This is a genomic window from Pandoraea fibrosis (assembly GCF_000807775.2).
GTDB lineage: Bacteria > Pseudomonadota > Gammaproteobacteria > Burkholderiales > Burkholderiaceae > Pandoraea > Pandoraea fibrosis.
Window position 1 is genome coordinate 3684160 of record NZ_CP047385.1, and the last position, 230686, is coordinate 3914845.

Below are 230686 nucleotides of genomic sequence, written 5' to 3' on the forward strand. Positions count from 1 at the left end.
AATCACGCGGGATGTATATGCGATAGGTGGCCAGAGGCGAAGTTGGCTTGGAAGACTCAGACATGAGCGTCCTCCTCGCGCACCGCGGCCGATGCCAGCAAGGCATCGAACCGCGACGGACTCACACGGGCATGCAGTTCGCCGTTGATCGTCACCGCGGGTGACAACGCGCATTGTCCCAGGCAATACACCGACTCGACGCCAACACCATGGCATGGTGCCCCGTCGACAGACGCGCCCGTACACGCCTCGATGTGGGCGACGAGCGCTTCTCCTCCGCGGCTTTGACACGCTTCCGCGCGGCAAACCTGCACCACCATGGGTGGCGGCGGCGCACTGCGGAAGTGGTGATAAAACGTGATCACGCCGTGAACTTCGGCACGGGAAAGATTGAGCGCGCTCGCAATCGCAGGCACATGGGCCGGGTCGATGTAACCGTCGCGGTCTTGCAGCGCATGCAGCAGCGGCAACAACTCGTGCGCATGGCCGGCGTGGCGAGCCAGCAAGGGCGCGAGCGTCGCGTGAGGTGTGGGCACCATCTCGAATGTCTCCTGAGGCAAAACGGCGTCTCATATGTTCTTTGTTGCATATGATGACAGCACGTTTCTGGGGGCTCGGTACTTAGGACATTAGTGCAAACGGCTCGCCCCAACAAGCCTCGTGGAAACACCGATGGCTCAATTTCGCATCGTTCGCTGCATAGCAACATGCATCGTATGCAGGAGCCGCGCCGACCGGAGGTTCTCCAGCGTGAAACCTCGTGCACACCATATGCAAACGATTACATATAAAACATCAGCCTAGTGAGGGAAATGCCTCGGCGAGCGGCGTGACCCGCCCCGTGGATGCCTCGCTGTAGCCGGGGATGGCATGCACGGCCTGCCGGTATTCCCCGCTTTGCAGAATCTCCAGCAACCCTTGCAGATGCGGAGAATCGCTGCCGCTTTCCGGAAACATCAGGCAATAGCGTTCGGTCAGGATCGGCAGGAAGTCCAGGCCGAACTGACTCGCGGCCGCTTCGATTGCCAGCCCTGCGTCCGCGCGACCGCTCGCAATGTAAGCCGCCACGGCCGCATGTGTGAATTCGATGTTCTCTGCCCCCGCGATGGCGGACGGATCGATGCCCTCGCGCGCCAACAGGAGATCGAAGATGATGCGCGTGCCCGACCCGCGTTCACGGTTCGCGAACCGGGCACCCGTGCGTGGCAAATCGGCAAGCGAGTGAATGCCGAGCGGATTCCCTCGCGCAACGATCAGCCCGAGTCGACGAGACGCCACATCGGCCACCCGATAGGACTTGCCCTTGAGCAGCGGGCCGTAGTGATCCAGCACCGGCTCCGCGAGTGCGCCGATCGGCACATGAAAACTCGCGACTTCACACTCGTGCTTCGCCAGCGCGGCAATCGCCTCGATGCTGCCGCGATAACTCACGTCGATAGGCAAACCGGCACGCCCCGCGAAGTCGACCAGCGCGGCGACGGCCAGTCCGTGGCTCGCAAAGAGACGCAATTGATCGCTCTCCTGCAACAACAGATCATCGAGTTCGGTCTGCAACTCCGACGCCATGGTCTCCAACAGCGGCCCCAGTCGCGCCTGCAATCGCTTTTGCCCCCATAGCAGCCGCTGCGCCAGGGGCGTGAGCACCGCACCACGCCCGCGCGCCATGGTCAGCAGTGGCGCCCCCATAAGCGATTCGATTTCCTTCACATGCCCCCACGCGCCACGGTACGACTGGCCCAGCACCTGACTGGCGGCCTGCAAGTTGCCGTGCGTCTGCACCTGCGTGAGCAACGACAACACCTTGTCGAGCGGAAGATCGTTGCCGTCGTGCCGGAAACAGAGCTGAGGGGCGATGGAAATGCGCTTCATTGACTCACCTTATATGCTATTCATTGCATAAATCAATCTATGCAAAATCCTGATAAGATGCCGACAAACGTCGATTTAACAGGGTATTTCGCACCGACATCCCTACGAAATCACCGTCGCGATGCGCTTCAATTATGCATCAATTTGCCGATTTGGCGTTAACGTTTGTCCTTGGCCGTGGCGTTCCCCCATGTCGACGCACCGCGCCAACCACCTTTGCCTGAACCTGCGTCATGTCTGCCCCGAAAATTGCCCCTTACGATCGTCCCGCCGGTGGTTGGGGCGCGCTCAAGAACGTCGCCATCCAACTCGTTACCCAAGGCATTCCGCTCAAGGGCGCACGCACTCTCCTCAGCGCAAACCAGCCCAGCGGATTCGACTGCCCCGGCTGCGCGTGGCCTGATCGCGAACATGCCTCAACCTTCGAGTTTTGCGAGAACGGTGCGAAGGCCGTTGCCGCCGAGGCCACCAAACGACGCGTCACCCCAGCGTTCTTTGCCGAACATAGCGTGACCGATCTGCTGACGCTGGACGATTACACGCTCGAAGGCTACGGCCGTCTCACGCATCCCATGCGCTATGACGCCGCTACCGATCGCTACCAGCCCATCGCGTGGAACGACGCCTTCGCACTGATCGGCGAACACCTGCGCGCCCTGCCCGATCCCGATCAAGCGGCGTTCTACACCTCCGGCCGCACGAGCAATGAGGCCGCGTTCCTCTATCAGCTCTTCGTCCGCCAATACGGCACCAACAATTTCCCCGACTGCTCGAACATGTGCCACGAGCCGACCAGCGTGGGACTACCGCCAGTCGTAGGACTGGGCAAAGGCACGGTGACGCTCGAAGACTTCGAACTGGCCGACACGCTGCTGCTGTTCGGTCAGAACCCCGGGACCAATCACCCGCGCATGCTCGGCGAGTTGCGCGAAGCCGCCCGGCGCGGCGCCACCATTGTGTCGGTCAATCTGCTGCACGAGCGTGGACTGGAGCGCTTCGCCGACCCGCAGAGTCCGGCCGAGATGCTGAGCATGGGAGGCACCGCGATCAGCGGGCACTACGTCACGCCCGCGAGCGGCGGCGACTTTGCCTTCGTCAAAGGTGTCATCAAACATGTGCTGGAGCGCGACGCCGAAGCGCGTCAAAACGGCGAGCCGGCGCTACTCGACGATGCCTTCATCGCAGAACACACCCACGGCTTCGAGGCCTTCGCCGCCGACGTGCGCGCCGAGCACTGGGACGATCTGGAACGGGCGTCCGGCGTTTCGCAAGCGCAGATGTGCCAGATTGCCGACGTCTATCTGCGTGGCGAGCGAGTCATCGCAACGTGGGGCATGGGCATCACTCAGCACAAACAGGCCGTGGCGACCATTCAGATGATCGTCAACCTGATGCTCCTGCGCGGCAACATCGGGCGCCCCGGCGCAGGGCTGTGCCCCGTGCGCGGGCACAGCAACGTGCAGGGCGATCGCACCGTGGGCATTAACGAAAAGCCCTCGGCCGCGTTTCTCGACCGGCTCGGCGAGGCGTTCGATTTCGCCCCTCCCCGACGCGAAGGACTCGGCGTCGTGGACACGATCTCGGCAATGCTGGCCGGGCATATCAAGGTCTTCATCGGCATGGGCGGCAACTTTGCGATGGCCACGCCCGACACGCCGCGCACGTGGGAAGGTCTGCGTCAGTGCGATCTGACCGTGCATGTGGCCACCAAGCTCAATCGCAGCCATCTCGTGCATGGACGCGATGCGCTGATCCTGCCGTGCCTCGGGCGCACCGAGATCGACATGCAGAACGGCACCGTGCAGGGCGTCACCGTCGAAGATTCGATGAGCATGGTGCACCTGTCCTACGGCATCAATCCCCCGGCGTCGGAGCATCTGCGCTCGGAGCCGGCCATCGTGGCAGGCATGGCGCAGGCCACCATGGGCCGCGCCCTCGCCGGCCACGACGACTGGCATTGGTATGTGCAAGACTACGACCGCATTCGCGATGCCATCGCTGCCACCTTCGACGACTTTGCAGATTTCAACCGCCGCGTGCGACATCCGGGCGGGTTCCGGCTGGCCGTGCCACCGTCGGAGCGTCAGTGGCTGACGGCGAATGGACGCGCCAACTTCACCACTCATCCGTTGCCGCGCGAGTTGCCCATCGACGTAGCGCGCCGTCAGGCAGGCAAGCGCAGCGCCGACGTGCTGCAACTCGCCACGATTCGCTCGCACGACCAATACAACACCACGATCTACGGCCTGAACGACCGGTATCGCGGTGTGTTCGGGCAACGCCGTGTCGTCTTCGCGAATATCGAGGATCTGGATGCGCAGGGCTTGCGGGCCGGTGAACGTGTCGACATCGTGGGCGTCTGGCACGACGGGATCGCCCGGCGGGCCGATGACTTCCTGCTCGTCGCCTACGACATTCCGCGCGGCTGCATCGCGGCGTACTACCCCGAGACCAACGGGCTGGTGCCACTCGATGCCGTTGCCGACGGCGCAGGCACCCCGACGTCGAAGTCGATCCCGGTGCTGTTGGAGCGCCGCCATGGCTGACGAGACCTCGGCCGTCGACGCGAGCCTTGCACAGGCCGAGCAGGACCTGGCTCGCCTGCTTGCAACGTTGGCCGACGGCCGCCGCGAGGGCCGCGAGTCGCTCTCGCTCGCCCGCCTGGCGAAGCGCAGCGCGTTGCCCATGAGCACGCTGCTGCGCTATCTCAGCGTGCTCACCGATGCCGGCTGGGTCTCGCTCGAAGACGGTGAGCGAGGTCTGCGCCTCGCCCGCCTCACCGAAGCGGGCGTCGCACAATGCGATAGCTTGAGATGACTTGCCGGCAAGGCATCGCAAGTAAGGCGCTGCAACACGACTGACATATTTCCATCCCGAGACGCGACTTACACTCGTCGCCACCGTGTCTGGTCATACCCTGTTTGCGTATGATGGCGCCAGCACACGGCCCTCACGTCACGGAGACCCCATGGAGAATGTCGTTGCGCGTCCGGCAGAGATCGACACCGCCACGTCCGCCGCTGTTTCTGTTACCCCGGTATCGCCTGACCATCCCGTCCCCCTGACCTCGGAGACGATGGTGTCTCCCGCCTTGTGGCGTCATGCCCGACCATCGCGCTGGAATCCCTGGCTCATTGGCCTGACGGGACTCACTGGACTCTGGCAATGGCTGGGACTCGGCTGGGCACTACGCCATTGGGGAGACGTTGCCACATGGACGCTGATCCCGGTGCTGTTGCTCACCCCGATGCACTGGGGGCTGATTCACGAGTCCATTCACGGCCAGTTGCGCCTGAACGCTCGCGCCAACGAGCGTACCGGCCGCGCCCTGTCGCTGCTGCTCGGGTTGCCGTTCGAGATCATGCGCTTCGGACACCTCATGCATCACCGATTTACGCGTCAGCCCTTCGACCGCCCCGATATTTCGGCGCTGCCCGCGAATGCGTCGGTGGCCCGTCGCGCACAAACCTGGCTCGGCTACCAGTCGCGACTGCTGGGCGGCATGTGGCTCGCGGAAGTCTTCGCCCCGGTAATCGCATGGTTGCCCGTGCGACGCCTGCCCTCGCTCGCCATGCGTGCGCTCGGCAGTGATCCGGAAGATGAGGATGTGCGTCGGCGGGTCGTCATGTTCGCGTCCGATCCGGTGCGCCGCCGCCGGATTCAGCGCGACTTTCTCGTCTTGCTCGCTGCGCTGGCCGTCGCTCTCTGGGCGTATGGCCCATGGTGGCCGGTGTTTCTCGCAACGTTCGCGGCACGCGGCGTCTGGCTATCGATCGCCGATAACCTGCCGCACTACGGCGTTGGGATGGACGAGCCCGCACGCGCACGCAACTTCCGTGCGGCAGTGCCGGCGCGCGCACTGCTACTCAACCAGCATCTGCATCGCGTGCATCACCAGTACCCGACGGCCCCCTGGCATCTGCTGCCGTCAATCGATACCGCCCAGCCGACCGCCGGACCGGAAATTCCGTATTGGCACGCCGTCTTTCGTCAGTTCGCGGGCCCCCTTCCGGCCGGCACACTGGCGACAGGCACAGCCGCCACGGCCTGATCGACGCCGCCTCGCCGACGCTCCGCCAATATCCCGCCCATGGAGAGACGACGGCGCCACTCGCGCCGTTGCCTCCTTACCACGCAACGCCGTCGTCGCCTAACGGAATTAAGTCGGACTCTTTCGGGATTTATCTGAATCATGATATAAATGCGAATCGTTTTCGTTAACGTTTGCATCTTCATCGATTTGAATAGATGACCAAAACGTTCGACGAGGACCGTTTGTGGATTGGCTTCGTCAGCCACGTCGCCCCCGGGGCGGCGTTTTTGCTTGCGCAGCGACATTTTTCAGCGATTCCCACGCATGTTGATTGCATTGGCCATTGCACTGGCATGGCTGGCAGGCGGTGCCTGCTATCTCACCTCGGAGCACCAGCGCTTGCGAGCACGGCGACTGGCGGCACAGCCCGCGCGGGCGCTATCGCTCGCGGCTGCGATCGCGAGCCTCGCTTGCTGGTGGCAAGCCGCCGGTCCCTCCGCCGGTATCGCAGCCGCGTTCATGTCACTGTGTTTCGGTTTGCTCTTCTGGCCTTACGCGGCTGGCGGCTGGCACTGGCTGCGCGGAGACGCTCATGTGGAGTAGAACCTTCGCGGGCCTCGTGCTCGGCTTCTTCGCCGCCATGGCATTGTGCGGCGCTATCGCATACATGACGCCCGCCGGCTGGCAAACGGCCGTCATCCCTGTCATTGCGCTCTTCCCGCTCGTGTGGCTCGGCCTGTTCGCCGTCGTCTTCGCGAGCCGCACCGCCACGCACGCGTGGGTCGGCCTTGGCGCCACCACCGTTGTCGCCTGGGCCGCGCTGCTGCTGGCGCGCGCCGTCTGGTAAGGATCGTCCCATGCGCGCCCAAACGCTGCGTCAATTTCTGAGTGTCCATACGTGGGCCGGCATCGTGGCCGGCTTCGCCTTGTTCATCGCCATGCTCGGCGGTGCCCTGACCGTGTTCCATCACGAAATCGAACGCTGGGAACAACCGGCCACGCGCCATGCACCGCTCTCGCTCGCGCAAACGGAACAGCTCGCCGAGATGGTTCGTGCGAAATATCCGGCGGCACGTGCGCAGATGGGCGTGGTGCTGCCCAATCACTCGCCCACGCCCTTCGCTTACTGGCAAGCGCCCAGCGGCGAATGGATGCAGGCCAGACTGGGCCTGAGTGCCGACGGTGGCGCCCCGTCGCTGGTCATCGGCGACGCCCGCCCCGGGCTGTCGAGCACGATCAACGCCCTGCACTACTCGCTGTCGATCCCGACCTATGGCCTGTATCTGATGGGGGTGGTGTCGCTGTTCTATGGCATGGCGCTGATCTCCGGCGTGATCGTGCACTTGCCGCGCGTCACGCGCGACATCTTCGCGCTGCGCCCAGGGCGCAATCTCAAGCGCTTCTGGCAAGACGCCCACAACGCCATCGGCGTATTGAGTCTGCCGTTTCACATCGTATTTGCCCTCACTGGCGCGTTGTTGTGCCTGAGCCTGCCGCTGATGATGGCGTTCAACGTCGTGACGTTCGAGAGCAAGCTGATGTCGCAGATCCCGCAGGTGACCGGCGCGGTGCCCGCCAAGATCGCCCCGGTGGATGGCAAACCGCTCGACTTGCGGGCCGTACTGGCACGCGCCGAGCAGGCCGCGCCCGACATGGAGGCGACCGCTATCGCCTGGACCGGCTACGGCAAGCCCGATGCGGTGGCTGAAGTCTACGGCGAGGCCAACGACTCGCTGGGCGTGTTTGCTGCGGTGGCCGTGCGCCTGAACGATGGCGAGATCGTCGGCCAGCATAGCCCGGGCCTGCGCGACGCCAACCACGCCGTGATGAGCATGATCTATGGCGCGCACTTCGGTAACTTCGCGGGCGACGTCATGCGTTGGGTGTACTTCGTACTCGGGTTGATGGGGGCCGTGCTGGTCTATAGCGGCAACCTGCTCTGGCTCGAGTCTCGTCGCAAGCGCAATGCAGCCATTCAGCCCGCCAATCTGCGCTGGATGGCGAAAGCCACGGCCGGTGTGTTCCTCGGCACCTGCCTCGGAATCGCTGTGGCCTTCGTCGGCGCCGTTGTGGCGCCCGGCACGACAGCGCTATCGATTTTCGTCGCGACGCTCGCCATCTCGGTCGGCTTTGCGGCACTCACGGCACCGGCCGTGGCCGCTACGGGACTGCTGGTCGCGACAGCCCTCACCTGCCTGACGATTCCGGCAGTCGATGCCGTGCTCACGCCGGACAATCTCGTGCATTCGCTCGCGTCGGGCGATTGGGTACTCGCCGGCGTCGATCTGATCGCCATCGTCGGGGCCGTGATCTTCGCGCTATTCGCGCGCGCAACATGGCGACGCGCCCGCCACGGCGATCCGTACAGCGTCTGGGCACACCCTGCTGCGGCCGAGGGCCGGATGTCACGCGGCATCGACACGTCGCGTACCCCGCAGCGCACTGCTGTTGCTCGTCAAGACAGCCCCAACGAAAACCCAGCGCTGCCCGAGCAGCCGGACCCGGCACAAACCTGACTGGCTTCGCAGGCGCCCTCCGGCGCCTGCAACAGCCCGTTTGCCCGTCCCCACATAAGAAGACCGTTTTCAAGACGTAACCGTCGGCACACGACGCATCACCAACAGGGAGATTCACACCGATGTTGCACCACCGCCCGCTCGCAGGGCGCGGTTTCGCTCGCACACGCGCCGCGCATGATCTGACAGCCTACCCCGCTTCGCCACTCTCACCGTCCTCGATGTCACGCGCCGTGGCCGGCGTGTTCGCCATTTGCGCCGCGTCGCTGACGCTGGCTTCGGGCAGCGCCCATGCCCAGCAGACGCCGGATACGCAACCGTCCGTGAACGCGTCGCAGGGCACGGCCGCCTTGCCCGCCACGACGGTGTCCGCCGGGCGCGACGACGACATCAAGGTCGAGCGTGTGTCGAGCGGCGCACTGGGTACGCGACGCGCCGTCGATACGCCGTTCTCGGTCGTCGCCGTGAACAGCGAGCAGATCAAGAACCAGATGGCCCAGACCGCGACGGACGCATTCAAGTACGACCCGGCCGTCACCACGCTCTCGGAAAACAAGCGTAACGAGAACTCGTATTTCGCCGTGCGCGGCATGCGCGTCGACATGCTCGACGGCACCAAAGTCGATGGTCAGAATTTCGTCTCATGGCAGGCGGACATTCCGCTCGAACCGTTCGAACAGGTGGAACTGCTCAAGGGACTGTCCGGCTTCATGTACGGTTTCGGCGCGCCCGGCGGGATCGTGAATTACGTGCTCAAACGACCGACGGACGAGCCGCTGCGTCAGTTCTCGGTAGGCTATGAAGCCAGCAATGTGTGGAGCGAAAAACTCGATCTCGGCGGACGCTTCGGTCCCGACGATCGCTTCGGCTACCGCCTCAATCTCGTCAACGAAGAAGGCAACACCGCCGAGCCGAACAACCACGTGCGTCGCAAGACGATCTCGTTCGCAACCGACTTTCGCATCACACCCGACCTTACATGGACAGCGGACGTGGCGTACTGGAAACGGCAGACGACCGGCACGCTGTTTGGCATGAGCTTCGCCGGTGCGGGTGCCGTGCCCGACGCGAACAAGGTCGCCCGTAATCTCGCCCAGCCGTTCACGTATTACGAAACCGATTCCCTCACGGCCGGCACGTCGCTCGATTACCGCATCAATGACCAGTGGAAAGCGAACTTCAAGTATCGCTTCGCCCGCCAGAATCGCCTGAACGGCGACAGCTTCCTGTCTGTGCTCAACGCGGCAGGCGACTACGCCGACACGCAGTACAAGTGGAAAACCGCCTATTACTATCAGGCCTGGGACGCCATGTTGCAGGGCAAATTCACCACCGGCCCGCTCAAGCACGACGTGGTGTTCGGCGTGGCCTACCAGAGTCAGGTCAAGCTCAACGACAATGGCGACGGCGGCAATGGGATTTCGCTCGGCACGAGCAACATCTACAACCCGTCGCTGTTGCCGAATCAGGACGTCGGACTGGACTATCAGCCGTATCGCAGCGAGAAAATCTCGCAGCGCGCGATCTATGTCAGCGACACCGTTGGCATCACCTCACGCATCTCGTTGCTGGCCGGCCTGCGCTACACCCAGTTCAACGATGATCTGTACGACATCTCTGGACAAACGAGCACGTCCTACCGCGCGAAACCTGTCTCGCCGACCGTCGCATTGATGTACAAGACGGACAACGACTCGACGGCCTATGTCAGCTACGTCGAATCGCTGGAACCGGGCGGCTCGGCAAGCATCACGAACGTCAACTTCCCGCAGACCTTCGGGCCGCTCACCAGCAAGCAGTACGAGGTGGGCTGGAAGGCCGACAAACAGACGTGGGGCGCGAATCTTGCGCTGTTCCGCGTCGAGCGCGGTTATGGCTACACCAATCAGGCGAACTACTACGTGCAGGACGGCACGCAGCGCTTCCAGGGGCTGGATGCGAGCGGTTGGGTGCGTCTCGCGCATGACTGGCGTCTGATGGGCGGCGTGCTGTTGCTCAACACGAAGGCGGTGGACGTCGACGACCCGAGCGTGGCGGGCAAGCGCATTTTCGCCGCGCCGCGGTATGTCGTGACCGGACGCGTCGAATATGACACCCCGTTCGTGCGCGGCCTGACCCTCGCCGCAGGCGTCAAGGTCACCGGCCAACAGGAAGTCGATGCAGCCAACACGTTGTCGATCCCGGCATACACCACCATCGATCTGTCGGCCAAGTACGCGACGCGTGTCGCCGGCAGGTCGGTCGTCTTGCGCGCCGCCATCAACAACCTGACGGACAAGCACTACTGGACGACGACGTACAACGGCTTCGTGCTACCGGGCTCGACCCGCACGTTCCTTGCCAGCGCAACGATGGACTTCTGATCGGCGCGTTGACATCGCCATGAAAAAGGCCGCTCGATTGAGCGGCCTTTTCCTTGTCGTGCTTGCCGTGCCGGCTTAAGACGGCAATCGCTTAGCCCACAAACGCGCGCTCAACGAGGTAGTGCCCCGGTGCGTGGTTGTGACCTTCGACGAAACCGCGCTTTTCCAGCAACTCGCGGGTGTCCTTGAGCATGGCCGGGCTACCGCACAGCATGATGCGATCGTTCTCCGGGCTGAATTCCGGCAGACCGATGTCGGTGAACATCTTGCCCGACTCGACCAGTTCCGTGATGCGGCCCTGATTCTCGAACTCTTCACGCGTGACCGTCGGGTAGTAGATCAGCTTGTCGCGGATGTACTCGCCCAGGTACTCGTGCTCCGGCAGATGCTGCGTGATCAGGTCGCGGTAGGCCAGTTCGCTCGCGAAACGGCAGCCGTGCACCAGAATGATGTGTTCGTAGCGATCGTAGACTTCCGGGTCGCGGATGATGCTCATGAACGGTGCGAGTCCCGTGCCCGTCGACAGCAGATACAGATTCTTGCCCGGCAGGAGGTTGTCGTTGATGAGCGTGCCGGTCGGCTTGCGGCCAACGATGACCTTGTCGCCCGGCTTCAAATGCTGCAGACGCGAGGTCAGCGGGCCGTCCTGCACCTTGATGCTCAGGAACTCCAGCTCTTCCTCGTAATTCGCGCTGGCCATGCTGTAGGCACGCAGCAGCGGTTTGCCTTCCACTTCCAGCCCGATCATCGTGAACTGGCCATTGACGTAACGGAACGACGCGTCGCGAGTGGTCTTGAAGCTGAACAACGTATCAGTCCAGTGGTGGACTTCCAGCACAGTCTGTTGATTCTGAGTACTCATAGTGGCTTGACGTTAGACGAAGGGCGGCGGCGCGGCACTTCGGCGGGGCAAACGGCCCGGACGCCTGAAACACCTACGCGAGCCCACCTTAATGGCCCGATGCCCGGACTCCAGGCGCATCAGGTACACGCACTTTCAGTTTTGGGCGGGAAAACCCGATTATTTTACCCCAATTGGGAATTGCTTTCATTTGTCCGCTGAAGGGCCGCAGGGCGATCAGCGCGACGATTGATATCCATCAGGGTTTTGGTGCTGCCAACGCCAGTGATCGGCGCACATACGCGCCAAGTCGTACTCGGCGCGCCAGCCCAGCAAGGCCTGTGCACGCGACGCATTGGCGTAAGACGCCCCCACGTCGCCCGAACGGCGGTCGACGATCTCATACGGCACCTTGCGCCCGCTGGCAGCCTCGAATGCCTGCACGACCTCAAGCACGCTGTGCCCTCGCCCGGTCCCCAGATTGACGGTGAAACCCGCGTCCAGCGTGTGCAGGCCCGCCAGCGCCGCCAAATGGCCGCGCGCCAGATCCACCACATGGATGTAATCGCGCACGCCCGTGCCATCGGGGGTCGGCCAGTCGCCGCCGTAGACCTTGAGCTTCGGCAGCTTGCCCACGGCAACCTGCGCAACGTAGGGCATCAGGTTGTTGGGCACACCGCCCGGGTCCTCGCCGATCAGCCCGCTGTCATGCGCGCCCACCGGATTGAAGTAACGCAACACCCCGACACGCCAGCGCAAATCGGATTTCACCGTATCGGCGAGGATCTGCTCCGCCATCAGCTTGGTGTGGCCATACGGATTGGCCGTCGAGAGCGATGCCGTTTCATCGATCGGCACCGATGTCTGATAGCCATACACGGCGGCGGACGAACTGAACACGAGATGCCGCACGTCGTGGCGATCCATTGCCTCAATCAGCGTGAGCAGACTACCGAGATTGTTACGGTAATAGAGAGACGGCTTATCGAGCGATTCGCCAATGGACTTCAATGCGGCAAAGTGGATCACGCCATCGATTTCATGACGGGCGAAGACATCGTCCATGACGCTCGGCGAACAGACATCGCCTTCGACGAATATGGGCGCACGACCGGCAATACGCTCGATGCGAGCCACCGCGTCGGGGTGACTGTTACAAAGGTTATCGACGATAACGACGTCGTAGCCGCCCGCCAGAAGCTCGACACACGTATGCGAGCCGATGTAGCCGGCCCCACCGGTGACAAGAATAGTGCCCAGATTGTTCATGAAAATGCCTTAGCAACGCCCGTGTGGCGCCGTTGCGCCCCCGGTACCCCACGGGTCGGGCCGCACGCCCCCACGTGTGAGACCCGCGATATTACTCCAGCCGCCGCTCAGGCGCCAACGGGATGCGGGGTCACTCGCGCCACGTCTCTCCCCTTCGGTGGATTATCCCCGCTGCCCCATGTAGGTGTCGTATTCGAGCGCCGCGAGCCGGCGGGCCAGCCGGTGTGCGCCGAGCCCCAGCACGCACAGCAGAGCAAGCGCGAACCCATAGCCGTACAGGGCGGGCCCGTATTGCAAGCTGCCCCACGTGAACGCGGCGTTGAGCACCACCAGCAACGAGGTGAGCATCAGCACGTCGCGGCGCCGATCCAGATAGAACAACACATTGAGCACGCCGAGCAACAGCACTTGCAGCCCGGCGGCAACGACATCGACGCGAAGCAATGCCTGCCATGCTTCGGGCACACCCACGAGCCTCAGCATGTCGTCGCCGAACGCGAAGACGAGCAGCGTTACGACGGCCTGCACCTTGAGGATCTCGTAGAGCCCCGTGCGCACCGCGCGCACCATCAATACCCGCGACGTCGAGATCTGGCGCAACGTGCCGCCATGCCGCACGGCGTCGAAAAAACCGGCATAGGCTTCGGCAAAATCCGTCTCGATACGCAGCAGAAACACCGCCATGCCCGGAATGACGCAAAGGTACGACAGGAACACCGGCAGATCGTAGATGGGCGCGGCGCGCAACGGCCCGATGATCGTCATGCCGGTCGCGGGCGACGCCCAGAAGATCAGCTTGTCGATCCACACACCCAGACCGAAGCACACGCCGACGCCGACCAACGAGAGCCGCAGATTGCGCGGCACGAAGACCGACCACGACAGCCAGATGTTCGTGCGGTAATTGCGCACCACGATGGCCGTGAGTCCCAGCAGCAGGCATGTGTGACCGATCACGAAGCCGCCCAGCAAGCCCGCGAGCCCAAACCGGCCCAACAGCACGGCGCTGACCACGCAAAGGCTGTAGCCCGCGCAGAACACGCCGAGAATCGCCCGATACTGCTTCACGCTCGTGAGAAACAGCACCACGATCCACAGATTGCCGAGTAGTACGAAGCCGATCCACATCAGCCAGCGATACGCCAACGGCAGCGTCGAAAAAAGCGTCTCGGACAATACGAGACCTACAGCCCCGAGCACGACGGTGGTCACCAGCGTCACCGCATTGAACGACGGCATCACGGCTTGCGTATCGCCAGCAAACAGCCGGTCGCTCAGATAACGGGTGAACGCGAGTTGAATGAGGCCCGTGGCAATGACGCTCGAGGCAATCAGATACGTGACCGAGACCTGAAATTGCGTGAGTACCTCGTGCGGTTGGACGTTGGTCAGACTCATGAGCCCGACGAGCACCACGCCGACCATCGACAGCACCAGCGGCCCGGCGCTGATGATCCCCGCGTAGCTGTACGCCGCGAAAGTGCCTGACAGCGAGTCGCTGCGCAGCAGGCGACGCAACTCGAAACCGATCCCCGCCATCAGTCATCCCCTCCGTCCATCCAACGCCGGTACAGCGTGCGATACGCGTCGCGCATGGCGTCTAGCCGGTAATGACGCTCGACACGCGCAATGCCCGCGCGGCTCGCCGCATGCCAGGCGTCGGGCTCCAGCACGTCGACGATGGCCGCGGCCAGTGCCTCCGGGTCGGCCATCGGCACGATGCGCCCCGAGCAGCCAAGCGCGCGATCCTCTGCGCCGTCTCCGTCGATCAGTTGACGACAGGCGCCGACATCCGTCGCCACGACCGGCACCCCTGCTGCCGCCGCTTCGAGCATGACCAGCGGCAAGGCTTCGGACACGGACGACAACGCCAACACGCCGATGTGCGGCAACACCGATTCAATCTCGCGGTATCCCATGAATTGCACCTGATACTCCATACCGAGACTCGCCGCCAGGTCGCGGCATTCCTGCGCATATCCCGCGTCTTCGGAATCCGGTCCGACGATCCAGCCCTGCAAGTCCGGTCGCTCGCGGTAGGCGATGAAGATGGCGCGCAGAAACGTCTTGATGTCCTTGACAGGCACCACACGTCCCACCAGCGCCACGACCGCAGGGATGTCCGAGCGATCCGTCTGAGCGTCGGTTTCGCGCCGATCCGCACGCAACGCGGCAAAGCGCGCGATGTCCACGCCGTTAGCGATGCAGCGCGTCTTGTGCACGGGGGCGCCGTCGCTCACCTGACGCAGACGGTTGCCCTCATACAGCGAGACGATCTCGTTCGCCGTGTCGTAGCAGACCCGGCCGATGGCCTCAAAAAAACGCATCCACAGCGTCTGAAAATAGCCCACCCGCGAGATGTCGCGCTCGAACGGACCGCGATTGTCACGCAGCCACTCGCTTTGCAACAGGTCGAGCTTGCGCTCCTTCGTGTAGCTGCCGTGTTCGGTCACCAGCAACGGCCGGCCGGTACTCATGCGTAACATCGCCCCCAGCAGCCCGGCATATCCCGTCGAAACCGTGTGATACATGCGGGCCGGCGGCAAGGTGCCTGCGATGCCTGCGAGTTGCCAGATCGGCTTGTGCATCGCGCGTATCGTCCAGAAGTAATCGGTAAACGACGGGTCGTGGCAGAAGCGCTCGTAACGCTGCGTGATGAAATCCCAGGCACGTTCGCTATGGAGAAATTCCGGCTGCGCCAGCGCCCGGCCGTCGCGCAGCATCGGCAGAATTCGCGACAGCATGGCGTGAAGATCGTCGACGCTCGTGTCGTCGCCCGCGGCCTCACGTCCCCCGTGTCGTTCATGCCGTTGACGGAAAAGATCGTGCATCCGGGCAATCTGCGCGAAGGCTTCCGGGTCGCCAGAGCCCCGCCGCGTCTGCCCCTGGCTCACGGTGGCCCTCACCGGGGTGTCGGCGATTTCGTACAGGAAGTGCGCCTCAAAGTGAACGACGTTCGCTGGCATCGGATAGCGCGGCGCGCCGTAGTCGTCGCGACGACTACCGATGAACACCACCGAGAAGGTCAACTCGGGAAAAGCGCGAATGAGCAGATCGACCCACGACGACACCCCGCCCTGTACATACGGGAACGTGCCTTCGAGGAGAAGCGCGATGTCAGCGACGTCTGCCGGCGACGCCGCCTCGCCGACAGGCAGTGGCGAAGGCTGCGGTAGCGGCGATTGCGAATCCAGAGGATCGCCGGGCGTGCGCTTGGACATGGCGGCTACCGAGTCCAGAAGCGCACAGCAGGCTGCACCGCCGGCGAGGCTGCCGCGCCTTTGGCGCCCGTCGCGCTCGAACCCAGCCCACCGAGCAGTTGCGACACCCGGTCGTAACGACGCTTCTGAAACGCCGCCTCCGCGAGCCAGGGCAACAGGCGTTCCGTCGGAAAACTGTGGAACTGGGCGTGACGCAGGTACATCTCCGCCACGTCTGGCGTCTCGCGCAGCAACGCGCAACGACCGAGGAGATACCACATCGAGGCGTCGTCTTCGTGTTGCTCCAGCGTGTCGCGCGCGAACTGTTCGACGCGCGCCAATGTGAAGCGCAACACTTCGCCACGCACCAGATTCTGATAAATCAACTCCCAGTAAAGCTGCGCCAAGCAACGGCACGCATGAGCGCGCTCGTCTTCGTCCTGCGCTGCGGCGTGCCGCTCACGCATGGCGTAAATCTGCTGCATGATGCGCTTCTCCATCCCGTCGAGAATGCCGTATGCCAGCAGACGGACTTCCTCCACCGGGTCGGCCAGCAGGTCACGCGCGATTTCACTCGTGACGCGCGATGGCAGCGCCTGCACCGAAATCAACGCCGCCACACGGTCGTCGCGCTCGCCGCGTAGATTGCGCAGCCGCGCCCGCAGCCGCATTCCGGCACCATGCCGCACGCGCGCCACGAGATGCGAGATGAAGCCCGGGGGCGTTACCCGGCCAGCCGCCTGCGCCTCGCGCGGCGGGGGAAACAGATAGCCAAGCAAAAGCAAGGCCAGTACGACGCACAGACCTGCGCAGGGCAGGAAGAAGGTGATAAGCGCGATATGCCAGAACGCACTATGCCGGGCGCGATAGCCGACCGGCAGCACGCAAGACACAAACCCGCCCGCCAGTAGCGCCGCCATGGCTTGCCAGGCCAGCACCGCCCCCATCGATACCCGCGGCACGCCGCCGTCCGCGAGCGCTGCCTGCCAGACCTCGCTTTGAATCACGAGGTGCAGTGCCTGTACCTGCGCCGCCACCGCCAGGACAGCCAGCCCCAACGCGAATGCCCGTTGCAACAAACGCAGGCCGCTGCCGACAGGGCGCTGACGTCGCCGCCGTCCGGTCGTCATGCGCTCGCCTTGCGAGGTGCGCTCAGGCATGGTCGACGCAGCGCTCCATCAGTTTGAGCAGTCCGTCGCCGGGCGCATCGGCATCCACATGCGCCGTATGCACCGCGATGTGACCGCTCTGGAAATCGACGTCGTACTGTTGACGCAAGAGTGTCTCGACGCGCAACAGATAGCCATCGATCCCGTGTTCGTCGGTAATCGGCATCAAGGCGATAGCGATCTGCCGACGCGGTGTGCCGATGGTCCACAGCGCATCGAGCGCCCTGCGCTGACGCACCGTTTGTTCGAACAGCGAGTCGCCTCGCGCACCGCGTGGGAACGCCAGCGCAACCAGCGAAGACTCGATGCCGCTTGCGCGTTTGAGCCGCGCCAGACGGCCCAGCTCGAGCGCGAAATCGTAAGGCGCTTGCGGTACCGACTCGCGCACACTGGCCACCAATGGCTGATGCGCCACTCCATCGGCGTAGTAGGCAAGCAGGACCAGCAGCAATTGCAGATTGTCGTGATTGAGCGCGAGGAACGGCATGCGACGTACGATCAGCACACTGACCAACGTGCCATCGCTATCGAGCAACGGCGCGCAGGCGAGATAGGGGCTGGTGTCGCCGGCGGGGTCGTCAGCGCGCACATGCGCGAGCGTCCCCTCCTGAAGACAATGCTGGACCAGCGGATCGTCCGCATCGGGCTCGAAGCCCTCGCCGACCCGGGCAATGGGCGTGGTGACGAGCCGTCCCGCGCGCACCGGGAATAACGAGGCGACTTCGATCTGGCACGTCAGTGAGGCGAATTCGAGCATTGGCTGCGCATTCGGCAGCCCGCCCGCGTGCCCATGCACGTCCCCGGCCCGCCGCACCGTCAGATCGCGCAAACGCGTCAACGCATCACGCAACGTCACCGGGCGCGCCAGCAAATCGCGCTCAAGCCGTTCGTGCGAGACCCGCAGGAGATAGTGGTTGTGCGTGATGGCGACGAGCCGGTCGCTGAAATACGCATTGATGCCCTGCGCCCGATTGGCCCGGTGAGACCAGATGTCGCAGAAATGCCCGGCAATCAGGACCACCGTCATGCCGCCGGCAAAGTGCACCATCGGGAACGGTCCGCCCGCCGGTGCACACAGCGCGTACCAGGCGGCCACGAGCACCAGTCCGCTCGCCGTTCCCGCCAGCGCCCCGTATCGCAATGCAGCGATGAGTGACGTGAGCCATAACCACGGGAACTGCGTGTAAAGCAGTAACGGATCGTCCGGACGCAACCGCCAGGCGACGAGCACCGCAAGCGCCGTGCCGCCCAGCACTTCCAGCATGGCAAACGGACGTGCGATGGCTGGCGCAATCCAGCGCCCCCACCGCCCGAGATTGCCGAGCGGCTGCGAGCTGCGCACGCGTGCCGGCGACTGGGCATTGCGTGCCGGTTCGGCTTCGTTGGGCGTAGCGGCGGTCACGTGGTGTTCGCGGAAATTGAGATCAATCGGGGGCGCACGCGCGGCATCGATGGCTTCGCGTTTTCGCATACCATCGAAATGCCCAGCGCGGAACGTGGGCGTTCGCGCAAGCGCTGCGCGATGGCGGTTCGCATGATTCCCCGTTAACGGAATGTGCCCTGCCAGGCGTCTTCGGCCGGGGCCCTGCGCGACGGATCGGCAGTTCTCGTGGCAATACCCGTCGCTCCCGTCCCGCGATACTTCCCCGTCGGGACGGCCTGTGACTGCAGATCCGAACTGATCTCTTATGTTTGATGGGATTGCACTTTACACACGCTCAGTCCTACTTTCGTCCCCATTTTTTCGCGCCGCACATCCGCATGAATCCTTCAGGAGACCGATTCACCGTCGAACGAATACGGGCCGTCGTGTGGGCCGACATACGCCAAATGCGTGCGCACGCCCGCCCCCGGTTCCCACAGGTGCAACGCGAAGCCCGGCGGCTCCAGCGTGATCGATCCCGGTGCACCGGGCGCGAGTCCAAGCGTGATCTGATGCGCCGTCGACACACAGGTGCTTGCCATGATGCCCGGCGCCCCTTGCACGCTCGCCTGGATGCTGCGATGCAGATGACCACAGATCACTCGCTCAACGTGACGATAGCGTGACGTCACACGCGCGAAACCTGCCCGACCCTGCGCCGTCAGGCCGTACCCATCCATGAATTCGATGCCGGTGTCGAACGGCGGATGATGCATGGCGATGATCGTTGGACGTCCCTCGCACGCATGCAGTTGTTCATCGAGCCATGCGAGTCGCGTCTCGCACAAATGACCGCCGGCGTTCGGTGGGTCCTGCGTGTCGAGCGCGAGCACGGTAAGCGGCCCCAGATCGACGCGGTACTGCACAAACTCGCTGGCCGTATGGAGATAGGCATGCTCCGGAAATGCAGCACGCACCCCCTCTCGGTGATCGTGATTTCCCACGACCAGATACACCGGAATTGCGAGCGCCGTCAGGCACTCGCGAAGTACTTCGTATTCCGAAAAATGTGGCGTATCGACGAGGTCGCCGGTCGCGATGACCGCATCAGGCCTCGGTGTCCAGCGATTGATGGTCGCAATCGCACGGCGCAAGGCTTGCGCGGTATCGACGCGACCGCAGGCAAGCCAGCCGGGGCGCGTAATGTGAAGGTCCGTAATCTGACAAAGCAGCATGAAAGCGATTCCTCAAAAGCGTCCGGCGGTGCGGCCCGTTCACCGCTATTCGAGTGTAGGACGCACGCAGCGGCGCGTGATCTATCGTGCGGCGCTACGCTAGTTAAGTCAGATGACACGCCAATGAATTCCAGGCAATCCAGATACGGCAACCGCCATGCCAACCAAAAGTCGGCCCGCTACGCAACCCCTAAAACGTTAGGGAAACCTCCAAAGCCCGCCCAGCAAGGGATTGCGAGCGACGGTGACCGGAGATGCCCGCAGTTACCGGGCTTTTACCATCAAGAACAAGAAAGTACGCGACATAGCACAACAAAATCGCCGCAAACCGTTGTCAGGACTGGCCCTCAGCCCGCCGATGGCTCTATAATGCGGCTGCCCGGCCAGTGCCGGCGCCCTCTCGATACGTGACGAGGCGAATCTTCGGATTGCGTTTGCATAACGTGCCGAGAAGGCGATACTCTGGCGTGCGCCGCGTGCCTTATGGCGCGGATACAACACCGACACTCGCCAAATGGCGGAAGTGTTAGAGTTGTCGCCGGTATTCACCACCTCTCAAGGGAAACACACATGAACAAACAGGAACTGATCGACGCCGTCGCTGGCGAAACGGGTGCAAGCAAGGCTCAAACCAGCGAAACTCTCGACGCCGTGCTTGAGGCGGTCAAGAAAGCCGTCGCCAAGGGTGACACGGTTCAGTTGATCGGCTTCGGCTCATTCGGCTCGGGTAAGCGCGCTGAGCGTACCGGCCGCAACCCGAAGACGGGCGAAGCGATCAAGATCGCAGCTGCCAAGACCGTGAAGTTCACGGCTGGCAAGGCGTTCAAGGACGCCGTGAACAAGCGGTAACACCAGTTGCGCGCAGGCCGGCCTCCGTGCCGGCCTATCTTTTTGCCTGCATGGCTGCCTTGCGGCATGTGGCATTGGATAAGCGTCACATCATCCTCTCGCGAGGACCACGACTGATGTGATGTTGCGCGCCTCGCGGGTGTCCTGCACACCGAACTTCGGAGACAGGCGCCCGCGACAGCAGCACCCTGCCCGGCCTTCGCGTCGACGCTGCCTGCCAATGCATTTCGGCAATCCCCCTCCCATACCCCGCCGTACCCCTCGTTACGCCCCCACCGTTTCGGCTCATACAACCGACAGGCTTTCGTAAATCGCGTTGCATCGTGCCCCGCGTCATCGGGTCGCCCCCCATTTTTTCCCGGCTCATTTCCCAAAGCATCTATGCTATGTTGCGTGACATGACACGCGCGACGACAGCGGCCATCGCCGCCTCCGGAGAGGTTTCGCCCGCGACCGCTTCAGCCGACGCGGACGCTATCGTGCCGCTCGACGCCGCCGATATGCGGCGCATGTCCGCAGCGCATTTGCTGGTCACGCTGGCTTCACTCCCGCTGAGACAGTGGCCGTCATTGCCGCACGAGCCAGCGAGCGACGCGCGCGGCGCGGCCTTCGATCCGGAAGCCATTCATCAGTTGCGCATTGCAACGCGACGATTGCGCGCGCTGATCAACGTCTTTTCACCCTGGCTCAAGCCCCGCTGGCATCGTCGACTCAAGGCGGAATTGCGCTGGCTCGGCCATACGATGGGCCCCGCGCGCGATGCCGACGTGTTAGCGACAACGACCCTGCCGGCACTACGCACGGAACATCCCGATATCGACTGGCCCGCCATTGACGCCCACGTGGCGACACTGCGCAGCGACGCCCGCGCGCATGCCGCCGAGGCGCTGGCCAGCGAACGTCAACGGGCCTTGCATGCGTTGCTGTTGAAGGCGTTTGGTATCGGAGAGAACGGCCGCGCCGAACGACAGGCCGCCAAGGCATTGCGACGCCCCTCGCGCACACCGGGGAAGCGGCCGCGCGCGTTGGCAAAGCACGCTCGTAACGTGCTCCGGGCTCGCTACATTTCGCTATTTCCGGATTGCCGCCAGTTGGCGATGCTCGACACCGAGCAGTTGCACGCGTTGCGCGTGAAGATCAAGAAGGCCCGCTACAGCGCCGAAGCATTGACGCCATGGCTGCGCAAATCGGTCCGCCTGCCCTACCAGGACACCCTGCACGCAGCACAGTCCCTGCTGGGGCACCTTAACGATGCCGTTGTGGCCCAGCGCGTCTTCGAGGACGCGCCGATCTCGGCCGCGCAGCGCGACGTTCTGATCGGACGCCTCGACACGATTATCGTGAACGCCACCAGTCGCGCCGCCCACGTGGTTTGCCAGTTACCCGACGCGCATACCCTCGAGCGCGGCATGCGCAAGGGCTGAGCCGCACACGGCGGGCATCAGATCGTTCCCCCTCATGCGACCTTTGCCCTCAGCAGGCGCATACCGTTGGCAATCACCAGCAGGCTGGCGCCCACGTCGGCGAACACTGCCATCCACAGCGACGCCAGCCCTGCAATGGCCAGCGCAAAGAACACCGCCTTGATAGCGAGCGCCACGGCGATGTTCTGCTTGAGCACGGTCGCCGAGCGCCTGGACAACGCGAGAAACGCCGGCAGCTTGCGAAGATCGTCGTCCATCAACGTGACGTCGGCCGTCTCGAGCGCGCTATCGGTACCGGTCACCCCCATCGCGAAACCGACGTCTGCCGCCGCCAGTGCCGGCGCGTCGTTGATCCCGTCGCCAACCATGCCGACGTGCCCGAATGTCTCGCGCAACGCGCAGACCGCCTGCCATTTGTCTTCCGGCAGCATTTCTGCACGCACTTCGGTCACCCCCGCCTGCTCGCCGATCACCTGCGCAGTGGCGCGGTTGTCGCCCGTCAGCATGACGGTGCGAACGCCCATTTGCGTCAAGCGCGCGACCGCTTCGCGGCTTTCCTCTCGCAACGTATCCGCTACGGCAAGCACCGCAAGCGCCTGCGTTTCACTGGCCAGCACGATGGCCGTGCGAGCCTGCGCTTCGAGACGCGCCAATTCTGCTTCCACGCGGGCGTTACACACGCCAAGCGATTCGATCAGACGGTGATTGCCGAGGTAGTACAACGTTTGGCCCACGCGCCCCTTCACGCCGATGCCAACGAGCGCCTCGAAGTCCGTCACCGGCGGGAGGGCACCCAGACCTGCCTGGGTATAGCCGTCGACAACCGCGCGCGCAATCGGATGTGTTGTCTGCGCATCGAGTGCGGCGGCGAGCGTCAATGCTTCGTCATGCGACGTTTCGCCCAGCGGCACCACATCGGTCAAGCGCGGCTCGCCGCGGGTGAGCGTGCCTGTCTTGTCGACGGCCACCGTCCTGATCAGACGGCCACTCTCCAGAAATGCGCCCCCCTTGATCAGGATGCCGGCACGCGCCGCTGCCGTCAGACCGCTCACGACCGTCACCGGCGTCGATATCACCAGCGCACACGGACAAGCGATCACCAGCATCACAAGCGCCTTGTAGATCCATGGCGACCAGGCCAGACCGAAAGCCAGCGGCGGTACAAGCGCGACGAGCAGTGCGCAGAGCACGACGACCGGCGTGTAGATACGCGAAAATTTATCGACGAAGCGCTGCGTCGGCGAACGTTGCTGCTGCGCCGTCTCGACGATGCGCACGATCCGCGCGAGCGTCGTATCGCCCGGCACAACGCTCGTGCGATACACGATGAGACCGCTCTCGTTGATGCTGCCCGCATAGACGTCGTCGCCCACCGTCTTGTCGACGGGTACGCTCTCCCCCGTAATCGAGGCTTGATTCAGTGCAGAACTGCCTTGCTCGATCACGCCGTCGATGGCAATGCGCTCGCCCGGACGCGCACGCACGCGCGCCCCGATCGACAGCGACGCCGCAGGCACATCCGCCCACGAGCCATCCGCCTGTTCGACCGATGCCTGATCCGGTGCCAGACGCATCAACGCTTCTACGGCGCGCCGCGCCCGCGTAAGCGACGCCGCTTCCAGCTTTTCCGAAAGCGCAAAGAGAACGATCACCATGGCGGCTTCCGGCCACTGACCGATGCACATCGCACCGATCACGGCCAGCGACATCAGGAAATGGATGTTCAGCGTGAAGTGCCGTAACGCGATCCAGCCCTTCTTGAGGGTCGGCAGACCGCACGCCAGAATGGCGACGACAACCATGGCACCGACCCACGGGCTGTGCTCGGGCACCCCCGACCACACCGCGACCTCGCTTGCCGCTGCCAGTACACCGCCCGCGGCCAGACGCAGGACGTCGCGTCCGTGGTTCGCGGGCGGTGGCGCCGAGTTCGCGCTGTCGGCGACGAGCGGCACCGGCGTCATGCCCAGCTTGCGCAGTGTGTCGGCGACCATCGCCCCATGCTGCGTGACATCGGAGGTCGAGGCGTTTTCGTCGAAGACGACCGTCAGTTCGCGCTTGAGAAGATTGAAATACAGCGCGTCGACGCCGGGTCGGCGCTCGAGTTGATCGCGGATGAGGCGCTCCTCCGTCGGACAGTCCATCTGATCGATGCGGAATCGGGCTTGCGGCGCGCCCGTCGATGGGATCGGCGCCGCGGGCGTCAAAATGGTGTCACCTGCGCAACAGGACGATCCCTCATGCCGATGCACCGCGCCGGACGCCCGGGATGCCGCATGATCGTGCGAGTGCCCATGTTCGTGGTCGCGCCCGTGGCGATGGTCATGTGAATGATCGTGCTGATGCCCCTGATCGTGACGATGCGCATGAACCGGGGCTTCCCCGTGGTCATGCGCCTTGCGATCGGCCGCTGCCGAGCCCGCCAGACGTGCCGACTCCGAGGGGTTGGACATGTGAACTCCTGATTGTCTGATCCGTGTTACCCTGCATTCAAAACCCTGTAGTGACTACGGAGTCAAGCATGAAAATCGGCGAATTGGCCCGAGCAGCGGGCACCGATGTCGAAACCATCCGCTATTACGAGCGCGCGGGCCTGCTGTCGGCGCCGCCGCGGACCGACGCCGGCTATCGCACCTACGGCCACGACCATCTGGAAGCACTGCGCTTCATCCGCCATTGCCGCTCGCTCGATATGCCCCTCGCGGATGCAAAGCGACTGAGCGAACTCGCCCACGACACGAGCGTGACGTGTGAAGACGCCAACCAACTGATCGAAGCGCATCTCGCCCGTGTGCACTCGCGAATTCATGAGTTGCAGGCGCTCGAACAGCAACTGCTGCACCTTCAGGCGCAATGCCGGAGCCGTCACGAAACCAGTGATTGCGGCATTCTGCGAGCCCTCATGCAGGGCGCGCACGGCGAAGCCTGCGCTTGCCATACCGATACCGATCCCATCGAAGTCGCCTGCGATCACGAACATCTGCATACATAGACCGAAAGAGCGTCACCCCATCGGTGACGCGTTCCCCGCCGGTCTTGTCGGCGCTCTCGTCGCACTGGTCGCAGCTCGTCGCTTCATGCGGCGCGCGCCAGCCTCCCCCTTCGTCAGACAGCGCACATCGCCCGCACCGAGCGGCGCACGACCGTCGCGTGCCTTTCAAACGCTTTCGCCATGGTATTGCGCTGAACGCCGCAATGATTGTGATGAATGCCGTATTCCCCGCAAAAGCAGGGGCAAATCAGCATAGTTTCTATACAATGTCCCGCACGCGGCGCACCAGTAGCCAATCGTTCGCATGAACCGCCATGGCGTGCCGCGCAGGAAGTGCGCATCGATATGTCGCAATCCGTTCCAATTTTTGTTCATTTGTCGGAGACCTTATGTCCAGCGATGTATCCGCTACGCCAACACCCGCGACGGAGCGCAACGCCGACATTGTGATCATGGGGGCTGGCGCGGCAGGAATTTCCGTCGCCGCCAGCTTGCGCCGCCGCCGTCCCTCGCTCTCGATCACAATCGTGGACCCGGCGGACACGCACTACTATCAGCCGGCATGGACGCTCGTTGGCGCGGGCGAGTTCGATGCCGCGCGCACCGCGCGCCCGATGGCGAGCGTCATCCCCGACGGGGTGAACTGGATCCAGGCGGCAGTGACGGCATTTGCCCCGGACCATCAGCAAATCCTGCTCTCGGACGGCCGCCGTCTCGGCTACCGTTACCTCATCGTGGCGCCGGGCCTTCAACTGAATTGGGAAGCCATCGACGGCCTGACCGAAACGCTCGGCCGCAACGGTGTCACGTCCAACTATCGCTTCGACCTCGCTCCCTATACCTGGTCGCTGGTGCGTGAATTCAAGGGCGGCAATGCGCTATTCACGCAGCCGCCGATGCCGATCAAATGTGCGGGGGCACCGCAAAAGGCGATGTATCTGTCGGCCGACACGTGGCGTCAGCATGGTGTGCTGGACAAAACGACAATCGAGTTTCATCTCGTAGCGCCAGCGCTGTTCGGCGTGAAGGATTACATCCCGGCACTCATGGAGTACGTGAAGCGCTATCGCATCTCGCTCAATCACCTCTCGCATTTGCGCGCGGTCGATGGCGAACGGCGCGTTGCCCGTTTCGAAATTTTCGACGCCGACGGTCAGTCGCAATTCGTCGACAAGCCGTTCGACTTCCTGCATGTCGTACCGCCCCAAAGCGCCCCGGACGTGTTGCGCGCCAGCCCGCTCGCCGATGCCGCCGGCTGGTGCGACGTGGATCCGGCGACGCTGCGCCACGCACGCTATGCCAATGTGTTCGGCTTGGGCGATGCCATCTCTGCGCCAAACGCCAAGACCGCTGCCGCTGCCCGCAAACAGGCGGTCGTTGTCGCGGAAAACCTGCTGGCCGCCATGGACGGCCGCCCGCTCGCGTTGCACTACGACGGCTATGGCGCTTGCCCACTCACGGTGGAACACGGCAAGATCGTGCTTGCCGAATTTGGTTACGGCGGCAAGCTGCTGCCCACCTTCCCCATCGACGGCACCCATGCGAACCGTTTTGCATGGGTATTGAAAAAGTACGTGCTGCCAAAGGTCTATTGGGATTTCATGCTTCGCGGACGAGAATGGCTGGCGCAACCCAAGCGTGCCAGCCATAGGTGAAACCCGGACTCAATTTTCAATGACGGGTGCCGTTAACGGTCAAAGGACCCGGTTTCGCGACCGGGCACGAGCTTCTAGTCGGGCCACGCCTTGCGCGCGGTCTGCCTGATAGCGAGGGATGCGGTGCCCCGGCCGGCGCACCCTGCCCGCCCCTCGCGTGACGGCCGACACATTTACGCGTCTTATGCTGAACATGATTCAAGGGTTTTCTGGCGGCACGACCTGTTCGACGCGTGGGCTTCCTCTGTCTGCAGGCATGACACGCGGCAATGACAAACGTTCAACCGTCCGCGTGACGACTGCCCGTCTGCCGAGATGAACGATACCAACGCGCTTCGACGACAAGTTGTCCTTGCCGATCTGCTGCTGGATCGCCAGCGGCTGTTGCGCGCCCTCAGCCTGGAGTTGCGCACCCCGAGTCCGCCCGGCAGCCACAGTGCGCTGGTGGTCCTGCACGTGGGGCGCGGTCAGCGCAAGGCAAGCAGTCAGGCCGCCATCTCGGACGCCGACCTGCTAGCCACCGTTGCGTTTCGCATCGGTTCGCGCATTCGCCGTCGCGACCTGATCGGGCGCGTCTCCGATCAGCAGATCGGCATCTTGCTGCGTGACCTCGGCAGCCGCGAAGCCGCCTCGCAGATCACCCGCCGCTTCATCCGTGCCGGCGAATCGCCCGTGCCTTGCGGGAATGGTTTGCTCTATCCGATTCTCTCGGCAGGGGTCACGCATCTACCGCAGGTGCCGGTCTGGCCCGCCACCTTGCTCGAACATACGTCCGACGTCGCCGATCAGGCGATTCGGGAAAGTGCGTCGCGGTTTCTGGTGACGGAAGCGCCGTCAGCCCCCACCGAGGGCATCACGCCGCCGGACGAAGCCGGCAACGAGCACTACTGGCGTAACGCCATCGGACGCGCTCTGTCGGGATCGGAATTCCGTCTGCATTACCAGCCGCAGATCGACATGCGCACGCACCGCCTGACCGGACTCGAAGCCCTGATTCGCTGGCAGCGCGACGACGAGTTGATCATGCCGGGAGAATTCATCCCGGCCGCCGAACGCTGCGACGTCATCGGCCCCATCGGCGACTGGACCCTGCACGAAGCTTGCCGTCAACTCGATCAATGGCATACGGACGGCGAAGAGTATCCGCGTGTGGCCGTGAATCTGTCTGCACAGCAGATGCGCGTGCAGACGCTGGAGACCGTCCGTTACGCGCTTAAGCATCACCGCGTGCCGCCCGACAAGCTTGAGATCGAGATTACCGAATCGTCGCTGATCTCGCACCTCGACGAAGCGGCCACGCTGATGAACGAACTCGTCGCGATGGGTGTGCGCCTGTCGCTCGACGACTTCGGCACCGGCTACTCCAGTTTCGTGCGCCTCAAACGCTGGCCGTTCGGCACCGTCAAGATCGACTACCAGTTCGTGGCGGGTGTATTGCTTGGCGGCTACGATACGGAACTGATTCGCGCCATCATCGCCATCGCCCGCAAGCTCGAAATCGAGACCGTTGCGGAAGGTGTCGAGACCAGCGCCCAACGCGACGCACTCGCATCGCTGGGCTGTCACGCCTGGCAGGGGTATCATTGCACGCGTCCCTTGCCGCCCGGGCACATCGAGACCTTCATTCGCGACTGGCACGGGCGCCTGTAAACGCGTCTGCAACTGCCTTTGCCGTTGACCAACGCTCTGTTCAATCCTCGCCGCACCGCTTCTGTCTTTCGCAGCGGCCTGGCCGTTCTCGTGTGCATCCTCGTCGCCTGGGGGCTGGCCCGCTTCGCCGCCGATCAGTTGGTGGCGAACCGTTCGGCGCGGCTGCTCTTTGAAGAGCGTAGCGTTGCGACCCGCCTCGCGCACGGCACCGTCCACACGGTCAACCAGGACCTGATCCTGATTCGCGGCATCCCGCAGGTGCTTGCCCAGATCGAACAGCTTCAAGACGCCGCGGCCAGCATCGCCACCCATCCCCTCAAGGGGGTGCCGCCGGACAAAGCGCGTCAGACGTTGTTGGCCAACGCCGTGCTCAAACCCGTCAATGACCTGCTGCGTGCGGCACAGCTCTACTTCGGTGCGGATCTCGTCTGGCTGGGCACACCGGATGGCGTGACGATCGCTTCGAGCGATGCGTACACGACCAGCTCACTGGTCGGCGACAACTACGGCGACCGCGGCTACTTCAACGCTGCCGTGCTCGGCGGCGCCGGGCAGCAATATGTCATCGGCCGCAAGACCGGCCTGCCCGGCATCTACTTCACCGCGCCCGTCTATCGAGACGGCCTGCTGGTCGGTGTGATGGTCGTGAAACTCGGCCTGCGCCGGCTGGCCCACTGGGTCGACTCCGGCGCCTCCTTCGTTACGGACACCAACGGCGTGATCGTGCTCGCCAACGATCCGACGTTCACCGGCCTGGCGGTCCCCGGCGCCGAGGTCTTCAAACTGACGCGACCTGAGCGGCGTCATCTCTATCAGCAGGAAGACTTCACCGTCGCACCCATCGAAGACTACGACCTCTCGCCCGGCACACCGGAACTCATGCAGCGCGCCCACGAGGAGGAGGAAGGCGAGCACCATGCCCGTCTGGTCCGTGTGCGCCCCGACAACCAGCCCTATCTTCTGGAAGCCGAACCATCGGCAGACAGCGAACTGGTCATCTACACCATGAACGAAGCGCCGACGCTGGGCAGCCTGTCCATTGAGCGACGGCGCTATGCGACATTGGTCTTCGCACTGCTACTCAGCTCGGCGGGCGCGCTCTGGCTGCTCGTTCGCTACCTGCGCCGCGAAAAACTTCAGTTGACCGACACATTGGCCAAGAATGCGGCACTCGAACACGAGGTCAAATACGATGCGCTCACGGGAGCGCTGTCACGCGGGCACTTCCTCAAACGCCTGCGGGCCGAGGTTTCGAAAGCGGATTCGACCGGGGCGCCCACCTGCGTGATCCTGGTCGATCTGGACCATTTCAAACAGATCAACGACACTTGGGGTCATGCGCTCGGCGATACCGTGCTGGCCACCTTTGTCCGTCTTTGTCACGAATCGTTACGCGAAGATGACATCTGCGGTCGTTTGGGAGGCGAAGAATTCGCTATCATCCTGAGTGGCGCCACGGAAGCCCGTGCCCTCGAAGCCGCAGAGCGATTGTGTGAATCGGTACGCACGGCCCGCATCTCTGTCGATAGCCGAGCGCTTCAGTTCACGATAAGTGCCGGCGTAGCGCAGTGGCACGTTGGTGACGACGACAACGCGTGGCTGCAACGTGCCGACGCAGCGCTGTACCTTGCCAAATCTCGCGGACGCGATTGCTGCGCCCGCGAATCCGACCTCCGGGTACTCACCCGAGGCGGGTCGTAACAGACTTCGGGCTCACCGGCCCGGGGTCGCCAACCCAGACCGGACCGATGCCCAAGACGAATCTCGCCACATTCGCCCCGTCGCCGTTGCGCGCCATCCAGATCGGCACAGTTGCCCTTTGCGTGGCCCTGAGCAGTACCGCCAATGCCGAACTCTCGCTCTTGCAGCCACCACGCGCCCTCACGGGCGGCGCACCGTTGCAACTCACGCTGCTGGCCACTCAGGACAGCCCGGGCCGCGAGACGATCAAGCTGCCGGACGAAATCGTCGTGCGTGTCTCGAATGACGACTTCAAGCCCACTCTGCTTCATCTGAAGCGTGCCGCCGTGGCCCCCGCGGAAGTTACGCTGTCGAACGGCCAGTTCCGGCGTATCCCGTATTCCGCCACGCTCCCGAAGGAATTGCGCGGCACCGTGCGTCTCGAGCCAGTCGACTGGGATGCCTCGACAACTACCATCGTGCTCGATCGCGCCGCCCCGGCCGAACCGATGGTGGCGGCCGCACCGGCCTCTGCCGCAGCATGGGGCGCAGCAGCGCAAGCCTCCGGAGAAAGCGCCACAGCAGCGGCTGCGGTTCCAGCATCCGGCGCAATGGCCAGCGCCCCCGCCGACGCGATTGCGCCGACCACCGATACCGAATTCGCCCGCATTTCGTCAAACGAGCCGATGTACATTGCCTTCGGCAAGAACGGCGACGCGAATGCGCGATTCCAGCTCAGCTTCAAGTTCCACATTCTCAAGCCCGACAACCCGGCATCGAAGTCTTTTCTCGACAACCTGTATTTCGGCTACACGCAGTTGTCGATCTGGGACTTGCAGGCCGAATCGGCGCCATTCCGCGACTCGAACTACCGTCCAAGCCTGTTCTATTACCTCCCGGATACCGGTGCACGAGCCAACTGGTTCACGTCGCTGGGCGTCGCAGCAGGTATCGAGCACGAGTCCAATGGCAAAGCCGGAGACGACTCCCGCAGCATCAATACGGTCTTCGTCAAGCCGATCCTGACGTTCGGCAACCCGTCCGAATATCACTGGACGGTCGCACCGAAGCTCTACGCCTATCTGGAAAAGAGCGATAACCGCGATATCCAGAACTATCGCGGCTATATGGATCTGCTGGTGCTCTGGGGTAAGCCGAATGGCTGGCAGATAGGCGCCACGCTGCGCAAGGGCATGAAGCGCAACTACGGCAGCGTAGATGTGCAGGTGACTTATCCGCTCGGCAAGCTGATCCCTGGCACCGGCGGCTACCTCTGGCTCGGCTACTTCACGGGCTACGGCGAAGACCTGCTCGACTACAACCGTCACTCGCCATCGCAGGTGCGGATCGGGTACAGCGTATTCCGCTGGTAACAAAGCCGTGGTGCCGGCTGACCCACTTGCAGGTGCAGCGGCTCGAGGCGCCAGTTGCCCGTCGCTGCCCGGTAGAATTACAGCACCAGCACGAGCGCGCCTGCGACAATCAGCGCACCGCCCAGGGCCTCCTTGAGCGAGAACGGCTCCCCGAGGATCACCCAGCCAACCAGCATCGCCATCGCGACGCTGAGCTTGTCCAACGGCGCCACCCCCGACACCGGCCCCAACTGCAATGCACGGAAGTAGCACAGCCACGACAAGCCGGTCGCGATGCCGGAAAGCACCAGGAACAGCCAGGTATTCGCGCTCAGGCTCGTCGGCCGCTGCCACTCGCCACGCATACCCACGATCGCCAACGTCACTGCAAAAATAATCACCGTGCGAATCAGCGTGGCCATATTCGAGTTGACTTGCGCCACCCCGAGCTTGCCGAACACGGCCGTCAATGCGGCAAAGAACGCCGACCCCAGCGCAAACAGTTGCCAGCTACGCAGCATAGAGCACCACCGTCGTTAGATGAGATTTGAGGACTGCCAACCTGAAACTCGCCGAAAAGTCCACCGCCGGCACCCTGCCATAGGGGAATGGCAGCCGCTCAGGCCATCGGTGAGATAATGGCGAATCCTTGTAACACCTGGCCGCTTCCGGCCAAATCCGCCTCCCCTATGTCCGAACTGCACGACCGCCCCGACAGCCCCTGCATTGGCGTTTGCTCGACGCTCTTCGACGACGTCTGCAAGGGTTGCGGCCGTACCGCTTACGAAGTGTCGAACTGGGTGTTCTTCACCGACGAAGAGAAGGCTGCAATCTGGGAGCGCATCAACCGCGAAGGCACGGCAATGCGCTATTGCGATAACGGATCTACGACTTCGCAGACTTGAATTGCAGCGACTTGTACTCGAGGAATTCCTCGAATCCGTACACACCGTTTTCCCGTCCGTGCCCCGACTGCTTGAAGCCGCCGAACGGTGCCTGCATATTGAATTCCCCGCCATTGATGTCGACTTGCCCGGTGCGAATCTGACGGGCTACACGCACCGCGCGCGACTCGTCCCCTGACCACACGCCACCCCCCAGTCCGTAAATGGAGTCGTTCGCAATGCGCACGGCATCCGCCTCGTCCTGATACGTAATGATGGAAAGCACAGGGCCGAAAATCTCCTCTTGCGCGACGGTCGCCTCGGGAGTCACACGCCCCAGCACCGTCGGCTGAACGAAGAATCCCGATTCGAAGCCTGCCGGCACGGCATCGCCGCCAGCGATCAGTTCGGCGCCTTCGGCAAGTCCCTTGCGAATATAGGTCTGCACTCGCTCGCGCTGTGCGGCAGATGCGAGCGGTCCGAGACGCGTCGTTTCCTCACGCGGATCGCCGAGCGTGAAGCGGGCCACAGCCTCCTTGGCCAGGGCTTTGACTTCCTCATAGCGCGAGGCGGGAACGAGCATGCGCGTGTGGGCCGAACACGTCTGGCCAGAATTCAGATAGCAGGCGTTGAGCGTGCCTTTGACCGCTGCTGCAAGATCGGCATCGTCAAGGACCACCGAGGCTGATTTCCCCCCCAGCTCCAACGCCACGCGCTTGACCGTTTGGGATGCCACTTCGGACACACGTTTGCCGGCTCGCGTCGAACCGGTGAACGACACCATGTCGACATCGGGGTGCCGTGCGAGCACTTCACCGACGACCGGCCCCAGCCCCGTGACCAGATTGAACACGCCTGCCGGGAGGCCCGACTCGGCGATGACCTCTGCCAGAATGAACGCGTTGAATGGCGCCACCTCCGATGGTTTGAGCACCACCGTACATCCTGCGGCCAGCGCTGGCGCTACCTTCAGCGTGATCTGATTGAGCGGGTAGTTCCACGGCGTAATTGCGCCGACCACGCCCACCGGCTCGCGCACCACCAGCGAATTGCCCACGCGCGCCTCAAACTCGAATGTCTCGGCCAGCTCGGCGTACTTGTTCCAGTGATAAACCGGGCCGCCCACCTGAATCGCGCGAGCAAGCTTGATGGGCATCCCCGTCTCACCCGTAATGACGTTTGCCAGATCGTCCGTGCGCGCCTTCAGGCCCGCAGCGATCTTTCGCAAGTAGCCTGCACGTTCGGCCGGCGGCGTCGCCGCCCAGGCATCGCGCGCTTTGAGCGCGGCGGCCACCGCCGCTTCCGTGTCTTGCGCCGCCCCCTCGGGAATGCGGCCCATGAGCTTCGCATCGGCGGAGTGGAAGACATCCAGCGTGCCGCGCCCAACCGGCGCAACCCATTGACCGTCGATGAAGAATTTGTCGTACGTAATCATGCAATGTCTCCTGCTGGCAGATGAACGTCGAACGGGTATTGTAGTCCGCTCTCCTCCGCGACTCCCGGTCTCGCATCGAAATCGGGCGGCGCCGAGCCGCGCCTTCCGGTATTCCCAGTACATGGTCGGACAACACCTATGCCAGCCACCAGCATCGCCTCGCCCAGCCACCCCGTAAACGCAAACAGGGCGCCTGCCATGCAAGCGCCCTGTCGGTATTACGCGTGTTGCGCGAACGTCTCGACGATCGAGGTCAGACTTCCACGCCCTGGCTGGCCAGGTATTCGTCGTAGGTGCCGGCGTAATCGATCAGCGTGCCATCGTTCTTCACTTCGATGATGCGCGTGGCCAGACCCGACACAAATTCGCGGTCATGCGACACAAAAATCAACGTGCCCGGGTACTTGTCGAGGGCGATCTGCAGCGACTCGATCGACTCCATGTCCATGTGGTTGGTCGGCTCGTCCATCATCATCACGTTGTGACGGCCCAGCATCAGCTTGCCCCAGATCATGCGGCCTTTCTCGCCACCGGAGAGCACGCGCACCGATTTGCGCACGTCGTCGCCGCCAAACAGCAGACGGCCCAGCGAGCCACGGATCACCTGATCGTCGTCGCCCTCCTGCCCCCATTGCGTCATCCAGTCGGTGAGCGACACGTCTTCCGGGAAGGCTTCCGACGTATCTTGCGGCATGTAACCGATATTGGCGTTCTCGGCCCACTTCACGTGGCCCTCATCGACCGGCAGGTCCGCCATCAGGCTGCGCAGCAGCGTGGTCTTGCCGGCGCCGTTCTCGCCGATGATCGCCACCCGCTCGCCCGCGCGCACCGCGCCCGAGTAGTTCTTGAAAATCTGGCGATCGAACGACTTGCCAATACCCTCGAATTCGAACGCGAGGTTGTGCAGCTTCTTCTCGAACTCGAAGCGGATGAACGGGTTCTGGCGCGACGACGGCTTGATGTCTTCGACCTTGATCTTGTCGATCTGCTTGAGACGGCTCGTCGCCTGACGTGCCTTCGACTTGTTTGCGGAGAAGCGGCGCACGAAGTCCTGCAGATCGGTGATGCGTTCCTTCGCCTTGGTGTTGGCCGCCATCTGACGCTCACGCGCCTGTGCCGAGGCCAGCATGTAGTCGTCGTAGTTGCCCGGATAGATCTTCAGCGTGCCGTAATCCATATCGGCCATGTGCGTGCACACGGCGTTCAGGAAGTGGCGATCGTGGGAGATGATGATCATGGTGGAGTTGCGCTCGTTGAGCACGTCTTCCAGCCAGCGGATCGTGTTGATGTCCAGGTTGTTGGTCGGTTCGTCGAGCAACAGCACGTCCGGGTTCGAGAACAGTGCCTGTGCGAGCAGCACACGCAGCTTCCAGCCCGGCGCAACGTTGCTCATCGTCCCCTGATGCTGATCGATGGGAATGCCCACGCCCAGCAACAGCTCGCCGGCACGCGCTTCGGCCGTATAGCCGTCGTACTCGGCAAACTTCGCTTCGAGTTCGGCCGCGTGCATGTAGTCGTCGTCCGTCGCTTCCGGATTCGCGTAGATGGCGTCGCGCTCGCTCATGGCGGCCCACATTTCGGTGTGGCCCATCATCACGACGTCCAGCACGCGCATGTCTTCATACGCGAACTGATCCTGCTTGAGCTTACCGAGACGCACGTTAGGCTCGAGCATGACGTTGCCGGCGCTCGGCTCCAGGTCGCTGCCGAGGATCTTCATGAACGTCGACTTGCCGCAGCCGTTGGCGCCGATCAGGCCATAACGGTTGCCCCCGCCGAATTTGACGGAGATGTTCTCGAAGAGCGGCTTGGCGCCGAATTGCATCGTGATATTGGCAGTAGACAGCACAGGCGGTATCCGGGGAAATAAAGTGCGGCGGCACAAAATTGCGCCACGAAACCCGACATTTTAACACCGATGCGTGTCATGCGCCCTCCCGCCCCTCAGCGCTTGTGAAGGCTCCGAAATGTGGGGCCACAAAGGAATTGGGTGGCCTTCCAGCCTTAGGCTGCCCGCAGCCGCGCGGCGCCGCCTGAGGATGTCAGGCACCGCTTAGCGGCCAGACAACGCCGGCGTGAAGCCCTTTTGCAGGCTCCGACGCCTCCCTCACCTCCTTGACCCTCCTAACATGCATCTTCTAACGTCCACCACACGCGTGCTGCGCCCTTCCTGCCCTCACCGTCAACGGCGTCTCGGTCACCTTTTTGGCGCCGTTGCGCTCTCGATCGCCGCAGTCGCCTCCCCCTCTGCCATCGCCGACAACGCCCACCGCGCCGACGTCAGCACCGAAACCCTCGTGAAATCGACGACCGCATGGGATCAGACCCGCTATACGGCATATCCCTCAGGCACGCCCGAGCCAACCCTCGTGCGCATCACCCTCGCGCCCAACACCCGACTGGACTGGCATACGCACCCCATGCCGGCCATCGGTTATGTCGCGTCTGGACAGATTACCGTCGAGCGCGCGGATAACGGCGCGCGCCATTCCTTCGTCGCCGGGCAGACGGTAATGGAACTCGTCGACGTGCCGCATCGGGGCTGGACAGGCGAGACCGGCGCGGAACTGCTGGTTTTCTACGCGCGCTCGGTGCACCAACCGCTCGCCGTCGCCTCGCCCAATGCTGACAAGCTCGCGCAAGACGACGCCGTGCAAACACCCCTCGACTGACGCATGCACAACGCGTGAAGACATAAAAAAAACCGCCGGCAAACACCGGCGGTTTTCCTGACAATGTCCTACTACAAGAGCGGCAGTTGTCGTTACTGCTTCGGCAGCGAGCCTTCGACACCTTCGACGAACCAGTTGATCTGGTGCTTCTCGTCGTCGTTGAGCGTCTTGCCGGCCGGCACGATCTCCTTGCCGTCCTGCCCCTTGATCGGACCGGTGAACGGATCGTACTTGCCGTCGCGAATGGCGTCATGGCGCGCTGTCACCGCCTTGCGGGCAGCTTCCGACACGGCCTTGTCGTTGATGGCGACGAGGTTGATCTCGTCTTCCTTGATGCCCCCCCAGACCGGCGTGTTCTTCCAAGAGCCCTGCATGACTTCGTCGACGGTGCGCAGGTAATACTTGCTCCAGTCGATGGCCGCCGAAGCCAGATGGGCGTTCGGGCCAAACTTGCTCATGTCCGAATCCCAGCCAAAGGCGTGGATCTTCTTCTCTTCGGCGACTTGCATCACCACGGCCGAGTCGACGTTCTGCATCAGCACGTCGGCGCCCTGCCCGACGAGCGATTCCGCCGCCTGACGCTCCTTGCCCGGATCGAACCAGCTATTGATCCAGACGACCTTCACCTTGACCTTCGGATTGACTTCACGCGCCGCGATGGTGAAGGCATCGATGTTGCGAATCACTTCGGGAATCGGCACCGATGCCACATAGCCGATCACATTGGACTTCGTCACATGCCCGCCGACTACGCCGGCCAGATGCGCGCCCTCATAGGTACGCACGTCATACGTGCCGAGATTCGGCGCCGTCTTGAAACCGGTGGCGTGCTCGAAAGTCACATCCGGGAAATCGGCGGCCGTCTTGACCATCGAATCCATGTAACCGAACGACGTGCCGAAAATCAGCTTGTTGCCCTTGCTCGCCAGATCGCGGAACACACGCTCCGAGTCGGCACCCTCGGGCACGTTCTCCACGCGAGTCACGCTCACCTTGTCGCCATACTTCGCTTCGACGGCCTTGGCGCCTTGCTCGTGAGCAAAGGTCCAGCCAGCGTCGCCCGGGTTGCCGATGTAGACAAACGCCACGCCCATCGGCCCCTTGCCTGCCGGCGCCGCCGATGCCTGCGCGTCGGACGCCGCCGCCGGCGCATTCGCGGTGTTGCTCTCCTGCTTGCCGCAGGCGGAAACCAGCATGGCAGCCGCCAGGCTTGCCATCGTGATCAGGACTTTACGTCGCATCGATTCTCTCCTCGTCATCGATTGTTTCAGGTTGATTCTTTGGTCACGTACTGAACGCTCACGCTGCCCGCAGGCAACGCGTCAAGACCCCGCAAAGAACGGTTTTCCCAGCGACGCCGGCGCATTCAGCCGGATCGTCTGGCGGTTGCGCGAGATGATCACCAACACCACGATCGTCGCGAGATACGGCAAGCTCGCCAGCGCCTGCGACGCAATGCGGATGCCCATCGCCTGCGCCTGGAATTGCAGCGCCATGACCACGCCGAAGAGCAGCGCGCCAAGCGCCGTGCGTCCCGGGCGCCATGTCGCAAACACCACCAGCGCCAGCGCAATCCAGCCGCGGCCAGCCGTCAGGTTTTCTTGCCACAGCCGCAGATAGCCAACCGAGTAATACGCGCCGGCCAGCCCCGACATTGCGCCACCGAACAGTGTCGCGAGATAACGAATGCGCACCACCGGATAGCCGATGGCATGGGCGACCGCAGGTGCCTCGCCAATCGAGCGCAGCACCAGTCCGGCGCGCGTGCGGTACAGGAACCCGGCAATCGCCACGAGCAGCACCACCGAGAGATAGCCCAGCGGGTTAAGCGAAAAGATCGACGGCCCCAACACGGGAATCGACGACAAACCGGGAATCGGCAGGTCGCGCAACATCGGGATGGTGGCGTCGGTGTACGGACGGCCCACGTAAGCCGACAATCCCACACCGAAAATTGTCAGCGCCAGCCCCGTGGCCACCTGATTGGCCATGAGCGAGAGCGTCAGCCACGCGAAGATGGCCGACATCGCCACGCCCGCGGCAATCCCCGCGAGCACGCCGAGCCAAAGGCTGCCGGTCTGCACCGTCACGGCGAACGCGCCGATGGCTCCCATCAGCATCGTGCCTTCCACACCGAGATTGAGCACGCCCGACTTCTCCGTCACCAGTTCGCCCAGCGCAGCGAGCATCAACGGAATGGCCGCGATCACGGCACTTGCCGCAAGCGGCGTCAGCAGATTGATCCAATCCATGCGGCGCTCCTCAGACTTGCTGCGCGTGCGCACGGGCACGGCGACGCAAACGGTAATTCACGAAAACGTCGCACCCCAGCAGGCTGAACAGCAGCAGCCCCTGAAACACGCCGCTGATCGCCTTGGGCAGTTGGAGCGACGTCTGCACCGCTTCGCCGCCCAGATACAGCAGCGCCATGAGCAGACTCGCCAGCACGATGCCAACCGGATGCAAACGCCCCACGAACGCCACGATGATCGCCGTGAAGCCGTACCCCGGCGCCCACGTCGCCTGCAATTGGCCCACCGGCCCCGCCACTTCGCCCGTGCCCGCCAACCCGGCGGCGGCGCCACCGATCAGCAACGCCAGCCAGACGGCGCGCGGCTCGGAATAGCCCGCATAGCGGGCGGCCAGCGGCGCGAGCCCGCCGACTTCCATCCGGTACCCGGCAAAGCTCTTGCGCATGAAGAACCACGCAGCGGGCACGGCCACCACCGCCATGAACACCGACGCATTCAGACGTGTGCCACGCCACGGCGCCCAATGCCAGTCGCCGAAGAAGCGTGGGAACAGCGCGTCGCGGCTGAAGTTGATCGACTGCGGGAAGTTCATGCCGTGCGGGTCCTGCCACGGCCCGCTCACCAGATAGATCAGGAGTTGCGTGGCAACGTAGGTCAGCATCAGGCTCACGAGAATCTCGTTGGCGTTGAAGCGCACCCGCAACAGTGCGGGAATCGCGGCCCACAACATGCCACCGAGTGCGCCTGCGGCCATCATCAACGGCAGCAGCCACGGGCCGCCGTGACCGTCGAAATGGATGGCGACGCCCGACGCGAAAATGCCCCCCAGCAGCAACTGGCCTTCCGCGCCGATGTTCCACACGTTGGCGCGATAGCCGATAGCCAGCCCCAGCGCGATCAGGCATAGGGGCGACGCCTTGAGCAGCAACTCGGACCAGCCGTTCAGACTGCTGATCGGCGCGAGGAAGAATGCGGCCATCGCCTGCGCCGGATGCTTGCCGAGGAAACTGAAGATGAGCACCCCGCCGGCCAGCGTAATGAGCGTGGCCACCAGCGGCATGGCGAGCCGCATGGTGCGGGAAGGACTTGGCCTTGGCTCAAGCGTCAAATCGAACATGGTGTCTGGAAATCGATGAAAAACGTTACGGTGTCGGCGACGGCACGAACGAAGGCCCGGCGAGGCAGGTCATGCCGTGGTGCCGAGACGTCAGGCGGCACGGGCGCCCGGACTGCCCGGCCCGCCGGGGAACATCCCCGCCATCCACAGGCCGATCTCGCGAGCGTCAGTCTGCTCGGGCTTGCGCACAGGCGACAGATGCCCCTGCGCCAACACCGTGATCCGGTCGCAAATTTCGAAAAGTTCGTCAAGCTCTTCGGACAGCACCAGCACCGCGACGCCGCGCGCCGACAGGTCGAGCAACTGCTGCCGGATGAAGCTCGCTGCGCCAACGTCTACGCCCCACGTCGGCTGGGCCACCACCAGAACCTTTGGCTCCTGAAGGATCTCGCGTCCGACGATGAACTTCTGCAAATTGCCGCCCGACAGACTCTGCGCTGCGGCATCCGGCCCGCCCGCCTTCACATTGAAGCGCTCGATACACAGCGACGCGAATCGGCGCAGCGCGCTGCGACGAATCCAGCCGCCACGCAGCAATCCGAGGTGCGCCGTGCCAGATGCCCCGAGCAACGCGTTGTCCGTGAGCGACAGGCTCGGCACCGCGCCACGCCCCAGGCGCTCTTCCGGCACGAAGGCCAGCCCAAGCCGCCGCCGCGTGGCCGCGCCCATGCGCCCGACGGCTCGGCCGTTCAAATGCAGCGCCTCGGCCTGCGGCGCGCGAACTTCTCCCGACAGCGCCGCCAGCAACTCCGCCTGCCCATTCCCCGAAACGCCGGCGATACCGACGATCTCCCCCGCATGCACGTCGAGCGTGACGCCGTGCAGCGAGGTGCCGAACGGGTCTTCGCTCGCCATCGATAGCTCACGCAAGGAAAGCAGCACATCGCCCGGTTGATGGGCACGGCGCTCGATCTGCGGCAGCGCGCGGCCGATCATCATCTGCGCCAGTGTCTCCGCGGTCTCCTCACGCGGCACGGCATGCCCCGACACGCGCCCGGCGCGCAGCACGGTCGCGCGGTCGCACAGGTCGCGGATTTCGTCGAGTTTGTGACTGATATAAACGATGCTGCAACCTTCGGACGCCAGCCGGCGCAGCGTGGTGAAGAGCTTTTGGACAGCTTGCGGCGTGAGTACCGAGGTGGGCTCGTCCATGATGAGCAGACGGGGGTTCTGCAACAGGCAGCGCACAATCTCCACGCGCTGACGCTCCCCCACCGACAGACTATGCACATGGCGCGCCGGATCGACCTCGAGACCGTACTGGGCCGAGACATCGCGAATGCGGCCGGCGAGTGCCTTCAGATCGTGTCCGGCGTCGTCGAGGGCGAGGGAAATGTTCTCGGCAACCGTGAGCGTCTCAAACAGCGAGAAATGCTGAAAGACCATACCAATGCCGAGCTTGCGGGCGGCGGCCGGGCTATCGATACGCGTCGGCTGGCCTTCCCAGCGGATTTCCCCGGCGTCGGGGCGCACGGCACCGTAGATGATCTTCATCAACGTGCTCTTGCCTGCCCCGTTCTCGCCGAGTACGGCGTGGATCTCGCCGGGTAACACACTCAACGCGATATCGTCGTTGGCCACCACGCTCGGATAGCGCTTGGTAATGCCAGTCAGCGCCAGACGTGGCGTGGATTGCTGGGGGGATGTCACGGGCGAAGTCTCGGTCCTTGGGCGGGACGAAAATACCCAATTCGCGGCGAAATGTCGAGCATGTGTCAATAACATGGCAAGTCGTGGCCAAGGACAGGCGACAAGCGCCTATTTTGGTGATAGGGGCTTTCCGCTATAGAGACGTCGGGGGCTTGTGCGTCATAATGATTTACTTATGCAATTCAGGGTCCGACATATTCGGATTGTTATATTTCTCATGAGCCAAAACCGCGAACCGATCGACACCTACTTGCTGCGCGTCCTTCACACCTTGTTGATCGAGCGTAGCGTGACGCGTGCGGCCGTCAAGCTGAACCAGTCTCAGCCCGCGATCAGCGCGGCGTTGCGACGCCTGCGCGATATCACCGGCGATCCGCTGCTGGTGCGCGGCAAATCGGGCATGGTGCCCACGGAATACGGTCAATCGCTGTTGGAACCGACGCAGAACGCGCTGCGTGAAATCGAGCGCATCACGGTCCAGCAGTCGAACTTCGATCCGGCAACGACGGTGCGCACGTTCCGCATCGGCTCTCCCGACTACTTGAATACGCTCTTCGTGCCCACGGTCGTCGAGCGCTTTCGCCAGCAAGCCCCGAACGCGCAACTTGAACTGCATTCGCTCGGACCGGCGTTCGATTACGAGCACGCGCTGGAAGATGGCAAGGTCGATATCGTGATCGGCAACTGGCCCGAACCGCCCGAACAGCTTCACCTCTCGAACCTGTTCGTCGACCAGATCGTCTGTCTGGTGCGCAATACGCATCCGTATGCCAAACGCGGCCTCACGCTCGAGCAATACCTCGCCAGCCCGCACCTCGCGCCCACGCCCTACTCCGTGGCGCAACGCGGCGCCATCGACATGCACCTTGCACGCGAGCGACTCAAGCGCAACGTGGTCGTCACGATTCCGTACTTCAATCTGGCGCCGTATGTCCTGCTGAAATCCGATCTGATCTTTACGACGACGCGTCTGTTTGCCGACCATTACGCGGAGTTCTTGCCGCTCACCGTCGTCGAAGCGCCCATCGATTTCCCGCCGATGCAGTACTACCAGTTGTGGCACGAGCGCACACATTATTCAGACGAAGTACGCTGGCTGAGAAGCGTCATTTCCGACGCAACCCGCACGCTGCTCGAGACTCGCGCACTGCCCTGAGCGTCAATGTGTGACGGGGTCCCGCGCCGGCTTTTTTACCGGCGGAGCGGCCCCCACCGCTCCGCCGAACCGAACGGCAGCGCCCCTCATGCACAGGAACACCACCCCGGATTTCCCGATGGCCCATTGCCACGCTCGGCCACACACCATGAATATGTGGCCGGTGTGGCAACGGGTTACCGGGAAGCCTCGGCCAGTTGCCGCGCCAGCGCGTTGTGGCGCGTGACGAGCGACGGCAGGTCGAGCGTCGCCAGACGCCCTTCACGCACCACCACCCGTCCGTTCACCACGCTGTACGCCGCTTGTCCAGGGTTACAGAAAACCAACGCGGCGACCGGGTCGTGCAGACCGCCGGCCATGCCCACACCGCGGGTGTCGAAGGCCACGAAATCGGCCGCCATTCCGGCAGCCAGCACGCCAATGTCGTCGCGGCCCAGCACGCGCGCGCCGCCCACCGTGGCGATTTCCAACGCCTCACGGGCAGTCATCGCACTGGGGCCGAAGCCCACACGCTGCAAGAGCAGCGCCTGACGCGCTTCGTTGATCATGCTGGCGGCGTCGTTCGAGGCCGAGCCATCCACGCCCAGTCCGACCGGCACGCCCGCGTCGCGCATCCGGCGAATCGGTGCAATGCCCGACGCGAGTCGCATGTTCGAGCATGGGCAGTGCGCCACGCCGGTGCCGGTCTTGGCGAAGAGCGCGATGCCCGCGTCGTCGAGTTGCACGCAATGCGCGTGCCACACGTCATGCCCGACCCAGCCCAGGTCCTGCGCATATTCCGCCGGCGTCATGCCGAACTTCTCGCGACTGTAGGCAATGTCGTTGACGTTTTCGGCCAGATGGGTATGCAACGACACACCGTAGTGGCGCGCCATCGACGCCGATTCGCGCATCAGGTCGCGGCTCACTGAAAACGGCGAGCACGGCGCCACGACCACGCGCAACATCGCGTAGCGGCCTTCGTCGTGATACGTCTCGATAAGACGTTGCGTGTCTTTGAGAATGTCGTCTTCGCGCTCGACAACGCGATCGGGCGGCAGCCCGCCCTGGCTCTGCCCCACGCTCATGCTGCCGCGGCTTGCATGAAAGCGCATGCCGATCTCGGCAGCGGCTTCAATGCTGTGATCGAGCTTGCAGCCGTTCGGATAGATATAGAGGTGGTCGCTCGACGTCGTGCAGCCCGAGAGCAGCAACTCGGCCATCGCGGTCTGTGTCGAAACGCGAATCATCTCCGGCGTGAGATTCGCCCACACCGGATACAGGTTCGTCAGCCAGTTGAACAGTTCGCCGTCCTGCGCGGCCGGAATGGCGCGCGTGAGGCTCTGATACATGTGGTGGTGCGTATTGACGAGGCCGGGAATCACGACGTGACCGGTCAGGTCGAGCACCTCGTCGGCCGTGGCCGGCAACGTGTCGCTGGTGCCGACGGCCACAATCCGGTTGTCCTCGACGTACAGCCCGCCGCGGGCAATCTCGCGGCGGCCGGCGTCCATCGTGACCAGTACCTCGGCATTCTTGACGAGCAACGTTTTCATCAGTGCGCCTCCAGCCCCATGCCTGTGCCGTTCTTCTCGCCGTGAGCGTTGGCCGCCGGGGCTTTGAAGCCGTTGAAGTAGGCGTTCAGAATCACGGCCGAGAGCGTAGCGAGCAGAATCCCACTATGCAGCAGCGGCGCGAGTTGCTCGGGCATCTTCGCAAAGAACTTGTTCGACGCGACCGGAATCATCGCCATGCCGATGCTGATGGCCACAATGTACAGGTTGTAACGGTTATAGGCGTAGTCGACCTTCGACAGGATCTTGATACCGGTGGCGAGCACCATGCCGAACATGACCACCCCCGCACCGCCCAGCACGAACTGCGGAATCGAGGCGACGATCACCGACATCTTGGGGATCAGGCCAAAAACCAGCAGGATGACGCCGGCTGCCGCGCAAACCCAACGGCTCTTCACGCCCGTCACCCCCACGAGGCCGATGTTCTGCGAGAACGAGGTATGCGGGAACGTGTTGAACACGCCACCGATCACCGTCGCCACACCATCGACGCGCAGACCGGCCACCAGCGCCTTCTCGTCCACCGGCTTGCCGACGATCTCGCCCAGCGCCAGGAACATGCCCGTCGATTCGATGAACGTGATCAGAATCACAATGGTCAGCGTGACGATCGCCCACGGATCGAACACCGGCATGCCGAAATGGAACGGCAGCACCACGTCAAACCACTTCACCTGATCCAGACCGTCGAAATTGACCTTGTGCAGCATCAGCGCAATCACGAAGCCAAACAGAATGCCCAGCAGCACCGCGATGTTCGAGAAGAAACCCTTCACGAAACGGGTAATCAGCAAGATGAAGATGAGCACCGCGAACGACACGCCCAGATAGACGGGGTCGCCGTAGTCGGGGTTGCCCACGCCACCGGCGGCCCAGTTGATGCCCACGCCGATGATCGTCAGACCAATGGACGTGATCACGATACCCGTGACGATGGGCGGGAAGAACCGCAACAACTTACCGATGACCGGGGCAATGAGCGTTCCGATGATGCCCGACGCAATCGTCGCCCCGAAGATACCGGGCAGCCCCAGCGACGGATTCGTGCCGATGGCAAGCATCGGACCGACGGCCGCAAACGTCACCGCCATGATGACCGGCATGCGAATACCGAACCTGCCGACGCCCACGCTTTGCAGCAACGTGGCGATACCGCAGCACATCAGGTCGGCAGAAATGAGAAAGGCAATCTGATCCTTGGGCAAACCAAGGGCACCACCGATGATCAGGGGCACGGCTACCGCACCCGCATACATCACCAGCACGTGTTGCAGGCCCAGCATGAACAATTTTCCGATCGGCAGTCGTTCGTCGACCGGATCCACGGCTTTCGTTGTCACACTCATTGCGTCTCCATCCCAGGGGGGCTGTTTGATTGATATTTTTGGGGTGGCTCAATGGTGCAGGTCGACGCCTTTTGCGGCAAGACCACCGGGGGCTATAGTGTTTTTTTCATAGAACGTATGCATGAATGCTTATCATGCGTCTCGGGTTTTCCCCGAGAATGCACGTCAGCATTGGGCTTTCCGGACGATGCGCCTCCCGGCGCAACAACACTTCATACGCAGCTTGTTATGTGACGGATAACAGAAGCAAATAGTGGTCCAAAAAATCCCCAATCCGGTGCGTGCGGCGTACCCTCGACACACTGGCACGCGCGATGGATGGCCGTCATCTTTTTGTCTGACGTGACATGGTATGTGCGCGTTTTTATCTTTGGTATTGCGCACGTTACCCGGCCGCCATCTCCCTACAATGCACCCATCCATCACAGGAGACACCATGGGACGACTGACTACCCACGTACTTGATACATCGCACGGCAAGCCTGGCGCGGGCATCCGTGTCGAGCTGTGGCGCGTGGACGGCGAACGCCGCTCGCTGCGCGACGTGCAGACCAACAACGACGGGCGCTGCGACAAACCGCTGCTCGAAGGCGAGGAATTCGTCGCGGGCGAATATGAGCTGGTGTTCCACGCGGGCGATTATTTCGCCGCACAGGGCGTGGACGTCCCGTCGCCGCGCTTCGTCGATCGCGTCGTATTGCGCTTCGGCATTGCCGAGCCTTCCCAGCATTACCACGTGCCCCTTCTGGTATCGCCGTGGAGCTTTTCCACGTATCGCGGCAGCTGAAACGCGAGCGTGAACGTCAGGCAGTTGAGGAGAACATAAGATGGAAGCGTTTATTACCGACTGGGTCAATCTGTTGCTGCGCTGGCTGCATGTGGTCGCAGCGATCGCGTGGATTGGCGAGTCGTTCTATTTCGTGATGCTGGATAACGGTCTGAAGCCGCCCAAGGCGGCCGAGGATAAGCAAAAAGGCGTATTCGGCGAGATGTGGTCGGTACACGGTGGCGGTTTCTACCACGCCCAGAAGTATCTGAACTCGCCGCCGCAGATGCCGGAAGACCTGCACTGGTCGAAGTGGAAGTCGTACACCACGTGGCTCTCGGGCTTTGCCCTGTTCTGCGTGCTGTATCTGCTGCAACCGCAAACGTATCTGATCGACAAGAACGTGATGGATCTGCAACCGGGCCAGGCCGTGGGCCTCGCGGTGGCTTTCCTGATCGGCGGCTGGTTCGTCTATGACTTCCTTTGCCGCATCCTCGGCAAGAACGAGCGTGTGCTGGGCATCGGTGTTGCCCTGTTCGTGGTCGCCGCGACGTATGCCACGACGCACATCTTCGCCGGTCGCGCCGCGTTCCTGATCGTCGGCGCCATGATGGCCACGTCGATGTCGGCCAACGTGTTCTTCTGGATCATCCCGGGACAGCGCAAGAGCGTCGACGCCCTGTCGAAGGGCGAAGTCCCGAACCCGATCTGGGGCAAGCTGGGCAAGCAGCGTTCGGTGCACAACACGTATTTCACGCTGCCGGTCGTGTTCATCATGATCAGCAACCACTATGCGTTCACGTACAGCAATCCGTACAACTGGGTGATCCTCACGATCATCATGGCCGCAGGTGCGATGATTCGTCAGTTCTTCGTGCTGCGTCATTCGGGCAAGAACCTGTACGCGCTGCCTGTGGCGGGCGCTGCACTCCTCGCTGGCGTGGCCGTGTTCGCGGCACCGCGCCCCACCCCGGCACCGGCCGCAGGTGCGCATGGCGAAGCTGCCGCCCCGGCCGTGAAGCTCTCGGAGATCCAGCCGATCCTGACGCAACGCTGCGCCACCTGCCACTCGGCGAAGCCGACGATGATGGGCAGCGCGCCGGCAGGCGTGATGCTCGACACGCCCGCCGAAATCTCGCAGAACGCGCAACGCATTTATCAACAAGCCGTGGCGCTCAAGTCGATGCCGCTGGGAAATGTGACCCAGATGACCGACGACGAACGTCAGAAAATCGCCGCGTGGTTCAACGGCGGCGCACAACAATAACGGCGACGAAAGACTTTCTTGCTGGACCCATGTTGGGGCGCTTCGGCGCCCCTTTTTTTATGGCGCGATGACGGTGCCATTGTCCTTTCCCATCGTGGGATAGCGCTATCTACTCACCGTAAAATCAATCGATTGGGAACTTCGCCATCGTTCGGCAGGTCTGTACTACGCGCCCGGCAGTCCGGGCGTAACGTTGTTCCGAAGGCAGCATCCGCTCAACCTTCCCATGACGTTCAACACTGGCGCGATGCCTCTCAGGGCAGGCGTGTCACGCAAACCATCATGAATTTCCTGCTTTTCTCCGCTTCCCGGCAAGGCGTTGTCTGGGTGCATCTGCACCAGGCGATGTTCCCGCCGTCCGATCTGTCTGCCTGACGACGTCTCTCGCGCACTGAAGTATCGATGCTGCGCGTGATGTGTCGGGCGGGACGGGTGCGCCATCGCTTGCGCGCGCCCGGTCGATCTCCCATCTCGAAGTCTTCGATGTGCAAGCCACGGTGAGCTGCGTCCCGACACGACGCGGCGATGTGTCATCGGGGGGGACCATGTCTCATTCCAATTTCTGTCAATCCGCGCAGGGCGCCAGGACGTCGCTGCTCAAACAATTCGCTTCACTCGCGATCCCGACCATTCTGTCTGGCTGGGTGTACACGGTCTACACGCTGATCGACGGGATCTTTATCGGCCGATACGTCGGCGAACAAGCGCTCGCCGCACTGAATCTTGTGGTGCCGCTGTTGTATGTGCCTTACGCCTTCAGTGTGATGACGGGCGTGGGCGGCGCCACGCTCATTGCGCGTCTGCTGGGCGAGGGGCGGGAGGCCGAAGCGCGTCGCGCGTTCTCGCAAGTGCTGTGGGTGATGCTCGCCTTCGGTATCACGATGAGTGCTGCGGTGCTGGGTTTCCGTCATGAGATCGCTGCCGCGCTCGGCGCCGAGGGGCCCATCGCGCAAGACGTGGTGGCGTATCTGTCGGGCTGGGGCTGGTTCGTGCTGTTCGCCAATGGTCTGTACGCGATGGAACTGTTCCTTCGCGTGGAAGGCGCACCGGCCGCGCGTTTCGGTCTGTATGCGATGTTCATGGGGGCGCTCGCCAACGTCGCGCTGGACTATTGGTTCATCGCCGTCAGAGGCATGGGCATGTATGGGGCGTCGCTGGCGACGGGCTTGTCGATGCTGGTCTCGAGCAGCGTGATGCTCGGCTACCACTTCGTGCTCGCCAAACAGGTCGTGCCCGCGTGGCGTGCGTTCGGGAAGGGCGAAACCCATGTCTGGCGCGCGATGTATAACGGCGCTTCGGAGTTTCTGGGCGCGATCGCGCCTGCGGTGACGGTGTTCGCTTTCAACCGTGTGATTCTGTCGAACTTCGGCGAGACGGGACTGGCCGCCTACGCCATTCTGGAATACATGACGCTGGGCGCAACGGTCACGATGGTGGCGCTCGTACAGAGCATGCAGCCGATGATCAGCTTCTATCGCGGCGCGCGCGATCTGAACGCGTTACGTGAGTCGTTCCGGCTGGGTGTGATTGCCGTGACGGGATTTTCGGTGCTGGTCGCGCTCGCCATGGCGACGCTCGCTCGTCCGCTCACGTTCCTGTTCCTGCCGGCGGGCATGCAGGCATGGTCGATTCTCGAGCACGCGGTACTCTGGTACGCGCTGGCCTTTCTGCCGGCGGCCGGCAATCTGATCGTGGCAGGTTTTCTGACGGCAGTGGAAGCACCGGGCCCGTCGGCTGCCATCGCGACCTTGCGAAGCTGGGTGCTGTTGCTGGGCATTCTTTGGTGGCTCAACGTGTGGTTGGGTGGCACGGCCATCTGGTACACGTTGTTGATCACGGAAGTGCTGACGCTGGCCATCAGCGCCTGGCTGTATTGGCGCAGTCATCGCAGAGAAGGATTGCTACTGGCACCGGCATCGTCTTGCTGAGGTATCAGTTCAACGCAAAACGGCGTGGCCTTCGGGTCACGCCGTTTTTTTATGTCCGCACCGCGCAGGCTCAGCTCGGCATCTTCAACGAGAAGGTTTGCGCAAGCGATTGCACGCTGGACGCATCGTCGGCACCAGGTGCGCCCTCAGGGGGCGTGGCACGCGGCGGCGGCAAGGCGGACACGCCGACGTCGACGGCGGCCCACTGGGGCTCCGGCAGTTCGTCGAACACCTGACGCAAACGCGAGCCCCAGGTGTCGTGAATCATCTTGTAATACACGTTCTCGTCGTCGAGCGACGCAAAGCGCGTCACGCGCAGACTGTCTTCTTCATAGACGAGCAGATCGAGCGGCAGCCCTACCGACACATTGGAGCGCAGGGTGGAATCCATGGAGATGAGTGCGCACTTGGCGCCATCGTCCAGCGACGTGGCCGGCGTGACGAGCCGGTCGATGATGGGCTTGCCGTATTTGGACTCGCCGATCTGAAAATACGGGTTGACGGACGACGCTTCGATGAAATTACCCGCCGAGTACAGTTGGAACAGACGGCTCGGTGCGCCGGCGATTTGTCCGCCCAGCAGGAAGCTGCAATTGAAGTCGACGCCGAAGGCTTCGAGTGCTTTGGCGTCGCGGGCATAGACATCGCGAATCGCCTGTCCGACGACGCGAGCCACGTCGCTCATGGATTTGGCGGTCCACAGGGTGTCGGCATCGGTTTCGCGTGCCTCGACCAGATGCTGCCGCACTGCCTGCGTGAGCGCGAGGTTACCGGCCGAGAGCAATACGAGCACGCGCTCGCCGGGACGTTCGAACACGAGCATCTTGCGAAAGGTGCTCACATGATCGACGCCCGCATTGGTACGAGTGTCGGAGAGAAATACGAGCCCGGCATCGAGCTTCATGGCCACGCAATACGTCATGTCGTTCCTGTCTTGCCGTGCGGGGTACTCCACCCCGTCACGCGAAAAAGCTACTGTTGTTGATCGAGCGGCACGGTATCGACGCTCACCGATACGTGCAGCGCTTCGGTCGCCCCGCCGCTGCGCATGCCTCTGACCGGTGCCGCCGACTCGTAATCGCGGCCCACGGCCAGCCGGCAATAGTTGCCACTGGCAAAGCAGGCATGGGTGACGTCGATACTGACCCACCCTGCCCCGTCGACCCATACGTCGACCCATGCGTGGCTGGCCGCATGCGGCACGTCGCCCGGATCGATGTACCCGCTGACGTATCTCGCCGGCACGCCCCGCGCCCGACAGACGGCGAGCATGAGGTGTGCATGGTCCTGGCACACGCCCCGCCCGAGCGCCAACGCCTGTGCGGCGGTACTGGTCACGGCGGTGATACCGGATTCGTAGTCGACCTTGCCACAGATGGTCGCGGCGAGCGCCAGCAGTTCGTCTGGCGTTGTCACCCCGGCGTCGCCTGCAAGGGCATCGATGGCATCGTTGCGCGCGGTAAGCGGTGTCGGGCTGGCGAAGGATAACACTGGTACGGCATGGCTCATCTCGCCGAGCTTGCCATCGATCAGCGGCGTGGTTTCGACTTCGCCTTCGGCAAGCAGGTGGATTTCGCTATGCGGCTGGTGCAACACCAGCGTATGCATGTCGTTACCGAAGGCGTCGCGCGCGGCGGTGAGCTTGCCGGGCGCGCTCAGCCGCCAATGCACGATGCGCTGCACTTCGGACCCCACGGGCGTGAGCCGAAGCTGCTGGATGGTGTAACGCACCGGCGTGTCGTATCGGTAGGTCGTCTCGTGGCGGATGATCAGGCGCATGGCATCAGGCGGCAAGCGGAATCAGGAATGTCTGGCTGATTTTGTTGCCGAGCACGGACACTCGCTCGAGGAACTCGGTCAGGACGGGGTGCAGCCCTTGCTGCTGGACCTGCTGGATATCGGTGTATTTGAGTTCGGACTGGAGTTTGCCTGCATAGCGCTCGACGTCGCCCGACTGCGCGTTGGACAGTGTGGCGAGGTTTTCGCACACGCCCGTGAGCGAGGCGAGCAACGAGCGCGGCATGTGGGCATTGAGCATGAGCAGTTCGACGACGCGCTCCGGGGTGATGACGTCTCGGTAGACCTTGCGGTAGATCTCGAAGCCGGACACGCTGCGCAACACGGCAGACCAATAGTAAAAATCGGTGGGATGCGAGGCATCGGCCCGGTCGGCACGCACGGCTTCGTGGAAGCGCACGTCGAGGATACGCGCGGTATTATCCGCCCGTTCGAGAAAGAGGCCGAGGCGCGTGAAGTAGAAGGCATCGTCCTGAAACAAGGTGCCGAAGCTCACACCGCGCGAGAGGTGGGAGCGCACTTTGACCCATTCGAACAGGTGCGCCGGATCGCGTTCGAGCAGGTCGATCATGCGCGGAAATTCGAGCCAGGTACTGTTGACGGTTTCCCATAGTTCGGTGGTCAGGGTACCGCGCACGGCACGGGCGTTTTCTCTCGCGGCCGCAAGACAGCAGGCAATACTGGACGGGTTATCGCGGTCACGCACGACGAAGTCGAGCACGTTGGCACGTGTGGCACGCGCATGTTTGCGATTGAAGGCAGGCTCCAGTTCGGAGATGCGCAAGGTGGCGCGCCATCCGCCCTCGTCATCGAAGCCCCCGGCATGCGCACGGGCGGTGTCGGCATCTTCTTCGTCGTCGATGGCATCCTGCGGCAGCAGCAGGTTCTGCAAGTTGACGTCGAGCAGGCGGGCAGTGTTTTCGGCCCGCTCCATGTAGCGAGCCATCCAGAACAGGTGATCGGCGGTACGGCTAAGCATGATCTCTTCTCGCTATGAGGTGTGTCGTATCCGGCTGACGCGGGTTATTTCTCGAGCACCCAGGTGTCTTTCGTTCCCCCGCCCTGCGAGGAGTTGACGACGAGCGACCCTTCGGTCAACGCCACGCGAGTGAGCCCTCCCGGCACCATGGTGACGCCCTTGCCCGACGACAGAACGAACGGCCGCAGGTCGATGTGTCTTGGCGCAACCCCCGCCTCAACGAAGGTGGGACATGCGGACAAGGCGAGCGTGGGCTGCGCGATGTACCCGTCGGGTTTGGCGATGAGGCGCTGGCGAAAGGCTTCGATTTCGGCTTTGGTCGATGCCGGGCCGACGAGCATGCCGTAGCCACCTGCACCATGGACTTCTTTGACGACAAGCTCGCCAAGGTTATCCAGGGTATAGGCAAGATCATCCGCCCGACGGCACTGGTAGGTCGGCACGTTGTTCAGGATGGGCTTCTCGCCGAGGTAGAACTCGATCATGTCGGGCACGAAGGGGTAGATGGACTTGTCGTCCGCAACGCCCGTGCCGATGGCATTGGCGAGGGTGACACGCCCCGCCCGGTAGACGCTCAGCAACCCCGGCACACCCAACGTGGAATCGGCACGGAAGGCCAGCGGGTCAAGGAAGTCGTCGTCGATTCTGCGATAGATGACATCGACGCGCTTGGGGCCGTTGGTGGTTCGCATGAAAACAAGGTTGTCTTCCACGAACAGGTCCTGCCCCTCGACCAGTTCGATACCCATCTGTTGCGCGAGAAAGGCATGCTCGAAGTACGCCGAGTTGTAGATGCCCGGGGTCATCACGACAACCGTTGGATCATCGACCCCCAGCGGCGCCACAGCGCGCAAACTGTCCAACAACAAGTCGGGATAGTGCTCTACCGGTGCAATGCGGTTTCTCGCAAACAACTCGGGGAACAACCGCATCATCATCTTGCGGTTCTCCAACATGTACGACACGCCGGACGGCACCCTCAGGTTGTCCTCCAGCACGTAAAACACGCCGTCATCCCCAGTCCCCGCTCTGACAACGTCCACACCCGCAATGTGTGCGTAGATGTCGCCCGGCACATCCACACCCTGCATTTCCGGGCGGTACTGCGCATTCTTCAACACCTGCTCCGCCGGTATCACTCCCGCACGCAAGATGTCCTGCTCGTGATAAACGTCGTGGATAAAACGGTTCAACGCCTCGACTCGCTGACGCAACCCCGTTTGCAAGGTCTGCCACTCATGCGCCGGGATGATTCTGGGAATCAGATCGAACGGAATCAAACGCTCTGTGCCCGCCTCATTGCCATACACAGCAAACGTGATCCCGACCCGCCGAAACGCCAGATCCGCCTCAGCCCGCTTATGGTGCAAGACATCGTCCGACTGACACTTCAACCAATCGTCAAATCGACGGTAATGCGCCCGCGTCGCACCCGTGATGCTCGCCATCTCGTTATAGCTCTCGACCATACGCTTCTCCGCAGATTGCCGTGTCGAGATCGAGCAATATCCATGCCCGAGCGTTTTTTCACCCTTACCGCACACTTTCGGTGCGCACCTCCTCCGCCCGCACCACGTCGGTGATTTTCAGTATAGGAGTTGGCGCTGTTTCGGGTTTTTTTATGTTTACCCTGCTTTTCTTGCTGTTTTCTTGCTTACCGCTCTACCTTCTACGCCTTTACACCTCCCCCCCAGACGGACCGGGGCCCCTTTCCGCCTCTCAGACATAAACCCAACTCGCTGCAGAAAGGCGCCCCGGTCCGTCTCCCTCCACCTCCTCAGCACTTCTCACCTCAACCCCACTCCCTTCGTTTTCTCTCCCCACCAATGCAAAACGCCGGGCTCATCCCGGCGTTTTCGCTGTCTTGCTGCCTTGTCCTGCTGCCTTGTCCTGCTGCCTTCTCTATGCCGCCTTCTGCGCCGCTTGCGCTGCATCCAACGCCGCCTGCGTCAGCAAATACACGCCCGGCAAATCCTGCTCGTCACAATTGTGACCCTCACCACCCCGATCCACCACTACGAAGTCACTCACTTCATGTAATGCCAACAACGGGTGATGCCATACGCCTCGCGCATAATTCACGCCCTGCCATCCATCCGACACGAACGCCCGCATCCGACTCACATCCAACTCGCCCGCCGGCGCCACCACCACCAGATACGGCGTTGTCTTCAACGGAATGAACGCCTGACTCCCCAACGGATGACGCTCCAGCATCTTCACCTCATACGGCAACTGCCTCGGCTGACCACGGAATACATTTACCAACGTGCGCCCACCCTCCGGGCCCAGATCCACCGTCGCCAGATCGTGAAACCGCTCAGTCGTCCCACCGTTGATCGCGAAATGCTTCGCCCCCGTCAACTCGATCACGTCGCCAAACTCCGCAAACGCCTCCCGCGTCAATCGCTCTATCTTCAACGCCAGACCCGCCATGTCACGCTCCATTTTTTTTCCCTGCCTAGCCCTTCGTCGCCTCTCGCATTCCCCCACTTTCTCCGGGACGCGAGAGGTCTTCTTTTTGCTGAGGTTGCTGACTTCGGTTATGCCTGCTTGTCGCTCAGGCGACCCCACAGACGCAAGCGCGACACGCCGCCGTCCGGGATGATGTTGAAGCGGATGTGCGTGATCGCCCCCAACTTCTGCACTTGCTCTTCAAAGAAGAACTGCTTGTCCATCGCCAACTTCTGTTCGGGCAACAACACCGGCCAGAACATGGACTGGGTGATCAACGATTGCTCCGTGCCGCCCGTCACATAGGCCGCCTGAATAGAGCAACGATCCGGGAAGTTGCCCTTGAAGTGCGCCGTGTCGACTTCGATCTTGCCAATCTCGCCCGGCTGCGCCAACGCAATGATCGCCCAGTCATTCCCCGGCTCACGTCGCCGACGCGTCTCCCAACCATCGCCCATGTTCACGCCACGGCCCGGCATCAGCAGGTTCGACGCCAACCCGAAATGCTGGTTGTTCGCCGCAACGACATAGCCACCGTTTTCCATCGCAATCAGGTCGATCAGCTCGTCGCGCGAGCGTCCCGCCCAATCGCTCTGGGGCAAGCCATACAGACGCAGGCGCGCCAGACCGCCATCGGGGTACAGGTTCACGCGCACATGGGTGACCGGGCGCTGGTTGGCAATCGCATGGTAGTGATGCGAGTTGCCTTGCAGCGTGGTCGAGGCGAGCAGTTCGAACCACTCGGCGCCCTCGCCGGGTGCGCCGTTAGGACTGTAGCAGCCCTCGAGCGAGGCGGCCGGCGGGAAGTTGCCGGTGAAGTGGCTGGTGTCCAGATCGACGCCAAACAACACGCCGGCACGCGCGAGCTTGACCACGCACCAGTCGTAACCGTTCACGCGCTTGCGACGCGTCTCCCAGCCATCCATCCACTTGCCGTTGTCGTCGTACTTGCCGGGGATGAACACGGCCGGCTCGGGGTTGAGCATGCGCTCTTTGGCCGCGAAGAATTCGTCGCTGGCAACGAGCGCCTGCGCTCCCAGACGCGGATCGGCCAGATTGACGTAACGGCGCACGAATTCCGGTGCGTTCGGGTCTTGCGGGACGAGGGCCATGCCAACTCCTGATGATTCGGTGATGTCTAAAACAGGGGAATTCCACGTACAGGTTGAAACGCTTTGGCGGATGTCTCTCTCGATCCGCCCGATCGGCCTGCGCCTTAGTCGCGCACCAGATCTTCCAGACGGAATCCCGCGATACGGAAGATCTGTCGCAGACATTCTTCGATCTCGTCCGCCCGGCTATTCTCCAGCCGCCCGGCAAAGTTCTCGATGATGCTGCTGCGCGTATGGCCACGCACCGCCAGAATGTACGGGAAACCGAACTTGGCCTTGTAGGCATCATTGAGCTCGGTCAAACGCGCAAACTCTTCTGCGGTGCATTGATCAAGCCCCGCGCCCGCCTGCTCGCGAGTGGACTCGGCCGTCAATTCGCCTCGCACCGCCGCCTTGCCCGCCAACTCCGGGTGGGCTCGGATAAGGTCAAGCTGCGGGCCTTCCCCCGCATCGATCACGGCCTGGCACATGGCGTCGTGCAACGCATTGACGGTGGCAAACGGCCGGTCTTCCCAAGCCGCTTCGGCCACCCACGGGGAATGCTCGAAAATGCCGTCGAGCGCGGCAACGAATTCGGCGCGCGGCAGCGCCGACAGCTCGGCAACAGTACGTTGGGTCATAGGCAACGGGGCGTTCATTAACCGCTCTCCTGGAGAACATGGGTGGCGCCCCGCCGCGCTTCTCGCACAGCCCGATGACGCCTGTCGGATTCAATTTCGATACCGGCAAGCTACGCCCCTCCGGACGCAACCGCCTCACTCATTACCTCTGGCTCATGCCGCCACGAACGGATGGCGCTCCTGCCAGTGACGTGCCACGTCGATGCGACGACAGACCCACACGCGATCGTGCTTTTCGATGTGATCGAGGAACCGCTGCAACGCCGCAAAGCGTCCAGGGCGACCCAGCAACCGGCAGTGCATGCCGATCGACAACATCTTCGGCGCTTCGTCGCCCTCGGCGTACAACACGTCGAATGCGTCGCGCAGGTAGTGGAAGAAGTGGTCCGCCGTGTTGAATCCCTGCGGCGCAGCAAAGCGCATGTCGTTGGAATCCAGCGTGTACGGCACAACAAGATGCGGCTTGACCTCGCCACCGCTGGTCTGCACCTGCGTCCAGAACGGCAGGTCGTCACCGTAGTTGTCGGAGTCGTACACGAACCCGCCTTGCTCGACTACCAGACGCCGAGTATTCGGGCTGTCACGTCCGGTGTACCAGCCCAGCGGCGCGCTCCCCGTCATTTCCTTGAAGATCTCGATGGCGATACGCATATGCTCGCGCTCGGTCGCCTCGTCCATGTTCTGGTAATGAATCCAGCGCCAGCCATGGCATGCAATCTCGTGGCCCAATTCCTGAAATGCCGCCGTCACTTCCGGATGGCGCTGCATGGCCATCGCCACACCAAAGACGGTCAGAGGCAGCCCACGACGCTCAAACTCGCGCAAGATGCGCCACACGCCAGCGCGCGACCCATATTCGTAAATGGATTCCATGCTCATGTGACGCGCTTCGTATGCTGCCGCGCCAATGATCTCTGACAGGAACTGCTCTGACGCACGATCACCGTGCAGAACGCAGTTCTCCCCGCCTTCTTCATAGTTCAGAACGAACTGGACGGCGATACGCGCCCGCCCCGGCCAGTCGGCAAACGGTACGTGACGCCCATAACCGATCAGGTCGCGGGGATAATCCTTGGGGCTTGCGATGTTGCTGGCCATGATGTCTTGGCATCCTTCTGATGGCGAAACGATCGAAGAAGTGTAGCCAAATCCCCTCTGCGGAAACATAGCCATACTCAGATATTCAGGCTGCGCCTGGACATATAGTCGTCTCGTCCCTGTCACACGCAGCCGCGTCCGTTAACCACGTCACGTCGCCAGTCCCGGCCTTCGCGCCCCCGTCTCACACAACACCAACTCCACCGAAACACCCGCCAAACAACAGAAACCTCGTCCAATCCACATCAAACTGACAGGCCAATAAAAAAGCACGCCGGGTCGTCGATTCGACCCGGCGTGCTTTCGTTTGCTGCGCTTTGGCGTTTCCCGGCATCGCTGCCCGGCGTCACGCTCCCATATAGGGATATCCCGTAAGCGTCAGGGTGATCTCGGCGCCAGACGCCTGCAATCGGGCCTGCCCACCGACCGGCAACGTCAGTTTGTCGGGACAATGGCCGAACGGCATGTCGGTGACGATCGGAATCCCGACGACCTTGCGCACGCTCTCGATCATGGTCGGCATGTCGTACCCATTGTCGTAGTCGGTCACCCGGTACTGCGAGAAATCGCCCAGCACCAGCGCCTTTTGCCGCGCCAGGATGCCGGATTGATGCAACTGGTACAGCATTCGTTCGACCCGGTATGGCGGCTCGTTCACATCCTCGACGAACAACACGCCACCTTCGATCTGGGGCAGATACCGCGTGCCGATCAGGCTGCATACCATCGCCAGATTGCCACCCCAGAGCGTCCCGGCGACGTCGATGTCGCCGCTCGCACCATCGGCCTGCCACTGCGCGACATGACTGGGCGATTGCAACACGGATTGAAACTGTGTGACGGTGAAGTCGCTCAGCGTCTCGGCGCCAAAGTCGGCCAGCAACATCGGCCCGGCGAATGTCGTGAGATGGGCTTGCGCCAGGAGGGCGAGTTGCACCGCAGTGAAGTCGCTGTGGCCGATCATTGCGACCGGTGCCCCCGAGAGCCGGCGATGCAGCCCCTCGTAGTCAAGATGATCGAGCAGATGCACCGCGCCATACCCGCCACGAACGGCGAGCACGACCTCAGGCACCGGATGGTCTCGTTGCGCCAATTGATTGATCTCGGCTACACGCTCGGCGTCGGTGCCCGCAAAACGCAAATGCCGGCGCGCCAGCGCTTCCCGGTTGCCAACGCGGTAGCCAAGCCGCTCCAGCGTTTCAATGCCACGCGTGGCAACGTCGGCATCGGGTGCATAGCCGGACGGGGCAATCAATTCGAGATGCTTGGTCGTCAATTGGAAGATCCCGGGGTTTGGATGGGGGGCTCGTCAGCCGCCTCGGCAGCCGCCGACAAACGCCGCGCTTTCGCTGCGGCACGCCGTTCGCTGAAGAAGGTCTGGAGAATGCCGACACACTCGTCGCGCATGACACCGCCGATGACTTCGGCATGATGGTTGAGGCGCGGTTCCGCAAACAGGTCGACCACGCTGCCGCAAGCGCCCGTCTTGGGATCCATCGCGCCATACACCACTCGCTTGATCCGCGCATGCATGATGGCGCCAGCGCACATGACACACGGCTCGAGCGTGACGTACAACTCGCACTCGGGCAGACGATAGTTGCCCAACGCCTGCGCCGCCGCTCGCAGCGCCTGCATCTCCGCATGGGCAGACGGATCGTGGCCGCCCACCGGACAGTTATGCCCGACAGCCACCACCTGTCCGTCGCAAACCACTACGGCACCGACCGGCACCTCTCCCTGCGCCATCGCGGCGCGGGCCTGCTGGAGCGCCAGGCCCATGTAGGTCTCGTCGGTCGCGGGTAAATCTCGATTCATGAAACGTTGACGAAAAGCCGCCGCGCGTCGTCCGTCCCTCCGGACTCACCACGCACAGCGCAATTGGCCGCTATCGGCAATGCGCTATTCTCGCACAGCCCCTTGCTGCCGCCCTATCCGCCACGCGCGCCAGATCCGTCATCTCCCGCCGCCACCGGTACGCACTCTCTTTCACGCCATCGCGGCGTTCGGCGCGCTACGCTTGCGATACAGCACCAGTGTCGCAATCAAGCCGCACACCGCAGCAAAGGTCATCCACCAGCCAGGCGCCGCCTTGTTGCCCGTCACCCCAATAAGCGCCGTCGCCACCGCCGGGGTGAACCCGCCGAATAACGCCGTCGCCAAACTATAGGCCAGCGAGAATCCTGCCGTGCGTACCTCTACCGGCATGATCTCGGTCAGTGCCACCACCATCGCACCGTTATAGCTCGCATATAGGAACGATAGCCACAACTCGACGATCAGCATCTTGTTGAAGGTCGGATCGACAACGAGCCACGCCATCGTGGGATACGCCGTCAGAATGGTCAGCACGGTAAACACGATCAACAACGGACGCCGCCCGATGCGATCGGACAACGCCCCCATCACCGGCAACCAGATGAAGTTGGACACCCCGACACAGAAGGTGACGACCAACGCATCGGTCGTCGACAGCTTGAGTACCGACTTGCCGAACGTCGGCGTGTAGACGGTGATCAGGTAGAACGACACCGTGGTCATGGCCACCAGCATCGTGCCGGCCACGACCAGTCCCCAGTTCTGCACGATGGAGCGAAAAATCTCCCCTGTGCTCGGACGATGCTTGCGCGCCAGAAATGCCTCGGTTTCCTGCAACGAACGACGAATGACGAACAACACCGGCACGATCAGGCAACCGATGAAGAACGGCACACGCCAGCCCCAATCGGCCACCTGCCCCGGCGTGAGCCATTTATTGAGCAGGTATCCCAGCAGCGCCGCCACGATAATGGCGACCTGCTGGCTCGCCGACTGCCAGCTCACGTAGAAGCCTTTGCGACCCGGGGTCGCCATCTCCGACAGATAGACGGACACCCCACCCAGCTCGACACCCGCCGAGAACCCCTGCAACAGCCGGCCGATGAGCACGAGCAACGGCGCCATATACCCGATGGTCGCAAAACCCGGCACGAACGCGATGAGAATCGTGCCCATCGCCATGATCGACAGCGTGACGATCAATCCCCGGCGCCGCCCGATCCGGTCGACGTAAGCCCCCAGAATGATGGCGCCCAACGGGCGCATCAGGAAGCCCGCGCCAAAGGTCATGAAGGTGAGCATCAGCGACGCAAATTCGTCGCCCGACGGGAAGAACGTCGCGGAGATGTAAGTGGCGTAAAAGCCAAACAGGAAGAAGTCGAACATCTCCATGAAATTGCCACTCGTGACGCGAATCACGGTGGCAACTTTCGATGGAGAGGCATGCGAAACCGACGCAGGGCTGACGGGGCTGGTAGCCATGATGTTCACCTCACCGGACATGATGTCGGTCAAGATAGCACTTGATTCGACGCCCGGACACCATGTTTCGCCCTTTGGTGGGAACCCCTCCGCCAGGCCCGTGTTACCGCATATTTCAGTCCCAGGCCGGCGCGAGCGACGCCGGATTGGCCTGACGCTCGTTGCGATCGAGCGTGGCGATCTGCATCATGTCCTCGTCACTCAGACGCAAATCGCGCGCCTTCATGTTGCTGGCCAGATTCTCACGCTTGGTCGACGACGGAATGACGGCGTACCCCAATTGCATCGCCCACGCGAGCGCCACTTGCGCGGTGGTCGCCCCATGCTTCGCAGCAATTTTCACCAGCACCGGATCGTTCAGCACTTTGCCATACGCCAGCGTCATGTACGAGGTAATGGGCACGCCCTGCGAACGGGCGAACTCCGCCAGCTTGCGGTTTTGCAGATAGGGGCTCAGCTCGATCTGGTTGGTCGCCAGCTCCCCCGGCCCCACGATGCCGATGGCCTGCTGAAGCAGTGCGATGGTGAAGTTGGACACGCCAATGGCACGCGTGAGCCCCTGCTCTCGCGCCTCACGCAGCGCCCCCAGATATTCCTCCATCGACACCGCGTTCGCGGGCGACGGCCAGTGAATCAACGTGAGATCGACGCGATCAGTGCCGAGCTTCGACAGACTGTCTTTCAGACTCGGAATCAGCTTGTCGTGGGAAAAGTTGTCGACCCAGATCTTGGTTGTGAGATACAGGTCGTCGCGCTTGACGTTCGATGCGGCGAGCGCGCGACCAATGTCGGCCTCGTTCTCGTAGATCTGCGCCGTGTCGATGGCGCGGTAACCCAGCGCCAGCGCATTGGTGACGGTGTCGAATACGGTTTGGCCCTTGAGGCGGAACGTACCGAGGCCGAAAGCGGGAAGACTCATGAATGCAACTCCTGTCGAAAACGTCATGCCATCACAATCAACGTTGGTTGAACGGCTTGACCGAAGACCACAGTGTCTCGGATTCCCACTCACGCCAGAAGTCCCCGCAGGTGCACAAGATTCGTGCTTGCGGTTCACAAATAAAATCGACTTAGGTGGTTGCTCTCTGCAATCCGGACAACGACTCAGAGGGCGGCACGAGAAAGGAAGCTGACGTCGTCCCGCGCCATCGCCTTGATTTCGTTACGTGTTGTGAGAATGTGCGCCTCGAGCATCGATACCACCGCCGTCACGTCACGCCGCCGGCATGCCGCCAGAATCTCGTAGTGATCATGCTGCGGCTTTTCCTTGCCGGTGGCCTGCGACATCGCCAGATGCGAATATCGATCGGTATTCAGACAATACTCTTCGATCAACATCCGCAAGCGCCGGTTATTGGCGGGCGCCGACAGTGCCAAATGGAATCGACGATTGTATTCAGCCCATTCCGACACGACTTCGGATGCCGAGTAGTCAGCGAGGATCTGCTCCATGACCTGAAAGTCGCGCTCCGCCATGTTGGGCACGGCCAGTTTGGCAGCGTGGCATTCGAGCGCCACACGAATGTCGAGCAACTCGCACAACTGCTCGAGATTCATGCTCGCGACTGTCGCTCCCCGATTCAAGTGGTGCGTGACCAATCCCTCTGCTTCTAACTGCCGCAATGCTTCGCGCACCGGGACTCGGCTCGCGTTGAAGCGCTCAGCCAGCGCTTCCTGACGCAATTGATACCCACCCGGGAGCACACCACTCAAGATCTCGTCTCGAAGGGCGTCGCGGATGGCCTGATGTAGGGCTTGGGGTCCTGAGCTTCGCATGGCGCGATTAGAGCATATTTTTGACTCATATTGCGATTCTGGATCCAATCGTCTAACATTGGATCCAATATATTATATTGGATCCAAAAACGGATATCTTCCGTCATTTCTGGATTCGCTTCGCCAGGGGACACGGTGGGCGCAACGGCGGGGGCCGATGCACTCACTCGCCAGAGCACCACCGCGATCGGAGACTCACTCACGGTCACGGGTCGCGCACTTCTTTCTCGCAGGCTCAACTGACTTTTTCGGGGGAAATCAATGTCTTTCAAACTTAGCAAGTGGATTGTGCCGGCCACCATGGCCCTGATGGCCAGCGCGTGGGCACATGCTGCCGACGACGTCGTGCAGATGGGGGCGGTGCTCTCTCTGACGGGTGCGAACGCCACGGTGGGAGAAGACGTGCGCCGCGCCGTCGCGCTCGCTGTCGAAAAGGTGAACGCGCAAGGGGGCGTCATGGGCAAGAAGTTCGACGTCATCGTCGAAGACTCCGGCGGCAACGCCACGACCGCGCTCAACGCGGCGCGCAAGCTCTCCACCGTCGACAAGGTGCCCGTCGTGATCGGCGAGTATTCATCGGGGATTACGCTGCCGATGGCGCAGTACCTCGTGAAGGAAGGCGTCACGCATATCAACATCGCCAGCACAAGCGTGAAGGTGAAGGACCTGGGTGCCACGTCGTTCAACCTCATCGGTCTGGAAAACCTGGGTAACAAGTTCTCTGCCGCCGACGCCTGGGCGCTTGGTTACCGCAATGTCGCGCTGATCGCACCGAACAATGCTTACGGCCAGGGTGTGGCCCACGGCTTCCGCGAGGAATTCGAGAAACTCGGTGGCAAGGTCGCCACGGAACTTCTCTATACGGCGGGTCAGTCCACCTATCGTCGCGAGCTTCAGCAAGCGTCGCGCAGCAATCCGGACGCGTACATCTACACCGCCTACGGCCAGGAATCGGCTGTGCTCAACCGCGAGGCGTTTGAACTCGGCCTGCGTCAGAAACCCTGGTACGCCATTCTGCTGTCGATGAGTCTGTCGGACACGCCGGCGAACATCGCCAACGGCCAACTGGGCATGGAAGTCGGCTCGGTGCAGGGCGCGAACGGCAAGGCCTATGTCGACGCCTTCCAGGCAAAGTATGGCCAGGCGCCGAAGACCTCATACACCGGCTATGCGTATGACGCGGTGTTGCTGACCGCCGCTGCGATCAACAAGGCGAAGTCGACGCAACCCGCCGCCGTACAGGCCGCGCTCAAGGAAGTCGGCAAGAATTTCGCAGGCGTGACGGGCCCGATCACGTTCGACGCGGATCGTCAGCGCATCGACCCGCCCTACGCGAAGCTCAAGTACGACGGCAAGGTGGTGCCGCGCTAATCGTCGTCATGCGTTGGCGCGCATCGGCAACACCTTCGCGAGGTCTTGCCGATGCCGCGACCGGCGGCTGTGCCCTCACTGGCACCTCACCGTGCCAACGCTCTACCGCGGATGACTTCCATGCTCCAACTTCTCGTTGATACGCTGTTGCGCGCGTCCGACCTGGCTTTGGTGGCCCTCGGGCTATCCATGGTCTACGGACTCGTCAAATTCCCCAACATCGCCCATGTGCAATACGCCATGGTCGGCGCTTACGTCACTTACGCGATGTTCGCCGTGCGCATCCCGCTCGTCGCTGCGCTGGCCATCGCCGCGCTCGCGACCGGCATCCTCACGCTGACCATGCATCTCCTCGTGTTTCGCCGCCTCCTGCGTGGCGGACCCGCGATCGCCATGATCGGCTCGCTCGCCGTCTCCATGCTGGCCATTGCGTGCTGCCAGGGTTTTGCCGGTTCGTTTCCGAAGATGTTCAATCTGCCGCTGACACCACCGATGGTGCTCGGCGATGCGCGTATCACGGACATTCAGCTCTACTCGGTCGCGACCACGATTGCGCTGCTCGTGGTATTCGCCCTGGTGCTCTTCTACACCCGTGCCGGACGCGCCATGCGCGCCCTCGCTACCAACCCCGCGCTGGCGGCCGCGTCAGGTCTCAATGCCGAGTGGATCACCCGCGGTGTGACGTTCGCATCGGGGGCAATCGCCGGACTCGGCGGCGGACTGCTCGCCCTGTCGGCCGGCGCCCATGTGCAACTCGGTAACGACATGCTGCTGCCCGTGTTTGCCGCCGCCATTCTGGGGGGACTGGGCAATCCGCTCGGCGCCGTGTCCGGCGCGGTTCTGATCGCACTCACGGAAACGCTGGTCACCAACCTGAACTTCGGGCCGATGCTGGGTCGAGCCGTCGCCTTCCTGCCGGTCGGCTACATCAACGCCGGGGCGTTCCTGATCCTGCTGCTGGCATTGCTCTTCAAGCCTTATGGGCTGTTTGATCGCGAGGTACGCCGTGTTTGAGTTCATCGTCGCCACCCTCACAGTGGCGGGTATCTACGGCATCATGGCCCTCGGCCTGAATTTGCAGGCGGGTTACGCGGGACTGCTCAATTTCGGACACATCGCGTTCGCCGGGCTGGGCGCCTACGCCACCGGCATCACCATGCAAGCAGGCGGCTCGCCGCTCACCGGCATGGCCATCGGTGTGGTGCTGGCGGTCGCTCTCGGCGCCGGCATCGCCCGCCTGGGACGCCAGCTCGGCGCCGACTACTGGGGCATTGCCACACTGGCCGTGGCGGAAATTCTGCGCACCATTGCCACCAACGAGGGATGGCTGACCGGCGGCGCAAACGGCATCAGCCCGATCCCGATGCTTTTCGACACCCTGCCCCGTCCCTACGACACGCTGGCGTTTCTCGCACTCGTCCTTGGCGTGATGCTGGCCTTTACCTGGTTGACGAAACGACTGGCCGACGGCCGCTTCGGTCGCGCGTTGCGCGTCATGCGAGAAGAGCCGAAGCTCGCGGCCTGCTTCGGCTACAACCTTCGCTCGCTCAAATCGCGTGCCGTCATGACCAGCGCCGCCGTGACCGCTGTGGCCGGTTCGCTTTACGCGCACTACATGAGCTTCACCGGACCGGACTATCTGCTGTCCTCGGAGACATTTGCGCTCTGGACCATTCTGATGATCGGCGGCATCGGCAACGTGTGGGGCGTGCTCGTCGGCACGGCCGTTGTGCAAGGGGCATACACGCTGGTGCCGTTCGCCAAGGACTATCTTCATTTCAGCTCGGACAGTGCTGGCGCGCTACGTCTGGGCGTGATCGGCCTGATTCTGCTGGCATGCCTGATGTGGCGTAGCGAAGGCCTTGTTCCGGAAAAACTGAGGAAGATGTCATGACACACCCCATCAAGCCTTTGTTGGAAGTTCGCTCGGTCGCCAAGGCGTTTGGTGGCAACAAGGTGCTGCAAGACGTCACCTTCGAGGTGATGCCCGGAGAGATTGTCGGCCTGCTCGGGCCGAACGGTTCGGGCAAGAGCACACTCCTGAATACGATCACCGGCTTCGAAAGTCTCGACGCGGGCAGCATCTCGCTCGATGCCTATCGCATCGACACGTTGCGAGCAGATCGAATCGTGGCGCAAGGCGTCGCGCGCACGTTCCAGCTCCCGTCAATGCCGGCCCGGATGTCGGTGATGGAAGTGGCAATGGCCGCCGCCACCGCGCATCACGGTGTGTTCGCTACGTTGCTCGGCACGCGAAGCGCGCGTGAGGCGGAGGCCGCCGCCCACGCCAAGGCCACCGCGCTACTCGACGAACTGCTGCTCACGCCGGTGAGGGACTTGCCGGCCAGTGCGCTGTCGGGAGGACAGAAGAAGTTGCTCGGCATTGTTTGCGCGCTGATGGGATCTCCCCGGATGGTCATGCTCGACGAACCCACCGCAGGGGTACACCCGAATCTGCGACGCGACATCGTGATGGCGCTAAAACGTCTGAACGCCCAGGGCATGACGCTTGTGGTGGTGGAACACGACATGCACTTCATCCGGGAGTTGTGTTCGCGCTGCATCGTGCTCGACCGGGGGCACATCGTCGCCAGTTGTCATCCGGACGAGCTTTCGTCCAACGAACGGGTATTGGAGGCGTATCTCGGCGGCGGAGCCAATACCGCGACGCCGAATGCGCGAATCAGGGAAACGGAGTCTGCATGATTCAGATCGACAACGTCGTGGCGGGATACACCGCCGAGGTCGACATTCTCAAGGGGATGACACTGCATGCTGCGTCGCGTGAAATCGTCACGCTCCTCGGACCGAATGGCTGCGGCAAGTCCACGCTGCTCAAGACCATCGCCGGGTTCGTCCTGCCGCGTGAAGGTCGCATTCTGCTCGAAGACGCGGATGTGTCGCAGGTTCCGGTACATCGGAAGATTCGTCAGTGTGGCGTGGGGTTCGTGCCGCAGACTGACAATGTCTTCGGCACGCTCACGATTCGCGAGAACCTGCAGGTCGGTGGTCACTATCTGAACGAGCGGGCGTGTGCACAACGTATCGACGAACTTTGTGCGCTATATCCGGTGCTCGACCGAAAGCGAAATGCGCCTGCGGCCTCGATGTCGGGCGGCGAGCGGCAAATTCTCGCGCTCGCGCGGGCATTGATGCCCCGCCCGCGCCTGCTCCTGCTCGACGAGCCGTCTGCCGGCCTGTCGCCGAAGGTATTGCATGAGGTGTTTGACGCTATCGTGCGTGTACGCGATCAGGAGAAAGTGACGATTCTGATGGTCGAGCAGAATGCGATGGAGGCGCTCCGCATCTCGGATCGTGCCTATGTCCTGTCGATGGGCACCGTCGCATTGACCGGCGCCGCCGATGCGCTGCTCAAGGATGAGCAGGTTCGGGAGTTGTATCTGGGCGGACGAGCGGCGTAGCCGGCTATCGCCGCCCCATCGGCTTCACGGCGCGCAAGTGGTGCGCGCCGTGACCGCGACGAACCCGCTTCGGGTTCACCTACCGGCTGACTGCCCGGCTTACTTCCCCGCTCGCGCCTCCGCCAGCGCGATCGTCAGATGGGCCACCTTCTTCTTGAGCGCGTCTCGCTCGGCTGTCATGGCCTTGAGTTCTTTCGACAGACGCGTCAATTCGTCGGACGGATCGGCGCTGGTATCCCACGGCGGGGTCCCGTCATCGTCGTCTTCAACGATCTCTTCGTCCTTCTTCTTGCGCGGCTTGACCGGACGCGCCTCACGCACCTGACGCGCCAGTTCGCGCAACTCCTGCTTGCCCGCGACCACCGCCGCCACTTGGGCCGCCGCGGGCAAGGTCGAGACGGCCGCCGCCGCATTGATCGAGACTTCGCCGCGCTTGAGCGCGTCGACCAGCTCCGGTGCCGCCGCGTTGTGGATCTGCTCGATCTGCCCCAGCGTATTGCTCGACAGACGTGCTGCGCGCGCCAGCGCGGCACGCGTGAGTGCCATCGTGTGTGCCGGAATCGATGTCTTGCCGGAGGCCTGTTCACCACCATCGCTCGCCGTCTCGGCTTGCGCTGCCTGCGCCGGTGCGGCAACGGGTGCGCCGCTGCGCGCTTCGAGAATCGTTTTCTTGCGCAACGCCAGCACACCGCGCTGATAATCGGACACGCTGCGTCGGCCGAGATGGTTGTCGATCATCCACAGACGCACGTCGTCCATCGACTTGAAAGACGGATTCTGGACGGTTCGGAATTCGATGCTGTGCTTACGACAGATCTCGTAACGGTTGTGGCCATCGACCAGCACATCGCCCCACAGGACAAGCGCGTCGCGGCAACCTTCGGCAAGCAGGCTCTGCTCGAGCGCCGCATATTCATCAGGCGTCAACGGATCGATGTACGCCTTGAGTTCTTCATTAATCTGGACTGTCATGGATTTCTGTCACGATACCGCCGCACCCGTGGCCGCAGTGCGTCGGCAAGGAAAAACGTTGCAGGCCGCATTATCGCCTGTCCGACCCGCATTGACGAAACGCCTTGCCCTCAGGACAACACGCCGTGATCGGTCAGAAACGCCTGAATGCGCGCCAGACGCGCCACCGGGTCCGCGATGCCCAGCAGGGTCTCCTTCTCGTGCGCCGGCAGTGGCAACAACTCGGCCCACCGATCGGCGACCCATCCGCACTCGTCGAGCCGGTAAGGCGGCGCCAGCGGTAACTTCGCCGCACGCGCCGGATCACGCTGGAGCCCGGCGATCAACTTGCCCAACGTATCGGCGCTGATCTGAAGTGTATCGGGAATGGCGACATTGACATCGTCCGGCAGCATTTCCGCCTCGCCCGTCCACACCCCGTATTTCCCCAACTCGACGGACGAGAGGCGGAACTTGGTCGTGCCGCGACAGACGATTTCGAGCAGCGACGGCATGGTCGCTCGCCAGTCGTCGATGCGTGCCATTGTGCCGATCATGGCGGGTTCTTCGACACTATCGGGCAAACGCACCTCGCTGCCCTGTCGCAAGACGACGACACCGAACTCTGTGCCGTCGGCGAGGCTTCGCTTGATCAGGTCGAGATAGCGCACCTCGAAGATGCGCAGATGCAATACCCCGGCGGGAAACAGGGCATTGCCGAGTGGGAAGAGTGGGATCTGGGCCATGCCGTATGATGACACGAAGTCACACGCGACAAGTCCCCATGTCCGGCCACGCGGTCGCCTCCTGAGCGAACCGGTCGATCAGAAAATCGAGCAGCGCGCGCACGCGCGGCACCATGTATCGCGTGCGGTGCCGCACTGCGTAGACCCCCGGCTCTTTGGCGATGTAATCCGACAGCAGAATCTTCAGACGCCCTGCCCGCACATCGTCGGCCGCGTCCCACAACGTCTTGCGAACGATCCCCCGGCCGTCCAGCGCCCATCGGCGCGCCAGCGTCCCGTCGTTCGTCTCCCACGCCTGCGCCATCGGCACGGTGAATTGCCACGCCGCTTCGCCTTTGCGGAAGTGAAACTCGTTGAGCGGTCCCGACGCCGTCACCAGCACGATGAACTGATGCGCCGAGAGGGCTTCCGGGTTCGACGGCTCCCCATGCTGAGCGAGATACTCCGGCGATGCGCACAACACCCGGCACATGGGCGCCAGTCGCCGCGCCACGAGCGTGCCGTCGTCCGGCTCGCTGAAACGAATCGCCAGATCGACGTCGTCCTGCACGAGGTTGGAGAGCGAGTCGGTCAACGTCAACGAGAGCCGCACGTCCGGGTACCGCGACGTAAATTCATCGAGCCACGGCGAGAGTTTGTGCAGCCCGAAATCGGTCGATGCCGACACCCGGATCTTGCCCCGAATCGCGGCACATCCCGCTTGCAGCGCAGCCTCGCCATCGTCAATCGCCTGCAAGGCAACGAGACAGTGCGAGAGGTAGACACGCCCCTCGTCGGTGAGACGCAACTGACGCGTTGTGCGCACGAACAGCCGCGTCTGCAACGACGCCTCAAGCTTGGCCAGACGCGCACTGGCCGCCGCCGGCGACAGCCCTAGCTTGCGCCCGGCCGCCGAGAGGCTGCCCAGCGTTGCCGCACTCGTAAAGAGACGCATGTCGCCGAGTTTATCCGTCGCCATCTTTCATCCAGATTTGAAAGTCATTCAAATTTCCCGCGAATTATCAAATATAGCGCGCATTGGCAGACTTCGTCACATCGTCCCGCCCGGGACACTCCTCGATTGGACGCCTCATGTCAGTCTCGCCAACCCCTGCTGCGAATTCGTCGTCGACGCCACCCCGGCCAACCCCGCCCGGTCAGGCCGCCTCCTCCCTCTCATTGGCAGACGCCACGCCCTGGGCGTCGATGATGGCGCTGATGCTTGCCACCTTCGTGGCCGCAGCAAACGAAACGGTGCCTGCCGGGCTGCTGCCTCAGTTGGCCGACGGTTTTCACATCTCCGAATCGTGGGCGGGCCAAATGGTGACGTTATGTGCCCTCGGGGCTGGCCTCGGCGCGGTGCCGCTCACGGTGCTATTGCATCGCTGGTCGCGCCGCACGGTATTGGTCGCGGCCCTGCTCGGCTTCGCGGTGTGCAATGCCGTCACCGCCGTCTCGGCGGATTTCACGCTGACGTTGGCCGCACGATTCGTCGTCGGTCTGGCAACGGGGCTGGCATGGAGCGAGATTGCCACGTATGCGCGTCGCCTCGTCAGCCCTTCGCAGCAAGGACGCGCGTTGGCCGTCGCGATGCTCGGCGTGCCGCTCGCGCTGGCCATCGGCGTACCTGCCGCGACGGCGCTCGGGCATCTCATCGGCTGGCGCTGGGTTTTTGGCGGGCTGGCAGCGTTCGCGTTGATTCTCGTCGGGTGGATGCTGCTGATCGTGCCCGATGTCTCGGCCACCAACGATGCCGGCAACACGCCCGGCACGCGCGCTTCGGTGATCGACGTCCTGCGTCTGCCGGGTGTTCGACCGGTGCTCGCCGTTGTGATGTTGTGGGTCATCGCGCACTACACGCTCTACACCTACATCGCGCCCTTTCTCGCGTCGGCGGGCATGGGGGATCGGCTTGCCGCCATCCTGTCGACGTTCGGCATCTGCACGCTCGTGGGACTCTGGGGCATCGGGTTGTGGGTGGATCGCTGGCTGCGCAGGCTCGTTCTACTGGCCCTTGCCGGGTTCACCGCTGTGATCGTCGCCTTCGGCGCATGGCCGACATCGTGGCCGGTACTCGTCGCTGGTTCGATACTCTGGGGCCTGAGCTTCAGCGGTGCACCGACGATCTTGCAAACGGCGCTGGGCAATGCGGCAGGCAAGCACGAAAACGTTGCGCAATCGATGCTTGTGACGGTGTTCAATCTGTCGTTCGCGGGCAGCGGCGTCCTCGGTGGCGCGGTGTTGTCCGCATGGGGGGCCGCTGCGCTGCCGCATGTGTTGGTGATCCTCTCACTGGCCGCGTTGGGAGTGGCCTATACCGCCAGCCGGCACGGCTTCGTTCGATGATTGCGGGGTTACGATACGCGACACCGTTGCCGGCAAGACATACCACCGCGATCGCCCCGCTCAGTGCCCCACCCCCTTGCGTCAATCACTGACTGAGAGCCGTTGCCGCCTCGCGGGTGCCTCACGCAGCAGCCATTCGCGCACATCGGCAATTGGCCCCGCGTGTCGCGTGCGGCGCGGGGACACGATGTAAAAGCCCGCCCCGGTGCGAAGTTCCGTATCGAACAGCCGGATAAGGCGACCTGCCGCGACGTCTGCCACAATGAAGTCCGTGTGCGCGAGCGCGAGCCCTTGCCCCGCGACGGCGGCGTCGATCGCGAGCGCCGTCTGATTGAAGCGAACGTTCTTCGCCACGGACATCGGCGCTTGCGGCATCGCAAGTTCGAGGAACTGCGGCCATGCGTTATGCGCATCGTGCAGCAACGCATGGCCCCGCAGACTGCCCGTCTCGCCGGGATGCCCCAACGCCGCAATCGTTTGCGGCGACGCTACCGCCACCTGCACTTCCTCAAAGAGCAGGTCGACGGCAAGGCCGCTGCCGAAAGGCGGCTTGCCGTAGCGCACCGCGAGATCGACGGCGTCTGCCTGGAAATGCGAAAGCCGGTCGGTCGCAAGAATGCGCAGATCGATATCCGGATGGGTCTCGAGAAATGCGGGGAGTCGTGGAATCAACCACTTCGAAGCCAACGTCGGTGTAACGCTGATCGTCAGGCGCAGCGGCGCCGGGCGCAGCGCTTGCGTGGCCTCGGCTAGCATTTCGAAGGCACGCCTCACACCGCCGGCGTATCGCCGCCCGTTCTCGGTCAGCGTCAGCGCGCGCGGGTGTCGCTCGAAGAGCTTCATGTCCAACGCCGCCTCCAGTCCGCGAATCTGCTGCGCGACCGCCCCCTGCGTCACCCCGAGTTCTTCAGCCGCCAGGCGGAAGTTGAGATGCCGGCTCGCGGCCTCGAAGGCACGCAGGGCGTTAAGCGACGGCAAGCGGCCGATGGCGTCAGTCATGGTGTAGTTTTTCTACTGGATGATGTGCCGAAATCTGGTTCGTCGAGCGTTCGCGGCAATGTTACGCTGTCGTATGTGAATCATGAGGGCTGACCGCCACCGGGGCGTATGTCGGCGTAATCGGAGGATATCAGCATGACAGTAGAAAAAGTGGCGTTGATTACGGCTGGCGGTAGCGGCATGGGGGCGGCGGCGGCGCGGCGTCTCGCGGCGGACGGCTTCAAGGTCGGCATCCTCTCGTCGTCGGGCAAGGGCGAAGCCTTGGCCACCGAGTTGGGTGGCGTGGGGGTGACGGGATCGAACCAGTCGAACAACGCCCTGAGCACGCTGGTCGAATTGGCGGTCGAGCGCTGGGGTCGCGTCGATGTGCTCGTGAACAGCGCCGGTCACGGCCCGCGCGCCCCAATTCTGGACATTAGCGACGAGGACTGGCATCGCGGTATGGACACGTATCTGATGAACGTGATCCGCCCTACCCGATTGGTGACGCCGATCATGCAGAAGCAAGGGTCTGGCGCGATCATCAATATTTCGACGGCGTGGGCGTTCGAGCCGAGCGACATGTTTCCGACGTCTGCCGTGTTTCGCGCCGGGCTGGCGTCGTTCACCAAGTTGTTTGCCGACAAGTATGCGAAGGACAACGTGCGGATGAACAACGTCTTGCCTGGGTGGATCGATAGCCTGCCTCAGCAGGAAACGCGACGCGAAAGCGTGCCGATGCAACGCTATGGCAAAGCGGAAGAAATCGCGGCGACCGTGGCGTTCCTCGCGTCGGAAGGCGGTGGATACATCACCGGCCAGAACATTCGCGTCGATGGTGGGCTGACACGCTCGGTCTGAGACAGGTTGCACACCCTGGCGCGTTGCTGCCGCGCCAGGGCTCGCCTCACATTTGCGCTGACTTGGACGCCATGCACTCGACTTCGACGCGCGCATCGAAGGCCATGCCGTTCACACCGAACGCACTTCTGGCCGGATACTTGCCCGCCGTGAAGTACGTCTTGTAAATATCGTTGAAGGCCGGCCACTCCTTCATGTCGGCCAGAAATACGGTGCACTTGACGACGTTGTTCATCGCGTAACCGTTCGCTTCAAGCACCGTCTTGATGTTGTTCATCATCTGATGCGACTCGGCCTCGATGCCTCCCGGGGCGAGCTTTTGCGTGGCCGGCACAATGCCGAGCTGCCCCGACAGATAGAGCGTGTCGCCGACCTTAACGGCTTCGGTGAAAGGGAACGAGCCTTTCATGACCTTGCCCGAATCCAGATACTGCGGCTCGGCAGCGATTGCCGAAACGGCGACCGTAGCAAGCGCGGCGGCAATCAATGTGCGGACTTTCTTCATGGCTTTCCTCAACAATTTCCAATAATCAAAACACCTGAAGGTGCTGTGGCTCATAAGCGGACGCCACTGAATCACCGCACTTCCCGAACATCGGAATGGCACGTCGTTCACATGCGTTCACGCCATCGCCGAAATTCGGAGACGACATGGTTTTGAGTCCAAACGATTGTCGTTAAGTCGATGACGCGTGGCGGCGTCCGCTCGCGCGATGTTGAAAATCGCGGAGCTTCCTCGCGGTGGATTTGATGATAGAGGCCGACCTGCTATCGGTAAATTGATAACGTGCCGAGTCAAAGCCTTTGGGAACAATAGCGCGCAGATGCGCATGAAATCCCCCTAGATGCCGCGTATCGAGAACGAAAATCCCGATGCCCGCCATCAAATTCTGTGTCGTCGCCACGACAACAGAACGGATGGTTCTGCATCGTCAATCTAGTCCGTTCGGTGCCGCGATGGGAGGGGGCTTGATTCAGCGCTTCTGTGATGGCGTGTGGCCAATGCCCGGAAGCAAGACATCGAGGTCGACGGTTTCGGCCATCGCACGGTTGCCTTCGTCGCCCGGGTGCAAATGATCCCCCGAATCGAACAGCGCGCTGAAGCGGGCCGGATATGAGGGATCGCGCAGCGCGGCGTCGAAATCGATGACGGCATCGAATGCGCCGCTGTGCCGGATCCACTCGTTCACTTCCCGACGCAATGCGTCCCGGTCGGGTTGGTAATAGTTATCAAGCGGCGTGTCGGGCAACGCCCCTTCAAACGGTGTTAGCGTTGCACCGATCACCCGGAGGCCGTGACTGTGCGCCTGCTCGATCAGTTGACGATAGCCTGCCACCAGCGATGCCAGCATCGGCCGTGGTCGGGTTGGCTCGAAGGCCGTCCCGGGCCAGGCGATGTCGTTGATTCCCAGCATCACGATGACGCTGTGCACGCCGGGTTGCGAGAGCACATCGCGGTCGAGCCGTGCCACCGCATTCACGCCCATGCCGTCCGATACCAGGCGAGCGCCGGAGATGCCTGCATTGATGACGCCGACGCCGTGCGACGCCAGTCGAGCCGCGAGAAAATCGGGCCATCGACTGTCCTTGTCCAGGCTTGCCGTCGCGCCATCCGTAATGGAGTCGCCGATGACCGCAACCGTGCGTGCGGCTGCGGTGGCTTCGACAAGAATGCCGGATAGCAACAGACGCGCCGTGGTGCTTTGCGCTTGTGTCTGCCCTTCTCCCTCCCCTTGCCCCTCCTCTTGCACTTCCGATGCGTTCAGCTTCGTCTTAGCCGTCTGGTCACCGGCAACGATCCATCCTGTCTGCCGGCCATCCCAGTGAAAGGTCGTCATCGGCGTTGCGTCCGGCAAATACAGACTTACGGCCACCTGCCCAAGCGGCGGCACGGCTAGCGCAACGGGGTCACTCACCAGCGAAGCGCCGGGAAGAATCGTGCCACTGGCCTGCCCGCCAAACGTGACGGCATGCAGGCTGCCTGCGACGAGTGCCCCATTCGCTGCCGGTAGCGCAACCGTGGCCTTGCCCACGGTGACCGGCTGCGTGCCATAAGCATTGGACAGCACGATGCGCACCCGCGCACCACCCAGACTGATGCGCGCCGTCTGACGCACAGTCTGGTCGTGCAAACTCGCTGGAATATTGGTGGGAAACAGAAAATCCTTGTGCCATACCGGCTGCGGACTCGCCGTCCAGGTGGAGACCCAGGCGGGGTCCATAGCGGCAGCATCCCCGGCAGGGGCCGCTGTAGCGGCCGTGAGCGCTAACGCCAACACTGCGCAGGTCGACGATTTGGAAACGTTATTCATTTTGGTGAATTCAATGACTTAAGTGGTCTTAATAATGAATTCAACATCACATATGGAATAGACTGTCACCAGTCAAAATATTCGTGACTTGAATTCACCAAGGAGGCCGGCATGGCTCGTCTCGAGGTCAATCGATCTGGGGAACTGGAGGTGTTCGTGCGTGTGATCAAGCTGGGCGGCTTTGCTGCCGCGGCGCGCACGTTCGGCATGACGCCTTCGGCCGTCAGCAAGCTGGTCGGACGCCTCGAACAGCGTCTGGGGACGCGGCTGATCAACCGATCCACCCGGCAGCTTCAACTCACGCCGGAAGGCGCTGCGTTCTACGAGCGTGGCATGCGCGTGCTGGCCGATCTGGACGAGGCGGAGCGCTGCGCCAGTGCCAATGTCACGCCTCGCGGCAGGCTGCGGGTGAACGCCAATGTGCCATTCGGGCACCACTTCCTGTTGCCGCTCGTACCTGAGTTTCTGGAGCGCTATCCCGACGTGACGCTGGATATCGTGCTGACCGACGAGGTCATCGACATTCTGGAACAGCGTACCGACGTCGCTGTGCGAGCGGGTCCGCTCAAAAGCTCCAGTCTCGTAGCACGAAAGCTGGGCCAGACACGCATGGTCATCGTTGGCGCCCCCGGGTATCTGAGCCGTCACGGCACACCATCGACACCAGACGACCTGATGCGGCACAACCTCATCGGAGCGAATTACGTGCGCGCTCAGTCTGGCTGGCCGCTGCGGCTTGGCGAGCGCGGCGACACGGAATTCGTGTTTCCGGTCGTTGGCAACACACAGGCGAGCGATGGCGAAGCCCTGCATCGTCTGGCGCTTGCCGGGCTAGGCCTCGCACGCCTGGCTGCGTTTCAGGTTCGTGAGGATGTTGCGGCGGGACGTCTGCTGCCGGTGCTCGAGGCCTTCGATCCGGGAGAGGTGGAAGAGGTCCACGCGGTCTTCGTGGGACAAGGCGGCTACCTGCCTTTGCGCGTGCGGGCCTTTCTGGATTTCCTCGCAGCGCGCGTCAAGATCAGCGAGCACTACCTCTGAACGATTTGACGAAGGGGCAACGGACTGATGCGGGATGCCAACGGTCGGGACTGACACTGGCATCTCGGGACAAGGAAAATCGCGATAGCTGTCGAACCGTTGACGCATCTAGCCACTGAGCGCGACTAAGCGTTGGACTCGCTTTAAGGAATCGCCTGACGCCTCATGGCGGAAGGTGAAGGTAACGGCACCGGTAGGCGGCACCGTTACGTACATCACGTCACGACCGGAGGCCTTGTCAGTCAATTACCAAGGCCGAAGGGCGCGCGTCGGAAAGATCCGATTTCACTCCCACTCGATCGTCGCCGGCGGCTTACCCGAGATGTCGTAAACCACCCGGTTCAGACCGCGAACCTCGTTGATGATGCGGTTCGAGACCTTGCCGAGCAGGTCATGCGGCAGATGTGCCCAATGCGCGGTCATGAAGTCTTGCGTCTGCACGGCACGCAGTGCCACGACCCACTCATACGTGCGGCCATCGCCCATGACGCCCACGCTCTTGACCGGCAGGAACACCGCAAAAGCCTGGCTCGTCAGTTCGTACCACGTCTTGCCGCTGTTCGGCTCGACGGTGTTGCGCAGCTCTTCGATGAAGATGGCATCGGCGCGACGCAGCAGATCGGCGTAATCGCGCTTCACTTCACCCAGAATCCGCACACCCAGCCCCGGGCCCGGGAACGGATGGCGATAGACCATGTCATGCGGCAGACCCAGCGCCACACCCAGCTCGCGCACTTCATCCTTGAACAGATCACGCAGCGGCTCAAGCAGCTTCAGACCCAACGTCTCCGGCAGACCGCCCACATTGTGGTGGCTCTTGATCGTCGTCGCCTTCTTCGTCTTCGCACCGCCCGACTCGATCACGTCCGGATAGATCGTGCCCTGTGCCAGCCATTTCGCATTCTTCAGCTTCTTCGCTTCGGCCTGGAAGACTTCGACGAACTCGCGGCCGATGATCTTGCGCTTCTGTTCCGGATCGGTCACGCCCTTCAGATGGCCCATGAACTGATCCGCAGCATCGACATGCACGACTTTCGCATGCAGACGCCCCTGGAACATCTCCATCACCATCTGACCTTCGTTCAGACGCAGCAGACCGTGATCGACGAACACACACGTCAGTTGGTCGCCGATCGCGCGATGAATCAGCGCCGCGGCGACGCTCGAATCTACCCCGCCCGACAGGCCCAGAATCACTTCCTCGTCACCCACCTGCTCGCGGATCGCCTTGACGGCTTCCTCGATGTGATCGCGCATGATCCAGTCCGGCTTGGCACCGGCAATCTGCAGCACGAAACGCTCAAGCAACTCGCGGCCCTTCACCGTGTGCGTGACTTCCGGGTGGAACTGCACCGCGTAGTAGTTACGCTTCACATCGGCCATCCCGGCAATCGGGCAGCTCGGCGTCGACGCCATCAGCACGAAGCCCGGCGGCAATTGCGTGACCTTGTCGCCGTGGCTCATCCACACCTTGAGCATGCCGTGGCCTTCCGGCGTGCGGAAGTCCTCAAGCCCCTCGAGCAATGGCGTATGCGCATGCGCACGCACTTCGGCATAACCGAACTCGCGGTGGTTGCTCGCCTCGACCTGACCGCCCAACTGCACCGTCATCGCGAACATGCCGTAGCAAATGCCCAGCACCGGCACGCCCAGATCCCAGACCGCCTGCGGCGCACGCAGATCCTGATCCTCATAGGTGCTCGCGTGGCTACCCGAGAGAATGATGGCCTTCGGATTGAATTCGCGAATGAATTCGTCCGAAACGTCATTCGGGTGGATCTCGCAGTAGACGTGCGCTTCGCGAACGCGGCGTCCGATGAGCTGGGTGACTTGCGAGCCGAAGTCAAGAATGAGGATTTTGTCGTGCATCGTGAGGTACGGAAGAGGTGGATTCGTTGGACGTCGGCGCCGTGGCGGAAGGCACGGGCGTGACAATGCCGGTGGCGCCCACAGGCGCGACCGGCGTAGTGTTGACGGAAGTGGCGCCGCCGCCAGGCGTCGCCATGCGCGGCTCTGCGCGCGTGCCACGGGCTTCGTCGATAGCCCGGGCATCGGAATCATCAGACGGTGCGTCGCGCCGGGTGTCGCTCACGACACCACCACGCACACGTCCGCCCGTCTGCTGGGCCGCCTGCACGCGCTCTTTCGTGCGCACGCTCGACGCCAGCTTGACGAGAATGGCGCCCACCACCAACAGGACGGCACCCAACGCCGGCATCAACAACTTGCCGCCGCCCGTGACCGCCAGTTGGCCGGAGATCAGCCAGCCCAGCACAAACGCACCGATGACCCAGTTGATATGCCCCGTCACTTTCGCGACGGTCGCCGTCAACTGGCCATTCACGGTGGCGTGCCATTGCAACCAGGCCACGCCGATGAAGGCCACACCAAGCGCTTGCGCGTAGAGCACAGGCGATGGCGCGGGCACCTCAATGGCCGCATACAGCGATGACCAGAACGACGCGATCAGCAGCACACCAAGTGCCAGATTCAGCGCCGCATCGAGGAACAGTACCGTACGCAACATGGCCTTCATGGGCAATTACTCCACGTGGTAGTTGGGGGCTTCCTTCATGATCTGAACATCGTGCACGTGCGATTCGCGCATGCCCGCAGAGGTGATTTCGACAAACTCAGCGTTCTTGTGCAGTTCTTCGATCGACTGGCAACCCAGATACCCCATCGACGAACGAATACCGCCGGTCAGTTGATGGAGAATGGCGTTCACGCTGCCCTTGTAGGCCACACGACCTTCAATCCCTTCCGGCACCAGCTTGTCGGCATTGTTCGCCGGGTCCTGGAAGTAACGGTCAGCGGCGCCGTCCTTCATCGCGCCCACCGAACCCATGCCGCGATAGCTCTTGTACGAACGGCCCTGATACAGGAACACTTCGCCCGGCGCTTCTTCCGTGCCGGAGAACATGCTGCCCATCATCACCGTATGCGCGCCTGCCGCCAGCGCCTTGGCGATGTCGCCCGAGTAGCGGATACCGCCGTCGGCGATCAGCGGAATGCCGGTGCCCTCGAGGGCTTCGGCCACGTTGGCGATTGCCGTGATCTGCGGCACGCCGACACCTGCGACGATACGCGTCGTGCAGATCGAGCCCGGGCCGATACCGACCTTGACCGCATCTGCACCGTGCTCCATCAGCGCGCGTGCCGCACCCGCGGTGGCGATGTTGCCGCCCACCACTTCGATCTGCGGGAAATGCTTCTTGACCCACTGCACGCGGTCGAGCACGCCCTGGCTATGGCCATGCGCCGTGTCCACCACGATCACGTCGACGCCGGCAGCCACCAGCAACTCAACGCGCTCTTCATTGTCCGGGCCTACGCCGACCGCCGCGCCAACGCGCAGCTTGCCGTGTTCGTCCTTGCTTGCGAGCGGGTGCTCGGTCGCCTTCATGATGTCCTTGACCGTCATCAGACCGCGCAGTTCGAAGGCGTCGTTGACGACCAGCACGCGCTCCAGGCGGTGGCTGTGCATCAGATGCTCGGCGTCGGCCGGCGAGGCGCCTTCACGCACGGTGATGAGCTTGTCCTTCGGCGTCATGATCGCGCGCACCGGTTCGTCCAGGCGGCTCTCAAAACGCAGGTCGCGGTTGGTCACGATACCGATAAGCTGAGCGCCTTCGACGACCGGGAAGCCGGAAATGCCGTGCTGACGCGACAGCGCGATCACATCGCGAACCTTCATGTGCGGCGGAATCGTGATCGGGTCACGCAGAACGCCTGACTCAAATCGCTTGACCTTCGAGACTTCCCGCGCCTGCTCGGCCGGCTTCAAATTCTTGTGAATGATGCCGATACCCCCCTGCTGCGCCATGGCAATGGCCAGACGCGCTTCGGTCACCGTATCCATGGCGGCCGACAGCAAAGGCATTTGCAGAGTGATGTTGCGCGTGAGCTTGGTTTTCAGCTTGGCGTCGCGCGGGAGAACGGCGGAGTACGCCGGGACGAGGAGCACGTCATCGAAAGTGAGTGCTTTTTGGATCAGACGCATGGCAAATCCTATAGGCGCAAAATCGAATTATACAGAAATCGCGAGTTGCATGGAACGTCCGCCCCACATGTCAAGGGGCTTTTTCCCCGAGAGACGACTCGGTTTCACACCCGCTCTATTTGCGTCGGCCGCCCGCCCTGCCGAATGCCGGATTTCACAATAGGCAGGCATCGGGCCCATGCTATTCTTGCGCCCTTCCTGCACCGCCCTGACCGGCACAATCGGCGCACTGGACGGCACGGAACACCGACATCTCGACATCACGAACCACGGGCACGAATTTCATGGGGCAAGGCATTTCTTTCGGATTGGCAGCGGGCGCGCTGTGGGGACTGGTCTTTCTGGCCCCCCGCCTGTTGCCCGGCTTCTCGCCACTGGAACTGTCGGCCGCCCGTTACGTGCTTTACGGCCTGGTGTCCGCGATGCTGCTCGCGCCGCTCTGGGCACGCCTGCGGCATACCGTCACGGGGCATGACTGGCGGGCGCTGTTTCGCCTCAGCCTGGTCGGCAATCTGATTTATTACCTGTTTCTTGCCGGCGCAGTGCAGATGGCTGGTATCGCCCCGGCGTCGCTGATCGTGGGCGTGCTGCCCGTCACGGTCACGCTGGTCGGCAGTCGCGATCACGGGGCTATCCCCCTGTCCCGGCTGGCAGGCCCGTTGGCGCTGGTTGCGGCGGGTATCGTCTGCATCAACGTCGACGTCTTTGCCCATGCCTCGGCAAGCGGCGGCGACTGGCGGTTGACGCTCGCGGGCATTGCCTGCGCGGTCGGCGCGCTCGTTAGCTGGACGTGGTATGCGGTGGCCAATGCCCGTTATCTGGCGCGATTCGGGCATTTCACGAGTCAGGAGTGGTCGTTGCTGACGGGCGTCGCCACGGGCGTTCTGGCGCTTGCGTTGGCGATTCCTGCCGTATGGCTGCCACACCCGGTAGCGGCCGACGTGCCTCGCGACTGGCAGATGTTCCTGATCGTAAATATCGCCGTGGCGATTGGCGCATCGACGATCGGCAATGCCTTCTGGAATGCGGCGAGCCGGCGGCTGCCGCTGACCCTGTCGGGCCAGATGATCGTGTTTGAAACGCTGTTCGCGCTGGTCTACGGCTTCCTGTACGAACAGCGCGTGCCGCGCCTGCTGGAACTCGCCGCCATTGTGTTGCTGCTCGCCGGCGTCAGCGCATCGGTACGGTTGCATTCTCGGGGATCGACGCACTGACGCGCGCCTGCGAACCGCAGGGAGACGTCCTCGCTTTGCCCACGTCCTGGCGGCGCAAGCCCGACGCGCTGCCCCCCACAGGCGCTTAGCTACCGCGACGGCTCCCCAGCCATTTCTGCCCTTCCCGGCTTCCTTCGTTGCGGACCTTTTCTACGCGTCGCTGACGTGCCAGCTTGGGATCGGCATTGAGCCCGCGATAGATTTCGATGCGATCACCCGGCTCCACTGCGGCATCGAGCGTTCGCACTTTGCCGAAGACACCCGCTTTCATGCGTGCAAGATCGAGCTCCGGGAAACGTTGCAGCACGCCACTGCGCTCAATCGCATCGCGCATCGTCGCACCGGCCGGCAACGTCAATGGGATAATCGTCTGCTGTGCAGGCAGCGCGTAGCAGACTTCGACGCTCAGCTCATTTGACATACACAGCCTCCGCACGCTTGACGAAGGCGTCCACGAACGTATTGGCGATGTGGCTGAACACCGGCCCGATGACCTTCTCAAGCAGGAAATTCGCAAACTCGTAGTGAAGGCCGAACTCGATCTTGCAGGCATTCTCACGCAGCGCGGTGAACTTCCATGTGCCGTGAAAACGCTTGAAAGGGCCTTCGACGAAGGTCATCTGAATGGAGTGCGGACGCTCCTGAATATTGCGCGTCGCGAATGAATGCTTGAGGCCCTTGAAGTCGATGAGCAGCGACGCCTCCATGCTGTGCTCGTCCTGATGCCGAATTTCGACACCGCCGCACCAAGGCAGGAATTTGGGGTAATCGGCGACATTGGTCACCAGGTCGTACATCTGCTCATCGGAGAAATGCACGAGAACGGTTTTACTGACTTCGGCCATCGTCTGTCGGGCGAGGTGCTCTTGCAACACATGCGCAATCGGTACTGCTTCGATCTACGCGTGTCGCAAGCCGCCTCTTGCCGAGACTCTTTGTTAAAATCGCTATTTTACCCGAGCCCGACTCACCGGGTCCGACCAAGTTACCCGCCAAGGATCCATGAGCATCATTGACAACAAGAAAGCCTTCTTCGATTACTTCATCGAGGAGCGATACGAAGCCGGGATCGCACTCGAGGGGTGGGAAGTCAAGGCAATTCGCGCCGGGCGGGCGCAGATCAAGGAAGGCTATGTCGTCATCAAGAACGGCGAGATCTTTCTGATCGGCACGCATATCAGCCCATTGCAGACGGCATCGACACACATCAAGCCTGACCCTGTTCGCACACGCAAGCTCCTGCTCAAAGCCGACGAAATCAAGAAACTCATCGGCAAAGTGGAGCAACGTGGCTATACGCTCGTCCCACTTAACCTGCACTACAGCAAAGGTCTGGTGAAATGCGAGATCGGACTAGCCAAGGGCAAGAAGCTTCACGACAAGCGCGAAACCGAAAAGAAGCGCGACTGGGACCGCGAAAAAGCACGTTTGATGCGCACGCCCACCTGAGTCACTCGAACGGAATGGCGCACGCGATACGACCAACGCAATTCACACGCTTCCCCGCCACGAAAAGAAAACGGCCCATCAAGGGCCGTTTTTCATTGCTGCGCTGGCACTGCTACGCCCGTTTAGCGCCGGGGATTCGAATTGCCGAATCCGCCAACACCACCGCCATCGCTACCGGTGGTCGATCCCCCCTCGGTGCCGCGAACGATCTTGAGCGCCGAAGCAATCATGCCACTCAAGTCCGTGAGATTGCCCGGCACAATCAACGTATTGTTCGTTTTGGCGAGCTTGCTGAATGCATCGACGTATTGTTCTGCCACCTTGAGATTGACGGCTTCCATGCCGCCCTGCGTCTGAATCGCCGTCGCAATCTTGTGGATGGCCTCAGCGTTTGCCTCCGCCACCGCCAGAATGGCCGATGCTTCCCCCTGCGCCTGATTGATCGCCGCCTGACGCTCCCCTTCCGACTTCTGGATGGCTGCCTCACGTGCACCAGACGCCAGGTTGATCTGCTCCTGCCGCTTGCCTTCCGATGCTGCGATCAGCGCGCGCTTCTCACGCTCGGCCGTGATCTGTGCCTGCATGGCATGCAGAATCTCTTTCGGCGGAGTGAGATCTTTGATCTCATAACGCAGCACCTTCACTCCCCAGTTCGCCGCCGCTTCGTCGAGTGCATTCACCACGCTATGGTTGATGAAAGCCCGCTCTTCGAACGTCTTATCGAGTTCGAGCTTGCCGACCACGCTACGCAACGTCGTTTGCGCCAACTGCGTGATGGCCACAATGTAGTTGCTCGAGCCATACGATGCCTTCATCGCATCGGTCACCTGGAAATACAGAATCCCGTCAACTTGCAGTTGCGTGTTGTCCTTGGTGATACACACCTGGCTCGGCACGTCGAGCGGCACTTCCTTGAGCAAATGCTTGTAGGCCACGCGATCGACGAACGGCACGACGATCGAAAGCCCCGGCGTGAGGGTCGCATGGTACTTGCCGAGACGCTCGATGACCCAGGCGTGCTGCTGCGGCACAATCTTGATCGAGCGCGCCGCAATGATCACGGCGATGATGAAAATAATAAACGCGACGTTGGATAGATCGAACATGTTTCCCCCTGAAGCGCCCGCCGTGCCGGCGGGCTGGTTCCCCGTCCCGCAATGGCGGGCAATGCATCGTAACGGAACTCGAGCCAGAACCGGCTTACCATCCCGAAAACGAGCGATCCCTTAGCAGGTAATGAGGTAATTCCTACGACCGGACCGACTCACGGACACCCGTCGTGCTGCCATTTGATCATCGCCCCGTCACGTTGCCACGTGTGCCACGAACAATCGGCTGCCACGCACCTCTCGAATGACGAACCAGCCTGCGTCGGCAGGTTCACCGGGCATTAGCTCGACATCCCACTCAGCACCGCGATACATCGCTCGCGTGCGGCCGTCGGCCTGCCATGTGTCGACGTGAAGCTGCTGCCCAATATCCAGATTGGTGTTGGGGTCCGCTGTCGCGTCGACCTTGATACGCCGCTGACCAAATCGGCTGCGGCGCAGCAGCCAGACAGCCACGCCCGCCACCACCGCGGCGATCACCAACTGCAACGGCCAGTCGATACGCAAGACTGCCGCGATGCCGCCGGCCGTCATGCCGAGCGCCACCATCAAGAGATAGAACGTTCCGCTCGCCAGCTCCAGCACCACGGTCAATCCGGCTACGCCGAACCAAAGCCAAGCCTGTTCCATCGCAACTCCCAGACACAAAAAAACCCCGGTATATACCGGGGTTTATAGCACGAAACCCACCTATCGGCGCGCGCGTCCCGAGGGACTTGCCTGCCTTTCGGTGGCGTCCGAGATGCCGCTCGGACGCATCCCAATTCAGGTTCTGATCGTGACGATTACTTCGCCAGCTTGGCGAGTTGTTGCCACGTTTCGATGACCGTGTCCGGGTTGAGCGACATCGACGCAATGCCTTCCTTCGCCAGCCACTCGGCCAGATCCGGATGATCCGACGGGCCCTGACCGCAGATGCCAACGTACTTGCCCTTGGACAGGCACGCCTGAATCGCGCGGCTCAGCATGAACTTCACTGCCGGGTCGCGTTCGTCGAAGTCCTTGGCCAGCAATTCCATACCGGAATCGCGGTCCAGACCCAGCGTCAGCTGCGTCAGGTCGTTCGAACCGATCGAGAAACCGTCGAAGAACTCGAGGAACTCGTCGGCCAGAATCGCGTTCGACGGCACTTCGCACATCATCACCAGCTTCAGACCGTTCTCACCACGCTTCAGACCGTAGCCCGCCAGCATGTTGACCACTCGTTCGGCCTGACCCAGCGTGCGCACGAACGGCACCATGATCTCGACGTTGGTCAGCCCCATTTCGTCACGCACGCGCTTGAGTGCACGGCATTCCATCTCGAACGCTTCGGCGAAGTCTTCCGAGATGTAGCGCGAAGCGCCACGGAAACCCAGCATCGGGTTTTCTTCGTCCGGCTCGTAACGCGAACCGCCGATGAGCTTCTTGTACTCGTTGGACTTGAAGTCCGACAGACGCACGATCACGCTCTTCGGATAGAAGGCAGCGGCGATCGTGGCGATGCCTTCGGCCAGCTTGTCGACGTAGAACGCGCGCGGCGATGCGTGACCCCGCGCCACCGATTCGACCGCCTTCTTCAGGTCCGCGTCGATGTTCGGGTACTCGAGAATCGCGCGCGGATGCACACCGATGTTGTTGTTGATGATGAATTCCAGACGCGCCAGACCCACCCCTTCGTTCGGCAGTTGCGCGAAATCGAAAGCGAGTTGCGGGTTGCCCACGTTCATCATGATCTTCACCGGGATCTTCGGCATTTCGCCGCGCTGGATCTCGGTGATTTCGGTCTCGAGCAGACCGTCGTAAATCTTGCCTTCGTCGCCTTCGGCACAGGAAACGGTCACGAGTGCGCCGTCCTTGAGCACGTCGGTGGCATCACCGCAACCCACCACGGCCGGGACACCCAGCTCACGCGCGATGATCGCCGCGTGGCAGGTACGGCCGCCACGGTTGGTCACGATGGCCGAAGCACGCTTCATCACCGGCTCCCAGTTCGGGTCGGTCATGTCGGCCACCAGCACGTCGCCCGGCTGCACACGCTCCATCTCGCTCGGGTCCATGATCACGCGCACCGGACCTGCACCGATCTTCTGACCGATGGCACGACCCGTCGCCAGCACCGGGGCATCGCCCTTGAGCTTGAAGCGTTGTTCGACCTTGCCGGCCGCCTGGCTCTTCACCGTTTCCGGGCGTGCCTGCAGGATGTAGATCTTGCCATCCTTGCCGTCCTTGCCCCACTCGATGTCCATCGGACGACCGTAGTGCTTTTCGATGATCAGCGCAAACTTGGCCAGCTCGACGCAATCGTCATCGGTGATCGAGTAACGGTTGCGCAGCTCCATCGGCACATCGATCGTCTTCACGCGGCCCGGCTCGCCCGGTTGCGTGAATTCCATCTTGAGGAGCTTCGAGCCGAGCGTACGGCGAATCACCGGGTACTTGCCGGCCTCGAGCGTCGGCTTGAAGACGTAGAACTCGTCCGGATTCACGGCCCCCTGCACGACCGTCTCACCCAGGCCATAGCTGGCGGTGATGAAGACGACGTCCTGGAAACCCGACTCCGTGTCGATCGTGAACATCACGCCCGACGCGCCGCAGTCCGAGCGGACCATGCGTTGCACACCGGCCGACAACGCCACTTCCGCGTGCGTGAAGCCCTTGTGGACACGATACGAGATGGCGCGATCGTTATACAGCGAGGCGAACACGTGCTTCATACGGTCCAGCACATCTTCGATGCCGACGACGTTCAGATAGCTTTCCTGCTGACCGGCAAACGAGGCATCGGGCAGATCTTCGGCAGTTGCCGACGAACGCACGGCGAACGAGGCGTCCGGCTGGTCGGCCGTGAGACGCGCGAACTGCTCGCGGATGTCCTTCTCGAGCTGCGGTTGCAGCGGTGCGTCGACGATCCATTGACGGATCTCGGCACCGGCTTGCGCGAGCGCCTTGACGTTGTCCACGTCGAGACCCTCGAGGCGTTGGGCAACGCGCTCGGTCAGATTGTTGTGCTGGAGGAACTCGCGGAATGCGAAAGACGTCGTGGCGAAGCCACCCGGCACGCGCACGCCGGCGCCCGCCAGTTGGCTGATCATTTCGCCAAGCGATGCATTCTTGCCGCCGACCGACTCGACGTCGGTCATGCGCAGATGCTCAAACGGCACCACGTAGGCGCCGTCGTGTGCTGCGTTAGTCATAAAAGCCCCTAAGGTAAGAAAAAAAATTCTCGGCGGATCGGTGGGGACTGACATGGACCGATCGACCTGTTGGATAAGAAATCGCGCCTTGGCAACGTCGGGAACCAGGGGCTAGCACCCGACGACTTGCAGCGAACCATCGGAATTTCCCGCCGTGCCCCGCCAGACGGGCCTCCGGCCGGGCGGCGCGCTATGGTTGCGCAATTGCTTATCCAACAAGTTGCCGCTATTCTACCGTGCAATGCACCATTTTGCGATTCTGCGCATGAGCGACTCCTCGACTACCGGAAATTCCCCCACGCCCCCCGCTGCAGCGGCCAAACCGGTCACGGCACGTCCAGTCTTCATCGTGTCGGACGGCACGGGAATTACCGCCGAAACGTTCGCGCATTCGATCCTCGCGCAATTCGAGATGCGTTTTCGTCAGATTCGCGTTCCGTTCGTGGATTCCGTCGATAAAGCCTATGAGACGGCGCAACGGATCAATGAAATGTATCGGACCGAAAATGTGCGCCCGATCATTTTCAGCACGCTCGTCGACGCGCGCGCCAACGAGATCCTGCGCAATTGCCACGGCGTGATTCTGGACATGTTCCAGACGTTCATCGAACCGCTGGAACTGGAACTCGGGCTCAAGTCGATGCACGCCATCGGCCGTGTTCACCAGAACGCCGATAGCGAGGCGTACAAGAACCGGATCGAGGCCGTGAACTTCTCGCTCGCGCACGACGACGGGCAGTCCAACAAGAACCTGCAAAGTGCCGACGTGATTCTCGTCGGCGTGTCGCGCAGCGGCAAGACGCCGACGACGCTCTACCTCGCCATGCAATACGGCGTGAAAGCCGCGAACTACCCGTTGATTCCGGAAGACTTCGAGCGCGAGCGGTTACCCTCCACGCTCGACCAGTACAAGGAAAAGATCTTCGGGTTGTCCATCGATCCGCAACGGCTCTCCGAGATCCGCAACGAGCGACGTCCGGGCAGCAAGTATGCGTCGCTGGAAAATTGCCGGTACGAGGTCAACGAGGCCGAGGCCATGATGCGCCGCGAGGGTATCAAGTGGCTGTCGTCGACGCACAAGTCGATCGAGGAAATCGCCACGACCATCCTGCAGGAAATCAAATTGGAGCGCGACGTCTACTGACGTCTGCCGGCCGCGCCAACGCAAAAGGGACGCTATCGCGTCCCTTTTGTTTGCATCGTCCCCTAGCGCGACCCCGCTCAGTCCAGTCGTTGACGCACCGCCTCGAACAGGCAGATCGCGGCACACGCCGCCACGTTGAGCGACTCCATGCCCCCCGGCTGCGGAATGCGGATCGGCGTCTGCACGCGTTCCAGCCAATGCGGCGACACGCCAGCGCCTTCGTTGCCGAAGATCCACGCGACAGGTGCGTGCAGATCCTGCGCGTATAGCGTCGTGCTGGCCTGCAGACTCGTTGCCAGCAAGGGCACCGACAGACGAGGCGCGAGCGAATCCGGCGTGCAATGCTCCACGATATTCAGCGAGAAATGCGCGCCCATGCCCGCACGCAACACCTTGCTCGACCAGGCGAGTGCCGTGCCCGACATGCAATACACGTCGTGCACGCCAGCGGCCGCCGCGCTGCGCAGAATCGAACCCACGTTACCGGCGTCCTGTACGGCGTCGAGGATGACGCAGTCCGTCGTTTGCGACGTCGGCAGATGCCCGGACGGCATCTCTACAACGAACAGCAGCGGCACGCCATTGACCAGCGTCGACAACGGCTCGAACAGCGCGTGCGGCAAGCACACACGACGCTCCGCCGCTACCCTCGCCCAGATTTGCGCGACTTCGTCGTTCTCAAGCGCAGATTCCGCCGCCACGCAAACGAGCGGTTGCCCCAACGCACCGAGATAGGCGTCGGCCAAATGCACGCCTTCGAGCAATGTCTGACCGAGCTTGCGGCGCTGCGGGTTCGACTGCGCCAATTGCTTCAGACGCTTGTAGAACGGATTGTCTTTGGAACTGATGAGCTTCATGACGTGCGGACCACGCGGGAGACGGTGAGCACGCCGAAGACTTCGAACGCCTCTCGCACCGGCGCAAACGACTGGCGATGATGCGGACTGGGGCCATGCACACGCAGTGCCTCGAGATGACGCGGCGTGCCGTAACCGACATGCTCGTCGAAACCGTATTGCGGAAATTCTTCGTGCAGGGCCACCAATTGACGGTCGCGCGTGACCTTGGCAAGAATCGACGCCGCCGAGATCGCGGGCACCTTATCGTCACCCTTGACGATGGCCTCAGCGCGCATCGGCAAGGCGGGGCAACGATTGCCATCGATGAGCGCCAACGTGGGGACACGCGACAAACCGGTGACGGCACGCTGCATCGCGAGCATCGTGGCGTGGAGAATGTTCAGGGAATCGATTTCCGCGACGCTCGCCTCGGCGATGCAATACGCAAGTGAGCGTTCCACGATTTCCTCATAGAGCGCTTCACGTCGCTGCGCCGTGAGCTTCTTCGAGTCCGCCAGCCCCTTGATGGGACGCGACGGATCGAGAATGACGGCCGCCGTCACCACCGGTCCGGCGAGCGGGCCGCGCCCTACCTCGTCGACACCACAGGTCAGGTCGGCGGCGACGTCTGCAAACAGATCAAGCGCCATTTGCGGCAACGATGCCTTGGCGGCGCGTGTGCGCGACTTGGCAGCGACGGGCGTGACGGGACTGACGCCGTCGACCGCAGCCACTTTTCGCCCCCCGCGACGCCCTTTGACTTCCGTACTCATATGCACCCTTTCTCGCGCAAGACGCGCTCGATCACTTCCGCCGAGCGTGCCGCCGTGTTTTGACGCAGTTGCTCGTGAATCTTCGTGAAGCGTGCCTGCAGCGATTCGCGCAACGCAGGATCGGTCAATTGCTTCCAGACGGCGTCGGCGAGCGCTTCCGGTGTGGCGAAGTGTTGCAGCAATTCCGGCACGACGAATTCACCCGACAAAATGTTTGGCAAGCCAACGTAGGGCAAGTACCCCTGACGCTTCATGATCTGCGCCGTCAACCAGGGCACCTTGTACGAGATGACCATCGGCTTCTTATACAGCGCCGCTTCGAGCGTAGCGGTACCACTGGCGAGCAGCACGCTGTCTGCGGCTTCAAGCGCCAGGGGCGCCCGGCCATCGGTCACCGTCAGATTGAGATCGCTGTGCGCATCGAAGATCGGCTGCATCAGCGTGCGCAACCGGGGCGTTGCTGCCGGGAGCACGAAGCGAATCGACGGGTCGCGCTTCGCCAGCAACCGCATGGCCGCGAAAAACACCGGCGTGAGACGTTGCACCTCCGACGTGCGGCTCCCCGGCAAAATCGCGACGACCGGGCCGTGCCCCTGGAGGGCGAGCTTGGCTCGCGCGCCGGCGACATCGGGCACCATCGGAATCTTGTCCGCCATCGGATGGCCAACGAAGGTCGCGTCGATACCCGCCCGGTGATAAATCTCCGGCTCGAACGGGAACAGGCACAGCATGTGATCGACCGCGCGTTTGATCTTCTTAATGCGTCCGCCGCGCCAGGCCCAGATCGACGGGCTCACGAAATGAATCGTGGGAACGCCCGCTTCACGCAGCTGGATTTCGAGGTCGAAGTTGAAGTCGGGCGCATCGAACCCAACGAATGCCAGCGGCTTGTCTGCCAGCCAGCGCTCGCGAAGTTGCTTGCGAATCGAAAGAATCTCGCGCAGATGCTTGATGACTTCGACATAGCCCATGACAGAGAGCTTGTCGATCGGCCAATAGGCGTCGAAGCCCTCTTCCGCCATGTGCGGACCACCGACACCAGCGTAGGTGATGTCGGCAGGAAGACTCTGCTTGAGGCCGGCAAGGACATTGCCGGCAATGAGATCGCCGGACAGCTCCCCGGCCACCATCGCCAGGGTTCGCTGGCCGGCGCCGGGAAGGGTCGGCTGCATAGGTCAGCGCACGATACCGCGCGTGCTGCTGTTAAGGAAATCGAGCAGCGAACGCACGGCGTCGAAGACATCCGGCGCTCCCGCGTTGCCAAAAGCCTCGATCTGCACCTTTGCCTCGTCCAGCGTCAGGCCGCTCTTGTAGAGCAACTTGTAAGCGTGACGCAGCGCGGTGATGGCGTCAGCCGAGAAGTTGCGACGACGCAGACCTTCCACGTTGATGCCGTAAGGCACAGCGCGGTCGCCCGACGCAATCACGAACGGCGGCACGTCCTGCACGAGCACCGACGCCCCGCCCACCATCGAATGCGCGCCGATGCGCACAAACTGATGCACGCCAGTCATGCCGCCAATGATCGCCCAGTCGTCGACACGGACGTGGCCGGCCATTTGCGCATTGCTCGAGAACACCGTGTGGTTACCCACATGGCAATCGTGGGCAATGTGGACATAAGCCATGATCCAGTTGTCGTCGCCGACGCTGGTCAGGCCGCCGTCCTGCACGGTACCGGTGTGGATGGTCGTGAATTCGCGGATGGTATTGCGATCGCCAATGACAAGCCTTGTCGGCTCGCCGGCGTACTTCATGTCCTGGGGACTGCCGCCAATCGACGCGAACGGGCCAATCTTGTTGCCCTCGCCCAGCGTCGTATGACCGTCGACAACCGTATGCGCCAGAATCTGCGTACCGGCGCCAACCGTCACGTTCGCGCCGACGATCGCATAGGGGCCAACAGTGACATCGTCGGCGAGTTGCGCTTTCGGATCGACGACTGCGGTGGGATGAATGTTGGTCATGAGCGTCTCAGTTCCGGTTATTCGCCGTTCTTCTTGACCATGCACATGAACTCGGCTTCCGCGGCGAGCTTGCCGTCTACCAACGCCTTGCCCTTGAACTTGTAGAAGCCGCGGCGCTCGCTCAGGAAATCGACGTCGAGCACGAGTTGATCACCCGGTTCGACCGGACGCTTGAAGCGAACGCTGTCGATGCCCACGAAGTAATAGAGCGTGTTCTCGTCGTGCACCGCCTCTTCCGAGAACGTGAGCAGCGCGGCGGCTTGCGCCAGTGCTTCAACGATCAGGACGCCCGGCATCACCGGACGTTGCGGATAATGGCCCGTGAAGTACGGCTCATTGATCGTGACGTTCTTGATGACCTTGATGTTCTTGTGCGGCTCCAGGCCAATCACGCGGTCCACCATCAGCATCGGATACCGATGCGGCAGCAGCTTCATGATCTTGTGGATGTCGATAGTAATAGTGGTCTCGCTCATTTGTCTTGCAGGTCTTTGACCTTCGCTTCAAGTTGACGCACGCGATCACGCATCTTGTCCAGATTGCGCATGATGGCCGCGTTTTTGTTCCATTCGGCATTCGGAATTGCCGGAAACGCGCTGGTATAGGTACCGGGGCCAGGAATCGATTTCGACACCCCCGATTTGGCGGTCACGATGACCCGGTCGCCAATCGTCACATGCCCGGCCACGCCCACGGCACCGCCCAGCATGCAGAATTTCCCGATAGTACTGCTGCCGGCGATGCCCGTACATGCGGCAATCACCGTGTAGGCGCCAACGCGCACGTTATGCGCGATCTGCACCTGATTGTCGATCTTGCAGCCGCGTTCGATCACCGTATCGGCCATCGCGCCGCGATCGATGGAGGTCGACGCGCCGATTTCGACGTCGTCCTCGATCACCGCACGCCCCACCTGGGGAATCTTCACCCATTCGCCGCCCGTGGCGGAAAAATCCGGCGCGAATCCGAAACCGTCGGAGCCGATCACGGCGCCCGCGTGAATCACGCAACGCGCACCGATCACACTCGTGTGATACAGCGTGGCGTTCGGATAAACGAGCACGTCGTCGCCCAGCGTGGTGCCACGACCGACGAACACGTTCGCCACCAGACGCACTCGCTCGCCCAGACGCGCACCCGCCTCGATCACCACATTCGGGCCGATGACACACGAGGCCGGCACAACGGCCGTCGGATCGACGACAGCGCTCGGATGAACGCCCGCCGGCGACACAGGTGTCGCCGCTTGCGCGAACATTTGCGACACGCGCGCGAAGTACGCATAGGGGTTCGGCGCGATGATCCACGCGCGGCCCTCATGCGACGGCAGCTTGTCGTAGTCGGCTTTGGAGAGAATCACGGCCGCCGCGCCCGAATTGGGCACTTCGGCGAGATACAGTGGATTGGACAGAAACGCGAGCTGATTCGCGCCCGCGCGATCGAGCGGCGCCAGACCATCGACCGTGACTTCGCCGTCCCCCACCAGGTCGCCGCCGAAACGCGCGACCAGTTGAGCCAGCGAAACCGACGGCAATGCCGGCATCGACGACGCGCCCGTCACTTGCCGCCGGTGCCGCCCCCCGAACTTGCGTTCAGAGTCTTGAGCACCTTGTCGGTAATGTCGATACGCGGACTCACGTAAACCGCTTCCTGCACGATCAGATCGTACTTCTCGGTCTCTGCGATCTGCTTGATGACTCGATTGGCACGATCGAGCACGGCCGCGAGCTCTTCGTTACGACGCTGATTCAGGTCTTCACGAAACTCGCGCTGCTTGCGCTGGAATTCAGTGTCGGCGGCAGCCAGATCGCGCTGACGCTTGGCGCGCTCGGCATCGGACAACGTCGGATTGTCCTTGTCGAGCTTGTCCGACATCGCCTTGAGACGTTGCGCCATCGACTGCAGATCCCCGTCCCGCTTGGAGAACTCGGCTTCGAGTTTGGCTTGTGCGGCCTTGGCCGGTGCCGAATCGCGAAGAATGCGATCCGAATTGACAGCGGCGATGCGCGCATCCTGGGCCATGGCGGCAAAAGCCGCACCAGCCAGCAACGCCGCGGCGACGCCGCGAAGGCAATGCTTACGGATACCGTTCAATGTAATACCCCTTACAACGATGAAACGTTCGGAACCGGTCGATGCGCCGTCGTTAGAACGACGTACCCACCTGGAACTGGAATTTCTGATACTGGTCGCCCGTCTTCTTGACGAGCGGGAAGCCCATCGAGAGCTTGAGCGGGCCAATCGGTGAAATCCACGACAGGCCGAAACCGTAAGAATAGCGCAGGTTATTGAAGGTAATCGCCTGGCCGTTATCGAATACGTTACCGCCATCGAGGAACGTGAAGATACGCAGCGTGCGGTCATAACCCGTGCCCGGCAGCGGGAACGTCAATTCGATGTTACCGATCAGCTTCGACGCCCCCCCCAGCGGTTCGCCGTTGGTGTCCTTCGGACCCAGCGAGCTCGGTTCATAACCCCGCACCGAACCGATACCACCCGCGAAGTAGTTCTTGAAGATCGGGAACGGCTGACCGCCCAAACCGTGGCCATAACCGACTTCGCCGTTCAATGCCAGCGTGAAGCCACGGCTCACCGGGTAGTAGTACTGGTGCTGGTAGTACGCACGGAAGTACTTGGTCGTGCCGATCGGCGTACCAATTTCAAGGTTCGCCTGCTGATAGTGACCGCGGTTCGGGATCAGCGCGCTGTCACGCGAATCGCGCGACCAGCCCACCGTCAGCGGATAGTTGTTGCTGACGTAACCGAACTGGTTGGCGTAATCGATATAACGCTGCGGCGTCGTGCCGTCGCTCGTCAGGTGCAGACGCGTCTGTTCGAAGCCAATGCCGAAGAACACCGTGTCGACTTCCGAGAACGGCACACCGAACTTCAGGTTACCGCCCAGCGTGTTGATACGGAAATCCGAATCGCTCGTGAGCAGCAGCGGCTGATACGTGCGGTAGTAGATATCGGTGATGCGGCTCACGCCGTCGACCGTGAAGTACGGATCGACTTGCGTGACAGCCAACGTGCGGTAGGTCTTACCGGTATTCACGTTCACCGACAGCGACGTACCCGAACCGAACACGTTGTCCTGGCTGACACCGGCCTGCAGCACCACCTTGTCGGTCGACGAGAAGCCTGCCCCCACGTTGATCGTGCCGGTCGGCTTTTCTTCCACCTTGACCTGCAGATCCACCTGATCGTTGGACCCGGCGACCGGCTCGGTCGTGACGTTCACATCGGTGAAGTAGCCCAGGCGGTTGATACGGTCCTGCGACAGCTTGAGGCGGTCGGCGTCGTACCACGAGCTTTCGAGTTGGCGCAGTTCGCGGCGAATCACTTCGTCGCGCGTGCGCGAGTTGCCCACGATGTTGATCTTGCGAACGTACACGCGACGGCCCGGATCGATCGTCAGCGCCAACGCCACCGTGTGGTTGTTGCGATCGATCGTCGGCTGCGCATTCACATTGGCAAACGCGAAGCCGTAGTTACCGAGCAAATCGGAAATGGCTTTCGTGCTGGCTTGCAGCTTGGCTGCGGAGAACGTGTCGCCCGCCTTCAATTGCACGAGCTTCTGGATGTCGTCCTGCTTGCCCAGCATCTCGCCGCCAAGCTTCACGTCCGACACCTTGTACGGCTCGCCTTCGTGGACGTTGATCGTCAGGAACATTTCGTCCTTGTCCGGCGTGATCGACACGTCGGTGGAGTCGATGTTGAATTCCAGATAGCCGCGGTTCAGATAGAACGAACGCAGCTTTTCCAGATCGCCCGTGAGTTTGTCCTTGGAGTACAGGTCGTTCTTCGAATACCACGACAGCCAGTTCGGCGTGCCGAGCTCCATTTCCGCCATCAGATCCGACGACGAGAACGCCTTGTTGCCCACGAAGTTGATCTGCTGGATCGTTGCCTTCGGGCCTTCGGTCACGGCGAACTGGATACCCACGCGGTTACGCTCGAGCGGCGTGACCGTCGTCTTCACCTCGGCAGCGTAGTAACCGCGCGTAAGGTATTGACGCTTGAGTTCCTGTTCCGACTTGTCGAGCAGGTTGCGGTCGAAGGTGCGGCCTTCGGTCAGGCCGACCGAGCGCAATGCCTTCTTCAAACCGTCTTTGTCGAATTCCTTGATACCGAGGAAGTCGATGGAAGCAATCGCGGGACGCTCGTTGACGTGCACCACCAGCACGCTGCCTTGCGCTTCAACGCTCACGTCCGAGAACAGGCCCGTTGCATAAAGGGCACGAATTGCTTCGGTGCCCTTATCGTCGTTGAACTTGTCACCCGGCTTGACCGGCAAGTACGAGAACACGGTACCGGGTTCGATGCGCTGCAAGCCCTCCACTCGGATATCCTTGACCACGAACGGCTCGACGGCGCGTGCCAGGAAACTGTGTGCCGCCAGAACCGCAATCACCAGGGTCTTCGGAACAAGGTGGTATTTATTCGACAACTTGCTTCCCCAAGAAACAATTGAATCGTAAAAACTCGGATTTGCCTGCGACGGCAGGCTCGTGACGCTGTCTAGTGCAGCAACTTCGACAGGTCATTGAAAAGTGCTACGGCAGAGAGCGCAAGGATGCAAACGATGCCCACTCGTTGCAGCGCGCCCTGCCACCGCTCGGAAACTGCCCGACCGGTAATCGCTTCGACCGCATAATATAACAGATAGCCACCGTCCAAAACGGGAATTGGTAACAGATTCAATACGCCCAGGCTAATGCTGACAAGCGCGAGAAAGGCGACGAAATAATCCAGCCCGAGTCTGGCCGATCGCCCCGCATAGTCCGCAATCGTCACCGGCCCGCTCAAATTCTTCAGCGATGCCTGGCCGGTGATCATCTTTCCAAACATGCGCACGCTGAACGCCGTGACATCCCACGTGCGTTGCGCCCCACGCCCGATCGCCTCGAACAACCCGTAGCGCACCGTGACCGTGTCGACCTGGCTGGCCAGTGCCGCGCCGATCTTGCCGACGCGCGCGCCGCCCGCTTCGGCCGGGTCGACCTCAGCACTGGGTGTCAGCGTGACGTTGCGCAAAGCGCCGTCACGTCGCACGGTGAGCGTCATCGGTTTGCCCGGATGCGCACGCACCGCATCCACGAGTACCTTGGCCGATCCGACGGGACTGCCATCGATGGCCGTGACCTCGTCACCGACGCGCAGCCCGGCAAGACCTGCGGCCCCACCCGCCATCAGTTGCCCGACCTTGACGCGCGCCGTCGGCACCAGCCCGATGCGCTGCATGAAATCCTGCTCGCTGTCGGCATCGAACTGCTGACCGGCGGCATCCAGCATGTATTCCGCGCGGCCATCGCGAGTCCGCGCCACGAGGGTGACGCGCTGGCCGTCGATCACCGGATCCACCAGACGCCAGCGAAGATCCTCCCAGGAACGCACGGGGACCTCGTCGCCAACGGCCTCGTCGGAACGGCTCCCGTTCTCGCGCACGCCGGTAATCAACTCACCGCCGGACAGGCCTGCACGCGCCGCCAGGGTGCCGGCCGCCGGTGGCGCAATACGCGCGACGGGCTCGGTCACACCGGCCAGATTCAGGCCGGCATAAAGGGCAATGGCAAGCAGGAAGTTCGCAACCGGCCCCGCCGCGACAATGGCAAAGCGCTTGTAGACCGATTGATGGTTAAACGCCCGCGTGCGATCTTCGGGGGCCACGATCTGCGTCTCGTCACGCTCGTCGAGCATTTTGACGTAGCCGCCCAGCGGCAACGCGCAAACGGTCCATTCGGTCCGGTCACGGCCCATCGTCCACTTGATCAATGGCAGGCCAAACCCGACCGAAAACCGCAGCACCTTCACGCCGCACAGTCGCGCAACGGTGTAATGGCCCAACTCATGGAATACCACCAGCACGCCAATGGCGACGGCAAATGCGAGCAGCGTGGTCAGCAGAGTCATGAGCGAATTCGAGCCCCGGGGACGTTACGACATGGACGCGAGCGTCAGGACGACGCGGGCGCCGGCAGCTTGGCGACAATACTCGCCGCCAATTCGCGAGCACGACGATCGGCTTCGAGCACGACGTCGAGCGAGGTCGCCTCGCCCACCACGACCGCATCAAGCACTTGCTCGACGACTTGCGCGATGGCGGTGAAGCGAATGCGCTTACCCAGGAACGCCTCTACAGCGACCTCGTTTGCCGCGTTGAGCAATGCGCCAGCCGTGCCGCCGCTGCGTAGCGTGTCAAACGCCAGGCGCAGACACGGGAAACGGCGCAGATCCGGCGCTTCGAAAGTCAGCTTGCCGATATCGGCGAGATTCAGCCCCGCCACCCCGGACGTCACGCGATCCGGGAATGCCAGCGCGTGAGCAATCGGCGTGCGCATGTCGGGGTTCCCCAACTGCGCGAGCGTGGAGCCATCGGCATAGGTCACCATCGAATGGATCACGCTTTGCGGGTGAATCAGTACCTCGATCTTCTCCGCAGGCATATTGAACAGCCAGCGGGCCTCGATGACCTCGAGCCCCTTGTTCATCATGCTCGCGGAATCCACCGAAATCTTGCGGCCCATGACCCAGTTCGGATGCGCACAAGCCTCGTCAGGCGTGACGTTCTCGAGCGAAGCCAATTCGCGCTCGCGGAACGGGCCGCCGGAGGCCGTCAACACCAGCTTTTCCACGCCACGTGTCGAAATCCGGTTCTCCCCAGCCACTTGCGGCAGGCATTGGAAGATGGCGTTGTGCTCGCTGTCGAGCGGCAACAACGTCGCCCCTGCCCGCTCGGCGGTTGCCATGAACAGTGCACCGGAAAGCACCAGCGACTCTTTGTTCGCCAGCAAGATGCGCTTACCGGCACGAGCGGCAGCGAGCGTCGACTGAAGGCCTGCGGCGCCGACAATGGCCGCCACAACCATAGTGACTTCGGACGCTTGCGCGATCTCGACCAGCGCCTGCGGACCATAGGTCACTTCGATCTTCAGGCCGGCATCGGCCAGACGCGCCGCAAGCGAACGAGCGCCGTCCGCATCGGCCACCACGGCCACCTTCGGGCGATGCGCGACGCATTGCTCGAACAGGCGATCCAGATTGCGGTGCGCCGAGAGCGCATAGACGGAGAAGCGGTCGGGATGACGCCCCACCACATCGAGCGTGCTAACGCCGATGGAGCCGGTAGAGCCAAGAATAGAGAGATGTTGCGACATGATCAGACGAAGAGCATAGCCAGCGGGAGCACAGGGAGCAACGCGTCGATTCTGTCGAGCACGCCCCCATGGCCGGGCAACAGCGCGCTGGAGTCTTTCACGCCGGCCTGCCGCTTGAGTTGAGATTCGAACAGATCGCCCACGACCGAAAAAGCTACCAGCACCGTCAGCGCCAGTGCGCCGAGTGCCAGGCCGAGCGTGCCAGCGAGGTGGGAAACGATGGTCGGCGCCTGCAAGCCGCTCGCCAGAACTGCCGCTGCGACCAAGAGCACCAGCACCCATCCGCCGATGGCGCCTTCCCAGGACTTTCCAGGACTGATCGAGGGCGCGAGCTTGCGACGACCCAATGCACGACCGGCAAAATAGGCGCCGGTATCCGCGAGCCATACGATGACGAGCACCGACAGCAGGAATGCCACACCTCGCTCACGCGCCAGACACAGCGCCTGCCATGCCGCAATCAGCAACACGGGACCGGCGACGAGCAGCAAGCCGCGCCACGCCCCCTGGGTTGCAGGCTTGCGCGCCAGCGTATAGGGTCCGGCCAACAGCCAGAACACGGCGGCGGGCTTGAGCCAGATCGATGAAAGGGTCCAGCCGCCTGCCCAGGTGAGGCCCACGCCGAGTAACGCAAGTGCGCCGTAGAAGATGGCGCCCGTGCCGTTCAGGCCGACGAGCCGCCCCCACTCCCAGCCGGCGGCGGCCACGATCACGGCGGCAAGCAACGCGAACTGCGCCGGCGTACCGACGAAGATCACAGGCAAGAGAATGGCAAGAAGTACGACAGCGGTAATGACGCGTGTCTTGAGCATCAGGCGGATTGTCCCGAGGGGTTCTGAACTTGCGCACTGGTACGGCCGAAACGGCGTTCGCGCTGTTGAAACTCGGCGACAGCCCGTTTGAGCGTATTGGCGTTGAAGTCCGGCCAGAATTCTTCGGTGAAATACAGTTCAGTGTACGCCAGTTGCCAGAGCAGAAAATTACTGACGCGCTGGTCACCACCGGTGCGGATGAAAAGATCCGGCTCCGGCGCGTACGCCATGCTCAGATAAGGCGCGAGGTCGTCCTCAGTGAACGAGGCCTCGAGCGCCGCTGCCCCACCCTGCGCAAGACGCGCGGCCGCAAGCTTCTGCGCCGCTTGCAGAATGTCCCAACGTCCGCCGTAGTTCGCGGCGATCGTCAGTGTGAGGCCCTTGTTGTCTCGCGTCCGTTCTTCCGCACGCTTGACCAGTTCCTGAATGCGCGGCTCGAACGCTTCAAGCGCACCGATGACACGCAGACGGATTCCATTACTGTGCAGTTTTCCCACCTCACGTTCGAGCGCGAGAATGAAAAGCTGCATCAGCGTCGAGACCTCGTCCTGCGGACGACGCCAGTTCTCGGAACTGAACGCGAACAGCGTCAGGTACTCGACACCGAGTTCGGCACATGCCGTTACCGCTTCACGCACGGCATCGACGCCGCGCTTGTGTCCCGCTACGCGAGGCAATTTACGACTGGTAGCCCAACGCCCGTTGCCATCCATAACGATGGCAACGTGGCGCGGAATGCTCACTGTTTCGGGAACGGAGAGCGAAGAGCTGAGAAAACCCATTGAGATACGGCGCGGGAGTCGAGCGCGAAAGTCGGCGGAGATCTTACGGTGAGTGCCGGGGCACTCAGACCGTCATGATCTCTGCGTCCTTTTGCTTGACCAACTCGTCGATCTCGGCGACAAACTTGTCGGTCAGCTTCTGGACTTCGTCGCTGCCACGGCGCTCGTCGTCTTCCGAGGCTTCCTTGTCCTTGACCAGCTTCTTGAGTTGCTCGTTGGCATCGCGACGCAGGTTGCGCACGGCGACCTTGGCGGCTTCGCCTTCCGACTTGACCAGCTTGGTCAGTTCGCGACGGCGCTCTTCGGTCAGCATGGGCATCGGCACGCGAATCAGATCGCCTTGCGTGGCCGGGTTCAGACCCAGATCCGATTCACGGATGGCTTTTTCGACCACCGGAACCATCTTCTTTTCCCACGGCTGCACGCCGATCGTGCGACTGTCCACGAGGTTCACGTTAGCGACCTGGGAGATGGGCACCATCGAGCCGTAATAGTCCACCTGCACGTGATCGAGCAGGCCGGCATGCGCGCGACCGGTACGAATCTTCGCCAGGTTGTTCTTGAACGACTCGATCGAGCTTTTCATCTTTTGCTCGACATTCTTCTTGATGTCAGCAACGCTCATGACAACCTCCAAACCTTGAATTGTTACGCAAAACGTAAATGATACGGCGTCGGTGCGCCATTGCACACCGACGCCGCAATTTGAACTCAAACGTGGACGAGCGTTCCCTCGTCTTCGCCGAGGATAACGTGCTTGAGCGCGCCCGGCTTCACAATCGAGAAAACGCGCACCGGCATCTTCTGATCGCGGCACAGCGCGAAAGCGGTCGCGTCCATGACCTGCAGGTTCTTCGAAATGGCTTCGTCGAAGCTGATGGTCGAATACTTGACTGCGTCGGGGTCCTTCTTGGGGTCAGCCGAGTACACGCCGTCGACCTTGGTCGCCTTGAGCACCACTTCGGCGCCGACTTCCGAGCCACGCAGCGCTGCGGCCGTGTCGGTCGTGAAGAACGGGTTACCCGTGCCGGCGGCAAAAATCACGACTTTACCCTCTTCGAGCTGACGGATCGCGCGCGGACGAATGTACGGCTCAACGACCTGGTCCATGCGCAGCGCAGACTGCACGCGCGCCTCGATACCGGCGTGGCGCATCGCATCTTGCAGCGCCAGGGCATTCATCATGGTGGCCAGCATGCCCATATAGTCGGCCGTCGCACGGTCCATACCGGCGGCACCGCCAGCCACACCCCGGAAAATATTGCCACCGCCGATCACGACGGCCAATTGCGTGCCAAGGCGAACGACTTCGGCAATGTCGCCAACCATGCGCTCAATCGTCGCACGATTGATGCCGAATGCATCGTCACCCATGAGGGCTTCACCAGAGAGCTTGAGAAGTACGCGTTTGTAAGGAGTAGACATGGCGGTCCTTAAGAAGTCTGGTCGGGCACTGTTGGGGTATTCTGGATGAAACAACGGGGACGGCACCGCCGCCCCCGGTTACTGCGATACTGCGCGAATTACGACTGCTTGGCAGCGGCCACTTGCGCAGCCACTTCAGCAGCGAAGTCGTCCTGCTTCTTCTCGATGCCTTCGCCAACCACGAACATCGTGAAGCCCTTGACCGACGTGTTGTTGGCCTTGAGCATCTGCTCGACGGTCGACTTGTCGTCCTTCACGTAAGCCTGGTTGAACAGCGAGACTTCCTTCAGGAACTTCTGCACGCTGCCTTCCACCATCTTCGCGACGATCTCTGCCGGCTTGCCCGATTCCGCAGCCTTCTCGGCAGCGACCTTGCGTTCCTTCTCGATCAGTTCCGGCGAGACCTGCTCACCCGACACGGCCACCGGCTTCATGGCGGCGATGTGCATGGCGACGTTCTTGCCCACTTCGGCGTCGGCACCTTCGTACTCGACAACCACGCCGATGCGCGTGCCGTGCAGGTAAGCAGCCAGCTTGCCCGACGTCTCGTAACGCTGGAAGCGGCGGATCGTCATGTTTTCACCGATCTTGCCGATCAGGTCGGCACGCACCTGGTCAACGGTCTTGCCTTCGAGCGGCAGTGCCGACAGGGCAGCCACGTCGGCCGGGTTGTTCTCGGCGACCAGCTTGGCCACGTCGTTGGCGAACTTGAGGAAGTCGTCGTTCTTCGAAACGAAGTCGGTTTCGCAGTTGATTTCGACCACGGCACCCTTGCCGCCGTCGATGTAAGCAGCGATCACGCCTTCGGCCGTGATACGGCTGGCGGCCTTGCTGGCCTTGCTACCCAGCTTGACACGCAGGATTTCTTCAGCACGGACCATGTCGCCGTCGGCTTCGGTCAGCGCCTTCTTGCATTCCATCATCGGCGCATCGGTCTTGGCGCGCAGTTCGCCCACCATTGCTGCAGTAATTGCCGGCATATCGTTACTCCTGTATATCGAATCAGTCGGGAGAGGATGGCGCCCGAACGGCCGCACTGCCCGCCCTCGGCGCCCCGCGCACCCGACGCGGGGAAATCGGACTAAAAAAAAGGGGCGCCACAAGCAGCCCCTTTTGTTACGCAGCGGTGGCCGCTTACGCCTCTTCGTTCACTTCGACGAACTCGTCGCCGTCGCCGCGCACGGCTTCGACAACTTCCTTGACGGCGTTTGCACGGCCTTCGAGGATCGCGTCGGCAACGCCTTGCACGTACAGCTCAACGGCCTTGCTCGAATCGTCGTTACCCGGGATGACGTAGTCAACACCTTCCGGCGAGTGGTTCGTATCGACCACGGCGATCACCGGAATACCGAGCTTGTTGGCTTCGGTGATGGCGATCTTGTGGTAGCCGACGTCGACCACGAAAATGGCGTCGGGCATGCCGCCCATTTCCTTCACGCCGCCGATCGACTTCTGCAGCTTGGCCATTTCGCGATCGAACAGCAGCGCTTCCTTCTTGCTCATGCGCTCTTGCTCGCCGGCTTCCAGAGCCTGCTCCATGTCCTTGAGCTTCTTGATCGACGACTTCAGGGTCTTGAAGTTCGTCAGCATGCCGCCCAGCCAACGGTTGTTGACAAAAGGCATACCGGCGCGGCCCGCGGCTTCCGCCACGATTTCACGCGCTTGACGCTTCGTGCCCACGAACAGGATCGTGCCGCGGTTTGCTGCCAGTTGACGCACATACTTCAGTGCATCCTGGTACATCGGCAACGTCTTTTCGAGGTTGATGATGTGAATCTTGTTGCGATGGCCGAAGATATAGGGGGCCATCTTGGGGTTCCAGAAACGGGTTTGGTGACCAAAGTGGACGCCCGCTTCCAGCATCTGACGCATCGTGACAGACATGTGATTCTCCGTGAGGGTTAGGTCTTAGACCGGCTGCCGTACCCGTTTCGTCAGACTGCCATACAGCTTTGCATGACCCGTCTGCGAAGATCGGGCACCCTGGGTGCGCCGGCCCGCGATTTCAAAATTTCCAAGCCGATGACGACGATGCCATTCGGCAACTCGCCGGGCGCAGCACCATCTGGCACCACATTGGGGCGAAAACACCCACAAAACCCGGCGAAGACCGTTGAAAGCCAAGGGAAAACCCTTGGCTTTATTAGCAACTCGTCCTCGACTTAGCCCGAGATTATAGCATCGCACCACGCCATCACTCAAGCGACGCGTGAACTTGTGATGACAAGCGGGAAATGCCCGGTTTGCGCGGCGCTCCGCCCAATTTGCTCCGCCATCCGGCATCCCGCCCGGCGCATCGGAAATTCATGGTCGGAACCCTCCGAAATCCACGCCAGACGGGGCGAAAACCGGCCATTGATGCGATAATGCGGCACTGTTTACGCAATTTGTCCGATTCATCAATGGCCATCACCCTCAAGAATGCCCACGACATTGAAATGATGCGCGTCGCCTGCCGACTGGCCAGCGAAGTGCTCGATTTCATCACGCCCTACGTGCGCGCCGGCGTCACCACCGGGGAACTCGACCGCCTTTGCCACGAGTTCATGGTCAAGGAACAGGGCACCGTACCGGCGCCGCTGAACTATCAGCCGCCGGGCTACCCGCCCTACCCCAAGGCGACCTGCATCTCCGTGAACGACGTGATCTGCCACGGCATTCCCGGCGACAAGGTGCTCAAGAACGGCGACGCGCTCAATATCGACATTACCGTCATCAAGGACGGTTACTTTGGCGACACCAGCCGGATGTTCATCGTCGGCGACGGCACCATCCTTGCCAAGCGTCTGGCACAGGTCACGTACGAGTGCATGTGGCTCGGCATTAACCAGGTGCGCCCGGGCGCCCATCTCGGCGATATCGGCCAGGCCATTCAGACGCACGCCGAAGCCCAGGGCTACAGCGTGGTGCGCGAGTATTGCGGCCACGGTATCGGACAGGTGTTCCACGAAGATCCGCAAATCCTGCACTACGGTCGACAAGGCACCGGGCTCGTGCTGCAAGCCGGTATGATTTTCACCATCGAGCCGATGATCAACGCAGGCAAGCGCGAGATTCGGACAATGCCCGACCAGTGGACGGTCAAGACACGCGATCGCAGCCTGTCGGCGCAATGGGAGCACACCGTGCTGGTGACGGAGACGGGTCACGAAGTGCTCACGCACTCGGCCCTGACACCGCCGCCGCCGCCCGGTTCGTCGTACGTGACATCGTTCGCGACAGCAGCCTGAGCATTTATCGTCCGGTCGCCGGAAGATTCGGCGGCCACCCGGCCTGACCGTTATTTATCCACCCAGGAAGCCGTCATGCACGCGCGCGCGCACGCCCCTTCTCCGCTACGTCAGGCCCTCAAGGAACGCAAGGCCGAACTTGTCGAACGCTTTTCTGCACACGGCAAGGTCGACACGCTGCTGCATGGCTTGAGCCAGGCCGTCGATCAGGCCATGCGCGACGCCTGGGCCGAATGTCACATGCCTGACGATTTCGCCCTTGTTGCGGTCGGTGGCTACGGACGCGGCGAGCTGTATCCCCACTCGGACGTCGACATTCTGTTGCTGCATCGGCATGCCGATGGCCCAGCGCTCACGTCGCATGTGGAGCCGTTCATCGGTTTTCTTTGGGACATCGGGCTCGAAATCGGGTCATCGGTGCGCACGGTCGATGAATGCATCATCGAAGCGCACGCCGACGTCACGGTGCAAACCAGCCTGCTCGAAGCACGGCTTCTGACGGGAAATCGCGCCCTCTTCGACGAATTCGAGCAACGCTTTTCGGCAGACCTCGATCCGCGCGCGTTTTTCCGCAGCAAACAACTGGAAATTCGCCAACGTCACGCGAAGTATCAGGACACCCCGTATAGCCTCGAGCCCAACTGCAAGGAAAGCCCCGGGGGACTGCGCGATCTGCAGGTCATTCTCTGGATGACGAAGGCCGCGGGGCTGGGCAATAGCTGGTCGGAACTGTTCGCGCGGGACTTGCTGACGGATCGCGAACTCAAGGAACTGCGCCGTAACGAACAATTCCTGAAAGGGCTACGGGCACGGCTTCATTTGCTCGCACGGCGCCGCCAGGACGTGCTGGTGTTCGACATGCAAACGGCGCTCGCGCAGAGCCTCGGCTTCGACGCCACCACGACGAAGCGCGCCAGTGAGCAGTTAATGCGCCGCTACTACTGGGCCGCGAAGGCCGTCTCGCAACTCAATACTGTCTTGCTGCTCAACGTCGAGGCTCGCCTGTTCCCGCAAACCAGTGGCGTCACGCGCGTGATCAACGAGCGCTTCGTCGAAAAGCAGGGGATGATCGAGATCGTGGATGACGAGTTGTATCAGCGTCATCCGAACGCGATTCTCGAGACCTTCCTGTTGTACGAACAGGTGGTGGGCGTGAAAGGTCTGTCGGCGCGCACGTTACGCGCGCTGTACAATGCGCGCGAACTGATGAATGCGCAGTGGCGCGCCGACCCCGAGAATCGCCGTACATTTCTCGCGATTCTTCAGCAACCGCAGGGCATCACCCACGCCTTGCGCCTGATGAATCAGACGAGCGTGCTTGGCCGGTATCTGATCAACTTCCGCCGCGTGGTCGGACAGATGCAACACGATCTGTACCACGTGTACACGGTCGATCAGCACATCCTGATGGTTGTGCGCAACATCCGCCGGTTTGCCGTGGCGGAACACACGCACGAATATCCGTTCTGCAGTCAGTTGATCGCAAACTTCGACAGACCCTGGGTGCTGACGATCGCCGCCCTTTTCCACGACATTGCGAAGGGACGTGGCGGCGACCACTCGACGCTCGGCATGGTCGATGCGCGACGCTTCTGTACACGTCACGGTATCGATAAGGACGATACGGAACTGATCGTCTGGCTCGTCGGCGAGCACCTCACGATGAGCACTGTCGCGCAGAAGCAGGACACGACAGATCCCGAGGTCATCCGGCGCTTTGCCGAGAAAGTGGGAAATGAACGGCGCCTGACCGCACTGTACCTGCTGACGGTCGCCGATATTCGCGGCACCAGCCCGAAGGTGTGGAACGCCTGGAAGGGCAAGCTGCTGGAAGATCTCTACCGGCTGACATTGCAGGTGCTGGGCGGAGCGAACCCGGATCCGCACTCGCAGTTGAAAACGCGCAAGGAAGAAGCGCTCGGACTGCTGCGTCTGTACACCGTGCCGGAGCGCGCGCAGGAAGCGCTCTGGAACACACTCGACGTTGCGTACTTCCTGCGCAACGATCCGGCCGACGTCGCCTGGCAGACGCGTCATTTGTGGCGGCACGTCGACAGTGCGGTGCCGATCGTCAAGGCCCGCCCCTCACCGATTGGCGAAGGGTTGCAGGTCATGGTCTATGTCCGCGATCAGGTCGATCTGTTTGCGCGCATTTGCGGCTACTTCGAGCGCAAGGGCCTGTCGATTCTCGATGCGAAGGTGCACACGACCAGCCACGGCTTCGCCCTGGATAGCTTCCTGTTGACGGACCCCGGCCTCGACACCAGCTACCGGGACATCATCAACCTGGTAGAGAGCGAGCTGGTGTCGTTGCTCACCCGTGTAGAACCGCTGGCAGAGCCGAGCAAGGGACGGTTGCCACGACGTTCGCGCAGCTTTCCGGTCACGCCGCGCGTCGATTTGCGGCCTGACGAGCGCGGCCAGTATTACCTGCTGTCGGTGTCGGCCAACGACCGCACCGGCTTGCTTTATGCGGTTGCTCGCGTACTCGCCCGTCATGGTGTGAGCGTGCGGACCGCCCGCATCAATACCCTCGGCGAACGTGTCGAAGACACGTTCCTGCTTGATGGCAGCCGTTTGCAGGACAACCGCCTGCAAATTGCCGTTGAGACCGAATTACTAGAAGCATTGGAACCATGAGCGATACCCCGCGCGCCAAACTCGGCGCCAAACATCCCCGCACTCTCGACAAGACCCGCGCGCCCGTGCGGTCGTCCGGCGCGCTGCGCCGTCCGACCAAGGCGGTGCCGGCGTCGATGCTCGACGCCAGCGGCGCGAAGAAGAAGCCTGCGGCGAAACCGCCCCGCCCGCGTCCGGCAAACGATGCCACGTCGCCGGCCGGCGCACGTCGCTCGGCAGATGGCGGCACCGCACCGCGCAAACCCGCGACTGGCGCAGCAAAACCCTACGAGAAACGCCCGACGGGTGAACGTCCGCCGGCGCGCGGCCAGCGCGAGCGCGTTGCAGGCGCACGCCCCGCGCGATTTGACGATGAGTCCCGCTCGCGTCGCTTCGACGAAGACCGCCCGCGTCGCATTACCGAAGGTGGTGCACGTGGCGACTTTTCCCGCCCGCCCCAACGTGGCACGAATGATCGCGCTCCGCGTCGCTTCGACGAAGATCGTCCGCGCCGTACTACCGAAGGCGGTGCACGTGGCGACTATTCCCGTCCGCCCCAACGTGGCACGAATGATCGCGCTCCGCGTCGCTTTGACGAAGATCGTCCGCGCCGTACTACCGAAGGCGGCGCACGTGGCGACTATTCCCGTCCGCCCCAACGTGGCACGAATGATCGCGCACCCCGTCGCTTCGACGAAGATCGTCCGCGCCGCACTACCGAAGGCGGTGCACGTGGCGACTATTCCCGTCCGCCCCAACGCGGCACGAATGATCGCGCACCGCGTCGCTTTGACGAAGATCGTCCCCGTCGCGATGGTGAAGGCGCGCCGCGTGGCCGCTTCGCCCGTGACGATCGCAACGCCCAGGCGCCGCGCTCGACGCGCCCCGCACGCGCTACGCGTGACGACGACGATGACATCAAGGTCCACCACGACGCCGCCGGATCGTTGCGTCTATCGAAGCGGATGTCGGAACTCGGTCTGTGTTCGCGTCGCGAAGCCGATGAGTGGATCGCCAAGGGATGGGTCCGCGTTGACGGCAAGGTCATGACGGAGCTCGGCACGAAAATTCTGCCAACGCAGGAAATCACCGTCGTGCAAGCCGCACGAAAGGAACAGGCCAATCGCGTCACCATCCTGCTGCATAAGCCCGTAGGCTATGTCTCCGGCCAGGCGGAAGACGGTTACGAGCCGGCCGTCGTCTTGGTCACGCGCGAAAACCACTGGTCCGAAGACGATGCCGGCGTGCGCTTCTCGCCGACGCATCTGCGCAGCCTGGCACCGGCCGGTCGCCTCGATATCGATTCCACCGGCCTGCTCGTCCTCACGCAGGACGGCCGTATCGCGAAGCAACTGATCGGCGAAGACTCGGATATCGAGAAGGAATATCTCGTCCGTGTGTCGTATAACGAACACGAGCAGAATGTCGAGGCGCACTTCCCCGCCGAACGTCTGGCTCTGCTGCGTCACGGCCTGGGACTCGACGATCAACCGCTCAAGCCTGCGCAGGTCGAATGGCAAAATCCGGAGCAACTGCGCTTCGTTCTCAAGGAAGGCAAGAAGCGTCAGATTCGCCGGATGTGCGAACTCGTCGGTCTGCATGTGACTGGCCTCAAGCGCGTGCGCATGGGACGCATCACGCTGGGCAACCTGCCCGTGGGTGAGTGGCGTTATCTGCGCGCTGGCGAAGGCTTCTGAGTCAGCATCGCGCATGAAAAAGCCCGCCATCGAGGCGGGCTTTTTTTATGCCTGTTGCAACGTCAGTCGTCGGTTTTCGGGTCGAGTCCCGGGAAGAGAATCTCGGTAAAGCCGAACTTGCTGAAGTCGGTAATCCGCATCGGATAGAGCTTGCCGATCAAGTGGTCGCATTCATGCTGCACCACCCGGGCATGAAAACCTTCGGCGATACGGTCGATCGGGTTGCCTTTCTGATCCAGCCCCTCGTAGCGCAGCATCGAGTAGCGATTGACCATGCCGCGCAGCCCCGGCACTGACAGACAGCCCTCCCAGCCCTCCTCCATGTCCTGCGTCAGCGGCGTGATGACAGGATTGATGAGCACGGTTTGGGGGACCTCGGGCGCATCCGGATAGCGCTCGTTGTGCTCGAAACCGAAGATCACCACCTGCAGATCGACACCGATTTGCGGCGCCGCGAGTCCGGCGCCGTTAGCATGTTTCATGGTGTCGAACATGTTTGCGACGAGTTCGTCCAGCTCGGGCGTATTGAACTGCTCCACAGGTTTGGCGATGCGCAGCAGGCGCGGATCGCCCATCTTCAGAATGTCGCAAATCATCGGTTGGGTCCTCACATCAAAGCGCGGCCAACATTGCCCGCATAGCATCTTCGTCAAGTACAGGCACGCCAAGTGCCTCGGCCTTGGCCAATTTACTGCCCGCCTCGGCCCCCGCCACCACGTAGTCGGTCTTCGCCGAGACCGAACCTGCCACTTTCGCACCCAGCGCTTCGAGCATCGCTTTCGCCTCGTCGCGCGAGAGTGTCGGCAACGTGCCCGTCAGCACGAACGTCTTGCCCGCCAGCGGCAGCGGCGCCACAGCCGCCGGTTCGGACTCCGGCCAGGTGACGCCCGCCGCGCGCAGTTGTTCGATCACCTCGACATTATGCGGCTCGGCAAAAAAATTGGCGATGGACTGCGCCACAATGGGTCCGACGTCCGGCACCGCCAGCAGTTCCTCGGCGCTGGCCGCCATCACGTTGTCGAGCTTGCCGAAATAGCGTGCCAGATCTTTCGCCGTCGCCTCGCCCACGTGACGGATGCCCAGCGCGAAGATGAACCGTGCCAGCGTCGTGTGACGCGCCGTCTCCAATGCCGCGACCAGATTCGACGCCGACTTGTCGGCCATCCGATCAAGCGCTGCGAGTTTCGCAACGCCGAGTTTGAAGAGGTCCGCCGGGGTCCGAATAATCTGCTGATCAACCAGTTGTTCGACAAGCTTGTCGCCCAGCCCTTCGATATCGAGCGCCCGGCGCTGTGCAAAGTGCAACAAGGCCTGCTTGCGCTGCGCCGCGCAGATCAACCCGCCGGTGCAACGTGCAATCACCTCGTCGGGCAGCTTCTCGATGGCCGATCCGCACACCGGGCACGCCGTCGGCATGACGAACGCCCGTGCGTCGGCCGGCCGGCGCTCGAGCACCGACCCGACGACTTCGGGAATCACATCGCCTGCGCGGCGCACGATCACCGTATCGCCGATCATCACATCCTTGCGGCGAATCTCGTCTTCGTTGTGCAGCGTAGCATTGGTCACCGTCGCCCCGCCGACGAAGACCGGCGCGAGCCGTGCCACCGGGGTAATCGCCCCGGTTCGCCCCACTTGCACCTCGATATCCAGCAATGTCGTCAGCGCTTCCTGCGCCGGAAACTTGTGTGCCAGCGCAAAACGCGGCGCGCGCGAGACAAAGCCGAGGCGGTCCTGCTCGTCGCGGCGATTGACCTTATAAACCACACCGTCGATGTCATACGGCAGCGATTCACGCGCCTCGCCCACCGCTCGGTAGAACGCCAGCAACCCGGCCGCCCCCTGCACAACATCACGGCGGTCGTTCACCGGAATACCTAACGTGACGTACCAGTCGAGCAATGCCGAGTGAGTCTCCGGCATGGGGACCCCCACCAACTCACCCACCCCGTAAGCAAAGAAAGACAACGGGCGCTTGGCCGTAATCTTCGAATCAAGCTGCCGCAGACTGCCCGCCGCCGCATTGCGCGGATTGACGAAGACCTTCTCGCCCGCCGCTTCCTGCGCCCGATTGAGCTTGTCGAAGTCGGCCCGGAACATCAGCACCTCGCCGCGCACTTCAAGCACTTCAGGCGGGTGATCGGTGTTGAGGGTCAGCGGGATTTTCTTGATGGTCCGGATGTTCGCGGTGACATCCTCACCGGTGGTGCCGTCGCCGCGCGTTGCCGCCTGCACGAGCACGCCATGCTCATAGCGCAGGGCAATCGCCAGACCGTCGAACTTCAGCTCGGCGGCATATTCGACGGGGGTACCAAACAGGTCGCCCGACGGCGCATTGCCGTCGCGCAGCCCATCGGACACACGACGGTCGAACGCTTCGACATCCTCGTCGGCAAAGCCGTTATTGAGCGAAAGCATCGGTACCCGGTGCACGACCGGCGCGAAGCCCTCCACCGGCTTGCCACCGACACGTTGCGTGGGCGAATCGGGGCGCTGCAACTCGGGAAATTCGGTCTCGAGCGCGACCAACTCGCCAAACAGGCGGTCGTACTCGGCATCGGGAATCAGCGGCGCATCGTCTTCGTAATAGGCGCGGTTATGACGCGCCAGCTCAATGCGCAATGCGGCGGCACGTTGCGCAGCAGCCGTTGCATCGGCCGCCGTTGGCGCATTCGCGTCCTGACCCGGAACGGAAGTTTGGGACATGCTTGGAAACTCGGAGTACGAGAAGTCAGAATATTATGCCCTCGACGCACGCGCCTGCGCGTTGCCGACAGCATCCATTCATCGGAACAAAAACGCCGCTCACCCGACGGTGAACGGCGTGCATCGAACGCGGCCGCGGACAGATCCGACAGATCGTCGCCTGCCGCGCACCGCCTCGTTGTTACTGGCTGAACAAGCGGCGTGTCACCGGCGAACCGGCCGGCAAACCGCGTGCCTCGAGGCGTTCGTAGAGCTTGAGCAACTGCTTGTCGACATTTTGCAGCGCAGCATCCGAAAGCGGCCGACGCTGGTCGTCCACGACTCGCCCACCAATGCGTTGCCCGATCGAGCGAGCGTAATCGCACATCAGACGGAACGGCAGCAGATCTTCATCGGCCACCGGCACATCGAGCAACATCGTAATCAGATCGCCGCCCTTGTACGTCAGATCGTCGCGCAGGAAGTTGGTATCGCCGAACTGCAGCATGAACACCGGATTCTGGCGTGCGTCGAGCTTGACGAAACGCATACCGTCGCGCGAGAGCAGCAGACCGTCCTGCGTCGCCACTGCCTGGACATAGTTCGCCGACCAGGGGGCGCCGTCCGAGAGCACGTTGACCGACAGTTGCGCGTCGCATTGCGCGGCGAAACTGTCGAGCTCGCGGCCACGGGCCACCGTCTCCATCATGTCGGGCAGTTCGGGCAGCGCATCGACGGCGTCGGCGAGGGTCTGAACGAGATTCGAGAACTCCGAGAATTCGACTTCGTTCAACGCCCCGGCTCGGTTGGCCAACTGCACGGCCATGCGCAACTGATGGTAGCGGCCGCCTGTGCGAATCAGTTCCCATGGCGAATGTTCGTCGGCGCGGCCCTCGACGTTCACGGGCTTGCCGCCCGCGCGGCGCATGCGCACCGTCAACGGCATCAGACGCTCCGCAGCTACCACGTTCGCCAACGGCAATTCGACGATGCAGTCGATGCGCTCGTCGATGACCGGCGGCGGACCGCTCGGCACCGCCGGGCGCGCCGCTGCGACGGGCGCCGTCACGGTCTCGGCTGCGGACGCCACGGTGCCTTGCGGGTGGGCTAGCGATTCGTCATCGGGTGCGCCGGCCGCCGCAGCCACCGCGCCAGCAGCGGCGGCATCCACGGTGTCGTCGGCCGCCAGTTCCGCGTCGACGCGTGCCACCGTGCTCGCCGCTGCGGCTTGTTCCGCGTCGCGTGCCAGCTCGTCGGCATCGGTGTGTTGGACGGATTCCGCAGCGGATTCCGCCGTGGCCGCGCCGGAAGTACCCGCTTGGGCGGCCAGCGCAGCCGCTTCCTGCGCGGCACGCTTACGCGAGGCAGGCGGCGCGTCCCAGGCGTCTTCGTTAATGGCGAAGGCATCCTGCACCGACGTACCGGCCCCACTGGATGTCCCCGATGCGGCGGCCGAGCCGCCCAGCGTCGGTTCGCGACGCTCGCCCGACTGCGCGGGCACGCGCGGGGGAGAAAGCGTCGGTTCGATGAACGGACGGTCGTCGTCGGCGTCGGGCGTGCCGGCAGTGGCATCGATACCGGCACCGTCGACCGGCATGCGACGCGGGATGCGCGCGCGCGCCTTGCTGCCTTGCCAGGCGTTATAACTGACGACCCCCAGCAGTACCACTACCCCTGCCGCAATCAAGCTCAGCTGCAGTTCATTCATGCGCGGCGTTCCTCTCTCTTCTCCATCGTAGGCGCGGGGTCAGGCGATCTCGGCCAGATTGATCGCAGACTCCATGTCCACTGCCACGATCCGCGACACCCCTTGTTCCTGCATGGTGACGCCGATGAGCTGATTGGCCATTTCCATCGCGATTTTGTTATGCGAAATAAATACGAATTGGGTACGGTCCGACATGCGCGCCACCATCTTGGCGTAGCGCTCGGTGTTGGCATCGTCCAGCGGTGCGTCCACCTCATCGAGCAAGCAGAACGGCGCCGGGTTGAGCTGGAACATCCCGAACACCAGCGCAATCGCCGTCAGGGCCTTCTCACCCCCAGACAGCAAATGGATCGTAGAGTTCTTCTTGCCCGGCGGTTGCGCCATCACCTGAACGCCTGCGTCGAGAATTTCGTCGCCCGTCATGATGAGCTTGGCTTGCCCGCCGCCGAACAGCATCGGGAACAGTTCGCCGAAATGTTTGTTCACTTCGTCGAACGTGCCTTGCAACAGCACACGTGTTTCTTCGTCGATCTTGCGAATGGCGCCTTCGAGCGTTTCGATGGCGTCATTCAGGTCGGCCGATTGTGCGTCGAGGAATACCTTGCGGTCACGCGCCGTTTCCAATTCTTCGAGCGCGGCCATGTTGACCGGGCCCAGCGCGTTGATGGCGTTGTTGATTCGGGTGACTTCGCCTTGCAGGTACGACGGCTTGAGATCCGGCGTCAGCTTGGTGGCGAGCGCCTCCTCATCGACCTCGGCCGTTGTGAGTTGCTCGACGAACTGCTCGCGGTTCAGGCGGGCGGCCTGTTCCTTCAACTGCAATTCCGTAATGCGATCGCGCAACGGTTGCAAGCCGCGCTCGGCGGCCAGGCGCTCTTCGTCGCTCTGACGCAGCTTTTGCGTCAGCGCATCGAGTTCGATACGGGCCGCGCCAAGAATCTCTTCCTTCTCGGCGCGCAATTCAAGCGCATCCTGCAGGCCGTTCTCGACGGTCTGCTCGGTAATCTGCGCGAGTTCGGCCTGTGCCTGCTCGATCGACACCACAAGACGTTCGGCCTGTTCGAGCGCCGTCTGAATATTGCGGCGATGCTCGTCGATCTTGCTCGAAATTCCCTTCTGACCGTAAGACGCCTCTTGCGCCAGGCGCTCCAGCTCACGCGCACGGTTGCGGGCGTCCGAGAGTTGGCTGTCGAGCGATTCGAACTCGAGCTGACCGTCTTCGAACGTTGCCTGCAATTCGGCCAGACGCGAATCGCTTTGCTCGAAATTCGCTTCCGATTCGGCGCGCAACGCCATTTGTTCTTCGATCTGCGCGGCGATCTCGTTCAGCTCTTCGTCGATCTGCGTGCTGCGAGCGTTGTAGCGCTCATAGGCTTGCGTGAGCTTGAGCACCTCCATCTGCAACGCATGCACACGCTGCGTGGCACGCTCCGCACGGCCGCGCACGTCGGTGAGCGACTGCGCCGCCTGGCTGTAGGCCGCCTCGGCACGCACGGCGGCTGACTTGGCTTCGTCCGACAGCAAAGCCTGCGCACGCAGTTGCTTGCCCAGATTCTCGATTTCCTGCTGGCGGGCGAGCAAACCGGCCTGCTCGGAGTCGGCAGCGTATAGCTGCACGCCCACGCGTGTGACCTGATGGCCCGCCTTGACGACAATCGACGTCCCTTCAGGCAGTTGTGCGCGAACGACCATGGCTTGCGTCAGATCGTCTGCGACAAAGACTTGGCCGAGCCATTCCTGCAACACCGCGCGCAGGCCCGGATCGTCGATTCGGAGCAACGAGAGCAGCGGGCGCAGAGAGGCCGGCGTTTCGATCGGGCGGGCGGCCGGCGGCGGCGAATAGAACGCCAGCTTGGCCGGCGGCGCATCGCTCGCAAAGGCTTTCACCCAGTCGAGATTGCTGATCTCCAGTGCCGCGAGTCGCTCGCGCAGCACCGATTCGAGCGCGTTTTCCCAGCCCGGCTCGATATGGAGTTTCTTCCAGAGACGCGGCAATTGCGCCAGCTCGTGCTTATCGAGCCACGGCTGCACCTTGCCTTCCGTCTGAACACTTTCCTGCAGTTGCTTGAGCGCCGTGAGACGCGCCTCGAGCTGTGCGATGGTCGCCGCCTCGGACTGCACCCGCGCCTGTGCCTCGGCACGCTCGGCTTCCAGTCGGGGCAGACGCTCCTGCGCGTCGGCGAGTTCGGCTTGTGCGTCTTCGAGCATCGCCTGATGCTCGGCAAGCTCGGCGCGCTGCGTTTCGAGTTCGACCTCATCAGGCTTGTCGAGCCCGCGCGCCTCCCCCTGCAAACGCTCCTGTCGTTGCTGCAACTGCTGCAAGGCCTGATCGGCATTGCGCTGGTGCGCCGCTTCGAGCTTCAGACTCTGCTCGACCTGTGCGATCTCGCTGCGCTGCTCGTTGAGCAGATTCTGCGCATCGCGCCAGCCGGCTTCGAGCGCAGGCAGTGCGTCGTTCTGCTCGGCAGCCTGATCTTGCGCAGTCGCTGCGCGCTCCTCGGCGATGATGAGTTCTTCTTCGGCGAGCGCGAGTTCTTCTTCCGATTGCGCCGAACGGGCCTGCCACTGCTCGCGCTGCGAGGTCAGTGCCGCCAGTTGCGCCTGCACACGGTTGCGCGACTCGACCACATAGCGAATCTCGGCTTCCAGTCGGCTGACTTCCGAATTCGCCTCGTACATGGCGCTCTGCGCGGCCTGCACGGCGTCGGTGGCCGTGTAGTGCGCGGCGCGCAGCGTTTCGAGATCGGACTCCGAACCACGCAGACGTGCCATCTGCGCTTCGAGATCGACCTGCGCCGATTCGATCGCACGTTGCTGGCGTTCTTGTTCGTTCTGCGCTTCGTTCTTGCGCAGCAACCACAGCAACTGCTGCTTTTCCTCGCCGTCGCGCTGCAAGTCCTTGAACCGGTTGGCCACGACGGCCTGCGATTCGAGCTTCTCGAGGTTGGTACCGAGTTCACGCAGAATGTCTTCAACGCGCGTGAGGTTTTCCCGCGTGTCCTGCAGACGGTTTTCGGTCTCGCGACGGCGCTCCTTGTACTTGGAGACGCCTGCCGCTTCTTCGAGGAACACGCGCAACTCTTCCGGCTTGGCCTCGATGATGCGCGAGATCATCCCCTGCCCAATGATGGCGTAGGCGCGCGGCCCGAGGCCGGTACCGAGAAAGATGTCCTGGATATCGCGGCGGCGGGCCGGCAGATTGTTGATGTAGTAGCTGGAGGTGCCATCGCGCGTGAGCACGCGCTTGACGGCGATTTCGGCGTACTGGCTCCACTGCCCGGCGGCGCGCCCGGCGCTGTTGTCGAACACGAGTTCGACGCTGGCGCGGCTCGCCTGTTTGCGGGCTGTCGACCCATTGAAAATCACGTCCTGCATCGATTCGCCACGCAGCTCGGAAGCGCGCGACTCGCCGAGCACCCAGCGCACGGCGTCGATGATGTTGGATTTGCCGCACCCGTTCGGGCCGACAATCCCGACCAGTTGGCCGGGTACCGCGAAGTTCGTCGGATCGACGAAAGACTTGAAGCCAGCGAGTTTGATGGAGGTCAGACGCACGGCAGGTTCGCTTTATCGGTCATTGAATGATGGGAAAGACGCAGACGCGCTAGCTGGTCCTGTCGGGCCTCGCGCACGCTGGCGTGCGCAGGCCGCTTACATCGATATAACATCGGTACGCATCATACCATCGCATCCCCCGCCGTCGCGGATTTACAACGACGTGAATCCGGCAAAATTCCGGACAGGACACCGGCCGCCACGATGCATAGCCCGCCGGCGACTTCCCGCACGCCCAACCCCTCGCTGGCAAGCCACCAGGACGAAATGGCCGCCACCACGATCTCGAACAGCATGATGAGCGCGGCCTGATTGGCCGGCACCCGCGCCAGACCGAACTGCACGATGACGTTGGTGAGCGCGATGGTGCCGCCCAGCGCCAGCACGACCGCCACCGTGGCGGTGCTCGAGGTCAGGGCCGAAACCGTGGCGCGGCCGGCTTCAGCCCCGCCATCGAACGGCAGCACCAGCAACCCGCCGACCAGGCAACCGAGATAGAGCGTCCAACTGCGCATTTCGGCCCGCACATCGGGCAACGACTGGCTGACGCGCCGCAGCAACACGTTATTCAGCGCAAACGCCGCCCCGGCAATCGCTCCAGCCCATTCGCCGGGGTTGTTCGGCACGGGCCAGCCCAGCTCGGGCGACCACAGCATCAGCCCCGCCCCGCCCAACGCCAGCGCGATCAGACCGGCGCCCCGCATGCCCACGCGCTCACCGAGGAACCCGTGGGCGAACAGCGCCGTCCACACGGGGGTCAGATAGAAAAGCAGCAGCACACGCATCACGTGGCCGTGCGTCGTGCCCCAGACAAACGCCACGTTGGTCGTGCCGCCGGCAAACGCCACCCCCACCAGCAGCCACGACCAGCGCAGCGTACCGAGCGAGCGGCGATAGACCAGGGAAAGGAGCACCAACGCGACGCTCGCGGTGCAAATCTGTGCAGGCACCGCCGCGACGCCCCACTGGGCCAGCACGCGGTAAGGGAACCAGGCCAGCCCCCAGACGGAAGATCCGATAAGAATGGCCAAGGCGGGCGCCGCCCGGGAGCGCAGCGAAGCGCCGGAGGTCGACGCCGGGCCGTGCGCGCCGTTGCCGGCTACGGTCATACTGTTAACTCCTGAAAAACCTGAGATACTCCGCAGACTTGCCTCATTGGCGCCTCGGAATGTGCTGAATTACGCTGTGGTCGCGCTTTGTGAGCGCCGTGACGGTATAATTTTCGCTTTGCCGATCTTGCCATTCTTGAGCGCGTCCGGGAACCCCTTCACGTGATGTACCGGATAAGTGCGGCTCCATAAGTGGCCTGCCTTGCGCAGGTCCGGCACCGAAAAGCGCGTCACAGCGCGTCGGCGCCCGGGAGATCTGGCCCAGCCGCCTCGCGCGGCCCGAATTGCCTCGAACGTTGCCCCGAGTGGCACCGCGACCCCTAGCCCTGAGTCTGTTTGAATTCTCGTGAACCCATTACTCGACAAGCTCCAGCCCTACCCCTTCGAACGCCTGAAGTCGCTGGTGGCGGACATTACGCCCGCCAGCGCGTTCAAGGCCATCAGCTTCGGCATCGGTGAGCCCAAGCACCCGACGCCGCAATTCATCAAGGAAGCCTTGATCGAAGGACTGGGCGGCCTCTCGAACTACCCCGCCACTGCTGGCGGCGAGCCGCTGCGTGTGGCCATCGCCGGGTGGCTGGAGCGCCGCTACGCGCTGCCCAACGTGAACCCGGCCACCGAAGTGCTGCCGGTCACGGGCTCGCGCGAGGCGCTTTTCTCGTTCGCACAGGCGGTCGTCGACGCCAGCAAGCCCGGTGCACGCGTGCTGTGCCCGAACCCGTTCTATCAGATTTATGAAGGCGCGACGCTGCTCGCTGGCGCCACGCCCTATTACGTCGATAGCGATCCGGCGCGCAATTTCGCCCCGAATTACGACAGCGTGCCCGCCGATGTCTGGCGCAACGTCCAGCTCGTCTATCTTTGCTCGCCCGGCAATCCGACCGGCGCCGTGCTCGGCCTTGCCGACTGGAAGCGCCTGTTCGAACTCTCGGACGAGTACGGTTTCGTGATCGCCTCCGACGAGTGCTACTCCGAGATCTATTTCGACGAAGAGAGCGCGCCGCTGGGCGGCCTCGCCGCAGCTCACCAATTGGGTCGCGGCTTCGAGCGTCTGGTGGTGTTCTCCAGCCTGTCGAAGCGCTCGAACGTACCGGGCATGCGCTCGGGCTTTGTGGCGGGCGACGCTGCCATCCTGAAGAAATTCCTGCTGTATCGCACCTATCACGGCTGCGCGATGAGCCCGGCCGTGCAAGCGGCGAGCGTCGCCGCGTGGAACGACGAAGCTCACGTGCGTCTGAACCGCAGCAAGTACCTGAAGAAGTTCCAGACCGTCACACCGATGCTCGCCGAAGTGCTCGACGTGCGCCTGCCCGACGCGGGCTTCTACCTGTGGGCCAGAGTCGACACGAAAACCGGCCTGTCCGACACGGAATTCACGCGCCAATTGCTGGCGCAATACAATGTGGCCGTACTGCCCGGATCGTACCTGGGCCGCGCGGCGCACGGCACCAACCCGGGCGAGCACTATGTGCGCATCGCCCTCGTGGCCGATGTGGACGAATGCACCGAAGGCGCCCAGCGCATCGTGCAGTTCTGCCAATCCCTTTAATCCTTACTGCAACTGATTCTCGCCATGTCGCAACAACTGCAAACCATCATCGACCAAGCCTGGGAAAACCGTGCCGAGATTTCGGCCAAGTCGGCACCTGCCGATGTGCGTGAGGCTGTCGCCCACGTCATCGCCGAGCTCGACAAGGGCGCCCTGCGCGTGGCCCAGAAGCAAGACGGCCAGTGGATCGTGAACCAGTGGATCAAGAAGGCCGTGCTGCTGTCGTTCCGCCTCGAAGACAATGCTGTGATGCCTGCCGGTGGCTTCAGCCAGTTCTACGACAAGGTGCCGAGCAAGTTCGCCAACTACACGGCCGAAGACTTCGCACGTGGCGGCTTCCGCGTGGTGCCGCCGGCCGTGGCGCGCCGTGGCTCGTTCATTGGCAAGAACGTCGTGCTGATGCCGTCGTACACCAACATCGGCGCCTACGTCGATGAAGGCACCATGGTCGACACGTGGGCCACGGTCGGTTCGTGCGCCCAGATCGGCAAGAACGTCCACCTCTCGGGCGGCGTCGGTATCGGTGGCGTGCTCGAGCCGCTGCAAGCCAACCCGGTCATCATCGAAGACAACTGCTTCATCGGCGCCCGCTCGGAAGTCGTGGAAGGCGTGATCGTCGAAGAAAACTCGGTGATCTCGATGGGTGTGTATCTGGGTCAGTCGACCAAGATCTACGACCGTGAAACAGGTGAAGTGCACTACGGCCGCGTGCCGGCCGGCTCGGTCGTCGTGCCGGGCAACCTGCCGTCCAAGGATGGCAAGTACAGCCTGTACTGCGCCGTGATCGTGAAGAAGGTCGACGCGCAAACGCGCGCCAAGACAGCGATCAACGACCTGCTGCGCGGCGAATAAGTTCACGTGGCACCTGCGAGGCGCGGCCGCAGTCCCGACTGCGATGTTGGCGCCTCGTTTTTTGTATCTGCGATCTCAGGAGTTCTGGCAATGACGGCAGTGCTGTACGGCATTCCCAACTGCGATACCGTGAAGAAGGCACGCACCTGGCTCGACGAGCACGGCGTGGCTTACGACTTCCACGACTTCAAAAAGGCGGGCGTGAACGACGCACTGCTGAGCACCTGGCTCGCCCAGGTGCCGCTCACCACGTTGCTCAACCGCAAGGGCACTACGTGGCGCAAGCTCTCGCCGGAGCAACAGGCTGCGGCCGCCGACGAGTCGGTAGCGCGCACCCTGATGATCGAAAATCCGTCGCTCATCAAGCGCCCTGTGCTGGTGGCGAACGGCAAGGTTTCCGTGGGCTTCACGCCCGATAGTTACGCCTCACGACTCTGATTTCATGACTTCCTCCCAAGGCGCCACGCTGGCGCTTACCGAGCAACTGATCGCCCGTCACTCGGTGACGCCCGAAGACCGCGATTGCCAGGCCATTCTCGCGCGCCGCCTCGAAGCGATCGGCTTCGCGTGCGAGACCATCGCGTCGAACGGCGTGACCAACCTGTGGGCGGTCAAGCGCGGCACGCGCGGCACCGACGGCAAGCTGCTCGTCTTCGCAGGCCATACGGACGTGGTACCGACGGGCCCGCTCGACCAATGGCATTCCGATCCGTTTGCGCCAACGCATCGCGACGGCATGCTCTACGGTCGCGGTGCCGCCGACATGAAGACGTCGCTCGCGGCATTTGTGGTTGCCTCGGAGGAATTCGTCGCCCAGCATCCGGATCACACCGGCGCCATCGGCTTTCTGCTCACGAGCGACGAAGAAGGTCCGGCCACCGACGGCACGATCAAGGTCGTCGAAGCACTGACGGCGCGGGGCGAGCGTCTGGACTACTGTGTGGTCGGCGAGCCGACATCGAGCCAGCAGTTGGGCGACATGGTCAAGAACGGCCGCCGTGGATCGATGTCGGGCAAGCTCGTCATCAAGGGCGTGCAGGGTCACATCGCCTACCCGCATCTCGCAAAGAACCCGACACATTTGTTCGCCCCGGCACTGGCCGAGCTGACGCAAACGGTCTGGGACAACGGCAACGAGTATTTCCCGCCCACCACGTGGCAGATCTCGAACATTCACGCAGGCACCGGCGCGACCAACGTCATTCCGGGCGAACTGACCGTGATGTTCAACTTCCGCTTCTCGACGGCCAGCACGTCGGACGGCCTCCAGCAGCGCGTGCACGAACTGCTCGACCGCCATGGCCTGACGTATACGCTGGATTGGTCAATCAGCGGTCAGCCCTTCCTGACGCCACGCGGCGATCTGTCGGAGGCGCTCTCGAGTGCCATCCACGAGGAAACGGGGCTGCAAACCGAACTCTCGACGACAGGTGGCACGTCGGATGGCCGCTTCATCGCGCGCGTCTGCCCGCAGGTCATCGAGTTCGGTCCGTGCAACGCCAGCATTCACAAGATCGACGAGCACATTGCTGTGGCCGATATCGAGCCGCTCAAGAACATCTACCGTGGCGTGTTGAAGCGTCTGGTGGCTTAAGCGAGGTATCCCCATGACAACTCAGGCGACCCACCCCTTCCAGACGTTGCGCGATCTGCTGCGCTATGCCGTGTCGCGCTTCACCGAAGCCGAGTTGGCTTTCGGGCATGGCACAGCGACGGCCTACGACGAGGCCGCGTACCTGCTGCTCCATACGTTGCATCTGCCCATCGATACGCTGGATCCTTTCCTCGACGCTCGCTTGCTGCCCGAGGAAATCGAGCGTGTGCTGTCGGTCATCAACCGCCGCGCGGGCGAACGTGTACCGGCGTCGTACATCACGAATGAAGCCTGGATGCACGGCCATCGGTTCTACGTGGACGAGCGCGTCATCGTGCCGCGTTCGTTTGTCGGCGAGCTGCTCGAAGACGCCTTGCAACCGTGGGTCGATCACGCCGAGAACATCACCGACGTGCTCGAGTTGTGCACGGGCTCCGGCTGCCTGGCAATCCTCGCCGCCGAGACCTTCCCGGCGGCGCAGATCGATGCTGTCGACATCTCCCCGGACGCACTGGCCGTGGCGAAGATCAACGTGGCCGACTATGGCCTCGAAGATCGCATCGCACTGCATCTGGGCGATCTGTACGCGCCGCTGCCGCAAGGCAAGCGCTACGACGTCATTCTCACCAATCCGCCGTATGTCAACGAAGGCTCGATGCAGGTGTTGCCGCCCGAGTATCTTCACGAGCCACGTCTGGCGTTGGCCGGAGGTGACGACGGCATGGATGTGGTTCGCCGCATCATCGCCGGTGCCCGCGAGCATCTGACCGAGAGCGGCGTACTGATCGTGGAGATCGGCAACGAGCGGCACTTCGTCGAAGCTGCGTTCCCCGATCTGCCGATGACGTGGCTGGCGACAAGCGCCGGCGACGACATGGTCTTTCTGGTGCAGGCCGCCGATCTGCCTTAACACGGTAATGCGGTAATGCGGTGACGTGGTCATGCGGCACCCCCTCGGGGCTCGCACTTTGCCGCGAGCTCTCGCCTAAGTTCACGCACCCCGGTTACACTCGGGTTCCCGGGTCCGCGCGACTCACGGCATGGAGGAAGGTAGTCCGTCATGGCGCTTAATTGGCTCGACGTCGGCTTTGCCGTCGCCTGTCTGCATGTGATGGGAGTCATCGCAGCGATCCATGCCGTACTCACGGTACGGACATCGCAAGGCGCGGTGGCATGGGCAGTGTCGCTTGTGACGATGCCCTACCTCACCCTCGTCCCCTATCTGTTCCTCGGCCGCTCGAAGTTCATCGGCTATGTCGAGGCGCGTCGCGCACGCAATGAGGCGCTGCAATCGCGTATCGGCGAGACGCAGTGGGCCGGGGAGCCGCCCGTCGCCATGGACGCGCACCCGGAATACGCGGCGCTCACTGCCATGACGGGCATGTCGTTCGTGGCGGGCAATCGGGTACGCCTGCTGGTGAACGGCCGGGCCACGTTCGACGCTATCTTTGCCGCCATCGATCGCGCACGCGACTACGTCATCGTTCAGTTCTTCATCGTCAAGGACGATGCCCTCGGACGCGCCCTGTCCACCCGCCTGCTCGCGCGCGCCGCAACGGGCGTCAAGGTCTACTTCCTCTACGACCGCATCGGCAGCCACGATCTGCCGCGCAGCTACTGCGAAAAGCTGCGCCAGGGGGGCGTGATGGTGCACGAGTTCGCGGCGGCCAAACGCGGCATTTTCGTCAACCGCTTTCAGCTCAACTTCCGCAATCACCGCAAGATCGTGGTGATCGACGGCAACGAAGCGTTCATCGGCGGACACAATGTCGGCGTCGAATATCTCGGCGAGAAACCGCCGCTGGCCCCCTGGCGCGATACGCATATCTCCGTGCGAGGCCCGGCCGTGGTCGGCATTCAGCGGGCGTTCGCCGAGGACTGGCACTGGAGCACGGGGGCAGTCCCGGAACTGAACCGTCTACCGGCCGCGTCCGGCGAGGATATGCACTGCCAGGTGGTGCCCAGCGGCCCGGCCGACCGGCTGGAAACGTCGTCCCTCTTCTTTGTCACCGCCATCAATGCGGCTCAGAAACGGGTGTGGCTCACCACACCCTATTTCGTGCCCGACGAAGCCGTGTTCTCCGCGTTGCGGCTGGCGGTACTGCGTGGCGTGGACGTGCGTATCCTGATCCCCGATCGCGCCGATCACTACGTGGTGTTCGAAGCCACCACCTCGTATGCGTTCGAGGCGGCACGTAGCGGCATCAACGTCTATCGCTACCATCACGGCTTCATTCACCAGAAGGTCGTGCTCATCGACGACAGCGCCGCCGCCGTGGGCAGCGCCAATCTCGACAATCGATCGTTCCGGCTGAATTTCGAAATCATGCTGCTCACCGTCGACCGGGCATTTGCCGATGACGTCGCCTACATGCTCGCGCACGACTTCGAACAGGCCTCCCTGCTGAATAAGGACGAGTTTCGGACAATTCCGAGATGGCGACAGATTGTCATGCGTTTGGCACGACTTTTTGCCCCAATTCTGTAGACGCGGCAAGGCGCACATCGCTTTCGCGCGTTCGGACCGGTAAAATGCCGGTTTTGCCGTCCCCTGCGCCATCGATTCGATGCACGGTTCGTGCGGTCCCCATTGGGATCGGCGACACCGGCTCGCCGCGCAGACTCGGGACGAACTGACCCGCTTTCCCCTCGGCCTTTTTCGTGATCCGATTCGAACACCTCACCCTCGCACGCGGCACCAAGCCGCTCTTCGAGGACACCTCCGTAACGCTCAATCCGGGCGAGCGCGTCGGCCTCGTCGGCGCCAACGGCGCGGGTAAGTCCACGCTCTTCGCCCTGCTACGCGGGCAGTTGCACGCCGATGGCGGCGATGTCTTCGTGCCCAGTAGCTGGCGCGTCGCTCATGTGATGCAGGAAACGCCTGCGGTCGAGCGCACCGCGCTTGACTACGTGCTCGACGGCGACACGCGGCTTCGGGAAATCGAGGCGACGATTGCCGCTGCCGAAGCGGCCCATGACGGTCACGCCCAAGCCGAAGCGCACGCCGCTTTCGCCGATGCCGACGGCTACACCGCGCCGGCGCGTGGCGAAGCCCTGCTGCTCGGTCTTGGCTTCACGCTCCCACAAACGCAAATGCCGGTCGCCAGCTTCTCGGGCGGCTGGCGCATGCGTCTGAATCTGGCGCAGGCACTCATGTGCCCGTCCGACCTGTTGTTGCTCGACGAACCGACGAACCACCTGGATCTCGACGCCATCGTCTGGCTTGAAGACTGGCTCAAGCGCTACCCGGGTACGTTGATCGTGATTTCGCATGACCGCGAATTTCTCGACGAGGTCTGCAACGTCACGCTGCATATCGACAATCAGCAGATCAAGCGGTACGGCGGCAACTACAGTCAGTTCGAGATCCTGCGCGCTCAGCAACTCGTGCTGCAGCAAAGCGCGTTCGACAAGCAGCAGAAGACGATTGCCCATCTGGAATCGTTCATTACGCGCTTCAAGGCCAAGGCGACGAAAGCCCGTCAGGCACAGAGCCGCATGAAGGCGCTCGAGAAGATGGAGCGCATTGCCCCCGCGCATATCGCGTCGCCGTTCACGTTTGAATTCCGGCCGTCCGACAGCGCGCCGAACCCGATGCTCGTCCTCGACGCCGTGCGTTGCGGGTATCCGCTCGAGAACGGCACCGAGAAGGTCATCCTCCCGCACGTCACGATGTCGGTGCAGAACGAGCAACGCATCGGCCTGCTCGGCGCCAACGGACAGGGCAAGTCGACGCTGATCAAAACGCTCGCGGGCACGCTGGCGGCGCTGGCGGGCGAGGTCAAGACCGGCAAGGGCTTGCAGATCGGCTACTTTGCTCAGCATCAGGTCGAAACCCTGCGGCATGACGATTCGCCATTGCAGCATCTGCAACGCCTCGCTCCCGACACACGCGAACAGGAGCTGCGCGACTTTCTCGGTGGCTTCAATTTCCGTGGCGACATGGCGACGTCATCGATCGCGCCGTTCTCCGGTGGCGAGAAGGCGCGCCTGGCGCTGGCGCTCATCATCTGGCGCAAGCCGAATCTGTTGCTGCTCGACGAACCGACCAACCACCTGGACCTCGAGACGCGCCATGCCCTCACGATGGCCCTCGCCCAGTTCGACGGCACGTTGATTCTCGTCTCGCACGACCGGCATTTGTTGCGCGCAACGACGGACCAGTTTCTGCTGGTGGCCGGCGGCGAAGTGCAGCCGTTCGACGGCGATCTCGATGACTACCGCGACTGGCTGCTGCAACACGCGGCCGACCAACGTGCGGCGGCACGAGACGCCAGCAACGGCAATGGTGAAGGTGCCGACAGTGGCGATGGCGTCAATCGCAAGGATCAGAAGCGTGCCGAGGCGCAGGAGCGTCAGCGCCTGTCGCAACTGCGCAAACCGCTGCAACGAAAGATCGAGAAGCTGGAGCAGTCGATGGCAAAGCTCTCGGACGAAAAGGCACGGCTCGACGCCATCCTCGCAGACAGCAGCACTTATGAAGAGGCGAAGAAGGTACTTCTGACCGATAGCCTCAAGCAACAGGCCGAGGTTACGGCGAAGCTGTCGGACGTGGAAGCCGAGTGGCTCGAAGCGCAAGAGGCGCTGGAGCAAATCGCCTGACGCGCCGGCGGCTGCGGCTTCGCCAAACGGCGCATGCCGCCCCGCTCCGCCCAAAGAAAAGCCCGGTCAAGCTGAGAACTGACCGGGCTTTTTTCATACTGGCCACCGCAGGCGGAAGACGCGCGCTTACAACCCTGCGACCACCGAAATTGCATGCTCCAACCGATCGACGGCGTGGACTTCCAGTCCGTCGATGGGTTGCTTTGGCGCGTTCGCCTTCGGAATGATCGCGATGGAAAAGCCGAGCTTGGCGGCCTCCTTGAGACGATCCTGCCCCCGGGGGCTCGGGCGAATTTCTCCGGCCAGTCCCACTTCGCCGAACGCGACAATGCCGCGTGGCAGCGCCTTGTTGCGCAGCGACGAGTGAATCGCCAGCAACACCGCCAGATCCGCCGCCGGTTCCGTGATCTTCACACCGCCAACGGCATTCAGGAACACGTCCTGATCGAAACACGCGATGCCGGCATGGCGATGCATCACCGCCAGCAACATCGCCAGCCGGTTCTGCTCCAACCCCACCGCCAGACGCCGCGGATTGGGCACCTGTGCCGTATCGACCAGTGCCTGCACCTCAACGAGCAGCGGTCGCGTTCCCTCCTGAGTCACGAGCACGCAGGAGCCGGGCACACTCTGTTCATGCTGCGAGAGGAACAGCGCGGACGGATTCGCCACACCGCGCAACCCCTTCTCCGTCATCGCAAACACGCCCAACTCGTTGACGGCACCGAAGCGATTCTTGAACGCCCGGACCAACCGGTATGACGAGTGCGTATCCCCTTCGAAATACAACACCGTGTCGACAATGTGCTCGAGCACGCGCGGCCCGGCAAGGCTGCCTTCCTTCGTGACGTGGCCGACCATGATGACGGTCACCCCACTTTGCTTCGCGGTACGGGTAAGTTGCGCCGCACATTCACGCACCTGCGCCACGGAACCGGGCGCGGAGCTGAGCGCTTCGGAATAGACCGTCTGAATCGAATCGATCACCACGACATCGGGCTTTTCCGACTCGATGGCGCCGAGAATCTTCTCCAACTGGATTTCCGCGAGCAGATCCAGTTCGCCCCCGCCCTCGCCCGCCGCGCCAAGGCCCAGGCGTTGCGCGCGCAAAGCAATCTGAGCCCCCGACTCTTCGCCGCTGACATACAGCGCACGACGCTCACGCGCGAGATGGGCAAGCGACTGAAGCAGCAGCGTCGACTTGCCGATGCCGGGATCGCCGCCGATCAGCACCACGCCGCCCGCCACCAGACCGCCCCCCAGCACGCGGTCGAATTCGCTCACGCCGCTGGAAAAGCGCGGCACGTCGGCCGCTTCGATATGCGCCAGCTTGAGCACCGGCGTGCTCTTGGCGAGCGATTGATAGCGATGACCGGTCGTCGTCTCCGCCACCGATTCGACCAGCGTGTTCCAACCGTTGCAGTTGGGGCACTGCCCCGCCCACTTGGGGGTTTGCCCGCCGCATTCGGTACAGATGTAGACAGTCTTGGCTTTGGCCATGCGTGGAATTCCGGTGGTGACGCTTAGTTCGCGTGCACGGGCACACGCCGCGCCACGGCGCACATCAATTCGTAGCCCAACGTGCCGGCCGAAGCAGCCACCTCGTCAATGCTCACCCCACGGCCCCACAGCGTGACGGACGACCCCACGCGTGCCTGCGGCACCGGCGTGAGATCGACAGACAGCATGTCCATCGACACGCGGCCAATCGTGCGCGTGCGCACGCCGTCGACGAGCACCGGCGTGCCGGTGGGGGCAACGCGCGGATAACCGTCAGCATAGCCACACGCCACCGTCCCCACGCGCATCGGGGCGTCGGCGGTAAAGATGCTGCCGTAGCCGACCGTGCCGCCCGCCGGGACGTCCTGAATGCCGATCAATTCGGATTCAAGCGTCATCGTCGGTTGCAGATCGAATGTCGACGCCGGGACGTCGAGTCCCTTAGGCGACGAGCCGTAGAGCATGATGCCCGGACGGACCCACGCGCCATGTGTCTCGGGAAAGCACAGCGTGGCGGCGGAGTTCGCAAGGCTGCGCTCTCCCGGCACGTCGCAGGCGCCGCGCTCGAACGCTTCCATCTGATACTGGATCCCGCGCGGGCCGTCCGCATCGGAAAAGTGAGTCATCAATACGATCTGACTCACGCCAGGAATCGCGCGGGCGCGCTCCCACGCCGCGCGGTAGCGCTCGGGGGAGAAGCCAAGGCGATTCATACCGGAATTCATCTTGAGCTGAATGTTGAGCGGTTTTTTCAGACGCGTCGTCTCCAGCATGCGCAACTGTTCGTCGCTGTGGACGGTGGTCGTCAAACCGTACTCGTCGATAATCGCCAGATCCTCCGGCTTGAAAAAACCTTCGAGCAACAGGATGGGACCGGCCCAGCCGAGTTCGCGCAAACGCACAGCTTCGTCGAGATCGAGCAGGCCGAAGCCGTCGGTGTCGCGCAAACCGGGAAACGCGTTATCGATGCCGTGCCCGTAGGCATTGGCCTTGACCACCGCCCACACCTTCGCATTGGGCGCGCTGCGGCGAGCGACATCGAGATTGTGGGCAAGGGCTGCGGTATGAATCGAGACTTTGATTGGACGAGGCATGGGCAGAAACAGAATCGGAGGAGAAGCTCGCCGGGACAGGCCGGCGGCATAACGCATCGGCATATTTTCGTGTTATAAAGCCGTGCGCACAACTTGTTTTGCCGAAATCTTTTTCCCGATAACAATATCGGTCTCAGACCGAGGGCGAACGGGCGCCCGACACGGGGGCATCAAGACCGAATATACGGTCGATTAGCGACATTTGAGCGTTTGATGAGCGCAGATACCCCTGTGTTTAAGCCCGGTTTCTTCCCGTGTGGGAGCCCCCTGCGGGCACCGCGGATTCCGACAACCGAGACACGCAAGTTTTACGCCGCACGGGATCGACTCAAGTACCGATGAAGAAAGGCTTTTATACCATCATGGCCGCGCAGTTTTTTTCGTCGCTGGCCGACAATGCATTGCTCATCGCCGCAATCGCACTCCTGAAAGATCTGCATTCCCCCCAGTGGATGACACCGCTGCTTAAACTCTTCTTCGTTCTCTCGTACGTCATTCTTGCCGCTTACGTGGGCGCCTTCGCCGACTCGATGCCCAAGGGCAAGGTCATGTTCATCAGCAACTCGATCAAGGTCGCAGGCTGCTTGATGATGCTGTTCGGCTCGCACCCTCTCATAGCGTATGGCGTAGTGGGCTTCGGCGCGGCGGCCTACTCGCCCGCGAAGTACGGCATTCTCACGGAACTGCTCCCCGCCGAGCGATTGGTCGCGGCCAATGGCTGGATCGAAGGCCTCACCGTCAGTTCGATCATTCTTGGCACCGTTCTGGGCGGCGCACTCATCAGTCCGCACATATCGGAATGGGTACTCCAGCGCACCCCTGAAGTGATCAGCTCGCCGGCGATGGCCGCGATGGTCGTCATCATGGGCATTTATGTGATCGCCGCACTGTTCAATCTGCGCATTCCCGATACCGGCGCGCGGTATGCGCGTCAGGAACGCAATCCGATCAAACTCGTGTCCGACTTCGCCGACTGCTTCGTCACGCTGTGGCGCGACAAGCTGGGTCAGATCTCGCTCGCGGTCACCACGCTCTTCTGGGGCGCAGGCGCGACCTTGCAGTTCATCGTGCTGCGCTGGGCCGAAAAGGCGCTCGGCATGACGCTGTCGGAAGGCGCGATTCTGCAGGCCGTATCGGCCGTGGGCGTTGCGATCGGCGCCATCGTGGCTGCCTCGCGGATTCCGCTCAAACGTTCGCTCTCGGTGCTGCCGGTGGGCATTGCCATGGGTATCGCCGTCATGGCGATGGCCTTCTTCTCGAAGGACCTGTTGCCCTACGGCACGCAATGGAAAGTGCCGCTGTATCTGATCATCGCGTACATTTTCCTGATCATCGTCGGCGCGCTCGCGGGCTTCTTCGTGGTGCCGATGAACGCACTGCTCCAGCATCGCGGCCACGTGCTGCTCTCCGCCGGCCACTCCATCGCCGTGCAGAACTTCAACGAAAACCTGTCCGTGCTCATCATGCTGTGCCTCTACGCACTGCTGATCTGGTTCAATGTGCCGGTCGGGCTCGTCATTATTCTGTTTGGTGTATTTGTGTCGGGCACGATGTGGCTCGTCATGAAGCGTCACCAGGCCAATCAGCGCGAATTCGATTCGGTCTCGCTCATTGGCGAAGTCAAGCATTGATATGAATTTGCGTCAGTCGTCTGTTCCTATTGCCCTCACCATCGCCGGTTCCGATTCCAGCGGTGGTGCAGGTATCCAGGCCGACCTCAAAGCGTTTTCCGCGCTGGGTGCCTACGGCGCGAGCGTGATTACCGCGCTCACCGCGCAGAACACGCAAGGGGTGAGCGGCATCCACACGCCGCCAGCGAGCTTTGTCACCGCGCAAATGGACGCCGTGTTTCAGGACCTTGACGTCGACGCCGTCAAGCTCGGCATGCTGGCCAACGCCGAGGTCGTGCGCGCCGTCGCTGCCGGATTGCGGCGATACCAACCCCGCTTCGTCGTGCTCGATACCGTCATGATTTCGAAGAGCGGCCACGCGCTATTGCAGCCGGATGCGGTGGCCGCCTTGCGCGACGAGTTACTGCCGCTGGCTGACCTGATTACCCCGAACCTGCCGGAAGCCGCTGCCCTCCTTGGGGTGGAAGCCGCCACCGACGAGGGCGAAATGGAACGGCAAGCGCAGGCGCTGCGCGCGCTGGGAGCTCGCCATGTGCTGGTCAAGGGAGGCCATTTGGCCGGCGACCTGAGTCCGGACTGGCTGGTGAGCGCCACCGGCGTCGAGCGCTTCAACGCTCCGCGCATTGCCGCCCACAACACGCATGGCACTGGCTGCACACTCTCGGCCGCATTGGCCGCGCTGCGCCCGCGTCGCGACAACTGGTCCGACACGGTGCGCGACGCCAAGGCGTATCTCAACGGGGCTCTCGCTGCCAGCGACGAACTCCATATCGGACACGGCATCGGACCCGTGCACCACTTCCATGCGGTCTGGCCCAAGGGGTGAGGCGCAGGTTGGCCGACTGACGCGTCGAATCAGATCGATGGCGCGCCATCGTCGATACTGCGCGCCAAGGCACGACGGGCCGCCGCGTCGGCCCGCTCGCTCAACTCCTCGATACGATGGCGAGCCCGCGGCGCCCAGAAGTCCGGCACGATAAATCCGCGCCCGCACTCGAACCAATCCCCCTTACCGGCGCGGCGCGTCAACGAGACCACCAGCAAAGGCTCGGCAACACCGCGCTCACGCCAGTGCGTCTCGATACGTGCATGCATCCCGGCAAGCGATAGCGCGCTCGCCTCCTCCACACGGGCGGGTGCAAGCCAACGCGCCCTCGGCAGCATGGCCCAGCGCCGCGCGCCCGATGCCGCGGCGTCGTGAGGCGCCGACTGCGCGTGCGCCCACCACTCGTCTAGCGTCGCCCACCAGCCCCGGCCATGCGATTCGGATGCCACCTGCGGCAACTGCCCGGACTGCGCGAGCGGATGGAACAACCAGCCCTTGAGATAGACCTGCGGCAACCACGGTCCGGCAGCGGGCAATGCGCTTCGCGCCGCTTCGAGCGTCGTCAGTCGCAATTGATGCCCTAACAAGCGCGCCACTTTGTCGGCCAGACTGTCCGCCAGATTCGGTCCGAGCCAGTGGAACTGAATGGCACGTTCGTCCAACATCGATGCAGGCGACGCCGGCGGGACGAACAAATACAGCTTCACCGCCAGTTCCCAATGCAACCATTGTTGGTCTGCGCGACGCCTCAGCAGGAAGTCGCACTCGCCGAGCGTCATATTGCCCCGCCGGGGATCGCGCACTTGCAGACCCGCCGCGAGCAGATCGAACCGGGGACTATGCAGCAGCGCGAAATGCAGCAACTGCTCCGCGTAACGCCCCAGCCGGTTGGTTTCGCCGCGCGAGAGAAATTCGCGCAATGGTTCGGGATTGGCGTCGCAGGCCAGCAGCCAGTCGTGCAGAAGCCGCGAATGGAAGACCGGGTCCGCGCCCCCGGATATCGGGATGGGGCTGCCGGGAGCCGCATCGGCGGCCGCCTGCACGCTATCGAAATGCGCGAGTGCCGCCGGAAAGCGGGCAGCACTAAGGAGGTCGGCGGACAGCAATAGCCACGCGAGGTCGCGCACCGGCGCCTCGCGCAGCGTTTCGATCAGTTCGCCGTAGGCTTGTTGGCCGGAGTCGATTCGCACACTGCCTCGTAGGTGGCCCGCGCCAGGCACCAATCCGTCCAGGCTTTGGCCTTGTCGGGCAGACTGCGTAACAGATAGGCCGGATGGTACGTCACGATCACCGGCACACCTTCATACTCATGCACACGTCCGCGCAGGCTGGCAATGCTCGCTTGCGTGCGCAGGATACTTTGCGCCGCGAAGCGCCCCATCACCACGATCACCCGCGGCTTGAGCAACGCGACCTGCCGCTTCAGATACGGTTCGCAACTCGCGACTTCGCCTGCCTCCGGGTCGCGGTTGTTCGGTGGGCGGCACTTGAGCACGTTTGCGATATAGACGTTCTCGCCTCGCTGCAACGCCGAGGCTCGCAGCATATTGTCGAGCAACTTGCCCGCCTGACCGACGAACGGCTCACCCTGCAAGTCCTCTTGCTGTCCCGGCGCTTCGCCCACGAGCAGCCAGTCGGCCTCGCGATCGCCGACACCGAAAACCGTCTGCGTGCGCTTCTCGCACAGGCCGCACAAGCGGCAATTGGCGACGCGCTCGGCCAGCGCCTCCCAGTCCAGCGTCTCGACACCCGGCAGTGCCGGACGCGTCGGCGCCTCGGCTTCGCCGGCATCTCGCACAATCGACCACAACGCAGCGTCCGCAGCGGCATCGCCGTCACCGTTGCCATCGCTGTCGAGCCACATCGGAATGTCGTCGGGCGGCAGATCCGGCCCACGACGATTGCCACCAGCGCCCGGCGCGGCGTCGCGACGCACGGATGCGGCGGGTGCGGCGGGCATGCCGGACGTAACAGCCTCGAGCGGCGCGGCGGACACATCGCTCACATCTGCAACGCGTGTCGCTGGACGCACTGCCGCCGGGACGGCCGACGGCGTCACATCCCACGGCGGTAAATCGTCGGCCTGACTGCCGCCGCGCACGGTGGCCGGCGCATCGAGCGTTGCCACATCGCTGTCTTGCGCAGCCACCGCTGTGGCCTTTGCCACGGCATCGTGCGACATCCACACCGGCCACAGCCCGAACTCCTCCAGAATTGCTTTAGGCCACGGCACGATCGGTCTCCCAGGAAAGGCGCATCACAATGGCGTCTTCGCGACGCCCGCCCGCCGGGTAATATCCCTTGCGTCGGCCGATCTGCTCGAAACCGAAACGCTCATAGATGCGCAACGCCCGCATGTTCGACGGCCGCACCTCCAGGAGCACGCCGCCCATCCCGTGCGAGCGCGACACGCGCACCACTTCTTCCAGCAACTTCACGCCCAGGCCGTTGCCCTGCATTTCCGGCACCACGCAAACGTTGAGCAAATGCGACTCGTCGACCACCGGCATCATCAGGAAATAGCCCAGCAACGAGCCGTCAATTGCGCGCAGGCAAACGCCTTGATGTCCGGCGTCCAGCGAATCGGCAAAATTCTGACGCGTCCACGGGAACGGGTACGCGCGCACCTCGACCGCGACCACCTCGTCGAGATCGGCCAGCGTCATCGGTGAAAAATGGTTCGGGCCGGTCTGGCGCATCAGGACGCCTCCTTGCCACCGCTCTGCGCAGCCGCCTGCTTGATGGCTTCGCGCTCGGCCGTCGTCTGCGCCACCTTGTTGCGGATGTAGACCGGCATAGCCTGATCGGCAGGAATCGCTTCACCCCGCAGGAAGGCGCGTGCCGCCAGCGCGGCGACGTAGCGGGCACGCGGCATGGCATCGGTCAGGACGGCTTGCGCCTGCACACTGGCCTGCAACCGGTCGCCAAACGCCAGCACGGCATTCCCGGCAACGACGAATGCGGCGTCGGGGGCACGCACCTGTTCGGCAGCGTCAAGCGACGGTGGCTGGACTTCGCGCCAGTCGCCTGCTGTGGCATCCCAGGCGTAATCGGCCCAGTAGGCCTCGTTCATGCGCGCATCCAGCGCGACAAGCACCCGTTGCGTATCGACACGCAACGCGCGCGCGGCTTCGGCACAGGCGAGCAGCGTACCGACGGGCACCACGGGCAGTTTGGCGCCAAAAGCGAGCCCCTGCGCGACGCCGCAGGCCGTGCGCAGCCCGGTAAACGAGCCGGGGCCCGCGCCAAAGGCGATCGCATTGCACTCGGCGAGCGCCACATCGGCGTCGCGCAGCACCTCGCGCACGGCGGGAAGAATATGGGTACTGGAAACGGGACCGGTATCGAGATGGCGCTCGAGCACAAGGGCCGGCGCCCCACTGGCGGGGTCATGGCGATACAAGGCGACCGAACAGAACTCGGTCGAGGTATCGAGAGCGAGAAGCGTAATCGAAGACATGGCGCTATTGTAATCGGGCGCGCGACGAGCGACCTAGTGGGATCGACGGCAACCCGCGTCAAAGCTGACGCCACCTGCCGCGCGACGCCTCCGGAATATGTGCCCGGGAGACCCCCCACGCCCCCGTGAAAATCCGAACGTGCACTTTTCTCAAAATAGCGGTATAATCCGCGCTTCGCTTCGCGGGGTTCTATGAAATACCCCGTCAGGCGACGAAAAACCGCGTTTTGCCCCAATCCTGTGATAAGCCGCTGTAGTTCTTGCCGGTACTGGCGTTCCTGATGGAACGACCCGCCGCCGTCCCTGGCTTACGATACGGATTTCGATCCGCTTTCTGCCCCATCCGCGATTTGCTTCCTGCTTGCGACGAATTGGGTTTGCCGATTGGCGCCAACGCCCCGACATAACCTTATCAATCCGCAAGAGGATTCATGGAACAGCATTCCAAAATGTCTGCGCTCGCGCAGACGTACTTCCCCACGTCTGAAGAAAACACCGACGCTATTGTTGTCGACGCCGCGCCGGCGCCCAGCACCGACGGTCAGCCCACGTTCGCCGAACTCGGCCTGAACCCTGCCATTCTGACGGCCCTCACCACCGCTGGCTACACCAGCCCGACGCCGGTCCAGCAGCGCGCGATTCCCGCAGCGCTTGCCGGGCGCGATCTGCTCGTATCGAGCCCGACGGGTTCGGGCAAGACGGCCGCCTTCATGCTGCCGGCCATCCATCGCTTCGCAGAAATGCAAGCGAGTGGCGAACTGGGTAGCCGTGCACCGGCCGCCCATCCGCGCAATCAGCCGGCCGCCCCGGGCGAAAAGCCCCGCAAGGGCCAGCGCGTGCGCCGTGTGGCCGCTCAACCGCTGCTGCTCGTGCTCACGCCGACGCGCGAACTGGCACAACAGGTCTCGACCGCTGCCGATACGTATGGCAAGCAACTGCGCCGCCTGCGCACCGTCAGCATTCTGGGCGGCATGCCCTACCCGCGTCAGCTCGAAATGCTGGCCAAGCAGCCCGAAATCATCGTGGCAACGCCGGGCCGTCTGCTCGATCACATCTCGAGCGGCAAGATCGACCTGTCGCAACTGATGATGCTGGTGCTCGACGAAGCCGACCGCATGCTCGACATGGGCTTCATCGACGACATCCAGACGATCGTCGACGCCACGCCCGAGTCGCGTCAAACGCTGCTGTTCTCGGCAACGATCGACGGCCGCATGGGTGAAATCACGCGTCGTCTGCTGCGCGATCCGGAAACCATCGAGATCACGCGTGGCAGCGAACAACGCACCAACGCAAACATCGAGCAAACGCTCCACTATGTGGACGACCGCGCCCACAAGGATCGCCTGCTCACGCACCTGCTCGGCAACGACGCACTCGATCAAGCCATCGTGTTCACGTCGACCAAGCGCGACGCCGACCTGATCGCCGACCAGCTCGAACAAGCCGGTTTCGACAGCGCTGCGCTGCACGGCGACATGCCCCAAGGTGTGCGTAACCGCACGCTGCGCGCACTGCGCGAGCGTCGTGTTCGCGTGCTCGTGGCCACCGACGTGGCGGCACGCGGTATCGACGTGCCGGGCATCACGCACGTATTCAACTACGATCTGCCGAAGTTCGCGGAAGACTACGTCCACCGCATTGGCCGCACCGGCCGTGCCGGTCGTCGTGGCGTGGCGGTGAGCCTCGCTGCCCACGGCGAAATCGGTGCCGTGCGCCGCATCGAACGTTACACGCGTGAGCCGCTGCCGGTAAACGTGGTCGCCGGTTTCGAACCGCGTCGCTCGCCGCCGAAGGGTGGCGCGGGCGGTGGCGGCAAGCGTCCGGGTCAGGGCCGTGGCGGTCCGCGTCACGGTCAAGGCAACGGTGGTGGCCGCTGGAGCAACAGCAACAGCGCCCCGCGTTACGGCAACAGCAGTGGTAACGGTGGCAGCGGCGGTGGCTATCAAGGTGGCCAACGCTTCGGCGGCGCCAAGCCGGCCGGTGCACCGTTCGAGCGTCGCGAAAGCAGCGGCTATCAAGGCGGCTACCAGCAGGGCGAAGGCGGCAACGGCGGCAATGGCTTCTCGAACGGCAGCGCAACCGATCGCTTCGAGCGTCGCTCGCCGCGTCCGGCCGACGGCAACCGTCAGGATCGTGGCGCCCGTAGCTTCGACGCCCCGCGTCAGGACCGTGGCTTCGGCAATCGCAACGGCGGCGGCTTCAACAAGCGTCGCAGCGGCTGAATCGCCTGATCTCGGCAGGACAGGTTATCGACCTGCCCTGCCCGAATCGTAAAAAACCCCGATATCGACCCATGGTCGGTATCGGGGTTTTAGCTTTCCCGCACCCAATTACGGATGGCCTTCACGTCATCGCGAAGCAGCAAACCGATCCGTCGCCTCGATCAGCCAATGCAGGATGGTCGGCTCGCTGAACGCATGCCCGGCGTCCGGCGCCCAGTAGAAATCCGCTTCCGGCCAGGCCTTATGCAGCGCCCACGCCGTGCGCGCAGGCGTCGCCATGTCATAGCGCCCCTGCACGATCACCCCCGGAACGTCGCGCAAACAGGACGCGCCGTCGATCAATTGATTCGGCGCGAGAAAACCATCGTGCACGAAGTAGTGATTCTCGATGCGGGCGAACGCTATCGCGTAGTGAGGATCGCCGAAGGCTTCGGTAAGCTGATCGTCCGGCAGCAGCGTGATGGTGCTCCCCTCCCACATGCTCCACGCGCGCGCCGCCTCGATTCTGACTGCCTCGTCGGGATGGGTCAGCCGCTTCCGATAAGCCCGCATCAGATCGCCGCGCTCTTCGAGCGGGATCGGCGCCAGAAACGCCTCCCAGCGATCGGGAAACAGCCATGAGGCGCCACTCTGGTAGTACCACTGCAATTCTTCGCGGCGCACAGTGAAAATACCCCGCACGACGATTTCGCTCACCCGATCCACATGCGCCTGCGCGTAGGCCAACGCCAGCGTGCTGCCCCACGAACCGCCGAACACCTGCCACTGCGCATATCCGAACTTCGCGCGCAGCCGCTCAATGTCCTCGACCAGATCCCATGTCGTGTTGTGATCGAGACTCGCGTGCGGGGTAGACCGTCCGCATCCACGCTGATCGAACAACGTCACACAATACTTCGCGGGATCGAACAGCCGTCGATGCTCCGGCGAACAGCCGCCGCCCGGACCACCGTGGAGAAACACCGCGGGTTTGCCGAGCGGATTACCGCATCGCTCCCAATAAATAGCGTGCCCATTTCCGACTTCGAGCATGCCACTCTCGAAAGGCTCGACCGGTGGATACAGACCGCGCAACGCGTCCGGGCGCGATTCTATGACCTTGCCCAACCGGCGCGGCGAGGCGGGCTTCTGAGCGGACGGATCGTTCCGGGCAGCATCATCGGGAAAGTCGGCGGGCATCGGCATCCTCATGTGAGCAAAGGGGCACTGCGTCGTCAACGTCACAGGCAAACGCCACCCAGGCGGGACAACACGGACGAGTAGGACGGGAACACCTCCATCGAAGTTCAGTGTAGCGCGGTGCCTGAAACAAGACAAAGCGCGCGCGCCAAAGAAAAGGGGACGATGTTGCCATCGTCCCCTTCTTGCGGCCCGATTGGTGCCACCAATCACGCGACGCCTGACACGCGCCGCACGTCGCGCATCAGACCTCTTCGTACAGCGGCAACGTGAGGAAGTCGACGAAGTCCTCGCTCGTGCTCATTTGCTCGAAGATGACGGCGGCGCGATCGTAGGTCGGCGCCACCTGCCCCACCCCTTCCTTGACGTTGGCAAGTTCCTGCGGGATCAGCTCGCGCACCAGCTCGGCAGTCACTTTGCGGCCGTCCTCGAGCTTGCCCTTCGGCGAGCGAATCCATTGCCACACCTGCGAGCGCGAGATCTCGGCCGTTGCAGCGTCTTCCATCAGGTTGTGAATCGGTACGCAACCATTGCCAGCAAGCCACGCCCCCAGATAGTGGATACCGACGTTGATGTTGTTACGCAGCCCGGCCTCCGTGATCGGCGCTTCCGGCTTGAACTCCAGCAGATCGCGGCCCTTGACGCTCACATCGTCACGTTGCTTGTCGATCTGATTCGGGCGATCGCCCAGCACCTTCACAAACTCGTCCATCGCTACGGGCACCAGACCCGGATGCGCCACCCAACCGCCGTCGTAACCGTCGGTTGCGTCGCGCGCCTTGTCGCCGCGAATCCCGGCCATTGCCTTCTCGTTCGCTTCCGGATCGTTCTTGATCGGAATCAGCGCACTCATGCCGCCGATGGCAGGCGCGTTGCGGTGGTGGCATGTCTTGAGCAGCAAGAGCGCGTAGGCACGCATGAACGGCACCGTCATGGTGATGCGGCTGCGATCGGCTAGACAGAAGTCGGCGTCAACCTTGAACTTCTTGATGCAAGAGAAGATGTAGTCCCAGCGGCCCGCATTCAGGCCGGCGCTGTGCTCGCGCAACTCGTACAGGATCTCGTCCATCTCGAACGCGGCCAGAATCGTCTCGACGAGCACCGTCGCCTTGATCGTGCCTTGCGCCACGCCCAGTTCGTTCTGTGCGAGCACAAACACGTCGTTCCACAGCCGTGCTTCGAGGTGACTTTCGAGCTTCGGCAGATAGTAGTACGGCCCAAAGCCTCGCTCGAGCGACGCCTTGGCGTTATGGAAGAAGTGCAGACCGAAGTCGAACAGACTGCCCGACATGCGTGCACCGTCCACACTCACATGCTTCTCGTCGAGATGCCAGCCCCGCGGACGCACGATCAGCGTGGCGACCTTGTCATTCAGTTTGTACTGCTTACCGTTCTGCTCGAGGCTGATGGTGCCGCGCACCGCATCGCGCACATTGATATGACCTTGTAACTGGTTGTGCCAGCTCGGGGCATTCGAGTCCTCGAAATCGGTCATGTAGCTGTCCGCGCCCGAGTTCAGTGCGTTGATGATCATCTTGCGCTCGACCGGGCCGGTGATCTCCACGCGACGGCATTGCAGCGCCGCCGGCAGCGGCGCGATACGCCAGTCGGCGTCGCGGATCGCCTGGGTTTCCGGCAGGAAATCCGGCACTTCGCCGGCGTCGAGTCGCGCCGCGCGTGCGACGCGCTCGGCCAGCAACGCCTGACGGCGTGGCTCGAACGCACGGTGCAGTTTGGCGATGAAAGCGAGCGCGTCGGGGGTCAGGATCGCTTCGTATTCGGGATAAATATCGGCGGCATCGACATGCAGTTGCATGCCGGGGGGCAACGTCAGGGACATCAGGGATCTCCAGCTATCTTGATTTATATAAGGGAGTGCGCCGCAAGGAAGAACTTCAGGGGCTTTGCACAGGGCCTCACACCGCGGTGGGGGTCAGGCGCGCGCTCCCGTCACTGCCTCGACAAATCGCTGCAAGTCGCGCATGTCGCGCCCCATCCCTTGCGGCGTTACGCCGAGTTGTTCGACCGGCAGCCCGGCGCGGTTGACCCAGAACGTCGGGTAACCGAACCAGGTAGCACCGGCCGCGTCCCAGCCATTGCTGGAGACGAAAACGATGGCGTCGACCGGCAAGCCGAACGCATCCGGTCCAAGTTGATAGGCCTCGGGGGCCGTTTTGTATTTGCGCACGACGTCGACCGACAACACGTGGTCGAACAGGTCCTTGATGCCCGCACTCTTCAGGCCGACATCCAACATTCGGGGATCGCCGTTCGACAGCACGCCGAGGCCGAGACCCATCGCACGCAATGCGCGAAGGACGGGCGGGTTCTCGGGGAAGACGGACAGGCAGGTGTACTCGTCCATCAAACGCTTCTCGGCGACCGGCGTAAGCGTCAGATTCAGCCTGGCGGCGGCATAACGCAGCGCATCGACGGTGATGTCCCAGAACGGGCGATAGCGTTCGCCCCCGGGACCGGAGAGGGTGCGCAGTTGCGTGTACTCGATCTGCTTCACCCGCCACAGCTCTGCGAGCGCCGTCCCGCGCCCCGGAAACTGCTGTTCGGCTGCCGCCGCAACGGCATACACGTCGAACAGCGTGCCGTAGGCATCGAAGATCACGGCCTGAATGCGGGAGGTCATCGCTCGGGTCTCACTTGTATCGCTTGTCATGGCATCTCGATTGTATTATTGATAACCAGCACCATAAAAGTGCGCATAGATCACTTTATCTTTGACTTTTTAGTACATAATCTGCGACGTGGATCGCTTTAAACAAATCGAAACTTTCGTCGCCGTTGCCGGCAAGGGAAGTCTGTCGGCCGCCGCGACGCTCGAAGGGGTGGCGCCAGCCGTGATCGGACGCCGCATCGACGCTCTCGAATCCCGACTGGGCGTGAAGCTGCTCGTGCGCACGACCCGACGCGTCACCCTGACCTTCGAGGGCTCGGCATTTCTCGAGGACTGCCAACGCATTCTCAACGAAATGCATAACGCCGAGGCGACCGTGTCGGCGGGTGGCGTCAAGGCGAGCGGCCACTTGCGGCTGTCGGGACCGGCGGGGTTCGGACGGCGTCACGTCGCCCCGCTGCTGCCGGTATTCATCGAATCGCACCCCGACGTCACGGTGACACTCGACCTCTCGGACCGGCTCGTCGATCTGGTCAACGAAGGCTTCGACTGCGCTATCCGCCTGGGTGAACTGCCCGATTCAAGTCTCGTGTCGCTGCGATTGGGCGAGAACCGGCGTGTCTGCGTGGCGTCGCCCGCCTATCTCGCCAAGCGCGGACGCCCCGACTCTCTCGACGCCCTCGCCGCTCACAACTGCCTCGCCTTCGGGTCGACCGCCAATCAACAACGCGGATGGACTTTCGCGCAGGACGGCAAGGTCGTCACCATCCGCGTGAACGGCAATATGGAATGTACCGACGGCGCCGTGCTGCACGACTGGTGTCTGGACGGCTATGGCCTCGCCTGGCGTTCGTGGTGGGAGGTCGGCGACGATATTCGTGCCGGCAGACTCGTGACGGTACTTGACGACTTTGCCGCGCCTCCTATCGGCATTCACGCCGTGTTCCCGCAACGCCGCCATCTGCCGTTGCGGGTGCGCCTGTTCATCGACCATCTCAAGCATCACTACAGCAGTGCCGCCTATTGGCAGGACGACACTCCACAAATGTCCACCTGAGACCGCGTCGATCTGCCGCAAGGCGACGCAGGAGGATAGAGGAACGTTTATTGCGTACACCCTCTCTCAGCTAGAGATGAGGACGACGAAACGGTCATTTGCCGCACAGTTGGGGTACCGAAATTGCCGCATTCGCACGCGCATTGGGCATGCGGCATGCCGAGGCACCACGATTGGGCTTGACTGGAAAGACGCGCGGCGTCTGGCGAATGGGCATTACCGGGTTTGCCCCCGTTGTTGCGTCGCGCCAAAGCCATAGAATCGAAACGAAGGGTTTGCTGGCAATGTCGATGTCGATGCGTAACCGAGTGTCGGGATCATCGGACAGCAGACTGGGTGCAAGACCGTGTACTACCTGCGCGAGCCTGTGAACGCGTGTTCAGCAACGCCAACTGCGGGAGGTCATATGTTGTTTACCCACATCCTCATTCCGACCGACGGCTCGGAGCTATCGCAAAAGGCCGTCAATGGCGGGCTGGAATTGGCGCGCGCGTTGGGGGCGAGAGTGACCGGCTATTGTTGCCTCGCCGAATATCCCTACTCGCCTTTCAGCGAATATGTACTCGAAGCGCCAGCCACCTTCAGCGAGCGCATTGCCGAAGAGGCCTGCGCCCACCTCGACAGACTGGCCGAAGCCGCCGCCGCCGCCGGCGTGCCGTTCGACCGTGACAGTTCCACCTTCCCCGCGCCCTATCTGGGCATCATCGACGCAGCGGAGCGGCACGGGTGCGACGTTATTCTGATGGCCTCGCACGGACGACGCGGTCTCACGAGCCTGTTGCTCGGCAGTGAGACACAGCGCGTGCTGGTTCACTCGAAGATTCCGGTACTTGTCTATCGGTGAGCGATCGCCGAGACGGTCCCCGCCCGACACCGCATGAAAAAAGGCCCGTGAGCGGGATAAGCTCACGGGCCTTTTCTCGTTCAGGCGTGCATTGCTGCGCTAACGGCGACGGGACCGCCGTTAGCGCAACCCCCGACCGGATAGGCCGGACGCGCAGTCATGACACGGCAACGTTCCACCCACGACGATGTGCCCCCACGCGCATCGTCGCTGGCGGGCGCGCCGCGCCCTCCCTTCGCCCTGTCAGGCGACCTTGACCTGCGCCTTCTTTTCGTCGAAGAACTGTTCGTCCTCCGTCGAACCCTTCAGGGCCGTGGTCGATGCGTCGCGCTCAATCGTTTGCGTGACGGCATCGAAGTAGCCCGTACCCACCTCGCGCTGGTGCTTGACTGCCGTAAAGCCCTTGTCGGCAGCGGCGAATTCCGCTTCCTGCAACTCCACGAAGGCGCTCATCTGACGGCGGGCATAGCCGTGCGCCAGGTTGAACATCGAGTAGTTCAGGCTGTGGAAACCGGCCAGCGTGATGAACTGGAACTTGTAGCCCATCGCACCGAGTTCCTTCTGGAACTTGGCGATGGTGGCGTCGTCGAGGTTCTTCTTCCAGTTGAACGACGGCGAGCAGTTATACGAGAGCATCTTGCCCGGGAAGTGCTTGTGAATGCCTTCGGCAAACTGCTTGGCGAATTCGAGATCCGGCTTGCCGGTCTCGCACCACACCAGATCGACGAACGGCGCGTAGGCCAGACCGCGTGCGATCGCCTGATCCAGGCCATTGCGCGTGCGATAGAAGCCCTCGACAGTGCGCTCGCCCGTGCAGAACGGCTGATCGATCGGGTCGACGTCAGCGGTGATCAGGTCTGCCGCTTCGGCGTCGGTACGGGCGATGAGCACCGTGGGCACGCCGAGCACGTCGGCAGCCAGACGAGCCGCCACCAGCTTGGCGACCGCTTCGCGCGTCGGCACGAGCACCTTGCCGCCCATGTGGCCGCACTTCTTGACCGAAGCGAGCTGATCTTCGAAGTGAACGCCTGCGGCGCCGGCCTCGATCATCGCCTTCATCAGTTCGAACGCGTTGAGCACGCCGCCGAAACCGGCTTCGGCATCGGCCACGATCGGCGCGAAGTAGTCGATATAGCCTTCATCGCCCGGGTTCTTGCCTTCTTGCCATTGAATCTGGTCGGCACGCGTGAACGTATTGTTGATACGACGCACGACCTGCGGCACCGAATTGGCCGGGTACAGCGACTGGTCGGGGTACATTTCGCCGGCAAGGTTGGCGTCGCCTGCAACTTGCCAGCCCGACAGGTAAATGGCCTGAAGACCGGCCTTGACCTGTTGCATGGCCTGGTTGCCCGTCAAGGCGCCCAGCGCGTTGACGAACGGTTGCTCATTGATCTGGGTCCACAAACGCTCGGCACCACGGCGAGCCAGCGTCTGTTCCGGTTGGATCGAGCCACGCAGACGGACCACGTCTTCTGCCGAATAGCCACGCTTGACGCCTGCCCAACGCGGATTGTTCGCCCAGTCCTGCTCGAGTTGCTTCACTTGTTCTTGACGCGTCGTCATGGTGATCTCTCCTGGTTTCTCGATACAAATAAAAGAGGGGTATCTCTTGCTGCCTTGTCATCGCCGGGACTGCGGTTGACCGCTTTCGGCGTCTCCAAATCGGCAGGTCTTGTATAAGAGTTTAGGGATTTCCCATGCAATGCAACAGAACGAATTACTGGCTTAATGCATATTTTTTATTTATATAAATCAACCAGATAACAAAATAATTTCTTGATGTGAAACGATATTTCCCTTCCTGAAATCATCGTGTTGTGCCAAGCAGCGCAAATTTTTACGCACCGCAAAGCCATTCCACATCATGAAAAAAGCCGGTAACCGCAGTGACCGGCTTTGATCGAGGAACGTCGCAAGCGGGGCGATCTTCCCCCTGACGCGCTCAAGACCTCATGACGCTGCCCCGCTCGCGGCCGGAATGGCTTTCGGCGGCTTGCACACGAGCCACACGGCAAGGGCGATGCAACAGCCGCCGAAGAAGTGAGCCATCGTGACGGCTTCGTTCAGGAACAAGGCGCCCCACAGCACGCCGAACGGCGGAATGAGGAAGGTCACGGTCAGCGAGCGCAGCGGGCCGAGATCGGCAATCAGGCGGAAGAACAACATATAGGCCACCGCGCTGCAAAGGAAGCCGAGCGCCGCCATCGCCGCCCAGACACCGCCGGTCGCAGGGCCGGGAACGCCGGACGTCATCGACACATACCCAAAGAACGGCAGCAGCACGATCGCGGCCCCCAGTTGACTGCCGAAGGCGACGAGCTTGGCGTCGAGGCCGCCGCGCTCGGTGATCCAGCGTCGCGTGAGGTAACCCGCCAGGCCGTAGCACGACGTGGCAACCAGACACGCCAGCGCGCCCATGAGCACCGGGCCCGACATCGTGACCGGCCCGGCCTGCGTCAGCACGGCGACACCCGCCAGCCCCAGCAGCACGCCCAGCGCCTTGGCACCTGTCAGACGGTCATGGAAGAACAGCGCGCCGATGATGACGCCCATCATCGGTGTGGTGGCATTGAAGATGGCGGAGTAACCGGCGGGCAGCACGCGCGCGGCCAGGCAGTACATCACGAATGGAATGCCCGAGTTGATCACCCCAAGCACCATCGACGCGCCAAGCAGCCCCTTGAACTCCCAGCGCACGCGCAAGGCGAGCAGGATGACCGCCAGGCCGACAGCACCGAGCGTGACGCGCAGGAAAGCGGTCGGAAGCGGTCCGAGCGCGGGAACGATGATGCGCATGAAAAGAAAGCTCGCGCCCCAGATGGCGGAGAGCGTCAGCAAACGGGCAATGTCAGACGAGCGCATGGTCGGAGAAACGGCACGGGTGACCGTCGATAGCGTAGGAATGCGTGAATCGTCCCACAATGGCCGCAGGCACGCTGGTCATAATCGGACATGGCGGCATACGCACGCGCCGGGCGCTCGTCAAACCGCATCACCCGGTATACCGGATGACCTCCTTACACGTTTTCAGAATCCACGCATTGAGCAGGCGAGACGTCACGGGATATGGTGATCGATCGACTCATCAGAGATTTCACATCCCATGACGCCACACGATTCCCGTGCCAGTTCGATCGCCGATGCATTCACCGATGCGCCCGCCGATTCCCCGACCTCGCCTCCGGATGCGCATCCCCTCTCCTGCACGTCGCCGGCTAGTCTGGACAACGGCCTCCATCCGATGCCTCGCACGCGCTTCGCGCATCGAACACCCCCGCCAACGGGCACACCCATTGTCACGCCGCGCGGCTATGACTTATGGAATCACTACGAAGTCGCGTGGCTCGACATGCACGAGCGGCCCCAGATCGCCGTCGTGGAACTCGTGATTCCCTGCGACTCGCCTTATACGTTGGAGATGTCGGACGCGCATCGCTATTTCCTCACGTTGCGCGACCGGTGCTTCGAGTCGACCGATGCCCTTGAGGCGCATGTGGCAGGCGAGCTTTCGCGCGGTCTGCACGCCTACGTTCTCGTGCGCACGACACCCGTCAGGCAAGCCGTGCGCGCAACCGCCGCGCGCGATCCGGGGGCGGAGAGTCTCGATCTCGAGCCGGTCAGCGTGGTGCGCGGCGGCGTGCAGGCGAACCTGCTGCGTCATGCCAGCGATGCCAATGCCGATACTGCTCTCGTGTCGCCCATCCGCGAATGCCTGACCTCCGATCTGTTGAGTGTGCGATGTCCGCTGACGAATGGCGTCGACTACGGCACTGTCTGGTTCGACTACACAGGCGCACCGATCTGCCGTCAGGCACTGCTGGCCTACGTGCTGTCGTATCGCGACAGCGCGATGTTCATCGAGCAATGTGTGGAGACGCTCTTCGCCGACGTGCTCGCGCAGTGTGCCCCGTCCCGGCTGGCCGTAGGCGCGCGATTCACACGACGTCACGGCATCGATATCAACCCCGTGCGCTCGACGCATGCCATTGCCATCACCAACATTCGCACCGTCCGCCAATGATCGATACCGCTGCTTCCCCGCTATCCCCTGCCGCCAGCCCGTCACGTCAGGCCACACGCATCACGCCGTCGGTGATCGTGCTTGCCATCGCGTTCGTGAGCTTCTTGCTGATCTCGAACGCGCTCGGCGCGCGCGTGTGCGAAGTCACGCTGCCGTGGATGGAGACAGAGGAGCCCTTCCGGTTGACGTTTTCCGCCGCGCTGATCAGTTTTCCCTTCGCGTATCTGTTCTCTTCGGTACTGACGGAGGTCTATGGCTATCGCCTCAGCCGCATTGTGATCTGGAGCGGCCTTGCGACCAATCTGGTGATGATCGGGTTTCTCTGGCTAATGTCGTGGCTGCCAACCGAAGCGGCCTGGGCGGCGCAAACGGGCTTTACCGATGAGGTACAACGTCACTGGTTCGAGGCGATTGCCCACATGTTCGTCGCGTCGGTCAGCGCGTGCCTCGTGGGTGAGTTCGCGAATGCGGCCACGCTTGCCCGCATGAAAGTGGCAATGCATGGCAGGCTGGCCAGCCTTCGCCTCATGGCGGGCAGCGCGCTTGCCGCCATGCTCGACTCGGTCGTGTTTGTGGGGGTGGCGTTCGCCTATGTGCTCGACATCGACGCGATGGCCCGCATGGCCGGACTCGAGTTCGTATTCAAGTGTGCACTGCAATGGCTCGTGCTGCCGCTCACGATCGGTCTCGCACGTCTACTCAAGCGGACCGACGGCATCGATCATTACGACATCGGGACGTCACTGAATCCCTTCGGCTTTCACTGGTCGATATGCCGGCGGCTTACGCTGGGTCGAATCGCCCGTTTCAGCCGACTGGGCCGATAACCAACGCGATTGCCCACGCGATTTGCCGCACCCCGGCTCACGCCTCGCTGGTGTCGCGCTCGCGGCGATAAGCGACCCAGTCGCCAGCAGGGATCTGCGGCAACTGGGCGACGGCCGACTCGCTCACCGGATACACGATGCACGTGTAAGTCGCGCCATTGCAGGCGACGTCGTGCATCTCTCGCACGAACAACCCCGCCTCCCCCGGATAAACCGCTTCGATCTCGTCGAGCACGGGAATCAGTGCGGCCGGGATCCGGTAGATGTCCCCCGTCACGCCGCTGCCTGCCGCGTCGAGCACCATGCCCGGATAGTGTCCGAAATCATAGAGTCGTCCGCCGAGCGACGCCGAGCCCACATAAGCCGGCGGCGCAATGCCGTGACGCGCGGCGGCATGCATCAGGTCGTTGATCTCGCCGGCACGCAGCGTGCCGTAGACAAAAACGTGGATCGCCTCGTCGGGCGTGTCATGGGCGTCTTGCAAATCGCGCGTAGCCGTTGTCATCACAAACATTCCGATCGGAAATCGCGGACATTGGGGCCATGCCAACGCCGGAGAATTGGGGGAAATGCCGCTCGCCTGCAACGCTCTGCACGGCGACATGCCTTCACGTACTGCCAGCGATCATAGCGCCTTTGCCGGACGGAAAGCTGTGACGCGCCCCAACACACGCGCCCTCTTCCTTCGCCTGCGGCCCACCGACGCGGCTGCCGAGGCGACGCGGCTGATTTACACTCATGCATCTCAAATTGTCGCAACTACGCCATGCCCAACCTCCCGCCCGTGCTGCCCGATTCATTGGGGACGGTGCCACAGGCCGAACCCGACCCTTATGTCCTGCCGGCGGGGTACATGCCGACTCGGGAGCGTCCGGTGCGGCTGCGCGCCCGGCCGTTGGGCGACGGCACCCGCGTGCCGGACCATCAGCATGCCTGGGCACAGGTCGCGTACACCCCTCGAGGCGTGATTCAGATTGCGGTTGCCGATGCGGCATGGATCGTTCCGCCGTCACGTGCGATCTGGATTCCGCCGAATGTCGTGCACAGCCTGCAAGTCAACGAACCCTCGTACCTTCGCACCCTCTACGTCCATCCCGAGGTCATTCCGGCCGGGCTGGATCATTGTCGGGTCGTGGAGGTGTCGCCGTTGCTGCGCGAGTTGATCGCGGCCATCGACGTGCCCAAGGAAGCGCTGGACACGCCTCGCGAACAACTCCTCGGTGGCCTGATCCTCGACGAATTGCGCCGAGCGTCGCCACTGCCGCTGGAGGTACCGCTACCGCACGACAAACGGCTGCTGACCCTCTGCAATGCGATGCTCGCCGACCCGGCACGCGCCTGGACACTCGATCAATGGGCTCGCTATGCAGGCGCCAGCCCGCGCACCATCGGACGGCTGTTCCGGCAAGAGCTCAACATGAGCTTCGTGCAGTGGCGTCAACAGGTCGTGCTGGTGCAGGCGATTCCGCTCGCGTCGAAGGGCTATCCGCTGGCCCGCATTGCCCGGGAATTGGGCTATCGAAGCCAGAGTGCGTTTTCCGCGATGTTCAAACGCACCTTCGGCCGCACGCCCAGCGAGTTCTTCGCCACCGCGCCCGGCACTACATCTGCCGGAACAGGTGAGCGTACTGACGGCTGACCGCCACCCGATCCTTGCGACGTTTGAGCTTGAGCGTAAGACGGCCTAACGGGGTGTGCTGCGCGCTCACGACTTCGGCCACGTTGACCACCGTACTGCGGTGCACCTGCCAGAAGCGCGACGGATCGAGTTGCGGCATCAGTTCGCGCAGACTCGTGCGGATGAGCAGATCGCCGTCGGTCGTCGCTACCACGACATACTTGTCGGCAGCCTCGAAAAAGCACACATCCTCGACAGGAACGATACGAATCTCGTCACGCACCGATGCCCGGACGAAACGCAGGTACTCACGGGGATCCGTGGCCACTGAAGCGGATGAGGTGGATGCGCCGGATGGCGTGCCTGGTGCCTGCGCTGCATCTTGCCGATTCGACACTGCCCCCGACTCCAGATGTGACTGCAACGTCGCGAGCAATTGCGAGAGCGTGCTGCCATCGGGTGCGGCCAGCCGTTCACGCACACGCGCCACCGTTCGTGCCAGACGATCGGGCTCCACCGGCTTGAGCAGATAGTCGACGGCGGCCGCGTCGAAGGCATCGAGCGCGAAGCGGTCGAACGCCGTGACGAATACGATCTGCGGCGGCCGGGCCAATCGCGCACAGGCGCGCGCGACGTCGAGTCCAGTCGCACCGGGCATCGAGATGTCGAGAAACACGACATCGGGCTGCGCCTGTGCGATGGCGGCAATCGCCGACATCCCGTCCGGCGCCACGGGGAGGATCGTCAACGCGGGCCACGCCTGCGCGAGCAGGGTGCGCAGCGCATCGGCGAGCAACGGTTCGTCTTCGGCAATTAGGGCGACGGGGGATGTCATGCACTCCACTCTCTGGGACTAGAAACCGATGCCGTTGTCGACGTATGCGGCCTGGACCCGGTCGACGCCAGGGGCAAGCGCAATGTCGCGACGACACCTCGCGGCACGCCCTCGGTGAGCGTGAGCCGTGCGGTGTCGCCATAGAGCACCCGCAGGCGCTCCCGAATATTCGTCAGGCCGACGCCACCTGCGGGCGCTTGTGCGTCGCGCTCCATCACAGCGCAAAACCCAGCGCCGTCGTCCGTCACGCGCAGCACGAGTTGCCACGCACCGTCGGCCGAGCGCTCGCGCCGCGCGCTGACCTCCACGGCGGCCCCGAGGGCGAGCGGCTCGACGCCATGCTTCACGGCATTCTCGACGAGCGGTTGCACAAGCATGGGCGGCACCTGCAAGGCGCGGCAATCCTCTGGCAGGTCGAACGAATAACGCAGCCGTTCGGCAAAGCGCACCTGCTGGATCGACATCAAGGCTTCGAGCAAGGCGAATTCGTCGGCCAACGTCGTGACATCTGCGCGCGTGGCCGCGAGCGATGCGCGCAAGAACCGGTTGAGATGCCCGAGCAACGTGCGCGCACGCGCCGGATCGCTTGCAATGAGCGAGTCGAGATTGGCGAGCACGTTGAACAGAAAGTGGGGTTCCAGTTGTGCCTGCAACGTTTGTAGTTGCGCGTGCACGAGTTCCTTTTCCGCCGCCGCCTCACGCAACGCCTGCTGTGCCGTGGCCTCACGCAGTTGCGACAGCCGCGCACGCGACCAGCCGTGATACGTGCCAATGCCGGTGGCCAGCAACGCGATGAGCAGCGCAATGGGCAGCGAGTGGCCGTTCAACGGCCGCCACATCGAAATCGGCAACCCCAGCAGCGCGGTACCGATGGCGATGCCCAGCACGAGCCCGGCCGCGCAGCCCAACGCCACGAGCAGCAGGAACGGCACCATCGCGGGTGCACCGTCGCGCCAGATCGCGCGCCGTCCACCGTCGACAAACAGGGCGATGGAGATGCCAATGCACTGACTGAAAACGAGGTTCTGGAAGAAGGTCCCGCCAAAGCCGATGAAAAAGAGCATCAGGGCGATGGCAGTGTTGAAAAGCACGATGCCCACGAGTTCGCGAAAAAACGTCTGCCACAGGCCGCGTGTCACTTTGACGGGGCTCGCGTGTACGGTCTCGACGGATTGCGGTTGTCTCATTATCGACGTGCGTTTCATGCGCCTGCACCGCCTGTCATGGCGAGCGAGCCCGACTCGGCTGGCGGCGCGCTTTGCATTGATTTTGGTGCCCCGACTTGTCTGTCGCGATCGTGGCGACGCCCGTCCTCCCGCGAGACCGGCACTACCCGGCCTTGCGCGGCAAGCCCGGCACTCGTATCCCCCGGCGCCACGACGGCCTCATGGTGCCACATCTGCGCCAACGTGCTGTTGAGCACTCGTCCGGGCAGCCAGACCGCCGCTGCTCCGGCAATCACCAGTCCGGTATAAAGGCCCAGCATCTGCCGGCGATGTGCGCTCACGTGCCCGCGGCGGATCGCCACCACCGCCAGCACCAGACTGACCAGCACGTAGGCCGAAAGCGCATGCAGCCACGACAGATGGCCCGCGTCGAGTTCGCGAATGCCAAAGCTCGTTGCCGCCGTCGCGGCCATTGCCGTCACCCACAACCGGCCGAACCACCGATGCCGTGATGTACCGCGTCGCATGAACAAAATTCCGGCGCCCAGCAGCACGGCCGCGACCGCCGCCGCCAGATGCATTCCCACAATCGTCGCCATGACATCCTCGTTGACAATGGATCATGGCGCTACGATAAAAACCTGTCCCGATCCTCGCAGCCAACTTGCGACGAATGGCGTCGACACGCCGCTAACGGCAGCCTTGTAGCGTGAATGGCTGTCGAGACGCATCGGGCGACCAACCGGCGCAGTGCACGGCGACGCGCTACGGTCGCGCATTTTCGCCGACGATTGTGACACGACGATGCGACGTGTCACGCGCAAAAAAATAGACAAAAAAATCCCCGCGCTCCTCTCGGAACGCGGGGATCTATCGGGCTCGTCCTGCTCAGGCTTACCCGGCCGCGGCTTCGGTCTCGCTGCTCACCTGCTGAGCGCTCTCGCCCTCGAAGGTGAAGCGCCCGTTGCGCCAGTCGACCGGAATGGTGTCCTTCGGTCCGAACTTGCCTGCCAACACCAGCTTGGCGACCGGGTTCTCGATCTCCTGCTGGATCGCTCGCTTGAGTGGTCGCGCGCCAAACACCGGGTCGAAGCCCTCGCGCGCCACGTGCATGAGCGCCGCCTTGCTGACCTCGAGCGTCATGTCGAGTTTCGCCAGACGTTGACGCAGGATCTCGATCTGGATCGTGGCAATCGACTCGATGTGCTTCTGATCAAGCCCGTGGAACACCACGACTTCGTCGATCCGGTTCAGGAACTCCGGACGGAAGTGATCCTTGATTTCCGTCCATACGGCATCCTTGATCCGCTCCTGCGGCTCGCCGACCATCGACTGAATCATCGACGACCCAAGGTTCGACGTCATCACGATCACCGTGTTCTTGAAGTCCACGGTACGGCCCTGACCGTCGGTCATCCGCCCGTCGTCAAGCACTTGCAGCAGCACGTTGAACACATCCGGATGCGCCTTTTCGACTTCGTCGAGCAGGATCACGCTGTACGGCTTGCGACGCACGGCTTCCGTCAGATAGCCGCCCTCTTCGTAGCCGACATACCCCGGAGGCGCACCAATCAGACGCGCCACGCTGTGCTTCTCCATGAACTCGCTCATGTCGATACGGATGAGGTGATCCTCCGAATCGAACAAGAACATCGCCAGCGCCTTGCAAAGCTCCGTCTTGCCCACACCGGTCGGCCCAAGGAACAGGAACGATCCATACGGACGGTTCGGGTCCGAGAGGCCGGCACGCGAACGGCGGATGGCGTCGGCTACGGCGGTGATCGCCTCGTCCTGCCCCACCACGCGTTCGTGCAGTTTGGCTTCCATGTTGAGCAACTTTTCGCGCTCGCCCTGCATCATCTTCGAGACCGGAATGCCCGTGGCGCGCGAGATGACTTCGGCAATTTCTTCCGTGCCGACCTGCGTGCGCAACAGGCGCGGGTGTGCCTGCTGGCCCGCCGCTTCTGCCGCGTCGGCGTCCTTCAACTGCGCTTCGAGTTGCGGCAGTTTGCCGTATTGCAACTCGGCAACCTTGTCGAGCTTGCCCTCGCGTTGCAGCTTCGTGATCTCGGCACGCACACGGTCGATCTCTTCCTTGACCTGAGCGCTGCCCTGCACGGCAGCCTTCTCGGCCGTCCAGACTTCTTCGAGGTCGGCGTACTCGCGCTCCAGACGCGAGATCTCTTCCTCGATCAGCGCCAGACGCTTCTGCGACGCTTCGTCGGTTTCCTTCTTGACGGCCTCGCGCTCGATCTTCAACTGGATCAGACGACGATCGAGCTTGTCCATCACTTCCGGCTTCGAATCGATTTCCATCTTGATCTTCGACGCCGCCTCATCGATCAGATCGATGGCCTTGTCCGGCAGGAACCGGTCGGTGATATAGCGCTGGCTGAGTTCGGCCGCCGCCACGATCGCCGGGTCGGTGATCTCCACGCCATGGTGCAGTTCGTACTTCTCCTGCAGGCCGCGCAGAATCGCGATGGTCGCCTCGACGCTCGGCTCTTCGACGAGCACCTTCTGGAAGCGGCGCTCCAGCGCGGCATCCTTCTCGATGTATTTGCGATATTCGTCGAGCGTCGTGGCGCCGATGCAATGCAGTTCGCCGCGTGCGAGCGCAGGCTTGAGCATGTTGCCGGCATCCATCGCGCCTTCGGCCTTCCCCGCGCCGACCATCGTGTGAATCTCGTCGATGAACAGGATCGTGCGGCCTTCGTCCTTGGCGATGTCGTTAAGCACGCTCTTCAGACGCTCTTCGAACTCACCACGGAATTTCGCGCCCGCGAGCAGACCCGCCATGTCGAGCGCGAGCACGCGCTTGTTCTTGAGCGACTCCGGCACTTCGCCATTGACGATGCGCTGCGCGAGACCTTCCACGATGGCGGTCTTGCCCACGCCCGGCTCGCCGATGAGCACCGGGTTGTTCTTGGTACGGCGTTGCAGGATCTGGATCGTGCGGCGAATTTCGTCATCGCGGCCGATCACCGGATCGAGCTTGCCAAGGGCGGCACGTTCGGTCAGATCGAGCGTGTATTTCTTGAGGGCTTCGCGTTGTCCCTCGGCATCCTGACTGTTGACGGGTTGACCGCCGCGCACGCCTTCGATGGCGGCTTCCAGCGATTTACGCGTCAGGCCACGGGCGCGGGCGAGCTTGCCCGTGTCGCCCTTGTCGTCGGCGAGCGCCAGCAGGAACATTTCGCTGGCGATATAGCTGTCGCCATGCTTCTGCGCTTCCTTGTCGGCCTGATTGAGCAGGCCCGCCAGTTCGCGGCTGACCTGCACGTTGCCGTCGGTGCCCTGCACCTGCGGCAGCTTCGCAATCGCCGTCTCAATGTCGTGCGCCAGTGGCTGAACCTGCACGCCTGCGCGTTGCAGCAACGAGCGCGCAGCGCCTTCGGGTTGTGCGATCAGCGCGGCGAGCAGGTGCAGCGGTTCGATGTATTGCTGGTCGCGACCGACTGCCATGCTTTGGGCATCAGCCAGCGCTTCCAGGAACTGCGTGGTGAATTTGTCTTGTCGCATCGAGTGCTCCGGTAAGAAATCTTTCTGGATCGGATGTGCGGACAATCCCCTGTGGTTTCAAGGGGCATTACAGCGCGACGATCGACATTTCGCGCGAGGCCGGGCGAAGTCCGGTTCAGGACTCGCGGCGGAAGACTTCGGGGGCGTGAAACAACCGCAGGACACGCCCGGGTTTGAAGGTCATAATAGCCATTTTCAGTGCGCCGTACCATGCGTCATCCCTCCGCCGGAACCTCGCAAACGCACAGCGCGCGCGTCCTGGCCCTGCGTCCCAATGTCTGCTGAAACCTCCCGCCAAACGCCAAGCGAATGGCCCGAAAAGCGCCTCGCCGAGATCGACGAAGACGCCGTGCGTCTGCTCGTGCACACGTTCTATGGACGGATTCGCGACGACGACATGCTGGGGCCGGTATTCCGGCAGGCACTCGAAGGCCGCTGGGACATGCATCTGGAAAAAATGGTCGGGTTCTGGTCCAGCATCGTGCTCGGTGCCAAACGATACCGCGGCAATGTGACGCAGGCCCATCAGCCCTTCGGCCACCTGAGTGGCGAGCATTTCAGCCGCTGGCTCGCCCTCTTCTTCGATACGCTGGACAAGCTGTTCGAACCGCAGGCAGCGTTCGCCTTTGCGGAGCCAGCCATCCGCATCGCAGAAAGCCTTCAGTTGAACCTGTTCGGATGGGAGTACACGTTGCCGCCCGCGCAGAAAGCGCTACTCGACAGCGTGAAACAGGCAAGACCGGCGCGGCAGCACGACTAGCCGACCAGAAAAATCGACGATCATCCAAGATATTCGCCGACATTCACTGAAAATAACCGGTAAATCAGGGATTATCAGGGATTTTTTGCGGAATCGGGCTAACCGTTCGTCACCCAGCGCTCTCTCGCGGCGGTGTCGGTCTCGCGTGCATCGACCCAACGCTCGCCCTGCGGGGTCGATTCCTTCTTCCAGAACGGCGCCTCGGTCTTCAGATAGTCCATGATGAACTCGCACGCGGCGAAGGCATCCCCTCGATGGGCGGACGTGACGGCGACCAGCACGATCTGATCGCCCGGCCCCAGATCCCCGTAACGGTGGATCACCAGTGCGTCGAAGAGGCGCCAGCGTTCACGGGCTTGCGCGACGATCGCCTCCAGCGCTTTCTCCGTCATGCCCGGATAGTGCTCGAGCGTCATGCGCGAGACGTCCTTGCCGTCGTTCAGATCGCGCACGGTGCCGACAAAGCTCGCCACCGCCCCCACGCGCAGGTCGCCCGCACGCAGTTGCCGAACCTCCTCCGACAGGTCGAAATCCTCGGTCTGAACACGAATCGGCATGGCGACTAGATCTCCTGTATCGGGTTTCGCTACGCTGGCGAAAAAATGCGGGTCAGCCGCCGGTGACGGGCGGGAAGAACGCGACTTCGCAGCCCTCGGTCAGGCGCGTGGTCGCCGGCACCATCGTATGGTTCAGCGCCATGCGCAGCAAGCGCTGCTCGCCGAGCGTCTCGGCCCAGACCGGGCCACGGCCGCACAGCCACTGACGCACGTCTCCCACCGTAGCAATCCCGGCCGGAACCTCCACGCGCTCCTCGGCGACATTGAGCGCCTCGCGGACGCTGGCGAAAAAGCGAAGATCGATCTGCATAGTCTGGCTGGCCCGTCGCACGCGCGTTGGGCCATTCTCTCAATATAGGAGGTCGGAGAACGGCAGGAACGCCACCGTCTGCCCGGCTTCGATGCGATGGCCCGGCGGGTTGTCGATGAGGCCATCGCCCCAGACGGTCGAGGTCAGCACCGCCGAACTCTGGTTCGGAAAAGCGTCGAGGCCGCCTTGCGCGTTGATCCGCGCCCGCAGGAACTCGTTCCGACGATCCGCCTTCGTCTGCGTGAAATCGGCACGCATGGCGATGCGGCGCGGCGTCACGTTCTCGCCCCCCTGCAAACGAAGGATGAACGGACGCACGAACAGCAGGAACGTCACGAAACTCGACACCGGATTGCCCGGCAAGCCGATAAAGTGCGCCGTCTCGCCGTTCGCGCGATTGACTTCGCCATAGGCCAGCGGCTTGCCCGGCTTGAGCGCGATCTGCCACAGATTCAGGCGCCCCTCGGCGTCTACCGCAGGCTTGACATGATCCTCCTCGCCCACCGACACGCCGCCGGACGTGATGATCAGGTCGTTGGCACGCGCGGCGTCGCGCAGGATCGCACGCGTGGCGGCCAGATTGTCCGGGACAATGCCGTAATCGGTCATCTCGCAGCCGAGATTCTCCAGCAGGCCACGCAACACAAAACGGTTCGAGTTGTAGATGCTGCCCGCGCGCAATGTCTCGCCGGGCATCGTCAACTCGTCGCCGGTAAAGAACACGGCCACCCGAAGGCGACGCGCGACTTGCAGCTTCGCAATACCGACCGACGCCGCCAAGCCCAGCGCCGGCGCACTCAGACGCGTGCCTGCGGCGAGCACCACACTGTCGCGGCGGATATCCGCGCCCTGGCGATTGACGAATTCGCCTTCGGCCGGCGTATGGCGGATGACGACCGAACCGTCGTCACGCACCTCGCATTGCTCCTGCATGACGACGGCGTCGGTGCCTTGCGGCACCGGCGCGCCCGTGAAGATGCGCGCCACCGTGCCACTGGCAAGCGGCGCGGGCGCGTGGCCCGCCGGGATGCGTTGCGAGACCGGCAACACCGTCTGCTCGCCCTGCAGGTCCGCGATCCGCACGGCGTAACCATCCATGGCGCTGGTGTCCATGGGCGGCACGTCGAGCGTGGCGATCACGTCGGCCGCCAGCACGCGGCCGTTGGCCGCGAGTGTGTCGACCGTCTCCCTCTGGCCGAGCGGGCGGGCAGCCGCCAGCACGGCGTCGAGGGCTTCTTGTGTACTCAGCATGTCGAATGGCCCGAAAGTCAGGGGCAGCGCTAACGCCGGCTTACAGACCGGTGTGCTCTGCGATGTAGGCTTTCACACGTGCCACATCGTTCGGCACGGTCTCGAAGCGTTGCGGCAGCGATTCGAGCTGCTCGAAGCCAGCAGGACGCGGCGGCTCGCGATGCAATGCCTCGCGAATCGTTTCGGCGAACTTCGCCGGCTGCGCGGTCTCGAGCACCACCATCGGCACACCGGGTTCGAGCGCCTCGCGAGCCACTTTCACGCCATCGGCAGTGTGCGTGTCGATGACCACGTCGTAGCGCTTGGCCACGTCCTGAATCGTCGTCACACGATCCGCGTGCGTGCTGCGGCCCGAGACGAAACCGAACTGCGCGACCCGGGCGAACGCCTCGGTCCCCGACAGATCGAAACCGCCTTCGCGCTCGACCTTCGAGAGCAGATCGGCCGTCGCCGTGGCGTCGCGTCCGAGCAAATCGAACAGGAAACGCTCGAAATTCGACGCCTTCGAGATGTCCATGCTCGGGCTGCTCGTATGGAACGTTTCGGCCGACTTGCGCACACGGTAACGGCCGGTGCGGAAGAACTCGTCGAGCACGTCGTTCTCGTTCGTTGCCACAACCAGCTTGCGGATCGGCAGCCCCATCATGCGGGCGATATGGCCTGCGCAAACGTTGCCGAAGTTACCCGACGGCACCGTGAACGATACCTCGCCGTCCTGACCGGACTTGCCGCCCGTGGCCGCGAAATAACCTTTGAAGTAGTACACGACCTGCGCCACGACACGCGCCCAGTTGATCGAGTTCACCGTGCCGATCTTGTAGCGCGCCTTGTAGGCGTGATCGTTCGAGACCGCCTTGACGATGTCCTGCGCGTCGTCGAACACGCCTTCGACCGCGAGATTGAAGATGTTCGGGTCTTGCAGGCTGTACATCTGCGCCGTCTGGAACGCGCTCATCTTGCCTGCCGGCGAGAGCATGAACACGCGAATGCCTGCTTTGCCGCGCATGGCGTACTCGGCCGCACTGCCCGTGTCGCCCGACGTCGCCCCCAGAATATTGAGCGCGTCGCCGTGTTGCGCCAGTGCGTATTCGAACAGGTTGCCCAGCAACTGCATGGCCATGTCCTTGAACGCGAGCGTCGGACCGTTCGAGAGTGCCAGCAGCGAGAGCTGCGTGTCCTTCTCGACGCCCAACGGCAGCAGCGGCGTAATGTCGGCGGCGTCCTCGCCCGGGCGCACGTTGCGGTACACCTCGGCGGTGTACGTGCGCTTGGTCAGATCGGCCAGAATTTCGGCCGGAATATCGCCCGCAAACTTGGCCAGCACCTTGGCGGCCAGCTCGGCGTAAGACAATTGGCGCCAGGCGCGCAGTTCTTCAGCCGTTACCTGCGGGTACTCCGTCGGCAGATACAAACCGCCGTCCGGCGCCAGACCGCCAAGCAGGATGCTGGAGAACGATTGCGGTTCGCCCGAGTTCAGGCCTGCGCCGCGCGTGGAGATGTATTTCATGGGGATCGTGTCCTGTCGTATCGGTTCGTGTGGCCGGAAGCTGACGCCGGGGCGCTCAGCTCAACGCCTCCATACGGATGCGCGTGACCTTCGAGAGCACCGTCTCCATCGCCTCGATCTTGGCGATGGCCGAATTGATGTGCTTCTCCTGGGTCTGGTGCGTCAGGATGATGATGTCGGTCTGGTGCTCGCCTTCGCGCGATTCCTTTTGCAGCAAGGCGTCGATGGAGATGTCCAGATCGGCGAGGATGCGCGTGAGCGCCGCCATGACGCCCGCACGGTCGACCACGCGCAGACGCAGGTAGTAGCTCGTGGTGACTTCGTCGATCGGCAATACCGGCGTATTCGACAGCGCGTCGTGCTGGAAGGCCAGATGCGGCACGCGATGTTCCGGATCGGCGGTTTGCAGACGCGTCACGTCGACGATATCGGCCACCACGGCCGACGCGGTCGGCTCGGCGCCCGCGCCCTTGCCGTAATACAGCGTGGCCCCGACGGCGTCGCCCTGCACCAGCACGGCGTTCATGGCGCCTTCCACGTTGGCGATGAGGCGCTTGGCCGGGATCAGCGTCGGATGCACGCGCAGTTCGATGCCGGCTTCTACGTGACGCGTGATGCCCAGCAGCTTGATGCGGTAGCCCAGCTCTTCCGCATACTTGATATCGAGGGCCGACAGCTTGGTGATGCCTTCGATGTACGCGCGATCGAATTGCACCGGCACGCCGAACGCAATCGCACTCATGAGCGTGAGCTTGTGCGCGGCGTCCACCCCTTCGATGTCGAACGTCGGATCGGCCTCGGCATAGCCCAGGCGCTGTGCATCGGCGAGCGCCACGTCGAAGTCGATGCCCTTGTCGCGCATCTCCGAGAGAATGAAGTTCGTGGTGCCGTTGATGATGCCGGCGATCCATTGAATGCGGTTGGCGGTCAGACCTTCGCGCAGCGCCTTGATGATCGGAATACCGCCGGCGACGGCCGCTTCGAAGGCAACCATGACGTTGGCCTTGCGTGCCGCAGCGAAGATCTCGTTGCCGTAGACGGCCAGCAGCGCCTTGTTGGCCGTGACCACGTGCTTGCCGTTCTCGATCGCCTTGAGCACCAGTTCCTTGGTGAGGTCGTAACCGCCGATGGTCTCGACCACGACGTCGATGTCCGGGTCGTTGACCACTTCAAACGGATCGCCCGTCACGATGGCGGCGTGGCCGACGAGACCGCGGGCGCGTTCGACATTGCGCACCGCGACCTTCGTAATCTCGATCCCCCGGCCAGCACGACGTTGAATTTCTTCCTGGTTGCGAGCCAGTACCTGGAAGGCACCGAAGCCTACCGTGCCAAGGCCGAGCAGGCCCAATTTGATCGGTTTCATGCAGTTTTACTCAAAAGTCGAAATCGGTTGGCGCGCATCACTTGCCGTGGCGACGGCGATAACCGTCCAGGAAGCGGGCAATGCGACTGATGGCGTCTTCCAGGTCGCCCTCGTGAGGCAGGAACACTACGCGGAAATGGTCGGGATGCATCCAGTTGAAGCCGCTGCCCTGCACCAGCAGGACCTTCTCTTCGAGCAGCAACTGGAGGATGAACTCCTGATCGTTGGCGATGGGATACACCGCAGGATCGAGACGCGGGAACAGATACAGCGCCGCCTTCGGCTTCACACAGGTCACCCCGGGAATGTCGGTGAGCATGCGGTGGGCGATCTCGCGCTGCTCGTACAGGCGTCCGCCCGGCACGATCAGGTCCTTGATGCTCTGGTAGCCGCCCAGCGCCGTCTGAATGGCGTACTGGCCCGGCACGTTCGGGCACAGACGCATCGAGGCGAGAATGTTCAGCCCTTCGATGTAGTCGCGCGCCGGCTTCTTGTCGCCCGACACGACCATCCAGCCCGCGCGGTAGCCGCACGCGCGGTAGCTCTTGGACAGGCCGTTGAACGTAATGGTCAGCACGTCTTCGGAGAGCGAGCCGATCGAGGTGTGCTCTTCGCCGTCATAGATGATCTTGTCGTAGATCTCGTCGGCGTAAATGATGAGCTTGTGTTCGCGGGCCAGCGCGACGATGTCCTTCAGGAGTTCGTCCGAATACAGCGCGCCGGTCGGGTTGTTCGGGTTGATGATGACGATGGCGCGCGTGTTCGGCGTGATCTTCTTGCGAATGTCCGCCAGATCGGGTTGCCAGTCGGCCTGTTCGTCACAAACGTAATGCACCGGCGTGCCGCCCGACAGGCTGACCGCCGCAGTCCAGAGCGGATAGTCGGGGGCCGGCACAAGCACTTCGTCGCCATCGTTGAGCAACGCCTGCATGGCCATCACGATCAGCTCCGACGCCCCATTGCCGAGGTAGATGTCGTCGAGCTGCACGTCGTTGATGCGCTTTTGCTGGCAGTAGTGCATGATCGCCTTGCGCGCCGCAAACACGCCCCGCGAATCCGAATAACCGGCCGAGTTCGGCAGATTGCGGATCATGTCCTGCACGATCTCGTCGGGCGGCTCGAAGCCGAACGGCGCCAGATTGCCGATGTTCAGCTTGATGATGCGATGACCTTCGTCTTCCATGCGCTTGGCATGTTCGAGCACGGGCCCACGAATGTCGTAACAGACATTCTGCAATTTCTGCGATTTGAGGATCGGTTTCACGGCGGTTGTGGTCTTGGCGGGCGGCGCAGGGTCCGGAAGGACCGGCAGCAGGCGGGACGCACGGCGAACTGGCGGTCCGGCGGTGTGCGCGAAGCGCACATGACACCGCTTTCCCCCGGTTTCGGCGTGGCAAATGCCGCACTGCAACGGTTTTGCCGTGCTGCATACGGCAAAAAGCTATAATTTAGCCAATTATGACAGAGTTCGGCAATGCATCATTGACGGTTTGCGCCACGCGAGGCAAGATGCCCGGCCGTTGCGTGGCCCGCCAACGCTCGCTGACCACTGCCTGACCATTCGGTAACCCCTGGGTAGGGAATCTTTCGAAAGTGAAACTGCATCAAGACCCGTCGCAAGCATTGAACACTGTCACCGGCTATGGCCCCGGCTACGTCGAGGTGAACAAGGTTCGTCACGAACAAAGCGTGATCATTGCGCCGGAGGGCGAGATTCAGGCCTGGCCGGTGTCGCGTTTCGACGCGATCGAGCCGTCCCATTTCGAAATGCTGCGCGCCCTCGACCCCGAGGTCGTCATCTTCGGCAGTGGCGCCCGCCTGCGCTTCGCCCACCCACGGCTGACCAGCACGCTCACCGGCACCCGCATCGGCGTGGACTCGATGGACACGCAAGCAGCCTGCCGCACTTACAACATTCTGATGAGCGAAGGGCGCCGCGTCGTGCTCGCCGTACTCATCGAGTCCGAGGCGGCTGAGTGAGCCGCCGCCCGCTCGCCTCCGGCCTGCCGGCCGCCGAACCGCTTGCTCCGCCGCCGCTGTCCACGCCCAACGCGTCCGACGCACCGTCTTCGTCTTATCCGCTGTCCCCCACCGCTTTCTGGCTGCTCCTCGTGGCGTTCGCGCTCGTGTGGTTCGGCTTTCTCGACTACCGCCATCTGATTGCGAGCGACGAAGGTCGCTATGCGGAAATGGCGCGCGAAATGTGGGTCACGGGCGACTGGATCACGCCGCGCTACAACGGTTACAAGTATTTCGAGAAACCGCCGCTACAAACCTGGATGAATGCGCTCACATTCGCCGCCTTCGGGCTCGGCGAATGGCAAGCGCGACTGTGGACGGCACTGACCGGCTTCGCAGGCGTGTTGATGGTCGGCTACACCGGCCGCAGGGTGTTCAACGCCCGTGTCGGCCTGTTCGCCGCCGCAGCGCTGGCCAGCGCACCGCTGTGGTCGCTGCTCGGGCACTTCAACGTGCTCGACATGGGCCTGTCGTTCTTCATGGGACTCTCGTTGTGCGCGCTGCTGCTCGCCCAGCGACCGGGCCTCGCGCGCCCTGCCGTGCGTGGCTGGATGTGGCTGTGCTGGGCCGCCATGGCGCTCGCCGTCCTGAGCAAGGGGCTGGTCGGCATCGTGCTGCCGGGCGGCGTGCTCGTGATCTACACGTTCGTCGCGCGTGACTGGGCACTATGGCGCCGCCTGTATCTCGGCAGCGGCCTGATCGTCTTCTTCGCGATCGCCGCGCCCTGGTTCGTGCTCGTTCAGATCCACAACCCGGAATTCTTCGACTTCTTCTTCATTAACGAGCACTTCCGCCGCTTCGCGATGGAGGGCCACAACCGCGATGGCGCACCATGGTATTTCGTGCCCGTGTTCATCGTCGGCTTCCTGCCCTGGTTGTCGGTGCTGCCCGGAACCGTGCGCGCCACGCTGCGCATGCCGCGTCAGCCCAACGGCTTTGCCCCTGCGCTCATGCTATGGGTGTGGTCGCTGTTCATCTTTGCGTTCTTCAGCGCGTCGCACTCGAAGCTGATTTCGTATCTGCTGCCCATTGCGCCGGCCATGGCCCTGCTCTTTGGCCTGTATCTGGCGCAGTTGCGACGTGAAACGGTGCGCCTGCACATGGCGGGTTATGCAATTTTCCTGATCGCCGCGCTTGTCATGGTGGCCATTTTCGTGGGACGCGCAGGCAGCGTGCGCAACCCGAACGAGTTGTACAAGGCCTTCCAGATCTGGCTGTACTTCGCGCTTGGCATCGGCCTTGTGGGAACACTGGTGGCGTGGCGGCTGGCGCGTCACAGCGCGCGCCGCGCCCTGCTCACGTTCGCCGGCGCCATGCTGCTGTTCGTGACCGTCGGCGGTCTGGGGCACGAAGTGTTCGGTCGCCAAAGCTCGGGCGTGCTGCTCGTGCCGGCCATCAAGGCGGAAATGCAACGTCTCGGGCCGAATGTGCCGTTCTATTCCGTGAACGTGCTCGACCACACCATGCCGTACTACCTCGGTCACACGATGATCATGGTGCAGCACCCGGACGAACTCGACTTCGGCGTAAAGCAGGAGCCCCAGAAATGGGTGCCAACGCTCGACGACTTCTACGCCCGCTGGCGGGCCGACCCCAAAGCCCTCGCGCTGGTCGACCCAGGCACGTTCGGTCAGCTCGAAGCCCAGCATCTGCCGATGCGGATCATCGCGCGTGACAGTCGCCGGGTCGTAATCTCGAAACCGCAGCCAGAAGACAACGTAAAATAGCGCGTTTGGCCGGTCGATCGGCCCGTTTCCCCGATCATTCGCGTCGGAAGCGGCTGCAATACGGGCAGTCATACGAGGCTGGCAGCCTGGCATCGCCAAGCGCTAAGCGCCAGCCAATTTGCAACGTTCATCATTATTCACAAACGTTCACAAACGTTCCATGAATCTCGCTACGTTTTCCCTTATTCTCACGGGCGTGCTGCTCAATGCTTGCGCCCAATTGTTGCTCAAGGCCGGCGCCGGCTCCATCGGCGCGCTCGAATTCACGCGCGCCAATATCGTGCCGATCGGCATCAAGCTCGCCACGCAACTGCCGATCATGGGCGGGCTGGTTTGCTATGCCATCAGTGTGGTGGTCTGGATTCTGGCGCTCTCGCGTGTCGAAGTCTCGATCGCGTATCCGATGCTCTCGCTCGGTTATGTCGTGAACGCGTTCGCTGCCTGGTACCTGTTTGGCGAAACGCTGTCGATGCAGCGCCTCGTCGCGATCGGCATCATTCTGGTTGGTGTTTATATTCTTGCGCGTAGCTGATTGGCTAGCGCTGCTGCCCGATGGCATCGACGCAAGCGCCGCATCACGCGCAGACGCACTCCCCCAATGCTTACCTGAGGCTTAGTCTTACATCATGAGCGACTCGGCAACTTCCCCTTCGAATCAACCGTTCCTGCCGTTCACGCGGCCGAGCATCGACGACGCCACCCTTGCCGGCGTCACCGAAGTCCTGCGCTCCGGCTGGATCACCTCGGGCCCGCAAGTCCAGGCCTTCGAGAAGGCGCTGTCCGAATTTTTTGGCGGACGCCCTGTGCGCGTGTTCAATTCGGGCACCGCGACGCTTGAGATCGGCCTGCGCATTGCAGGCGTACAAAGCGGCGACGAAGTCATCACCACGCCGCTGTCGTGGGTCGCGACGGCCAATGTGATTCTGGAAGTCGGCGCGACGCCCGTATTCGTCGACGTCGATCCGGCCACGCGCAACATCGATCTCGACCTGCTCGAAAAAGCCATCACGCCGAAGACGCGCGCCATCATTCCCGTCTATCTCGCCGGACTGCCGGTCGACATGGACCGCCTGTACGACATCGCGCGCCGTCACAACCTGCGTGTGATCGAAGACGCCGCGCAAGCCATGGGCTCGACCTGGGGCGGCAAGCGTATCGGCGCCCTCGGCGATCTCGTCTCGTTCAGCTTCCACGCCAACAAGAACCTGACCTCCATCGAAGGTGGCGCACTCGTCTTCAACAATGAGGACGAAGCACGTCTGGCCGAGAAGTACCGCCTTCAGGGCGTGACCCGCACCGGCTTCGACGGCATGGACGTCGACGTGCTTGGCGGCAAGTACAACCTCACCGACGTCGCCGCACGCGTCGGTCTTGGCCAGATGCCGCATCTCGAAGCCTTCAACCGTCGCCGCACGGAACTGGCCCGCCTGTACTTCGACACGTTCGCGAGCGGCCCTGCCGTGGCGCTCGGCCTCGGTCTGCCGCACGCCGACTTCACGAACTCGAACTGGCACATGTTCCAGGTCGAGTTGCCGCTGGAGCACCTCACGATCGACCGCGCCGGCGTCATGGAACAGCTCAAGGCGCGCGGCATCGGCAGCGGCGTGCACTACCCGGCCATCCACCTGTTTACAATGTACCGTTCGCTAGGCTTCCACGAGGGGCAGTTCCCGCATACGGAACGCCTCAGCCGCAGGCTGCTGACGCTGCCGCTCTTCCCCGCGATGAGCGACGCCGATGTTGCCCGCGTCTGTGACGCCGTTAACGCTATTTGCGCTGACCATCAAAAATGAATTGTCCACAACTCTCCGTCGTCATCCCGGTTTATAACGAGGAGGCCGGACTCGCCGCCCTCTTCGCCCGGTTATATCCGGCGCTCGACCAGCTGGGCGTGACTTACGAAGTGGTGTTCGTCAACGACGGCAGCCGCGACCGTTCGGCTGCGCTGCTCGCCGAGCAGTACCGCGCGCGTCCGGACGTGACGCGCGTCGTGCTGTTCAATGGCAACTATGGACAGCACATGGCCATTCTGGCCGGCTTCGAACACACGCGTGGCGAGTGGGTCGTCACGCTCGACGCCGATCTGCAGAATCCGCCCGAAGAAATCGGCAAGCTCGTTGCACAACTGGCCGCGGGCCACGACTACGTGGGCACGGTGCGCATGAACCGTCAGGACACGTGGTTCCGCCGCCATGCCTCGCGCGCCATGAACCGCCTGCGCGAGCGCATCACCCGCATCCGCATGACCGATCAGGGTTGCATGCTGCGCGGCTATAGTCGCCACATCGTCGATACGGTCAATCAATGCCGTGAAATCAACACGTTCATTCCGGCCCTGGCCTACACGTTCGCGCAAAACCCGACGGAAGTGGACGTCGCTCACGAAGAGCGCTTTGCGGGCGAATCGAAATATTCGCTCTATAGCCTGATTCGCCTGAATTTCGACCTCGTTACCGGTTTCTCGGTGGTGCCGCTGCAATGGCTCTCGGGCGTCGGCATTTCGCTGTCTGCCGCCTCCGGCTTGCTGTTCATCGTGCTGATCGCCCGCCGCTTCCTGTTCGGCTCGGAAGTCCAGGGCGTCTTCACGCTGTTCGCCGTCACGTTCTGCCTGCTGGGCGTGATTCTGTTCGGCATGGGCCTGCTCGGCGAGTACATCGGCCGCATTTACCAGCAAGTTCGCCAGCGCCCGCGCTATCTGGTGCAAGCCGTACTGGAAGACCGATCGTCGGGCCGCCCGGAGAATGCCGGCGGCAGCACTTCGGACACCAGCCAGGCCACCGGCGCAACCGAACTGGGGTCGCACGCGTCATGAGTGCCAAAGCCGTCGTTTTCGCCTATCACAACGTTGGCGTGCGCTGCCTGCAGGTGCTGCTCGCGCGCGGTGTCGACGTTGCGCTCGTCGTCACCCATCAGGACAACCCGAACGAGAACATCTGGTTCGGCAGCGTCGCGAGTGTCGCTGCCGAGCACGGCATCCCGGTCGTCACCCCCGACGATCCGGCCGATCCCGCGCTGACCGAGCAAATCCGTGCCATCGCGCCAGACTTCATCTTCTCGTTCTACTACCGCCATATGATTCCCGTGGCAGTGCTCGACATCGCCCCGCAAGGGGCGTTCAACATGCACGGGTCGCTGCTGCCGAAGTATCGTGGCCGTGTGCCGGTCAATTGGGCGGTTTTGAAGGGCGAAACGGAAACGGGCGCCACGCTGCATGAAATGGCCGCCAAGCCCGACGCCGGTGCCATCATCGACCAGACGGCCGTACCGATTCTGCCGGACGACACGGCAGGCGAGGTTTTCGAGAAGGTGACGGTCGCCGCCGAGCAGACGCTCTGGCGCTGCCTGCCCGGCCTTATCGCCGGCACGGCACCGCGTCACATCAACGATCTGGGCGCAGGCAGCTATTTCGGTGGACGCAAGCCGGAAGACGGCCGGATCGACTGGTCGAAGTCTGCGCAGGACGTCTACAACCTGATTCGCGCCGTCGCACCGCCCTATCCCGGCGCATTTACCGACGCCGCAGACCGCCGCTGGGTCGTCACGCGCGCCCGCCTGTCACGCTCCCCGGTTCCCGCCGGTTTGCCCTGCGGACTGCAAGTAGTGGATAATGCGCTCCTTGGCGTTTGCGGCGACGCAAATGCCGTCGTCATTCATGAACTATTGCTGGACGGCAAGCCTGTCACGCCGGAACAGTTTTCCCAGCTCAATCACTGACCGTAATATGAAAAAAGTCCTGATTCTCGGTGTCAACGGGTTCATCGGCCACCATCTGTCGAAGCGCATCCTGGAGACGACCGACTGGGAAGTTTATGGCATGGACATGCTCACGGATCGCCTGGGCGATCTGATCAACCACGAGCGCATGCACTTCTTCGAAGGCGACATCACGATCAACAAGGAATGGGTCGAGTACCACATTCGCAAGTGCGACGTGATCCTGCCGCTGGTCGCCATCGCCACCCCGGCCACCTACGTGAAGGCGCCGCTGCGCGTGTTCGAACTCGACTTCGAGGCGAACCTGCCGATCGTGCGCTCGGCCGTGAAGTACGGCAAGCATCTGGTGTTCCCGTCGACCTCCGAGGTCTACGGCATGTGCACCGACGGCGAATTCGACCCGGAAAACTCGCCGCTGATCTACGGCCCGATCAACAAGCCGCGCTGGATCTACGCCTGCTCGAAGCAGCTCATGGATCGTGTGATCTGGGGCTACGGCATGCAGGAAGGCCTGAATTTCTCGCTGTTCCGCCCGTTCAACTGGATCGGCGCCGGTCTCGACTCGATCTATACGCCGAAGGAAGGCTCGTCGCGCGTGGTCACGCAGTTCCTCGGCCACATTGCTCGCGGCGAGAACATCAGCCTGGTCGACGGCGGCAACCAGAAGCGCGCCTTCACCGACATTGACGATGGTATCGACGCCCTGGTGCGCATCATCGACAACAAGGACAACGTTGCCAGCGGCAAGATTTACAACATCGGCAACCCGACGAACAACTTCTCGGTGCGCGAGCTGGCCAACATGATGCTCAAGCTGGCTGCCGAGTACCCCGAGTACGCCGACACGGCCAAGAAGGTTCAACTCGTCGAAACGTCGTCGGGCGCCTACTACGGCAACGGCTATCAGGACGTGCAGAACCGCGTGCCGAAGATCGAGAACACCATGCAGGAACTCGGCTGGGCGCCGACAACCTCGATGGACGACGCACTGCGCAAGATTTTCGAAGCGTATCGCGGCCATGTCGCGGAAGCCCGCCGTCTGGTCGAAGGCGAGTAAGCGCGTCAGCGAATTACGAGTCACGGTGCAAGGCGCCGGCCCGCGTTTTCGGATGGCGAGCTGCCCGCAGCACTGAACGCCCGGTGCGCCCTCGGCGCATCGGGCGTTTTTGACTCGACATTTTTCATTCGACATTCGAGGTATTGCACGAAGCGTGTGCGGTCCTCCACTCAAGGGCGGCTATGGCCAAGATTGTCCTGAAGATCGACGTCGACACCCTGCGCGGTACGCGCGAAGGCGTGCCCAACCTGCTCGACGCGCTAGCCGAGCACGAGGCGCAAGCGACGTTCCTGTTCAGCCTCGGGCCGGATCACACCGGCTGGGCGCTCAAACGCGTCTTCCGCCCCGGTTTTCTGAAGAAAGTTTCACGTACCTCGGTCGTTGAACACTACGGCTTCAAGACGCTCATGTACGGCACCCTGCTCCCCGGCCCGGACATCGGGCGGCGCGCCGCCGACGTGATGCGCACCGTGCAGGCGGCCGGCCACGAGACCGGTATCCACACCTGGGACCACACCTACTGGCAGGACAACGTGCGCACGCGCGACGCCGCGTGGACGCAGCGCCAGATGTCGCAGGCCCATGCGCGCTTCACGCAGATCTTCGGCGCGCCACCGCTCACTCACGGCGCCGCCGGCTGGCAAATGAACAACGACGCCTTCCGACAGATCGACGCCTGGGGCATGAAGTACGCCTCGGATGGGCGCGGCACGGCGCCGCACTACCCGATCGTCGACGGTGTTCGACTCAAGCATGTCCAGATGCCGACGACGCTGCCCACGGTAGACGAGTTGCTCGGCATCGACGGCCGCGACATCCACGGCGTGGCCGAGCACCTGCTTGCCCTGACCCGCGATCCGGCGCAACATCACGTGTTCACGCTTCACGCAGAACTTGAAGGCCAGAAGCTGGCCCCGTTGTTCCGTCAATTGCTGGCCGGATGGCGTCGTCAAGGGCACGATCTGGTGACGATGGGCCAGTACTACGAGACGCTCGATCTCGCCTCGCTGCCGGCGCATCCCGTCGTGTGGGGCGAAATTCCGGGCCGCTCAGGCGATCTGATTCTCGAGGGCGAGGCGGCGGGCTGAATCGGTTTGTCCGTCAGCCTGTTTGCCCGCTTCGATCCACTTCCCCGTTCCGGCCTCGCAAGGCCACCCAAGGAGACCAAAGTGACGGTAGCCATCGACACTCCCGTGCCCGATTTCACCGCACCGGCCACTGGCGGCGATTTTTCGCTCAAGGCGCATCGCGGCCAGAAGGTAGTGATCTACTTCTACCCGAAGGACAACACCCCTGGCTGCACCACGGAAGGCATGAATTTCCGCGACAGCTACGATCAGTTCCAGGCTGCCGGCGCGCAGATCATCGGCGTATCGCGCGACAGTCTGCGCTCGCATGAAAACTTTCAGCGAAAGCTCGAACTGCCCTTCCCGCTGATCTCGGACGGCGACGAAGCCGTCTGCAAGTTGTTCGGTGTCATCAAGTTGAAAAAACTGTATGGCAAGGAACATATGGGTATCGAGCGAAGCACCTTCCTGATCGACGAAAAGGGCGTGTTGCGCAAGGAATGGCGCGGCGTGCGCGTGCCCGATCACGTGGCTGAAGTCCTGGCTGCCGTACAGGCGCTCTGACCACCGGCCGGCATGCGTAATGCCGCGCAGGAATCGAGTGCTGGACATCGCCGGCGAACCGGTGCGAGCGCTATGCGCACCGGTGTTGCGAACAGGCCGATCGCCACCGCCGGTGAGGACATTCGACGCTATACAAGTACGGCAAGAGACGTTATAGTCGGCCGTAATGATCAAGCGCATTGAACGAGACTATTGCAGGCGTCGCCACGGCGGCGCCTTCAGCCAAGCCGCCTCTCCGGTGCGTCCGGGCAGGCGGCTTTTTTGTTGCCGGGACGTGTGGTATCGCTGTCTGTCCTGGCCGAGTAGTGTTGTGTTTTCTTGAACGGGAAATCTATGCCATTGCCATCGGCGCCGACCAAACCGGGCACGCTGCTTGCCCCGGAACAATTCCCCACTCGCCTCAAACCTTCGCGCACGGAGGCCAAGAAACCGATCCCCTCATCTGAACAACACGCCCTGGGCGAGACGTCCGGTGCGGCTGGCACGGCCGAGTTGAAGGTCGTCCCCAAAACAGGTCCCGCGACGCAGACTGCACCACAGCCGTCGCCCGCAGCACGCTCGCCCCAATCGCCCCCGTCCGCCGACTCGACCGGCGCAACCCCGTCTCTCAAAGCCGTGAAATCGACGGCGACGAGCGGTGGTTCGAAGCGTGCCCGCAACAAGGACCAGGAACCCGCCAAGCTCTTCGTGCTCGACACGAACGTGCTCATGCACGACCCGAGTAGCCTGTTCCGCTTCGAAGAGCACGACGTCTATCTCCCGATGATGACGTTGGAGGAACTCGACAACCACAAGAAGGGTATGTCGGAAGTGGCGCGCAACGCGCGTCAGGTGAGCCGTACCCTCGACGGGCTGGTCGCGGAAAGCGGCACGAAGTCGATGGCCGAGGGAATTCCGCTCTCGCGGCTCGGCAACAAGGACGCCACGGGCAGCCTGTACTTCCAGACGGACCTCACCGACGTACCCCCGCTCGAAGGATTGCCGCAAGGCAAGGCCGACAACCAGATTCTGGGCGTCGTGCGGGCGTTGCAGGACAAGTTCCGCGATCGTCAGGTCGTGCTGGTGTCGAAGGACATCAATATGCGCGTCAAAGCGCATGCGCTCGGCCTGCCTGCGGAAGATTATTTCAACGACAAGGTGCTCGAGGACAGCGATCTGCTGTACTCGGGTGTGATGGCACTGCCGCCGGACTTCTGGACGAAGCACGGCAAGGGCATGGAGAGCTGGCAGGACAACCGTACCGGCACCACGTTCTATCGCATCACCGGCCCGCTGTGCATGAATTTCCTCATCAATCAGTTCGTCTATCTCGAGACGAACAACGGTGAGGCGCCGTTCTACGCGCAGGTTCGCGAGATCAACGGCAAGACGGCGCTGCTGCAGACGCTGCGCGACTATGGGCACCACAAGAACAATGTGTGGGGCATCACGGCGCGCAACCGCGAGCAGAACTTCGCGCTCAACCTGCTGATGAATCCCGAAGTCGACTTCATCACGTTGCTTGGCCAGGCCGGTACCGGCAAGACACTGCTCGCCCTTGCCGCAGGTCTGGCGCAAACGCTCGACGAGAAGCGCTACAACGAAATCATCATCACGCGCGCGACCGTGCCCGTCGGTGAAGATATCGGCTTCCTGCCGGGCACCGAGGAAGAGAAGATGCAACCGTGGATGGGCGCATTCGACGACAACCTCGAAGTGCTGCAGAAGACGGACGATTCGGCCGGTGAATGGGGCCGTGCCGCCACGCAGGAACTGATTCGCTCGCGACTCAAGGTCAAGAGCATGAACTTCATGCGCGGGCGCACGTTCGTGAACAAGTTCGTCATCATCGACGAGGCGCAGAACCTGACGCCGAAACAGATGAAGACGCTCGTCACACGCGCAGGTCCGGGGACCAAGCTGATCTGTCTGGGCAACATTGCGCAGATCGATACGCCGTACCTGACCGAAGGCAGCTCAGGCCTCACCTACGTGGTGGATCGTTTCAAGGGCTGGGGGCACAGCGGACACGTCACGCTCGCGCGCGGCGAACGCTCACGTTTGGCCGACTACGCCGGGGAAATTCTCTGACGCTCTCCGGCCAGACCGAGCCTTCAATGCTCATCACGACGGCGCCTTCGGGCGCCGTTTTTTATTCCCGTCGACGCAGGCAACATGGCCCGTCGATGACAAAATCGCCCGGGAATCCGCGTATTTGTGACATCGATGCCACAGAACATCCGTATTTCGGCACTTTTGCCATGCATTCGTCCGGCAAGCGTCGTAAACTCGGCGCATGCGAATTCAGCGACCTCTCCGCACGCCTCGCTTTCTGGCTCGCTACGTGACGCCCCCGGCAGTCCTGCCGAACGCGCTGTGGCGGTGCGCCGGCGCGTTGACGCTCACGCTGCTGGTCGCAGCCTGTTCGTCCGGCCCGTCTGTCAAACAAGGCAGCACTGCAAACTATGGCAACCGCACGCTCGGGCCAGAGCGCAGTGCCGGTCAGGAGGAAATCACGCTCGAAGCGATGAGCCTCGTCGGCATTCCCTATCGCTACGGCGGCAACACCCCCGATTCCGGTTTCGATTGCAGCGGCCTCGTCCGCTATGTCGTGGCGCGCGCCGCCGGCGTGAATCTGCCGCGCACGACGGCCGACATGAGTGGCGTCGGCACACCGCTCGAGCGTGACGATCTCGCCTCGGGCGACCTCATCTTTTTCAATACGACCGGACGCGCCCACTCGCATGTGGGTATCTATGTCGGTCAGGGGAAGTTCGTGCACGCACCGAACACGGGCGGCACGGTACGTTTGGAGAGTCTGTATGTCCCGTATTGGGCACGCCGGATCGATGGCGTTCGGCGCGTAGCCGCCAACAAGGCGCCCGCAGGCAATACGACCTATGTGAATCGCTCTGCGCCCGACACGGTCGCGCAGACGCCGGCAGCAGCACCGCTAGCGAACGTGCCGATGACCCCAGCAGCATCGGCAACGCCGAGGAACACAGCACCGAACCGGCCGCTCACGGCCGCCACGCCCTCGCCGATGGACATGCCTCAGGTCTCGCCGCCGAGCAGCACGGCGAACCTCGCCACGTCGCCCTCGCAGGACGACGATCCCATCGCCCGCTTCGCCAATAGCTCAATGTAAGGTCTTTCGGCCAACGAGATACTGCACACCAGCCGGGCCATAACGCTCGGCATGCGCTTCGTTGGCCTTCAGATGGAAGACGTCGCCCTCGTAGTACACGCGCTCGCTGTCGCCCACGCGAATGGCGATCTCGCCGAAAAGAATCAGCGCCTTCGCCTCAAAGGGGTGCGCGTGTACGTCGAGATCGCCCGACTCCCTCGTTACCTTCACCAGCTCCGTAAAGCCCTCCAGAGCCAGTTCTCGCTCGAATGCGTCGCGTTGCATACGCCCTCCGTATGGGCAGAGTGTCGCCGTGAGTCAGCGCAGATGTGCAAGCAGTGTCGCGGCGCCGCCAATGTTGATTGCCACGCCCATGAGCGCGGCGAGTGGACGGCTACGCAGGGAATGATGGATCAGTGTGCTCATATTAGCCTCCAACGGGGTTCGATAAAACACTATGACAAAATGATAATCAATCGCAATTAACTATTGAAATTGATTTTCCCCATGATGGCGATATGCCATAGCAATGCCGGCATCCCGAGGCGAGGACAAAAAAAGCGGCCGAAGCCGCTTTTTTCATGTTGCCGGGCACATATGCCGTCGTGACGACGGCACAGCAAAGGCATCACAGGATCTGCTTGCCCACCCACCAGGCGATCGCGGCGATGAACGCCGAGGCCGGGATCGTCAACACCCATGCCCAGACGATATTGCCTGCCACGCCCCAGCGCACGGCAGAGAGCTTGCGTGTGGCGCCCACGCCCACGATGGCCCCGGTAATCGTGTGCGTGGTCGAGACCGGCACGCCAAGCCACGAGGCGAAGAACAGCGTGAACGCCCCACCCGTTTCGGCACAGAATCCCCCCACCGGTTTGAGCTTGGTGATCTTCTGCCCCATCGTGCGCACGATACGCCAGCCACCGAACATGGTGCCCAGACCGATCGCCAGATAGCAGCCCACGATCACCCACAGCGGCGGCTCAGCCGCTTCCTGCGGCCACATACCCGCAGCGATCAACAGCATCCAGATGATGCCGATGGTCTTTTGGGCGTCGTTACCGCCATGCCCCAGGCTGTACATACCGGCCGACACCAGTTGCAGGCGACGGAACCAGCGATCCACACGGGCGGGTGGCGTTCGGAAGAACAGCCATGACACCAGCAGCATGAAGAACGAGCCGAGCACGAACCCGAGCAGTGGCGAGATGAAAATGAACGCCACGGTTTGCAGCAGACCGCTCGCAACGAGCGACCCCGTGCCCGCCTTGGCCACTGCGGCGCCGACCAGGCCACCGATCAGCGCATGCGACGAACTCGAGGGAATGCCGTAGTACCAGGTGATGATGTTCCACGCGATAGCGCCCACGAGCGCGCCAAAGATCACGTAGTGATCGACGATCTCGGGGTGCACCGTGCCCTTGCCCACCGTCGCCGCGACTTTCAGGTGAAAGACGAACAACGCGATGACGTTGAACATGGCGGCGAAAGCCACCGCCTGGTGCGGCTTGAGCACGCCCGTCGAGACCACCGTAGCGATCGAGTTGGCGGCGTCGTGAAAGCCGTTCATGAAGTCGAACAAGAGCGCCAGAGCGATCAATAGTCCGATCAGCCAAAGGCTGATGTGCAACGTTGCCATCGAAAGTCTCCGCTCAGGCGTTTTCCAGCACAATGCCTTCGATGATGTTGGCAACGTCCTCGCACTTATCGGTCACCGATTCGAGCAACTCGGACACAGCCTTCTGCTTGATCAGCTCTTTCACGTCGGATTCTTCGCGGAACAGCTTCGACAGCGATGCGCGCAGCAGGCGATCGGCCTCCGACTCGAGACCGTCGATCTCTTCGCAGAGCTTCAGAATGTCGCGGGCACGATCCATATCGTTGAGCAGCGCCACGGTGCTTTGCACGCGCTCGCAGCACTTCACGCAGATCTCGCCGAGCGTACGCGCTTCGCTGGGTACGCTCTTGACGTCGTACATCCACACGGCCGTCGCCACGTCTTCCATCAGATCCAGGATGTCGTCCATCGTGCTGATCAACTTATGGATCTCATCGCGATCGAAAGGCGTGATGAACGTCTTGTGCATCAGATCGATGGTCTCGTGCGTGATGCGATCCGCTTTCTTCTCGTTGTTCTGCACTGCAACGGTACGTGCCTCGGCATTGGGCAGATCGTTGAGCATGGCAGACAGTTCGCGACTGCCGGCAACCATGCACGCCGCGTGCTGGTTGAACAGCTCAAAGAACTTGCCCTCGGTGGGCATGAAGCGACCGAACATTATTGGAAAACTCCGGGTATTGAAAGGGGACGGGTCGACACAAAAACGTCACATTCTACCTCGTTAGGGGCGCGCGTCACCGCACGCCCTTACTAATAGGCGGAAATCAATGCATCAGTATTGGGGACCTGCCAGATTGTCGAACTTGGTGTAAGCGCCGATAAACGCCAGACGCACGTGGCCGATAGGACCATTACGCTGCTTCGCGATGATGATCTCGGCGGTGCCCTTGTCGGGCGTATCGGGGTTGTACACCTCGTCGCGATAGATGAACAGAATGATGTCGGCATCCTGTTCGATAGCGCCCGATTCGCGCAAATCCGACATGACCGGGCGCTTGTTCGGGCGTTGTTCGAGACTACGGTTGAGCTGCGAGAGCGCAATCACCGGCACGTTCAGCTCTTTGGCGAGCCCCTTGAGCGAACGCGAAATTTCGGAAATCTCGGTCGCACGGTTTTCACCGCCGCCCGAACCGCTCATGAGCTGCAAGTAATCGATGATGATCAGACCGAGCTTGCCGCACTGACGCGCAAGACGACGCGCCCGTGCACGCAACTCCATCGGGTTGAGCGCAGGCGTCTCGTCGACGAAAAGCTGCGTCTCGTTCATCTTCTGCATGGCATGCGTGAGCTTCGGCCAGTCTTCGTCGACCAGCTTGCCGGTGCGCAGACGATGTTGATCCAGGCGCCCCACCGAACCGAGCATACGCATGGCCAACTGCGTGCCCGGCATTTCCATCGAGAACACGGCGACGGGCAGCCCTTCTTCCACGGCGATATGTTCGCCAATGTTCATCGAGAAGGTCGTTTTACCCATCGACGGACGGCCGGCCACGATAATCAGATCGCCGCCGTTGAACCCTGACGTCATGCGATCCAGATCGACAAACCCGGTCGGAATCCCGGTGATGTCGCTGCCACCCTCACGGTGATACAGCTCGTCGATGCGCTCGACCACCTGCGTGAGCAGCGGCTGCAACTCAAGGAAGCCGCTCGTGCTGCGCGAACCCTCTTCCGCGATGGCGAAGACCTTCGCCTCCGCCTCGTCGAGCATCTGACGCACTTCCTTGCCTTGCGGGTTGAAGGCATCCGACGCAATCTCGTCGGCCACCGTCACCAGTTTGCGCAGCACCGCGCGGTCGCGCACGATTTCCGCGTAACGGCGAATATTCGCCGCACTCGGGGTGTTTTGCGCCAGCGCGTTCAGATAGGCAAGCCCGCCCACGTCCTCGGCTTTGCCGGCGGAGGTGAGCGATTCGAAAACGGTGATGACGTCGGCAGGACGGTCGCCAGCGATCAGGCGGCCGATATGCTGGTAGATGATCCGGTGGTCGTAGCGGTAGAAATCCGAGTCGGCCAGAAAGTCGCCGATACGATCCCATGCGCTGTTATCGAGCAGCAACCCACCGAGCACGGATTGCTCCGCCTCGATAGAGTGCGGCGGCACTTTGAGTGAATCGAGCTGGGGATCGGGCGCGTTCATGCCGGGCATTATACCGTCCCCGCGATCACGGTCTCCTCCGGCAAAATCCCGCTTGCGCGACGATTTTTCCGAACGCGGTTTGTTCAGCAGTTTCCCTGGAGGCAGCATAAGGTGGAGCTATCGAACGTAACGAACGTGGAAGGGAGCGCAACCGGAAGGCGGTCGGCTTGGATCAGCGCATGACCGGCAGCGGGGGTTCCCGCAACCGTCAGATCAGAACGAACAGACATAAAAAAACGGAAGCCGGCGGACCGGCTTCCGTCTTTTATTCGCGTCGGGAAGCTGACGCGGATACGGCTTAGGCGTGCTCGCCCAGCACCGACACGTTCACGTCGATAACGACGTCCGTGTGCAGCGCCACTTGGACCGGGAAATCGCCAACGGTCTTGAGCGGGCCATTCGGCATACGCACTTGCATCTTCTCGACCTTGAAACCTTGGGTGCCCAGGGCTTCAGCGATATCGAAGTTGGTGACCGAGCCAAACAGACGACCGTCAACACCCGCCTTCTGCGAGATTTGCACGGTCAGACCGCTCAGCTTTTCGCCTTCGGCTTGTGCAGCAGCCAGCTTCTCGGCGGCAGCCTTTTCCAGTTCGGCGCGGCGAACTTCGAATTCGGCGATCGCGTCCTTGGTGGCGCGACGGGCCTTCTTGGTCGGGATCAGGAAGTTACGTGCGAAACCATCCTTGACCTTCACGATGTCGCCCAGGTTACCCAGGTTGACGACCTTTTCCAGCAGAATCACTTGCATTATCTATTCTCCTTCGTCGACTGGCGATTAAGCACCGTGCAGATCGGTGTACGGCATCAGCGCGAGGAAACGCGCGCGCTTGATGGCCGTATCGAGCTGGCGCTGGTAGTGCGCCTTGGTGCCCGTCAGGCGAGCCGGGGTGATCTTGCCGTTGTCGCCGATGAAGTCCTTCAGCGTTTCGACATCCTTGTAATCGATCTGCTCGACACCAGCGACGGTGAAGCGGCAGAACTTCTTGCGCTTGAACAGCGGGTTTTGCTGTTGGCGGCGGCGATCAAACTTCTTGTTTTTACCGTTAGGACGCGGCATGTTCAACAATCCTTTTCAAATTCTTGCAATGCTGTGATGTGAAACACCAGGGTTCGGCTATTGCGATGCTTCTTGGCCAGGAAACCTGCCCACTGGGCTGGCTTCTCGAGTCCCAACGCCATGACTTTGGCGCTGATGGGACCTATCGCAACGGCTGGCATCGAAAACTCGACCTGCCGGGCAACGCCCGATTCTTCGACAGTTCCCGCATGGGCCAGCGTGACATCGATCACAGGAAGTCCGGCTGGGGTATAGCGCAGCGTGCCGATTTCGACAATGCTGGCCTCGAGCCGTAGACGATTCACGCGTTCGATGTTTCCGTGAGCACCCTGATGCGTTCCGGTGCGCTATTACGAAGCGGCGGCTTCGGTCGTGGGCACGGCGGCAGCCTTCTTGGCTTCTTCGCGGGCCACTTCCTTCATCATCGGCGACGGCGCCGTCTCAGCCTTCTTCATGCGAACCACGAGGTGGCGCAGAACGGCGTCATTGAACTTGAATGCGTGTTCCAGCTCGTCCAGGGTTTCCTGGTCGCACTCGATGTTCATGCAGACGTAGTGGGCCTTCGCCAGCTTCTCGATCATGTAGGCCAGTTGACGGCGGCCCCAGTCTTCGACGCGATGGATCTGACCAGCCTTGGCCGTCACCATGCCCTTGTAGCGCTCGATCATCGCAGGCACTTGCTCGCTCTGATCGGGGTGAACGATAAATACGATTTCATAATGACGCATATAGAGCTCCTTATGGACAAAGCCGCCTGGGCGTCAGAACCAGTGCAGCAAGGTTGCAGAACCCGCGATTCTAGCGGAATTCATGTCGATCATCAACTCCCGCCCTATCGGTGCCGGGCAGCCCCTCTTCCCCCTGCCTCCCAACGCCCGCCCCTCGCACACCGCCCACCCTTCGTTCAGGCGTTTTCCAGCCAATAGTTCGGACGCGCATAAATCTGTCGCAACTGCTCGATGAACAGCCGCACGCGGGCCGGCTGGAAGCGCTGCTGCGGGTACACGGCGAGAATGTCGTAGTCGGGCAGCGCATATTCGTCGAGCACGGTTTCCAGCTCTCCCGAGAGCAGTTCGCGCTGAATTTCCCACGTCGAGCGCCAGCCGAGCCCCAGACCTTCCAACGCCCAGCGGTGCAGCAGTTCGCCGTCGTTACAGTCCAGATTGCCTGCCACACGTGTCGTCACGAGCTTGCCCTGCCGCTTGAAGTACCAGCCTCGCTGCTGCCCGCCTTGCAGGTTGAACGCCAGACAATTGTGCTTGGCCAGGTCTTCCAGCGTCTTGGGGCGGCCGTGTCGGGCGAAATACGCCGGCGTGCCGCACACCACGCGCCGGTTCTGGGCGAGCTTGACGGCCACGAAATTCGGATCGACCGAGCCGCCGATGCGAATCCCCATGTCGTAGCCCTCGCGCACGATGTCGACCACGCGATCGGTCAGATTGAACGAAATCTGGACTTCGGGGTGCAATCGCAGGAACGCCGGCGCATGCGGGGCGACGTGCTTGCGGCCGAACGCCGCAGGCGCCGACACGATCAAGTGCCCCGAGACGGCATGACGCCCTGCACTGATCTCGTTCTCCGCCATCTCCCAGTCGCCGAGCAACTGTTTGCAACGCTCGAGAAAAGCGCCGCCCTCTTCCGAGAGCGCCAGCCGGCGGGTCGAGCGATACATCAGCTTGATGCCGAGCCGCTTTTCGAGCGCATCGATACGTCGCCCCAGAATTACCGGCGAGACGCCCTCCTTGAGCGCTGCGGCAGCCAGACTGCCCGCTTCAGCCACCTGCACGAAGGTCTCAATCTGTTTGTAACGGTCCATCACGTCTCCATTCGATACTTTTTGTTCTTAAAAAAACGATCTTTTGTGATCTTATCAAACAAATCGTACCGGCTTAAAGTGACCTCCAAGATCATTACTCATTACCCATTGGAGGAGTCACATGGCCAAGATGACCGCCGTAGAGGCCGCCGTCCGAGTGCTGGAGAAGGAAGGCATCACCACCGCATTCGGCGTGCCCGGCGCCGCCATCAACCCGTTCTATTCGGCACTGCGCAAGGCTGGCAGCGTCGAGCATGTGCTCGCTCGCCACGTGGAAGGCGCGTCGCACATGGCCGAAGGCTACACGCGCGCCGAAGCCGGCAACATCGGTGTGTGTATCGGCACGTCGGGCCCCGCAGGCACCGACATGATTACCGGTCTGTACTCCGCTTGGGCCGATTCGATCCCTATCCTGTGCATCACGGGTCAGGCACCGCGCGCCCGTCTGTACAAGGAAGACTTCCAGGCCGTCGACATCGAGTCGATCGCCAAGCCGGTCACCAAATGGGCCGTGACCGTACGCGAGCCCGCGCTCGTGCCGCGCGTGTTCCAGCAGGCTTTCCATCTGATGCGCTCGGGCCGTCCGGGTCCGGTGCTCATCGACCTGCCGTTCGACGTGCAGGTCGCCGAGATCGACTTCGATCCGGAGACGTATGAACCGCTGCCGGTGTACAAGCCTGCGGCGTCGCGTGCGCAGATCGAAAAGGCGATTCAGATGCTGGTCGCCTCCGAACGCCCGCTGATCGTCTCGGGCGGTGGCGTGATCAACGCCGACGCGGCCGACCTGCTCGTCGAATTCGCCGAGACGGTGAACGTGCCGGTCGTGCCCACGCTGATGGGCTGGGGCACCATCGCCGACGACCACCCGCTCATGGCCGGCATGGTTGGCTTGCAGACGTCGCATCGCTTCGGCAACGCGACGATGCTGGCCTCGGACTTCGTGATGGGCATCGGCAATCGCTGGGCCAACCGTCATACCGGTAGCGTGGAAGTCTTCACCAAGGGGCGCAAGTTTGTCCACGTCGACATCGAGCCGACGCAAATCGGTCGCGTGTTCGGCCCGGACTACGGCATCGTCTCCGACGCCAAGGCCGCCCTGAAGCTGTTCGTGGAAGTCGCCAAAGAACTGAAGGCCGCCGGCCGTCTGCCGGATCGCTCGCAGTGGGTGGCCGACTGCCAGAAGCGCAAGCGCACCATGCTGCGCCGCACGGATTTCGATCAGGTGCCGATCAAGCCGCAGCGCGTGTATCAGGAAATGAACGCGTTCTTCGGCCGCGACGTGCGCTACGTCTCGACCATCGGTCTGTCGCAGATCGCCGCCGCGCAGTTCCTGCACGTGAACAAGCCGCGTCACTGGATCAACTGCGGCCAGGCAGGCCCGCTGGGCTGGACGGTGCCCGCAGCGATCGGTGCCAAGGTGGCCTCGCCGTCGTCGGACGTGGTGGCGATCTCGGGCGATTACGATTTCCAGTTCATGATCGAAGAACTGGCCGTGGCCGCACAGTTCAAGGTGCCGTACATCCATCTGGTCGTGAACAACTCGTACCTGGGTCTGATCCGTCAGGCACAGCGCAACTTCGACATGGATTACTGCGTGCAACTCGCGTTCGAGAACGTCAACTCGCCGGAATTGAACGGTTATGGCGTCGATCACGTGAAGGTCGCTGAAGGCCTCGGCGTGAAGGCCATCCGCGTGTTCCAGCCGAACGACATCCAGCCCGCGTTTGCGCAGGCTCGCAAGTTGATGGCCGAATTCTCCGTGCCGGTGATCGTGGAAGTGATTCTCGAGCGTGTGACCAACATCGCGATGGGCACCGAGATCAACAACGTCAACGAGTTCGAAGAAATCATCGACATCGTGGAAGAAGACAAGGCAGTGACGGCGTAAGCCTTACCTCGTCAGCACTGCAACAGGATTGCGGGGCGCGTGCGTCCCCTCCGCTTTCGGCTAGACCCCGTGAACGGCCAAAGTGCGCGCCCCGCAACCCGGCAACACCCTTGCATCGAAATCGTCGAAACCACCCCCTGAAAAAGAGAGAGAGGAGTCAGCGCAATGCCGAAATTTGCCGCCAACCTGACCATGCTGTTCAACGAGGTGCCGTTCCTCGACCGCTTCAAGGCGGCCGCCGCAGCGGGCTTTCGCGGCGTGGAGTTTCTGTTCCCCTATTCGTTTCACCGCGACCAGATCGCCGACAAGCTGAATCAGTACCAGCTCGACCTCGTGCTGCACAACCTGCCCGCCGGCAACTGGGAAGCCGGCGAGCGCGGCATCGCCATCTTCCCGGATCGCGTGAGCGAATTCCGCGACGGCGTGGGCGAAGCGATCACCTACGCCAAGGCGCTGGGCGTGAAGCAACTGAACTGCCTCGTGGGCAAGCAAGGCGCCGATCTGTCAACGGACGTCGCGCAAAAAACGCTGGTGGACAACCTGCGCTTCGCGGCCGATGCGCTCAAGGCAGAGGGGATCCGTCTGCTGGTCGAACCGATCAACACCTACGACATTCCCGGCTTTTTCGTGAACCGCACGAAGCAGGCGCTGGAGATCTTCGACGCGGTCGGCTCGGACAACCTGTTCCTGCAGTACGACATCTATCACATGCAGCGCATGGAAGGCGAACTCGCCAAGACCATCGAGACGAATCTGGCGCGCATCGCTCACGTGCAACTGGCCGATAACCCGGGCCGCAATGAGCCGGGCACGGGCGAGATCAACTACGCCTACCTGTTCGCGTTCCTTGATCGCATTGGCTACAACGGCTGGATCGGCTGCGAGTACAAGCCCGCGACTACCACGACCGACGGCCTTGGCTGGTTCAAGGCAGCGGGCTTGCGCGAAGCGGCCTGATCGGTCATTCGCCCCCACTTCCCGCACGACGCCTCCCCCGGCGACGTGCACACGATACGACGGCGTAGCGGCAAATCGCGACAGAAGCGACGCGCGCAATACGCCAGCTGACCGGGTTTCGACGAGGAAGGGCCCCGCCGGCCGCATGCAGGGGGCATGCGGCCGGAGCACGGGGGACGCGCTTGCGCGCCACCGCCCTGCTCGTCCGGGCGTCAGCGAACCCCACATCAAACTTTGGCAACAAGGAGTCTCGAAATGGCACAACTCGGTTTTATTGGTCTGGGCATCATGGGCGCGCCGATGGCGAAGCATCTGCAAAACGCCGGTCACAAGCTGTTCCTGTACGAGCGCCGCACGCCCCCGCAGGACCTGATCGACGGTCAGGCCACCGTTTGCACGTCGGCAAAAGAAGTCGCCAAGCGCGCCGACATCATTTTCGTGATGGTGCCGGACACCCCGGACGTCGGTGCCGTGCTGTTCGGTCAGGACGGTCTCGCCGAAGGTCTCTCGGCGGGCAAGATCGTTGTCGACATGAGCTCCATCTCGCCGATTGAAACGAAGGAATACGCCAAGAAGGTCAAGGCGCTGGGCGCGGAATACCTTGACGCCCCGGTCTCGGGCGGCGAAGTCGGCGCGAAGGCCGCCTCGCTCTCGATCATGGTCGGTGGCTCGCAAGCCGCGTTCGACGACGTGAAGCCGTTCTTCGAACTGATGGGCAAGAACATCACCCTCGTGGGCGAAAGCGGTGCCGGCCAGACCTGCAAGGTCGCCAACCAGATCGTGGTGGCACTGACCATCGAGGCAGTGGGCGAAGCCCTGCTGTTCGCGTCGAAGGCCGGCGCCGATCCCGCCAAGGTGCGTGAGGCTCTGATGGGTGGCTTCGCCTCGTCGCGCATTCTGGAAGTGCATGGCGAGCGCATGGTCAAGCGCAACTTCGAGCCGGGCTTCCGCATCGCCCTGCACCAGAAGGATCTGAATCTGGCGCTCCAGAGCGCCAAGGCCCTCGGCGTCTCGCTGCCGAACACGGCAACGTGCCAGGAGTTGTTCAACGCTTGCGCCGCCAACGGTGGCGCCGCGTGGGATCACTCGGGCATGGTGCGCGCGCTGGAAATGCTGGCGAACCACACCGTGGCGTAACCCACCGATCCTGCAGAGGGTCTCGGCGGCCTCGGCCGCCTTGTAACGTCAGGCAATCAGGGAGATTCGACGGAAGTTGGCGAGCACCGGGCAGCAACATCCGGTGCTCGCCAGCCGACGTCACATCCGAACACACGGCCGGGTCACACCGTCGCATGACGGCGCGACCGGCTTACGGGGTAGTTCGCGAGAAGACGAAGGAAGCGGCTGTCAAAGCCGTCAGCAGGGAGAAGAGAGGTAGCGCAGCATACCGGCAGGACAGGCAGAGGCGTCTATGACGCCTCGCCGAGCGTCACGGCGCAAGTCGTTCGAAAGAACGGCGGGCGCCGTATTTTTTTGTCCGTGCCGAAGCGCCGTGGCAGCGCAACCCGAGGTCAATACTCGACGAATACGCTTTGCATGCGCTCGCGCGGCACGCCAGCCTGCAATGCCAGCATCAGAAGGACACGCGCCTTGAACGGGTGCAAATTGCCCGCGCTCACGAACCCATACTGATCGTCGGGGGCGGCGCCGTTGTGCATCACATGCCCGCTGCCCACGCGGGCGGCGCGCACGACCGTCACACCTCGCTGTACCGCCTCGGCCAGCGCCTGTTGCAGCAGCGAGTGCAGCGAACCGTTGCCCGTGCCCGCCACCACGATACCCTGCACGCCGGCTTCCACGAGCGCATCGACAGCGATCCGCGACACCCCGGCATAGCTCGACACCACCTCCACCGCAGGCAACTCGCCCGAGAGTCCGACGAACTCGCTCTCGACGGTGTGGTACTGCAACGCCGCACGTTGGTACGCCACGCGCTCGTCCTGCACCCAGCCCAGCACGCCAATTTCCGGCGAATGGAAGGCGTCGACCTTGTAGGTGCTCGTCTTGATGACGTCGCGGGCACAGTGAATCTGATTGTTGATCGCGACCATCACCCCCCGTCCCGCCGAAATCGGATCGGTGGCGACTCGCACGGCGTTGAGCAGGTTGAGCGGCCCGTCAGCCGAGAGTGCCGTGGCGGGCCGCATCGCGGCGGTCAGCACCACCGGTTTGCGGCTATTGACGGTCAGATGCAGGTAGTACGCGGTCTCTTCGAGCGTATCGGTACCGTGGGTAATCACGGCCCCGGCCACATCGGGCTGCGAGAGCAAGGCGTTCACGCGGGCGGCGAGTTTCTGCCAGAGCGCCACACTCATGTCCTTGCTATCGATCTGCGCAACTTGCTCCGCGTGGATATGCGCAACGGTGCCCAACGCCGGCACAGCCGCCAGCAAGTCCTGGACACCAAGCGCCCCGGCCTGATAACCGGCGGTGCGCGTTGCATCGGCCGCGCTGCCCGCGATCGTGCCGCCCGTGGCGAGCAGCGCAATGCGCGGCAGGTCGCCCGAGGACACGGTGTAATGAGGAATCGGGTTGAATGAGGTCAAAGTCATGTCAACGATTGTATCCAATACTGCCCGGCTTCCCAATCGCTGAAAATATCGATCCCGCCTCAGAGGGCGGGATCGATGCCCGGCACACGGCCGAACGACAGGGACACGCCGGACAACGCCTGAAAACGTGTACCGGCCAGCCCCGGGCGGTGTGGCTTTGGCCGCGTCAGGCGGCGAACTCGAGCGCTTCGCGCAGTTGCGTCGAGATCTCCTGCTCCTTGAGCGCCGGGGCAAGCATTTCGATGAAGCGGTAAGCATACGAGCGCAGGAACGCGCCGCGACGCAAGCCGATCCGCGTGGTGCTCGGCTCGAACGCGTTGTCGAGTTCCAGCACGGCCAGATCCTGATCCTTGCGCGGATCGACCGCCATGGCGGCCACGATTCCCACGCCCAGCCCCAGTTCGACGTATGTCTTGATCACGTCCGTATCCAGCGCCGTCAGCACGATGTCCGGCACCAGCCCCTGATCGGAAAACGCCTTGTCGACATGCGAGCGGCCCGTGAAGTCGCCGTCATAAGTGATGATCGGATATTCGGCAATGTCCGCGAGCGTCACGCTTTCACGCCCGACCAGCGGGTGATCCTTCGGCACGACGGCAACGTGATGCCAGGAATAGCACGGGAACGTGACGATATCGGGAAACCGATCGAGCGCCTCGGTCGTGATGCCAATGTCGGCTTCACCATCGATGACCATCTGCGCGATCTGGCGCGGACTGCCCTGACGCAGCGCCAGATGCACCTTCGGGTACACGCTCGTGAACTGCTTGATGACCTGCGGCAGCGCATAGCGTGCCTGCGTGTGGGTCGTTGCCACCACGAGATGGCCACTGTCCTGATCGGCAAACTGACGCGCCACACGACGCAGATTCTCGGCGTCGAGCAACATGCGCTCGATCAGTTGCAGCACAGCCTTGCCGGGCTCGGTCAGTCCCGTGAGACGCTTGCCGCGACGCACGAACACATCCACCCCGAGTTCGTCTTCGAGATCCTTGATCTGCTTGCTCACGCCCGACTGGGACGTGTACAGCGCACTGGCCGCTTCCGTCAGGTTGAGGTTCTGCCGAACGGCTTCGCGCACATAGCGCAATTGCTGAAAATTCATGATGTGACTCCGCCCTGTTGCTTTGTCTGTCCGTGACGTCTTGAGACGTCAATTTACGTGTGCCAAATGGCTTCAGCTTGTTGTTGTGTCGTTCGATGCACCGTGCGACTCACGCCTGCGCGGAAAACACCCGCAGCTGACGCGGCACCGCGCGCAGTGTGGCGCCGGCCTCGGCGCCGAGCGCCTTCCATCCCGAGCGCGTGAGTTCTGCCTCCCACACGGCGTCGCCGGGCGCGGCGAGTTCCACGCGCACCGTACCGCCCAGCGGGATCGCGCGGCGCACGGCCACATTGATCCCCGGACCACTATCGTGGGCCGGCAGCAGCGCGAGATCGTGCGGGCGGACGTAGGCAATTGCACGCCCATCCTGCGGCACCGCCGGCAGATCGTCCTTGTGCACGGTGACGCGGTAGGCGCCGGCGTCTGCAATGAAATCGTGCGTGCGCAGCTCCCCGGACAACCGGTTTGCGGCGCCGAGAAACTCATAGACGAATGCGCTTTCCGGCGTGTCGTAGACGTCCTGCGGCGCGCCGATCTGCTCGACCTTGCCGCGATTCATCAGCACGATACGGTCGGCCACTTCGAGCGCCTCTTCCTGATCGTGCGTCACGAAGATCGTCGTGATGTGCAGTTCATCGTGCAGACGGCGCAGCCAGCTACGCAGCTCCTTTCGCACCTTGGCGTCGAGCGCGCCGAACGGTTCGTCGAGCAACAGCACCTTCGGCTCGACGGCCAGCGCACGCGCCAGTGCAATGCGCTGACGCTGCCCGCCCGACAGTTCCGCCGGGTAGTGATCGGCCAGCCAGTCGAGTTGCACGAGGCCGAGCAATTCATGCACCTTGTTGCGAATCTGCGCGTCCGACAGACGGTCGCGGCGCGACTTCACGCGCAGGCCGAACGCCACGTTCTCGAACACCGTCATGTGACGGAACAGCGCGTAATGCTGGAACACGAAACCGACCTGACGCTCGCGTGTGCCGACCGACGCCACGTCCTCGCCATTGAGCACGACGCGACCGGCGTCGGCAAACTCAAGGCCCGCGACGATGCGCAGAAGCGTGGTCTTGCCGCAGCCGGACGGCCCGAGCAGCGCGACGAGTTCGCCCGTGGGAAATTCGAGACTGACGTCGTCGAGCGCCGCAAAATCGCCGAAACGCTTCGAAACCTGCTGTACCTGAATACTCATTGTCTTGCTCCTCGATGCGATGTCCGCTCAGGCCACCACGGCGTCTTCACGACGCGCGGCCTTGTCCTGCGCCAGCTTGCGTTCGGCCCAGAGCTTCAGGGCCAGCGTGGCGAGTGCCAGCAGCGCGAGAATCGATGCCGCCGCGAACGCGCCCACCGTGTGGTAGTCGTTGTATTCAATTTCCACATGCAGCGGTAACGTGTTCGTCTCACCGCGAATGTGGCCGGAGACGACCGACACGGCACCGAACTCGCCCATTGCGCGGGCGTTACAAAGAATCACGCCGTACAGCAGGCCCCATTTGATTTTCGGCAGTGTCACGCGCGTGAACACTTGCCAGCCGCTGGCGCCCAACACGCGCGCGGCCTCTTCTTCCTCACTCCCCTGCGCCTGCATGAGCGGAATCAATTCACGCGCGACGAACGGGAACGTGACGAACACCGTCGCGAGCACCAGCCCCGGCAGCGCGAACACGACCTTCAGGTTGTGCGCGTCGAGAAAGTCCCAGATCGGTCCCTGACGGCCGAAGATCAGCAGGAACGTCATCCCCGCGATCACCGGCGAGACCGAGAACGGCAAATCGATGAGCGTGGTCAACACGCTCTTGCCCTTGAAATCAAAGCGCGCGATCGCCCACGACGCCGCCACACCGAACACCAGATTCAGCGGCACGGCAATGAGCGCGATCAGCAGCGTGAGGCGAACGGCGGAGAGGGCGTCGTCGTTCGTCAGGCCATCCCAGTAAGCGGCGAAGCCCTTGCCCAACGCGGTGACGAAGACCGACGCGAGCGGCAACACCAGAAACAATGCGAAGAACAGCAGCGCCACGCCAATGAGCACGGCCTTGACGAGCGCGGGCTCGTCGGTCGGATCGGCGTTACGAGCCTTGGTGGCTTGCGGCAGGTTGCGCGACAGTGCGAGTGAATCTGACATGATCGAAACGTTCTCTTTCGTTTTCCGACATCACACGCCACTGGCGCGCCGGCCCGAATGACGGCGTTGCAGCCACCATTGCAGGGTATTGATCAACAGCAGCAACACGAACGAGATCACCAGCATCACCACGGCCAGTGCCGCCGCGCCTGCGTAGTCGAACTGTTCGAGCTTGGTCACGATCAGCAACGAGGTGATCTCCGAGACCATCGGAATGTTGCCGGCGATGAAGATGACCGAACCGTATTCGCCCACGGCACGCGCAAAGGCCAGCGCGAAACCGGTCAGCAGCGCAGGCAGCACGGCCGGAAGAATCACGTGACGCAGCGTCTGCCAGCGTGTCGCACCCAGGCACGCGGCGGCCTCTTCCTGCTCGCGCTCGAACTCTTCGAGTACCGGCTGAAGCGTGCGCACCACGAACGGCAATCCGATGAACGTGAGCGCCACGAAAATGCCCAGCGGCGTGAAGGCGATCTTGATGCCGAGCGGCTCGAACCAGCGACCGATCCAGCCGTTCGGCGCATAGATCGCCGCGAGCACGATGCCGGCCACCGACGTGGGCAACGCGAACGGCAGGTCGATCAGCGCGTCGACGAAACGCTTGCCCGGGAACGTGTAGCGCACCAGCACCCACGCCAGAATGAAACCGAAGATGGCGTTGAGGATGGCGGCCGCCAGCGAGATGCCGAACGTGAGGCGATACGACGCCAACACGCGCGGCGAACCCACTGCGGCGACGAAGCTCGCCCAGTCGAGCGAGCTTGCCTTGATGAAGACCATCAGCAACGGCACCAGCACCACGAGACTCAGGTAGGCGACGGTGTAGCCCATCGTCAGGCCAAAGCCCGGCAAGGCACTCGGCTTGCGCCAGAGGGGAAACAGTGCGGTACTCATGCGGAGGTCCCTGTCGTCTTGACGTTATTTCTTGGTGTAGATCTGGTCGAAGATGCCGCCGTCGGCAAAGTGCTTGGCCTGCGTCTTCGTCCAGCCGCCAAGATCGGCGTCGACGGTGTAGAGCTTGAGCTTCGGATATTGCGACTCATACTTCTTCGCGATTTCCGGCGAGCGCGGACGATAGAAGTGCTTCGCAGCGATTTCCTGACCTTGCGGCGAATACAGCCATTGCAGGTAGGCCTCGGCAGCCTTGCGGGTTCCGTGCTTGTCGACGTTCTTGTCGACCACGGCCACCGGCGGCTCCGTCAGAATCGACGACGACGGCACCACAATGTCGAACTTGTCCGGACCGAGATCCTTGACCGACAACAGCGCTTCGTTTTCCCAGGCGATCAGCACGTCGCCGATGCCGCGTTCCACGAAGGTCGTGGTCGCGCCGCGGGCGCCCGAGTCGAGCACGCCGACATTCTTGTAGAGCGCCTTGACGAAGTCCTGCGCCTTTTGCTCGTTGCCGCCCGGTTGCTTGAGCGCGTAGAGCCATGCGGCGAGATAGTTCCAGCGGGCACCGGCCGACGTCTTCGGGTTCGGCGTCACCACACTGATGCCGGGCTTGACGAGGTCGCCCCAGTCCTTGATGCCCTTCGGGTTGCCCTTGCGCACCAGCAGCACGATCGTGGAGGTGTACGGCGTGGCGTTGTCCGGCAGACGCTTCTGCCAGTCCTTGTTCACGAGACCGGCCTGTGCCAGTTCGTCGATATCGGCTGAGATACCGAGCGTGACAACGTCGGCGGGCGCGCCATCGAGCACGGTACGGGCTTGCTTGCCCGAGCCGCCGTGCGAGGCCTTCACCGTCACCGTGTCGCCGCTGGTCTGCTTGTAATGGGCTTCGAAAGCCTTGTTGTAGTCCGCGTACAGCTCACGCGTCGGGTCATACGACACGTTGAGCAACGACAGGCTTGCCGCCTGCGCCTGAATCGTCATGCCGGCGGCCAGTGCCAGGCCGCCCAGAGCGACCACCAGCTTTTTAGCTTTCCATCCCCGTGCTGCTTTGCTCATGACTTGCACTCCTTGTTTGCTTCTCGTGTGTAGGAGGCCAGTCTATGAGGGCGGCTAAATAATTAAAAATAATATTTTTTCTTTTGTTTATGCCGGAATAAGGATTAGAGAAATCGTGCTGAGCCGTCGATTTTGGCGGCTCAAATGGGCTCGGCGCCCTCTCCGACGGCCGTCAGCGCCCTCGTCCCCTTGTCAATTAATGCGAGAAAGACCGTCCGCGCGCTTGCCGTGTCCTGCGTTTGACGGCAGGTCCGGTGCGCCAGAAGCCTTCATGGCTGGACATTGCAGCATCAGACTGATGCCGAACGGCAAGAACTTCACGCACTACTTGAAGTTTTCCCTTGCCTTTTTGCAAACACTGTACAAAAATACAGCCACCTGTGCTTCCATACAGTGATGCCATGATCAAACTTACCGCACGTCAACAGCAGGTCTACGAACTGGTCCGACAAGCGATTGAGCGCACCGGCTTTCCGCCAACGCGCGCTGAAATCGCAGCCGAACTCGGCTTCTCTTCCGCCAATGCCGCGGAGGAGCACCTGCGGGCGCTGGCGCGCAAAGGGGTGATCGAACTGGCAGCGGGTCAGTCGCGTGGCATTCGCCTCAAGCGTCTGGATGAAGCCGGCGGTGTGCACCAGTACACCTTGCCGCACATGGGCCTGATGCAGTTGTCGCTGCCGCTCGTCGGGCGCGTGGCTGCCGGCAGCCCGATCCTCGCGCAGGAACACATTGAGCGCAACTTCCAGTGCGACCCGAACATGTTCGCGCGTCAGCCCGACTACCTGTTGAAGGTGCGCGGGATGTCGATGCGCGACGCAGGCATTCTCGATGGCGATCTGCTGGCCGTGCAAAAGGCCGCCGACGCTCGCGAAGGTCAGATCGTCGTGGCACGTCTTGGCGACGATGTCACCGTCAAACGTTTTCATCGCGTGCCGGGTGGCGTCGAATTGATCGCCGAGAATCCCGACTTCGAGAACATCAACGTCGACGAAGGTAGCGGCGACTTCGCGCTGGAAGGGATTGCGGTCGGCCTGATCCGCAACAACGACCTCTAAGCGCGAATCCGGGGACTGCGCGCCATCGCGCAGCGCCTCACTCCCTGAAGATTTGTATTTCCGACTGCGCCGGGCTGGGTCCGGCGCCCGTGCCCTGCTGCGCCCGCGATTCGCGAAATACGCGGCAGGACGCGCCCCTCAGACCCACATTGGAACAAGGATCGCATCATGGCTCGACTCTTTGGTTTGCTGCGTACGTCTTTTAGTCAACCGCATGTGCGCGTGTCGTCACAGGCCCGGATGTCGGCCGTATATGGACTCTCGGCGCTGTCTGGCCCGTTCGCTTCAGCACCCGTTGTCGCTCGCTCCTATACGGTGCCGGCACGCTCGCGTACCACCGCGCTGCCCCGCGCGCTCACGGCTGCCGTGGCGTCGGCAACGCGTCGCGTATGCCCCTCGGGGAAAGCGATCAAGGCATCGCGCAACGTGCGCGAACTTCAGCGTCGCGATGCACACGAGACGGATACGGCTCACGAGCGTCATGACGTGCGCGTGTATCGCGACGTGTCGCATATCGTGATGGTCGGCAGCATTGCCGACATCTGCCGCAAGCTCGATCAGGCCGTCGGCGAGCAATTCTGCCTGGCAGCGGTATAGGCTTCGGATAGACCCGCCGCCACACGCCGCAGCAGGACTTACTGACCGAGTTGACGCAGCGGGTTGTCCGCGCCCGAGCGATCGCCCTCGAAGAATCGCGTGACGTCGGCGGGTTTCACCGACTCGATATCGGCATGCTGCCAACGCGGCGCATGGTCTTTGTCGACAACCAACGCACGAATGCCCTCGACGCTCTCCGCGCCGGTACGGCCATCGAGGTTGAAGACGCTGCGCATCATCAGCCACTCTTCACGCAGATCATCGGCCAACGAGAGTTTGCGTGCACGACGCACCTGCTCCAGCGTGACACACACCATCAACGGCGAGCGTTTGCTGCGCAGCAAGTGTTCCGTCTCCTGTGCCCATCCTGAGTATTCGCAACGCGCTTCGTGCTTGAGCGACTTCAGGATGGCCGGCATGTCCGACAGGCCGAAGTGACTGTCGATCACATCGCGCAACGGTGCGAGCTTGCCTGGCGCCAGACCGGCGGGAGCAAGACAGTCTCGGGCGAACGTGCGCGCAGCGTTGAGCACCGCCTCGCTGTCCTGCCATTCGCCATTTGCCAGCAACTCGCACAGCGCGGGCAGTGAGGCACGCGGCACGACAACGTCGGCGAGGCCGATCTCGCATGCATCGATCGCGCCGAACACAATGCCGGTCGTGCCGAGATACTCGCCGAGATGTCCCGCGAGATTCGCGAGGAAGAACCCACCGCCAACGTCGGGGAACAAGCCGATCGCCGTCTCCGGCATTGCCATTCGCGTCGCTTCGGTGACGATACGCAATGCGGCGCCTTGCGAGATACCCATGCCGCCGCCCATGACCACGCCATCCATCAGCGCGATATAGGGCTTCGGATACGTGGCAATCGTGTAATTCAGTGTGTATTCGTCAGTGAAGAAATCCATGATGTCGGTGCGCCCCGCGCTCACGGCCTCATGGAAATAACGAATGTCGCCACCCGCACACAACCCCTTCTCGCCTTCGCCTTGCAACACAACGCCCAGCACCTTGGGATCGTCACGCCAATCGCCCAGTGCTGATGCCATCGCACGAATCATGTCATGCGAGAGCGCATTGAGCGCCTTCGGGCGAGTCAGGGTGATAAAGCCGATACGGCCGCGGATTTCGGTTCGAACAAATTCGGTCATGTCTGGCGAGTGCTTCAGAAATGTCAACGGAACGGACGCGCGTGCGACGTCGTCCTCTCGGGGGCTATCGACAGCATGCGGGCACGCATGCACCGCATCTCAGAAACCACAACGGAAACAAAAAAAGCCGGTGCGAGAGGCACCGGCTTTCTTTCCAACAGATTAGCGTCGACGCAGCGGATCGTTATCCGCTACGCCGCGACACCATCGCCGGTTTTACTTCTGCTCACGCGATGCGCGCTTGCGCTCGTGTTCCACGAGGTAGCGCTTGCGCAGGCGAATCGTCTGCGGCGTGACTTCGACGAGTTCGTCGTCGTCGATGAATTCGACGGCGTATTCGAGGCTCATCGCGATCGGCGGCACCAGACGCACGGCTTCGTCGGTACCCGACGCACGCACGTTCGTCAGCTGCTTGCCCTTGATCGGGTTGACCACGAGGTCGTTGTCACGGCTGTGGATACCGATGATCATGCCTTCGTACAGCGCGTCGCCCGGCGACACGAACATGCGGCCGCGATCTTGCAGCTTCCACAGTGCGTAGGCCACGGCAGCGCCGTCGTCCTGCGAGATCAACACGCCGTTGCGGCGCTCACCCAACGTACCATCCTTGAGCGGGGCGTAGGCGTCGAAAATGTGGCTCATCAAGCCCGTGCCACGGGTCATCGACAGAAACTCGCCCTGGAAGCCGATCAGGCCGCGAGCCGGAATGCGGTACTCGAGGCGGGTACGGCCACGGCCGTCCGACACCATGTCCAGCATTTCGCCCTTGCGGCGGCCAATTTCTTCCATGACCGCGCCCTGGTGTTCGTCTTCCAGGTCGATGGTCAGCATTTCATACGGCTCGTGCTTCACACCGTCGATTTCCTTGAGCACCACGCGCGGACGCGACACGGCCAGTTCATAGCCTTCGCGACGCATGTTCTCGATGAGAATCGTCAGGTGCAGTTCGCCACGGCCAGACACTTCGAAGACGGAGTCTTCAGCCGTATCTTTCACACGCAGCGCCACGTTGTGATTCAGTTCCTTGTGCAGACGATCGCGGATCTGACGGCTCGTCACGAACTTGCCTTCACGGCCCGCCAGCGGCGACGTGTTCACGCAGAAGTTCATGGTCAGCGTCGGCTCATCCACCGTCAGCAGCGGCAGGGCTTCCGGCGTGTCGACGTCGCAAATCGTTGCGCCGATACCCACGTCTTCAATCCCGTTGATCAGCACGATGTCGCCCGCTTCCGCGCCTTCCGGCGACATCACGCGCTCGAGGCCACGGAACGTCAGCACCTGATTGATCTTGCGCTTGAGCACTTCGCCGTCCGGGCCGAAGCGCATCACGACTTGCTGACCCGGCTTGATACGGCCACGCGTGATACGGCCCACACCGATACGACCAACGAACGTCGAATAGTCGAGCGAGCTGATCTGCAATTGCAGCGGCGCTTCCGGGTCGGCTTCGCGAACCGGCACGTGTTCGAGAATCGCGTCGAACAACGGCTTCATCGTGCCTCCGCGCACTTCCGAGTCGAGGCTCGCGAACCCGTTCAGGGCCGACGCGTAGACGATCGGGAAGTCGAGCTGCTCGTCGGTTGCGCCGAGCTTGTCCATCAGATCGAACGTCTGGTTGATCACCCAATCCGGACGTGCACCCGGACGGTCGATCTTGTTGACCACGACGATCGGCTTCAGACCGAGGCCCAGGGCCTTGCGGGTCACGAAGCGCGTTTGCGGCATCGGGCCTTCGACGGCGTCGACGAGCAACAACACGCTATCGACCATCGAAAGCACACGTTCCACTTCACCGCCGAAGTCCGCGTGTCCCGGGGTATCGACGATGTTGATGTGCGTGCCTTCGTACTCGACGGCGCAGTTTTTGGCGAGGATCGTGATGCCGCGCTCTTTTTCAATGTCGTTCGAGTCCATCACGCGTTCAGCAACTTGCTGGTTTTCGCGGAAAGTGCCCGATTGGCGCAGCAACTGGTCGACGAGCGTGGTTTTGCCGTGGTCGACGTGCGCGATGATGGCGATATTACGGAGAGCGCGGGTCATGAAAGAGGTGCTCGAAAAAGCCTTTGGAGAATCAGCGATTCTACCACTTGCGCATGTCTCACGTCATGGCATTTCTGCAATGCAACAACGGTGTGCCGCTTTGACTCACCTTCGTCACGAATTCCTCGTCACCCTTCCCCGTCCATTTCCTACCGTCGCGCACCAAGATAGAGCAAACAATCTAATTTTTGACGAAATATTTGCCTAGTCAACTATTGCATGGCCTTGAAATTTATTAAGTGGACGCTATAATCGTGACTAGTCAACCATTGCAGCAGCACGAAAATGAGCGAACCGCCCGTCACCCTCTCCGCTACGACGCCCACGTCGCAGCCGGACGCCCCCCCAGAGCGACCCTCCCCGCAACGCATACGACATTGACGATTCCCTCGGGTATCTCGTTGCCCGGGTGCGTCAGCTGATCATGGCCGAGTTGACGAAGGAAACCTCGCAGTACGGCCTGACGAGCACGCAGGCGACCATGCTCTATAAGGTGGCGACGGGCAAGAGCAAGACGGCAGCCGATCTGGCCCGTGATTACTGCATCGACGCGAGCGCGGTCACGCGCTTGCTCGACCGGTTGGAAGCCCACGGTTTGCTGGTCCGCGAGCGCAGCAAGATGGACCGCCGCACGGTGAATCTGAGTGCGACCGAAGCCGGATACGCCATGGCCGACCGGATGCCCGACATTTTCGTGCGTGCCGCCGACCATCTGATGCGCGGTTTTTCCGTGGAGGAAGTGGGCTTTCTGAAGAGTCTGTTACGGCGAGTGATCGCCAACGGCGAATCGGGGTGACGGCGAAAACCGTTCCGATCCGCCCCAGAAAAGCATGACGAGTCCACTATTTCATACCTCGTCACTGCCCGATTCCCGATTATTGTCAGTACAAGACTTCACTCGTAAAGGTTTTGCGATGAAAGCGGCCTCACCGTTACTCCCGCGTTTGCGGGCCCGCTCAGCGATTTCCGCCCTCTGTCTGGCGGCTGCGACGCTGGGCTTTGCCGGTTGCGCGAACTTCGCCGGCATCCACAGCGACAAGCAGATCAGCACTCCCGATCAGTATCAGACCCAGCGCAGCCTGCCCTCCGAGGGCGGCCAATGGCCGGGCACCGATTGGGCGCAGCGCTTTGGCGATCCGCAACTCGTCTCGCTGATCGACGAAGCCCTTGCCGGCAACCCCGATCTGGCCATGGCCGCCGCCCGCTTGAAGGCAGCGCAGGCGCAGACCGAAGGGGCAGCCGCAGCGTTGCTGCCGTCGGTCAACTTCTCGGGCGACGTCTACCGCACCCAGTTCACGGAAAACACCATCTATCCGCCGGGCTACGGCGGTACGTGGTTCACGCAGGGCGATCTGACGGCCTCGCTGTCGTGGGAACTCGACCTGTGGGGTAAGAACCGGTCGGCGCGCGCGCAGGCCACGTCGGCCGAGCGTGCCGAAGAAGCCGAAGATCAGGAAGTGCGACTCGCGCTGGCGACGGCGGTGGCGCGCTCGTACAACCAGCTCGCGCAGCAGTACGCGCTGCATGACGTACTCGATCGCATCAGCAAGCAACGCCAGAATCTGGGCAAGCTCACGGCGGACCGTGTGCGCGCCGGTCTCGACACGCAAGTCGAGCAGAAACAGGCCGACAGCAACAGCGCCGACATTCAGACGCAAATCGCACAGCTCGACGGTCAGATTCTGCTCACGCGCCATCAACTCGGCGTGTTGCTCGGCAAAGGTCCGGACCGCGGACTGGAAATTGCACCGCCGAAACTTGCCCAATTGCCGACCCCGGCCCTGCCTGACAATCTGCCGCTCGCCCTGCTCGGCCGCCGCCCGGACATCGTCTCGGCGCGCTGGGGCGTGGAAGCGCAGCTCAAGGGCGTGGACGTCGCCAAGGCACGCTTCTATCCCGATGTGAACCTCAACGCCGCCTTCGGCTTCTCCACCTTCGGGCTGGGCAAGCTGATCGATCCGAGCAGCCAGAATATGCAGGCCGGCCCCGTGATTTCGCTGCCGATCTTCGACGGCGGCCGTCTGCGCGCCAATCTGAAGGGCCAATACGCCGCCTATGAAAGTGCGGTGGCGAACTACGACTCGACACTCAACAAAGCGCTTGGTGACATCGCCGATCGCATGTCGTCGATCCGTTCTGCCGATAAGCAGATGGTGTCGCAGCGCGTGGCACAGGACGCCGCACAACGCGCCTACGACCTGGCCATCGATCGCTACAAGGCTGGCCTCACCCCGCAGTTGACCGTGCTCACCGCCGAATCGTCATTGCTCGCGCAGGAACAGGCGCGCGTGAATATCGACAGTGCGCGACGCGACCAGCAGATCGGCCTGATCAAGGCACTGGGCGGTGGATTCGATGCACAGGCATCGGGCCTCGTCGTGGGGCAGGAGCGCTCGGCAACGACTGACGGCGACGCCGCACAAACGCACTGAGCGCCAGACACCCGATACACGCCACACAAAACAGACAAGACAACGTCACGGCACATTGAGAGATTAGTACGGAGCAAATGATGAGCGATAACCAACAACAAGCGCCTGCCCAGCCGGCCCAGAGCAATGGCAAACGCCGCCGCATGATGCTGACGCTGACGGCCGTGATTGCCATTGCGGCGATCGGCTACGGTGCCTATTACGCGCTGTACGCGCGTTACTACGAAGACACCGACGACGCATATGTCGCGGGCAACGTGGTGCAGATCACACCGCAGGTGGCGGGCACGGTCACCGGCGTGAAGGTCGACGATACGCAGATGGTCAAAGCCGGCCAACCGCTGGTCACGCTGGACCAGACCGACGCCCGCGTGGCGTTGCTGAAGTCCGAAGCCAATCTGGCGCAGACCGTGCGTCAGGTGCGCACGTATTTCGTGAACAACGACGCTTACGCCGCCACGGTAGCCATGCGCGAATCGGAACTGGCCAAGGCGCAGGCCGACGTCAAGCGTCGCGAAATGGCCATTGCCACGGGCGCCGTCTCGCGTGAAGAGCTGGCCCACGCTCAGGACGCCGTGAAGGCGGCGCAAGCCTCGCTCGAACAGGCGCGTGCGCAATTGGTGTCGAACAAGGCGCTCACCGACAAGACCTCGGTGACCACGCATCCGAATGTGCAGCAGGCCGCCGCCCAGGTTCGCGCGGCCTATCTGGACTATGCCCGCACGTCGATCCCGGCGCCTGTGGATGGTTACGTGGCCAAACGCTCGGTGCAGGTCGGCCAGCGCGTAGCGACGGGCGCCCCGCTCATGGCGCTGGTGCCGCTCAACGAAGTCTGGGTGGACGCCAACTTCAAGGAAGTGCAGATCGCGCACATGCGCGTGGGTCAGCCCGTGACGCTCACGGCCGACGTGTACGGTTCGTCGGTCGAGTACAAGGGCACCGTCGCCGGCTTCTCCGCAGGCACGGGCAGCGCCTTCTCGCTGCTGCCGGCGCAAAACGCCACGGGTAACTGGATCAAGGTCGTGCAACGTCTGCCGGTGCGTATTGCGCTCGACGCAAAGCAGTTGCAACAGCACCCGCTGCGTGTCGGTCTGTCGATGCAGGTCAAGGTCAATGTACGCAACACGGACGGCAAGGAGCTGGGTGAAGCCCCGACGCTGCCGGTGTACTCGACCGACGTGTACGACAAGGTCGGCCACGACGCCGACGACATCGTCGCCAAGATCATCACCGAAAACGCGGGTGCTGCGGCTGCCTCTGGCAACGGCGGCGCCAGCGACACGCGCAATCAGCCGGCTCGCGCACGTCCCCTGTAAAGCGGAGGGGGGTGCCCCCCACCCCCTTTGACATCTCATGGCAACTCAAAACGCTCCTGGCCCCCTGTCGGGGGGCCAGTTGGTACTCGGCACCATCGCGTTGTCGCTCGCCACGTTCATGAACGTGCTCGACACATCGATTGCCAACGTATCGATTCCCGCCATCTCCGGCGACCTCGGTGTCTCGTCGAGCCAGGGCACGTGGGTGATTACGTCGTTTGCCGTCGCCAACGCCATTTCGGTGCCGCTCACGGGCTGGCTCACCGAGCGCTTCGGCGCGGTGCGATTGTTCATCACGTCGATCCTGCTGTTCGTGCTGGCCTCGTGGTTGTGCGGTATGGCGCCCACGCTCGAAATCCTGCTCGCAGCGCGCGTATTGCAAGGTGCCGTCGCCGGGCCGATGATCCCGCTCTCGCAATCGCTGCTGCTCTCGAGCTATCCGCCCGCGAAGAGTTCGATGGCCCTGGCGCTATGGGGCATGACAACGCTGGTCGCCCCGGTGATGGGCCCGATTCTCGGCGGCTGGATCTCGGACAACTACCGCTGGCCATGGATCTTCTACATCAACATTCCGGTCGGCATTGCCGCCGCGTATGTCACGTGGCTGATCTACGCCAAGCGCGAAACGCCAACGCAACGCAAACCGATCGATAAGGTCGGGCTGGCCTTGCTGGTGTTGTGGGTCGGCTCGCTCCAGGTGATGCTCGACAAGGGCAAGGAACTCGACTGGTTCAATTCGTCGACCATTGTCGCGCTCGCGCTCGTGGCCCTGGTGTCGTTCTGCTTCTTTGTTATCTGGGAGATCACGGAGAAGCATCCGGTGGTCGACCTGACGCTCTTCAAGCGGGTCAACTTCACCGGCGGCGTGGTGGCCATCTCGGTAGGCTACGGTCTGTTCTTCGGCAATCTGGTGATCTTGCCTCAGTGGTTGCAGATCTACCTTGGCTACACGGCGACCGAGGCCGGTCTGGTGATGGCGCCGGTGGGTCTGTTCGCCATCATTCTGTCGCCGATCATCGGCAAGACACTGCCAAAGCTCGATGCCCGCTGGGTCGTGACTGTCTCGTTCCTGTTGTTCGCGCTGGTATTCGTGATGCGCTCGCACTTCAACACGCTCGTCGATACGCGCACGCTGATGATTCCGACGTTCCTGCAGGGCGTGCCGATGTCGATGTTCTTCATCCCGCTCACGGCCATCATTCTGTCGGGGTTGCCGGCACATCGCATTCCGGCCGCGGCAGGTCTGTCGAACTTCGTGCGCATTACGTGCGGTGCTGTAGGCACATCGATCGCGACCACCATGTGGGACAACCGGATCACCCTGCACCACGCGCAGTTGACGGAGCATCTGACACCCTACGATCCGACGTTCAACGCCTCGGTAGAGAGCCTCAATCAGCTCGGCATGACGACGCCGCAGGCCCACGGTTACATCGACCGCCTGGTCACGCAGCAGTCGGCCATGCTCGGTGCCAACGACATTTTCTGGATCTCGGCGCTGCTGTTCGTGCTGATGATCGCGATGGTGTGGATTACGCGCCCGATGAAGGGCGGCGGTGGCGCAGACGCCGCGGCCGGCGCCCACTGAAGCCAAGTCTTCCCCCCGAGTGCCCGGCCCTGCTCTGTACTACCGGGCACTTCTTGAACCCCGCTGATGTTAGCGGGGTTTTTTTATTGAAGAAGAGACGTCGCCGGTCGGTGCGTGTCAACCGACGAGATAACGCAATGCGCCGGTCACAACGATACTGAGGATCACCGTCGGCAGCAGCGAGAATCGCATGGCGGCGAGCAACGTCAGCGCCAGCGCCATCAAATCGGCAGGCCGGTCGGCGACGAACGACGGCGCGATCACCGAAATGAGCACACAGCCGGGCAAGCTCTCCATCACGGCGCGCACACGTGGGCTCAGGGTACGATCGCGCAGCACGAGAAAGCCGACGATACGCGTGGCGTAGGTCGTGACTGCCATCAGGGCGACGGTCGCCAGCGGCAGAAGCAGCGTGAGGTCAGGCATCGCGCGGCTCCATCAGAATCGCTGCCACCAACCCGGCGCACGCCCCCGCCGCGACGTACCACGCCCCCGGCACATAAAGGTAAGTCAACGCTGCGGCAACGAGACTGACCAGCCACGGCAGGCTCTTGCGCCAACCGCGCCACATCCCTTTGAGCAACACAAGGAAGACGGCGGTGAACGCCATGTCGAAGCCGTATTGTTCGATGTCGCCAAGCACGGGCCCGAGCACGGCGCCAAGCGCCGTAAAGGCTATCCACGTCAGCCAGAGATTCACGGCAACGCCGAGGTAGTACGGCAGACTGACCCGGTCGGCACCCCGCGCCTTCACGTCGGTGAGCGCCATCGCCCAACTTTCGTCGCACATCAAAAACAACGAAGCGAGCGCGCGACGCAATTGCACATGCCGCATGAGCGGCGCGAGCGCAGCACCCATCAGAATATGACGCGCATTGACCAGGCACGACATCGCGACGATCAGCGCAAGATGCGGCGGCGATGTCCACAAGCGCACTGCCGTGAACTCGGAGCCCCCTGCAAAATTGAGCCCGGTCATGAGCGGGACGAGAAACGCCGGCATGCCCTTTTGCGCGGCTTGTGCACCCAGCACCATCGCAAACGGCACGAAACCCAACATCACCGGCAATGAAGCGCGCATACCGCGCGCCACTTCGAGTTTGACATCCGACTGCTGTGACGATGCAGCCGAAGAAGACATTCCAGACACAAACACTCCTGCTTGAACCACGTTATTTCCGGTGAATCCACCGGGTTGGCAGGATATCGAAAAACGACCGTTTGACGCTTGTATATTCTTGCGCTTCGCGTATCGACCGGGGCCGTTACACCGACTCAAGCGCTGCCAATCCGAGGGAAACCGCGGGAAATGACAAGGACGAAGGCGCTGCGTGACGCGCCGGCACGCCTTACGCAATCGCAGTATCATTGCGCATTCCCCGACCCGTGGCTCCGCGAACGGACTGCGGCCGGGAAAGAACCATCAGCCCGCAAAACAGACATCATGAATACCCCGCAGAATCAAAGCGAACGCTCCGAAGTCACTTTCCGCTTTCTGGCCGAGCCGGCCGCCGTCAATTTCGGTGGCAAGGTGCACGGGGGCTCGCTCATGAAGTGGATCGACGAAGTGGCCTATGCCTGCGCCGCCACCTGGTCGGGCCGCTATTGTGTAACGGTCAGCGTCGGCAACATCCGCTTCCGCCGTCCGATTCTGGTGGGCAATCTCGTGGAGCTGCGCGCACGTATCGTGGCGACGGGCCGCACCAGCATGCACATCCATGTCTCGGTGCACGCCGGCGATCCCAAGTGGGGCGAGCTGCGTCAGACGACCGACTGCCTGATGGTGTTCGTCGCCGTCGACGAGAGCAACCACCCGGTCAGCGTGCCGTCCTTCGAGCCGAAGACAGAAGAACAAAAGGCATTGGCGAAGTACGCCATGGACGTCAAGGCAGCGCTGGACGCCATCGTTGAACTCAAGCCGGAGAACGTCGCCAACTAAGGGCGTCGGTCATGAGGCGGCGAGGTGCGGCGACACCGCACCGCCGCTCACTGCGTCTTGAGCAGGCGCTGCGGTGTGAGCAACGCTTGCGCATCGAGCCGCGCGACGCCGAGCAAGCGCACCGGGGCGTCGCCGACGGCTTCGGCATAGACCTTCACCTCGATGTCGTCATGTCCCGCGGCGCATTCGCGCAGCGGCTGAGGACAACGTGTTTCATCCAGACGCAGACGCTGCCCGTGTGCGAAGCGCCTGGCGAGCGTTTCATCGAGCCAGATGGTCGGTAGCGTCTTCAGAAGGGCATCGACCGGGGCCAGCGCGGCCACCCGCTGCGCGTGATCGAGCGCGGCAAGCGCCTCGAGCGTGAGCGCGCCATCCAACGTGAGCGGGCCAACCGCCGTGCGCCGCAGCGCGCGCAAATGCGCGCCGCAGCCCAGCGCTTCGCCGATGTCTTCCGCCAGCGTGCGCACATACGTGCCCTTGCTGCATGTCACGCGCAAGGTGAACTCGGCGGCATCGGGCAAGGCGCATGCCGTCACTTCCAGCAGATGGATGGTGACCTCGCGGGCTTCACGCTCAAGCGTCTGTCCTGCGCGCGCATATTCGTACAACGGCTTGCCGTCGCGCTTGAGCGCCGAGTACATCGGCGGCACCTGAGAGATCGGTCCCGTAAAGCGCGGCAGCACGGCGCGAATCGCCGCTTCGTCCACCGTTACGGGACGCGTGAGCAACACCTCCCCTTCCGCATCGCCCGTCGTCGTGGTTTCGCCCAGACGCACACGCGCTTCGTAAGTCTTGTCGGCTTCCAGCAAATCCTGCGAGAACTTCGTCGCCTCGCCGAAGCACAACGGCAACAAACCGGTCGCCAACGGGTCGAGCGTGCCCGTATGCCCGGCCTTCAATGCCTGCAACAGGCGCTTGGCTTTGATCAGTGCGTCGTTGGACGACAAGCCCAGCGGCTTGTCCAGCAGCAACACGCCATCAAGGGCGAAACGAGGGAGTTTTTGGCGGGGTGCCTGCGAACGCGGGTCCGTCATGATGCGGGGATGGCTTGAGAGATTCTTGTGGGTGTCGAACCCTCGCACGCGTGATACGTGCTCAGGCATCGCAGCACCACCGGGCTCGCCATCGGCGAACCCGGCAGGCTGCGTCGTCCGTCGTCAATCGACAGCTTACTTGCCGTCGTCTTCCTTGTCGCTGTCCGGTGCGTCGCCTTCGCCGGCCTCTTCTTTCGCGCGCGTCGCGTTGGCCGTATCGATCAGTCGCGACATCTCGATGGCACGCTCGATCGACTGGTCGAAGTGGAAGTGCAACGTCGGCACGGTGTGGATATGCAACCGCTTGAACAGCAGATTGCGCAGATAGCCGGCCGCCTCGTTGAGCGCCTCGCCCGTTGCCTTCGGATCGCCGGTCAGCGTCGTATAAAACACTTTTGCATGCGCATAGTCCGGCGTCACTTCCACGCTTTGCAGCGTGACCAGACCAATGCGCGGGTCCTTCACTTCGCGTTGAATCAACTCCGACAGATCGCGCTGGATCTGGTCGTTGATACGAAGATTGCGGCCCGGAACACCACGTTTCTTTGCCATAACTTACTCGCTAATAATGCAATGGCCCACGCCACCGGTTTCCCGGCTTGGTGGGCCATTCCACATCCGTTGTGCAAATCGCGTTACAGCGAGCGCGCAACTTCCGTGATTTCGAACGCTTCCAGTTGGTCGCCTTCCGTGATGTCGTTGAAGTTCTTCACCGACAGACCGCACTCGAAGCCGGACTTGACTTCCTTCACGTCATCCTTGAAGCGCTTGAGCGAATCCAGCTCGCCCGTATAGATGACCACGTTGTCGCGCAACACGCGCACGTGCGACGAACGCTTGACGAAGCCGTCGAGGACCATACAGCCGGCGACCTTCCCGATCTTCGGCACGCTGAACGTCTGGCGCACGTCGATGAGACCGGTGATCACTTCCTTCTTCTCCGGCGCCAGCATGCCCGACATCGCCGCCTTCACCTCATCCACGGCGTCGTAGATGATGTTGTAGTAACGAATGTCGATACCGTTCGACTCGGCCAGCTTGCGTGCCAGTGCATCCGCACGCGTGTTGAAGCCGATGATGACCGCCTTCGAAGCCGTTGCCAGGTTGACGTCGCTTTCGCTGATGCCACCGACCGCAGCGTGCACGATCTGCACGCGCACTTCCGGCGTCGAGAGCTTGTTGAGCGATTGCGCCAGCGCTTCCTGCGAACCCTGCACGTCGGCCTTGATGATCAACGGCAGCGTCTTGACTTCGCCTTCGGTCATCTGTTCGAGCAGGTTCTCGAGCTTCGCGGCCTGTTGCTTGGCCAGCTTCACGTCGCGGAACTTGCCTTGACGGAACAGCGCGATTTCACGCGCCTTGCGCTCGTCCTGCACCACCAGCACTTCTTCACCGGCGCCCGGGACTTCCGACAGGCCCTGAATTTCCACAGGGATCGACGGACCCGCTTCCTTCGCGCTCTTGCCGGTTTCATCCAGCATGGCACGCACTCGGCCGTAAGCCTGACCGGCCAGCACCATGTCGCCACGATTGAGCGTACCCGACTGCACCAGAATCGTTGCCACCGGACCCTTACCCTTGTCCAACTTGGCTTCGATCACGATACCCTTGGCCGGGGCGTCGACCGGTGCCTTCAGCTCCAGCACTTCGGCTTGCAGCAGCACGTTCTCGAGCAGATCGTCGATACCCGTACCTGTCTTGGCCGACACCGGCACGAACGGCGAATCGCCACCGTACTCTTCCGGCACCACACCCTCGGCCACGAGTTCCTGCTTCACGCGGTCCGGGTTGGCTTCCGGCTTGTCGATCTTGTTGATCGCCACCACGATCGGCACGCCGGCCGACTTCGCGTGAGCGATCGCTTCCTTCGTCTGCGGCATCACACCGTCGTCTGCCGCCACCACCAGAATCACGATGTCGGTCGCCTGCGCACCGCGAGCCCGCATGGCCGTAAAGGCCTCGTGACCCGGCGTATCGAGGAACGTCACCGTACCGCGCGGCGTTTCCACGTGATATGCGCCAATGTGCTGCGTAATGCCACCGGCTTCGCCCGACGCCACCTTGGCGCGACGGATGTAGTCCAGCAGCGAGGTCTTGCCGTGGTCGACGTGACCCATCACGGTGACCACCGGAGGACGCGGCAGCGATTCGACTTCCTTCGCTTCGTTGCCCAGGTCCAGCAGCGTTTCCGGATCGTCCAGCTTTGCAGCGATCGCGCGGTGGCCAAGTTCCTCCACCACGATCATTGCCGTTTCCTGATCCAGCACCTGATTGATGGTCACCATCTGGCCCATCTTCATCATCAACTTGATGACTTCTGCGGCCTTGACCGACATCTTGTGTGCGAGATCGGCAACGCTGATGGTTTCCGGCACGTGCACATCACGCACCACCGGCTCGGTCGGTGCCTGGAATGCCTGACCATCCTGCGAGTGACGGTCGCCACGACGGCCACCACGACCACCGCCGCGCCAACCATCCGAACCACCGCTCGCGTCGCCGCGCGTCTTCATGCCGCCACGCTTGTTGCGGTTATCGGCATCCTTCTGCCACGCGCCGCCCTTCTTGTCCTTCTTGTCGGCTGCACCGGCCGTCGTCGATGCCGGCGCTGCGGCTGCCGGCTTCTTGTCTGCCGGCTTGGCGCTGGTGGCACCTTCCGGCTTGGCCGGCTTGTGCAGCGTGCCCTTCGCTTCAGCCTTGGGCGCGGCGGCGGCAGCGGGTGCCGGCTCCGGTGCCTTCAGCACGCGACGCGGTGCATTCATCATTTCGCGAATCGCACGCGCTTCGGCTTCCGCCGCAGCACGACGCTTGCGAATGGCTTCTTCTTCGGCACGCGCCTTGTCGGCAGCCGCGCTCGCCTTTTCGGCAGCCGCACGCGCGTCTTCGCTGGCCTTGCGGGCCTGCTCGCGCTCGGCGTCGGCCTTGGCCGCTGCCGCCTTTTCAGCCTGCTCGGCCTTTTCAGCCTTCTCTGCGTCGGCCCTGGAAGCCGCTTCGGCGTCAACGCTCGACACGGCCTCGGCCTGAACGTCAGCCTTGGCTTCGGCCTTCGCCTTCTGCTCTTCGGCCGCCTTGGCCGCTGCGGCAACGCGCTCCGCTTCCTCACGGGCGCGGCGCTCGGCCGCTTCCTTTTCTTCGCGCTCGCGGCGTTCGGCTTCTTCGCGTTCCAGTTGTTCCTGGCGACGCTTGAGCTCGGCCGCTTCCGCCGCCAGACGCTCCGCTTCGCGGCGTGCGTCTTCCTCACGCTGACGAAGGGCTTCGTCTTCGGCGGCGGCAGTTGCCGCGTTGTCCGCGCCTTCCGCCACGTCGTCACGCTTGACGAAGGTGCGCTTCTTGCGCACTTCGACTTGAATCGTGCGCGCCTTGCCGGTCGCGTCGGCTTGCTTGATTTCCGAGGTCTGGCGACGCGTCAGAGTGATCTTCTTTTTGTCGCCGTCACCAGCGCCGTGGGACCGGCGCAGGTGCTCCAACAGACGGGCCTTGTCGGCTTCCGTCAGCGAATCGTCGGCGCTGAGTTTGTCTACACCGGCGGCTTTGAGTTGCTCCAGCAACACGCCGGCCGGCATTTTCAGTTCTGCAGCAAATTGGGCTACGTTGATGCTCGCCATTCAAACCTCTTCAAGCAAGGCCAGGCGCCTTGCGGTTAACTTCAAAGTTCACTGTTCCATATGCATGCCGGGGCAGGTCATCATTGGAACCAGTGCTCTCGCGCTTTCATGATCAGTGCCTTCGCAGCTTCTTCGTCGACGCCGGTCATCTCGGTCAGTTCGTCGACAGCCAGCTCGGCCAGATCATCGCGCGTCTGAATTTCATGCTCGGCCAACTTGGCCAGCAACTCGGGCGTCATGCCATCGAGACTCTTGAGATCGAGGGCAACACCTTCGACCTTTTCCTCGGTGGCAATCGCCTGCGTCAGCAGTGCGTCGCGTGAACGATTGCGCAGCTCATGCACCGTATCCTCGTCGAATGCTTCAATCTCGAGCATTTCGTTCAGGGGCACGTAGGCGATCTCTTCCAGGCTCGAGAAGCCTTCCTCGATCAGGATGTCCGCCACTTCTTCATCCACATCCAGACGCTGCATGAACAACGTACGCAGCGTGCCGCGTTCTTCGTTCTGCTTCTCGGCCGATTCATCCGGCGTCATGATGTTGATTTGCCAGCCGGTCAGCTCCGACGCGAGGCGCACGTTCTGACCACTGCGACCAATCGCCACGGCCAGTTCGTTCTCGTCGACGACGACATCCATGCTGTGCTTTTCTTCGTCCACGACGATCGACTGCACCGCCGCCGGCGCAAGCGCGCCGATCACGAACTGTGCGGGGTCTTCCGACCACAGCACGATATCGACGTTCTCACCGCCCAGTTCATTGCGCACCGCCTGCACACGCGTGCCGCGAATGCCCACGCAAGTGCCGATCGGATCGATACGCTTGTCGTATGCCACGACAGCGATCTTGGCGCGCACGCCCGGATCGCGGGCAGCCGACTTGATCTCCAGCAGTCCCTGCTCGATTTCCGGCACTTCCATGCCGAACAGCTCGATCAGGAATTCAGGCGCCGTGCGCGAGAGTTCGATTTGCGGACCACGTGCCGTACGGTCGACCTTCACGATGTAAGCGCGAACGCGGTCACCGATACGGAGGTTTTCTTTCGGAATCAGTTGATCGCGACGCAGCAACGCTTCGACACGGCCCGACTCGACGATCAGGTTGCCCTTGTCGAGACGCTTGACCGTACCGGTCATGATCTTTTCGCCACGCTCGAGGAAGTCCGACAGAATCTGCTCGCGCTCGGCATCGCGAATGCGTTGCAGAATGACCTGCTTGGCCGCTTGCGCACCGATACGACCGAATTCCAGCGATTCCACCGGCTCTTCGATGAATTCGTCGACTTCGATCGACGGGTTTTCTTCTTTGGCTTCGAACAACAGAATCTGCTTGTCCGGCTCCTGCAGACCCGCTTCGTCCGGCACTACCAGCCAGCGACGGAAGCTCTCGTGCTCGCCCGACTCACGGTCGATGTGCACGCGAATGTCGACGTCTTCGGTGTAGCGCTTCTTGGTGGCCGAAGCCAATGCTGCTTCCAGCGCGCCGAACACGACATCCTTGTCGACGTTCTTTTCGCGCGCGAGCGCATCGACCAACAGCAATACTTCGCGACTCATCGTTTGCGACTCCTAAAATCAATCTGCGGCACTAGGCGCGCACGGTCAATATCCGCGAGGGTGAAATCGAGCAGCGCCGGGCCGCCCTTGCCTTCGAACTCCAGGCTCAAATTTTCGCCTTGCGGTGCCTGCAGGATGCCGCGAAACTGCTTGCGGCCTTCAAGCGGCACACGCAACGTAAGACTCACTTCCGCACCGGCAAAACGCTCGAAGTCACGCAGCTTGCGCAGCGGACGATCCAGCCCCGGCGACGATATTTCGAGTCGGTCGTAATTGACGTTCTCGACCATCAGGACATGCGAGAGCTGACGGCTCACCGTCTCGCAGTCATCGATCGTGATGCCTTCCGGCTTGTCGATGTAGACACGCAGCAAACCGCCGCCGGCGCGTTCAAGATCGACCAGCTCGTAACCCAGGCCTTCGACCGTGGTCTCGATCAGTTCTGGCAATTGCAACTTTGCTCACCCTAGAAAAACTCGCGCGCATTAGCAGCGCCCGACATGTCTGCGCGCCCCGCATGGAGCGTCGCACGATACCTGCCTCGACCGTCCGGGCCGGCGTACCTGAGTCGGCACACCCACTCCCCGACGCGGCGGCATCGGCCGCGCGTAAAACGCTCGCGGCAAAAAAAAATGGGCGAAACGCCCATTTCTTACAGCCTCATTGCGCATGAGGTGCGCGCCGCAACAGATCGCGTGGCACGCAAACCAGCTTATTCATTGATTTTATATGGTTTTGGGCCGATTTGCAACGCTTGGCGCCCCCAAAGCCCGTCTGACAGGCATCAATGCAACGTTGCTGCACCGCAAAAATGGGGAGGCGACATCGCTCGCCAGCCCCCATTCGTCTCAGCCGCCCATTTCGGGGCACTCAACCACCTTCAGCGCGAACGGTTACCGCCGCGATTGCCACGGTTGCCGTAATTACCGCCACCGCCGCCGCCACTGCTATTGCCACCGCCACCGCCACCGGTCCGATTGCCGCCACGGCTACGATTGCCGTTGGCGTTACCGTTACCATTGCCACCGCGCGACTGGCCGCCGAAGCCGCCACCGCCCGCGGCGTTACCGCCGCCAAAGCGTCGACCCTCGCCACGCGGCGAAGGCGTCTGCCCCGGATAACCGCCGCTCGGACCGACAAATGTCGTCAGCGGATTGGCACGGGGACGGCGCGATTGTCCCGGCTCACGACTGAACACGCCCAAGGCGGTCTGCATCGGATCCGGTTGGCGACGCGGCTCTTTCGGTGCGCCAGCCTTGCCGCCACGCGCCCCCTTGACCTTCTCGTCCGAGTTGGCACCCGGCATCTTCATGCCGACGGCCGCGAACAACGAACGGACCTGCGCGTCGTCGAGCTCTTCGTAACGACCGCGCTTGAGGCCGCGCGGAAGCGTCAGCGGGCCGTAACGCGTGCGGATCAGACGACTCACCATCAGGCCAGCCGCATCGAACATACGACGCACTTCGCGGTTACGGCCTTCGGCCAGCGCCACGTGATACCAGTGATTCGAGCCCTCGCCGCCGCCATCTTTCAGGCGCAGGAAGTTGGCTTCGCCATCGTCCAGCTTGATGCCATGCAGCAGTTGCTGGCGCGAGGCTTCGCTCAGTTGCCCCACGGTACGCACGGCGTATTCACGCTCGATTTCGTAACGCGGATGCATGAATCGGTTCGCCAGATCGCCGGAGGTCGTGAGAATCAGCAGACCTTCCGTGTTGAAGTCCAGACGCCCGACGGCGAGCCACTTGGCGGTCTTCATCGGCGGCAGACGGTCAAACACCGATGCACGGCCTTCCGGATCGGCGTGACTGACGATTTCGCCCGACGGCTTGTGATACAGCAGCACGCGAGGCGGCTTGCTCGTGATACGACGCTTGACGAGCTTGCCGTTGATACGGACCTGATCGGTCGGCAGAATGCGCTGGCCAATGTGGGCCGGCTCTGCATTGACGGACACACGCCCGGCAAGAATCAGCTCTTCCATCTCGCGACGCGAACCCATGCCAGCCTCGGCCAGCACCTTATGTAGCTTCGGTGCCTCGTCGTCCGGGGAGAGCACGCGGCGATCTGCCGGACGGCGACCACGCTTGGCTGCGGCCTTGGCATCGCCATCGGACTCTTCACTGTCGAAGCCCCCCGACGTCACGAACGAAAACAGATCGTCGTCGCCCTTGCCGGCGGCATTGCCTCGGGAACCACCCGCACCGGGTGCGCCAGGCGCGCCCTTACGGCCACGCCCCTTGGTCCCCTGCGGCGCCCTGCCGCCCGGTGCAGCGCCGTTGGCACCACCGCCGGCCTGTGCCGGCTGCGATGCCTGCGAGGTGCCCTCACGCTTGCCGCCACGCGGTTTGCGTGCACCATTGCGCGCGCGCCCCTGAGCGGCCGACGGCGCACCGTCAGCCCCCGATGCTGCGCCGCGCGGCGCATCGTCGGACGGGGCGCCATGCGCAGCGTCCGGCGTCGCGGACTCACCGGCCACGCCATCCTCGCCTTCGCGTTTGGCTTGCTGCGCCGCACGACGGCGGGCAATCAGACTGCGCGGACCACGGCGCAAACCGCGGCGCGAGGCCTTGTCATCGCCGCCCTCGCCTTCCGGCGCGCGTGCTTCGGCACCGGCATCGCGTGCGTGCAGGTCCTGGGATTCTTCGTTTTGTTTCAACACAACCTCATTGGAAAACGGGATCGTCGTGGGCAGGCATAAGTGGCTGTCCTGATCCGTGTTCGCACCATGAATGCGCGGCAAAGGTTTGCCGCGACTTCGTTCTTATCGCTTACGGTCCCGCGGGTGTTCCCGGCGCCAGGCGCCGGTGCCTTCAGGTACCGGTGACGAGATTCTTGTCGTCCCCGTCGTTCTCGTCGTCATCCATCGCACCGGGCATGGGCTGCCCGGCAGCGGCTTCGTTCGCTGCCGAGTCGACAGCGTGCGGGGAAACCTCTTGCGTGACCGACGCAGCGGGATCTGCCGCCTGCGTCGCTACGTCCTGCGTATCTTGCGGCGGATCGTCGCCGCCCCATGCCACAGACTCTGATTCTTCGGAATATTCCTCTTCCGACATGGCCGCTTCCGACAGACGGGAAACCTCGTCTTCCGGCAGTTCGGCTTCGAGTGCCGCTTTCGCGTCATCGGGTGCTTCGCTGTCGACGGCCTCACCATGCGGCGCACCGCCCTGCTCACTGACGTGTGCGATGTCCGCGAGTTCCGCGACGTCGGACGCAATTTCGCTCGACGTTTGCGCCACCGAGTCGTGCGGCACCTCTGCCGCGCCCTCGCCTTCTGCAATCACCGCGTCGAGCAATGCGTCTTCCGTCAGCGCCGCTTCGGACGACGCCAGCGCGCGCTGATCTTCCGGCAACCCTTGCGCCAACGGCAAATCGTCCGCACGCGCCTGCGCCAGACGTGCCAGCGCGTCGGCATCGGCCACCGGCGCGTCGTCGGACGTCGCGTCGTCACCGGCCTCGCCTTCGGCACGCTCGCCGAATTCGATGTTCTGTTGCGCGAGCAGGTCGATCTGCGCCTGCGCCGCCGGATCTTCCAGCGGAGGCAGTGCGTCGAGCGCTCGCAATCCGAGATCGTCGAGGAAATCCTTGGTCGTGGCGTACAGACCAGGGCGTCCCGGCACGTCGCGATGACCAATCACCTCAATCCAGCCACGATCTTCGAGTTGCTTGATGATCTGCGTGTTGACCGTCACGCCGCGAATCTCTTCGATGTCGCCTCGTGTGACAGGTTGACGGTATGCAATGATCGCCAGCGTCTCCATCACGGCCCGCGAATACTTCGGCGGCTTCTCCGGATTGAGGCGATCAAGGTATTCACGCATGCGCGGACGGCTCTGGAAACGCCAGCCGGTGGCCAACGCCACCAATTCCACACCTCGGCCATCCCATTGCACGCGGATTTCCTCGAGCAGCGCGCGCACCGTGTCACCGGACACGGCGTCATTGAAGAGCTTGCGCAGATCGCCGACCTTGAGCGGCTCCTGCGCGCAAATCAACGCGGTCTCGAGGACGAGTTTCGCCTCTTGGGTATTCATGTGCGACTAAGCAAACCGGGGGCTTGGCGACCCGGTATCAGGAATAAATGGATGCTTGGAGCAAGAGAAACGGTCATCGAACCAAAAACAACCGCTTCACATAAGCGCGCGCCCGTTTGTGTTCGGTCGTAGTGACGGCGGCGCAACCTGGATGCTTCGAACGACCTGCCGGGAAACGCCCAAGCCGATGGTACGGCAAGACGGACGTCCGGTATGTGCGCAATTATTACTGAAACACCGACGCCCGTAAAGCGCCGTCTCAACCCTGACGTCACTGCAGGGAAAACGATAGGTCGACGCCCCATGATAAACTCCCCTAATAACTTCAGGGGCTTCCATGACCATCGAGATCGGTCGCATTCCCATCGCTCAGCCCCGTTGTTCCACGTGTTCGCTGGGGCAGTTCTGTCTGCCCGTCGGCATTCCGGAACCGGATCTGGAACGACTGGACGCACTCGTGAGCGAGCGTCGTCGCCTCAAGAAGGGCGAGGTGCTTTATCACGCCAACGATGATCTGAACGCCGTCTACGGCATCCGCTTCGGCTCGCTGAAAAGCTGTGTCACCGCGCCGGACGGCCGCGAGCAGGTTGTCGGCTTCCACCTTCAGGGCGAGTTGATCGGCCTGGACGCCGTGGCCGACAACCATCACCCGAGCACCGCCATCGCGCTCGAAGACAGCGAGTTGTGCATCGCCCGCTTCGGCGAACTGGAGACGCTTTCGCGTCAGGTCCCGTCGCTGCAACGCCAGCTTCACCGCCTGATGAGCCAGGAAATCCGCAACGAGCATCAGCAACTGCTCGCACTCGGTACGATGCGTGCCGAGGAGCGTCTGGCGGTTTTCCTGATCAACCTTTCCGAGCGACTGGCCGCACGCGGTTACGCTGCCAACGAGTTCGTGCTTCGCATGAGCCGCGAAGAAATCGGCAGTTTCCTCGGCCTCAAGCTCGAAACCGTCAGCCGGCTGTTCTCGCGCTTCGCCCAGAGCGGCATGATCGAAATCCGTCAACGTCACGTCAAGATCGTCGACGCCGCCGCCCTGCGCGAACTGGCGGGCGCCCCCTGCTGAGCCCGTTACCGGTCACCGGGGGCGCCTGAGCGCCTCCGTGCGAGCGCAACGCCCCATGCCCACCTTTGCGCGCGCCGTTCGCTGGCTTGCGCTTCCCCGCCTTACCCATAAACTACCGGCGCCACGTCGGGATCGCCTTGCGCCAGATCAAGAGTCACACACCCTCGCGTCCATCGGTGGCGCCGTGACGCCCGGCTGACACCCTGCCCCACGTTCGACAAGCCCGGGCAAACCCTCCATAATCGGCGCGTTCGCCGCGCAGCACACCCGCTGTGCAGTGCATCCACCCGACGGAGGCTGCCGTTATGCCCGCTGCCATTTTCCTGAGTCCGGAAGACGCCGAGCACGCGTACTACGAAGCGCTGCGCGCCGGCGACACCGATACGCTGATGGATGTCTGGTCGGAAGACGAGGAGATCGTCTGCATTCACCCCTCGGGGCCGAGGCATGTCGGCCCGGCGGCCGTTCGCACCAGTTGGCGCCAGATCCTGGCGAACGGCGGCCTGCAATTGTCGGTCAGCCATCTTCAGGTCGCACACAACCCGCTATGCGCCGTTCATAACGTGCTGGAGCAGATTCGGGTCGAAGCGCACCCCGAGGCGCGTTACGCTTTCGTGCTCGCCACCAATGTCTACCTGAAGGAAGCGGATGGCTGGCGGCTGGTGCTGCATCACGCCAGCCCGGCCATCGGGCACGAAGAACCCACCACCCAACAGCCCCGCAGCCATCGCCTGCACTGACGCAACATCGGGTCACGTCTGCGCGGTGGGACGCAACGGCACATCGCTCGCGTCGGGGGCCTCAGCCTCGTCCCAATAGGGCGTCGGCCCGAAGCGCGCTTGCAGGAATTCGATCAGCGCGTGCGTCTTCGGCGGCACGAACACCCGGCTCGGGTAGACGGCCCAGATCGCCACCTCCTCCGCCAGCGGATACGCCGGCAGCACCGGCACCAACTCCCCGCGCCGCAGATGTGTGCCGATGTCCCATGTCGACTTGAGCGCAATGCCCAGCCCGGCCAGCACGGCGTCGCGCAGCACCTCGCCGTTATCCGACGCAAGACGCCCGCCCACGCGCACGTTCAGCGTGCCGCCCGGCGTCACGAACCGCCAATCGCGCTGTTCACCGAGAATCAGACAGTCGTGCTGGGCGAGGTCGCCGGGATGTTTCGGGGCCCCACGCGCCGCAAGATAGGCCGGCGACGCACACAACGTGCGCCGATTCGTCGCGAGCTTGCGGGCCACGAGTGTCGAATCGCGCAACGCCCCCACGCGAATCGCCAGATCCACGCCTTCCTCGATCAAGTCGACCACGCGATCCGTCAGCCGGAAGTCGAGCGAAATGCCCGGGTAACGTTCAAGGAACGCAGGCAACGCGGGCGAGACATGCTGACGTCCGAACGACGATGAACACGACACGCGCAGACGCCCCTGTGGCGCCGCCTGCCCCTGTCCGACGCTCGCCAGCGCCTGCGCCTCGGCGGCGAGCAACACCTGTGCCTGAACCAGAAAGACTTCCCCCTCCTGCGTCAAGGCAACGCGCCGGGTCGTCCGGTGCAACAACCGGGTGCCCAGCGCCGCTTCCAATTGCACCAGTCGCGTACTCGCGGTGGCCGGCGACAGTCCGCGCTCGCGCCCTGCCGCCGAGACATTTTCGAGCGCCGCCACCCGCACGAACAACGCCACCGTATCGAGGTCCAATGCCATTTGATGGATTTTCCAAAAAATCTTTTCCGCATTATGCGAATTATCAAAGCAATCGACTAGCCGTAATCTCTCGCTATCGCACTGGGTGCGCCGTCGAATCCCCCCCAGACGCCGCACCGCAACTCAAGGAGAACGCAGATGAAAGCCATCGGATTGACCCGTTACCTGCCCATCGACGACCCGAAGTCGCTCGAAGACATCACGCTGCCAACGCCAACCCCGTCCGGGCGCGACGTGCTGGTCAAGGTCGAAGCCATTTCCGTGAACCCCGTCGACACCAAGGTCCGCGCGCCGAAAGACAAGGTCGAAGCCACACCGCGGGTGCTTGGCTGGGATGCGGCAGGCACCGTCGCTGCCGTCGGCCCGGACGTCACGTTGTTCAAGGTCGGTGATCCGGTCTACTACGCGGGCAGCATCACGCGTGCAGGCGCGAACAGCGAGTTCCACTTGGTGGACGAGCGCATCGTCGGCCACATGCCCGCGTCGCTCGACTTCGCAAACGCCGCCGCCCTGCCACTCACGACGATCACCGCGTGGGAAGCCCTTTTCGACCGTCTCGGCATCGCCCCCGACGGCAGCGACGAAGGCAAGTCGATCCTGGTGATCGGCGGCGCGGGTGGCGTGGGGTCTATCGCCATTCAGCTCGCGCGTCGTCTGGCACGGCTGACCATCGTGGCAACCGCATCGCGTCCGGAATCGGCCGACTGGTGCCGTCAGCTCGGCGCGCAGCACGTCATCGACCACTATCAGGACATCCCCGCGCAATTGAAGGCAGCCGGCGTGCCGCAGGTCGATTTCGTGTTGTGTCTCAACGACACCGACGCCCACTTCCCGGCCATGGCCGAAGCGGTTGCCCCCCAGGGCAAGATCTGCTCGATTGTGGAGAACGCAGGGGTGCTCGACATCGGCCTGCTCAAGAGCAAGAGCGCCACCTTCGTCTGGGAGTTCATGTTCACGCGCGCGATGTACGAGACGCCGGACATGATTGCCCAGCACAAGCTGCTCACCGAAGTGGCACGACTCGTCGACGCGGGCACGCTGCGCACGACGGTCGGCGAAGTCATCGGGCCCATCAACGCGGCGAACCTGCGCCGCGCTCACGCACAGCTCGAAGGCGGACGCACCATCGGCAAGCTCGTGCTCGCAGGGTTCTGACCGACGCGCAACGCACTCGCCTCGCCCGCCGCCACAATCAAAACGGCGCTTGCCCCATGACAGGGCAAGCGCCGTTTTTTTGTGCGGGAGAGCGCCCGTGCGAGCCTACTTCACTGGGAGCTCCCTCCGTCCGACTTCGCCGCCGCGTCGGCCGGATGAATGATCTCGCCCCCGAGCGTGTTCACCCCGGCGATCAGACGCTCAAACGCGGCGCCGACCAGCGACGGGTCGCCCTTCACCCCCAGATCGATGTGACGGCGCGCGTAGACTTCGCCGCGCTGCGGGTCCCCCACACTTGGCAGGCTGAACACCTTCACGCCGTTGTACTCGGCCTCGATGGCTTCCATGAGCGGGGTCAGCGTCGATTCGGCCAGCCCGAAGACCAACACCGACCGCTCGGCGTGCTTCGTCAGGTGATGCAGCGCCGCGTAGTGCGTGTCGAGCACCCACGCCATCATCGGCCACGCCATGACCGGGAAACCGGGCATGAAGTGATGCTGCTCGATCGAGAAGCCCGGGATCTTGTTGTACGGGTTCGGCAACACGCGCGCGCCGACCGGAAACTCGCCCATCTTGAGACGATGCCGATTGTCGGGCTGGCTCATGTCGGCACGGCCGTCGGGGCTCGTGTCCGCAATGCGTTCCATGATGAGCGCCTCGGCTTCCGGTGTGAGTGCGAGCGGGACACCCAGCGCCGCCGCCGCGCACTGACGCGTGTGATCGTCGGGGGTGGCGCCAATGCCGCCGGTCACGAAAACGATGTCGTCGCTGGCGAACGTGCGGCGCAGCGTTACCGTGATGCGCGCCGGATCGTCGCCCACGTACTCGGCCCAGTCCAGTTGCATGCCGCGCTCGGTCAGCAACTCGATAATCTTGGGCAGATGCTTATCCTGACGACGTCCCGAGAGGATCTCGTCGCCAATGATGATGATGCCTACCGCCATGATGCGTCCTTTGTTTTATCGTCAGAGCCTGGGGGGAAACGCGCGGCACCGCCCGGCGGCCACGCGCAGTGAAGCGATTGTGCCACTTTCACGGCGAACCGTTTGACGGTCCCGGCCCTGGCAGCGCGGGCGGCGCCGGTGGCAGATCTTCGCTCTCGGACGAGAACGTCCCCACGTTCGGCAGCACCGTCGCACCGAGCGTCGGCTCGTGGCGGTTGGCCTCTTCCGTGCGCAGACGCGACAACGCCCGCAGACAGTAATGTGCGAACCACAGCGCCGAGAACACGAAGATCACGACGTAGAGCCAGATCGCCAGCAGCGCGATCACCGGGAACAGCACGATCATGATGACGGAGGAAACCCACAGCAGCGTCGGCAACGAGCCGAGCAGCCCCGTTGCCACTCCGATCACGAGCAACGGCAAGCGACGCTCTCGTATGATCCGGCGCCGCTCCTCGGGACTGGCGTGAAATGCGAGCGCGTCATAGGTCATCACGCGGTACGTCAGCCAGCCCCACAGCAGCGGCGGCACGATGGCGAAGAACGGCGGCACGAGCCACAGCGGCAGCGTCACGAGTGCCGCAACGAGAAAGACCACAGTGGCCCCGAGCGATTGCCCGAGACTGCCCCAGAACGAACCGCCCTGCCGCGCTTCCAGATGAATGAAGTGGCGGCGCGAGAGGTGACGCAATACCGCCGGCATCGACCATCCCGCAATCAGCAGCAGGGCCGTGACGACGATCAACGGCACGAGCAGCGCGACCAGAATGAACGGCGCGAGCGCCATGCGCACGCTGTCCACACCGAAGTAACCGAAGAAGCGATAGATCCACTGGGTGAACTGCCACTGCTCGAGCCAGAGGCGCAGGAAGTCGGTAAACGGCTCCCACCCAAACCAGATCACAGCGCCCCAGATGAGGCCGGAGACGACGAAGGGCATTGCGGTGAGCCACAACATGCGCGGATGCAACAGGCTCACGAGCGCGCGGCCAAGCGCGCGAAGAATATCGTTCATGCAGATTCGGTACGGTCGGTGCCGTCGGTACGAGAAGCGGCGTCAGAAACGCCGGGGTGGCGCGGCAACACGCTCGCCCACAGACGCCGCAGGCCGAGCCATTGCTGGGCCCAGAAGCCCTCGCCATAGTCGGCCAGACGGCCTGCCGGTGGCGGGAGTTGGTCGCGAATGCCGGTGGCGACACCCGCATGCGAAAAGTCGGCGGTGCGCAAAAGCATGTCCCACCAGGGAAACAGCACACCGAAGTTACAGCCACCGTGGCGGCCCTCATGGCCGACCCCGATGGCGTGATGGCGCCGGTGAAACGCCGGGCTCACGAGCAGTCGTTCGCCAAGCCATCCGAAGCGCAATCGCGTATTGGCATGCTGAAGGCTTTGCAGCCATTCCGAGACCGCGATCAGCAGCACGAATTGCACCGGGCTCACGCCAATCAGAATCGCGATGATGGCAAAGAACGCCGACTTGATGAGATCGTCGAGCAAATGGTTTCGGTTATCCGTCCAGAGCGACATTTGCCGCTGACTGTGATGCACGGCGTGCAGCGCCCACCACCAACGGAACATGTGCCCCCAACGGTGATACCAGTACCCCGCGAAATCCAGCACCAGCAGATAGATCAGGAAGCTCACGAGTGCGTTGCCGGTCACCGGGGGCCACAGATCCTCGACGTTCAGATTCACGAAACCCGCCAGCCGCAGCCACGACTGGAGATTGTCGAAGACCGGGCGAAACGCGAAGAAGAACACCAGATTGAAGAGCCCGAGCCGGTGCACGAGCGTGTAGATCACGTCCACCCGCACGGCGCGCCGCTCGCGCCATCGTTCGGCAGGCGCCAACGCCTCGAGCGGACGCAGCAGCACCAGCATGAGCACGATCTGGAGCACGCCGATCAGGAAAAACTGGACGCCATCGAAGGCGTCGTCGGCAAACGACATCAGTCCGGTGGCAAACAGCACCGGCTGCACGATGCGGGTGTAGATCTCGGTCTGCACCGCCGAGAAGGCGGTGGAGAAACCGTCGACCAGCGAATCGAACATGTAACGGGGCCGGGCGTCCGGAGGACGCCCGATCAATAGGGCCTTGACGGCAATGCTTCGATGTTACAGCACCGGCGCGCGGTCGTAGAAATAGATCCCGTGCGGCGAGCGCCCGACCGGAATGGTATTGATCAGCTTGCGCTGCGCCAGATCGATAATGCCCACTTTACGTGCCCACCGGAACGTCACCCACAGGGTCTTCCGGTCGGCCGAAAGCTCCATGTCGTCCGGCCCCGGCAGCAATCCGGTGATGTTGCCCACATTCGTGAGGGCATCCTGATCGATGATGCTGATGGTGCTCGACACGCGGTTCGAAATCAGCACATGCTTGCCGTCGGCGAGCGAGCGGAAGTTGTGCGCCCCCTTACCGGTCGGAATCGTCTTGACGACCTTCTGATTGCGCCAGTCGACCACGGCGGCGTAGTCGGCCCCCGTCATGCCCACGAGCAGATACTTGTCGCCCGGCGTGAGCCACACCCCGGCGGGGCTATCGCCCACCTTGAGCTTCCAAAGCACCTTCTGCGTCGCGAGGTCGATAGCGGCGATCTCGTTCGATTCCTGCAACGAGATAAACACCAGCTTGCTATCCTGCGTGAACACCAGATGGCTCGGCATCTTCTTGAGCGGGATGCGCTGCGCCACGCTCAGGTTCTTGCCGTCGAAGCGGTACACATCCACCCGGTCCAGACGCAACGCGTTGGCCACGAACCACTTCTTGTCGGGGGAGAAGCCGATCTGATACGGATCTTCGATGTTCTCGATCTTGCGCTGGATCTGTCCGGTCTTCGGGTCGAGGAAGACAAGGTTGTTGCCCACCGAATTCGCCACGATGAGCGACTGATTGTCGGGCGTCGCCATCAGGTGGTGCGGCTCCTTGCCGACCGGGAACGTCTGGATGACCTTCTGCGTCGCCTTATCGATCAGGCTGACGCTGGCATCGGCCGAATTGAGCACGACCACGACATTCTCGGGTACCGGCGCGGCCGCTCTGGCCAGCCCGGCGAGCGCCGCCAGACCCAAGGAAGCCGCCAGACTGGCAGCGATCAGAAGTTTGCGCATTACAGAGTCTCTCGGGAGAAAAATGGGCAGAAAGGGTGACTGGGTGGCTAAAACCGTCGTGAAGCATGCGCAGACGCTGCTTCGAAAAAGTCTCGCTATTGTAGGCTGGGAACGCCCCGTCAGCGCGCCTCCGGCACACCTTTTTTGATCTGGCGAAACACTATTCCGGCACTTCCTGATGTAGCGCAAACCGGCGACCGGACGGCCAGCAAAAATGGCGTCCGGAGGAAGTTCCGGACGCCATTTCCGAAGGACGCTTCGAGCGCAGAGCGAGACGCTTGTCTCGCCCCCCCCGTCAGCGCTGCAACGCTTCCCAGACCTTGTGCAACCGCTTGACCGACACTGGCATGGGCGTGCGCAATTCCTGGGCAAACAGCGAGACACGCAGTTCCTCGAGCAACCACCGGAACTCTTCGAGTCGCGCGTCGCCGTGATCGCGGCGTTGCGACGTCGCCCGCTGCCAGTTTTGCAGCAGCGGCCCAAGTTCGCTCATGGCACGCGCGTCACGCGCGGGGTCGGCCTTGAGCTTGTCGATGCGTCCCGTCATCGCCTTCAGATAACGCGGGAAGTGTGCCAACTGCGCGTATGGCGTATCGATCAGGAAGCGCTTGCCGACCAGTCGCTGCAATTGCGCCGTCAGATCGGCATACGCCTGCGCAAACGGCTTGGCTTGCGCCAGCTTCTTCTGCAACGCGGCGTACTCGGCGAGAATCTGCCCGGCCAGACGCGCGATCTCCTGCGCGAGCAAGGTAAGGCGCCCTCGCCCCTCGTCCTTACGCGCGACGAACGACGCGTTGTCGCTCGGCCACGGCAACTGAAGGCAAGCGCGCTCCAGCGCCAGATCGACAATCTGCTCGCGTAATTCCTCCTGCGTGCCCAGATTCATGTACTGCATCGCCATCTGTTGCAAGCCGGGGATGTTCTTTTCCAGATACTTCACCTGCTCACGCAACTGAATCGCGAAGAGCCGCCGCAGACCGGCGCGGTGCTGGCGTTGCGCCTCGTCCGGATCGTCGAACACCTCGAGATCGCAGTGATCGCCCCGGTCGACCAGCGCCGGGTAGCCGAACAGTGTCTGACCGCCACGACGGATTTCGAGCATTTCGGGCAGTTCGCCGAAACTCCACGTCGTCAGGTTGTCGTAACGGCCGGGCTCGACAGCAGCGGCCGCAGCGGTTTGCGTCGCCGGCTTGCCTGCGCCTTTGCCGTCCCCGCGCCCCGGCACCGACGTCGAAGCGGCCGGCACCGGCGCCCTCGCCTGCCCATCGGCCGCCGTGCCACCGGTCGGCGTCGCGCCGCTCTTCGCTGCGATCTGCTGGAATGTGCGCTGCGCCTGCTGGCCGAGTTCGGCGCGCAGTTGCGCAAGGTTGCGTCCCATCCCGAGCTGCCGCCCGTGCTCGTCGATCACCTTGAAGTTCATCGACAGGTGCGCCGGGAGCATTTCGAGCTTGAAGTCGCTCGACTTGAGCATCACACCGGTCAACTCTCGCGCATCGGCCATCAGGGCATCGAGCAGCGCGCCCTGCCCGAACGTCGCACGCTCCAGAAAGCCTGCCGCATATTCCGGGAGCGGCACGAAGTGACGCCGCAACTTCTGCGGCAGCGACTTCATCAACAGGTGCGCCTTCTCCTTGAGCATGCCCGGCACCAGCCATTCGCAGCGGCGCGCGTCGACTTGATTGAGCGCATAAAGCGGCACGGCAAGGGTCACGCCGTCGCGCGGCGATCCCGGTTCGAAGTGGTACGTGAGCGCCATTTCGATGCCGGCGATGGTCGTCTTTTTCGGGAACAGATCGGTGGTGACGCCGGCCGCCTCGTGACGCATCAAATCGTCGCGCACGAGATATAGCAACTTCGGCGTGCCCTTGGCCGTTTCGCGATACCAATGCTCGAAGCTCGTGCCGTCGTAGAGGTCTTCGGGCACGTTGGCGTCGTAAAACGCGTAGATCAGTTCGTCGTCGACGAGCACGTCCTGACGCCGCGACTTGTGCTCGAGTTGTTCGATGTCGGCGATCAACTTGCGGTTGTGCGCGAAGAACGGCAGCTTGGTCTCCCACTCGCCTTCCACGAGCGCGCTGCGCAGGAAGATTTCCCGGGCGCGACGCGGATCGCGCGGGCCGAAGTTCATGCGCCGGCGCGAGTAGATCGTCAGACCGTAGAGCGTGCCTCGTTCGTAGGCAGTGACTTGCGCCGCCTTTTTCTCCCAATGCGCGTCGGAGAGCGACGTCTTCACGAGGTGTTTGCCTACGCGCTCGATCCATTCGGGCTCGATGCGCGCGATGCACCGCGCATAAAGGCGGCTCGTCTCGACGAGTTCCCCAGCCATCACCCATCGCCCGGCCTTCTTCACGAGCGACGACCCCGGCCAGATATGGAACTTGATGCCGTGCGCGCCGAGGAAGTGCGGATCGTCATCGGCCTTGCAGCCGATGTTGCCCAACAGCCCCGCGAGGAGCGCCAGATGCAACTGCTCGTAGGTCGCCTCCGATTCGTTCAGACGCCAGCCCTGCTCTCTCACGACGGTGAGCAATTGACTGTGGACGTCGCGCCATTCGCGCAGGCGCAACTGCGACAGGAAGTTATCGCGGCACGCCTGTGCCAGCAGACGGTTCGATTTCTTGTGCGCAATCGCCTCTTCGAACCACTGCCAGATCTTGAGCCACGAGAGGAATTCGGACTTCTCGTCGGCAAACTTGCGATGCGCGTTATCGGCGGCGTCCTGTGCATCGATGGGCCGATCGCGCGGGTCCTGCACGGCGAGCGCGCTCGCGATGATGAGGACTTCGCGCAACGACTGGTGGTCGCGCGCGGCGAGGATCATGCGGCCCACGCGCGGATCGAGCGGCAGGCGCGCCAGTTCGCGCCCGAGGGGCGTGAGCTGGTTGGTGTCGTCGACGGCGCCGAGTTCGTTCAGAAGTTGATAGCCGTCGGCGATGGCGCGGCCCGGCGGCGGTTCGATGAACGGGAATTCCTCGACTTTCGCGAGTCGCAGCGACTGCATTCGCAGAATGACGGCGGCGAGCGACGAGCGCAGGATTTCCGGGTCGGTGAAACGCGCCCGCGACTGAAAGTCGGTTTCGTCATACAGACGGATACACACACCGTCGGCCACACGACCGCAGCGCCCCGCCCGTTGGTTGGCAGCCGCCTGCGAGATCGACTCGATCTGGAGTTGTTCGACTTTGTTGCGGTACGAATAGCGTTTGACGCGTGCGGTGCCCGCATCGACCACGTAGCGGATGCCGGGTACCGTGAGCGACGTTTCCGCCACGTTCGTCGCCAGCACGATGCGGCGCGCGTTGGACGGCTTGAACACGCGCTCCTGATCGGTTGCCGAGAGTCGGGCGAAGAGCGGCAGAATTTCGGTGTGCGGCGGGTGGTGTTTGCGCAGCGCCTCGGCCGCCTCGCGGATTTCGCGCTCGCCGGGCAGGAACACGAGCACGTCGCCCGAGCCTTCGCGGCAGAGTTCGTCGACGGCATCGACGATGCCGTCCATCAGATCGCGCTCGCGGTCCCGGGCACTGGCGCGGCTGCCCTCGCGCCCTTCGGCGTTGGCGATGCGCACGTCGTCCTGAATCGGCCGGTAGCGCACTTCCACGGGGTACAGACGGCCGCTCACCTCGATCACGGGCGCCGGGCGCAGATCGTCGCCCTCGCCGGTGCCGAAATGGCGGGCAAAGCGATCCGCGTCGATGGTGGCCGACGTGATGATGACCTTCAGGTCCGGGCGACGCGGCAGCAGTTGCTTGAGATAGCCGAGCAGGAAGTCGATGTTCAGACTGCGCTCGTGCGCCTCGTCGATGATGATGGTGTCGTAGGCGCGCAACAGCGGATCGGTCTGCGTCTCGGCGAGCAGAATCCCGTCTGTCATCAATTTGACAGACGCGCCGTTCGACAACGTGTCGTTGAACCGCACTTTGAAGCCGACGATCTCGCCCAGCGGCGTATTCAGTTCGTCGGCGATGCGGCGCGCCGTGGCAGACGCCGCGATCCGGCGCGGCTGGGTATGGCCGATGAGGCCGGTGCCGCCGGCACCGAGCCCGCGCCCGAGCGCCAGACATATCTTGGGAAGCTGGGTGGTTTTCCCCGACCCGGTCTCGCCGCTCACGATCACGACCTGGTGGCCGGCGATCGCGCGAGCGATCTCCTCGCGGCGGCCGGACACTGGCAACGCTTCGGGGAACTGGATCTCGGGAACGCGGTTGGCCGCAGCCTGCCGGGCGGCCAGGCGTTCGGCGTCGCGCGCATCGCGCTCGGCAGGCGTCAGGCGACGTCCGCCCGCAGGGCTCTGCCCACGCGCGGCACCCCCTGCGTCAGCGGGTTTGGAGGCGCCCTTGGCGGCCTTCCGGGTTGACGCCGTGGCCGTGGATTGGACACGCGTGTGCCCCGACGCCGTCACTTTCGGCTTCGGGGGCGGAGATTGTCGATTTCGTTCATCACTTGCCATGGGCGCGCATTATATAATCAGCGCATGTTTGCGCACGTACACCCATGCTGACCGAACCTGACCCCGCCCTACAAGACGAAGAGACCGCCCGCCAAGCCCAGTTCGTGGACTGGCTGCGATCGGTCGCCCCCTATATCCATGCGTTTCGCGACAAGACCTTCGTGGTCGCCTTCGGTGGCGAGCTTGTCGCCGCCGGCGGACTCGACTCGCTGATTCAGGACGTTGCGCTGCTGTGCGCCATGGGCATGCACATCGTGCTGGTGCACGGCTCACGCCCTCAGGTCGAGGAGCAGATGCGCCTGCGACATATCGAATCGCACTTTGCCCAGCAGTTGCGCATTACCGACGCGGCCGCACTCGAAGCGGTGAAGGAAGCGGCAGGTGAGCTGCGTCTGGACATCGAAGCCTCGATCAGCCAGGGGCTGCCGAACACGCCGATGGGCAATGCGCGCATCAGCGTGGTGTCGGGCAACTTCGTGACGGGCCGCCCGGTCGGCATCGTCGACGGCGTGGACTTCCAGCACACCGGCGTGGTGCGCAAGGTGGACGCCGAATCGATCCGCCTGTCGCTCGCCAACGGCAAGATCGTACTGCTCTCGCCACTGGGCTTTTCGCCCACGGGACAGTCGTTCAACCTGACGATGGAAGACGTGGCGTCGTCTGCCGCCATTGCGCTGCGGGCCGACAAGCTGATCTTCATCACCGAGACACCCGGCGTTCTGAACGAATACAACGAGTTACAGCACGAACTGACGCTCGAAGACGCCCAGCGCCTTCAGTCGCAAGGCACACTCGACCGCGACTCGGCCTTCTATCTGAAATACGCCACGCGCGCCTGCCGCGCCGGCGTCGGCCGCGCGCACATCGTGCCCTTCGCTCTCGATGGCAGCATGCTGCTCGAACTGTTCTCGCACGATGGCGTGGGCACCATGATCTCGTACGAGAACCTGGAAAGCCTGCGCGAAGCCACCATCGACGACGTCGGCGGTATTCTGCAACTCATCGAACCGCTCGAGTCCGATGGCACACTGGTACGCCGCGGCCGTCACCAACTGGAACGCGACATCGACCACTTCTCGGTGATCGAGCACGATGGACGCCTCTTCGGTTGCGCCGCTCTCTACCCGTATCCGTCGGAACGCATCGGCGAGATGGCCTGCCTGACAGTCGATCCGGAAGCCCAGGGCTCGGGGGACGGCGAACGCCTGCTCAAACACATCGAGCAACGCGCCCGCGCCCGCGGCCTGGAACGCCTGTTCGTGCTCACCACCCGCACCGAACACTGGTTCCTCAAACGCGGCTTCGTCAAGGCGGGTGTCGACGATCTTCCCGCCGACCGCCGACGCCTCTACAACTGGCAACGCCGCTCGCTGGTACTCATCAAGAAACTGTAACGACACATCGGCAGGCGGTGCGCATCTCCCAAGGTCTTCATTCCCTTGTCCCTTGTGTCTCGCGCCCCTGCCCCCATATCCGGTTTTCGGCCGCCGCGCTTCAACGCAACACGCCCCGTCATGCCCCCTCGGTAGACGAGCGCCAGCGCACAGCCCACCCTCACGCCACACTACGATTACGAAGGAGTTCACCCATGGCCCGCATGGTTCAATGCATCAAGCTCGGTAAAGAAGCCGAAGGTCTCGATTTCCCCCCCATGCCCGGTGAACTCGGCAAACGCCTCTGGGAAAGCGTCTCTAAGGAAGCATGGGCCGGCTGGCTCAAGCAACAAACCATGCTGATCAACGAGAATCGCCTCAATATGGCCGATCCCCGCGCCCGCCAATACCTCGTCAAGCAAACCGAGAAGTACTTCTTTGGCGATGGCGCCGACGTCGCTCAAGGGTATGTGCCGCCGCCTTCGGAATAAGTTCTTTTTTTATTTTTAAAGGCTTGGCTCGCGGAACACCTCCCCCCAGACGGATCGGGGCCCCTTTCCGCCTCTCAGACATAAACCCAACTCGCTGCAGAAAGGGGCCCCGATCCGTCCCCGCATACGCCTTCGGCAAGTCACGGATACGAACGCAAAAAAGGCCACACGCATCGCTTTCGTGTGGCCTTTTTCTTTTTTCGACGTCTCTCCCCCTTTGGGGCTTCAGGTTGTCTTGATTTGTGTGGCCTCTGTCGCACTTTCCGTCGAACGGGCCCCGCAGTGATGGCAAAAATGCGCAAACGCATTCTTGCGTGTCTTACATGTGCCGCATCGGTCGAACAAGCAAATGCCGCAATGTACGCAGAAGTCTCGATTCGGATCGTCCAGTTTTACCGGCCGCTCACACCCCGGACACACCGATTTCGCCAACCTCGCCTGCGCCAGATCGTACGACAATGTCTTGCGCCGCTCTTCGTCCGGCAACTGCTCTTCCGCCTTCTGCCTCGCCAGATAACTCTGCAACGATACGATCGCGTAACGACCTATCAACACCGTTAGCACGATGCCGACCACGTACCGCACATAGCCACCGTAGTCCGGTAGGTACGGCACCAACTCCACGAAGAACGCAAACAACGCGAAGAAGACGAAACCCCATACGAACGGCCACCACGTGCTCTTTCGCTGCCGCACGAAGAGCCAGCCCGCAACAGCCAGCAACGGCAATGTCAACGCCAGACGGATACCGAAGACTTTAAGGTCCTGCGAGCGCTGGACGGCCGCCAACTGTTCGCCCGCCGCCGTATTCAGCGCGTAACGCGCCGTGCGCGCCGTCTGGACCGCTCGCTGCGCTTCCAATTGCTTCGCTTCAAGCGTGTCGACTTGCGTCTGTGCGTCGCGCTCGGCCGCTTTGAGCGTGTCGAGCGCCCGGGTGCGCGATACGAGCTCCACATCCTGACTGGCCTGCGCCGTCGCCGTGCGCGTCGCCACCCAATCGTTGAACGACTCCCGCGCATTGCGATACGCCGTGCTGCGCGCCTTGAGCTGCAAACGCGCCGTCTCCAACTGGCTCTCGACATCTTCCAACTGCGTCTGCGCCTGCCGGATAGACGCGTCGGCACGCTCGGCCTGCCCCCGGTCAACGAACGAATCGAGTGTGGGCGCCGGGGCAACGCCCGGCAATTTGTCAACGACAAGCCCGCCAAGCCCAATCAGAAACGCCGCGAACAATACGGCGATCAACCACAGGCCACGACGGAACCAGGTTTCGGGAAGACGACGCGATCCAGCCATCCAGCCCTCCGACGATCAGTTTTTGTAGTCGATGGTGCGCACCCCTGCCGGCGTGCCCATCAGCGTGATATCCGCACCGCGTTGCGCAAAAAGCCCCACGGTCACTACACCCGGAATCTGGTTGATCTGAGCTTCGAACGCCACCGGGTCGAGAATCTGCAAGCCGTGAACGTCGAGGATCGCGCAGCCGTTGTCGGTCATGTACGGGCTGCCGTCGGCACGCACGCGCGCCTGCGGCTTGCCGCCGAGTGCCGTCAACGCGCGAGCCACGCTCGCCTGTGCCATCGGAATGACTTCCACCGGCAGCGGGAACACGCCGAGCACAGCGACTTCTTTCGATGCGTCGACAACGCAGACGAATTCCTTTGCCACGGAGGCGACGATCTTTTCACGCGTGAGCGCACCTCCTCCGCCCTTGATCATATGG

201 protein-coding genes and 1 pseudogene (2 of these 202 running past the window's edge) are annotated in these 230686 nt (G+C 62.8%); 77 read left to right on the plus strand and 125 right to left on the minus strand.

Translation table 11 applies throughout. The features are described 5' to 3' along the window. The 3 genes from PI93_RS16150 to PI93_RS16160 all read right to left on the minus strand — a co-directional run. A protein-coding gene (locus PI93_RS16150) for a formate dehydrogenase beta subunit (protein WP_052240995.1) crosses the window boundary here: on the minus strand, window positions 1–64 show its 5' end (the start). Its footprint begins 1589 nt before the window's first position; only the first 64 of its 1653 coding nucleotides appear in the window; the start codon lies at window positions 62–64; the stop codon falls past the left edge of the window. Then, on the minus strand, window positions 57–539 hold the full coding sequence (locus PI93_RS16155; RefSeq protein ID WP_039374418.1) for an NAD(P)H-dependent oxidoreductase subunit E: 483 nt from the start codon (window positions 537–539) through the stop codon (window positions 57–59). Before PI93_RS16155 ends, PI93_RS16150 begins: the two co-directional genes overlap by 8 nt. A 256-nt stretch (window positions 540–795) precedes the next feature. After that, window positions 796–1869 (minus strand): substrate-binding domain-containing protein, encoded by a 1074-nt coding sequence (locus PI93_RS16160; RefSeq protein WP_039374417.1) that lies wholly within the window; start codon window positions 1867–1869, stop codon window positions 796–798. A 233-nt stretch (window positions 1870–2102) separates the two neighbouring features. Between PI93_RS16160 and PI93_RS16165 the strand changes: the two genes are divergently transcribed. The 7 genes from PI93_RS16165 (at window position 2103) to PI93_RS16195 (ending at window position 10781) form a co-directional block, all read left to right on the plus strand. After that, window positions 2103–4415, plus strand: coding sequence for an FdhF/YdeP family oxidoreductase (locus tag PI93_RS16165; RefSeq protein WP_039374416.1), 2313 nt, complete (start codon window positions 2103–2105; stop codon window positions 4413–4415). Next, entirely contained in the window at window positions 4408–4686 is a 279-nt protein-coding gene (locus tag PI93_RS16170; protein ID WP_039374415.1) for a helix-turn-helix domain-containing protein, read from the plus strand. Before PI93_RS16165 ends, PI93_RS16170 begins: the two co-directional genes overlap by 8 nt. Window positions 4687–4837: 151 nt before the next feature. Next, on the plus strand, window positions 4838–5920 hold the full coding sequence (locus tag PI93_RS16175; RefSeq protein WP_080759414.1) for a fatty acid desaturase family protein: 1083 nt from the start codon (window positions 4838–4840) through the stop codon (window positions 5918–5920). Window positions 5921–6226: 306 nt separating this feature from the next. Further along, window positions 6227–6505, plus strand: coding sequence for a hypothetical protein (locus PI93_RS16180; RefSeq protein ID WP_144400448.1), 279 nt, complete (start codon window positions 6227–6229; stop codon window positions 6503–6505). Then, entirely contained in the window at window positions 6495–6749 is a 255-nt protein-coding gene (locus PI93_RS16185) for a hypothetical protein (RefSeq protein WP_052240993.1), read from the plus strand. The genes PI93_RS16180 and PI93_RS16185 overlap by 11 nt, the downstream gene beginning before the upstream one ends. A gap of 10 nt (window positions 6750–6759) precedes the next feature. Next, window positions 6760–8418 carry a PepSY-associated TM helix domain-containing protein gene (locus PI93_RS16190; RefSeq protein ID WP_052240992.1) on the plus strand — a complete coding sequence of 553 codons (1659 nt, stop codon included), beginning with the start codon at window positions 6760–6762 and terminating at the stop codon, window positions 8416–8418. 122 nt (window positions 8419–8540) lie between these two features. Next, window positions 8541–10781 (plus strand): TonB-dependent siderophore receptor, encoded by a 2241-nt coding sequence (locus PI93_RS16195; RefSeq protein WP_080759413.1) that lies wholly within the window; start codon window positions 8541–8543, stop codon window positions 10779–10781. Between the two features lie 91 nt (window positions 10782–10872). Here PI93_RS16195 and PI93_RS16200 read toward each other — a convergent pair whose 3' ends face one another. The 7 genes from PI93_RS16200 to PI93_RS16230 all read right to left on the minus strand — a co-directional run bounded on the left by PI93_RS16200 (window position 10873) and on the right by PI93_RS16230 (window position 19858). Further along, a complete protein-coding gene (locus tag PI93_RS16200; RefSeq protein ID WP_039374413.1) occupies window positions 10873–11643 on the minus strand; it encodes a ferredoxin--NADP reductase in 771 nt (256 codons plus the stop codon). A 216-nt stretch (window positions 11644–11859) separates the two neighbouring features. Continuing rightward, window positions 11860–12891 (minus strand): UDP-glucose 4-epimerase GalE, encoded by a 1032-nt coding sequence (galE, locus tag PI93_RS16205; protein ID WP_039374412.1) that lies wholly within the window; start codon window positions 12889–12891, stop codon window positions 11860–11862. Window positions 12892–13053: 162 nt separating this feature from the next. Continuing rightward, window positions 13054–14430, minus strand: coding sequence for an exopolysaccharide Pel transporter PelG (gene pelG / locus PI93_RS16210; protein ID WP_039374411.1), 1377 nt, complete (start codon window positions 14428–14430; stop codon window positions 13054–13056). After that, window positions 14430–16112, minus strand: a complete 1683-nt coding sequence (pelF, locus tag PI93_RS16215; RefSeq protein WP_080759412.1) for a GT4 family glycosyltransferase PelF — start codon at window positions 16110–16112, stop codon at window positions 14430–14432. The genes pelG and pelF overlap by 1 nt, the downstream gene beginning before the upstream one ends. A gap of 5 nt (window positions 16113–16117) precedes the next feature. Next, the gene (locus PI93_RS16220) at window positions 16118–17251 is read right to left on the minus strand and encodes a hypothetical protein (protein ID WP_052240991.1); all 1134 of its coding nucleotides are present in this window, start codon (window positions 17249–17251) and stop codon (window positions 16118–16120) included. Beyond that, window positions 17244–18731 carry a PelD GGDEF domain-containing protein gene (locus PI93_RS16225; RefSeq protein ID WP_080759411.1) on the minus strand — a complete coding sequence of 496 codons (1488 nt, stop codon included), beginning with the start codon at window positions 18729–18731 and terminating at the stop codon, window positions 17244–17246. The genes PI93_RS16220 and PI93_RS16225 overlap by 8 nt, the downstream gene beginning before the upstream one ends. A gap of 299 nt (window positions 18732–19030) precedes the next feature. Then, a complete protein-coding gene (locus PI93_RS16230; RefSeq protein ID WP_039374409.1) occupies window positions 19031–19858 on the minus strand; it encodes a phosphodiesterase in 828 nt (275 codons plus the stop codon). Between the two features lie 570 nt (window positions 19859–20428). On the opposite strand from PI93_RS16230, the gene PI93_RS16235 reads away from it, so the two are divergent. Both PI93_RS16235 and PI93_RS16240 read left to right on the plus strand, forming a co-directional pair. After that, window positions 20429–20707 carry an HU family DNA-binding protein gene (locus tag PI93_RS16235; RefSeq protein WP_039374408.1) on the plus strand — a complete coding sequence of 93 codons (279 nt, stop codon included), beginning with the start codon at window positions 20429–20431 and terminating at the stop codon, window positions 20705–20707. A gap of 386 nt (window positions 20708–21093) precedes the next feature. After that, window positions 21094–22131, plus strand: coding sequence for a CHAD domain-containing protein (locus PI93_RS16240; protein WP_039376145.1), 1038 nt, complete (start codon window positions 21094–21096; stop codon window positions 22129–22131). Window positions 22132–22163: 32 nt separating this feature from the next. Here PI93_RS16240 and PI93_RS16245 read toward each other — a convergent pair whose 3' ends face one another. Beyond that, entirely contained in the window at window positions 22164–24584 is a 2421-nt protein-coding gene (locus PI93_RS16245) for a heavy metal translocating P-type ATPase (protein WP_080759410.1), read from the minus strand. A gap of 68 nt (window positions 24585–24652) precedes the next feature. On the opposite strand from PI93_RS16245, the gene PI93_RS16250 reads away from it, so the two are divergent. The 5 genes from PI93_RS16250 (at window position 24653) to PI93_RS16270 (ending at window position 31481) form a co-directional block, all read left to right on the plus strand. Next, window positions 24653–25123 (plus strand): Cd(II)/Pb(II)-responsive transcriptional regulator, encoded by a 471-nt coding sequence (locus tag PI93_RS16250; protein ID WP_039374406.1) that lies wholly within the window; start codon window positions 24653–24655, stop codon window positions 25121–25123. Window positions 25124–25512: 389 nt separating this feature from the next. Further along, window positions 25513–26778 (plus strand): NAD(P)/FAD-dependent oxidoreductase, encoded by a 1266-nt coding sequence (locus PI93_RS16255; protein ID WP_039374405.1) that lies wholly within the window; start codon window positions 25513–25515, stop codon window positions 26776–26778. A 315-nt stretch (window positions 26779–27093) separates the two neighbouring features. Further along, the gene (locus PI93_RS16260; RefSeq protein WP_052240990.1) at window positions 27094–28428 is read left to right on the plus strand and encodes a putative bifunctional diguanylate cyclase/phosphodiesterase; all 1335 of its coding nucleotides are present in this window, start codon (window positions 27094–27096) and stop codon (window positions 28426–28428) included. A gap of 24 nt (window positions 28429–28452) precedes the next feature. Further along, window positions 28453–30129: a sensor domain-containing diguanylate cyclase gene (locus PI93_RS16265; protein WP_144400447.1), complete on the plus strand. Its 1677-nt coding sequence runs from the start codon at window positions 28453–28455 to the stop codon at window positions 30127–30129. A 47-nt stretch (window positions 30130–30176) separates the two neighbouring features. After that, entirely contained in the window at window positions 30177–31481 is a 1305-nt protein-coding gene (locus PI93_RS16270; RefSeq protein ID WP_039374403.1) for a phospholipase A, read from the plus strand. 77 nt (window positions 31482–31558) lie between these two features. Here PI93_RS16270 and PI93_RS16275 read toward each other — a convergent pair whose 3' ends face one another. Beyond that, the gene (locus tag PI93_RS16275) at window positions 31559–31981 is read right to left on the minus strand and encodes an EamA family transporter (protein ID WP_039374402.1); all 423 of its coding nucleotides are present in this window, start codon (window positions 31979–31981) and stop codon (window positions 31559–31561) included. Window positions 31982–32149: 168 nt separating this feature from the next. Here PI93_RS16275 and PI93_RS16280 point away from each other — a divergent pair, with 168 nt between their 5' ends. Then, entirely contained in the window at window positions 32150–32365 is a 216-nt protein-coding gene (locus tag PI93_RS16280) for a DUF1289 domain-containing protein (protein WP_039374401.1), read from the plus strand. Here PI93_RS16280 and PI93_RS16285 read toward each other — a convergent pair. Together PI93_RS16285 and PI93_RS16290 are read right to left on the minus strand one after the other, a co-directional pair. Then, a complete protein-coding gene (locus tag PI93_RS16285; protein WP_039374400.1) occupies window positions 32346–33779 on the minus strand; it encodes an aldehyde dehydrogenase family protein in 1434 nt (477 codons plus the stop codon). The genes PI93_RS16280 and PI93_RS16285 overlap by 20 nt on opposite strands. Window positions 33780–34032: 253 nt before the next feature. Next, window positions 34033–35628: an ABC-F family ATPase gene (locus PI93_RS16290; protein ID WP_039374399.1), complete on the minus strand. Its 1596-nt coding sequence runs from the start codon at window positions 35626–35628 to the stop codon at window positions 34033–34035. A 280-nt stretch (window positions 35629–35908) separates the two neighbouring features. Between PI93_RS16290 and PI93_RS16295 the strand changes: the two genes are divergently transcribed. Then, entirely contained in the window at window positions 35909–36451 is a 543-nt protein-coding gene (locus PI93_RS16295) for a cupin domain-containing protein (protein ID WP_052240989.1), read from the plus strand. Between the two features lie 92 nt (window positions 36452–36543). Here PI93_RS16295 and PI93_RS16300 read toward each other — a convergent pair whose 3' ends face one another. The 4 genes from PI93_RS16300 to PI93_RS16315 all read right to left on the minus strand — a co-directional run bounded on the left by PI93_RS16300 (window position 36544) and on the right by PI93_RS16315 (window position 41470). Continuing rightward, window positions 36544–37692 (minus strand): BMP family ABC transporter substrate-binding protein, encoded by a 1149-nt coding sequence (locus PI93_RS16300; RefSeq protein ID WP_039374398.1) that lies wholly within the window; start codon window positions 37690–37692, stop codon window positions 36544–36546. An 81-nt stretch (window positions 37693–37773) separates the two neighbouring features. Continuing rightward, window positions 37774–38703 carry an ABC transporter permease gene (locus tag PI93_RS16305; RefSeq protein ID WP_039374396.1) on the minus strand — a complete coding sequence of 310 codons (930 nt, stop codon included), beginning with the start codon at window positions 38701–38703 and terminating at the stop codon, window positions 37774–37776. 10 nt (window positions 38704–38713) lie between these two features. Then, the gene (locus PI93_RS16310) at window positions 38714–39820 is read right to left on the minus strand and encodes an ABC transporter permease (RefSeq protein WP_039374395.1); all 1107 of its coding nucleotides are present in this window, start codon (window positions 39818–39820) and stop codon (window positions 38714–38716) included. 90 nt (window positions 39821–39910) lie between these two features. Further along, window positions 39911–41470 (minus strand): ABC transporter ATP-binding protein, encoded by a 1560-nt coding sequence (locus tag PI93_RS16315; protein ID WP_039374394.1) that lies wholly within the window; start codon window positions 41468–41470, stop codon window positions 39911–39913. A 217-nt stretch (window positions 41471–41687) separates the two neighbouring features. On the opposite strand from PI93_RS16315, the gene PI93_RS16320 reads away from it, so the two are divergent. Next, window positions 41688–42626 (plus strand): LysR substrate-binding domain-containing protein, encoded by a 939-nt coding sequence (locus tag PI93_RS16320; RefSeq protein WP_039374393.1) that lies wholly within the window; start codon window positions 41688–41690, stop codon window positions 42624–42626. Between the two features lie 176 nt (window positions 42627–42802). Here PI93_RS16320 and PI93_RS16325 read toward each other — a convergent pair whose 3' ends face one another. Both PI93_RS16325 and PI93_RS16330 read right to left on the minus strand, forming a co-directional pair. Continuing rightward, window positions 42803–44161 (minus strand): 8-oxoguanine deaminase, encoded by a 1359-nt coding sequence (locus PI93_RS16325; RefSeq protein WP_039374391.1) that lies wholly within the window; start codon window positions 44159–44161, stop codon window positions 42803–42805. Then, window positions 44161–45528 carry a nucleobase:cation symporter-2 family protein gene (locus PI93_RS16330; RefSeq protein ID WP_039374390.1) on the minus strand — a complete coding sequence of 456 codons (1368 nt, stop codon included), beginning with the start codon at window positions 45526–45528 and terminating at the stop codon, window positions 44161–44163. Before PI93_RS16330 ends, PI93_RS16325 begins: the two co-directional genes overlap by 1 nt. Before the next feature lie 436 nt (window positions 45529–45964). Here PI93_RS16330 and uraH point away from each other — a divergent pair, with 436 nt between their 5' ends. The 3 genes from uraH (at window position 45965) to PI93_RS16345 (ending at window position 49489) form a co-directional block, all read left to right on the plus strand. After that, on the plus strand, window positions 45965–46315 hold the full coding sequence (gene uraH / locus PI93_RS16335; protein WP_039374389.1) for a hydroxyisourate hydrolase: 351 nt from the start codon (window positions 45965–45967) through the stop codon (window positions 46313–46315). A 40-nt stretch (window positions 46316–46355) separates the two neighbouring features. Next, on the plus strand, window positions 46356–47561 hold the full coding sequence (locus PI93_RS16340) for a urate hydroxylase PuuD (RefSeq protein ID WP_039374387.1): 1206 nt from the start codon (window positions 46356–46358) through the stop codon (window positions 47559–47561). 545 nt (window positions 47562–48106) lie between these two features. Continuing rightward, entirely contained in the window at window positions 48107–49489 is a 1383-nt protein-coding gene (locus PI93_RS16345) for an MATE family efflux transporter (RefSeq protein ID WP_039374386.1), read from the plus strand. A 70-nt stretch (window positions 49490–49559) separates the two neighbouring features. Here the strand turns inward: PI93_RS16345 and PI93_RS16350 are convergent, their stop codons facing one another. From PI93_RS16350 to PI93_RS16410, 13 genes are all read right to left on the minus strand, one after another. Further along, window positions 49560–50411: a proteasome-type protease gene (locus PI93_RS16350; protein WP_039374385.1), complete on the minus strand. Its 852-nt coding sequence runs from the start codon at window positions 50409–50411 to the stop codon at window positions 49560–49562. 50 nt (window positions 50412–50461) lie between these two features. Further along, window positions 50462–51268 (minus strand): transglutaminase family protein, encoded by an 807-nt coding sequence (locus PI93_RS16355; protein WP_039374469.1) that lies wholly within the window; start codon window positions 51266–51268, stop codon window positions 50462–50464. Between the two features lie 4 nt (window positions 51269–51272). Beyond that, window positions 51273–52265, minus strand: coding sequence for an alpha-E domain-containing protein (locus tag PI93_RS16360; RefSeq protein WP_039374383.1), 993 nt, complete (start codon window positions 52263–52265; stop codon window positions 51273–51275). A 44-nt stretch (window positions 52266–52309) separates the two neighbouring features. Further along, on the minus strand, window positions 52310–53734 hold the full coding sequence (locus PI93_RS16365; RefSeq protein WP_039374381.1) for a circularly permuted type 2 ATP-grasp protein: 1425 nt from the start codon (window positions 53732–53734) through the stop codon (window positions 52310–52312). Between the two features lie 433 nt (window positions 53735–54167). Then, window positions 54168–54713, minus strand: a complete 546-nt coding sequence (locus PI93_RS16370; protein WP_039374379.1) for an ureidoglycolate lyase — start codon at window positions 54711–54713, stop codon at window positions 54168–54170. Window positions 54714–54808: 95 nt separating this feature from the next. Beyond that, window positions 54809–55831 carry an allantoicase gene (alc, locus tag PI93_RS16375; protein ID WP_039374378.1) on the minus strand — a complete coding sequence of 341 codons (1023 nt, stop codon included), beginning with the start codon at window positions 55829–55831 and terminating at the stop codon, window positions 54809–54811. 104 nt (window positions 55832–55935) lie between these two features. After that, the gene (uraD, locus tag PI93_RS16380; protein ID WP_039374468.1) at window positions 55936–56451 is read right to left on the minus strand and encodes a 2-oxo-4-hydroxy-4-carboxy-5-ureidoimidazoline decarboxylase; all 516 of its coding nucleotides are present in this window, start codon (window positions 56449–56451) and stop codon (window positions 55936–55938) included. A gap of 153 nt (window positions 56452–56604) precedes the next feature. Next, window positions 56605–57549, minus strand: a complete 945-nt coding sequence (gene puuE / locus PI93_RS16385) for an allantoinase PuuE (protein WP_039374377.1) — start codon at window positions 57547–57549, stop codon at window positions 56605–56607. Between the two features lie 346 nt (window positions 57550–57895). Next, window positions 57896–58825, minus strand: coding sequence for a muramoyltetrapeptide carboxypeptidase (gene ldcA, locus PI93_RS16390; protein ID WP_039374375.1), 930 nt, complete (start codon window positions 58823–58825; stop codon window positions 57896–57898). After that, window positions 58822–59367 (minus strand): tRNA adenosine(34) deaminase TadA, encoded by a 546-nt coding sequence (gene tadA / locus PI93_RS16395; RefSeq protein WP_080759407.1) that lies wholly within the window; start codon window positions 59365–59367, stop codon window positions 58822–58824. The genes ldcA and tadA overlap by 4 nt, the downstream gene beginning before the upstream one ends. Before the next feature lie 171 nt (window positions 59368–59538). Then, entirely contained in the window at window positions 59539–60849 is a 1311-nt protein-coding gene (gene tcuC, locus PI93_RS16400) for an MFS transporter (RefSeq protein ID WP_039374466.1), read from the minus strand. Between the two features lie 115 nt (window positions 60850–60964). Beyond that, the gene (gene dkgB / locus PI93_RS16405) at window positions 60965–61768 is read right to left on the minus strand and encodes a 2,5-didehydrogluconate reductase DkgB (RefSeq protein WP_039374374.1); all 804 of its coding nucleotides are present in this window, start codon (window positions 61766–61768) and stop codon (window positions 60965–60967) included. A 185-nt stretch (window positions 61769–61953) separates the two neighbouring features. Further along, entirely contained in the window at window positions 61954–62553 is a 600-nt protein-coding gene (locus PI93_RS16410) for a GntR family transcriptional regulator (protein ID WP_236105845.1), read from the minus strand. Window positions 62554–62886: 333 nt separating this feature from the next. On the opposite strand from PI93_RS16410, the gene PI93_RS16415 reads away from it, so the two are divergent. The 5 genes from PI93_RS16415 to PI93_RS16435 all read left to right on the plus strand — a co-directional run bounded on the left by PI93_RS16415 (window position 62887) and on the right by PI93_RS16435 (window position 67418). Next, window positions 62887–63996, plus strand: coding sequence for an ABC transporter substrate-binding protein (locus PI93_RS16415; RefSeq protein WP_039374371.1), 1110 nt, complete (start codon window positions 62887–62889; stop codon window positions 63994–63996). A 120-nt stretch (window positions 63997–64116) separates the two neighbouring features. After that, window positions 64117–65010, plus strand: a complete 894-nt coding sequence (locus PI93_RS16420; protein ID WP_039374369.1) for a branched-chain amino acid ABC transporter permease — start codon at window positions 64117–64119, stop codon at window positions 65008–65010. Further along, a complete protein-coding gene (locus tag PI93_RS16425) occupies window positions 65003–65890 on the plus strand; it encodes a branched-chain amino acid ABC transporter permease (protein WP_039374367.1) in 888 nt (295 codons plus the stop codon). The genes PI93_RS16420 and PI93_RS16425 overlap by 8 nt, the downstream gene beginning before the upstream one ends. A gap of 8 nt (window positions 65891–65898) precedes the next feature. Beyond that, complete coding sequence (locus PI93_RS16430) at window positions 65899–66702, plus strand: ABC transporter ATP-binding protein (protein WP_039374465.1); 804 nt, start codon at window positions 65899–65901, stop codon at window positions 66700–66702. After that, window positions 66699–67418: an ABC transporter ATP-binding protein gene (locus PI93_RS16435; RefSeq protein ID WP_039374366.1), complete on the plus strand. Its 720-nt coding sequence runs from the start codon at window positions 66699–66701 to the stop codon at window positions 67416–67418. Before PI93_RS16430 ends, PI93_RS16435 begins: the two co-directional genes overlap by 4 nt. 99 nt (window positions 67419–67517) lie before the next feature. Here PI93_RS16435 and PI93_RS16440 read toward each other — a convergent pair whose 3' ends face one another. The 3 genes from PI93_RS16440 to PI93_RS16450 form a co-directional block, all read right to left on the minus strand. Further along, window positions 67518–68390: a ParB N-terminal domain-containing protein gene (locus PI93_RS16440; RefSeq protein ID WP_039374365.1), complete on the minus strand. Its 873-nt coding sequence runs from the start codon at window positions 68388–68390 to the stop codon at window positions 67518–67520. Between the two features lie 110 nt (window positions 68391–68500). Beyond that, complete coding sequence (locus tag PI93_RS16445; protein ID WP_039374363.1) at window positions 68501–69115, minus strand: LON peptidase substrate-binding domain-containing protein; 615 nt, start codon at window positions 69113–69115, stop codon at window positions 68501–68503. A gap of 19 nt (window positions 69116–69134) precedes the next feature. Continuing rightward, a complete protein-coding gene (locus PI93_RS16450) occupies window positions 69135–70073 on the minus strand; it encodes a LysR family transcriptional regulator (RefSeq protein WP_039374361.1) in 939 nt (312 codons plus the stop codon). A gap of 113 nt (window positions 70074–70186) precedes the next feature. Here PI93_RS16450 and PI93_RS16455 point away from each other — a divergent pair, with 113 nt between their 5' ends. Then, entirely contained in the window at window positions 70187–71440 is a 1254-nt protein-coding gene (locus tag PI93_RS16455; protein ID WP_080759406.1) for an MFS transporter, read from the plus strand. A gap of 81 nt (window positions 71441–71521) precedes the next feature. Here the strand turns inward: PI93_RS16455 and gcvA are convergent, their stop codons facing one another. Then, a complete protein-coding gene (gene gcvA / locus PI93_RS16460; RefSeq protein ID WP_201278399.1) occupies window positions 71522–72439 on the minus strand; it encodes a transcriptional regulator GcvA in 918 nt (305 codons plus the stop codon). A gap of 135 nt (window positions 72440–72574) precedes the next feature. Between gcvA and PI93_RS16465 the strand changes: the two genes are divergently transcribed. Continuing rightward, window positions 72575–73279 (plus strand): SDR family oxidoreductase, encoded by a 705-nt coding sequence (locus tag PI93_RS16465; protein WP_039374358.1) that lies wholly within the window; start codon window positions 72575–72577, stop codon window positions 73277–73279. Window positions 73280–73325: 46 nt separating this feature from the next. Here PI93_RS16465 and PI93_RS16470 read toward each other — a convergent pair whose 3' ends face one another. Next, window positions 73326–73784: a RidA family protein gene (locus PI93_RS16470; RefSeq protein WP_039374357.1), complete on the minus strand. Its 459-nt coding sequence runs from the start codon at window positions 73782–73784 to the stop codon at window positions 73326–73328. A 469-nt stretch (window positions 73785–74253) separates the two neighbouring features. Beyond that, window positions 74254–75591, minus strand: coding sequence for an SGNH/GDSL hydrolase family protein (locus PI93_RS16475; RefSeq protein ID WP_039374355.1), 1338 nt, complete (start codon window positions 75589–75591; stop codon window positions 74254–74256). 111 nt (window positions 75592–75702) lie between these two features. On the opposite strand from PI93_RS16475, the gene PI93_RS16480 reads away from it, so the two are divergent. Beyond that, window positions 75703–76629 (plus strand): LysR family transcriptional regulator, encoded by a 927-nt coding sequence (locus tag PI93_RS16480; RefSeq protein ID WP_039374353.1) that lies wholly within the window; start codon window positions 75703–75705, stop codon window positions 76627–76629. Between the two features lie 285 nt (window positions 76630–76914). Here PI93_RS16480 and guaA read toward each other — a convergent pair whose 3' ends face one another. From guaA to guaB, 3 genes are read right to left on the minus strand one after another with little or no spacing between them, the layout of a single operon-like run. Then, complete coding sequence (gene guaA / locus PI93_RS16485; protein WP_039374352.1) at window positions 76915–78498, minus strand: glutamine-hydrolyzing GMP synthase; 1584 nt, start codon at window positions 78496–78498, stop codon at window positions 76915–76917. Then, on the minus strand, window positions 78473–79165 hold the full coding sequence (locus PI93_RS16490) for a hypothetical protein (RefSeq protein ID WP_052240986.1): 693 nt from the start codon (window positions 79163–79165) through the stop codon (window positions 78473–78475). The genes guaA and PI93_RS16490 overlap by 26 nt, the downstream gene beginning before the upstream one ends. 6 nt (window positions 79166–79171) lie before the next feature. Further along, window positions 79172–80632 carry an IMP dehydrogenase gene (guaB, locus tag PI93_RS16495; protein ID WP_039374351.1) on the minus strand — a complete coding sequence of 487 codons (1461 nt, stop codon included), beginning with the start codon at window positions 80630–80632 and terminating at the stop codon, window positions 79172–79174. A 284-nt stretch (window positions 80633–80916) separates the two neighbouring features. On the opposite strand from guaB, the gene PI93_RS16500 reads away from it, so the two are divergent. After that, window positions 80917–81846 carry a DMT family transporter gene (locus PI93_RS16500; protein WP_039374349.1) on the plus strand — a complete coding sequence of 310 codons (930 nt, stop codon included), beginning with the start codon at window positions 80917–80919 and terminating at the stop codon, window positions 81844–81846. Between the two features lie 85 nt (window positions 81847–81931). Here PI93_RS16500 and PI93_RS16505 read toward each other — a convergent pair whose 3' ends face one another. Further along, entirely contained in the window at window positions 81932–82267 is a 336-nt protein-coding gene (locus PI93_RS16505) for an RnfH family protein (protein WP_039374348.1), read from the minus strand. Next, window positions 82257–82691, minus strand: a complete 435-nt coding sequence (locus PI93_RS16510; RefSeq protein WP_039374347.1) for a type II toxin-antitoxin system RatA family toxin — start codon at window positions 82689–82691, stop codon at window positions 82257–82259. The genes PI93_RS16505 and PI93_RS16510 overlap by 11 nt, the downstream gene beginning before the upstream one ends. 157 nt (window positions 82692–82848) lie before the next feature. Between PI93_RS16510 and smpB the strand changes: the two genes are divergently transcribed. After that, entirely contained in the window at window positions 82849–83295 is a 447-nt protein-coding gene (smpB, locus tag PI93_RS16515; RefSeq protein WP_039374346.1) for an SsrA-binding protein SmpB, read from the plus strand. Between the two features lie 122 nt (window positions 83296–83417). Here the strand turns inward: smpB and PI93_RS16520 are convergent, their stop codons facing one another. From PI93_RS16520 to ppsA, 3 genes are all read right to left on the minus strand, one after another. Next, window positions 83418–84401: an SPFH domain-containing protein gene (locus PI93_RS16520; protein ID WP_039374344.1), complete on the minus strand. Its 984-nt coding sequence runs from the start codon at window positions 84399–84401 to the stop codon at window positions 83418–83420. A gap of 198 nt (window positions 84402–84599) precedes the next feature. Next, window positions 84600–85034 carry an NfeD family protein gene (locus PI93_RS16525; protein ID WP_039374342.1) on the minus strand — a complete coding sequence of 145 codons (435 nt, stop codon included), beginning with the start codon at window positions 85032–85034 and terminating at the stop codon, window positions 84600–84602. Window positions 85035–85189: 155 nt separating this feature from the next. After that, complete coding sequence (gene ppsA, locus PI93_RS16530) at window positions 85190–87580, minus strand: phosphoenolpyruvate synthase (protein ID WP_039374341.1); 2391 nt, start codon at window positions 87578–87580, stop codon at window positions 85190–85192. A 265-nt stretch (window positions 87581–87845) separates the two neighbouring features. On the opposite strand from ppsA, the gene ppsR reads away from it, so the two are divergent. Beyond that, window positions 87846–88724 (plus strand): posphoenolpyruvate synthetase regulatory kinase/phosphorylase PpsR, encoded by an 879-nt coding sequence (gene ppsR, locus PI93_RS16535; RefSeq protein ID WP_052241009.1) that lies wholly within the window; start codon window positions 87846–87848, stop codon window positions 88722–88724. A gap of 77 nt (window positions 88725–88801) precedes the next feature. Here ppsR and PI93_RS16540 read toward each other — a convergent pair whose 3' ends face one another. From PI93_RS16540 to rpsB, 16 genes are all read right to left on the minus strand, one after another. Then, entirely contained in the window at window positions 88802–89581 is a 780-nt protein-coding gene (locus tag PI93_RS16540) for a TrmH family RNA methyltransferase (protein ID WP_039374339.1), read from the minus strand. Continuing rightward, window positions 89578–90213 (minus strand): ribonuclease HII, encoded by a 636-nt coding sequence (rnhB, locus tag PI93_RS16545; protein ID WP_052241008.1) that lies wholly within the window; start codon window positions 90211–90213, stop codon window positions 89578–89580. The genes PI93_RS16540 and rnhB overlap by 4 nt, the downstream gene beginning before the upstream one ends. Before the next feature lie 119 nt (window positions 90214–90332). Next, entirely contained in the window at window positions 90333–91508 is a 1176-nt protein-coding gene (lpxB, locus tag PI93_RS16550; protein ID WP_039374336.1) for a lipid-A-disaccharide synthase, read from the minus strand. Window positions 91509–91511: 3 nt separating this feature from the next. Next, window positions 91512–92303 carry an acyl-ACP--UDP-N-acetylglucosamine O-acyltransferase gene (lpxA, locus tag PI93_RS16555; RefSeq protein WP_039374334.1) on the minus strand — a complete coding sequence of 264 codons (792 nt, stop codon included), beginning with the start codon at window positions 92301–92303 and terminating at the stop codon, window positions 91512–91514. 17 nt (window positions 92304–92320) lie between these two features. Further along, window positions 92321–92779 carry a 3-hydroxyacyl-ACP dehydratase FabZ gene (gene fabZ, locus PI93_RS16560; protein WP_039374333.1) on the minus strand — a complete coding sequence of 153 codons (459 nt, stop codon included), beginning with the start codon at window positions 92777–92779 and terminating at the stop codon, window positions 92321–92323. After that, window positions 92776–93846: a UDP-3-O-(3-hydroxymyristoyl)glucosamine N-acyltransferase gene (gene lpxD / locus PI93_RS16565; RefSeq protein ID WP_039374461.1), complete on the minus strand. Its 1071-nt coding sequence runs from the start codon at window positions 93844–93846 to the stop codon at window positions 92776–92778. The genes fabZ and lpxD overlap by 4 nt, the downstream gene beginning before the upstream one ends. A gap of 14 nt (window positions 93847–93860) precedes the next feature. Continuing rightward, a complete protein-coding gene (locus PI93_RS16570; RefSeq protein WP_167525576.1) occupies window positions 93861–94325 on the minus strand; it encodes an OmpH family outer membrane protein in 465 nt (154 codons plus the stop codon). Between the two features lie 124 nt (window positions 94326–94449). Next, on the minus strand, window positions 94450–96753 hold the full coding sequence (bamA, locus tag PI93_RS16575; RefSeq protein ID WP_039374331.1) for an outer membrane protein assembly factor BamA: 2304 nt from the start codon (window positions 96751–96753) through the stop codon (window positions 94450–94452). Window positions 96754–96824: 71 nt separating this feature from the next. Beyond that, window positions 96825–98216 (minus strand): RIP metalloprotease RseP, encoded by a 1392-nt coding sequence (rseP, locus tag PI93_RS16580; RefSeq protein ID WP_039374330.1) that lies wholly within the window; start codon window positions 98214–98216, stop codon window positions 96825–96827. A 44-nt stretch (window positions 98217–98260) separates the two neighbouring features. Next, window positions 98261–99460, minus strand: coding sequence for a 1-deoxy-D-xylulose-5-phosphate reductoisomerase (gene ispC / locus PI93_RS16585; protein ID WP_039374329.1), 1200 nt, complete (start codon window positions 99458–99460; stop codon window positions 98261–98263). A 2-nt stretch (window positions 99461–99462) separates the two neighbouring features. Continuing rightward, window positions 99463–100272 (minus strand): phosphatidate cytidylyltransferase, encoded by an 810-nt coding sequence (locus tag PI93_RS16590; RefSeq protein ID WP_039374328.1) that lies wholly within the window; start codon window positions 100270–100272, stop codon window positions 99463–99465. Next, window positions 100272–101054, minus strand: coding sequence for a polyprenyl diphosphate synthase (gene uppS / locus PI93_RS16595; RefSeq protein WP_039374327.1), 783 nt, complete (start codon window positions 101052–101054; stop codon window positions 100272–100274). The genes PI93_RS16590 and uppS overlap by 1 nt, the downstream gene beginning before the upstream one ends. Window positions 101055–101118: 64 nt before the next feature. Continuing rightward, window positions 101119–101679 carry a ribosome recycling factor gene (gene frr, locus PI93_RS16600; protein WP_039374325.1) on the minus strand — a complete coding sequence of 187 codons (561 nt, stop codon included), beginning with the start codon at window positions 101677–101679 and terminating at the stop codon, window positions 101119–101121. An 86-nt stretch (window positions 101680–101765) separates the two neighbouring features. After that, window positions 101766–102479, minus strand: a complete 714-nt coding sequence (pyrH, locus tag PI93_RS16605) for a UMP kinase (RefSeq protein ID WP_039374323.1) — start codon at window positions 102477–102479, stop codon at window positions 101766–101768. A 98-nt stretch (window positions 102480–102577) separates the two neighbouring features. Next, complete coding sequence (gene tsf / locus PI93_RS16610) at window positions 102578–103459, minus strand: translation elongation factor Ts (protein ID WP_039374322.1); 882 nt, start codon at window positions 103457–103459, stop codon at window positions 102578–102580. 154 nt (window positions 103460–103613) lie between these two features. Next, complete coding sequence (gene rpsB, locus PI93_RS16615) at window positions 103614–104363, minus strand: 30S ribosomal protein S2 (protein ID WP_039374321.1); 750 nt, start codon at window positions 104361–104363, stop codon at window positions 103614–103616. A 518-nt stretch (window positions 104364–104881) separates the two neighbouring features. Between rpsB and map the strand changes: the two genes are divergently transcribed. From map to PI93_RS16630, 3 genes are all read left to right on the plus strand, one after another. Then, the gene (map, locus tag PI93_RS16620) at window positions 104882–105709 is read left to right on the plus strand and encodes a type I methionyl aminopeptidase (protein WP_039374319.1); all 828 of its coding nucleotides are present in this window, start codon (window positions 104882–104884) and stop codon (window positions 105707–105709) included. 75 nt (window positions 105710–105784) lie between these two features. After that, on the plus strand, window positions 105785–108349 hold the full coding sequence (locus PI93_RS16625; RefSeq protein ID WP_039374317.1) for a [protein-PII] uridylyltransferase: 2565 nt from the start codon (window positions 105785–105787) through the stop codon (window positions 108347–108349). Next, on the plus strand, window positions 108346–110025 hold the full coding sequence (locus PI93_RS16630) for a pseudouridine synthase (RefSeq protein ID WP_039374316.1): 1680 nt from the start codon (window positions 108346–108348) through the stop codon (window positions 110023–110025). Before PI93_RS16625 ends, PI93_RS16630 begins: the two co-directional genes overlap by 4 nt. Before the next feature lie 62 nt (window positions 110026–110087). Here the strand turns inward: PI93_RS16630 and def are convergent, their stop codons facing one another. The 5 genes from def to PI93_RS16655 form a co-directional block, all read right to left on the minus strand. Then, window positions 110088–110621, minus strand: a complete 534-nt coding sequence (gene def / locus PI93_RS16635) for a peptide deformylase (RefSeq protein ID WP_039374314.1) — start codon at window positions 110619–110621, stop codon at window positions 110088–110090. A gap of 16 nt (window positions 110622–110637) precedes the next feature. Continuing rightward, window positions 110638–112731 (minus strand): NAD-dependent DNA ligase LigA, encoded by a 2094-nt coding sequence (gene ligA / locus PI93_RS16640; RefSeq protein WP_039374313.1) that lies wholly within the window; start codon window positions 112729–112731, stop codon window positions 110638–110640. Between the two features lie 181 nt (window positions 112732–112912). After that, a complete protein-coding gene (locus tag PI93_RS16645) occupies window positions 112913–114418 on the minus strand; it encodes a cell division protein ZipA C-terminal FtsZ-binding domain-containing protein (RefSeq protein ID WP_039374312.1) in 1506 nt (501 codons plus the stop codon). Window positions 114419–114457: 39 nt separating this feature from the next. Continuing rightward, window positions 114458–117973, minus strand: a complete 3516-nt coding sequence (gene smc / locus PI93_RS16650) for a chromosome segregation protein SMC (protein ID WP_039374311.1) — start codon at window positions 117971–117973, stop codon at window positions 114458–114460. Window positions 117974–118095: 122 nt separating this feature from the next. Next, window positions 118096–119082: a DMT family transporter gene (locus tag PI93_RS16655; RefSeq protein WP_052240984.1), complete on the minus strand. Its 987-nt coding sequence runs from the start codon at window positions 119080–119082 to the stop codon at window positions 118096–118098. 346 nt (window positions 119083–119428) lie between these two features. Between PI93_RS16655 and dapC the strand changes: the two genes are divergently transcribed. From dapC to PI93_RS16690, 7 genes are all read left to right on the plus strand, one after another. Then, the gene (gene dapC, locus PI93_RS16660; protein ID WP_039374309.1) at window positions 119429–120631 is read left to right on the plus strand and encodes a succinyldiaminopimelate transaminase; all 1203 of its coding nucleotides are present in this window, start codon (window positions 119429–119431) and stop codon (window positions 120629–120631) included. Between the two features lie 24 nt (window positions 120632–120655). After that, window positions 120656–121483 carry a 2,3,4,5-tetrahydropyridine-2,6-dicarboxylate N-succinyltransferase gene (dapD, locus tag PI93_RS16665; protein ID WP_039374306.1) on the plus strand — a complete coding sequence of 276 codons (828 nt, stop codon included), beginning with the start codon at window positions 120656–120658 and terminating at the stop codon, window positions 121481–121483. 90 nt (window positions 121484–121573) lie between these two features. Next, window positions 121574–121921 carry an ArsC family reductase gene (locus PI93_RS16670; protein WP_039374305.1) on the plus strand — a complete coding sequence of 116 codons (348 nt, stop codon included), beginning with the start codon at window positions 121574–121576 and terminating at the stop codon, window positions 121919–121921. Between the two features lie 4 nt (window positions 121922–121925). Continuing rightward, a complete protein-coding gene (dapE, locus tag PI93_RS16675; protein WP_039374304.1) occupies window positions 121926–123077 on the plus strand; it encodes a succinyl-diaminopimelate desuccinylase in 1152 nt (383 codons plus the stop codon). Window positions 123078–123090: 13 nt separating this feature from the next. Beyond that, window positions 123091–123987 (plus strand): 50S ribosomal protein L3 N(5)-glutamine methyltransferase, encoded by an 897-nt coding sequence (prmB, locus tag PI93_RS16680; protein ID WP_039374302.1) that lies wholly within the window; start codon window positions 123091–123093, stop codon window positions 123985–123987. A gap of 150 nt (window positions 123988–124137) precedes the next feature. Further along, on the plus strand, window positions 124138–125565 hold the full coding sequence (gene cls / locus PI93_RS16685; RefSeq protein ID WP_039374300.1) for a cardiolipin synthase: 1428 nt from the start codon (window positions 124138–124140) through the stop codon (window positions 125563–125565). Between the two features lie 173 nt (window positions 125566–125738). After that, window positions 125739–127679: an ATP-binding cassette domain-containing protein gene (locus PI93_RS16690; RefSeq protein WP_039374298.1), complete on the plus strand. Its 1941-nt coding sequence runs from the start codon at window positions 125739–125741 to the stop codon at window positions 127677–127679. A 126-nt stretch (window positions 127680–127805) separates the two neighbouring features. On the opposite strand, the gene radA is transcribed toward PI93_RS16690, so the two are convergent. Both radA and alr read right to left on the minus strand, forming a co-directional pair. Then, window positions 127806–129179, minus strand: coding sequence for a DNA repair protein RadA (gene radA / locus PI93_RS16695; RefSeq protein ID WP_010803845.1), 1374 nt, complete (start codon window positions 129177–129179; stop codon window positions 127806–127808). Window positions 129180–129202: 23 nt separating this feature from the next. Continuing rightward, window positions 129203–130273 (minus strand): alanine racemase, encoded by a 1071-nt coding sequence (alr, locus tag PI93_RS16700; protein ID WP_039374458.1) that lies wholly within the window; start codon window positions 130271–130273, stop codon window positions 129203–129205. A gap of 338 nt (window positions 130274–130611) precedes the next feature. On the opposite strand from alr, the gene lplT reads away from it, so the two are divergent. Together lplT and thiD are read left to right on the plus strand one after the other, a co-directional pair. Further along, window positions 130612–131904 carry a lysophospholipid transporter LplT gene (lplT, locus tag PI93_RS16705; RefSeq protein ID WP_039374295.1) on the plus strand — a complete coding sequence of 431 codons (1293 nt, stop codon included), beginning with the start codon at window positions 130612–130614 and terminating at the stop codon, window positions 131902–131904. A 1-nt stretch (window position 131905) separates the two neighbouring features. Continuing rightward, window positions 131906–132730 (plus strand): bifunctional hydroxymethylpyrimidine kinase/phosphomethylpyrimidine kinase, encoded by an 825-nt coding sequence (thiD, locus tag PI93_RS16710; protein ID WP_039374294.1) that lies wholly within the window; start codon window positions 131906–131908, stop codon window positions 132728–132730. Window positions 132731–132759: 29 nt separating this feature from the next. On the opposite strand, the gene PI93_RS16715 is transcribed toward thiD, so the two are convergent. Genes PI93_RS16715 through tsaB form a run of 4 tightly spaced genes read right to left on the minus strand, consistent with a single transcriptional unit; the run spans window position 132760 to window position 136190 of the window. Next, window positions 132760–133920, minus strand: coding sequence for a DUF1853 family protein (locus tag PI93_RS16715; protein ID WP_052240983.1), 1161 nt, complete (start codon window positions 133918–133920; stop codon window positions 132760–132762). After that, window positions 133881–134912 (minus strand): uracil-DNA glycosylase, encoded by a 1032-nt coding sequence (locus PI93_RS16720; RefSeq protein ID WP_052240982.1) that lies wholly within the window; start codon window positions 134910–134912, stop codon window positions 133881–133883. Before PI93_RS16720 ends, PI93_RS16715 begins: the two co-directional genes overlap by 40 nt. 37 nt (window positions 134913–134949) lie before the next feature. Continuing rightward, a complete protein-coding gene (gene rimI, locus PI93_RS16725) occupies window positions 134950–135429 on the minus strand; it encodes a ribosomal protein S18-alanine N-acetyltransferase (RefSeq protein WP_039374291.1) in 480 nt (159 codons plus the stop codon). Continuing rightward, entirely contained in the window at window positions 135429–136190 is a 762-nt protein-coding gene (gene tsaB, locus PI93_RS16730; RefSeq protein ID WP_039374290.1) for a tRNA (adenosine(37)-N6)-threonylcarbamoyltransferase complex dimerization subunit type 1 TsaB, read from the minus strand. Before tsaB ends, rimI begins: the two co-directional genes overlap by 1 nt. Window positions 136191–136639: 449 nt before the next feature. Between tsaB and PI93_RS16735 the strand changes: the two genes are divergently transcribed. Next, window positions 136640–138415, plus strand: coding sequence for a DEAD/DEAH box helicase (locus PI93_RS16735; RefSeq protein ID WP_080759426.1), 1776 nt, complete (start codon window positions 136640–136642; stop codon window positions 138413–138415). Between the two features lie 126 nt (window positions 138416–138541). Here PI93_RS16735 and pip read toward each other — a convergent pair whose 3' ends face one another. From pip to PI93_RS16750, 3 genes are all read right to left on the minus strand, one after another. Continuing rightward, a complete protein-coding gene (gene pip / locus PI93_RS16740) occupies window positions 138542–139480 on the minus strand; it encodes a prolyl aminopeptidase (RefSeq protein ID WP_201278454.1) in 939 nt (312 codons plus the stop codon). A gap of 358 nt (window positions 139481–139838) precedes the next feature. Further along, window positions 139839–141434 (minus strand): malate synthase A, encoded by a 1596-nt coding sequence (gene aceB, locus PI93_RS16745; RefSeq protein WP_039374288.1) that lies wholly within the window; start codon window positions 141432–141434, stop codon window positions 139839–139841. Window positions 141435–141527: 93 nt separating this feature from the next. Next, window positions 141528–142235: a haloacid dehalogenase type II gene (locus tag PI93_RS16750; RefSeq protein WP_039374287.1), complete on the minus strand. Its 708-nt coding sequence runs from the start codon at window positions 142233–142235 to the stop codon at window positions 141528–141530. A 118-nt stretch (window positions 142236–142353) separates the two neighbouring features. Here PI93_RS16750 and PI93_RS16755 point away from each other — a divergent pair, with 118 nt between their 5' ends. Both PI93_RS16755 and PI93_RS16760 read left to right on the plus strand, forming a co-directional pair. After that, complete coding sequence (locus PI93_RS16755) at window positions 142354–143280, plus strand: LysR family transcriptional regulator (RefSeq protein WP_039374286.1); 927 nt, start codon at window positions 142354–142356, stop codon at window positions 143278–143280. A 409-nt stretch (window positions 143281–143689) separates the two neighbouring features. Next, complete coding sequence (locus PI93_RS16760) at window positions 143690–144124, plus strand: universal stress protein (protein ID WP_039374454.1); 435 nt, start codon at window positions 143690–143692, stop codon at window positions 144122–144124. 243 nt (window positions 144125–144367) lie between these two features. On the opposite strand, the gene aceA is transcribed toward PI93_RS16760, so the two are convergent. Both aceA and PI93_RS16770 read right to left on the minus strand, forming a co-directional pair. Then, window positions 144368–145690, minus strand: a complete 1323-nt coding sequence (gene aceA / locus PI93_RS16765) for an isocitrate lyase (protein ID WP_039372064.1) — start codon at window positions 145688–145690, stop codon at window positions 144368–144370. Window positions 145691–146077: 387 nt separating this feature from the next. Further along, window positions 146078–146989 carry a DMT family transporter gene (locus PI93_RS16770; protein ID WP_039372062.1) on the minus strand — a complete coding sequence of 304 codons (912 nt, stop codon included), beginning with the start codon at window positions 146987–146989 and terminating at the stop codon, window positions 146078–146080. 241 nt (window positions 146990–147230) lie between these two features. Between PI93_RS16770 and PI93_RS16775 the strand changes: the two genes are divergently transcribed. Both PI93_RS16775 and PI93_RS16780 read left to right on the plus strand, forming a co-directional pair. Next, window positions 147231–148148, plus strand: a complete 918-nt coding sequence (locus PI93_RS16775) for a 7-cyano-7-deazaguanine reductase (protein WP_052240758.1) — start codon at window positions 147231–147233, stop codon at window positions 148146–148148. Continuing rightward, window positions 148145–148975, plus strand: coding sequence for a queuosine precursor transporter (locus PI93_RS16780; protein ID WP_039372060.1), 831 nt, complete (start codon window positions 148145–148147; stop codon window positions 148973–148975). Before PI93_RS16775 ends, PI93_RS16780 begins: the two co-directional genes overlap by 4 nt. 37 nt (window positions 148976–149012) lie before the next feature. On the opposite strand, the gene PI93_RS16785 is transcribed toward PI93_RS16780, so the two are convergent. Continuing rightward, entirely contained in the window at window positions 149013–149480 is a 468-nt protein-coding gene (locus tag PI93_RS16785) for a gamma-glutamylcyclotransferase family protein (RefSeq protein WP_052240757.1), read from the minus strand. Between the two features lie 261 nt (window positions 149481–149741). Between PI93_RS16785 and PI93_RS16790 the strand changes: the two genes are divergently transcribed. Further along, entirely contained in the window at window positions 149742–150614 is an 873-nt protein-coding gene (locus PI93_RS16790; RefSeq protein WP_080759255.1) for an AraC family transcriptional regulator, read from the plus strand. Here the strand turns inward: PI93_RS16790 and PI93_RS16795 are convergent. The 4 genes from PI93_RS16795 to clpB form a co-directional block, all read right to left on the minus strand. After that, window positions 150577–151428: a LytR/AlgR family response regulator transcription factor gene (locus PI93_RS16795; RefSeq protein WP_039372059.1), complete on the minus strand. Its 852-nt coding sequence runs from the start codon at window positions 151426–151428 to the stop codon at window positions 150577–150579. The two genes, PI93_RS16790 and PI93_RS16795, sit on opposite strands and share 38 nt — an antisense overlap. After that, a complete protein-coding gene (locus tag PI93_RS16800; protein ID WP_052240756.1) occupies window positions 151425–152615 on the minus strand; it encodes a sensor histidine kinase in 1191 nt (396 codons plus the stop codon). The genes PI93_RS16795 and PI93_RS16800 overlap by 4 nt, the downstream gene beginning before the upstream one ends. A 14-nt stretch (window positions 152616–152629) precedes the next feature. Continuing rightward, window positions 152630–153193, minus strand: a complete 564-nt coding sequence (locus tag PI93_RS16805) for a DUF2306 domain-containing protein (protein WP_052240755.1) — start codon at window positions 153191–153193, stop codon at window positions 152630–152632. Window positions 153194–153488: 295 nt separating this feature from the next. Next, on the minus strand, window positions 153489–156116 hold the full coding sequence (gene clpB / locus PI93_RS16810) for an ATP-dependent chaperone ClpB (RefSeq protein WP_039372056.1): 2628 nt from the start codon (window positions 156114–156116) through the stop codon (window positions 153489–153491). A 274-nt stretch (window positions 156117–156390) separates the two neighbouring features. Here clpB and PI93_RS16815 point away from each other — a divergent pair, with 274 nt between their 5' ends. After that, complete coding sequence (locus PI93_RS16815; protein WP_039372054.1) at window positions 156391–156876, plus strand: group III truncated hemoglobin; 486 nt, start codon at window positions 156391–156393, stop codon at window positions 156874–156876. A gap of 98 nt (window positions 156877–156974) precedes the next feature. On the opposite strand, the gene moaE is transcribed toward PI93_RS16815, so the two are convergent. From moaE to PI93_RS16845, 6 genes are read right to left on the minus strand one after another with little or no spacing between them, the layout of a single operon-like run. Then, window positions 156975–157433 (minus strand): molybdopterin synthase catalytic subunit MoaE, encoded by a 459-nt coding sequence (gene moaE / locus PI93_RS16820; protein ID WP_039372052.1) that lies wholly within the window; start codon window positions 157431–157433, stop codon window positions 156975–156977. Between the two features lie 52 nt (window positions 157434–157485). Beyond that, window positions 157486–157743 carry a molybdopterin converting factor subunit 1 gene (gene moaD / locus PI93_RS16825; RefSeq protein ID WP_039372050.1) on the minus strand — a complete coding sequence of 86 codons (258 nt, stop codon included), beginning with the start codon at window positions 157741–157743 and terminating at the stop codon, window positions 157486–157488. Window positions 157744–157782: 39 nt separating this feature from the next. Further along, window positions 157783–158994: a molybdopterin molybdotransferase MoeA gene (locus tag PI93_RS16830; RefSeq protein ID WP_052240754.1), complete on the minus strand. Its 1212-nt coding sequence runs from the start codon at window positions 158992–158994 to the stop codon at window positions 157783–157785. A 40-nt stretch (window positions 158995–159034) separates the two neighbouring features. Beyond that, on the minus strand, window positions 159035–160501 hold the full coding sequence (thrC, locus tag PI93_RS16835) for a threonine synthase (protein WP_039372045.1): 1467 nt from the start codon (window positions 160499–160501) through the stop codon (window positions 159035–159037). A gap of 55 nt (window positions 160502–160556) precedes the next feature. Continuing rightward, the gene (locus PI93_RS16840) at window positions 160557–161867 is read right to left on the minus strand and encodes a homoserine dehydrogenase (RefSeq protein WP_039372043.1); all 1311 of its coding nucleotides are present in this window, start codon (window positions 161865–161867) and stop codon (window positions 160557–160559) included. 37 nt (window positions 161868–161904) lie between these two features. Then, window positions 161905–163131 carry a pyridoxal phosphate-dependent aminotransferase gene (locus PI93_RS16845; RefSeq protein ID WP_039372112.1) on the minus strand — a complete coding sequence of 409 codons (1227 nt, stop codon included), beginning with the start codon at window positions 163129–163131 and terminating at the stop codon, window positions 161905–161907. Window positions 163132–163460: 329 nt separating this feature from the next. Between PI93_RS16845 and PI93_RS16850 the strand changes: the two genes are divergently transcribed. The 11 genes from PI93_RS16850 (at window position 163461) to PI93_RS16900 (ending at window position 175142) form a co-directional block, all read left to right on the plus strand. Beyond that, window positions 163461–163847, plus strand: a complete 387-nt coding sequence (locus PI93_RS16850; RefSeq protein WP_039372041.1) for an Mth938-like domain-containing protein — start codon at window positions 163461–163463, stop codon at window positions 163845–163847. Window positions 163848–163903: 56 nt separating this feature from the next. Beyond that, window positions 163904–165613, plus strand: coding sequence for a glycosyltransferase family 39 protein (locus tag PI93_RS16855; RefSeq protein ID WP_039372111.1), 1710 nt, complete (start codon window positions 163904–163906; stop codon window positions 165611–165613). Between the two features lie 160 nt (window positions 165614–165773). Then, window positions 165774–166145, plus strand: coding sequence for an SMR family transporter (locus tag PI93_RS16860; RefSeq protein WP_039372038.1), 372 nt, complete (start codon window positions 165774–165776; stop codon window positions 166143–166145). Window positions 166146–166239: 94 nt separating this feature from the next. Then, on the plus strand, window positions 166240–167406 hold the full coding sequence (locus tag PI93_RS16865) for a DegT/DnrJ/EryC1/StrS family aminotransferase (RefSeq protein WP_039372035.1): 1167 nt from the start codon (window positions 166240–166242) through the stop codon (window positions 167404–167406). Next, entirely contained in the window at window positions 167403–168425 is a 1023-nt protein-coding gene (locus PI93_RS16870) for a glycosyltransferase (RefSeq protein ID WP_039372033.1), read from the plus strand. The genes PI93_RS16865 and PI93_RS16870 overlap by 4 nt, the downstream gene beginning before the upstream one ends. Further along, entirely contained in the window at window positions 168422–169327 is a 906-nt protein-coding gene (locus PI93_RS16875; RefSeq protein WP_052240753.1) for a formyltransferase, read from the plus strand. The genes PI93_RS16870 and PI93_RS16875 overlap by 4 nt, the downstream gene beginning before the upstream one ends. A gap of 7 nt (window positions 169328–169334) precedes the next feature. Beyond that, complete coding sequence (locus PI93_RS16880) at window positions 169335–170384, plus strand: bifunctional UDP-4-keto-pentose/UDP-xylose synthase (RefSeq protein WP_052240752.1); 1050 nt, start codon at window positions 169335–169337, stop codon at window positions 170382–170384. 182 nt (window positions 170385–170566) lie between these two features. After that, window positions 170567–171472, plus strand: a complete 906-nt coding sequence (locus PI93_RS16885; RefSeq protein WP_039372032.1) for a polysaccharide deacetylase family protein — start codon at window positions 170567–170569, stop codon at window positions 171470–171472. 81 nt (window positions 171473–171553) lie between these two features. Beyond that, on the plus strand, window positions 171554–172015 hold the full coding sequence (locus tag PI93_RS16890; protein ID WP_039372029.1) for a peroxiredoxin: 462 nt from the start codon (window positions 171554–171556) through the stop codon (window positions 172013–172015). A 333-nt stretch (window positions 172016–172348) separates the two neighbouring features. After that, window positions 172349–174085, plus strand: coding sequence for a PhoH family protein (locus PI93_RS16895; protein WP_039372026.1), 1737 nt, complete (start codon window positions 172349–172351; stop codon window positions 174083–174085). Between the two features lie 205 nt (window positions 174086–174290). Further along, window positions 174291–175142 carry a C40 family peptidase gene (locus PI93_RS16900; protein ID WP_080759253.1) on the plus strand — a complete coding sequence of 284 codons (852 nt, stop codon included), beginning with the start codon at window positions 174291–174293 and terminating at the stop codon, window positions 175140–175142. Here PI93_RS16900 and PI93_RS16905 read toward each other — a convergent pair. From PI93_RS16905 to PI93_RS16945, 9 genes are all read right to left on the minus strand, one after another. After that, window positions 175134–175406, minus strand: a complete 273-nt coding sequence (locus PI93_RS16905) for a cupin domain-containing protein (RefSeq protein WP_039372020.1) — start codon at window positions 175404–175406, stop codon at window positions 175134–175136. The two genes, PI93_RS16900 and PI93_RS16905, sit on opposite strands and share 9 nt — an antisense overlap. 343 nt (window positions 175407–175749) lie before the next feature. After that, window positions 175750–176760: an inorganic phosphate transporter gene (locus PI93_RS16910; protein ID WP_039372017.1), complete on the minus strand. Its 1011-nt coding sequence runs from the start codon at window positions 176758–176760 to the stop codon at window positions 175750–175752. Window positions 176761–176773: 13 nt separating this feature from the next. Then, the gene (locus PI93_RS16915; RefSeq protein ID WP_039372012.1) at window positions 176774–177400 is read right to left on the minus strand and encodes a DUF47 domain-containing protein; all 627 of its coding nucleotides are present in this window, start codon (window positions 177398–177400) and stop codon (window positions 176774–176776) included. A 114-nt stretch (window positions 177401–177514) separates the two neighbouring features. Further along, window positions 177515–178882, minus strand: coding sequence for a replicative DNA helicase (locus PI93_RS16920; protein ID WP_039372107.1), 1368 nt, complete (start codon window positions 178880–178882; stop codon window positions 177515–177517). Window positions 178883–179180: 298 nt separating this feature from the next. Further along, entirely contained in the window at window positions 179181–179633 is a 453-nt protein-coding gene (gene rplI / locus PI93_RS16925) for a 50S ribosomal protein L9 (RefSeq protein WP_039372009.1), read from the minus strand. Between the two features lie 27 nt (window positions 179634–179660). After that, on the minus strand, window positions 179661–179942 hold the full coding sequence (rpsR, locus tag PI93_RS16930) for a 30S ribosomal protein S18 (protein WP_039372005.1): 282 nt from the start codon (window positions 179940–179942) through the stop codon (window positions 179661–179663). Between the two features lie 2 nt (window positions 179943–179944). Further along, the gene (gene priB, locus PI93_RS16935) at window positions 179945–180247 is read right to left on the minus strand and encodes a primosomal replication protein N (RefSeq protein WP_039372002.1); all 303 of its coding nucleotides are present in this window, start codon (window positions 180245–180247) and stop codon (window positions 179945–179947) included. A 45-nt stretch (window positions 180248–180292) separates the two neighbouring features. Further along, a complete protein-coding gene (rpsF, locus tag PI93_RS16940; protein ID WP_039372000.1) occupies window positions 180293–180670 on the minus strand; it encodes a 30S ribosomal protein S6 in 378 nt (125 codons plus the stop codon). Between the two features lie 176 nt (window positions 180671–180846). After that, the gene (locus PI93_RS16945; RefSeq protein WP_039371999.1) at window positions 180847–181758 is read right to left on the minus strand and encodes a LysR family transcriptional regulator; all 912 of its coding nucleotides are present in this window, start codon (window positions 181756–181758) and stop codon (window positions 180847–180849) included. Window positions 181759–181879: 121 nt separating this feature from the next. Between PI93_RS16945 and gcl the strand changes: the two genes are divergently transcribed. From gcl to glxR, 3 genes are all read left to right on the plus strand, one after another. After that, window positions 181880–183646: a glyoxylate carboligase gene (gene gcl, locus PI93_RS16950; RefSeq protein ID WP_039371996.1), complete on the plus strand. Its 1767-nt coding sequence runs from the start codon at window positions 181880–181882 to the stop codon at window positions 183644–183646. 165 nt (window positions 183647–183811) lie between these two features. Beyond that, window positions 183812–184603, plus strand: a complete 792-nt coding sequence (gene hyi, locus PI93_RS16955; RefSeq protein ID WP_039371994.1) for a hydroxypyruvate isomerase — start codon at window positions 183812–183814, stop codon at window positions 184601–184603. A 255-nt stretch (window positions 184604–184858) separates the two neighbouring features. Then, the gene (gene glxR, locus PI93_RS16960) at window positions 184859–185740 is read left to right on the plus strand and encodes a 2-hydroxy-3-oxopropionate reductase (RefSeq protein ID WP_039371992.1); all 882 of its coding nucleotides are present in this window, start codon (window positions 184859–184861) and stop codon (window positions 185738–185740) included. Between the two features lie 374 nt (window positions 185741–186114). On the opposite strand, the gene PI93_RS16965 is transcribed toward glxR, so the two are convergent. The 7 genes and pseudogenes from PI93_RS16965 to PI93_RS16990 all read right to left on the minus strand — a co-directional run bounded on the left by PI93_RS16965 (window position 186115) and on the right by PI93_RS16990 (window position 192329). Next, window positions 186115–187155 (minus strand): asparaginase, encoded by a 1041-nt coding sequence (locus PI93_RS16965; protein ID WP_052240750.1) that lies wholly within the window; start codon window positions 187153–187155, stop codon window positions 186115–186117. 166 nt (window positions 187156–187321) lie between these two features. Beyond that, a complete protein-coding gene (locus PI93_RS16970) occupies window positions 187322–188260 on the minus strand; it encodes a CysB family HTH-type transcriptional regulator (RefSeq protein ID WP_010803792.1) in 939 nt (312 codons plus the stop codon). A 109-nt stretch (window positions 188261–188369) separates the two neighbouring features. Next, entirely contained in the window at window positions 188370–188660 is a 291-nt protein-coding gene (locus PI93_RS25100; RefSeq protein WP_370834594.1) for a TOBE-like domain-containing protein, read from the minus strand. A 50-nt stretch (window positions 188661–188710) separates the two neighbouring features. Continuing rightward, window positions 188711–189446 (minus strand): annotated as a pseudogene (locus tag PI93_RS16975) (sulfate/molybdate ABC transporter ATP-binding protein); the annotation flags it as partial. A gap of 27 nt (window positions 189447–189473) precedes the next feature. Next, complete coding sequence (cysW, locus tag PI93_RS16980; RefSeq protein WP_080759252.1) at window positions 189474–190379, minus strand: sulfate ABC transporter permease subunit CysW; 906 nt, start codon at window positions 190377–190379, stop codon at window positions 189474–189476. A 30-nt stretch (window positions 190380–190409) separates the two neighbouring features. Next, on the minus strand, window positions 190410–191273 hold the full coding sequence (gene cysT / locus PI93_RS16985; RefSeq protein WP_039371988.1) for a sulfate ABC transporter permease subunit CysT: 864 nt from the start codon (window positions 191271–191273) through the stop codon (window positions 190410–190412). A gap of 24 nt (window positions 191274–191297) precedes the next feature. Next, window positions 191298–192329 carry a sulfate ABC transporter substrate-binding protein gene (locus PI93_RS16990; protein ID WP_039371984.1) on the minus strand — a complete coding sequence of 344 codons (1032 nt, stop codon included), beginning with the start codon at window positions 192327–192329 and terminating at the stop codon, window positions 191298–191300. Window positions 192330–192730: 401 nt separating this feature from the next. On the opposite strand from PI93_RS16990, the gene lexA reads away from it, so the two are divergent. Together lexA and PI93_RS17000 are read left to right on the plus strand one after the other, a co-directional pair. Beyond that, window positions 192731–193384, plus strand: coding sequence for a transcriptional repressor LexA (gene lexA, locus PI93_RS16995; RefSeq protein WP_039371981.1), 654 nt, complete (start codon window positions 192731–192733; stop codon window positions 193382–193384). A gap of 168 nt (window positions 193385–193552) precedes the next feature. Next, window positions 193553–193981: a hypothetical protein gene (locus PI93_RS17000; RefSeq protein ID WP_039371978.1), complete on the plus strand. Its 429-nt coding sequence runs from the start codon at window positions 193553–193555 to the stop codon at window positions 193979–193981. Between the two features lie 38 nt (window positions 193982–194019). On the opposite strand, the gene PI93_RS17005 is transcribed toward PI93_RS17000, so the two are convergent. Together PI93_RS17005 and typA are read right to left on the minus strand one after the other, a co-directional pair. After that, on the minus strand, window positions 194020–195132 hold the full coding sequence (locus PI93_RS17005; protein WP_039371975.1) for an enoyl-CoA hydratase/isomerase family protein: 1113 nt from the start codon (window positions 195130–195132) through the stop codon (window positions 194020–194022). 216 nt (window positions 195133–195348) lie between these two features. Then, a complete protein-coding gene (gene typA / locus PI93_RS17010; RefSeq protein WP_039371972.1) occupies window positions 195349–197172 on the minus strand; it encodes a translational GTPase TypA in 1824 nt (607 codons plus the stop codon). On the opposite strand from typA, the gene PI93_RS17015 reads away from it, so the two are divergent. The 5 genes from PI93_RS17015 (at window position 197171) to PI93_RS17035 (ending at window position 202508) form a co-directional block, all read left to right on the plus strand. After that, entirely contained in the window at window positions 197171–197380 is a 210-nt protein-coding gene (locus PI93_RS17015) for a hypothetical protein (RefSeq protein ID WP_144400338.1), read from the plus strand. The genes typA and PI93_RS17015 overlap by 2 nt on opposite strands. A gap of 168 nt (window positions 197381–197548) precedes the next feature. Further along, complete coding sequence (locus tag PI93_RS17020; RefSeq protein WP_039371969.1) at window positions 197549–197968, plus strand: MarR family winged helix-turn-helix transcriptional regulator; 420 nt, start codon at window positions 197549–197551, stop codon at window positions 197966–197968. 118 nt (window positions 197969–198086) lie between these two features. Next, the gene (locus PI93_RS17025; protein WP_039371967.1) at window positions 198087–199604 is read left to right on the plus strand and encodes an efflux transporter outer membrane subunit; all 1518 of its coding nucleotides are present in this window, start codon (window positions 198087–198089) and stop codon (window positions 199602–199604) included. 80 nt (window positions 199605–199684) lie between these two features. After that, the gene (locus tag PI93_RS17030; RefSeq protein ID WP_039372100.1) at window positions 199685–200920 is read left to right on the plus strand and encodes an HlyD family secretion protein; all 1236 of its coding nucleotides are present in this window, start codon (window positions 199685–199687) and stop codon (window positions 200918–200920) included. 37 nt (window positions 200921–200957) lie between these two features. After that, complete coding sequence (locus tag PI93_RS17035) at window positions 200958–202508, plus strand: DHA2 family efflux MFS transporter permease subunit (RefSeq protein WP_039371966.1); 1551 nt, start codon at window positions 200958–200960, stop codon at window positions 202506–202508. A gap of 117 nt (window positions 202509–202625) precedes the next feature. Here the strand turns inward: PI93_RS17035 and PI93_RS17040 are convergent, their stop codons facing one another. Both PI93_RS17040 and PI93_RS17045 read right to left on the minus strand, forming a co-directional pair. Next, a complete protein-coding gene (locus PI93_RS17040; RefSeq protein WP_039371963.1) occupies window positions 202626–202934 on the minus strand; it encodes an AzlD family protein in 309 nt (102 codons plus the stop codon). Further along, window positions 202927–203649 carry an AzlC family ABC transporter permease gene (locus tag PI93_RS17045; protein WP_039371961.1) on the minus strand — a complete coding sequence of 241 codons (723 nt, stop codon included), beginning with the start codon at window positions 203647–203649 and terminating at the stop codon, window positions 202927–202929. Before PI93_RS17045 ends, PI93_RS17040 begins: the two co-directional genes overlap by 8 nt. 303 nt (window positions 203650–203952) lie before the next feature. On the opposite strand from PI93_RS17045, the gene PI93_RS17050 reads away from it, so the two are divergent. Further along, window positions 203953–204447 carry an acyl-CoA thioesterase gene (locus tag PI93_RS17050; RefSeq protein WP_039371959.1) on the plus strand — a complete coding sequence of 165 codons (495 nt, stop codon included), beginning with the start codon at window positions 203953–203955 and terminating at the stop codon, window positions 204445–204447. Between the two features lie 47 nt (window positions 204448–204494). Here the strand turns inward: PI93_RS17050 and truB are convergent, their stop codons facing one another. The 7 genes from truB to scpB all read right to left on the minus strand — a co-directional run bounded on the left by truB (window position 204495) and on the right by scpB (window position 214673). Then, a complete protein-coding gene (gene truB, locus PI93_RS17055; RefSeq protein WP_039371957.1) occupies window positions 204495–205481 on the minus strand; it encodes a tRNA pseudouridine(55) synthase TruB in 987 nt (328 codons plus the stop codon). A 135-nt stretch (window positions 205482–205616) separates the two neighbouring features. Next, window positions 205617–206033 carry a 30S ribosome-binding factor RbfA gene (gene rbfA / locus PI93_RS17060; RefSeq protein ID WP_039371955.1) on the minus strand — a complete coding sequence of 139 codons (417 nt, stop codon included), beginning with the start codon at window positions 206031–206033 and terminating at the stop codon, window positions 205617–205619. Between the two features lie 83 nt (window positions 206034–206116). Next, window positions 206117–209086, minus strand: coding sequence for a translation initiation factor IF-2 (infB, locus tag PI93_RS17065; protein ID WP_039371953.1), 2970 nt, complete (start codon window positions 209084–209086; stop codon window positions 206117–206119). Between the two features lie 80 nt (window positions 209087–209166). After that, window positions 209167–210642, minus strand: coding sequence for a transcription termination factor NusA (gene nusA, locus PI93_RS17070; RefSeq protein ID WP_039371951.1), 1476 nt, complete (start codon window positions 210640–210642; stop codon window positions 209167–209169). Further along, entirely contained in the window at window positions 210639–211097 is a 459-nt protein-coding gene (gene rimP, locus PI93_RS17075; protein ID WP_010803774.1) for a ribosome maturation factor RimP, read from the minus strand. The genes nusA and rimP overlap by 4 nt, the downstream gene beginning before the upstream one ends. Window positions 211098–211522: 425 nt before the next feature. Next, window positions 211523–213271, minus strand: coding sequence for a pseudouridine synthase (locus PI93_RS17080; protein WP_039372098.1), 1749 nt, complete (start codon window positions 213269–213271; stop codon window positions 211523–211525). A gap of 181 nt (window positions 213272–213452) precedes the next feature. After that, window positions 213453–214673, minus strand: a complete 1221-nt coding sequence (gene scpB, locus PI93_RS17085; RefSeq protein ID WP_039371949.1) for an SMC-Scp complex subunit ScpB — start codon at window positions 214671–214673, stop codon at window positions 213453–213455. A gap of 337 nt (window positions 214674–215010) precedes the next feature. Here scpB and fnr point away from each other — a divergent pair, with 337 nt between their 5' ends. Further along, window positions 215011–215739, plus strand: a complete 729-nt coding sequence (gene fnr / locus PI93_RS17090; protein WP_039371947.1) for a fumarate/nitrate reduction transcriptional regulator Fnr — start codon at window positions 215011–215013, stop codon at window positions 215737–215739. A gap of 305 nt (window positions 215740–216044) precedes the next feature. Then, entirely contained in the window at window positions 216045–216479 is a 435-nt protein-coding gene (locus PI93_RS17095; protein WP_039371945.1) for a YybH family protein, read from the plus strand. 12 nt (window positions 216480–216491) lie between these two features. Here the strand turns inward: PI93_RS17095 and PI93_RS17100 are convergent, their stop codons facing one another. After that, on the minus strand, window positions 216492–217442 hold the full coding sequence (locus PI93_RS17100) for a LysR family transcriptional regulator (protein WP_052240749.1): 951 nt from the start codon (window positions 217440–217442) through the stop codon (window positions 216492–216494). A 138-nt stretch (window positions 217443–217580) separates the two neighbouring features. Here PI93_RS17100 and PI93_RS17105 point away from each other — a divergent pair, with 138 nt between their 5' ends. Next, window positions 217581–218597: a zinc-binding alcohol dehydrogenase family protein gene (locus PI93_RS17105; protein WP_039371943.1), complete on the plus strand. Its 1017-nt coding sequence runs from the start codon at window positions 217581–217583 to the stop codon at window positions 218595–218597. A 110-nt stretch (window positions 218598–218707) separates the two neighbouring features. Here the strand turns inward: PI93_RS17105 and PI93_RS17110 are convergent, their stop codons facing one another. The 5 genes from PI93_RS17110 to hrpA form a co-directional block, all read right to left on the minus strand. After that, window positions 218708–219541 carry a competence/damage-inducible protein A gene (locus PI93_RS17110; protein ID WP_039371940.1) on the minus strand — a complete coding sequence of 278 codons (834 nt, stop codon included), beginning with the start codon at window positions 219539–219541 and terminating at the stop codon, window positions 218708–218710. Window positions 219542–219629: 88 nt separating this feature from the next. Further along, window positions 219630–220556 carry an EI24 domain-containing protein gene (locus tag PI93_RS17115; protein ID WP_039371938.1) on the minus strand — a complete coding sequence of 309 codons (927 nt, stop codon included), beginning with the start codon at window positions 220554–220556 and terminating at the stop codon, window positions 219630–219632. Continuing rightward, window positions 220553–221593 carry a sterol desaturase family protein gene (locus tag PI93_RS17120; RefSeq protein WP_039371936.1) on the minus strand — a complete coding sequence of 347 codons (1041 nt, stop codon included), beginning with the start codon at window positions 221591–221593 and terminating at the stop codon, window positions 220553–220555. Before PI93_RS17120 ends, PI93_RS17115 begins: the two co-directional genes overlap by 4 nt. Before the next feature lie 63 nt (window positions 221594–221656). Continuing rightward, a complete protein-coding gene (locus PI93_RS17125) occupies window positions 221657–222652 on the minus strand; it encodes a YVTN family beta-propeller repeat protein (protein ID WP_039371932.1) in 996 nt (331 codons plus the stop codon). A gap of 295 nt (window positions 222653–222947) precedes the next feature. Further along, complete coding sequence (gene hrpA, locus PI93_RS17130; RefSeq protein WP_407945369.1) at window positions 222948–226919, minus strand: ATP-dependent RNA helicase HrpA; 3972 nt, start codon at window positions 226917–226919, stop codon at window positions 222948–222950. Window positions 226920–227143: 224 nt separating this feature from the next. On the opposite strand from hrpA, the gene argA reads away from it, so the two are divergent. Together argA and PI93_RS17140 are read left to right on the plus strand one after the other, a co-directional pair. After that, window positions 227144–228493, plus strand: a complete 1350-nt coding sequence (argA, locus tag PI93_RS17135) for an amino-acid N-acetyltransferase (protein WP_039371929.1) — start codon at window positions 227144–227146, stop codon at window positions 228491–228493. A 194-nt stretch (window positions 228494–228687) separates the two neighbouring features. Further along, window positions 228688–228963, plus strand: a complete 276-nt coding sequence (locus PI93_RS17140) for an oxidative damage protection protein (protein ID WP_010804639.1) — start codon at window positions 228688–228690, stop codon at window positions 228961–228963. Window positions 228964–229188: 225 nt separating this feature from the next. Here PI93_RS17140 and PI93_RS17145 read toward each other — a convergent pair whose 3' ends face one another. After that, on the minus strand, window positions 229189–230259 hold the full coding sequence (locus tag PI93_RS17145) for a serine endopeptidase (protein ID WP_039371927.1): 1071 nt from the start codon (window positions 230257–230259) through the stop codon (window positions 229189–229191). A gap of 15 nt (window positions 230260–230274) precedes the next feature. After that, window positions 230275–230686, minus strand: partial view of a ribose-5-phosphate isomerase RpiA gene (gene rpiA, locus PI93_RS17150; RefSeq protein ID WP_039371926.1) — the 3' portion only. 281 nt of this gene lie beyond the right edge of the window; 412 of the gene's 693 nt are visible here — the last part of the coding sequence; its start codon lies beyond the right edge, outside the window; its stop codon occupies window positions 230275–230277.

Excerpts from the sequence above, each read along its gene's own strand:
- PI93_RS17095 (WP_039371945.1), top strand. The coding sequence starts at position 216,045 with ATGCCCGCTGCCATTTTCCTGAGTCCGGAAGACGCCGAGCACGCGTAC.
- PI93_RS16440 (WP_039374365.1), bottom strand. The coding sequence starts at position 68,390 with ATGACAGTCCAGATTAATGAAGAACTCAAGGCGTACATCGATCCGTTG.
- PI93_RS16270 (WP_039374403.1), top strand. The coding sequence starts at position 30,177 with ATGCCCAAGACGAATCTCGCCACATTCGCCCCGTCGCCGTTGCGCGCC.
- PI93_RS17140 (WP_010804639.1), top strand. The coding sequence starts at position 228,688 with ATGGCCCGCATGGTTCAATGCATCAAGCTCGGTAAAGAAGCCGAAGGT.
- rpsF (WP_039372000.1), bottom strand. The coding sequence starts at position 180,670 with ATGCGTCATTATGAAATCGTATTTATCGTTCACCCCGATCAGAGCGAG.
- PI93_RS17050 (WP_039371959.1), top strand. The coding sequence starts at position 203,953 with ATGAATACCCCGCAGAATCAAAGCGAACGCTCCGAAGTCACTTTCCGC.
- PI93_RS16220 (WP_052240991.1), bottom strand. The coding sequence starts at position 17,251 with ATGCCTGAGCGCACCTCGCAAGGCGAGCGCATGACGACCGGACGGCGG.
- nusA (WP_039371951.1), bottom strand. The coding sequence starts at position 210,642 with ATGAGTCGCGAAGTATTGCTGTTGGTCGATGCGCTCGCGCGCGAAAAG.
- PI93_RS16625 (WP_039374317.1), top strand. The coding sequence starts at position 105,785 with ATGCACGCGCGCGCGCACGCCCCTTCTCCGCTACGTCAGGCCCTCAAG.
- PI93_RS16910 (WP_039372017.1), bottom strand. The coding sequence starts at position 176,760 with ATGGCAACGTTGCACATCAGCCTTTGGCTGATCGGACTATTGATCGCT.
- PI93_RS17105 (WP_039371943.1), top strand. The coding sequence starts at position 217,581 with ATGAAAGCCATCGGATTGACCCGTTACCTGCCCATCGACGACCCGAAG.
- PI93_RS16345 (WP_039374386.1), top strand. The coding sequence starts at position 48,107 with ATGTCTCATTCCAATTTCTGTCAATCCGCGCAGGGCGCCAGGACGTCG.
- hyi (WP_039371994.1), top strand. The coding sequence starts at position 183,812 with ATGCCGAAATTTGCCGCCAACCTGACCATGCTGTTCAACGAGGTGCCG.
- PI93_RS16295 (WP_052240989.1), top strand. The coding sequence starts at position 35,909 with ATGCATCTTCTAACGTCCACCACACGCGTGCTGCGCCCTTCCTGCCCT.
- PI93_RS16540 (WP_039374339.1), bottom strand. The coding sequence starts at position 89,581 with ATGAAGCTCATCAGTTCCAAAGACAATCCGTTCTACAAGCGTCTGAAG.
- PI93_RS16195 (WP_080759413.1), top strand. The coding sequence starts at position 8,541 with ATGTTGCACCACCGCCCGCTCGCAGGGCGCGGTTTCGCTCGCACACGC.
- PI93_RS16470 (WP_039374357.1), bottom strand. The coding sequence starts at position 73,784 with ATGAAGAAAGTCCGCACATTGATTGCCGCCGCGCTTGCTACGGTCGCC.
- lplT (WP_039374295.1), top strand. The coding sequence starts at position 130,612 with ATGAAGAAAGGCTTTTATACCATCATGGCCGCGCAGTTTTTTTCGTCG.
- argA (WP_039371929.1), top strand. The coding sequence starts at position 227,144 with ATGCTGACCGAACCTGACCCCGCCCTACAAGACGAAGAGACCGCCCGC.
- fabZ (WP_039374333.1), bottom strand. The coding sequence starts at position 92,779 with ATGAGCGAGACCACTATTACTATCGACATCCACAAGATCATGAAGCTG.
- dkgB (WP_039374374.1), bottom strand. The coding sequence starts at position 61,768 with ATGAGTCTTCCCGCTTTCGGCCTCGGTACGTTCCGCCTCAAGGGCCAA.
- PI93_RS17145 (WP_039371927.1), bottom strand. The coding sequence starts at position 230,259 with ATGGCTGGATCGCGTCGTCTTCCCGAAACCTGGTTCCGTCGTGGCCTG.
- PI93_RS17035 (WP_039371966.1), top strand. The coding sequence starts at position 200,958 with ATGGCAACTCAAAACGCTCCTGGCCCCCTGTCGGGGGGCCAGTTGGTA.
- cls (WP_039374300.1), top strand. The coding sequence starts at position 124,138 with ATGGCGCTTAATTGGCTCGACGTCGGCTTTGCCGTCGCCTGTCTGCAT.
- PI93_RS16200 (WP_039374413.1), bottom strand. The coding sequence starts at position 11,643 with ATGAGTACTCAGAATCAACAGACTGTGCTGGAAGTCCACCACTGGACT.
- PI93_RS16415 (WP_039374371.1), top strand. The coding sequence starts at position 62,887 with ATGTCTTTCAAACTTAGCAAGTGGATTGTGCCGGCCACCATGGCCCTG.
- PI93_RS16310 (WP_039374395.1), bottom strand. The coding sequence starts at position 39,820 with ATGTTCGATTTGACGCTTGAGCCAAGGCCAAGTCCTTCCCGCACCATG.
- PI93_RS16180 (WP_144400448.1), top strand. The coding sequence starts at position 6,227 with ATGTTGATTGCATTGGCCATTGCACTGGCATGGCTGGCAGGCGGTGCC.
- PI93_RS17100 (WP_052240749.1), bottom strand. The coding sequence starts at position 217,442 with ATGGCATTGGACCTCGATACGGTGGCGTTGTTCGTGCGGGTGGCGGCG.
- PI93_RS16775 (WP_052240758.1), top strand. The coding sequence starts at position 147,231 with ATGACGCCACACGATTCCCGTGCCAGTTCGATCGCCGATGCATTCACC.
- lexA (WP_039371981.1), top strand. The coding sequence starts at position 192,731 with ATGATCAAACTTACCGCACGTCAACAGCAGGTCTACGAACTGGTCCGA.
- PI93_RS16160 (WP_039374417.1), bottom strand. The coding sequence starts at position 1,869 with ATGAAGCGCATTTCCATCGCCCCTCAGCTCTGTTTCCGGCACGACGGC.
- PI93_RS16880 (WP_052240752.1), top strand. The coding sequence starts at position 169,335 with ATGAAAAAAGTCCTGATTCTCGGTGTCAACGGGTTCATCGGCCACCAT.
- PI93_RS17015 (WP_144400338.1), top strand. The coding sequence starts at position 197,171 with ATGAAAGAGGTGCTCGAAAAAGCCTTTGGAGAATCAGCGATTCTACCA.
- scpB (WP_039371949.1), bottom strand. The coding sequence starts at position 214,673 with ATGAATACCCAAGAGGCGAAACTCGTCCTCGAGACCGCGTTGATTTGC.
- gcvA (WP_201278399.1), bottom strand. The coding sequence starts at position 72,439 with ATGACTGACGCCATCGGCCGCTTGCCGTCGCTTAACGCCCTGCGTGCC.
- PI93_RS16870 (WP_039372033.1), top strand. The coding sequence starts at position 167,403 with ATGAATTGTCCACAACTCTCCGTCGTCATCCCGGTTTATAACGAGGAG.
- PI93_RS17030 (WP_039372100.1), top strand. The coding sequence starts at position 199,685 with ATGAGCGATAACCAACAACAAGCGCCTGCCCAGCCGGCCCAGAGCAAT.
- rpsB (WP_039374321.1), bottom strand. The coding sequence starts at position 104,363 with ATGTCTGTCACGATGCGTCAGATGCTGGAAGCGGGCGTCCACTTTGGT.
- cysT (WP_039371988.1), bottom strand. The coding sequence starts at position 191,273 with ATGAGTACCGCACTGTTTCCCCTCTGGCGCAAGCCGAGTGCCTTGCCG.
- PI93_RS17045 (WP_039371961.1), bottom strand. The coding sequence starts at position 203,649 with ATGTCTTCTTCGGCTGCATCGTCACAGCAGTCGGATGTCAAACTCGAA.
- thrC (WP_039372045.1), bottom strand. The coding sequence starts at position 160,501 with ATGAAATACATCTCCACGCGCGGCGCAGGCCTGAACTCGGGCGAACCG.
- PI93_RS16250 (WP_039374406.1), top strand. The coding sequence starts at position 24,653 with ATGAAAATCGGCGAATTGGCCCGAGCAGCGGGCACCGATGTCGAAACC.
- PI93_RS16645 (WP_039374312.1), bottom strand. The coding sequence starts at position 114,418 with ATGAATGAACTGCAGCTGAGCTTGATTGCGGCAGGGGTAGTGGTACTG.
- PI93_RS16455 (WP_080759406.1), top strand. The coding sequence starts at position 70,187 with ATGTCAGTCTCGCCAACCCCTGCTGCGAATTCGTCGTCGACGCCACCC.
- PI93_RS16720 (WP_052240982.1), bottom strand. The coding sequence starts at position 134,912 with ATGTCGCACGATGCCGTGGCAAAGGCCACAGCGGTGGCTGCGCAAGAC.
- uraH (WP_039374389.1), top strand. The coding sequence starts at position 45,965 with ATGGGACGACTGACTACCCACGTACTTGATACATCGCACGGCAAGCCT.
- lpxD (WP_039374461.1), bottom strand. The coding sequence starts at position 93,846 with ATGCCGGCATTGCCGTCGGTTTCGCTGGCTCAACTGGTCGCGCGTTTC.
- PI93_RS16280 (WP_039374401.1), top strand. The coding sequence starts at position 32,150 with ATGTCCGAACTGCACGACCGCCCCGACAGCCCCTGCATTGGCGTTTGC.
- PI93_RS16245 (WP_080759410.1), bottom strand. The coding sequence starts at position 24,584 with ATGTCCAACCCCTCGGAGTCGGCACGTCTGGCGGGCTCGGCAGCGGCC.
- PI93_RS16155 (WP_039374418.1), bottom strand. The coding sequence starts at position 539 with ATGGTGCCCACACCTCACGCGACGCTCGCGCCCTTGCTGGCTCGCCAC.
- infB (WP_039371953.1), bottom strand. The coding sequence starts at position 209,086 with ATGGCGAGCATCAACGTAGCCCAATTTGCTGCAGAACTGAAAATGCCG.
- PI93_RS16330 (WP_039374390.1), bottom strand. The coding sequence starts at position 45,528 with ATGAGTGTGACAACGAAAGCCGTGGATCCGGTCGACGAACGACTGCCG.
- typA (WP_039371972.1), bottom strand. The coding sequence starts at position 197,172 with ATGACCCGCGCTCTCCGTAATATCGCCATCATCGCGCACGTCGACCAC.
- PI93_RS16365 (WP_039374381.1), bottom strand. The coding sequence starts at position 53,734 with ATGGTCGAGAGCTATAACGAGATGGCGAGCATCACGGGTGCGACGCGG.
- PI93_RS17025 (WP_039371967.1), top strand. The coding sequence starts at position 198,087 with ATGAAAGCGGCCTCACCGTTACTCCCGCGTTTGCGGGCCCGCTCAGCG.
- ligA (WP_039374313.1), bottom strand. The coding sequence starts at position 112,731 with ATGTCCCAAACTTCCGTTCCGGGTCAGGACGCGAATGCGCCAACGGCG.
- ppsR (WP_052241009.1), top strand. The coding sequence starts at position 87,846 with ATGAGCGACTCCTCGACTACCGGAAATTCCCCCACGCCCCCCGCTGCA.
- PI93_RS16230 (WP_039374409.1), bottom strand. The coding sequence starts at position 19,858 with ATGCTGCTTTGTCAGATTACGGACCTTCACATTACGCGCCCCGGCTGG.
- aceB (WP_039374288.1), bottom strand. The coding sequence starts at position 141,434 with ATGTCCCTGACGTTGCCCCCCGGCATGCAACTGCATGTCGATGCCGCC.
- puuE (WP_039374377.1), bottom strand. The coding sequence starts at position 57,549 with ATGGCCAGCAACATCGCAAGCCCCAAGGATTATCCCCGCGACCTGATC.
- PI93_RS16285 (WP_039374400.1), bottom strand. The coding sequence starts at position 33,779 with ATGATTACGTACGACAAATTCTTCATCGACGGTCAATGGGTTGCGCCG.
- lpxB (WP_039374336.1), bottom strand. The coding sequence starts at position 91,508 with ATGCAGCCGACCCTTCCCGGCGCCGGCCAGCGAACCCTGGCGATGGTG.
- PI93_RS16655 (WP_052240984.1), bottom strand. The coding sequence starts at position 119,082 with ATGACCGTAGCCGGCAACGGCGCGCACGGCCCGGCGTCGACCTCCGGC.
- alr (WP_039374458.1), bottom strand. The coding sequence starts at position 130,273 with ATGCCTCGTCCAATCAAAGTCTCGATTCATACCGCAGCCCTTGCCCAC.
- def (WP_039374314.1), bottom strand. The coding sequence starts at position 110,621 with ATGATTTGCGACATTCTGAAGATGGGCGATCCGCGCCTGCTGCGCATC.
- PI93_RS16170 (WP_039374415.1), top strand. The coding sequence starts at position 4,408 with ATGGCTGACGAGACCTCGGCCGTCGACGCGAGCCTTGCACAGGCCGAG.
- PI93_RS16325 (WP_039374391.1), bottom strand. The coding sequence starts at position 44,161 with ATGAAAACGTTGCTCGTCAAGAATGCCGAGGTACTGGTCACGATGGAC.
- truB (WP_039371957.1), bottom strand. The coding sequence starts at position 205,481 with ATGACGGACCCGCGTTCGCAGGCACCCCGCCAAAAACTCCCTCGTTTC.
- PI93_RS16185 (WP_052240993.1), top strand. The coding sequence starts at position 6,495 with ATGTGGAGTAGAACCTTCGCGGGCCTCGTGCTCGGCTTCTTCGCCGCC.
- PI93_RS16355 (WP_039374469.1), bottom strand. The coding sequence starts at position 51,268 with ATGCGCCTGATCATCCGCCACGAGACGACCTACCGATACGACACGCCG.
- rplI (WP_039372009.1), bottom strand. The coding sequence starts at position 179,633 with ATGCAAGTGATTCTGCTGGAAAAGGTCGTCAACCTGGGTAACCTGGGC.
- fnr (WP_039371947.1), top strand. The coding sequence starts at position 215,011 with ATGACCATCGAGATCGGTCGCATTCCCATCGCTCAGCCCCGTTGTTCC.
- PI93_RS16860 (WP_039372038.1), top strand. The coding sequence starts at position 165,774 with ATGAATCTCGCTACGTTTTCCCTTATTCTCACGGGCGTGCTGCTCAAT.
- PI93_RS16525 (WP_039374342.1), bottom strand. The coding sequence starts at position 85,034 with ATGGAACAGGCTTGGCTTTGGTTCGGCGTAGCCGGATTGACCGTGGTG.
- PI93_RS16800 (WP_052240756.1), bottom strand. The coding sequence starts at position 152,615 with ATGAGACAACCGCAATCCGTCGAGACCGTACACGCGAGCCCCGTCAAA.
- PI93_RS16420 (WP_039374369.1), top strand. The coding sequence starts at position 64,117 with ATGCTCCAACTTCTCGTTGATACGCTGTTGCGCGCGTCCGACCTGGCT.
- PI93_RS16320 (WP_039374393.1), top strand. The coding sequence starts at position 41,688 with ATGAGCCAAAACCGCGAACCGATCGACACCTACTTGCTGCGCGTCCTT.
- moaE (WP_039372052.1), bottom strand. The coding sequence starts at position 157,433 with ATGCCGATTCGTGTTCAGACCGAGGATTTCGACCTGTCGGAGGAGGTT.
- PI93_RS17125 (WP_039371932.1), bottom strand. The coding sequence starts at position 222,652 with ATGCGCAAACTTCTGATCGCTGCCAGTCTGGCGGCTTCCTTGGGTCTG.
- prmB (WP_039374302.1), top strand. The coding sequence starts at position 123,091 with ATGACAACTCAGGCGACCCACCCCTTCCAGACGTTGCGCGATCTGCTG.
- PI93_RS16790 (WP_080759255.1), top strand. The coding sequence starts at position 149,742 with ATGCCCAACCTCCCGCCCGTGCTGCCCGATTCATTGGGGACGGTGCCA.
- rpsR (WP_039372005.1), bottom strand. The coding sequence starts at position 179,942 with ATGCCGCGTCCTAACGGTAAAAACAAGAAGTTTGATCGCCGCCGCCAA.
- gcl (WP_039371996.1), top strand. The coding sequence starts at position 181,880 with ATGGCCAAGATGACCGCCGTAGAGGCCGCCGTCCGAGTGCTGGAGAAG.
- PI93_RS16905 (WP_039372020.1), bottom strand. The coding sequence starts at position 175,406 with ATGCAACGCGACGCATTCGAGCGAGAACTGGCTCTGGAGGGCTTTACG.
- uraD (WP_039374468.1), bottom strand. The coding sequence starts at position 56,451 with ATGACCCAACGTACTGTTGCCGAGCTGTCGGCGCTGCCGCGCGCCGAA.
- PI93_RS16630 (WP_039374316.1), top strand. The coding sequence starts at position 108,346 with ATGAGCGATACCCCGCGCGCCAAACTCGGCGCCAAACATCCCCGCACT.
- PI93_RS16175 (WP_080759414.1), top strand. The coding sequence starts at position 4,838 with ATGGAGAATGTCGTTGCGCGTCCGGCAGAGATCGACACCGCCACGTCC.
- PI93_RS16165 (WP_039374416.1), top strand. The coding sequence starts at position 2,103 with ATGTCTGCCCCGAAAATTGCCCCTTACGATCGTCCCGCCGGTGGTTGG.
- dapD (WP_039374306.1), top strand. The coding sequence starts at position 120,656 with ATGTCGCAACAACTGCAAACCATCATCGACCAAGCCTGGGAAAACCGT.
- PI93_RS16520 (WP_039374344.1), bottom strand. The coding sequence starts at position 84,401 with ATGTTCGATCTATCCAACGTCGCGTTTATTATTTTCATCATCGCCGTG.
- PI93_RS17040 (WP_039371963.1), bottom strand. The coding sequence starts at position 202,934 with ATGCCTGACCTCACGCTGCTTCTGCCGCTGGCGACCGTCGCCCTGATG.
- PI93_RS16805 (WP_052240755.1), bottom strand. The coding sequence starts at position 153,193 with ATGGCGACGATTGTGGGAATGCATCTGGCGGCGGCGGTCGCGGCCGTG.
- PI93_RS17115 (WP_039371938.1), bottom strand. The coding sequence starts at position 220,556 with ATGAACGATATTCTTCGCGCGCTTGGCCGCGCGCTCGTGAGCCTGTTG.
- uppS (WP_039374327.1), bottom strand. The coding sequence starts at position 101,054 with ATGGGTTTTCTCAGCTCTTCGCTCTCCGTTCCCGAAACAGTGAGCATT.
- rbfA (WP_039371955.1), bottom strand. The coding sequence starts at position 206,033 with ATGGCAAAGAAACGTGGTGTTCCGGGCCGCAATCTTCGTATCAACGAC.
- PI93_RS16490 (WP_052240986.1), bottom strand. The coding sequence starts at position 79,165 with ATGAAGGCCATGTTGCGTACGGTACTGTTCCTCGATGCGGCGCTGAAT.
- PI93_RS16865 (WP_039372035.1), top strand. The coding sequence starts at position 166,240 with ATGAGCGACTCGGCAACTTCCCCTTCGAATCAACCGTTCCTGCCGTTC.
- tsaB (WP_039374290.1), bottom strand. The coding sequence starts at position 136,190 with ATGTCTTCGATTACGCTTCTCGCTCTCGATACCTCGACCGAGTTCTGT.
- PI93_RS16225 (WP_080759411.1), bottom strand. The coding sequence starts at position 18,731 with ATGCGAAAACGCGAAGCCATCGATGCCGCGCGTGCGCCCCCGATTGAT.
- PI93_RS16190 (WP_052240992.1), top strand. The coding sequence starts at position 6,760 with ATGCGCGCCCAAACGCTGCGTCAATTTCTGAGTGTCCATACGTGGGCC.
- frr (WP_039374325.1), bottom strand. The coding sequence starts at position 101,679 with ATGAGCGTTGCTGACATCAAGAAGAATGTCGAGCAAAAGATGAAAAGC.
- PI93_RS16350 (WP_039374385.1), bottom strand. The coding sequence starts at position 50,411 with ATGACGTATTGCGTGGCCATGAAGCTCGATGCCGGGCTCGTATTTCTC.
- PI93_RS16830 (WP_052240754.1), bottom strand. The coding sequence starts at position 158,994 with ATGCTGAGTACACAAGAAGCCCTCGACGCCGTGCTGGCGGCTGCCCGC.
- PI93_RS16840 (WP_039372043.1), bottom strand. The coding sequence starts at position 161,867 with ATGAAACCGATCAAATTGGGCCTGCTCGGCCTTGGCACGGTAGGCTTC.
- ppsA (WP_039374341.1), bottom strand. The coding sequence starts at position 87,580 with ATGACTAACGCAGCACACGACGGCGCCTACGTGGTGCCGTTTGAGCAT.
- rnhB (WP_052241008.1), bottom strand. The coding sequence starts at position 90,213 with ATGGCGCTTGATCTGTTTGCAGACGTCGCCGCCGACCTGACCTGTGGT.
- PI93_RS16300 (WP_039374398.1), bottom strand. The coding sequence starts at position 37,692 with ATGCGACGTAAAGTCCTGATCACGATGGCAAGCCTGGCGGCTGCCATG.
- moaD (WP_039372050.1), bottom strand. The coding sequence starts at position 157,743 with ATGCAGATCGATCTTCGCTTTTTCGCCAGCGTCCGCGAGGCGCTCAAT.
- PI93_RS16255 (WP_039374405.1), top strand. The coding sequence starts at position 25,513 with ATGTCCAGCGATGTATCCGCTACGCCAACACCCGCGACGGAGCGCAAC.
- PI93_RS16275 (WP_039374402.1), bottom strand. The coding sequence starts at position 31,981 with ATGCTGCGTAGCTGGCAACTGTTTGCGCTGGGGTCGGCGTTCTTTGCC.
- rimI (WP_039374291.1), bottom strand. The coding sequence starts at position 135,429 with ATGCGCCAGACCGGCCCGAACCATTTTTCACCGATGACGCTGGCCGAT.
- PI93_RS16875 (WP_052240753.1), top strand. The coding sequence starts at position 168,422 with ATGAGTGCCAAAGCCGTCGTTTTCGCCTATCACAACGTTGGCGTGCGC.
- PI93_RS16510 (WP_039374347.1), bottom strand. The coding sequence starts at position 82,691 with ATGGCCGAAGTCAGTAAAACCGTTCTCGTGCATTTCTCCGATGAGCAG.
- PI93_RS16505 (WP_039374348.1), bottom strand. The coding sequence starts at position 82,267 with ATGTCAAATGAGCTGAGCGTCGAAGTCTGCTACGCGCTGCCTGCACAG.
- PI93_RS16785 (WP_052240757.1), bottom strand. The coding sequence starts at position 149,480 with ATGACAACGGCTACGCGCGATTTGCAAGACGCCCATGACACGCCCGAC.
- PI93_RS16770 (WP_039372062.1), bottom strand. The coding sequence starts at position 146,989 with ATGCGCTCGTCTGACATTGCCCGTTTGCTGACGCTCTCCGCCATCTGG.
- pelG (WP_039374411.1), bottom strand. The coding sequence starts at position 14,430 with ATGGCGGGGATCGGTTTCGAGTTGCGTCGCCTGCTGCGCAGCGACTCG.
- dapE (WP_039374304.1), top strand. The coding sequence starts at position 121,926 with ATGACTTCCTCCCAAGGCGCCACGCTGGCGCTTACCGAGCAACTGATC.
- PI93_RS16435 (WP_039374366.1), top strand. The coding sequence starts at position 66,699 with ATGATTCAGATCGACAACGTCGTGGCGGGATACACCGCCGAGGTCGAC.
- galE (WP_039374412.1), bottom strand. The coding sequence starts at position 12,891 with ATGAACAATCTGGGCACTATTCTTGTCACCGGTGGGGCCGGCTACATC.
- PI93_RS16465 (WP_039374358.1), top strand. The coding sequence starts at position 72,575 with ATGACAGTAGAAAAAGTGGCGTTGATTACGGCTGGCGGTAGCGGCATG.
- PI93_RS16970 (WP_010803792.1), bottom strand. The coding sequence starts at position 188,260 with ATGAATTTTCAGCAATTGCGCTATGTGCGCGAAGCCGTTCGGCAGAAC.
- PI93_RS16570 (WP_167525576.1), bottom strand. The coding sequence starts at position 94,325 with ATGGCCCAGGATGCGCGCATCGCCGCTGTCAATTCGGATCGCATTCTT.
- tadA (WP_080759407.1), bottom strand. The coding sequence starts at position 59,367 with ATGAATCGAGATTTACCCGCGACCGACGAGACCTACATGGGCCTGGCG.
- ispC (WP_039374329.1), bottom strand. The coding sequence starts at position 99,460 with ATGTCGCAACATCTCTCTATTCTTGGCTCTACCGGCTCCATCGGCGTT.
- PI93_RS16240 (WP_039376145.1), top strand. The coding sequence starts at position 21,094 with ATGTTGCGTGACATGACACGCGCGACGACAGCGGCCATCGCCGCCTCC.
- rseP (WP_039374330.1), bottom strand. The coding sequence starts at position 98,216 with ATGACTCTGCTGACCACGCTGCTCGCATTTGCCGTCGCCATTGGCGTG.
- aceA (WP_039372064.1), bottom strand. The coding sequence starts at position 145,690 with ATGACGACGCGTCAAGAACAAGTGAAGCAACTCGAGCAGGACTGGGCG.
- clpB (WP_039372056.1), bottom strand. The coding sequence starts at position 156,116 with ATGCGACAAGACAAATTCACCACGCAGTTCCTGGAAGCGCTGGCTGAT.
- PI93_RS16260 (WP_052240990.1), top strand. The coding sequence starts at position 27,094 with ATGAACGATACCAACGCGCTTCGACGACAAGTTGTCCTTGCCGATCTG.
- PI93_RS16670 (WP_039374305.1), top strand. The coding sequence starts at position 121,574 with ATGACGGCAGTGCTGTACGGCATTCCCAACTGCGATACCGTGAAGAAG.
- guaB (WP_039374351.1), bottom strand. The coding sequence starts at position 80,632 with ATGCGTCTGATCCAAAAAGCACTCACTTTCGATGACGTGCTCCTCGTC.
- PI93_RS17120 (WP_039371936.1), bottom strand. The coding sequence starts at position 221,593 with ATGTTCGATTCGCTGGTCGACGGTTTCTCCACCGCCTTCTCGGCGGTG.
- PI93_RS16340 (WP_039374387.1), top strand. The coding sequence starts at position 46,356 with ATGGAAGCGTTTATTACCGACTGGGTCAATCTGTTGCTGCGCTGGCTG.
- PI93_RS16475 (WP_039374355.1), bottom strand. The coding sequence starts at position 75,591 with ATGAATAACGTTTCCAAATCGTCGACCTGCGCAGTGTTGGCGTTAGCG.
- PI93_RS16750 (WP_039374287.1), bottom strand. The coding sequence starts at position 142,235 with ATGACCTCCCGCATTCAGGCCGTGATCTTCGATGCCTACGGCACGCTG.
- PI93_RS17000 (WP_039371978.1), top strand. The coding sequence starts at position 193,553 with ATGGCTCGACTCTTTGGTTTGCTGCGTACGTCTTTTAGTCAACCGCAT.
- PI93_RS16895 (WP_039372026.1), top strand. The coding sequence starts at position 172,349 with ATGCCATTGCCATCGGCGCCGACCAAACCGGGCACGCTGCTTGCCCCG.
- PI93_RS16920 (WP_039372107.1), bottom strand. The coding sequence starts at position 178,882 with ATGAACGCGCCCGATCCCCAGCTCGATTCACTCAAAGTGCCGCCGCAC.
- PI93_RS16795 (WP_039372059.1), bottom strand. The coding sequence starts at position 151,428 with ATGACATCCCCCGTCGCCCTAATTGCCGAAGACGAACCGTTGCTCGCC.
- PI93_RS16945 (WP_039371999.1), bottom strand. The coding sequence starts at position 181,758 with ATGGACCGTTACAAACAGATTGAGACCTTCGTGCAGGTGGCTGAAGCG.
- pelF (WP_080759412.1), bottom strand. The coding sequence starts at position 16,112 with ATGTCCAAGCGCACGCCCGGCGATCCTCTGGATTCGCAATCGCCGCTA.
- PI93_RS16780 (WP_039372060.1), top strand. The coding sequence starts at position 148,145 with ATGATCGATACCGCTGCTTCCCCGCTATCCCCTGCCGCCAGCCCGTCA.
- PI93_RS16360 (WP_039374383.1), bottom strand. The coding sequence starts at position 52,265 with ATGCTTAGCCGTACCGCCGATCACCTGTTCTGGATGGCTCGCTACATG.
- lpxA (WP_039374334.1), bottom strand. The coding sequence starts at position 92,303 with ATGACCAACATTCATCCCACCGCAGTCGTCGATCCGAAAGCGCAACTC.
- PI93_RS16480 (WP_039374353.1), top strand. The coding sequence starts at position 75,703 with ATGGCTCGTCTCGAGGTCAATCGATCTGGGGAACTGGAGGTGTTCGTG.
- guaA (WP_039374352.1), bottom strand. The coding sequence starts at position 78,498 with ATGCACGACAAAATCCTCATTCTTGACTTCGGCTCGCAAGTCACCCAG.
- smpB (WP_039374346.1), top strand. The coding sequence starts at position 82,849 with ATGAGCATCATTGACAACAAGAAAGCCTTCTTCGATTACTTCATCGAG.
- PI93_RS16305 (WP_039374396.1), bottom strand. The coding sequence starts at position 38,703 with ATGGATTGGATCAATCTGCTGACGCCGCTTGCGGCAAGTGCCGTGATC.
- pyrH (WP_039374323.1), bottom strand. The coding sequence starts at position 102,479 with ATGTCTACTCCTTACAAACGCGTACTTCTCAAGCTCTCTGGTGAAGCC.
- PI93_RS16915 (WP_039372012.1), bottom strand. The coding sequence starts at position 177,400 with ATGTTCGGTCGCTTCATGCCCACCGAGGGCAAGTTCTTTGAGCTGTTC.
- PI93_RS17110 (WP_039371940.1), bottom strand. The coding sequence starts at position 219,541 with ATGGCGGTAGGCATCATCATCATTGGCGACGAGATCCTCTCGGGACGT.
- PI93_RS16590 (WP_039374328.1), bottom strand. The coding sequence starts at position 100,272 with ATGCTCAAGACACGCGTCATTACCGCTGTCGTACTTCTTGCCATTCTC.
- PI93_RS16450 (WP_039374361.1), bottom strand. The coding sequence starts at position 70,073 with ATGGCGACGGATAAACTCGGCGACATGCGTCTCTTTACGAGTGCGGCA.
- map (WP_039374319.1), top strand. The coding sequence starts at position 104,882 with ATGGCCATCACCCTCAAGAATGCCCACGACATTGAAATGATGCGCGTC.
- tsf (WP_039374322.1), bottom strand. The coding sequence starts at position 103,459 with ATGCCGGCAATTACTGCAGCAATGGTGGGCGAACTGCGCGCCAAGACC.
- cysW (WP_080759252.1), bottom strand. The coding sequence starts at position 190,379 with ATGTCAGATTCACTCGCACTGTCGCGCAACCTGCCGCAAGCCACCAAG.
- thiD (WP_039374294.1), top strand. The coding sequence starts at position 131,906 with ATGAATTTGCGTCAGTCGTCTGTTCCTATTGCCCTCACCATCGCCGGT.
- PI93_RS16900 (WP_080759253.1), top strand. The coding sequence starts at position 174,291 with ATGCGAATTCAGCGACCTCTCCGCACGCCTCGCTTTCTGGCTCGCTAC.
- PI93_RS16965 (WP_052240750.1), bottom strand. The coding sequence starts at position 187,155 with ATGACTTTGACCTCATTCAACCCGATTCCTCATTACACCGTGTCCTCG.
- PI93_RS16500 (WP_039374349.1), top strand. The coding sequence starts at position 80,917 with ATGGGGCAAGGCATTTCTTTCGGATTGGCAGCGGGCGCGCTGTGGGGA.
- glxR (WP_039371992.1), top strand. The coding sequence starts at position 184,859 with ATGGCACAACTCGGTTTTATTGGTCTGGGCATCATGGGCGCGCCGATG.
- PI93_RS16885 (WP_039372032.1), top strand. The coding sequence starts at position 170,567 with ATGGCCAAGATTGTCCTGAAGATCGACGTCGACACCCTGCGCGGTACG.
- PI93_RS16235 (WP_039374408.1), top strand. The coding sequence starts at position 20,429 with ATGAACAAACAGGAACTGATCGACGCCGTCGCTGGCGAAACGGGTGCA.
- PI93_RS16815 (WP_039372054.1), top strand. The coding sequence starts at position 156,391 with ATGTCTGCTGAAACCTCCCGCCAAACGCCAAGCGAATGGCCCGAAAAG.
- tcuC (WP_039374466.1), bottom strand. The coding sequence starts at position 60,849 with ATGGCTACCAGCCCCGTCAGCCCTGCGTCGGTTTCGCATGCCTCTCCA.
- alc (WP_039374378.1), bottom strand. The coding sequence starts at position 55,831 with ATGGCCCTCGTCCCGCAAGACCCGAACGCACCGGAATTCGTGCGCCGT.
- PI93_RS16735 (WP_080759426.1), top strand. The coding sequence starts at position 136,640 with ATGTCTGCGCTCGCGCAGACGTACTTCCCCACGTCTGAAGAAAACACC.
- PI93_RS16990 (WP_039371984.1), bottom strand. The coding sequence starts at position 192,329 with ATGAGCAAAGCAGCACGGGGATGGAAAGCTAAAAAGCTGGTGGTCGCT.
- PI93_RS16445 (WP_039374363.1), bottom strand. The coding sequence starts at position 69,115 with ATGGCCCAGATCCCACTCTTCCCACTCGGCAATGCCCTGTTTCCCGCC.
- PI93_RS17005 (WP_039371975.1), bottom strand. The coding sequence starts at position 195,132 with ATGACCGAATTTGTTCGAACCGAAATCCGCGGCCGTATCGGCTTTATC.
- PI93_RS16370 (WP_039374379.1), bottom strand. The coding sequence starts at position 54,713 with ATGGAGCGTGACATGGCGGGTCTGGCGTTGAAGATAGAGCGATTGACG.
- radA (WP_010803845.1), bottom strand. The coding sequence starts at position 129,179 with ATGGCCAAAGCCAAGACTGTCTACATCTGTACCGAATGCGGCGGGCAA.